We start from the raw sequence: 230,686 nt of genomic DNA, 5'->3' as shown, positions 1-230,686 counted from the left end.
AGAGGCGGTTCCGGCAGCTGATCTCCGGCTTGCCCACCGGCAAGCTCCGCGCCCGGCTGGCGTCGATGGCCGACGCCACGGGTATCGCGGTCATTGCCGTCGACCCGGCCTACACCTCGAAGTGGGGCGCCCAGCACTGGCAGAAGCCCCTCACCACGAAGAACCGCAAGACCACTCGCCACGATGCTGCTGCCGTGGCGATCGGAAGGCGCGCCCAGGGACACCCGATCCGGCGACGGACGGCACCGCCCCCTGCTCACCGGAGTGATGAGCAGGGGCATCGGACCGTCCAGGCCCGACCGGGTGTCCCCGGGCGTGAGGGAACCCGCCCCCGCATCACCGGACCACGGACACGATCCGTCGGCGCCGAATGCGGGGCGAACGCGGGCAACCAGAACGCCCAACACCGTTCGGAGCGTTCGGCTGAGCATGAGACCTGGCAACAGGGCTCACTTCCGCTCAGCCCCTAGGAACGGTGCTGGGTGTCGCCGTCCGTGAGGCGCCATGTCAGCAGGGTCCCGTCGGGGGTGCGGCGGCTCATCGGGCGGATCTCACCGGGGTCGTAGCCGCGGGCCCGGGCGGTCGCGACCGCCGCGTCCAGGTCCGGGGTCGCGAGGACGAGATGGTCCAGCCGTGCGGGAATCACGTTCACCGCGCCGAGGCTACGCAAAGCGACCGGTCCGATGGAACACCTGTACGGCGATACACCCCTCAGTCCTCTAGTGCGGGAGCAGAGCGAGGCCTGAGCCGGCCCCGTGGCGCGTCCCGTCCGTCCCAGCAGGTCCCCGTACGACCCGCGCTCCCGGACCACGCCGCCGTACGCGGGACGGACCGTCCCCCGGCGGTCCGGGGACTGCGGCAGGTCTCGCCGTGCGCACCTCAGGCCTGTGAGTCTGTGCCGTGCCAAGCGAAACGAGCCGCCCCAGGGGGAACCACGGGGGGAACCACGGCGGTTCGGAAAGGGAGACTTCCATGAGCATGCGCAAGCGGGCCGTCGCGATGGTGATGGCAGCGTTGCTGGGCGCCGGAACCCTCGGCCTCGCCGTGGCGCCGACGGCCAGTGCGGCCTCGTACCACGGCATCGACGGCAACGGTGTGGTCAGCGACGACTGGCAGGACGAGGAGAACCTGGGCGTCGACGACCACGCCGACAGCAACGCCACGGCCCTGTGGCAGTCCGTCCTGTACGCGGACGGCGCCAAGTGGCAGGACGAGGACGGGGACTGGCACAACTACTCCAAGAGCCAGATCGACGGCTCGTTCGGCCCGGAGACCGAGTCGGCCACGCAGTGGTGGCAGGAGCGCTACGGCCTCACCGACAACGACGGCGTGGTCACCGACCAGACCTGGGAGTTCGCCCAGCAGTGGCTCCACGGCCCGGTCTCGGGCGGCGGCGTCCGCTACGACGGCGACAAGCGGGACGTCGACTTCAAGCGGGTCAGCGGCAAGTACCGCGTGAAGCTCAAGGGCACCGGCCCCTGGCGGATCGCGTACTACGAGCAGGTGGGCTGACCGCCGCCGACGGGGGAGCGGGCGGCCGTACGGTCACCCGCCCCTCGACGGCCACGCCCACAGCACCCCCGCCACCAGCATCACGATGACGGCGAACGCGGCCAGCGCCGCCGTACGCCATCGCCGGTACTCGAGGCCGGGCCCCGTCGGCACCGCCCCCTCGGTCGCCACGACGGCCACCACCGTGCCGTACGGCCAGACCGGGGCGGCCAGGTCCCACAGCGCCAGCAGCCGCGCCTGATCCGCGCCCGCCACCCGGCACAGCGCCTCCACCGCCCCGCGCGGCGGCTGCTTGGCCCCGCTGAGATACCGCTGCCAGGACGACTTGCTGTACGCGGTGCGCCGCGCCAGCTCGGCGAGGCTCAGATCCGTACGGTCCTTGAGGTGGCGCAGCTGCTCGACGAGATGCCGCGCCTCCCTCGGAAGTGACTCCGGCAGCGGCCGCCAGCGCGTCATGGTCGTCCCCCCACTGCTCGCCGCCGCCCTCGTCGGGGCGGCGGCTCCCTCCCCGCCGCATCGTTCGACGCCCGCCCGCCCCGGCCAGTTCCCGCCGCCCACAGATGACCGAAGGTGAACGAAACCGGTGGTCAGTGGCACACGCAGCCGACACGAGGAGGCACGGGCCGACCGGGGGAGGCGTACGCCGGGGCACTGGGCGCAGCGACGCGATTCAGCCGGCCGGCGGGGCCGTGCTCGCCCGCTCCACCAACCGCGTCGACAACTCGGTCCGGGTGCTCTCCGGGCGGTCGCCCTCCATCATGCGGACCAGCAGGCGCAGAGCGGTTGCCGCCATCTCTGACAGCGGTTGGCGGACCGTGGTGAGGGCCGGGGTGGTCCAGCGGGCCTCCGGCAGGTCGTCGAAGCCCACGACGCTGATGTCGTCCGGCACGCGCAGGCCCCGTTCGGCCAGGGCCTCGTACACGCCGAGGGCCATGCGGTCGGAGCAGGCGAAGACCGCGGTGGGCGGTTCGGGCAGGTCCAGGAGTTCCAGCGTGCGGCGGTGGGCCGCGCTCTCGTCGAAGCCTGCGTGGCGGACGTACTCGGGCCGCTGCCGTATCCCCGCCGCAGCGAGCGCGGAACGGTAGCCCGCCACGCGCGCGCTGCTGCACACCTTGCGCTGGTGGCCGGCGACGACCCCGATGCGTTCGTGCCCCAGCGCCAGCAGGTGCTCGGTCGCAGTGACCCCGCCCTGCCAGTTGGCCGCGCCCACCGAGACGACGCCCGGCGGCGGCTCCAGGACCGGGTCGATCAGGACGTACGGGATGCGGTGCTGGTCCAGCCAGCCGTACTGCGACGACGTCAGCTCGGCCAGGTTGAACAGCACCCCGGAGGAACCGCGCGCGGTGAGTTTGTCCAGCCAGCCGCGCTCCGGGCGCCCGGCCCGGGTGCGGTTCGGCCCGGCCGAGACGACCACCTCGAGACCCGCGTCGTGGGCGGCCGCCTCCACCCCGTGCAGCACCGCACCCGACCAGGAGGTCTCCAGCGAGTGCACGACCAGGTCGACCAGTCCCGACGCCTTCGCCGCGTCGAACCTCGGTCTGCGGACGTAGCCGAGCCGGTCCAGCGCCTCGGTGACCCGGCGGCGGGTCTCGGGGGCCACGTCCTCCCGCCCGTTGACCACCTTGGAGGCGGTCGGTACCGACACGCCCGCCTCCCGGGCCACGACCGCCAGCGTGGGACCGGCCGCCACGCTCGCACTCCCCGTGCGGACCATCGGGAACCACCTCTCCGGCCCGCCCGAGGGCCATGAAAGTTTTCGACCAGCGCGGAAACAGTAAGCGCTTCCTACCCTAGGTTCGCCCGGTGAAGTCGGGAAGAGGTCGGGCTTCGCGGGTCTTCAAGTCCCCCTGGCTTTCGAAACTTCGAACGCTACCCGCAGCTCAGGCGGAACCCGGTGAAGTCGGCCGTGAAGGCCGCGCTGACCAGGTCCACAGCGTGGATTCCGGCCATCGCGCCCGTGAACCGGAGCTTGGATCCGTGGTCGTCGGAGAGGCGGGTGAAGTCCAGTTCCGGGCCGACGGGTGTCCGTACGCCGTCGGCGCCCAGGGACCAGAAACGAGCCACCCCATCCTCCACGGTCACGCCGAGCGTGAAGGCGCTTTCCGTGTGGACGTCGACCACGGCCACCTGCCGGGTGCCGCCCTCGTCCCGCTCCACCAGGCTGAGCACGGTCCGTCCGCCGCCGCCTTGCCACTGCTGGCCGCGCTGCTCCTCGCCCTCGGGCTCCGCCCAGGTCAGGTCGAGGGCCAGATAGGACTCGGTGTTGTACCAGAGCACCAGACCGGCGGCCTGGGTGAACGTGGTCGGCCGGGCCTCCACGGTGACCTCGGCCTCCGCCCGGTGCTCGGTGATCCGCTGGGCCAGCAGGCTGTGCGCCCACCACGACTCGGGCCCGTGCCGCCCACGCAGCCGGATCCAGCCAGGCCGGGCGGCGGCGTCCACCCAGGAGGGATCGGGCGCGGCCCGCAGAGTGCTCCAGGGCCAGCCCAACGGACCACCCGAGAGCGCGGGTTGCCTGGACGACCGCGGGTGGGTTGGTACGGCGGTCTGGACTGCCGGGTGCGGTTGCGGCGGGGTGCCGGGCTGAGTCTGGGGTCCGGGGTGTATTGGTGTGCCGGGGTGGGGCTGCGGTCGTGGGTGTGTTGGTGGGGCGGCGTCGATTGCCGGACGTGGTTGGGCTGGTGTGGCGATCTGGGCCGGGGGCCGCGGGTGCGTCGGTACGGCGGTCCGGATTGCCGGTGCGCCGGTCTGAGCCGGCGGCCCCAGGGACGTCCGTGTGCTGATCCGGACCTCTGGGCCCGGATGGGCCGGGGCGGCGGTCTCGTTCTCTGGCCCTGGGGGCGCCGGGGCAGCGGCCTCGCCCTCCACCCGTGGGTGGGTCGATACGTCGACCTCGATCGAAGGATGCGGACCCCCGTGCCGCAGCCTCGGCCAGCCCTCTGTGTCCCAGGTCAGCGCCTGGATGGCCGTCTCGCGGCCGAGTGGGCAGCGTGGGCCGTTCGGCGTGTTCAGGGGGCGGGCCGTGAGGTGACTCAGTACCCAGCTTCCGTCGGGAAGGTGGACCAGTTCGCCGTGTCCGGCCTTCTGCAAGGGCAGCGAAGGGTCGTCCCGGGACGTCAGCAGCGGCCGGTCGTCCAGCTCGTACGGGCCGGTGATCTCCCGGCTGCGGGCCACCAGTACCCCGTGCTCGAAACCCGTGCCGCCCTCGGCGAGGACGAGGTAATACCAGCCGTCCTTGCGGACCAACTTCGGCCCCTCGACGAGCCGTTCGTGCTGGAGCAGCAGGTGCGTGTCACCGACGGGCGCCAGCGTCTGCCGGTCCAGCTCGGTCAGCACGATCCCCGCGAAGCGCCGGCCGCCGGGGCGGTGGTCGTTCTGGAGATTGAGCAGCCACAGCCGGCCCTCGTCGTCGTGGAAGAGCGCGGGGTCGAATCCATGGCTCGCGATCCGCCGCGGTGCCGTCCACGCGCCGACCGCCTCCGTCGCCGTGGAGAAAGCCGCCGTAGAGACATACGTGTCCGTGTCGAAGTACGGCGTTCCGACCGAGCGGACGATCGAATAGACCACCCAGAACCGCTCGCCGTCCCAGCTCAGGGAGGGTGCCCAGATGCCGCCCGAATCCGGGACGCCCGCGAGGGAGTCGCCCGGGACGGCGCCCTCGACATGGCCCGCGTACTCCCAGTGCGCGAGGTCGCGCGAGCGGTGCAGCGGGATCGTCGGGAACCACTCGAAGGAACTCGTCGCCACGTAGTACCAGTCGCCGACGCGGACCATCGACGGGTCGGGGGCGAAGCCGCGGATCACCGGGTTGTGCAGCAGGGTCACTTGAGGGCTCCGAGGGTGACTCCGGAACGCCAGTAGCGGCGCATCGCGACCATCATGATCGCCATCGGGACGATGGACAGCAGGGCGCCGGTGAGGACCAGACTGGTGAGGTCGACGCCGGACTCCAGACGTTTGCCGGACCAGTTGTAGAGACCGATGTTGAGCGTCCAGTTGTTCTCGCCGCGCAGCACGGTCAGCGGCAGGAAGAAGGCGTTCCAGGTGTTCACGAAGGCCAGCAGGAACACCGTCGCGCCACCCGTGGTCATCATCCGCAGCACGATGCTGAAGAAGATCCTGAGCTCTCCGGCGCCGTCGATACGAGCCGCCTCCAGGAGCTCGAAGGGGATCGTGGCCTCCGTGTACACCTTGGCGAGGTACACGCTGAACGGGTTGATCAGACAGGGGATCAGCATCGCCCAGGGCGTGTCCACCAGGCCGATCTCCGAGAACAGCAGGTACAGCGGCAGTGTGAGCAGCGCGATCGGGATCAGGAAGGAACCGACCACGCACGCGAAGACGAGGTTGCGGCCCGGGAAGTCGAAGCGCGCGAGGCCGTAACCGGTTGCCAGCGCCAGCAACGTGCCACCCAGCGAGCCGACACCGGCGTAGAGGAAGGAATTCGCCGTCCAGCGCAGGAAGATGCCGTGCTCGTAGGTGAACAGCTGATGCAGGTTGTCCCACAGATGCCAGCCGGAGAACCACAGTCCGTTGGACTGGTAGAGCCCGGTGCGGTCCTTGGTGGAGGCGACGATCAGCCACCACACAGGGAAGAGGCTGTAGACGCTCGCGAGGGACAGCCCGACGAGCAGGAACCGCTGCCCGCCGCGCGAACGGGCCGCCGGATCGGGCTCGGTGAGACGGCGGACGGGCCGGGTCTTCGTGGGTTCCTCGATGAGGGTCATCAGTCGGTCTCCTTCGAGGTGAACCGGTAGAACAGGAAGGAGGCGACGCCGAGGATCAGGGCGAGCAGCACCGAAAGGGCCGCCGCGTAGTGGTAGTTGCCGGCGTTGAACGCCTGGTTGTAGATGATCATGATCGGGGTGAAGGAGTCGCTGACCGTCTGCGGGGTGACGTTCCGGAAGAGCGCGGGCTCGTTGAAGATCTGGAGCATCTGGATGATGGAGAGCATCCCCGTCAGCACCAACGCCCCCCGCACGAACGGGATCTTGATGCTGCGGGCGATCCGCAGCTCGGAGGCCCCGTCGAGCCGCGCCGCCTCGAACAGGTCGCGGGGCACGCCCTGGAGCGCCGAGTAGATGATGACCATGTTGTAGCCGATGCCGTGCCAGGTCAGCAGGTTGCCGATGGACGGCCACACCATCGAGGGCGCGAAGAAGTTCCAGGAGAACCCGAAGATCTCGCCGAGCGGGGTGAGCGGGCCGACGTCCGGGCTGTAGAGGTTCAGCCACACGATCGCGGCGACCACACCCGGGATCATGTACGGCACCAGCAGCAGAATCCGGAACCGGCCGGCCATCCGGGAGCTGAGCGCGTCCAGGAACAGGGCGAGGACGAGACTGACCAGCAGCATGATCGGGATCTGCACGCAGGCGAACAGCACCACCCGCAGCACGGAGCCCATGAACGCCGAGTCGGTCAGCCCCTGTTGGTAGTTGTCCAGACCGGAGAACTCGTCGGTCGTGCCACCGAGCCCCAGCCCGGAGGACTGCGACCGGTACAGCGACTGGTAGACGGCGTACCCGATCGGCAGCAGGTACAGGAAGACGAAGCCGAGCTGGAAGGGCACCGTGAAGGCGGCACCCTTCCAGCGCAGGGAGCGAATCATCAGTAGCAGCCCTCAGCCTCTAGCCCTTGACGCTGATGCCGCGGGACTTCAGGTCGTCGACCGTCCACTCCTGCATGTGGGCGAGGAGCTGGGTCACCGTCTGCTCCTTGCTGACCACCTTGGCCCAGCCGGCCTGCATCTCGGTGAACATCGCGGTCCAGTTCGGCCCGAAGGTCCAGTCGGTGGTGACGGTCTTCAGGCTGTCCTTCACGACCTGCTGCCCCGCCTGGTAGTTGGAGCCGAGCAGCTTCTCCGAGACTGCCTCGGGCACGTACGAGTCACTGTCGGCCAGCGCCGGCATCACGCCGTTGCCGGTCTCCGGGTTGGCCATCGTCTTGACCGCGCCGGTGTTGGTGGACATCCACAGCGCGGCCTCGGCGGCCTGCTCCTGGTTCTTGCACCCCTTGGTCACCAGCGTCACACTGCCGGTCAGGTTGGTGCCCGCCGGGGTCTTGGCGGCCTCCCCGGTGAACGTCGGCCAGGGCGACAGCCCCCAGTCCCCGAAGGACTTGGTGAAGTTCTGCACCATGCCGGCCATCTGCCACGTCGAGATCTGCCGGGTGGCGGTCCCGCCGTTGTCGTAGTTGCGCTGCACGGCGGCATAGTCGGCGAACGACAACTTGCTGTTGAGGTCGTTGTCGATGATCTCCTGGATCACCTTGGCGGCCTTCAGCGTGCCCGCGTCCTGGAAGTCCACCTTCCAGGAGTTGCCGTCGATGGAGTACCAGTGCGCCCCGGCCTGCATGGCCAGCACCTCGAGCGTGCTCGGGTCCTCACCGGCGTAGTTGGTGATCTTGATGCCGTGCTTCTTCAGCTCCTTGCCCGCGGCGATGAACTCGTCCCAGGTCGTCGGGGCCTTGATGCCGTACTTCTTGAAGATGTCGGTGCGGTAGATGGTGAAGTTCGGCGACGAACTGGTCGGCACGCCGTACGACTTCCCCTGCACCTGCGCACTCGCCCACGACCCGGTGTTGAACTTGCTCTTCTCGCCCTCGACGTACTGGGAGATGTCGGCGAGCGCGCCCTGCGCGACCCAACTGGTGACGTATTCGGCGGTGTTCTGGACCAGACAGGGCGCGTTGCCCGCCTTGACCGCGTTGGTCAGCTGCTTCTGCATGGTCAGCTGGTCGGTGACCTTCGTGTACTTCAGCTGGATGTTCTTGTGCGAGGCGTTGAACGCCTTGACGACGGCGTCCTGGCCGTTGGCCCAGCCCCAGAAGGGGAGGGTGACAGGCCCCGACGACTGCGAGTCGCCGGAACCGTCCGACCCGCCGCACGCGGTGAGCAGACCTGACAACGCGAGTCCCGCAACGGCGACGCGGGCGAACCTTCTCCGGGGGCTGCTGAAGTTCATCTGACCGTGTTCCTTCGGGAAGTAGGGCGTCTCGGAGAGGAGAGAGGGGGATCGGCGGCTCGGTGTCGGCCGGAAACGGCGGCCGGAAGTTTCCTCGGCTCGCGGTTGCGGGGGGTCGGCCCAGCAGAAGCTGTAGTAACCGGTTGCTGGGACGGTAGGCCGACGGTCCTGCGGTTAGCAAGAGGTAGACGGCAATTTGTTACGCCGGTTTGTCCGTGGGGTTAGGCCCGTGCGCGCGTCCCGCGACCGCAGAGGCCTGACGTACTACCAGTTCAGAGGCCTGTGGACGCAACGAACGCAAGCCCCGGCGGTCCGCCGGGACGGCCCGACCAGGCCCTGATGATCTATGGAAACCGTTTACGAAACGATCTCTTTCTTCCGTTGCTAGACGGGTTGTGCGGGCGGTCGTACGGAGTGCCGAACGACGACATGGGTGCCCAGCACCAGATGGTCCCCGTCGGCCCCCTTGCGTCGCGCCCCGCCCCCCTCACGCCGGTCGGCGACGGCCCGCAGGGCGACCCGTCCCATCTCCTCGTAGGGCACGTGGACGGTGGTGAGCTGCGGGGTGAGCTGCGAGGCGAGCGGGATGTCGTCGTACCCGACGATCGACACGTCCTCGGGCACCCGCAGCCCGGCCGCGCGCAAGGCCTGCATGGCACCGGCGGCGACGACATCGGTCCCGGCGAGGACGGCGGTGAAGTCGAGTCCGTCGCGCAGACATTCCTCGACGGCCGCGTACCCGTGCTCGTAGTCGTAGGGGCCGTGCCGCACCATGGTGGCCGCGAACGGCACGCCGTACGCCTCGAAGGCGCGCCGGGCCCCCTTCAACCGCCCCTGGGCGGTGGTGAGTTCGGCATGGCCCGGCAGTACGAGCACCTTGCGGTGCCCGGCCGACAGCAGATGGCTGGCCATGGCGTAGGCGCCGCCCTCGTTGTCGTAGTCGACGGTCGTGGCCGGCACGGCACCTTCCAGCGGGGGCCGTCCCACGAGCACGAGATGCGACCCGGCGGCGTCCAGGGAACGGGCGAATCGGGCCATGCGCAGCTGGTACTCGTCGTAGTCGTAGGCGCCGCCGAGCAGCACCACGGCCGCGACCCCCTGCTGGCGCATGAGGTTGACGAGGGCGAGCTCGCGCTCGGGATCGTCCCCGGTGGTCCCCACGAGGGAGAGCCAGCCGCGCAGTGTGGCGGCGCCTTCAACTCCCTTGGCCACATGGGCGAACGCGGCACCGGTGATGTTGTTGATGAGGATCGCGACGGTCGGTGTGCCGCCCCCGGCGAGCGACCGGGCGTGCGCGTTGGTGACGTAGTCCAGGTCGCGCACGACCTTCATCACCTTGCGGCGCAGGTCCTCGGAGACCGGATAGTTCCCGGACAGCACCCGCGACACACTGGCCACGGACACCCCGGCCCGCTCGGCCACGTCCCGGATGGTGGCCCGTCCGACGTCCCCGGACGCCTTGCGCTGACTCACCCTTGCGGCTCCCTTAACGGTAGTGGCCCGGACCCAGGGTCCGGAAACCGTATCCCATTGTTACTCCAGCACGATCCCGACGGCGCAAGCCACCGGCGGGCGGCAAGTGCCCACCAACGTGGCCTGCACCCCGGACACCGGCCGTGAGGGAGCCGGAGGGGGCGCGTCGGTGTCGAGAGGCCATGGGGGCACCTCCCGCTCGAGCGAAGTCGAGAGTGGGGGAGCGCGGAGGCGCGCAGCGCCGAGCACGATCGGCCTCTCGACACCGACTGAGGCGCCCCCGTAGGCGACCGAACCAAGGTGGTGCGGGCAAGTGCAGTGACCCGGGAGCAGGTGAGACAGCCGGGGTGACTGAAGTGACCCGGGAGCAGGTAATCCGGCCGGCGTGACTGCAGCGACCCGGGCCCACCTCAAGCCACCCGAGCCATATCCGCATACCGCACCTCATGCTCCAACCCCACCCCGGCCCCCACCCGTTCCAGCTCCTCCACCACGATCCGCCCCAGCCGCTCCAGCTCGTTCCCGAGCGACCCGGCGATGTGCGGTGTGAGAAACACGTTGGGCAGCCGGTACAGCGGCGACTCCGCGGGCAGCGGCTCGGGCTCCGTGACGTCGAGCACCGCGCGCAGCCGCCCGGAGACCAACTCGTCGGTGAGCGCGTCGGGATCGACCAGTGCTCCCCGGGAGGTGTTGATGAGCACACCTCCGTCCCGGATCAACCCGAGCCGGGCTCTGTCGAGCATCCGATAGGTGTCCGGAATGTCGGGCGCATGCAGGGAAACGATGTCGCTGTGCCGCAACAGGTCGTCCAGCGACAGGAGTTCGGCCCCCAGCGCGGCGGCCTCCGCGGGACTCACGTACGGGTCGTGCAACAGGACCGTGAAGTCGAACGGCCGTAGCAGCTCCAGCAACCGCCGCCCCACCCGGGACGCCCCGATGACCCCCACCCGCCGCCCCACGTTTCCCATGCCCGCGGTCTCGGCGGGCGGCGGATACGCATGGGTGGCCCGGAACCGCTCCCGGTGTTCGAACGCGTCCTTCCCGCACAGCATGATCATCGCGAGCGTGTACTCCGCGACCGGCAGCGCGTTGCCGGTGACCGCGCTGGAGACGGTGATTCCGCGTTCCCACACGGCGTCGCCGACGAGGGAGCGGACGGAGCCCGCAGCGTGCAGGACGGTCCGCAGCCGGGGCGCGGCGGTGAGGACGCCGGTGTCGAGACGGGGGCAGCCCCAGCCGGTGATCAGCACGTCGGCCCGGGCCAGGGCGTCCGCCGCGGCGGGGTCGGTGAAGTCCTGGACGACGAGCGCGGGGTCGAGGCCGGCGGCCTCGCTCAGCCGGGTCATCAGGGGTGGGGGGAAGAGCAGGGGGAGGTGCACGGGATCCATCGCGAACACGGCCCTGGGTGGCTGAGGGCTGGGCATGTCACTCCTGACGCACTGAGTGGAAACAGTTTCTGAAAACGTCTTCTACGGCAGATCTACCGTAGGTCCGGCCTCCAAGGGTGGTCAATCGCTGAAGAGAGCTGGATGACAACCGGTTTCTCCCGCGAGACCGTGTCGGCGAGGTTACACAGTCTTTTCGAAAGTTCGTCAAGCCTCTTGACGCCGTTTCCAGCCAGGGCCGAAGCTCTGCCCCAACGCGGCAACCGGTTGTCTACCAGCCGCCGCGTCCCATGAACGGACAGATCAGGAGGTGGTGCGCCGTGCGCCCACATGCCGGTGCCGCGGTGAGCCGCCGCCGTTTTCTCTCCCTTTCCGCGGGCGGTGCCGTGGTGGGGGCGGCAGCGCTGAGCGGCTGTGCGATGCGGGTGTCGAGCGCGGTCGGCGGCTCCGGCGAGACCGTCACGGTCATGGCCAAGGCCGACGACATCTCCCCGGAGCTGATCAAGCAGGCCCAGACGGACATCGGCGTCAAGATCAACACGGTGCTGTACAGCACCAGCAAGCTGATCGCGATGATGACCAACGGCAACCCGCCCGACCTGGTGCGCGGTGTCGGCGCCGTGGACGCCCCGTACTACGCGGCCCGGGGCGTGATGGAGGACCTGGACCCGTACTTCGCGAAGAGCAGCGTCCTCAGGCCGGCCGACCTGGACCCGGTCAACGACCTGTGGCGCTACGACGGCCGTACCCAGGGCAAAGGCCCGCGCTACGGCATGGCGAAGGACTTCTCCCAGGACTCGATGTTCTGGTACAACACCGCCCTGTTCGACCAGGCGGACGTCGACTACCCGCCCGAGCTGGACCCGGTCACCTACGAGGAGTGGCTGGACAAAGCGAAACGGCTCACCCGCCGCAAGAACGGCCAGACCACCGTGTTCGGCGGCAGCTACAACGGCGTGCTCACGCCCAACCTCCTGGCGACCCTCACCGTGGCCGCCGGCGGAAACCTCTTCACCGACGACTACTCCCGGGTCGACTTCACCACCCCCGAGGCCCGCAAGGCGCTCGGCTGGTACATCGACTACTGCCGGACCAAGGTCGGACCCAGCATCATCCAGCCCGACCCCAACGCCTGGGACGGACCCACCTTCCAGGCGAACCGGCTCGCCATGTCGAACTCGGGCTACTGGCTCGGCGGCCTGATCAACGCGGACAAGAAGCTCGCGCCGCTCTCCCGGCTCGCTCCCGCGCCGTACTTCGAGGGCGGCCGACGGGTCAGTCCCTGCCAGGCCGGCACCGGCTTCTGGATCCCGAGCACGTCGCACCACAAGGACGCCGCCTGGCGGGTCTTCGAGTGGTTCTTCGGTGAGGCACCGGCCAAGGCGCGCGCCTCCGGCGGCTGGGGCATCCCGACCCTGAAGTCGCTGCGCCCACTGATGCCCACTCAGGAGGACTACCAGAAACGGGTGTTGACGGTGCAGGAGGCCGAGCTGAAGCACTACTCGGTGATCGCCTTCACGCCGTACGCCACCGCGGACTCGCTCCTCGCCCTCTTCAACCAGATCGCCCCGGCCGCCATGAACGGCGCCATCTCCGTCGACACCCTCGCGGGGCGCCTGAACTCGGCCATGAACGCTCAGCTCAAGCGCGGTAAGGAGCAGGTGGGATGACGGTCGATCAGATCCCCTCGGTCACGGACCGGCGCGGTTCCGCCCCGGCGGCGGGGCCGGCCAACTCCCGGTCGCACACCTCCATCGCCACCCGCAGGCACCGGGCGTTCTACATGTTCGCCTCGCCGTGGATCATCGGCTTCGCGCTGCTGACCATCGCGCCGATGGCGTACGCGCTGTGGCTGAGCTTCACCACCTTCGACGGCATCTCGCCCCACTGGCACTACGTCGGATTCGGCAACTACCGCGAGCTGTTCTCCGACTCGCAGACCTGGCAGTCGCTGGGCCGCACGGGCCTGTTCGCGATCACCTCGGTGCCCCTGTCGATCGTCGCCGGACTCGGGCTCGCCGTACTGGTGAACCGGCCGCTCAAGGCACGTGGGCTGTTCCGCACCTTGCTCTATCTGCCGGCGGTGGTGCCTCCGGTGGGCGCGGGCATCGCGTTCAAGCAGCTCTTCGACCAGAACTCCGGTGCCGCCAACGGTGTGCTGAACCTCTTCGGCATCGACGCCCTCGGCTGGCTCGCCGACCCCTACGCCCGCTACGTACTGATCATGACGGTGCTCTGGACCGCCGGAAACATCATGATCATCTCGCTGGCCGGGCTCCAGGACATCCCCCGAGAGCTCCTCGAAGCGGCCCGTATCGACGGCGCGAGCGCCTGGCGGAGCTTTTGCAGCATCACGGTGCCGCTGCTGTCGCCGGTGCTGCTCTTCCAGACCGTGACCGGGGTCATCGCCTCGGTGCAGACCATCATGCCGCTGCTGCTGGCCCCCGACCCGACCCCGGCCGGCATCACCGCGCTCCCGCAGTCCAACTACCTCTACATGATGCACGTGTTCGCGGAGTACTTCGCGTTCGGCCGCTACGGTTACGCCTCCGCGCTGCTGTGGGTGCTCTTCGTCCTGATCCTCGTCGCGACCGGACTGATCTTCAAGGCCACGTCCGGCGTGGTGTTCTACAACGTCGACCCGGAGGCGAAGAAGTGACCGCCACCAGCCTCACCCCGAAGCGCGGCCCGCGCCTGCGCGTCAACCGCCTCGTCCTGTACACGGTCCTCGTCGCGATCACCGGTCTGTTCCTCGGCCCCTTCGGCTGGCTGGTCATCTCCGGCCTCAAGACCCCGGCCGAGCTGGCGGCCTCGCCGGTGCACTGGCTGCCCGACCATGTGCAGTGGCACAACATCGCCGACGCCTTCAACCTCATCGACTTCCTGGGATACGCCCGCAACTCCCTGATCATCGCGCTCATCTACGCCACCCTCGTGACGCTCAGCTCCGCCTGGGTCGGCTTCGGCTTCGCCCGCCTCGAAGCCCCCGGCAAAAAGACCCTGTTCGGCATCCTGCTCGGCTCGATGATGCTGCCCCAGATGATCACCCTGCTGCCGACCTACCTGATCTTCGCCAAGCTCGGCATGGTCGACACATACTGGCCGTGGGTGCTGTGGGGTCTGTCCTCCGCCCCCTATCTGGTCTTCCTCTTCCGGCAGTTCTTCGCGGGGCTGCCCCGGGAACTGGAGGAGGCCGCGATCGTCGACGGCTGCGGCTACTCGGCCATCTTCTGGCGGATCTTCCTCCCGCAGTCCTGGCCGGTCCTCTCCGCGAGCTTCGTGATCGCCTTCACCTGGACCTGGGGCGACTACATCGCCCCGCAGCTCCTGCTGTCCACGGACCGCACCACCCTCGCGGTCGCCGTCATGTCCACCTACGTCACCTCGGCCGGCACCCCTGTCACCAACCTCCAGGCCGCGGCCTCGGTGATGTACGTCGTGCCGATCCTGCTGATCTTCCTCGTCGCCCAGCGCGGTTTCGTCGCCGGCATGTCGACGACCGGCCTCAAGTAGTCGTCCCCGTACCCCTGTTCGCAAGGAGTTCCGAATGAACACGCCGTTGTCCCGCCGTACGGCTCTCCAGGCGGCCGGCGCCACCGTGCTCGCCGCCGGCCTCACCCACCTGACGGCCACTGCGGCCCGGGCCGACGACACCGCCGCCGTCACGCCGGAGTTGGTCACCTACCCCCGCCCGTCCGCCATGCCGACCAACACCAGCTTCAAGGTGCGGGTCCGTACCGCCCCCGACGGCGAGTGGCAGACCCTCGACATCTGGCGGCCCCAGCTGGGCGAGATCAACCCCACCACCGGGTCCAGCAAGACCTACAACTCCTCGCTGGCGTACTTCGACTTCCAGGGCTCCGTCGAGGTCGAGGTCACCTACCTCAAGGGCGGCACCGCCAAGGTCCGGGTGCGGCCGGACTCCTACGGCATCAAGCCCGAGGTGCTCGGTGACACCCTGCGCTTCACGCTCGACCAGCCGCGCAACCTCGTCGTCCAGATCAACGACGACATCTTCGACTGTCTCCACCTGTTCGCCCGCGCGATCGAGAAGAACAAGCCCGCGCAGGACGACCCGGACGTCCTCTACTACGGCCCCGGCGTCCACACCACCGCCGACGGCACCCTGCTCGTCCCCTCCGGCAAGACCGTGTACCTCGACGGCGGCGCCGTCCTCAAGGCGACCGTGATCTTCCGGAACGTGGAGCACGCCGGGATCGCCGGCCGGGGCGTGCTCGCCGGGACCGCGGGCGGCGGGGCCCTGGTGGAGAGTTCGCGGAACATCTCCATCGGCGCCGTCACCGTGCTCAACCCGAACGGCTACGCCGTCCAGCTGGGCGAGGCCACCGGCGTCACCATCAAGGGTCTCGGCTCCTTCAGCTCCAAGGGCTGGGGCGACGGCATCGACGTCTTCTGCTCCAGCAACGTCGTCATCGACGGCGTCTTCATGCGCAACTCCGACGACTGCATCGCCATCTACACCCACCGCTGGGACTACTACGGCGACACCACCGACGTCACCGTCCGCAACTCCACGCTCTGGGCGGACGTCGCCCACCCCATCAACGTCGGCACCCACGGCAACACCGACAACCCCGAGACGCTGAAGAACCTGCGCTTCAAGAACCTCGACATCCTCGACCACCGCGAACCGCAGATGAACTACCAGGGCTGCATCGCCCTCAACCCCGGCGACTCCAACCTGATCAAGAACGTCCGCATCGAGGACGTGCGGATCGAGGACTTCCGCTGGGGCCAGGTCATCTACATGAAGGTCATGTACAACACGAAGTACAACACCTCGGTCGGCCGCGGCATCGAGAACGTCTACGTCAAGAACCTCAGCTACACGGGCACGAACGCCAAGCCGTCGCTCTTCCTCGGCTACGACGCCCACCACGCCATCAAGGACGTCACCTTCGAGAACCTGGTGATCAACGGCCTTGTCGTCGCCGACTCGATGAAGAAGCCGAGCTGGTACTACACCACGGACACGATCCAGTGGTTCTCCAACGAGCACGTCACGAACCTCAGGTTCATCACCACCGCCGAGGCCGAGGCGGCCGCCGCGTCATGAGCACCGTGCCCCAGAGAACCATCGCTCCGAGCCGCCGGGGCTTCCTCGGCGGCACGGCCGCCCTGCTGCTGGTGGCGGGCGCGAGCGGACTGCTCGCGCCCGGCACCGCCCGGGCCGCGGACCAGAAAGCCGGCAGCCGCGCCTTCACACACCCGGGCCTGCTGCACAGCGCCGACGACCTCGCCCGTATGAAAGCCGCGGTCGCCGCCAAGCAGTCCCCGGTCTACGACGGCTACCTGGCGTTCGCCGCCCACGCGCGCTCCAAGTCGACGTACCCGATCCAGAACACCGGCCAGATCACCTCCTGGGGCCGCGGCCCCACCAACTTCCAGAACCAGGCCGTCGCCGACTCGGCCGCCGCCTACCAGAACGCCCTCATGTGGGCGGTCACGGGCAACCGCGCCAACGCCGACAAGGCCCGCGACCTCCTCAACGCCTGGTCGGCCTCCCTCACGATGATCACGGGCGCCGACGGCCCGCTCGGTGCCGGACTCCAGGCCTTCAAGTTCGTCAACGCGGCCGAACTCCTGCGCCACACCGGCTACGACGGCTGGGCGGAGACGGACATCGCCCGCTGCGAGCGGTCCTTCCTGGACGTCTGGTATCCGGCCGTCTCCGGCTACATGCTCTACGCCAACGGCAACTGGGACCTGACGGCCCTGCAGACCATCCTGGCCATCGGCGTGTTCTGCGAGGAGCCCACTCTCTTCGAGGACGCCCTGCGCTTCGCCGCGGCCGGCGCCGGCAACGGCTCCATCGCCCACCGCGTCGTCACCGACGCGGGCCAGGGCCAGGAGGCCGGCCGCGACCAGGGCCACGAACAGCTCGCGGTCGGCCTGACCGGGGACATCGCCCAGGTCGCCTGGAACCAGGGCGTCGACCTGTGGGGCTACGACGACCACCGGATCCTCGCCAACTTCGAGTACGCGGCCCGCTACAACCTGGGCGGCGACGTCCCCTTCACCCCCGACCTCGACCGCACCGGCAAGTACATCAAGACGACCGTCTCCGCGATCGGCCGCGGCACCCTGCCCCCGGTCTACGAGATGGCCTACGCCCACTACGCCGGTGTCCGCGGCCTCGACACCCCGAACACCAAGGCGGCCGTCTTCCGCGGCACCGGCGGCACCCGGGTCGTCGAGGGCAGCAACGACGACCTGCCGAGCTGGGGGACCTTCGCCTACGCGGGAACCACGGCACCCGCGCAGACCGTGCCGGCCGCGCCCGCGGGGGTCACGGCGGCGGGCGACCGCACCCACGTCACCGTGAACTGGCTGCCGTCCACCTGGGCGACCGGTTACACCGTCCTTCGCGCCACGCGCCCCGAAGGGCCGTACGAGAAGCTCGCCACCGGCATCGACAAGCCGACGTACACCGACGACCGGGTGCGCGCGGGACGGACGTACCACTACACGGTCGCCGCCGCCAACTCCCAGGGGCAGAGCGGTGATTCGGCCCCCGCCTCCGTCACCGCCGGTCTCCCCGAGCCCTGGTCGACCCAGGACATCGGTGAGGTCGCGATTCCCGGTTCGGCCGTCTTCGACGGTGAGCGGTTCGTGCTCGAGGCGAGCGGTACCGCCGACACCCACCGGCTCGTCCATCTGCCGCTGCGCGGCGACGGCTCGGTCACCGCGCGGATCGTGTGGCCGCTGAGCTCGCAGTACTCCAAGATCGGCGTCAGCCTCCGGGACTCCCTCGACGCGGACGCGGCCCACGCTGCCATGGTGATCCAGGGGCTGCCGCTGCACACCTGGAGCGGGGTGTGGACCGTACGGCCCGCCCGGGGAGCGGATGTCTCCGCGACCGGCAGCACACCGGTCCCGCCCTCGCAGCAGACGGCGATCACCACGAGCGCCTCTTTCCCGATCTCCGGTCTCGGTGCCCTGCCCGAGTCGGCGACCCCGCTGGAGGCCCCGTACGTCGAGGGCGCGGGCGACGGTTACCGGCTGCGCACGCCCTACTGGGTGCGGGTGACCCGCAAGGGCCGCCGCTGCACCGGGGCGATCTCCCCGGACGGCATCCGCTGGGCCGAAGTCGGCGCCACCGAGGTGGAGTTGGGCCGCACCGCGTACGCGGGCCTGCTCCTCACGTCCTGCCTCGGAGTCGACGCGGACTACGCCGAGACCGGCACCGGCGCCTTCGACAACGTCACCGTGGTCTCCGCCTCGGCCGGCGAGGTCTGGTCCGTTCCCGAGCCCGCCCGCAGGGCAGGGGACCTGAGGGCGACGACCGGAGCCGACGCCGTCGAGCTGGCCTGGACGGACCCGGACCTCTCCGCCCGCTACAAGGTCCTGCGCGCCACGGACTCCGACGGCCCGTACGTCACCCTCGCGACCGGCGTCGGCCCGGTCGGCTCCGGCACCCGCATCCGGTACGCGGACGCCACCGGCACGCCGGGAACGGCGTACCACTACGCCGTCGCGAAAACGAACACAGCCGGGCGCGGCCCGCTCTCGGAACCCTCCTCCGCGGTGATGCCGACCCCCTCCCTGCCTGAACTCACCTCCGCGACCAAGGCGTTCACGAACAAGGGGGTCCCTTTCCGGCACGTGCTGCGGGCCTCCCACGAGCCCGTACGGTTCACCGCCACCGGTCTCCCCGACGGCCTCCGCGTCGACAGGCGCACCGGCCTGATCCACGGAACCCCGCGCGAGACGGGCCAGTTCACCGTCACCACCACCGCCGGGAACGCGGCGGGCGACGGCACCGGAACCCTCACCCTCACCGTCGGCACACCCCCGCCCGCCCCCTGGACGTACGGCGACCTCGGGGACGTGGTCCTCGACGACCGCGCCTTCGGGACGCTGGGCGTGGCCGCGATCCTCACCCCCGGCAGCACCGCCCACGAGGACGGGACCTTCGTGGTGCGGGGCGCGGGCGTGGACCTGACCGTCAACAACCAGGGGATGACAGGTCAGTTCGTACGGCGGCCCGTCACCGGTGACTGCGAGGTCACCGCCCGGCTGCTCTCCCGCACCGGAGTCACCGCCGATCGCGTCGGGCTGTTGATGGCGAAGTCGCTGTCACCGTTCGACCAGGCGGCCGGAGTGATCGTCACCGGCGGTACCACCGCCCAGCTGATGCTCCGCAAAACCGTCGCCGGCGCCTCCGCCTTCTCCGGCGGCGGCGCCGTCCAACTCCCCTCACTGCTGCGGCTGAAGCGCACCGGGACCCTCTTCACCGCATCCGTCTCCGGCGACGACGGCGTCACCTGGACCGACCTCGCCTCCGGCGAGATCCCCGGCTTCGGAGACGCCCCCTTCCACGTCGGCCCGGTGGCCTGCTCCCGCAGTCCGCTGGCCCTCGTCACCTCCGAGTTCGACGAGGTGAGCATCACTCCCATCTGATTCCCCCCACGGAACGGAGATGCACCGCATGAGCCGCACTTCCCCCCACCGGCACCTCCCGCACACCGAGTTGAGCCGCCGCGGTCTCTTGAGGACCGCGGGCGGTCTCGGCGCCGCCCTCGCACTGGGCGGCGGCGCCCTCGCCACGAGCATGGCCACCACGGCCGACGCGGCACCCTCGACCTGGACCCACCCCGGCATGCTGCACAACGCCGGCGACATCAACCGGGCCAAGGTCAGGGTCGCCGCGGGCACCGACCCCTGGCTGTCCGGCTGGAACAAACTGGTCGCCAACTCCCACTCCCAGTCCACCTGGACCAACCGGGCCACCGCGACCATCATCCGCGGCGGCACCGGCGAGAACTACTCCCTGCTCTTCAACGACATCGCGGCCGCCTACCAGAACGCGCTGCGCTGGCAGGTCGGCGGCACCGAGGCCAACGCCGTCTGCGCCGCGAACATCCTCAACGCCTGGTCCAGGACGCTCACTTCGGTCACCGGCAACGCGGACCGGTTCCTCGCGGCCGGCATCTACGGCTGGCAGTTCGCCAACGCCTGCGAACTCATGCGCGGCTACAGCGGCTTCGACCTCGCCGCCGCCCAGGACATGCTCGCCAAGGTCTTCTACCCGCTCAACAACAGCTTCCTGACCAACCACAACGACGCCTGCATCACCAACTACTGGGCCAACTGGGACCTGTGCAACATGGCCTCCGTCCTGGCCATCGGCATCCTCAACGAGGACAGCGCCAAGTACGACCAGGCCGTCACCTACTTCAAGTCCGGCGCCGGCAACGGCTCGATCGCCCACGCGGTGCCGTACCTGTACACCGACTCCGCCGGCTACGCGCTGGGTCAGTGGCAGGAGTCCGGACGCGATCAGGGGCACACCGTCATGGGCATGGGCCAGATGGGTGCCCTCTGCGAGATGGCCTGGAACCAGGGCGACGACCTCTACTCGTACGACAGCCGCCGCTTCATGAAGGGCGCCCAGTACGTCGCGAAGTACAACCTCGGCCAGGACGTCCCGTTCACCACCTACAACTGGGGCACCGGGCAGAGCTGCGCCGCCTCGTCCCAGACCGTGATCTCCTCCGCCTCCCGGGGCCAGATCCGCCCCGTCTGGGCGATGCTCCACTTCCACTACAACCGGCGCCTGGGCCTGGACGACAAGTACATCTCGCAGATGTACTACGACCTCGTCGCCCCCGAGGGCGGAGGCGGCGACTACGGCACCACCAGCGGCGGCTTCGACCAGCTGGGCTTCGGCACCCTCATGTACGCCAAGTAGCCGCCGAACCGCGCTCTGCACCGGAATATCGAGCCGAAATGTGGTGCTCTGTTGTTCACGGTGCAGAAGCGCGGTGAGGAGGCTGGTGGACATATGACAGCAGTCCAGACAGACCCCGTGGTCAGCACGCCGTACGGAGCCGTACGGGGGCGGTACGACCACGGGGTCGCGGTCTTTCGGGGCATCCCCTACGCGGCCCCGCCCTTCGGCCCCCGCCGCTTCCGGCCGCCCGTGCCGCCCGAGCCCTGGGACGGTGTCCGCGAGGCGGCAGACTTCGGGCCGACGGCGCCGAAACCGCCGTACTCCGACGCCTTCGCGCAGTACCTGTCCGACCCTTTCGTGCCCGGTGACGACTGCCTCAACCTCAACGTGTGGACGCCGGAGCCGGGCCAGGGGGCCCGGCTCCCGGTGCTGGTGTGGCTGCACGGCGGAGCCCTGACCAGGGGATCCTCCGCGGTGCCCGTGTACGACGGGCACGCCTTCGCCCGGGACGGCGTCGTGTTCGTCTCGGTCAACTACCGGCTCGGCGTGGAGGGCTACGGCCTCTTCCCGGACGCCCCCGCCAACCCCGGCCTGCGCGACCAGCTCGCCGCCCTGCGCTGGGTGCACGAGTCGATCGGGGCCTTCGGCGGCGACCCCGGCCGTATCACCGTGGCGGGGCAGTCGGCCGGTGCGATCAGCATCGGCGCCCTGCTGGCCGCCCCGCAGGCCCAGGGTCTGTTCCGGCGCGCGGTGCTGCAGAGCGGACCGCCCGAGGCGAGCGATCGCGACAAGGTACGGCGGATGGTGCGCCGGATGGCCACCCGGCTGAAGATCCCCGCCACCGCCGCGGCCTTCGCCGAGGTCGACCGCGAGCTGCTGCTGCGCACCCAGGCCGAGGTGGGCCGCCTGAGCAGCCCGGTCCTGGGCGGCCCCGCCTTCGGGATCGTGGTCGACGACGACCTCGTGCCGCGTGATCCGCTGGAGGCGCTGGTCGAGGGCTCGGCGGCGCGCGGGGTCGAGCTGATGCTGGGCTGGACCAGCGACGAGTACCGCCTGTGGCTCGTCCCCGGCGGCCTCCTGGAGCGTGTCGACCGGCTCGGCCCTGTCGCCCTCGCGGGTGCCATGGCCCGCTGCCACTGCGGTTCCGAGGTGGTCCGCGGCTACCGCGCGCTGCATCCCGACGCCGGTACCGCCGACATCGTCGGCCAGATGGTCACCGACCACCTGCTGCGCATCCCCCTGCACCGCCTCGCCGAGGCCCGCCCGGGTTCGTCGTACGTCTACGAGTTCGCCTGGCCCTCCAACCGCCCGGACCTCGGTGCCTGCCACGCCCTCGAACTGGGCTTCGTCTTCGACACCGGCGCCGCTCCCGAGTCCGCCAAGCTCGCCGGCGAGGGCGCCCCGACCGAGCTCGCCGACGCCATGCACGGGGCGTGGGTGCGCTTCGCCACCGACGGCGACCCCGGCTGGCGGCCCTGGGACGCCGGCCACCCCGTCCAGATCTTCGGCAAGGGCGATCCGTACGTGGAGTCCGGCCCTCGGGACGACGATTTCGCGGTGTGGACGGCGGACACGACCACCCCGGAGACGGCCCCCGTGAAGGAACCGGCGGAGGGCTGGCCGGCGCGGACCGCGGAGCTCCGGTCGGTCGTACGGCGGCTGCGGCGCACCGGACTGGCGCGGCGGCACTGAGCGCGGCCGCCGACGGGGACGTGTCTCAGGTGCCGGTCGCCGTGACCGAGTCCCGGACCACCACGTGGGTGCCCAGCAGGAGGTGCTCGGCGGGGTCCTCCGCCGTACGGCCGAGCGCGGTGCGTACGGCGAGGCGGCCCAGTTCCTCGTAGGGGACGTGGACGGTGGTGAGCGCCGGGTGCAGGTCGCGGGCGAAGGGGATGTCGTCGTAGCCGGCCAGGGAGACGTCACCGGGGACGTCGAGGCCGGCCTCGTGGAGGGCCGTCAGGGCGCCCGCCGCGACCATGTCCGTCGCGGCGACCACGGCCGTGAACTCCAGTCCCTCCTTCAGCGCCCGGCGCATCAGACGGTGACCGGAGTCGCGGGTGAAGTCGCCGTTCAGGACCAGCGCGGGATCGGGCTCCAGGCCGCGCCCGCGGTGGGCGGCGAGATAGCCGCGCTCACGGCCCTGCGCGGTGGTGTGGTCCGCCTTGCCGCCGAGGAACAGGACCCGCCGGTGGCCCTGGGACAGGACATGTGCGACGAGTGCGTAGGCGCCGCCCTCGTTGTCGTACTCGATGACCGTGACCGGGGCCCCGGGGCCGAGCGGCGGCCGTCCGCACAACACCAGTCGGGAGCCGGCGGAGGAGAGCGAGTCGGCCATCCGGCGGGTGCGCTCGCGGTACTCGGCGGTGTCGGCGGCGCCGCCCACCAGGATCACGGCGGCGGCGCGCTGGGCCCGCATCATCTCCACGAACTCCAGTTCGTGCTCGACGTCGCCCTCCGTGCTGCACACCAGGCACAGATGGCCGAGCCGGTTCGCCTCGCGTTCCACGCCGTGGGCCATCAGGGCGAACGAGGGGCCGGTGATGTCCTCGAGCACGAACGCGAGCGTGGGGGTGCCGACGCCCGCGATCGCCTTCGCGCGCGCGTCGGCGACGTAGTCCATCTCGTGCACGGCCCGCATCACGCGCGTGCGTGTCGCCGCGCTCACCGGATACACCCCGCCGAGCACCCGCGACACGGTCGACGCGGACACCCCGGCCCGCGCGGCGACATCCCGGATCGTGCTCCGGCTCGCGTCCTCACTCTTCCTGGTCATCCCTGCCTCTCCCCCTGGGAACAGCGGCAACACCGACGGAAACCGGTTCCCGAGCGGAGGCTAGCAGGGGGAGGGGAGCGGGGTTAAGGGGCGGGCGCGCAGCGCCCTCAAGGGGCGCGGGGAACTGCGCGAGCAACCACAACGAACGCAGCAGCCGCAAGACGACAGAACCCCGAAGGCGAGAAGGCGCACCGCTCCCGCTAACGCAGCGCCCCCGAGATCCCCGAGATCGCCCCCGGCCCCACCCGGCAGCACCCTCCGATCATCCGCGCCCCCGACTCCCGCCACCCCGTGACTTCCTCCGGCGTGAACGAGGACCGTCCCTCCCAGCGGCGCGCCTCCGCGTTCCAGGACTCGCCGCTGTTGGGGTAGACCACGACCGGCTTGCCGGTGACCCGCGCGGCCGTCTCGATGGCGTGGTCCACGTCCTCCGGGACGCAGCAGTTGACGCCGACCGCGATGACCTCGTCCACGTCGGCGGCCAGGGCGAACGCCTCCTCCAGGGGCTGGCCGGCCCGGGTGCGGTCGCCGGCGACGGAGTAGGAGAGCCAGGCCGGGACACCGAGACCACGGACCGCGCGCAGCAGCGCCTGCGCCTCGTCGCTGTCGGGGACCGTCTCCAGGGCCAGGACGTCGGGCCCGGCCGCCGCGAGCACCTCGAGCCGGGGCCGGTGGAAGGCCTCCAGCTCGGCCACGCTCAGGCCGTAGCGGCCCCGGTACTCCGAACCGTCCGCGAGCATCGCGCCGTACGGCCCGACCGAGGCGGCCACGTACAGCGGCCGCCGGACCCCCTTCGCCCATGCCTGCCGCGTCGCCTCGCGCGCCAGCTCGACGCTGAGGGCAAGCAGTTCCGCCGCCCGCTCGCGCTCGATCCCGCGCTTGGCGAACCCCTCGAAGGTGGCCTGGTAGCTGGACGTGATCGCCACGTCCGCGCCCGCCTCGTAGTAGGCGAGATGCGCCTCGGTGATCGCCTCGGGCCGCTCCGCGAGCAGCCGTGCCGACCACAGCTCGTCGCTCAGATCGTGCCCGGCGGACTCCAGTTGGTTGGACATCCCGCCGTCGAGGACGACAGGGCCCGCCGCGAGGGTGTCGGCGAGGGGGCGGGAGAGGGCGTCGGGGACTTCCGGGGTGTCGCTGGTCATGCCTCGACGCTAGCCGAAGGGACGGGGGAGGGCCGCAGCCGTCCGGTACGCGAACAGCGGGACCGGCATGTGGGCCTGCTGAAGGGCGCCGCGGAGCCCCGGCGTCGCTCAGTGCGCCGCGTGCCGTCCGCCCTCACGTCGCTTGACTCGCCTGCGCACGGTCGGCGGGACCACCAGCCCGCCGAGCAGTCCCAGCGCCAGGATGTACGGCCACCAGCCCAGCCCCTCCGTCTCCGCTCCCGTCGTGCGAGGTGACGCTGCCGGAGCCTTCGACGCGGTATCGGCACGGACGCCCGGTGAGGCGCTCGCCGTGACCGCGGTCAGTGCGACGTCGTTGCCGTCGCCGCCCCGATAGGTGATCCGGTACGTCGTGTCGGCGAGCTTGAGCCGCGTGCCCTCCTTCAGGCCCTTGAAGGCGCCCGTGGTCTTCGACGTGCCCTTGTGGTCCAGCACGGCGATCCGGCGGGCGGGGCCGGTGCCGACTGCCGAGAAGTCGAGCTCACCGGCCAGCCGGACCGGGCCCGTCACCTTCAACGGACTGTCCCCCAGGACCAGTTCACCCTTCGCGGTCTGACTGTAGCCGCCGGAAACGGTGAGTGGGCCCGTGACCACACCCTCGTTGGTGACCGCGCCCTTCACCGCGCCCTTGCCGGAGAGCGAGGAGACCACGCGGAGGCCGGCCGTACCCGCGTCCAGCCGTGCGGCCGTCGAGGTGAGCCGGATGCCCTTGCTGCGGGCGAGAGTCGCTCCGCCCCGCAGGGCGAGCGTGCCCTTGCGGACCGTCGTCGTCCCCGTGTACGTCACCGCGGTTCCGGTCAGTGTCGTCGTCGCCCTGCCCGCCTGGGTGAGGGAGCCGCTGCCGCTGATCCGGGGCAGGGTCAGGGGCTTGGCCGTGTTGTCGAGGATCAGCGAGCCGTTGTTGACGACCTTGTAGAGACTGCCTCCGGTGTAGAGCCCGCCGTCGCCCCCCGGCCTGCCGCTGCCGAGGCGGAGCACGGCGCCCTTCTCGACGGTCGTGGAGCCGTCGTAGTACTGGACGGCCGCGAAGGTGACGTCGTTGCCCTTCGTCCCCCTGATGACGATGTCACCCGCGCCGGGCGCGGACAGGGTGTCGTGGAAGCGCCCACCGCCGATGGGGGCGCCCAGGGTCACCGGCCCGTTGTAGTCGAAGGTCAGCAGTGAACGGGAGCGCGCCGCCAGCAGGTTGATGTACACCGTCTTCGCCGTGCCCGGCATGAAGATCCTGCTGGTCGTCCCGTCTCCCCACTGGACGTTGGCGCCCTTGATGTTGGTGCCGCGCTTGTTGACGTTCTTGGTGGCCGGCGTCCAGTTCAGGGCGGGATCGCTGAGCGAGGGGTTGGTGTCGCCGCCCTGGTTCGACCAGCTGTACTGGCCGGTGAGGACCACCTTGCCGCCCGGCCGGGACTGGACGTTGATGTCGCTGCCGTACTCGCGCTGGTAGAAGTCCATCCGCTGGGTGACCGTCTGGCCCAGCGGGGTGTCCACGGTCCAGGTGCCCTGGTTGAGCACCTTGCGTACGCCCGGCAGCGAGGTCGCGTACTCGGGCCGCCCGGCGTTGGCCTGCGTGCCGTTGTCGATGACCCCGGAGAACGGGCCTGACGTCAGGTCCCAGGTGCCCCAGAGGAAGCGTGGCTGGGTGATCAGGCCGGAGCCGCTGACGGTGCCCAGGTTGTAGGCGCTCTTCAGGGACAGCCGCAGGGTGCCGTCGACCCGGATGTTGTCCTGGTTCAGCCGGAACGCCGGGGTGCCGTACGGGAAGTGGCCGATCAGGCCCGTCGTCCCTCCGTTGCCGTACTGGAGGGTCGCTCCGCGCGCGACCGTGATCGCGGGCGGGTCCGGGCGGGTCGTGGTGACGTACGGGTGGTTGCCGCCGAGTGTCCGCACGGCCTGCCGCTGCCGGGACCTGGGCAGCGTGAAGTCGCTGTCCCTGGTCAGGATCAGCGTCCCGCTGCCGCGCACGGTGAGCGTGCCCTCGCCGCGGAACACCCCGTCGTACGTCGTCGTCCCCGCGGGCACCGTGACGACGGTATCGCCGGTCAGGGTGACGTCCCGGTCCGCGAGGACGTCGGCCGTGACATCACGGGAACCGGCGGCCGACGCCGGGGGAGCGGTGACCAGGAGGGCGGCGGCCGCCAGGGCTCCGGCCGCGGCTGCTGTCTTGTGGAAATGGCTGCGCACATGACCGGAGACGGGCGAGGCGCGGGCCGATAACAGAAAAACGAAAACAGAAAGCGCCTTCTTTCGGTCTCGTCCAACCCGTTGACCTCCTGGTTCCCCAGCCTTACCTTTCGGCTGTTCGCAATAACAACAGATGTTCTCAATATCGAACATCTCTCTCAGGACACCCCCCTCCGAGAGGCAGTCCGTATGAGCCGCGCCCCCGACGTCCCCCACCGACGACTGCTGCTGCAAGGTGCCCTGGCCGCGGGCGCCCTGGCCGCGACCCCCGCAGTCGCCGAAGCCGCCCCGCGCCCGAAGAAGGCCGCCCCCTTCGTGAACCCGCTCGTCCGCAACCGCGCGGACCCGTACATCCACCGTCACTCCGACGGCTTCTACTACTTCACGGCCACCGCCCCCGAGTACGACCGCATCATCCTGCGCCGCTCCCGCACCCTGAACGGCCTCGCGACCGCCGACGAGTCCGTCATCTGGACCAAGCACCCGACCGGTGTCATGGGCGCCCACATCTGGGCGCCGGAGCTCCACCGCGTCGGCGGCAAGTGGTACATCTACTTCGCCTCCGCGCCCGCCGAGAGCGTGTGGGACATCCGTATCTGGGTCCTGGAGAACGCCAACCCCAACCCCTTCAAGGGGACTTGGGTGGAGCGGGGCCAGATCAGGACCGCCTGGGAGACCTTCTCCCTGGACGCCACCACCTTCACCCACCGCGGCAGCCGCTACCTCGCCTGGGCCCAGCACGAGCCCGGCCTGGACAACAACACGGGCATCTTCCTGTCGAAGATGGCGAACCCCTGGACCCTGACGGGTCCTCAGATCAGGCTCTCCACCCCGGAGTACGACTGGGAGTGCATCGGCTACAAGGTCAACGAGGGCCCCTCGGTCATCGCCCGCAACGGCCGGCTCTTCATGTCGTACTCGGCGAGCGCCACCGACTGGCACTACTGCATGGGACTGCTCACGGTCGACGCGGACGCCGACCTCATGAACCCGGCGAGCTGGTCCAAGTCACCGACCCCCGTCTTCACCAGCAGCGACACCACCAGGCAGTACGGCCCCGGCCACAACTGCTTCACCGTCGCCGAGGACGGTCGCAGTGACGTCCTCGTCTATCACGCCCGCCAGTACAAGGAGATCGTCGGCGACCCGCTGAACGACCCCAACCGCCACACCCGTGTCCAGAAGCTCGGCTGGAACGCGGACGGCACCCCGAACTTCGGCATACCGGTGGCGGACACCGCCACGGACACGGAGGTCGCGTCATGAGACGTGCTTACGCGGTACTGCTCGCCCTGTGTCTGGCCCTGGCCGGCGCCCTGGTGACCGCCGGACCGGCCCAGGCCGCCCCGCTGACGATCCCCAACGGCGTCCAGTTCACGGACACGTCGGGCAACGCCCTGCACGCCCACGGCGGCGGGGTCATCAAGGTCGGCTCCTACTACTACTGGTTCGGCGAGGACCGCAACTCCGACAACACCTTCCGGTACGTGGACGCCTATCGCTCCACCGACCTGAAGAACTGGGAGTTCAGGAACCACGTCCTGACCCAGTCCAGCGCCTCGGAGCTCGGCACCGCCTACATCGAGCGGCCCAAGGTCATCTACAACGCGTCCACCGGCAAGTTCGTGATGTGGATGCACAAGGAGAACGGCACCGACTACAGCCAGGCCCGCGCCGCCGTCGCCGTCTCGTCCACCGTCGACGGCACCTACACGTACCAGGGCAGCTTCCAGCCGCTCGGCCAGTACATGTCCCGGGACATCACGACGTTCGTCGACACCGACGGCACCGGGTACATGGTCTCGGCCGCCAACGAGAACTACGACCTGCACATCTACAAGCTCACCGCCGACTACACCGGCATCGCGAGCCTGGTCGCCAACCCGTGGCCGGGCGGCCACCGCGAGGCACCGGCCCTCTTCAAGCGGGGCGGCGTCTACTTCATGCTGACGTCGGGCGCCACCGGCTGGAGCGCCAACCAGCAGCAGTACGCCACCGCCACCTCCCTGGCCGGACCATGGACCTCGATGGCGAACGTCGGTGACTCCACGACCTACAACTCGCAGACCGCCTACGTCCTGCCGGTCCAGGGCACTTCGGGCACCTCGTACCTCTACATGGGGGACCGCTGGGGCAACTCCTTCGGCGGGACCGTCAACGACTCCCGGTACGTGTGGCTGCCGTTGACCTTCCCCAGCTCCACCACGATGTCCATGTCCTGGTACCCCCAGATCACGATCGACGCGGCGGCCGGGACGATCGGCGGCACCAGCGCCACGTACAACACGCTGGTCTCCCGCAACAGCGGCAAGTGCGCGGACGTCGCCAACCAGTCGCTGTGGCAGGGCATCGCGATCAGCCAGTACACCTGCAACGGCGGCGGCAACCAGAAGTGGTGGTTCAAGGACCTCGGCACCGGCTACTACCAGCTGGTCGGCCGCGGCAGCTCCCTGTGCCTCCAGGAGAACGCCACCAACGTCACCCAGGAGAACTGCGGCAGCGCGACCAGCCAGCAGTGGTCGGTGGTCACTTCGGGCTCGTACGTGAACATCAAGGCCCGGGCCTCCGGCGAGTGCCTGGACGTGAACGGCGCGTCCACCGCCAACTCCGCCGCGATCATCACGTACACGTGCAACGGAGCGACCAACCAGCAGTGGACGCGCGGGACCTGACGTCAGGCCAGCAGATCGATCGCGTCGATCGATGTGCCCGCACTGAGGAAGGACGTCGACCCCGAACCGCTCGCCACGTAGATCTTCAGCGTGTTGTAGGCGCTGGTGTCCGTCAGCCAGGCGGACGCCGGCACGCTGTAGGTGAACGTGTTGTTGTTGCCCCGGTACGAGCCCACGGTCAGCGACCGGGTGCTCGGCTGGGTGGGCGGCGAGGGGACGGCGGAGGTCCAGGTGTCGTTGACGACGACCTGCGGGCGGCCGTTGGCGTAGGCCGTCGTCACACCGATGCGCAGGGTGTGCGCGGCGGCGGCCTGGGCGGCCGTCAGCTTGAAGTAGACGATGATGCCGCTGTTGACGTCCTTCCACAGGTAGCAGGGGAAGGCCGAGGTCTCGGTGCCGCTGCCGATGACGACGTTGCCCGTCCAGGAGGCGGCGCGGACGTCGGACGGGTGGGCGTACGTCATCAGGTCGGCGTTCTTGAAGCCGCTGGGCGTGCCGTTCCAGTCGTTGATGCGCCAGATCGCGCCCGCGTTGCTCGGGTCGTTCGAGGACGGGATCGCGATGGAGTTGAGAGTGGTGGTCCCGCCGGCGCTGACGCTCACCGAGCCGGTGTAGACGGCCAGTTCGCCCTTGAAGACGGTCAGGGTGTACGTCCCCGGAAGGACACCCGCGATGGAGAAGTAGCCGTCGGACGACCGCGCCGAACCCCAGTACTGGGCGGCGGAGTTGGCGAGCCCGACCGTGTAGGCGTACGCCGTGTTCCGCCCGGTGATGCCGACGCCCGCGACCTTGCCCCGGCCGCTCGCGGGGACGTAGCCGGAGATGCCCAGCGCATCCGCCCACGAGGTGGTGAGGGTCCCCGGGTACAGCGCGGAGGAGGGGGCGCCGCCGTCGGTGAAGGCGATGACGTAGGGGCCCTGGAGGCCGAAGCGCTGCGCCTCCGTCTGGTTCTCGCCGTAGTACAGGATCTCGTACAGGCCGCCGCCGTCCGCACTCTGGTGGCGCAGGAGGGAGCGGTAGAACGGGCCGCCGGAGGCCTTCTCGTGGTTGGAGCGCACGATGTACAGGCCGACGCTGCCGGTGGTCCAGCCGACGTAGTTGTAGTCGATGACCCGGGACTTCGTGTAGTGCTTCGAGCGGGTCTGGCCGTCGGACTTCGCGAAGACGTCCTGGGCCTCGATGGTGGTGGGCGCGTAGGTGTAGGAGTCGGACTCGTCGTTGAGGAACTTGCCCGCGTTGACGCGCAGGATGTAGCGGGTCGCGCTGACCGAGGTGTCGGCCTTGTTGGTCCACAGATAGACGTTGTTCTCGCCGCTGCGGGCCGCGTAGTAGTGCTTCAGCGTGCCGTACGCGACCGAGATCAGGATCGTCGTACCGGACTGCTTGATGCTCACGGTGGACGTGCCGAGCCCGGACTCGATGTGCGAGTTCTTGCCGCCGTAGCCCTGGTACTGCGTGCCCTTGTAGACCAGCGAGGTCAGATCGCCGTTGGTCTTGCTGACCTTGAAGACGAGGCTGGCGCCGGTGTCGACGACGTAGTTGGAGCCGTCGTCGCTCCATCCGAAGGTCGCGGCGGACGCGGTCTCGGCGAGCGGTCCGGCGAGCGCTGCCGTCCCTGCGGCGGCCGCGGTGCCGAGGACGAAGGTACGGCGTCCGACCGGTCTGTTCACGGTGGATTCGGACATGTGGGGGTGCCTCCTCCGAGAGGTGTGGGGGTGGTGCGGGTGCTTTGGAGAGTGACAGTTGAATCGATTTCGCGAAAGGGCTTTCGCTCGCTGGAAGTTGGCAATCTTGTGAAAACCGTCCAAGGTCTAGAAAGCGCTTGCAGATGGCGGTACGGTCCGGCGCCAGGTGTTGTCCCTCTGACGGAGGAACCACGAATGAGACGTTTCAACCTCGCCGTGCCGGCAGCGGTGGCGCTGGCCCTGGGCCTGACGGCCGTACCCGCGCAGGCGCACACCGGACGTCCGCCGGGCCTCGAGAACTGCACTGCGGCGGGCTGCCACTTCGACGTCCCGCCGGGCACGTACGACGTGAAGGTGCTGCTCGGCGGTGACGCGGAGTCGCACACCGCGATCAGCGGCGAGACCCGGCGTTCACTGCTGCCGGAGACGGCGGTAGCGGCCGGTGAACGGGCCTCCCGCAGCTTCACCGTGAACGTCCGCACCCCGGAGGGCGAGCCCACCGGCCCCGACGGCACGCCCGGCCTGGACCTCGCGCTGGGCGGTTCGGCCCCCGCGCTCGCCGGTATCAGGGTCACCCCCGCCCGGCACGCGCGCCAGATCCTCCTGGTCGGCGACTCCACGGTCTGCGACCAGCCCGGCGACCCGTACTCCGGCTGGGGACAGCAACTGCCCCAGTACCTGCGCAAGGGCGTGTCCGTGGCCAACTACGCCGACTCCGGCGAGAGCACGGTGACGTATCTGTCCGAGCCGCGCCTGTGGGCCACGGTCCAGCCGCTGATCCGTCCCGGCGACCTCGTCCTCGTCCAGCTCGCCCACAACGACAAGACGACCGACGAGGCGACGTACCGGGCGAACTTGGAGAGACTGGTCGCGGGTGTGAGGGAGAAAGGCGGGAACCCTGTCCTCGTGACGCCCATCGTGCGACGCTGGTTCAACTCGGACGGCACGCTGAACAACGGGACGGCCCTGCTGGTCAACGGCCTCGGGGTGGACCATCCCGCGGTGATCCGCTCGGTGGCCGCAGCAGAGGACGTCCCGCTGATCGACCTGACGGCGAAGACGAAGACGCTGGTGGAGTCCTTGGGAGTGGAGGGCTCGAAGGCGATCTACCTCTACAACGAGAAAAGGGACAACACCCACACCTCCGTACACGGCGCCACCGTGTACGCGGGCCTGGTCCGCGACGAACTGGTCGCACAGGGGCTGGTGCCCGCAGGGCTGGTGCGGGTGGGATAGACGCCTGGGGCGTCCCGACCGGAACCGGGGCGCCCCAGGTCTGTGATGCGAGCCTGCGAGTCGAAGAAAGAGAACCGATGCAGTTGCCCCCCGAGGACCGCACCCTCAGTCCGTACACCGGCTACACGCGCGCCCACTGGGAGGCGGCGGCCGGTGCCCTGCTCGCCGCGGTGGAGCCGTACGCCACCGAGGACCGCGCCCTCTACCACCTCCCCGGCGACCGGCAGAGCTGGTCCGGCCGGCTCTCCGACGGGCTGGAGGGCTACGCCCGTACCCTCCTGCTGGCGGCCCTCCGTCAGGACGGGACCGCACTGGAGCGGTACGCGGACGGGCTCGCCGCCGGAGTCTCGGGAGTCTGGCCCCGTATCGAGGACCGCAGCCAGCCGTTGGTGGAGGCGGCGTCGATCGCGTTCGCCCTGCGGATCACGAAGCCGCTGCTCTGGGACCGGCTGGACGACGCCGTACGGCAACGCGCCGCGGCCTGGCTCGGCGACGCGCTGACCGCGGAGGCCTGGCCCTGCAACTGGGAGCTCTTCCCGGTCACGGTCGCCGGCTTCCTGGCGTCGGCCGGGTATGAGCCGGACGCCTCCCGCAAGGCGATAGACCGCGGGATGGAGCGCATCGAGCAGTGGTACGTCGGCGAGGGCTGGTACACCGACGGCGACGGCCGCAAGTTCGACTACTACAACGGCTGGGCCATGCACCTCTACCCGGTGCTGCACGCCTGGCTGGCCCAGGACGACGCTTTGATGGACCTGTACGCCGGCCGGCTCTCCCGCCATCTCGAGGACTACGCCCGCCTGTTCGGCGCCGACGGTGCGCCGATGCACCAGGGCCGCTCCCTGACGTACCGCTTCGCGACGACGGCCCCGCTGTGGCTGGGCGCGCTGACGGGTCACACCCCGCTGGCCCCGGGTGAGACCCGGCGGCTGGCCTCCGGAGCCCTCAAGTACTTCCTGGACCGCGGCGCGGTGGACTCCCACGGCCTCCTCACCCTCGGCTGGCACGGCCCCGACCACGCCGTCCTGCAGGGCTATTCGGGCCCGGCGTCCCCGTACTGGGCGAGCAAGGGCTTCCTCGGCCTGCTCCTCCCGCCCGACCACGAGGTGTGGACGGCGGTGGAGGAGCCGGGCCCCGCCGAACGCTCCGACGCGGTCACCTCGATCACCGCCCCCAACTGGCTCCTCCAGTCCACGAGTTCCGACGGCCTCGTCCGCCTCCACAACCACGGCAGCGAGGACGTCCGCTACGACCCGTACTACACCCGCCTCGCCTACTCCACGGTGACGGAGCCCTCGACGTCGTACGACAACAGCGTGATCGTGGACGGCGATCCGAGCCGTACGGAGATCGTGCCGTTGGGGGTGGGGGAGGGGTGGGCGGCCTCAAGGCACACGGCGGCCGGGGGTGCGCGCGTTTCCAGCGTCGTGCTCGCGCAGGGAGCCGTGGAGGTGCGCGCCTTCCTCGTGGCCGGGGCCGAGCCCGGGACGCCGGTGCGGGTGACCGGGTGGGCCCCGCGGGAGGGTGTGCGTGCCGAAATGCTCCCCGCCGTGGGCCTCGACGACGAGCTGAGCGGGGTGACGGGGGAGGGGGACACGTTGTTCGTCGCACTGGCCCGGCTCACCGGTGACGCGGATGCCGTGCCGTTGGGGGAGACGGTGACCGTACGGGCCGCAGGGGATGGGGAGTTGACGGTGGTGTGGAGGGAGGGCCCCGAGGCGCGGGTTCGGCTGAACGGCTCCGGAGTGGAAATCACCGCCGGGTACTGAGCCGCCTCGGGCAGTATGAGGATCATGGGTGGCGGAGACGAACTGGTCGAACTGCCGGGCCGGGCTGGAGGCCGTGGGGGAGCAGCGGGTCGAGGAGGTGCCGCCGCCCGCGGTCATGAGGCGGCATGTCATCGGGTGGCAGACCGAGCCGACCGTGGCGGTCGCGGACGACCGGCCGGATCCGATCGCCGAACTCAACGCTGGGTGGCACCGGTTGGCGTCCGACGCCGGAATGCTCGGAGGCGACGGGGCGTTCCTCATCGACTTCTCCGGTAGCCAGGACCGGAGTTGGGTGCGGGTCCGGCTCACCGAAGGCTGGGATCTCGCCGGAGTCGTGGAGTCCCGACCCGGGCAGCCGGAGTTCCTCACGCTGTCCCTGGACGGGGACAGTCGGCCTTGTCGCGTTCGGTCCGGGTCCCTGAGAATCGCCCCATGACCTCCGCCATCCGCCACGTGACGATCGACTGTGCCGACGCCTACGCGCTCGCCGACTTCTGGTCCCAGGTCCTCGACCAACCGCTGCACGAGGAGGACCGACCGGGCGACGAGGAGGCACAGATCGAGGGCGCGGGCCTGCTCTTCGTCACCGTCCCGGAGGGCAAGAGCGGCAAGAACCGTCTGCACTTCGACCTCCAGCCCCAGGACCGCACCCGCGACGAGGAGGTCACCCGCCTGCTGACCCTGGGCGCCACCCTCCTCGACGACCAGCGCACGGGCGACGGCATGGGCTGGGTGGTCCTGGCCGACCCGGAGGGCAACGAGTTCTGCGTGGAGCGGAGTGCGGCGGAACGCGAGAACTGAGGTTGGCCCGCCCGGCCCCTCGGGGCCACCGCGCTTCGGCAGCCACACTTCGGTCACCACACTTCGGCCGCCACCGAAACGACACCCACCTAGCGTGCCCGCATGACTGAACACCCGCAGCAGACGCCGGCCCACGCCGTGACCGGCATGGTCCACCACGTGCTGGTCCTGGCCGAGACCTGGACCGCCTGGGACGGCGAGCCCGTCCATGTCGACGATCGTGTCCACACGCCGCACAAGGCGGTCCGCCGGGTCGCCGACCATCTGATCGACCACCTCGCCGAGTTGGAGGCGCGGCTCGCGGGCGAGACCCCGCAGCCCGACCACTGGCACGCGTCCACGACGACCACCGCGGCCGACCTCGCGCCCTTCACCCAGGAGGACCTGGACGAGGCCCGCAGCCGTCTCACCCGGCTCGCGCGCATCTGGGCCAACCGCCTCGACGCCCTCACCGAGCACCAGCTCGACCACTCGCCCGGCGAGGGCTGGACCTTTCGCGAACTCGCCCTGCACCTCAGGGGATCCACGTACTACGCCGACGCCCTCGGCGACCTGTCATGACCGCACGCCGGCCCCGAGCAGCGTCCGCGTGAGCCGGTCGGCGAACTCCACCGGGTGCTGGAGGATCCCGAGATGACCACCGGGAAACTCGACGAAGTCGGCCTGTTGCGCCTTCGCGAGGAACTCGGCGGTCCGGTGGAGGAGTTGACCGCGGGAGTCGCTCCCCGCGGCGACGGTGAGGCGGGCCTGCGCGGGGCCCGCTTCGGGGACGTACGCCGTGAAGGGCCGAATGACATGCCGGAGGGAGAGGGCCATCGGAGTCCCCAACTCCTCCTCACGACTCAGGGGTTGGCCCTCCGGAAGCTCCCCCGCCGCCCGCTCCTCCAGTACGGCGGTCATCAGGGCGCCCGCCGCCGCGAGTCCCTTGGCCCGGTAGACCTCGGAGACCTCCCGGAACGCGGCCTGCTGCCGCGCCCCGTCCGGCAGCACGCCCACACACGGCGGCTCGTGCGCGACGACGTGCCGCACCCGCACCGCGTGCCGGGCGAGCAGATCGAGCGCGGCGATGGCCCCGGCGCTGGTGCCGAGGACGTACGCCGACTCACCCTCCGGGAGCGTCGCGTCGAGCACCCGCCGCGCACCGTCACTCCAGTCCTGGACCCGCTGGTCCTCGACGGGTTCGCCGAGGCGGCCGTGGGCGAGGCCGAGGGGGTCGTAGGTGACGACGGTGAAGTGCCCGGCGAGCGACTCCGTCATCGGGCCGAGGCCCATCGGGTGTCCGGCGCCGCCGGGGAGCAGCAGCAGTAAGGGGCCGTGGCCGGTGATGTCGTAGTGCAGGTCAGTCATCGGTGTTCTCCTCTTGGGGCCAGTTCTCGAGTGCCACGTGCAGGGCGTCGACCGCCCTGTCCCAGGACTTCTGTACGTCGCGGGGGGCGCCGAAGCCGCCCGCCGACTCCAGGGCGCAGTAACCGTGGAAGGTGGCGCGCAACAGGCGTACCGCGTCGGTGAGATCGGGTTCGGCGAGGCCGTAGGCCCGGAGCATGCCGTAGGTGATCCCGACGGTGCGGTGGAGCGCGGGCGTGCCGGCGATCAGCGACTGGTCGATCCGGATCTGCGTGGCCGCGTACCGCCCCGGCCGCTCCAGGGCGTACGCCCGGTAGGCGCCGGCGAAGGCGGCCAGCGCGTCCTTCCCGGCCCGCCCCGCCACCGCGACGGCGATCCGGTCGATCATCTCGCCGCCTGCGAGCAGGGCGATCCGGGTGCGCAGGTCCTGGAGGTTCCTGACATGCGAGTAGAGGCTCGCGTCCTTCACGCCGAAGCGCTTGGCGAGGGCGGCCAGGGTGATGTTCTCGAAGCCGATCTCGTCGGCGAGGTCGGCGGCGGCCTCGGTGAGGCGGTCGGCGGTGAGACCTGCGCGGGGGACCATGCGTGCTCCGTGAAACTGTGCGTGCTCCGTAAACCTAGGGCTCCTAGGCAAGATACTGGACATCATAGGAAAAGGCCCCGGACTTTTGGAGTCCGGGGCCTGGGCATGCGGCGGTCGGGCGATCAGGAAGCCGTGAAAGCCGCGCGGAGCGTGCTGACCGCCTGGGCGATGGCGGCCTCGGCGGCGTGGGTCTCGCGCAGCTTGTTCGCGTACGCCTCACCTTCGTCGCGCAGGGGCTCGCGGTGAACTCGGCGCGCTGCTTCTCGTCGGTCGTGTCCTGGTCCCAGAACCACTGCACGGCAGCGGCGCATTGATCACGAGCGGTGTGACGGCCGGGTTGAGGGATCCGTGACCGCCCGACGGCACGGCCCGGTGACGCCGCGGGCCGCGCTCGTCATCCCTCGCGATGTGAGCCGCCGTGCCCGGGTCGGGCTCTGATCACCTTCAGGTCGTTCCGAGTTCATGTTTCGCCTCGATCCTCCACAGGCGGCGCAGAGGTGCCGCAGCAGGCAGTGGCATCCAGGAGGCGTTCATGGGGCACGGGCATCACCACCACAGACACGACCACGAGCACGGCCACGACCACGGGCACGCGCCCACCGCACCCCTGCCCGCCGCCTTCGACCCCTCCGTTCCCGACGAGGCCCTCAACCCGGAACAGCAGTCGCGCCGCTCGCTGTTGCGCCGCGCCGGACTCCTCGGTGCGGGGCTGACCGCCGGGAGCGTCCTCGGCGCGACCGCGGCCATGCCCGCCTACGCAGCCACGCCCGCCTACGCGGCCACCAACGGCCGTCGCACGGGCGGCTTCCTCTGGCTGGCCGGTGACCATCACATCCACACGCAGTACAGCAGCGACGGAAAGTACCGCGTCGTCGACCAGGTCCGCCAGGGCGCCCGGCACGGCATGGACTGGCTGGTCATCACCGACCACGGGAGCGCGACGCACGCCAAGATCGGTGTGGACAAGGTGAACCCGGACATCAGGGCGGCCCGGGACGCGTACGAGGACACCCTCGTCTTCCAGGGCCTGGAGTGGAACATCCCGGGTGCCGAGCACGGCACCGTCTTCGTGCACCCCGGCAGGAACGAGGTGTCCGTCCTCAAGCAGTTCGAGACCGACTACGACGGCAGCGTGAAGGGCGCCTCCGACTCGACGCCCGCCAACGAGGCCCTCGCCGTCGCCGGGCTCGCCTTCCTCGGCGAGCAGGTCCGCCGACGCAAGGTCAGGGACGCGCTGATGCTCGCCAACCACCCGGCGCGGCGCGGTGTCGACTCCCCGCACGAGATCCGTGCCTGGCGCGACGCCACTGTCCCCGGGCCCCAGATCGCCGTCGGCTTCGAGGGTGCTCCCGGCCACCAGGCCGCCGGCCTGCCCGCCCCGCTCGGCATGGCCCGCGCCCGCGGCATCTACGACAACAACCCCGGCGCCAACTCCTTCGCGGGCTACCCACTGGAGAGCTACCGCACCTGGGGCGGTTTCGACTGGATGACCGCGACCGTCGGCGGCCTGTGGGACAGCCTCCTCGCCGAGGGCAAGCCCTGGTGGATCACCGCCAACTCCGACTCCCACCAGGTGTACGCGGACACCGCGGTGCGCGGCCCCGGCGGCGACTTCAACACCGACGGCCGTTACCAGGACCCGGTCTACGGCGGGCGGATCGACATCACCCAGGGCGACTACTGGCCCGGCCAGTACAGCCGCACACACGTCGGCGCGGACGGCTTCTCGTACGCCGCCGTCATGGACGGCATTCGCGCCGGCCGCGTCTGGGTCGACCACGGTCAGCTGATCAGCGGCCTCGACGTACGCGTCTCGGGTGGCAGCCGCTGGGCCACGCTCGGCGGCGCGCTGCACGTCAGGAAGGGAGCGGCCGTCACGCTCAGTGTCGACGTGGCCCTCGCAGGGGGCCCCAACTGGGCGGGGTTCACACCCAGGTTGGCCCGCGTGGATGTCATCCGGGGCGATGTGACCGGCCCGGTCTCCGACCAGGACACGTTCACCGCTCCGACGGCGAAGGTCGTGAAGTCGTACGAGATCGACAAGACGAGCGGCACGGTCCGCCTGACGTATGAACTCGGCCGTGTGGACCGCCCGTTGTACCTCCGCCTGCGCGGCACCGACGGGAACCGGTCCGGCGTCGGTCCGATGGGCGCGGCGGTCGACCCGGCGGGCCCGGCCATCGACGTCGTCGGCGATGCCGACCCGTGGCGCGACCTGTGGTTCTACTCCAACCCGGTGTGGGTCCTGCCCTCGTGACCCCGTACGTCCTCACCGTGGACGCGGGTATCCGCGACCTGCGCGCGGCCGATCACCTGCTCCACGCGCTGGCTGCCGAACTCGCCCTTCCCGAGGGCGCGTTCGGCTGCACGCACCTCGTGCGCGGGGACCGTCCGCGGGTGGCTGTCTCCCTCGCCCTGCCGTCGTCGCCTCTCCTGCGCACCGCCCTGGAGGGGCTGACGGCACGAGGGCACGAGGTGTCCGACGGCGCCCCGGACGCGATCGGCCGTGCGGTGATCTACCCCGGTGTCGAGTCCCTCACCGGCACACTGACGATCGAGGAACTGCTCGGCCGCTCGGCGATCGACCGTGTGACGGTCCTCGGTGGAGCCGCCCAACCCGGTCCCGGCACACCGATCGTGACGAGAAGTCATGTACGGCCCCAATGGCAGGACGGCGCCCTCGTACTGACCGCGATGCCCGCCGCGCACGGCTCCCTCGTCCCCTTCGAGGTACCGGACCCGACGCCGTGCTGCGCCGATCACTGATCCCGACGCCCCGGCAGGACGTGGGCCCCCCGGAGGAGAAAGTGTTCGCTCTGTCCGCGAGGGTGCTCACGCGGCGCCGGTCCGGAGGCCCCAGAGGTGCAGCGCGCCCTTGTGGCCAGCACTGAGAGCGCGCGGCGCGCCGTCGACGCCGATGCCGGACACCGCCCGGATCGACCCCCTTCGAGGGACGGCCACCAAGGCTCCAGCGACTCCGTCTCGAGGTCCTCGTCGACGTCGTACTCGTCCCACGGCGGCGCGTCCGCCGAGCGCGCGCCCTCCTTGAAGAACACGTCGCCGTAGAACGCGCACGCCACGTCGGGACCCGGCACGCGCCGAGATTGCGTCAGCTCCGCGAGGCGAAGGCCACGAACTCCGACCAGGTGGTGGGGGAGAGGGTGAGTTGGGGACCGGTGGTGTTCTTGGAGTCGCGGACGTGGACGGTGGTGGGGGCGGTGGCCACTTCGACGCAGTCGCCGGAGCTGTCGCCGCTGTAGCTGCTCTTGAACCAGGCCAGTTCAGTCGTGCTCATCATGCTCCTCGCATCCGCTCCAACAGGCTCCGGGAGTCCTCAGGAGTCAGAGCCTGTGAGCGAAGTTTCGCATAGCGCATGTGGAGCATGCTGATCGTTTGCGGCTTGACGATGAACTGGCTGCTCTCCTGGCCTTCGAGGTAGGCGAACCACTCGTTCTCCGGAGTCTCCAGCAGCTGCATGGGCCCGTTCAGGCCAGGGTGGTAGCCACGTGACAGCGGCATCACCTGAAACTCGACGTTGCGTGGTTCCGTGGCCTCCAGCAGGTGCTCGATCTGCTCGCGCATGGCCTCTTCCCCACCCGTCGGCCGCCGTAGGACATGCTCCTCGACGATGAAACTGAACGACGTGTTGGGCCGCTCCCCGAGCAGCGACTGGCGCGCCAGCCGAGCCGTGACCTGGGCCTCGATCTCCGAGTCGGTGAGCACCGGCACCCGCTCGCGGAACAACGTCCGTGCGTACCCCTCCGTCTGCAACAACCCCGGAACCAACCGGTTCTCGAACGTGTACAGACTGATCGCCACCTCCTCCAGCTCGGCCCACTGGCGGAACCACGAAGCCAGCCCCTTCTCCCGCGTCGCGTGCTTGTACACCCCCTTGAGCACCCCGAACGCGTCCAGGATCTCCTCCGCCCGGTCGACGAACCGGCGTTGGGGGAATCGGCGGCCCTGTTCGATCGACGCGACCGTGGACGGCTGATAGCCGACCAGTGGGGCGTACTCCTCCTGTGTGTGTCCGGCCCTCCTGCGGAAGGCCTTGTGCGCCTCACCGAACGCCTTCAGGCTGTCGGACGGTTCGGGTTCGTTCGCGGTGTTCTGGATGCCGATGGTCTCGATGGTGCTGTCGGTCATACGGGTAACTCCCGGGTGTTCTGGTGCCTACCCCGCCAGACCACCCATGGTCACGGACGGTCACCGTCACTGTCCACTCCGTGACTCGTACAACCCGCAGCGTACGAGTTTCGTGCCTGGCCGACTCCCGTCCCTCCCGGGACGGTTGGGGCATGCACGCAGAGACCGATCTCCAACCTCCCGTCGTCGTCGGCACGTTCACCCAGCTCTTCGCCTGCACCCCGCCCGGTGCCCGGCGGGCCCGGCGGCTCGTCGCCAACCGGATGGACATCTGGGGTTACGCGCACGGCGGCGAACCGAACGAGGACGTCACGCTCGTCGTCGCCGAGTTGGCCGCGAACGCCGTACGGCACGGTCGGGTGAGCGGGCGCGGGTTCCGCGTACGACTGCTGCTGCGCGAGGAGTCGCTGCGGGTGGAGGTGAGTGACGCGAGGGTGGACCGGCTGCCGGTGCCGGGGCGGGAAGCGGACGAGGGAGGGCGGGGGCTGCTGCTGGTCGAGGCGCTGGCGGAGAAGTGGGGCGTCGAACTCCGGCCGGGCGGGGCGTACAAGACCGTCTGGGCGGAGCTCCGAGTGAGGTCGTGCGCCGACTGACTCCTCCTAGGGCGAGGCCCGCCGACAGCCGGTTCCCGCGGACTGGTCGTGCAGGTAGCGGGACCGTTCCGGAGGGGTGAGGTCGGTGTCGACGGCCGCGCAGATGTCGTGGATCGCGCGGTCCGGGTCGGGCAGGTCGACGCTCCACAGGCCGACGGAGCCGTCCGTGCCGATGGCCAGGGTGCGTCCGTCGGGGCTGAACACCACCGCTTCGGGTGAGCGCGTCGGCAGGGTGAGTCTGGTCTGGCCGGTGGCGAGGTCCCACAACTGGACGCCTCTCGCGCCGCTCGCGGCCAGGGTGCGCGCATCCGGGCTGAAGGTCAGCGAGGCCACTGCAGCGCCGACACGGAAGCTGTCCTGGAGCCGGCCGGTGCGCGCGTCCCACATCGTCACCGATCCGCGACTGCCGCTCACGGTGGCCAGGGTGTGCCCGTCCGGGCTGAACGCGATGGACGACAGGATCTGGGGACTCGGCTTGATGGTGCGCCGGGTGCGTCCCGTCGCGGCGTCGAGCAGCCTGATCTGATCACCGCCGGCCTCGATGTCCACGACGGCGAGTGAGCGTCCGTCCGGGGTGAACGCCACCCCCCTGACGGGGCCGCCGTGGCCGGGCTGAGCCGCGGTGTGCAGTGTGCCGGTGGTGAGGTTCCAGAGGTGTACGGCCCCCTGCCAGTCGACGACGGCGAGCCGTGTCCCGTCGGGACTGAAGACCGCCGTGTCGACGGCGCCCAGGACACGGCTCAGGCGAAGTCGGCCCCCGGCGACGTCCCTGACCTCGATCACCCCCCTCTTGACGGACCTGGCAGCCAGGACACGGCCGGTCGGGTCGAACCCCACGGCCGCGAGGTGAAGAACCGGGACGGGCGGCTGCTTGCCTGTGGGAGCCGGGTCCGTGTCGAGCGCCAGGGAGGCTTCGCGATCGCCGGTCCCGGCATCCCAGAGCTGTACCTCCCCCCGGCCGAACGGCCCTTGGCGGACCGTGGCCACCGCCTGTCCGTCCGGGCTGAAGACCAGGTCGTCGATGGAGGTGTCGGCGGAGCCGGGCAGAGTGGTCTGCGGGAGATCGGCGGGCAGGCGGTGGACACGCACGTCAGGGTCCCCGTTGCTGCTGGTGACCAGGGTTCGGCCGTCCGCACCGAGGGCCACCTTCATGGTTCCTCGTCCGTGGTGCCCGGCGGTCACGATGGCCCGCGCCGCGCCGGAGGCGGTGTCCCACAGTCGTACCGTGTCGCCGGGGCTCGGGATGGCGATCGTCCGCCCGTTGGGGGCGAAGGCCAGCCCGTCCATCCCGACGGCAGCGTCCTTGAAGGTGTGGCGGACGATCCCGGTGGCCACCTCCCGCAGTTCCACCGAACCGCCGGTGCGGATCACCGCGTAGGTCCGTCCGTCAGGGCTGAAAGCCACCACCCTGCCGTCGATTCGGCCGCCGCCGACGGTCCGGGTACGGCCGGTGGCCACGTCCCACACCCGCACGAGTCCGCTGAGACCCACCGCGGCGACGGTCCGTCCGTCAGGGCCGAAGGCGACCGCCTCCGGGTCGGGGTGTCCGGTGAAGCCGCGCCGCTTGCGGCCGGTGGTCATGTCCCACACCCGTACGGTCGTCGCGGAGGCGGCGGCCACGGTACGACCGTCAGGGCTGAAGGCGATCCCGCGTACCGAACCGCCGGGGAGGGTGAGGGTCCCGAGTTGCTTGCCAGTGACCGGATCCCACCTGCGGATGATGCCACCGGTGGCTACGGCGAGGGTGCGTCCGTCGGGGCTGAACGCCGCGACATTGCCGGTGTCGTGGCCGGGGAACGTGTGCCGAAGCCGGCCTCCGGGCAGCTCCCAGATCCGCACCTTGCCGTCTCTGCTGACGGTGGCGACGGTGCGTCCGTCCGGGCTGACAGCCGTGGCGTCCACGGGCTCGGTGCCGTCGATCAGGCGCTCGCGCAGCGGTAGCGCCGCGGCGGCATACAGGGCGGCGGTGGCCTCGCGGGTCGGGCTGGTCCGGTAGGCGTGGACGGCGAGCAGTGCCGCGAGGTCGGGGTCGGAGTCCAGCAACGCACCGGACTGGGCGGCCAGTTGCCGGGACTTGGCCAGGTGCTGGGCGGCGACCGCGCTCTGCCACTGCCCCACGGCGAGGCCGGCGGCGACGAGGGCGAGGCACAGGGCGGCGGTGACCGCGGTGAGCACCAGCCGGGACCGGCGACGGCCCTTGTGCTCGAGATCGCGGCCGGCGTCGAGGTAGGCGTGTTCCAGGTGGTTCAGGTCCTCGCGCGGTGCGCCTCCGAAGTGTTCCTGGGCGGCGGCGAGCCGGCTTCCCCGGTACAACGCGCCCTCCTCCCGGCCGAGTTCCTCCCAGGCGTGGGCCGCTTCGGTCAGGTTCCGGTGCACACGCAGGCGTTCGCGGTCCTCCTCGATCCAGCCGCGCAGCCGGGGCCAGGCCGTGAGCAGTGCCTCGTGGGCGATCTCGACCGTGTCGCCGTCCAGGGTGAGCAGCCGTGCCCCGGTGAGCGCCTCCACCACCCGGCCGGTGTCGCCGAGTTCCGCGCGCTCGACGGGACGGCGGGTGTCGGGCGTGCCGTCCCCGGGGGCGACCATGCGCAGCAACACCCGTCGGGCGGCGGCCGCCTGGTCCTCGGTGAACCGGCCGTAGACGTCCTCGGCGGTCTTGGCGATCGCGCCGTCCAGGCATCCCGCCGCTTCGTACCCCGCCATGGTCAGTGTCTTGCCGCGGCGGCGACGCCAGGTCTCCAGCAGCGCGTGAGACAGCAGCGGCAGCCCGCCCGGCGCGTCGGCGACCTCTTCGACCAGCCGGGTGGTGAGGGCGCGTTCCACGGTCAGTCCGGCGGCCGTGGCCGGCTTGACCACGGCGTCGCGCAGTTCCGTCCGGCTCATCGCTCCGGTCAGGAGATTGGCGTCGCGCAGTGCGTCGGCCAGCTCACGGTGCTCGGCGCAGCGGCCGTAGAAGTCGCCGCGCACCGCCAGCAGCACCCGCAGACGGCTTTCGGGCCGGCGGGCCGTGAGCAACAGATCGATGAAGCGAGCACGCTCGGCCGCGTCGTGGCAGAGGGTGAAGACCTCCTCGAACTGGTCGACGATCACGACCGTGTCCGCCTCGGAGTTGCCGTCTCGGGGAATCGCGGGCGTGAGGAGCGGCGCGTGGCTGCGGGCGGGGCGTTCGCCCGGTGTCAGGATCCGGATCGCGGCCGGGCGCGGGCCCGACGCCTGAGCGCGCCGGAGGACGGGTATCAGGCCGGCCCGCAACAGGGAGGACTTGCCGCTGCCGGAGGGGCCGAAGACCGCGGCGAACCGTCGGCGGCCCAGCAGGTCGACCAGGTCCGCGGTGAGCTGTTCCCGGCCGAAGAACAGGTCGCTGTCCCCGGTCTCGAACCGTGCGAGACCTCGATACGGCGCGAGTGCCCCGTCGTCGTCCCGAGAGCCGTCATCGGCGGACTCCTCCACCGCCGCCTTCCAACGGGCCTCCCATTCCGCCAGGTCCGCACCGCACGCTCCCGCATAGGCCAGCACCACCGGGAGCGTCGGCAACTGCTCGCCCGCCGCGGCCTGCGACAGCGTGGTCACCGAATAGCCCGCCCGCTGCGCCAGCGACCGGTAGGTGATCCCGTCCGCCTCCAGCCTCAGCTTGCGTAACTCGAACGCGAACCGCTGCACCGGACCCGCCGCCGGATCCAGCGGCACCTCACGACGCCCCGCCACACCTTCACCCCGTTCAATGTTCGGCCGTCAGAACGGTACTGCCGAACAATGCGCCGACCGGTGAACTCGGTGATCAGCGCACCCCGACCGGGGCCTGCCTGATCGAAGAGGACTCCGCTCACGCATGAAATCCCCACCCCTCGTCCCCCCTCCGGCGAAGCTGGGCTGGCTGGACGCGTTGCGCGGTATCGCCGCACTCGTCGTGGTGTTCGACCACTCCTCGTACACCTTCATGGCGGACTTCCGGCGGGAGTTGATGCCGCAGTTCAACACCAGCCGTTACGGCATCATGGTGTTCTTCCTGGTGAGCGGCTACATCATCCCCGCGTCGCTGGAACGCCGGGGCTGCGTGCGGACGTTCTGGATCGGGCGGATCTTCCGTGTGTACCCGCTGTGGGCGGTGGTCGTCATGCTGCTCCTCGCCGCTCACCTCTTGGGTGTCGCGGAGCTTCACGACTTCGGCGGGCAGAGCGCTGTCACCGTGGTGGTCGCCCACGCCACGATGCTGCAGGAGTTACTGGGAACGCCCAATCTCCTGCTGGTCCTGTGGACGCTCTCCTACGAGATGTCCTTCTACCTGCTGGTCGTGGCCCTGTTCACGGTTCGCCTGCACCGGCGGTCCGCCTCGATCGCCGTCACCTTGGCAGTGCTCTCCGCCGTGAGCGTGGCGGCGGGCGCCGCACTGCCTGCCTCCGCCCTGTCCGGCCTGGTCGGCACCGGCCCGCTGATCGTGTGCGCTTCGATCGCCATGGGGCTCGCCATCTGCTGTGCGAGCGCCGGTTCACCCGGGCTCCGGGGATTCGGGGGTGTGTTGGGCGGCGTGCTGGCGCTCGTCCTGGTCCCCTTGAATGGCACGGTGCCGCTGTGGGAGGGCCTGGTGATCCTCGCCGTGATGTTCCTCGGCACCGCCGTTCACCGTGCCGAGAACGGTCAGAGCACGTGGCAACGTACGGCCGGTGCCGCTGTCCTGGTGGTCGTCTGTGCCGTGGGGAGTGCGTACTGGTCCGCCGCCGACGACCACTTCGCACGGCGCGGCTGGATCGTCGCGTTCCTGCTGGCTGTGCTCACCTTCGCCGTCGGACTGGCGTCGCGCGGTCGCCGCGTACCGCCGATGCTGACCGGACTGGGAACGATCAGCTACTCGGTCTATCTGGTGCACCCGGTCCTGCTGGCGGTGATCGACGGCACGGTCGGCCGGCGCCGGCAGGACAGCCTCGTGCTCGAAGTGGCCTTCTTCGCGGCGCTGTTGCCCGTCTGCCTTCTGACCCACCGTTGCGTCGAAGCGCCGAGCCAGGCCTTGGGCCGCAGGTTGGCGGGCCGTCTGCGGCTGCCGGGCGCCGAACAGCACTGTCTGGCTGAAGAGTTGGCCGCTCCCCGAACTCGCCGAACGCTGGGGTGACTTGGTCACCGCGTAAAACTCGGATGTATGTCCTCGCCTCGGACCGTAGGGTGACCGGCGGACATCCGGGGGAGGGGCATGACACACAAGGCTCGGCGGGACGGGGAAGCCCGCAAAGCCCTTTCCGCACACGCCCGTTCGCGTCCGCTCTGGCGACAACGCCACTTCGCCGTCTTCTGGGCCGCCCAGACCCTCTCCGTCCTCGGTGACTCCTTCGCCCTGATCGCCCTGCCCCTGCTGGTACTCGAGGCGACCGGCTCCCTGGCCCGGATGGGGCTGCTGACGGCGGTGGGCGGGGCGGCCGCGGTCGTGGCGGCGGTGTTCGCCGGGGTCGTGGTCGACCGGGTCGACCGGCGTCGGCTGCTCATCGGCTGCGACCTCGTGCGCCTGGTGCTGTACGGCGTGATCCCGCTGGTGTGGCTGTTCGGGCCGCAGGTCTGGCTGCTGTACGCGGTCCTGCCGCTGTGCGAGGCCGTCGGCACGCTGTTCGCCGTCGGCTACGTCACCGTCGTACGCAGTCTCGTCGGGACCGGGCAACTGACCGAGGCCAACGGGCGGTTGAACGCGACCGCGGCGGCGGCCGGCGTACTGGGCCCGCTGTGCGCGGGCATGGTGGCCGCCTGGACCGGACCGGCCGCCGCCGTCGGGGTGAACGCCGCGAGCTTCGGGGTGTCGGCGCTGTGCACGGCCTTCGTCCGGTTCCGGGCGCGGCCCGCCGGAGCCGACGGCGAACGCACCGGCCTGTGGCGGGACTTGCGCACCGGCGTGACCTTCCTGCGCGGCCATCCCGTCCTGCGTGCGCTCACCGCGCTGCTGTTCGTCTTCAGCTTCCTCACCTTCGGCCTGAACGACCTGATCATCTACCACCTCAAGCACGACCTGGGCCACGACGACGACAGGGTCGGCACCGTCATGGCCGTCGGCGCGCTCGGAACGATCACCGGCGCCCTGCTGGTGGCCCGGGCCCGCCGCCGGCTCGGCTTCGGCGTGACCTGGACGGCCGCGGTCGCGGTGTGCGGGCTCGCCTTCGCCGGCATGGGCTGGGCGCGGGACGTGCCCGTCGTCGCGGCCCTGAGTGCCGCCTTCCTGGCCTGTGTCGCCGTGGCCGGCACCTGCTCCATGTCACTGCGCCAGGAGGTCACCCCGGAACCGCTCCTGGGCCGGGTCACCGCCGCCTTCTGGACCCTGCACTACTCGGCGGCCCCGATCGGCGCGGCCGTCCTGACCTGGGCGGCGGAGCACCAGGGCACGGCCCCGGTCGGCGTGGCCGCCGGTGCGCTCTGCGTACTGATCGCGATCACGGCTCTGTTCACCCCGGTCCGGCGGGCCTGAGACCGCGTCCTCCGGGCAGGGCCCGACCTCACCCGTTCACCCCCGCATAATGCCGAAGACTCCACCGCCACAGCACCCGCGCCCCCAGGTACGCCACCACCCCCAGCAGTGGCGACACCGCCGCCAGCCAGTACGGGACGCCGGTGTCGTGGCCGTGGCCGGTCAGGACCGCGGCCGGGAAGTAGGCGACGAAGGCGAGGGGGAGGCCGTAGGTGAGGAGGCCGCCGACCGCCTTCGGGAGGACGTTGAGGGGGTAGCTGCCGAAGGTGCCGAGGAGTTCCTCCAGCCAGCGGCTCCAGTAGTCGGCGGCCGGGAAGCGCAGCGCCGCGCAGGTGATCGCCGTGAAGAGGGCCGCTTCCAGGAACATGCCGCCGATGATCGCGGCGATCAGGTAGGAGATGCGGCCCGGTGTCCAGTCCAGCTGGCTGCGGCTCAGCGCGCCGACCATGAGGCCCACCGCGACCGTCAGGTCGCCGATCGCGTTGGTGGGGAAGAAGGCCAGCTGGAGTTGGCGGTACACCGGCATCGGGCGAGTCAGGTAGATGTCGATCCTGCCCTCCTGGATCTGCCGGCCCGCGCCGTGCACCCGGCCCAGCAAGAGGACGAACAGTCCGTGCGCGAGCATCCTCGTCGCCGGGATCAGCAGGACCTCCGAGCTGTCCCAGCCGCCCATCCCGGTGAACCGGGTCAGCAGCACCGTGGCGAACACGATCACCGACACCTGCCAGATCGCGCCGATCGCGATCATCAGCAGGAACTCGGTGCGGTACTCCAGCTGGGCACGGAAGTTGAGGCGCGTGACACGCCACGCGATCCGCATGCCGTTCACTGGCCTCAGCCTCCTTGGGAGATGACGCGGCGGGCGGCCCGCCGCCACAGGAAACGGGTGAACAGGAAGAGCGCCACGACCCAGAACGCCTGGATCGCCAGCTGTTCGAAGGCGTCGGAGAGCGGGATGCGCCCGATGTAGAGGGACAGCGGCACGCTCAACGTGGCCTGGAACGGCAGGAATGTGCTCAGCGTGATGAACCAGTCCGGGAAGAACCACAGCGGCGCGTACACACCGGACAGCAGGTTCTGCGCGAAGATCAGGATCAGCATCGCCGCGTTGTTGCGGACCGTCCAGAAGCACAGCTGGTCCAGGGTGAGCAGCACGAAGTACAGGACGCACTGGCCGAGCAGCAGACTCAGCGCGAACACCCCCGCCACCGCGGCCGACCTGGGCGGATCCACCACGCCGGCCGCGAGACAGACCAGGTAGCCGCCGAGCGCCCATGCGAAGCCGTACACCTGCTCGCCGAGGGCGCGCAGGGCGTGGTAGCGCTGGGGCGGCAGCGGGCGCAGGTACCAGTAGACGATCGTGCCGAAGTGCATGTGCTGCAGCACGGTGTCCCGGCCCGCGTACTGGTCCAACTCCCGCAGGCGGGAGGCGAGTACGGCCAGCACGGCGTACGTGACGGCCTGGCCCTCGGTGAGGCCCGCGGTGGTGCCGGTGTGTGCGTACAGGCCGTGCCACAGGGAGGCCACCAGGACCACCTGGACGGCCAGGCGGACCAGGACGGCCGTCATCCGGGGCGGCGCGTGCAGCTCGCCTAGCGGGGTGACCCGGGCGGCGCGCCAGGCGTGCAGGACGGCCATGTCAGACCGCCTCGGCGTGGACGTAGGCCGCCCGCATCACGTCTTCGAGGTCGGCCTCGTCGATGGCGACGCCCGTCACCTCGTACCGCTCGATGACCGCCTTCAGGGCCTGGTGCACGGTGGGGGAGTCCGGTCCGTCGGGGCTCTCGGGGCCGAACACGACCTGGGGGCCCTCCTTGCGCAGCACCGCGATCCCCGGCAGTGGGACGACGTCGGTGTGCGCGTCGGCGAGGGTCGCGCGGACCTGCCAGGTGGAGCCGAACCTGCGGCGGATCTCGTCGAGGCTGCCGTCGAGGACGAGCCTGCCGTGGTTGATCAGGACGACCCGTTCGGCGAGCCGCTCGACCTCGGTCATGTCGTGGGTGGTCAGCAGGACCGTCCGGCCGCGCTCCTCCACCTGGTGGCGCAGGAACTCCCGCACCTGCTCCTTGACCACCACGTCCATGCCGATGGTCGGCTCGTCGAGGAAGACGACCGGCGGGTCGTGCAGCAGCGCGGCGGCCAGGTCACAGCGCACCCGTTGGCCGAGGGAGAGATGGCGCACCCGGGTGTCCCAGAACGTGGAGAGTTCCAGGATGTCGTCGAACTCCTTGAGGCGCGCGGCGTGTTCGGCCTTCGGCACCTCGTAGATGTCCCTGAGGATCGAGAACGACTCGCGCACCGGCAGGTCCCACCACAGCTGGGTGCGCTGCCCGAACACCGCGCCGATGTTGCGGGCGTTGCGTTCGCGATCCTGGTACGGCACCACGCCCGCCACCCGGGCCTCGCCGGAGGTGGGTGTGAGGATGCCGGTGAGCACTTTGATGGTGGTGGACTTGCCGGCGCCGTTCGGGCCGAGCAGGGCGAGGAGTTCGCCGGGTGCCACGTCGAAGGTGATGTCCGAGACGGCGTGCTTGGCGACCCGCTCCGGGTTGACCAGGGAGCGAAGGGTGCCGGCGAGGCCGGGGCGACGGACGGTGGTGTGGAAGGTGCGGGACAGGCCGCGAACCTCGATGCTTCCGGGCACGCTGTGAACTCCCTTGTTGCGAACAAGAGTTACGGCCGGTCGGCTTGGAGGGCCGACCGGCCGCGGGTACACCATGACCGTCGCAGAATCCCGATCACATTGGCAATGGACTAACCCACTGGTGAATTGGACTAATCGATCACCAGGAGGTCACCGGGGGAGCACCGAGAAGACGAACGAGAACTCCGCCGGCTCGGCCCGCAGGTGGTACTGCGGCAGCGGGCCCGGTCCGCAGGACTGTGAGCCGATGCCGTGGTGGCCGTGGTCGAGGTTGACCCAGACCGTGTCACCGGGGGTGAGGTCGGTGAGGTGAGTGGCCGCGTCCAGCTGCTCGGTCGTCCAGCGCCGGGCGGTGAAGGAGAACTCCGGGTCGCCCTCGATCCGCAGACCGCCGAGCTCCACCCAGCGGACGTCGGCGCGGGCGCCGTTCTCCTGCGGGCGCAGATACGGCGTCTGCAGCTCGTCCACGCTCGCCTGCCAGCGCCCGACCATGGACGCCTTCCGGGTGTCCGGGTAGGCCTCGCCGGGGCCGCCGCCGTACCACTTCACCTGGTCGGCCTCGGGGAGTCCGAGCCGGATGCCGAGCCGGGGCAGCGGCTGGGTCCACTCGCCCTCGGGGCCGACGGACACCGTCAGGCGAAGCCGCGAGCCGTCCGAGGTCCAGCGGTACACGACGGCGAGCCCCACCTCGCGAGCGGCGGGCGCGACCCGGGTCCGGACCGTCAGCGCGTCCTCGCCCAGGTCCACCGAGTCCAGCCGGTGCCGCATCCTGTGCAGGCCCAGGGTCCGCCACAGCGTGCTGTAGCGGATGCCGGAGGCCCACTCCGTGCCCTCGTCGTTGTCGGTCGTCGCCCGCCACACGTCCAGCCGCGGGCTCTCGACAGCGACCCCGCCGATCGTCTTGAGCGCACCGGTACGGCCGTCGAAGGACGCCGGACCCAGGGTGATCAGCTTCTCGCCGCGCACCGGCCGGTCGGTGGGCGCGACGGAGGGCCGTACCCCTGACGAAGCCGGGAACTGGCCCCACGCGACGACGTGGTCCTTCGGCGCCCAGGCCGTGTCGGACGCCAGCAGCGCCCGCACCGTCCACTGCGCCTCCGCGGCCTCGTGCGCGGGCGGCTCCGGCAGCTTCAGGTCCGCCGACTCCCCGGGCGCCAGCGCCGGCACGGAGAGGGTGCCGGCCTCGACCGTCTCGCCGTCCACCTGGTACGACCACTCGAAGGCGAGCCCGGACAGGTCGGCGAAGTCGTACGTGTTGGTGATCCGTACGGTGCCGTCGGCGCCGTCGATGCGGACCGGCTCGATGACCTTCTTGTACTCGATCAGGCCGGGGGAGGGCGTGCGGTCCGGGAAGATCAGGCCGTCGCAGACGAAGTTGCCGTCGTGCAGCTCCTCGCCGAAGTCGCCGCCGTAGGCGTAACCGAGCTCGGGATGCTTGACGCCGTGGTCGATCCACTCCCAGATGAAGCCGCCCTGGAGACGGTCGTACTTCTCGAAGAGCTCCTGGTAGTCGGCGATGCCACCGGGGCCGTTGCCCATGGCGTGGCCGTACTCGCACTGGATGAAGGGGAGTGCGCGGCGCCCCAGGGTGCCGCCGTCGAGCTCCTTGCCGATCTGCTCGACCTCGGCGTGGTTCGCGTACATCCGCGAGTACACGTCGGTGTCCCGGCAGTTCCAGTCGCCCTCGTAGTGCACCAGGCGCGAGGAGTCACGGCCGTGGATCCACTCCGCCATCGCGGTCAGTCCGCGGCCGGTGCCGGCCTCGTTGCCCAGCGACCAGAAGACGATCGAGGGGTGGTTCTTGTCCCGCTCGACCATGCGGGCCGCGCGGTCCAGGAGGGCCGGGGTCCAGCGGTCGTCGTCGACGGGGTTGTCCCGCCAGTCCTGCTCGGTGAAGCCGTGGGTCTCCAGGTCGCACTCGTCGATGACCCACAGGCCGTACTCGTCGCACAGGTCCAGGAAGGCCGGGTGCGGCGGGTAGTGCGAGGTGCGCACGGCGTTGATGTTGTGCCGCTTCATCAACAGCACGTCCTCGCGCATGGTCTCCAGATCGAGGGTGCGGCCCTTCTCGGGGTGCCACTCGTGCCGGTTGACGCCCTTGAACAGGACCGCCTTGCCGTTGACCTTGATCAGCCCGTCTTCGAGGACGACCGTACGGAAGCCGATCCTGAGCGGGACCCGCTCGCCCTCGGTGACCAGCTCGCCGTCGTAGAGCCGGGGGCTCTCGGCGCTCCACGGCGCCACCAGGGTGGTCGCCGTCTCACCGGTGGCGACATCGATGTCGAGGGCGGGCACCAGCACCCGGCCGTCGACGTCGGAGTCGACACGCAGGGTGCCCTCGCCCGTCAGGTGGTCGTAGGAGGCGTGCACGAAGAAGTCGAGGACAGCGCCCGCCGGGCGGTGCAGCAGGGTCACCTCGCGGAAGATGCCCGGCAGCCACCACTGGTCCTGGTCCTCCAGGTAGGACCCGGCCGACCACTGGTGCACGCGGACCGCGAGGACGTTGTCCTTCGGCTTCAGCAGATGGCCGACGGCGAACTCGTGCGCGAGGCGGGAGCCCTTGAACTCGCCGATGTCCGTGCCGTTGAGCCAGACCCGGGCGCAGGACTCGACACCGTCGAACCGGATGACCGCGCCGCCGTCGGCGGGCCAGTCCTCCGGCAGGTCGAAGACGCGCAGGTGGTCGCCGGTCGGGTTCTCCGTCGGAACGTGCGGCGGGTCCACCGGGAAGGGGTACAGGTGGTTGGTGTAGATGGGCAGCCCGAAGGCTCCGTCTCCCTGGAGGACCCAGTGCCCGGGGACCGTGACCTCGGCCCAGCCGTCGGCGTCGTATCCCTCCTCGGCGAAGGAGTCGTCCTCGGCGTCGGCGGTCGCCGAGAGCCTAAAGCGCCAGGCGCCGTCGAGGGGCAGGGCCTTCGCGTCGGAGGAGGCGTACCAGGCGCGGGGCGGAAGGGCCCCGCTGCCGGGTGAGACGTCCTCGACGTAGTCGAAAGCGCTGGTCGTGCGGAAAGACATCGGTCTCCAGGTCCTGAGAGAAAGGCGTCAGCCCTTGATGCCGGTCTGCGCGATCCCCTGGACCAGCCAGCGCTGGAGGAAGAGGAACACGAACACCAGGGGCAGGATGGAAATGGCGGTGGCCATGAAGATCAGGTGGAAGTTGACGGTCTGGTTGGTCATGAAGGAGGACAGTGCGACCTGGACGGTCCAGGAGCTCGGGTCCTGGCCGATGACCAACGGCCACAGGAAGGCGTTCCAGCCGCTGATGAACGTGATCGTGGCCATCGCCGCGAAGAAGTTCAGCGAGTTGGGTACGACGATTCGCCAGTATGCGCCCCAGTAACCGAGCCCGTCCACGCGTGCCGCCTCCTCCAGCTCCTTCGGGAACCCGAGGAAGTACTGCCGGAACAGGAAGCAGGTGAAACCACTGAACAGGCCCGGGATGATCAGACCGCGGTAGGTGTCGATCCAGCCGAGGGACGAGACCAGCACGAAGCTGGGCACGAAGGTGACGGCGGTGGGGACCATCAGGGTCGCGAGGACGACGTAGAAGACCTTGTTGGCGTGCTTGTAGGGGATACGTGCCAGGCCGTAGCCGGCCAGGGAGCAGATCAGCAGGGTGCCGATGGTCATGGAGACGGCGATCACCGTCGAGTTCCACATGGACCTGGCGAAGTCGACCGTCGGGTCGTCGAACAGCTCGCTGATGTTGCCCCACTGGAAGGAGGGCAGCAGCTTCCAGTTCTCGCCCGTGATCTCCGGGTCCGTGGAGAGGGAGTTGCGGAGGATCAGGTAGAAGGGGAGCAGGAAGAGCAGGGCGGCGATACCCACGGCGATGTACAGGCCCGTGTTGCCGAGGACGCCTCCGTGCTTCTTGCGGCGCTCCTTGCCCACCTGAGGTGCGGTGGTGGTCACTTGGAGTCCTCCCCCCTTCCGAAGCCCATGAACTTGCCCTGGAGGAGCGTGACGGCGCAGATCAGCAGCGTGAGGATGACGGCGCCCGCGCTGCCGGCGCCGTAGTCCTGGTTCTCGCCGAGGGCGGTCTTGTAGAGGACCATGAGCGGGGTCTGACCCCAGGTCGCCTTGGTCGTGATGATGTTGAAGAACTCGTCGAACGCCTGGTAGGCGGCGACGAGCAGCAGCAGGATCACCGCGGTGGAGGTGGCGCGCAGCTGGGGCAGCGTGATGTACCGGAAGGTCTGCCAGCCGGGCTTGGCGCCGTCGATCGCGGCGGCCTCGTACAGCTCCGCCGGGATGTTCTGCAGCGCGGCCAGGAACAGGATCATGTAGAAGCCGGCCTGCAGCCACAGCCGTACGGTCACGATGACCAGCCAGTACCAGGGCGGGTTCGGGTCGGACAGGTAGGCGATGTTCTCGACGCCGAACCAGCCGAGCACCGTGTTCATCAGGCCGAAGCGGACACCCGTGAAGATGGACATCTTCCAGATCAGCGCGGCGGCGACGTAGGACACGGCGGTCGGCAGGAAGAACACCGACCGGAAGAACGCCCGCATGAACCGCAGCCGGTGCACCAGCATCGCCAGGCCCAGGGACAGGGCCCAGGTGAGGGGCACGATGAGCGCGGCGAACACCGTGAACGTCACCAGGGAACCGGTGAAGTTGGAGTTCGTCAGCATGCTCTTGTAGTTGTCGAAGCCGATGAACTTGCTCGGCGTGACGGTGAAGCGCGCGTCGAAGAAGCTGAGCCAGATGCTCCAGACGATCGGCACGAAGACGAAGATCACCAGGCCGATGAGGAACGGCCCGGTGAAGAGCCAGAAGTTGAAGGTCGGGTTGCCCCGTAGACCCCGCCGCGGCCGGGCCGGTGAGGCCTTGGCCGGGGCGGGCTGGGCGACCCCGCGCGTGGTGGTGGTCGACATGTCGTGGTTTCTCCGTCGACCTATCCGAAGAGCTTCTTGAGCTCGGCGTTGACCTTCTTCTCCGCGTCGGCGAGCGCGGCGTTCGGGTCGCCGTTCTTACGGACGCTGTTGGCGAACGCGTCGGTGAGGGCGGTGATCATCGCCTGGGTCCAGCCGATGTTGTCGAAGTGCCCGAACTCGTTGAAGAGCTTGACGCCCTCGGCCGGCAGACCCGACTTGAGCTTGGTGGCGGACTGGGCGATGGAGGTGCGCGGCGGAATGTGGAAGCCGTACGAGGTGGCCCAGTCCTCCTGGTACTCCTTCTGGTCGATCCACAGCCACTTCACGTATTCCTTGGCCGCGTCCACGTTCTTGCCCTTGGCGTTGACGAACATCGACCAGCCGCCGTTGTAGACCGACTGCTTGCCGTTGTCCCCGACCTTGGGGAAGGGGAAGACGCCGAGGTCGTCGCCGAGCGCCTTCTGCATCGCGGGCATCGCCCACATGCCGCAGAACTGGATGGCACACAGGCCCTGGTTGATCGCCGACGGGTCCCAGTAGTCGGCCGGGGCGTCAAGGAGCAGGTTGCCGCTGGTGAACAGCTGGCGCAGCTGCTTCATGCCGGCGACGACCGCGTCCGTGTGGAAGGCGGGCTTGTTGTCGGCGGTGAGGGTGTCGGCACCCGCCGACCAGAGGAGCGGGTTGATGGCCGGCGTGAGGTCGTTGCCGAGGAAGACGCCCTTGACCTTGCTGGTGGTGAGCTTCTCCGCCGCCTCGAGCAGCTCGTCGAGGGTGGTCGGCACGTCGACCTTGGCCTTCTCCAGCATCGACTTGCGGTAGAAGAAGAACTGCGGGTCGTCGATCATGCGGACGCCGTATATCTTCCCGTCCACGGTGTGCGACTTGATGTCGGCCGGGTTGAAGTCGTCCTTGACCGGGTTGATGATGTCGCTCAGGTCCGCCACCTGACCGCTCTTGACCATCTGGATCTGCGGGTGGAACTCGAAGACGTCGGGCGCGTTCTTGGTGAGCAGGGACGCGAAGAGCTTCGCCTCGAAGTTGTTGCCCGTGATCCAGTTGGTGGTCACGTTGGCGTCCTTGTACGCCTTCGCGTACCGCTTGATCGCCTGCTCGGTGCCCGCCTCGCCGTAAGCGTGGAAGAACTGGACGAGCCCGTCGCCCGATCCTCCGCTGCTCCGCCCGGTGTTCCCGCCGCACGCGGCCAGCCCGCCGGCGGCGGCCAGGCCCATCGCGGCCCGCAGAACGTTTCGACGGTCCCAGTTGCTGTTGCTCAATGCCGACATGCTGACGTCCTTGTCTCGAATACGGCTACGGCTCTGTGCCATGGCTCTGCGGCTCAGTGCCAGGTGGCTCAAATGGACCTGCGGTGCGGGACGTTAACCTTCGGCTAAGGCTTCGGCAAGGGGTTGGACGAAGTCTGCACGAAGCGTTGTGCGGCGTTCGGGATACCGGACACCCCGGGGTCACGGGCCGCCGCACCAGCGGCCCGCAACCCCCTTGCGGATGTGACGTGTTACTGCTTGAACCAGGCCTGGTTGGTCCCGCCGTTGCAGGTCCACAGGCCGACCTTGCTGCCCTCGGCCGTCGCCTGTCCGCCGACGTCCAGGCAGGTGCCGGACGCCTCGCTGACGACTTGGCCGTTGGAGTTCAGCAGCCATTGCCGGCTGCCGTCACGGGTCGCCTCCGGGCTCGTCGTGAGCCCCGAACTCCCCGCAGTCAGATAGCCGTTCACGCCCTTCAGACGGCCCTTCGCGTCGTACGACCACACCTGCTCGGGCCCGCCCGTGCAGCTGCTGATCGCCGCACCCGAGGCGTTCGCGGTCAGGCACTTGCCGGACTGCTTGCCCTGGAGCGCGCCCGTGACCGCCGAAGTGCCGTGGCCCTTCTGGTCGAGGACGTACGTCGTGATGGACCGGGCCGGCAGGGTCGCCGAGGCCGTGCCGCCCTTGACCGCCGGCTTCGCGACGTTCGCCCAGCTCTCGGTCGCCGAGGTCCGCACGGCCTTGCTCGCGCGGACCGGCGCCTTGCTGTTGAAGCGCAGCTTCACCGCGGTGTCGGTGGTGTTGTGGTTGTTGACCACGACGACCCACTTGCCGTGGTCGTCGTACGTCGACACCTCGACGCCGTCCGGTACACCGGTCACGTTGTGGGCGACCGAGCCCGGCCGGACGAACTTGCTGTACTGGCCGAGCGCGTAATAGCGCTTGGTGAAGTACAGGGTCTGGTTGCCGTTGGTGGCGTAGTTGGGGTCGTAGTAGATCAGGCCGTCGTTCCAGCCCTCGCTGTTCTTCGCGAGGGGGTCGGAGCCGATCTGCTCCGAGAGGGCGACCCACCACTGGAACGCCGAGTCGTGCGCGGTCGCGAAGTCCTTGTAGATGATCCGGGAGAGGTTCAGACCACCGTCGATCGTGGGGTCGTACTCCTGCGCCCAGCCCGTGCCGCCGTTGCCGAAGCAGCAGATCTCCGTGGACCAGGACTGCTTGCCGACCGACTTGGACGTCTCGTAGATCTTCGCCCGCTGGTCGTCGCCCGGGTTGTTGTACGTGTGGTGGGCGAGCTTGTCGACGTACTGGGCGGTGTCCGGCTGCGAGATCCACTGCGGGACCTCGGTGTTGAAGCTGACCGTGCTGCTGGACTCGTCCGCGATGATGCCGGTCCTCTGACCGCGGGCCTGCTGCTCGGCGCCCAACGCCCGCACGATGTCGTCGCGTTGGTCGACCGGCACCAGCATGCCCTCCTGGCCGCAGCTGTCGAAGCTGTTGGTCGGCTCGTTGAAGGGGCTGATGTAGTCGAAGCGCACGCCCTGCTTGGCGAAGTGGTCCGTCACGTCCGCGACGTAGTCCGCGAAGTCCTGCGTGTTCTCCGTCTTCAGATAGCCGCCGCAGCTCTTGTCGTTGGTCTTCCACTGCGCGGGCGCGCTGTTGACGAAGGCGATCAGGTCCTTCACGCCGTACTTGGCGGCCGCGTACAGGAATGTACGGCCCGCCTTGTCCTTGCTCCAGTCGTAGGACCCGTCGTCCTTCAGGAAGTCCTCGGGAGCGCGCGGGGCGTAGGTGACCCCGGTGCCGCCACCGCCGATGTTGTAGCGGTAACTGCTCAGTGCCAGGCCGTCCTTGGAGAACAGCAGCTTGGACACCCGGGCCTGGACCTTCGGGTCGAAGTTCTTCAGGTCGTTGACCCACCAGGCGCCCGAGGCGCCGATGTTGTCGATGGTCTGGGCGGCGTGCGGGGACACCTCGGCCACCGTGGGGGTGGCGGCCGAGGCGGGCGGGGCGGATATCAGGGGTCCCGCGACAGCGAACGCGGCTGCGGCTGTCAGCAGGGCTGATCTCTTGCGGTGGGGGTGAGACACGTGCATCCCTTCCGTCGTCATGAAGGTGGTGCGGTACGGCTCCTAGCGGGGGTCGTGCGTCTTCGTCCTTGCCGGGGTGGTGCGTTTCGCGGACCTCTGCCCGACCGACTGGAGCGCCCCTTCGAGCGCGAACGTCGCCGCGCCCAGACACGCCGGGTCCGTCGGGATCGGGGAGAGGACGATCTCGGTGGCGGCCATCGGCCGGGGCAGCGCGTGCCGGGCGACGGCCTCGCGCACCTCCGCGACCAGGGGCTCGCCGAGGGCGGCCGCGACCCAGCTGCTGAGCACGACCACCTCGGGGTTGAACAGATTGACCAGGTGCGCGATGGAGGCGCCCAGATAGCGGGCGGTGTGCCGGACGACCTTGACCGCCACCGGGTCCTGGGTGAGCATCCCCCGGGCCAGCGCGGCGATCGTCGCCGTCTGGTCGCCCGGGTGCAGCAGCTCGCTGTCGGGGCTCAGCTCCCGCAGGTTCAGCATGATCCCGGGCGCGCCCACGTACGTCTCCACGCAGCCGTGGTTGCCGCAGCGGCACAGGCGTCCGTCCAGGACGATCGTGTTGTGGCCCCACTCGCCGGCGCTGTTGGAGACACCGCGATGCAGGGCGCCGCCCAGGACGAGCCCGGCGCCCACGCCGGTCCCGAGGGTGACCACCACGGCGTTCCCGCTCCCGCGCGCCGCCCCGAACCACAGCTCGGCCACGGCGACGGCACGCAGCGGGTTGTCCAGGTAGAGCGGGTAGGCGATGTACTCGGAGAGCAGGTCGACCAGCGGCACGTCGTGCCAGTCCCAGTTGGGGGCGTACTCCGAGATGCCGGTGGCGCGGTCCACCTGCCCCGGCACGCTCACGCCGACACCGAGCACCCGGGCGCCCTCGATCCCGGCCTGCGTGACCACCGAGCCGACGGCGGCGGCGACATGTCCGACCACCTGCTCCGGGAGGCTCTCGCCGGGGCTGACGTCCTCCTCGGCGCGGGCCAGCACGTTCAGCGCGAGGTCGAACAGCTCGACATGGACGTACGTCTCCGCGATGTCCACGCCGATCAACGCGCCCCCCGACGCGTTGACCGCCACGAGCCCCCGGGGGCGCCCGCCTGCCGACTCCTCGAAACCGACCTCCGTGATCATGCGGAGGTCGAGCAGCTCGCCGACGAGCGTGGCGACGGTGGCCAGGCTCAGCCCGGTGGCCGCCGCCAGCTCCTGCCGGGAGGTGGGCGACTCGGCGATGATCTGGCGCAACACCTCGTAGCGGTTCGCGGTGCGGATGTCACGTGATGTGCGCTTCATCGGGGCCGGCCCCCATCCCTTCGCTCATGCCGGGACGACAGTGGCACCGGCGCGGCGCAAGATTATGGGCTGCGGGGGACTTTGTACAAGGGGTTAGGAAAGGGGCTTTATAAAGTCAGTCGGCAAGTACGGCCCGGACGAAGGCGTTGGCGAATTTTCCCTCGGGATCCAGCTCACGCGCCAGCTTCCGGAAGTCGCCGAGCCTCGGGTAGCGCTCCCGCAGCAGGTCCGTGGGCGTGGTGAAGACCTTCCCCCAGTGCGGTCGCGCGTCGAAGGCGTCCAGCGCCTCCTCCAGCCGGCGCACCACCGGCAGGACGGCCGCGGTGTCCTCGATCCAGGTGAAGTGCAGGGCCACGGTGTCCCGGCCGTAGGAGGGGCTCAGCCACTGCTCGTCGGCGGCCACGGTCCGCACCTCGCAGGTCTGGAGCACCCCGGCGACCGTGTCCCGGATGCCGTCCACCGCGTGCAGCGCCTCGACGGCGTGCTCACGCGGCAGCAGGTACTCCGACTGGAGTTCCGCCCCGCTGCTCGGCGTGAACTCGGCCCGGAAGTGCGGCAGCCGGTCCTGCCAGGGCCCCGCCACCCCGAACTGCTCGGTGCAGTTGACCGCGGGCATCCCCGGCACCGGGTGCATCTTCGCGGTGGCGGGCGCGGCCCAGGGGAAGTCGGCGAGCGGCTGGTCCGTCCGCCGCTTGACCCATGCCTGCCGGAAGCCCGGCGCGCGCCAGTCCGTGAACAGGCTGACGCTGTACGCCGAGGCCATGACCGTCCCGAAGGTCGCCGAGTCCAGCCCGGTGAGGGGGAGTTCGGTGAAGACGTACTGCTCCACGTCGAAGGTGGGCACGAGGTCCAGGGTGAGCGCGGTGACGACACCGAGCGCGCCCAGCGAGGTGACGGCCCCGCCGAAGCGCGGGTCGTCCCGGCCGATGGTCAGCACGGAGCCGTCGGCCGTGATCAGCTCCACCTCGCGCACGGCCGAGGAGAGCGGACCGTTGCCGACGCCCGAGCCGTGGGTGCCGGTCGCGACCGAGCCGGCCACGGAAATGTGCGGCAGCGAAGCCATGTTGGGCAGCGCGAGGCCGCGGGTGTACACCGCGCGGGCGAGTTCGGCGTAGCGGACGCCGCCCGAGACCCGTACCGTACGGGCCGCCGTGTCCACGTCGATCACCGGCGGCAGGTCGGCGATCGACAGCAGTACGCCCTCGGGGCCCGGCTCGGCGATCTCGTTGAAGGAGTGCCCGCTGCCCAGCACCCGCACGCTCGCGCTGCCCGCGACCAGGGCGGCGATTTTGTCGAGCGAGTACGGCCGGTGCAGTTCCTTGGCGGAGTAGGTGATGTTCCCCGCCCAGTTGGTGATCGTCTCCGACATGTCCGTCGTTCCTCCTGGAAGTGTGTATGCGTTGACCCTCTCATTTGTCGGGGCCTACCGTAGAGAGCGTTTTCTACAACCTTTCCGTCGGTCTGGAGGATCACCACCTTGCCCGAGCGACCCCAGGCGCTGTTCGCCATGACCGCCGAGAACGTGCCGCTCGTCTTCCCGCCCGAGGCGCTGGCCCGGCTGCGGGAGTCCGTGGACATCGATCCCGGGCTGGTGGCCGAGGACCTCACCGACCCGGCACTCGCGGACGTCCTGGCCCGCACCGAGATCCTCGTGACCGGCTGGGGCTGCCCCCGCCTGGACGCGGCCGTCCTCGACGCGGCCCCGAAACTCCGTGCCGTCCTGCACTCGGCCGGCTCGGTCAAGGGCTTCGCCACTCCCGAGATCTGGCGGCGCGGGATCGCCGTGTCCTCGGCCGCCGAGGCCAACGCCCTGCCGGTCGCCGAGTACACGCTCGCCGTGATCCTGCTCGCCGGCAAGGACGTCTTCGTGCGCCGGGAGCGGCTGCGCGCCGAGCGGGCGTCTCCCGGCTGGGGGATCGTGCCCGGCATCGGCAACCACGGGCGGCGGGTCGGCGTGATCGGGGCGTCCCGGATCGGGCGGAAGGTGATCGAGCTGCTGCGGCCGTTCGACCTCTCGGTGAGCCTGACAGACCCGTACGTCGACGAGAGCGCGGCCTCGGAGCTGGGCGTCCCGCTGCTGCCGCTGGACGAACTCCTGCGCACCTCCGAGATCGTGACCGTCCACGCCCCGGAGACCCCCGAGACCCGGCATCTCATCGGTGGCCGCGAGCTGGCCCTGATGCCGGACGGAGCGGTGCTGGTCAACACCGCGCGCGGGTCGCTCGTCGACACGGACGCCCTCGTCGCGGAACTGCGGGCAGGTCGCCTCTCGGCGGTCCTCGACGTCACCGACCCGGAGCCGCTGCCCGCCGACTCGCCGCTGCACGAGCTCCCGGGTGCCTTCGTCACGCCGCACCTCGCGGGGTCGCAGGGCAACGAACTGGCGCGGCTGGGCCTGGCGGTCGCGGAAGAGGCGGAGCGGGTGGTGTCCGGGGCAGGGGTGGCGTTCCCGGTGGCGTTCGAGGCTCTGGAGCGCGGGGCCTGAGGCGTCGGGAGCCTGCCTGGTCAGGGGTCTGAGGCGTCAGTAGCCTGCCTGGTCATGAGCCCCGAAACGCACCCCGAGCCTCACCCGCGACGCCTCCCCGCGTCCCTCCCGCAGACCGAGCTCACCCGGCATCGCCGCCTGCGCGAGCAGGGCAGCCTGGACCGGGCCGATCTGGAGGCGATCCTCGACGCCGGTTTCGTCTGTCATCTGGGTGTGGTGGTCGAGGGGCGGCCCCTGGTCGTGCCCACGGTCTATGGATGGGACGCGCGACAGTTGTATGTGCACGGCTCGGTGGCGGGCCGCAGCCTCGCGGGCGGGACGCCGGTCTGTGTCACGGTCACGCACGTCGACGGGCTGGTCCTCGCACGGTCCGTCTTCGAGCACGGCGTCAACTACCGCAGCGCCATGATCCACGGCGAGGCCCGCAAGGTGACCGACCCGCAGGAGAAGCTGGCGGGCCTGCGCCTGCTGACCGACCACGCGGCGCCGGGGCAGTGGGCGTACGCCCGGCAGCCGAGCCGGAAGGAACTCGCGGCCACCGCCCTGCTCGCCGTCTCCCTCGAGGAGGCTTCCGTCAAGATCCGTACCGGTGCGCCCGACGACGGCGACGGACCCGACGCGGAGCTGGGGCTGTGGGCCGGTGTGCTTCCGCTCACCTCGACGTGGGACGCGCCTGTTCCCGACCCGCTGCTGCCGCAGGAAACGCCCGTACCAACCCATATAGCTCGCCGTGAGGGGACCCGGCACGGGTGATGCCGGTGCGAGGGCATACCGTGAGGAGTCGGTCGTACGTCTGAGCCGGGAGGAGACACGGGATGGGCAGCCGTACCGCGCTGGTCGAGGATCTGATGGAGCGGTTTCCGCAGGTGCCGCGGGAAGCCGTCTTCAAGGAGGACCTGCTGCGAGGTGGCGTGGCCTTCGACCCGTCCGCCCTCAGCGACAACGAGTCGGGGGAGATGAAGCCGAAGTCGTACTTCATCTTCTCCTTCGACCACGGCACCCTGCCGGAGCTCGGCGAGGCCGCGCTGCGGCGCCCGCCGGAGGAGATCATCCTCACCGGCGGGCCGTACGACCTCAGGCGGACCGTGGTGTCGGTGCGGGTGAACCCCGCCTCGCCCTACCGCGTGGCGGCCGACGACTCCGGCATGCTCGGGCTCTACCTCGACGGCAAGCGGATCGCCGACGTGGGTGTGCCGCCGATGCCGGAGTACTACCGGCACAAGCTCTCCAACGGCAAGTCCGTGATGGAGGTGGCCCCGACCATCCAGTGGGGCTACCTGATCTATCTGACCGTCTTCCGGGTGTGCCAGTACTTCGGCGCCAAGGAGGAGTGCCAGTACTGCGACATCAACCACAACTGGCGCCAGCACAAGGCGGCGGGGCGGCCGTACACGGGCGTCAAGGACGTGGACGAAGTCCTCGAGGCGCTCGAGATCATCGACCGGTACGACACCGCCAAGGTCTCCACGGCCTACACGCTCACCGGCGGCGCCATCACCTCGAAGCTCCAGGGCCGGGACGAGGCCGACTTCTACGGCATGTACGCCAAGGCCATCGAGGAGCACTTCCCGGGCCGCTGGATCGGCAAGGTCGTCGCGCAGGCGCTGCCGAAGGACGACGTGCAGCGCTTCAAGGACTACGGCGTGCAGATCTACCACCCCAACTACGAGGTGTGGGACGAGTATCTCTTCAAGATGTACTGCCCGGGCAAGGAGCGGTACGTCGGCCGGGACGAGTGGCACAAGCGGATCCTGGACTCGGCGGAGATCTTCGGCGCGCGCAATGTGATCCCCAATTTCGTGGCGGGCGTGGAGATGGCCGAGCCGTTCGGCTTCAAGTCGGTCGACGAGGCGATCGCGTCCACCACGGAGGGCCTGCGCTTCTTCATGTCGCACGGCATCACACCCCGCTTCACCACGTGGTGCCCGGAGCCCACGACCCCCCTCGGCAATGCGAACCCGCAGGGCGCGCCGCTGGAGTACCACATCCGGCTGCTCCAGGCCTATCGCCGGACGATGGACGACTTCGGACTGTCCTCGCCTCCCGGCTACGGCCCGCCCGGACCCGGCCGTGCCGTCTTCTCCGTGAGTTCCTTCATGGACAGCCTTCCGGCCCAGGAGCCGGTCGAGGTGTAACCCGGCACCGCCGAAACGGTTGGGGCGCGGGCCGCGGAGACCTTCGGGATCCGCGGCCCGCGCTTATGTGCCGAGGGATTTATCGACAAGGTGACCGGAGTGGCCGCGCTGCTCCGCACATTTCGCGATGAGATGCACCCGGTATCGAGATTTCCCGGCGTTCTTTCCGTATAACTCTCGTAACAGCGCTCCCGGTCGCGCGCTCCGGCCACTGGCGCGAACCCTCGGTAACCGATTTGAATAGCCTGCTTGTCAGTTGTGTGGGAGACGTGAAAGGGTCCTGTCCTGCCGCGAGGTTCCCCCCAACTCCTTTGCCAGTATGGCGAGTTGACCTCGCTTTGGATGCAGGAGACCCATGCCCGACCTGCCGACCCCCCAGGACGCCACCGAGGCCGCGCTGTTCTCCGAGTGCTGGGACGCCGTGCTGTCGTACGCCGATCTGTGCACGGCCGGCTCCACCGCCGCCACCGAGCTGGCCACGGAGGCGTTCTCGCTCGGCATGCGCGAGGCCCGTGAGGCGGAGGCCGCCGCCCGCGGTGCCGGCCGCCGTCCGGCCCGGCTGCCCCGAATACCCCTGCTGCTGACCGCCGTTCGCACGACGGCGGCGGACTGGGAGGCCCGGGGCCTGGGCCACCGGCTCGACCCCGATCTGCGGCTGTGGCTCAACTCCGACAAGGCCGCCCGCTACACCGGACCGCCGCTCCAGCGGCCGATCGCGCTGCGCGGACTGCGCGATCTGCAGGCGGCGGACGCCGAACTGCTGTGGCTGGCCGAGGTGGAGGCGCTGCCGCTGTCCGCGGTGGCCCGCCGGCTCGGCCTCGACCCGGCCACCGTGGGCGACGAACTCGCCCAGGTGCGCGGACTGTTCCGGGACCGCAGCCACCGCAACCATCTCGACATGCCGATGGACGCGCAGTGCCGCAGCTACGCCCGGCTGCTGGACGCGGTCACCCGGTCCACCTCCGGAGAGACGCCGGACGACCTCTCCCGCCACCTCGCGAGATGCCGGCAGTGCGCGGAGGCCGCCGCCTGTCTTCGACTGCAGGGCGGCGGGCTGCCCGCCGCCCTCGCGGGCGGGGTGATCGGCTGGGGCGGGCTCGCCTATCTGGAGCGCCGCCGCCGGGCCGCCGAGGTGCGCCTTGGCGCGGGGCGCCCGGAGGCGCTGGAGAGCGGGCCCCCGAACCCGGGCGCGCACAAGGCGAAGGTCGTGCGCAACGGCCTGCTCGTCGCGGCGGTCCTCGTCTCCCTGCTCGCCCTCGCCGTCTCGATGATGCCGGGCGACGACATGGAGAACGGCGCCGCCAAGCCCGGCACCGGTACCTCGGCCGACAGCGAGCCGGTGGCCAACCCCACCTCGTCCGTCCCCTCCGCCACGTCCCGGGCGCCCGGCTCGGCGGGCCCGTCGCGGACGGCCGGCGGGAACCCGTCCGAGTCCACGGGTGCGAAGAAATCCGACCCGGAACCCCAGGGGACCTCCTCCGCCGGTGCCGCGGAGCCGGAGCCCAGCGAGAGTGTCACGCCGTTCTGCCAGGTCGAGTACACCCTCGTCAACCAGTGGCCCGACGGCTTCCAGGGCGAAGTCACCGTCGCCACCACCGAGGCGCTCAGCGACTGGCGGGTCACCTGGTCCTTCAAGGACGGCCAGAAGGTGACGCAGATGTGGGACGGCAGTTTCACCCAGAGCGGCGCGAAGGTCACCGCGAGCGCCGCCGACTACAACAAGTCGGTCCCCGCGCACGGTTCGCTCTCCGTCGGCTTCCTCGCCTCCTGGCAGGGCAGGAACGCCCCGGCGTACGACTTCTCCCTCAACGGGAGGGAGTGCGTGAAGTCCTGACACCCGCGGTCGCGTCCTCGGCGGCGGTCCGTCACTTCGCCGCCCACAGCCCCCGGACGTGTCCGATGTGCCGGGTCATCACCTCGTGGACCGCGCTCTCGTCGCGGGCGATCAGCGCGTCGAGGAGTTCGAGGTGCTCCTCGGCGGAGGCCAGCAGTCGGCCGGACTTCACCAGCGGGGTGAGGCCGTAGAGCCGTGACCGCTTGCGGAGGTCGCCGACCACCTCGACCAGGTGGGCGTTGCCCGCGAGGGCGAGCAGGCCGAGGTGGAAGCGGGTGTCGGCCTCGACGTACGCGATGAGGTCACCGGACACCGCCGCCTGGACGATCTCCCGGGCGGCGGGACGCAGCGCCTCCAGGGAGACCGGGTCGGCGGTCGAGGCCAGCTCCACGATGGTGGGGACCTCGATGAGCGAGCGGATGTGGGTGTACTCGTCGAGCTGCTTCTCGGAGACCGCGGTGACCCGGAAGCCCTTGTTGGGGACGGTGTCGACCAGGCCCTCCTTGGCGAGGTCGAGCATGGCCTCGCGCACGGGGGTGGCCGACACCCCGAATCGGGCGGCGAGCGCGGGCGCCGAGTACACCTGGCCCGGGAGCAGTTCGCCCGCGATCAGCGCGGCCCGCAGGGCGTCGGCGACCCGCTCCCGGTAGCTGCTCTTCTTGCCGCCGAGAACGGGCAGAGCGGGGGTGCTGGATCGTTGGGCGGCCATGAGGGGCATCTCCTAGTGGTGCAATGTCACGCGGCACCCGGCATTATCCTCGACGCCCTCGGGGCTCACAGGACGAATCCCGCCGGGAACGGATCGGTCGGGTCGAGCAGGTACTGGGCCGTGCCGGTGATCCACGCCCGCCCGGTGAAACTGGGCAGGACGGCGGGGCGGCCCGCCACCTCGGTGGTGCCGAGGAGCCGGCCCGTGAACCGCGTCCCGATGAAGGACTCGTTCACGAACTCGGTGTGCAACGGGAGTTCGCCGCGGGCGTGCAGCTGGGCCATGCGCGCGCTGGTGCCGGTGCCGCAGGGGGAGCGGTCGAACCAGCCGGGGTGGATGGCCATCGCGTGCCGGGAGAGGTGGGCGGTCGCGCCGGGCGCGAGCAGGTGGACGTGGTGACAGCCGCGGATGGACGGATCCTCGGGGTGGACTGGCTCCTCCGCGGCGTTGATCGCCTCCATGAGGGACAGCCCGGCCTTCAGGATGTCGTCCTTGCGGGCGCGGTCGAAGGGCAGCCCGAACTGGTCCAGCGGCAGGATGGCGTAGAAGTTGCCGCCGTACGCCAGGTCATATGTCACCGTCCGCCCGTCGGCCAGTGCGATCTTGCGGTCGAGGGCGACGGCGAAGGACGGCACGTTCTGCAGGGTGACGTTCTTCGCCCTGCCGTCCTCCACCGCGACCTCGGCCACGACCAGGCCCGCCGGGGTGTCCAGCCGGATCGTGGTGACCGGCTCGACGACCTCGACCATGCCGGTCTCCACCAGCACGGTCGCCACCCCGATCGTGCCGTGTCCGCACATCGGCAGATAGCCCGAGACCTCGATGTACACCACACCCCAGTCGCAGTCCGGGCGGGTCGGCGGCTGGAGGATCGCGCCGCTCATCGCCGAGTGCCCGCGCGGCTCGTTCATCAGGAGCTGCTTGATGTCGTCACGGTGCTCACGGAAGTACAGCCGCCGCTCGTTCATGGTGGCGCCGGGGATCGTGCCGATTCCGCCGGTGATCACGCGGGTGGGCATGCCCTCGGTGTGCGAGTCGACGGCGTGCAGGACGAGTTTGCTGCGCATGGTCCGCTCTCCTTGACGAGTTACGCGAGTCCCGCGGCGGCGGCCTTCTCCGTGGCGGCCCGCACGACGGCCTCCCGCTCGGGCAGCAGGGGGACGCGCGGTGGACGCACGGGGCCGCCGTGCCGGCCGACGATGTCCATCGACAACTTGATCGCCTGTACGAACTCGACCTTGGAGTCCCAGCGCAGCAGCGGGTGCAGCTGCTCGTACAGCTTCTTCGCGGTGGCGAGGTCGCCGGCCACGGCTGCCCGGTACAACTCGACGGAGGCCCCGGGCAGCGCGTTCGGGTAGCCGGCCACCCAGCCCTTGGCCCCGGCGAGGGCGAGTTCCAGCAGGACGTCGTCGGCGCCGATCAACAGGTCCAGTTCCGGGGCGAGTTCGGACAGCTGGTAGGCGCGGCGGACATCGCCGGAGAACTCCTTGACCGCGCGGATGAACCCCTCGGCGTGCAGTGCGGCCAGCAGCTCCGGCACCAGGTCGACCTTGGTGTCGATGGGGTTGTTGTACGCCACGATCGGCAGACCCGCCTTCGCGACCTCGGCGTAGTGCGCGAGGACCGACCGCTCGTCGGCGCGGTAGGCGTTGGGCGGCAGCAGCATCACGGACGCACAGCCCGCGTCACGCGCCTGCTCGGCCCAGCGGCGGGACTCCGCCGAACCGTACGCGGCGACACCGGGCATCACCCGCTCACCGCCGATCGCGGCCACGGCCGTCTCGACGACCTTGGCCCGCTCCTCGGGGGTGAGCACCTGGTACTCGCCGAGCGAGCCGTTCGGTACGACGCCGTCGCAGCCGTTCTCGACCAGCCACGCGCAGTGTTCGGCGTACTTGTCGTAGTTCACCGACAGGTCGTCGTTGAGCGGGAGGGCGGTGGCGACGAGAACTCCGCGCCACGGATGAAGGCTGGTGGTCATGTGGGTCCTCTCAATAGGGTGACTAGGGTGACTAGCGTGTGACATATCACTGTTCCTCGGTCTCTCCGGCCCGGGCCAGCACGCCCAGCGGTACCGGCCGTGCGAACGGCCTGCGGCCCGCCGTCTCCGCGCACCCGGCGACGCCGGCCACTCCGGGCTCGCACATCCGGCCCTGGCACCAGCCCATCCCGGCCCGCGTCAGCAGCTTCACGGTCCTCAGATCACCGGCCCCCAGCTCGCGCACCGCCTCCCGCACCGCACCGGCCGACACCTCCTCGCAGCGGCACACCACCGTCCCGTCGGTGACCTGCTCGGCCCAGTGCGCGGGCGGCACGTAGACGGAGTCGACGGCGGCGAAGAAGGCCCGCAGCCCGGCCCGGGTGCGCGCGGCGGCCGCCCACTCACCCGGGTCCGGCGCCCGCTCGGTCAGCCGCGCCGCGATCGACCGACCGGCGATGTGCCCCTCGGCGAGTGAGAGGGCCGAGCCGCCGATGCCGGTGGTCTCGCCCGCCGCCCACACACCCGGCACGTCGGTGCGCTGCTCGTCGTCGACGTACACGTCCGTACCGTCGACCCGGCAGCCCAGCGCGTCGGCGAGGTCGGTGTGCGGCAGCATGCCGTGACTCACGGCGAGGGTGTCGCAGACGAGGCGGCGGCGGGTGTCTGGGCGCACCCGCCCCTCCCGGTCGAGGGCCGCGATCGTCACCGCCTCCAGCCGCTCGGCGCCGTGCGCCGCCACGACGGTGTGATGGAGGAGAGTGCGTACCCGGTGCCGGAGCAACTGCCCCGCGTACTGGGCGCCTTCGGCCATCTTGGCAGGCCGGCCCGCCAGCGCCCGGGACCGCCGTACGAACGACTTCGGGTCGGCCGAGTCCACCAGCGCGGCGACCGTCGTGCCGGCCGCGGCGAGGCCGGTGGCGACGGGCAGCAGCAGCGGCCCGGTCCCGGCGACCACGGCGGTACGGCCGGGCAGTACGAGCCCGCCCTTGAGCATGGCCTGCGCCCCGCCCGCCGTGACGACACCGGGCAGGGTCCAGCCGGGGAAGGGCAGCACCTTCTCGTAGCCGCCGGTGGCGAGGAGGACCGCAGTCGCGCGTACCTCGGCCGGCTGCTCCTGCTCGGGGCCGACGAGGGCGTGCACGGTGAACCCGGCGGTGTCCAGGCGCTCGACGAACCAGACGTGATGGTCCGTCACATTCCTTACGGTGCCGGCTTGCACATGGGCGCGCAGACCGTCCCGCAGCCTCTCCCAGGTCCGCCACTGGTGATGCAGGGCCTGCGGTCGACGGGCCCCGAGCCCGGGAGCGGGCTGCCGGTAGAACTGCCCGCCCGCCTCCGCCGCCGAGTCGATCAGGGTGACCCGGATGCCCCGGGCGGCCGCCGCGAGGGTGGCCGCGAGCCCGGCCGGACCCGCGCCGATCACCGCCAGGCTCGGCTCAGTCATCGTGGCCCGTTCCCTCCTGCGTGCGGATCGCGTCGCCCGGCTGCAAGGGCCTCAGGCAAGCCCGTTGGTTCGGGCGGTCGTTGACGGTCACCAGGCAGTCGAAGCAGACGCCGATGCCGCAGAAGATCCCGCGCGGGCGGCCCTCGCCGCGGGTGGTGCGCCAGGAGGTGACGCCCGCCGTCCACAGTGCGGCGGCGACGGTCTGGCCGGGCAGGGCCTCGATCTCCCGCCCGTCGAGGGCGACGGTGAAGGCGGGGCCGGGCTCGGCGCGCACCAGCTCCAGCGGGTTCACGAGGCCTCCTCGGAGTCGGAGTCGGAGGCGGGGAATCGGTCGGGACGGAAAGGTGCGAGATCGAGGTCGGGAGCGTGCCCGGCCAGCACCTGGGCGATCAACTGCCCTGTCCCGGTGGACAGTCCGATGCCCGCGCCCTCGTGCCCGCAGGCGTGGAACAGCCCGGGCACCCGCGGATCGGGGCCGATCGCGGGCAGGTGATCGGGCATGTACGGCCGGAAGCCGAGGTACGTCCGCATCGCACGCACCCGCTCCAGGAACGGGAACAGCCGCGTCGCGCCCTCCGCCAGCGCGCGCAGTGCCGGCAGCGACAACGACCGGTCGAAGCCCACCCGTTCACGGGTCGCGCCGATCAGGACGGGTCCGGCTGCTGTCCCCTCGACGACCGGTGAGGTCTGCAGGGCCGCCGAGTCGCTGGCCACGTCGGCCACGTAGTCGGCGGCGTACACCTTGTGGTGGACCAGGCGGGGGAGCGGCTCGGTCACGAGGACGAAGCCGCGCCGGGGGAGCACGGGGAGCCTCACTCCCGCCAGCGCGGCCAGCTCACCGCCCCAGGTCCCGGCGGCGTTGACGACATGCGGGGCATGGATCCCGCCCCGGCCGGTCCGCACCCCGCGCACGGCACCGTCGGCGCCGCGCAGCACCTCGGTCACCGCCGCGCCGGTGAACAGCCGGGCACCCGAGGCCCGTAGGAGATGAGCGGCGGCCAGCGTCGGCATGACCTGGGCGTCCTGGGGGTACAGCACACCGCCCGTGAGTCCGGGTGCCAAGTGGGGCTCCAGCTCGCGGAGCCGGCCTGCGTCCACCCGCACCGCCTCGACGCCCGCGGCCCGTTGTCCGGTCGCGAACTTCTCCAGGGCTTCGAGGCCGTCGGAGGTGGAGGCCACGACCACGCCGCCCTTGAGTTCGTACTCGACTGCGTCGCCGAGCTCCTCCGCCAACTCGGTCCACAACCGGCCGGACAGCAGGGCGAGTTCGAGCTCGGGCCCCGGCTCCTTGTCGGAGACCAGGAGATTGCCCTCACCGGCGCCGGTCGTACCACCGGCCACCGGACCGCGGTCGACGACGATCACGTCGAGGCCCGCCCGGGCGGCGTACAGGGCGCAGGCCGCGCCCACCATTCCGGCTCCGACGACCACGACATCGCAGGTCAGTCGCTTGCTCACATCAGTACTATGTCACATGCCGCTCTTGGCGGGAACACCCCGAGGTCGGACCGGAGGGGGGGCGGGCCGTGGGACGGACGGGACTCACCGGGCCGTCAGTCGATCTCGCTCGGGTCGGCGGACGGGGTGCGGCCCGCCTGGACGTCCTCGAGACGTGCCGCGCCGAGCTTCGCCGCCTGCTCGGTGGTGTCGTCGCCGGCTCCGTCGAGGCCGCCGTTGGTGAAGGTGATCGCGTCCGTGCCGAACCGCAGGGCCGCGACGTCGAGGGTGAGGGTGGTGGGCTCGCCGCCCGAAGTGCCCCGGACCGTGACCTGCAGCCCCTGCCGGGCGTCGCCCTCCTTGGGAAGGGAGGTCCCGACCACCTGGACCGTGCGCTGCCCGCCCGAACCGTCCTTCACCGTGAACTGGTCGCACTTGACCGGCAGGCTCTTCAACCAGGTGAAGGACGTGTCCAGCGCGGCCTTGTCATAGGCGGCCACCTGGTACAGCAGCCTGGACTCGCCCTCCTTGAAGCCGGTGAGCGCGGACGCTCCGGACGGCTTGCCCAGCAGCTCGTCGTCGTAGAGCCGGTCGAGCAGCTTCTGGCAGTCGGCCGCGTCGGCCTTGCCGGTGAGGAAGTCGGCGACGTCCACCTGGCCGACCAGCAGGCTGTCGCGCCAGGTGGCCGCGTTCTTGACCTGCGTCCAGTCGTCCTCCAGATCCGCCTCCGTCACCAGCGCGGCACGCGCCCCGGCCGGGGTGAGCGCGGCCGGGGACGCCTGCGCGAGCGGCGAGGAGGAGATATCGGTGGTGATCTCCGTGGTGTCCGCGCGGTCCGGACCACTGTCGTCACCGTCCGCACACGCGGCGGTCGTCAACAGGGCTCCGGCCGCCAGGGCCGAGGCGAGGACGCGGAAGGGGCGGGGCGGACGGTGGGTCATCACGAGGTCTCCTGGAGATGAGGGGTGCTTCCATGCCACAACCGCTCCTCCCGTACGACCAGCGCACCGGGCTGTTCGAGTGAGGGGGCGACGGCACCGGGTTCCGGAAAACCGGTGGCGCCCCCGACGCGGAGGTCTCTAAGGTGAAACCGCTTCGCACGGCGGCTCATGGCTGCCGTGCCCCACGAGCGAGGAACGAGGGAGGTGTCGACCGATGGCTGTCTTTGCGATGAGCGCTGCTCGCATCCAGATCATCAAGTCCACCTCCGTGGCCGTCGGCTGACACCAACTCCTGGTGCCGGGGCCACCCTTGTGAAGGGTCTCCCTTGACTTCCAGCTCCACTTCTCGTGTTTTCTCCGCTCTCGCCCCCTACGGCTGGGACGAGGCATGGGCGGACGCGTTCGCCCCCTACGAGCCCGAGGGTCTCCTGCCCGGACGTGTGGTCCGGGTCGACCGAGGGCAGTGCGACATCGTCACCGCCGAAGGGATGATGCGGGCCGACACGGCCTTCGTCACCCCGCCCGATCCGATGCGGGTCCTGTGCACCGGTGACTGGGCCGTCGTCGAGCCCGTGGGCAACCCCCGCTATGTACGGACGTATCTGCCACGCCGTACCGCATTCGTACGCTCCACCTCCTCCAAGCGGTCCGAGGGGCAGATCCTCGCGGCCAACGTCGACCACGCGATCGTCGCCGTGTCGCTGGCCGTCGAACTCGACCTCGGCCGCATCGAACGGTTCCTTGCCCTGGCCTGGGAGTCCGGCGCACAGCCGGTGGTCGTGCTCACCAAGGCCGACCTCGTGCCGGACGCGGTGACGCTCTCGCATCTCGTCCAGGACGTGGAGACGACGGCGCCGGGCGTCCCGGTGCTGACCGTCAGCGCGCTGGACGGGGAGGGGCTCGACGTACTCGTCGCGGTCGTCTCCGGCGGTACGACCGTGCTGCTCGGGCAGTCCGGCGCGGGGAAGTCGACACTGGCGAACGTGCTCATCGGCGAGGACGTGATGGCTGTGCAGGCCGCACGGGACGCGGACGGGAAGGGGCGCCACACGACCACGACCCGCAACCTCCTCGCCCTGCCGGGCGGGGGAGTACTGATCGACACGCCCGGGCTCAGGGGCGTGGGGCTGTGGGACGCCGAGACCGGTGTCGGCCAGGTGTTCTCCGAGATCGAGGCACTGGCCGCACAGTGCCGCTTCCACGACTGCGCGCACGAGAGTGAGCCGGGGTGCGCGGTGCTGGCCGCGATCGACTCCGGTGAGCTGCCCGAGCGGCGGCTGGAGAGCTACCGGAAGCTGATCCGGGAGAACCAGCGGATCGTGGCGAAGACGGACGCGAGGCTCCGTGCCGAGATCCGGAAGGACTGGAAGAAGAGGGGAGCGGAGGGGAAGGCGGCGATGGAGGCGAAGCGGGGGTCCCGGAGGTAGCGGGTAGTCGTTCGGCCGCGGCGCGGTGGGGGCCGGTCGCGCAGTTCCCCGCGCCCCTGAGTGGGTGCAGTCATGGTCTGCCTGGCTGTACCCAGCCTTTTGGGGGCGCGGGGCTGTGTCGAACATGCGGCTGCCGCCGCGTGGGCGCGACCAGCCACGACGGACCCGCACCCGTCCAAGGACCTGACGCGGCACCCCCATCACCGTGTCCGATTTCCGCCAGCGGCATCCTCGCCCACGGCGGAGACTGGAACACGTGATGGACGAAGACACCAGGTACGAAGCCGTCCGCAGCCGGGACGCCCGGTTCGACGGGGAGTTCTTCTTCGCTGTCGAGACGACCGGGATCTACTGCCGGCCCAGCTGTCCCGCGGTCACCCCGAAGCGCCGCAACGTCCGCTTCTACGCGACGGCCGCCGCCGCGCAGGGCTCCGGGTTCCGGGCCTGCCGACGGTGCCGCCCGGACGCGGTCCCCGGTTCCGCGGACTGGAACGTACGCGCGGACGTGGTGGGCCGGGCGATGCGCCTGATCGGCGACGGTGTCGTCGACCGGGAGGGCGTCGCCGGGCTCGCCGGCCGCCTCGGCTACAGCGCCCGCCAGGTCCAGCGCCAGCTCACCGCCGAGCTCGGCGCCGGCCCCGTCGCCCTGGCCCGCGCCCAGCGGGCCCACACCGCGCGCGTCCTGCTCCAGACCACCGGCCTGCCGGTCACGGAGATCGCGTTCGCCTCGGGCTTCGCCAGCGTGCGGCAGTTCAACGACACGGTCCGGGAGATCTACGCCTCCACCCCCAGCGACCTGCGGGCCGCCGCCCGGACCACGCGCCGCGCTGCCACCCCCACGGCGGGCATTCCGCTACGGCTGGCCCACCGCGGCCCCTACCGGTCCGAAGCCGTCTTCAACCTGCTGGAGAGCGAGGCCGTACCCGGCGTCGAGGAGGTGAGCGGGGCACCTGGGCGGCGCACCTACCGCCGTACCCTCCGCCTCCCGCACGGCACCGGTATCGTCGCCGTCCGCGAACGCACCGGCACGACCGGAACCACCTCCGGCGCGAACCCCGGCGGCTGGCTCGACGCCCACCTGCACCTCACCGACCCCCGCGACCTCACCACCGCCGTCGGACGGCTGCGGCGGCTCTTCGACCTCGACGCCGATCCCTACGCCGTCGACGAGCGGCTCGGCGAGGACACCCGGCTCGCTCCCCTGGTCGCCGCCCGCCCAGGACTCCGGTCGCCCGGTGCCGCCGACCCCGAGGAGTTCGCCGTACGGGCACTGGTGGGCCGCAGCGAATCCGAACGGCTCGTCCAGCGATACGGCAAGACCCTGGACGCACCCTGCGGCAGCCTCACCCACCTCTTCCCCGAGCCCGCGGCCCTCTCGGAGGCGGCCGGCCCTCTGGGCACGCTGGCCACCGCCCTGGCCGACGGGGCCGTACGACTCGATCCGGGCGCCGACCGCGACGAGGTGCAGCACGCGCTCCTCGCCCTGCCCGGCCTGGACGCCCCTACGGTCGTCGTCATCCGCACCCGCGCCCTCGGTGACCCCGATGTCGCCCCACCGGGCCTCGACACCCCCGACACCTGGCGCCCCTGGCGCTCCTACGCCTGGCAACACCTGCGTACAGCAGGAGAGTTGGAGTAATCATGGCCACCCGCTGGACCCGTCTCGACAGCCCCGTCGGCACCCTGCTCCTCACCGCCGACGAGACCGGCGCGCTGACCTCGTTGTCCGTTCCGGAGCAGAAGAAGGGCCGTACCGTTCAGGACGGTTGGGTCCACGACCCCACCCCCTTCCGGGACGCCCAGGAGCAGCTCGCCGCCTACTTCGCCGGTGAACTCAAGGAGTTCCAGCTGGAGTTGCGTCCTGAAGGTACCGAGTTCCGGACCCGCGTCTGGGACGCCCTCGACGACGTTCCGTACGGGGCGACCACGACGTACGGCGAGATCGCCGCCCGCGTCGGAGCCTCCCGCGTCGCCGTCCGGGCCGTGGGCGGCGCGATCGGTGCGAACCCGCTGCTGATCCTCCGCCCGTGCCATCGGGTGATCGGCGCGAACGGCCTGCTCACCGGGTATGCGGGCGGCCTGGAGCGCAAGACGGCCCTGCTCACCCTCGAAGGAGCCCTCTAGGACTCCTCGAGCCCCCAGCTGTGGATCCGTCGTGGATGGATGCGGATCAGTTCCTCGCTGAAGTGCGGGCCCAACTCGTGCGGGCCCGTGAGGAGCTCCGCCTCCCCGCGGATGTCGATGCCGCGCACCGTCCACGGTTTCAGACTGGCGATGTCGTCGACGACCAGCGCGACCTTCGGGTTCTTCTGGAGGTTGCGCCATTTCTTCGTGCGGCCCATCGCGTAACCGCCGATCAGGATGGTGCCGTCGTCCTGCGGGAAGAAGCCGACCGGGTTCGCCTGCGGCTGTCCCTGCGGGTCGACGGTGGCGAGCCGGCCCAGCCGCTGGGACTTCAGGTACGCGCGCTCGGCCTCGCTGAATTCGGTCATGCCAGCCACCCAAACACGCCCGCGCCGCCCGCACATCGGAATCTCGTCCTAGGCCTGTCCGGGACCGCGGTCCCAGGTCAGCCGCCCCACAGCACCGCCCCCAGCCACGCGCCCATGATCAGCAGACATGTGAACAGTTCCGCCAGCACGCTGGAGCCGCCCGAGCGCATCGCCGTACGCAGGGCGGCCTTCGCCGCTCCGTGGCGGCCGAGGCGGAGGCGTTCCGAGAGGTAGATGCCGCCCATGAACCCGGGGATCGCGCCGAGCACGGGAATCAGGAAGAAGCCGAGGAACGCGCCCGCTCCGGCGTAGACCCCCATGCGCGGGGTGGCCCCGCTCGCCCGCAGCCGGCGTGGTGGCAGCGCCCAGCGCACCACCTGGGAGAGGAACAGGGCGACCGTGGCCCCCACGAGCACGCTCCACGCGACCGGTTGCGGATCCTTCAGCGCCCACCACAGGACCGCGGACCACACGAGCCAGGACCCCGGCACCCCGGGCAACAGAACCCCGACCAGGCCGAACAGCATGACCAGGCCGACCAGCAGGAGGTCCCACACTCCCATGAGTCCAGGGTGCAGGAGGCAGGCAGAAAGCGCAGGTCAGCGATATCGCCCCGGACCGTTGAGGAAGAGCTGCGCATCGGTCTCACGGCGGTGGGCACTCGGGCCGTCGTCCGTCACAGGTCCGCGACAGGGAAGCGGGTCACACTCAGGGCCGACCCGACCGGTACCCACGACGTGCGTCCGCCGCAGGGGATCGGGTCCGGGTCACTCCGCGTCGCCGGGCGGTTCTCCCGTGGGGGGTGGAACCGTCCGGCGACCCTTTCGCAACACAGTTCGATGCGCGGGGTGGGGCTTGATTTTCGGGATGCCCCGTTTTCATACGGCCCATGCGGTGGACAATTGGGGGCATGAGCCAGCAGGGGGGAACACCCACCGGTCATGGTCCCGAGGACGACTGGTGGGGGCAGCTGTACGACTCCACCGACGACACGGGCCCCACACCGGCCCCGGACACCCTGGACGACCGCTTCGCCTCGGCGGCGGGCGCGGTGCGGGACGGGTCGGGGGGCGGAGGGCTGAGCTTCGAGGCGGGGCGCGGTGAGGTTCGGCCGGGCTTGGAGGCGGGGCTTGGTGGGGGTCAGCCGGGCTCGGACGCGGGGTCTGGTGGTGGTTGGCCTGGCTTGGGGGCAGGGTCTGGTGAGGGTCAGCCGGGCTCCGGGGCGAGGCCCGGTGGTGGATGGCCGGAGTCGGGGGCAGGGCCCGGTGGCGGACGGCCCGGCTTCGAGGGACGGCCTGTTGAGGGTCAGCCGCGCTCGGAGGCGGGGCTTGGTGGTGGATGGCCGGAGTCGGGGGCAGGGTCCGGTGGTGGACGGCCCGGCTTCGAGGGACGGCCTGTTGAGGGTCAGCCGGGCTCGGAGGCGGGGCTTGGTGGTGGATGGCCGGAGTCGGGGGCAGGGTCCGGTGGCGGACGGCCCGGCTTGGAGGGAGGGCCTGTTGAGGGTCAGCCGGGCTCGGAGGCGGGGCCCGGTGGGGGGCAGCCGGGCTCGGAGACGGAGCTCGGTGGTGGACGGCCCAGCGCTGAGACGGAGCTCGGTGAAGGACAGCCCGGTGCTGAGACAGGGTCCGGTGAAGGACAGCCCGGTTCCGAGTGGGGTGCTGCGGACGAGCAGAGCCGTCGGTCCGGCACGGGGGTCCCCGCGCCGCGGATAGGTTTCTCCGAGGCGACGGCTCCCTCACCCGGCCGGCACCGCGTCCCCTGGCAGACGCCACCCGACGTATCCGACGGCCCCGCGTCCTTCCCGCCCGGCCCCAAGCCGCCCGGCTTCGTCGAGCGGCCCGCCGAGGACCGCCCGCCCCCGCCACCCGGCGGACGTACGTCCACCGAGACGCCTCCGGCCACGACCGTTCCGACCTCGCGCATGCCGACCGAGCCCCCGCGGCCGCCGACCGCCGCACCCCCACACCCCTCAGCCCCACCTCGCCCCGCGGCACCACCCCCGCCACCGCAGGACGCCGACCGGGCCGTTTCTCCTGACGGCGGCGGGGCGATCTCGCCCGGTGGTGTCGCTGATGATGCGCCGCAGGACGGTGACCGGGGCGTTTCTCCTGACGGCGGCGGCCCGGGTAGCGGTGTCTACGGCGGAGCGGCTGCGCGGGGTGGTGCCGCAGAGGGCCCGCCGCCCGGCGGTGACCGGGTCGCTGCCTCCGACCGCGGCGATTCCGGGGAGCGGGTCGTCGGTGGAGATGATGCGCCACACGACGGTGACCAGGCCCTTCGGCCCGACGGCCGCGGCTCCCGCGGAGCTGCCTCGCGGAGTGGTGTCGCCGATGACGAACCGCAGGACGCCGACCGGGCCGGTTCGCCAGGCCGTGGCGATTCCGGAGGGCGTGGCGTCGGCGGAGTCGACCCCCGTGACCCCGCAGGCGGCGCCGAGGACGTGACCACAGCCGGCGGCCCCGAGAGCCCTCCAGGGCCCTCGCGCCGAGGCGGAGCCGGCACGCGTCGTGTCGAAGGCGACTGGTGGGCCGCCGCACCTGACGTCGAAGCCGACCTCGCCCAGGAACCCCCCGCAGCCGGCCCGGGTTCCACGCAGCCCAACCCGACCCCTGAGCCCCCCGAGCCACCCGGACACGACCAGAACGGTGCCGACCCGGAACCCGCCCCCGCGCCGCAGGCACCCCGCACCGCCACCCGCTTGGACATCCCCACCCTCCCGCCCACCCCTGTCGGATTCGTCGGCTCAGGCCCTCCCACCTACGACGCCGAACCCACCGCCCTCCCACCCGCAGACCCCGACGAACTCGACGACCTGGTGGCCGACACCGTGCTGGACGGCGCCAGATACGGGACGTGCACGCTGCGAGCGGCGTCCGTGCGAGGGGACTCGGCCAGGTTCCGCGGCGAGCCCCGAAGGGACTCCCTGCTCACCGCCCGCTTCGGTACCGGCGAGCAGGCGCTGATCCTCGTCGCCATGGCCACCGGCGCCCGAGCCACCCCCGGTGCCCACCGCGCCGCCGCCGAGGCCTGCCACTGGATCGGGCGGGCCGTCGGCCGCAGTCACGCCCGGCTCGCACAGGACATCAGCGCCGCCCGCCGCGGTGACCTCAAGTCCGGGCTGCACCGGCTCACCGACCGCAGCCTCGGAAAGCTGCGCGCCAGCGCCGTCGAACAGGGCATCGACCCGGAGGAGTACGCCGCCACCCTGCGCTGTCTGCTCCTGCCCGCCGACCCCGACTGCCGCATCCGCGTCTTCTTCGGCGTCGGCGCGGGCGGTCTCTTCCGTCTCCGCGACGGCGAATGGCACGACATCGAACCCCGCCTCACCGACATCACCGGCGAACCGGTCGTCGGCTTCGGCTCGCTGCCGACCGAGACCCCCGAGGGCGACCGCCTCACCATGGACCTCGGCATCCCCACACCCCCGAGCCCCTACGAACCCGCCCCGGAGCCGCCCCGCGAACCCTTCCGCTTCCGCGCCTCCGTCGCCCGCCCGGGTGACACCCTCCTGATGTGCACCGGAGGCCTCGCCGATCCCCTGCGCGGTGAGCCCGACCTGTGCGAGTACCTCACAGGAAGGTGGTCAGGACCCCCGCCCGGCCTCGCCGCGTTCCTCGCCGACTCCCAAGTCCGGGTCAAGGGATACGCCGACGACCGTACAGCCGCCGCCGTTTGGGAGGCGTGATCGCGGCCATTGTGGATTGATGGACCCAAGGAGACCGAAGGGGTGCATGGTTCCATGGCCAAGCAGAACGTCGCCGAACAGTTCGTGGACATCCTCGTCAAGGCCGGTGTGAAACGCCTCTACGGCGTCGTCGGCGACAGCCTCAACCCCGTCGTGGACGCCGTCCGCCGCAACTCCGCCATCGACTGGGTGCACGTACGGCACGAGGAGACCGCCGCCTTCGCCGCGGGCGCGGAGGCCCAGATCACCGGCACACTCGCCGCCTGCGCCGGTTCCTGCGGACCCGGCAACCTGCACCTCATCAACGGGCTCTACGACGCCCACCGCTCGATGGCCCCCGTGCTCGCCCTCGCCTCGCACATCCCCTCCAGCGAGATCGGCCTCGGTTACTTCCAGGAGACCCACCCCGACCAGCTGTTCCGCGAGTGCAGCCACTACAGCGAGATGATCTCCAACCCGAAGCAGATGCCAAGGCTGCTGCAGACCGCCATCCAGAACGCCGTCGGCCGCTCCGGTGTCAGCGTCGTCACCCTCCCCGGCGACATCGCCGACCAGCCCGCCCCCGACAAGGCCGCCGAGACCGCCCTCGTCACCTCCCGGCCCAGCGTCCGCCCCGGCGACGCCGAGATCGACAAGCTCGTCGAGCTGATCGACAAGGCCGACAGGGTCACCCTGTTCTGCGGCAGCGGCACGGCGGGCGCGCACGCCGAGGTCATGGAGTTCGCGGAGAAGGTCAAGTCACCGGTGGGGCACGCCCTCAGGGGCAAGGAGTGGATCCAGTACGACAACCCCTTCGACGTCGGCATGAGCGGACTGCTCGGCTACGGCGCCGCCTACGAGGCCACCCACGAGTGCGACCTGCTGATCCTGCTCGGCACCGACTTCCCGTACAACGCCTTCCTCCCCGACGACGTCAAGATCGCCCAAGTCGACGTACGCCCCGAGCACTTGGGCCGCCGCTCCAAGCTCGACCTCGCCGTCTGGGGCGACGTGAAGGAGACCCTGCGCTGTCTGACGCCCCGGGTGAAGGCCAAGACGAACCGGCGTTTCCTCGACAAGATGCTCAAGAAGCACGCCGACGCGCTCGAAGGGGTCGTGAAGGCGTACACCCGCAAGGTCGACAAGCACGTCCCGATCCATCCCGAGTACGTGGCCTCCGTACTCGACGAACTCGCCGACGACGACGCGGTGTTCACCGTCGACACCGGCATGTGCAATGTGTGGGCCGCCCGTTACATCTCGCCCAACGGCCGCCGCCGTGTGATCGGTTCCTTCTCGCACGGCTCGATGGCGAACGCGCTGCCGATGGCGATCGGGGCGCAGTTCACCGACCGCGGACGGCAGGTGGTGTCGATGTCCGGCGACGGCGGATTCTCCATGCTGATGGGCGACTTCCTGACCCTCGTCCAGTACGACCTCCCCGTGAAGGTCGTCCTCTTCAACAACTCCTCGCTCGGCATGGTCGAGTTGGAGATGCTGGTCGCCGGGCTCCCCTCCTACGGCACCACGAACAAGAACCCGGACTTCGCGGCCGTGGCCCGCGCCTGCGGTGCCCATGGCGTGCGCGTGGAGAAGCCCAAGGACCTCGCCGGGGCCCTGAAGTCGGCGTTCAAGCACAAGGGTCCCGCCCTCGTCGACATCGTCACCGACCCCAACGCCCTCTCCATCCCGCCGAAGATCAGCACCGAGATGGTCACCGGCTTCGCCCTGTCCGCCTCGAAGATCGTCCTCGACGGAGGAGTCGGCCGCATGCTCCAGATGGCCCGCTCCAACCTCCGGAACGTGCCCCGGCCCTGAGCCCCGTGGGTGCAAGACTGGCCGTATGCCAGAAATCGCCTTCACCGAAGTCGCGCCCGTCGTCCCGGTCCGGAACCTCGCCGCGGCCCTGGAGCGATACCGTCGGCTGGGCTTCGCCGCGCGTGCCTACGACGGTCCGCAGCGGTACGGCTACGTCGAGCGGGGCTCGGTCTCGATGCACCTCAGCGAGTGGTCCGAGCACGACCCTCTGCGCACCGGAGCCGTCGTCTATCTGTACGTGAGTGACGCCGACGCCGTCCATGCCGAGTGGGTCGCTTCCGGCGTCGAGGGACGCTTCGCCGAGCCGGCCGACACGCCTTACGGACTGCGGGAGTTCGCCTACGTGGACCCCGACGGCACGGCTCACCGTGTGGGGTCCGCGGCCGGCTCCTAGCTGTCGTAGTCCACCCAGGCCCGCTCACCCGCGGTGTTCGTGCCGTACCAGTAGCGGGGCAGGCCCTTGATGGCGGTCGTACGGAACGGGCGGCCGCTGTCGTCGACGCGGACCGTGCCGGTGCGGCCCTGGGAGGACCAGTCCAGTTCGAGGTACCAACCGCAGTCACAGCCCTCGGTCTCCGCCGTGACCAGCAGCACCTCCGGGTCCTCGGAGGAGACGCGGTAGGGCATCCTGACGGCCGGGATGACGTTCTCGCCGTCGTTGCCGGACTGCGAGTGGGCGATCGGCCGGTCCTTGTCCAGGTCGACGGAGAAGTAGCGCGGGGTGAGCGCGCCTCCGCAACCCTGGTCCATGGCATACGCGTTGCCCTTGGCCGGGGGTCCCGCGCGAGACGACCCGGACCCGGAGGTCCTCGAGGACGACGGCCGTCGAGTTCCGGCCCTGCACCGAGATCTGCACCATGGTCTGCCGACCGTGGATCGCACCCAGCGTGCCCGCCCAGTTCGCGGCGTCCTGGGCCGTCGGGGGCGGCGGGACCTGGGCGGGCGGCTTGTCGATGACGTAGTCGTGGCCGCAGCCCGCGTTCCAGACATGGGAGTTGACGGTCCAGGTGAGCGGGGTGCCGGTGGCGGTTCCCTGCTGCCCGGACTTGCCGGTGCCCTTCGTGGCGGCGCCGCCATCCGTCGCCGACGCGGAGGGGCTGTTCCGGGATCCCTTGGGCGCCGGGGAGCCGGAGGTGGCGGAGGGGCTCGGCGACTTGGACGGGGAGTGGCCGGGCGAGCCCGGCGCCGTCCTGGTCGTAGGGGACGACGGGTCCGGGGCCTGGGCGACCTCGTCCGATGCGGGACGCCCCGAGGGCAGCGCCGACAGGCTCCCCAGCGTGGCGAGAAGCGCCACCGCGGCGGCCGCGGCCACGGCGACGCGCCGACGGCGGTACCAGGGGCGGCGCGCAGGAGCACCGCGCCCCGCGAGCAAGGCGTCCCCCTCACCCGCGATGTTCGCGCCCACTTCACCGGCCGCGCCGCCGCCCGCTGCCGCGCCGGCCGCGCTGCCGCTCGCCGCGCCGTCGCCCACCGGGTGGCTGTTTGTCGCCGCGTTCACCTCGCCAGCCGCGCCGCCGACCGCCGCGCCGCCGCTCACCGCACTACCGATCACCGCGCTGCTGGCCCCCGCGGCGTCCCGCGCCGCGCCGCCGCCCACCGCTGCGGTCGCCGCGTTCACCCCGTCGGCTGTCGCTGACGTACCGCCATCTGCCGCGGGTGCCCGGTCGGCCGTCGCCGTCGCGCCGTCAGGTGCCCCCGCCCCGCTGCCCTCGCCGACCACTGCTTCCGTTGCCGTAGTGGCGACCGTCCCCGCCGCCGCGTCAGCAGACGCACTCGCGGTCGCCGCCTCGTCCTGCCCCGGTGCCCCCGCCGCCTCCCCGGCCCGTGGCCGCTGTCGGGCCGCCACCGCCGAGAGCCACAGTCGGTGCAGATCCATCCGCTCCTCGGCCGATGCCCCGCACAGCGCCGCGAACCGTTCCGCCGGTGCGAAGTCGACCGGTACCGCGTCGCCCGCGCAGTACCGGTGCAGGGTCGAGGTGTTCATGTTCAGCCGCCTGGCCAGCGAACCGTAGCTGCGGTCCGTGCGCTCCTTCAGCCGCCGCAGCAGGGCCGCGAACTCCTGGACATCGTCCTGTGGTTCCGGTGCCGACAACGATTCCCCCCTGATCCCGTATCCCAGGCACTCCCTATACCTGCACGTCAGACGGCCTGGGATGGTTCCATGCAGACGGATCCCGTGTCCCGTGTTGCATCCGCCCCGTGTGACCGCTGATGCTCTTGGTGTCGCACCGACCGGGCCGGACCGACCATCCGCCGTCGTCGTCGCGGCATCCCACACCCATGCACGTATCTCACGGGGGACACCCATGCCCAAGCGCACCCGAGCAGGCGCGCTCACCGTACTCTCTCTCACCGGCCTCGTGCTCGGCGTCACACTCGCCGTGCAGGCCGGGGCCGCGCCGGCCGCGCCCAAGTTCCTCTCGGCCGCCGACCTCCCACCGCACCCCTCGTCCGCCTGGACGGCGGGCAAGGTGACCGACGGCGTCCCGGACGAACTGCTGCTCTGCCTCGAGGACGCGCTGCCGGGCTACGACTCCCGGTACCGCGACTTCCGCACCGAACTGGAGACCAGCGCCCGCCAGCTGACGATCGAGGTCGGCACCAAGGCCAAGGCCTCGGCCCTCGCCACCCGCATGAACAAGGAGATCCGCACCTGCGCGGACCGCCTCGAACAGGGCGACCCGGAGCTCGAGGCGACGTACAAGGACTACGGCAAGGTCGCGGTCGAGGAGGGCGCCCGGGTGCACGGCCTGCACACGGAGCACTCGGACGGCGCCACCGACATCCGCCTGCTGTCCGTCGGCCGGGACGACCGGACCGTCACCGTCGTGGAGTGGTCCCAGATGGGCGACTTCTCCAGTGCCCCGGTGAAGGCCTTCAAGAAGACGACCTCCACCGCGGTGAACAAGCTCCACTGAGAGCCGGGGCCGCCCTCCCGCACGGGGGTCGGGCGGGCGGCCCCGCCTGGATCGCACCACCATCGGCAAGACCCGGAAAGACCCAGAAAGACTCAGAAAGAAAACGGGGAACACGGATGAACACGACCAAGGCGACCCGCCGCACCACCCTGGCCGTCGGCCTCGCCCTGGCCCTCGGCCTCGGCATCACCGCCCAGGCCTCCGCCGGAGCACCGCGCAGCGTCAGCGGGAAGCCGTCCGACGACATCACCCGCATCGCCGACTTCTACGGCGCCTACATCGACGCGGTCAACGACGAGGGCGGCGGTCACCTCCAGGACGCGCTCCGATCGCACTACCTCACACCGGCCTTCCAGAAGGAACTGAACGCCTGGGAGGACAAGGAGCACGCCGACGGCGTCCTGCGCGCCCAGAACGTGCCCCTCGCCTGGAAGGTCACCGACAACGGCACCGCCGACCACACGGAGGCCGTCGTCACCCTCACCTGGAGTGCCGGCCAGACCAGCACCCTCGTCGTCGACATGACCCGCGGCAGCCACAAGATCTTCCACATCGGCACCAAGGGCCTCGCAGGCAAGTAGCGGCGGATTCCGGCCAGTTTCCCGACCGCCACACCCGTTCGTCGGGTACGGCGAGGTCGGCAGCGCGGGGTCGGCAGATCGGCCCATGCCCGGTGGCCCCGGTGTCCCGGAGCCATGTGGCTCAGCAGACCTGCGGCACCGCGGGCCCGGCTGCCGCCTCCGGGAACGGATGCACCGGCTCACCTCCGCTCACCGGGCCCGATCGGCGGGTGCCGGTGGTGGGGGTGCACGCCGTTTCAGGGGGCGCGCGGGTCGTCGTACGGCAGGCTCCGCACCTCGCGGCCCGGACCGGAAGGGGTGAATCCAGGGCCGGTCCCCGCCCGGATGCCCAGGTCGGCCCACTTCTCGCGTCCCTCGGAACCACCCCGCCGACCAGGTGATTTGCCGCGCCTTCCCGGCGTGAAGGGCTGCGCGGCGCCCGTGGCGTCCGGTACCCCGACACCGGTTCGCAGGGCACATGCCGCGCGGAGGGGGCCGGCGGCACACGCGCCGCGTGTCGTGCGGGCCGTACGGACCGCCGCGGGGCGCCGCCCCATTGGAGCCGCGCGGCCGTGCGCGGCGGTCCGCGGGGCGTGGCCCGGGATTCGTCCGCCCTGTCGGCATGGCCGTGGTCGCCACCGCAAACGTGGCCGAACACCTGGTCGTTGACGATTCGACATGACTGCCGCATGAACTACGGGGCATGGATCCCCGTGAACGTGTTCGAGCAGGAGGGGAACCGACATCGGCACGCGGGCGGGGGTCATGAAGAGGCAGGCACGAGGAGGCGGTCCCACGACAGTAGGGGCCTTCTCGGCAAAGACCGTGGAGGAGAAGGCGGACAGCGCCCTGGAGCAGGCGCAGTCGCCTCAGCTCCGGCGCAGACTGGAGCAGGCGGACCTGGGGGCCGTACCTGAGACACGCAGGGCCTTGCGCGAGCTGTTACGACATTGGGGGAGGCCCGGACGATCCGAGATAGCCGAACTGCTCACCAGTGAACTCGTCACCAACGCACTCGTGCACACAGACCACGACGCGGTCGTCACGGCCACGGTGGGGCCCCGGGCGCTGAGGGTCGAGGTGCGGGACTTCGTCGCCCGCAGACCCCGGATGCGTGTACCGAACGCCGATGACGGTACACACGGCAGGGGCCTGGTCCTGGTGCAGTCCCTCGCGGACGCCTGGGGTGTACGGGCACACGGCGTGGGCAAGGCCGTCTGGTTCGAACTCGACGCCGGAACGGCGTGAACCACGGGAGGGGGGCGTGACCGCGTCGGTCACGCCCCCCTCCCGTGGTGCTCCGGCCTCTCGGCCGCGCCCTTCAGGCCTTGGCCTTGGCTTTCGCCTCAGCCGAACTGCTGCTCAAGATCCTTGAGTTTGCGCTCCAGCGAGTCGAGACGCGGCAGGGCCATTGTGTCGTCCTCCGCGGTGAGGTCGACGGAGTGCGACTCAGACGCGCCGCGGACGGGCTGAAGTGAGGGACGCTGGCGTACGGGCAGCGGGTCCGGGTTGGGTATGGCAGGCTCCGCGGAGGCTCGCTCCAGAGCCGGGGCCGCCGGGGACTCCAACTGGCGCCCGCCGCCCCGGCCGACGAAGCCGCGGTGCCCTCGGCTGATCGCCTTGAGCTGGGCGCGCTCCACGCGCTGCTCGCCGCGCCGACGCAGTCGGGCCGCTTCCTTCTCACGCTGGTCCTCGCGGACCTCGTCGACCGCCTCGTCGAGGCTGCGCACGTTCTCCAGCAGCATCAGCGACCAGGCCTTGTACGTCTCACGCGGCGCCCTCACCCAGCGGACGATGCGGATCTGGGGCAGCGGACGCGGCACCAGACCCTGCTCGCGCAGAGCGGCCTTACGGGTCTGCTTCAGCGCGCGGTCGAAGAGGACGGCGGCCGAGAGGGACATGCCGGAGAAGAACTGCGGCGCGCCGTCGTGGCCGAACCCCCTGGGCGCGTGCACCCAGTTGAACCAGGCCGCCGCACCGGCGAACGTCCACACGAGTATCCGGGAGCCGAGGGCCGCGTCACCGTGGCTGGCCTCGCGCACCGCGAGCACGGAACAGAACATCGCCGCGCCGTCCAGGCCGAACGGGACGAGGTATTCCCAGCCGCCGGACAGGTTCAGGTTCTGCTGGCCGAAGCCCACCAGACCGTGGAAGGAGAGGGCGGCGGCAACCGCCGCACAGCAGAACAGAAGGACATAGGAGGCGGTGCCATATATGGCCTCCTTGCGCCTGCGGCGCTCCTCGCTCCGCTCCCACGAGTCGTCTTTCGCGTGCTCCCCGCCGGACCGCTTGCTCCGCGCGAGCACCGCTACCGCCGCCAGCATGCCCAGGAGCAGTACGGCGCCCGGAAGCAACCAGTTCAGCGATATGTCGGTCAGTCTCATCTGGGGTCCCTTGCATTGGGATAGGGCGTAACGCCCGCCATAGTGGCCCAATCCCAACGGCCCTCAGGCGTTTTCGGGGCAAGAGGCCGCCAAGGAAGTGCAAGGGGTTGCCCAGGGCGGCGTTCTGCTCGAACTGCCGCTTGAGGGGCGGGAGTTGAGTTCGAATAAGACTACCCGTACGGGTGGTTCCACGGAAAGTTCCTGCGGCAAGTGAGGAAGTTGTGAATTGCCTGTAACCGAACGGGCGTCCCAGTCGGCGTTGATCTTACGGGACACGGGAACGGGGTCTGCGGCGGGGTCCCTCTGACGGGACCTCAACTGACAGCGGCCGCCGTGAGCTTGGCGATCCGGTCCGTGTCGCAGGTGCGCGGGCAGGTCGCGCAGGTGTCGTCCGGATCCAGTGTGTAGTACATGCAGCAGCTGATCCGGTCCCGTGTGGCCAGGGGCCTGCCGTCGGGGTCCGTGAGCACGCGGAAGGCCGGGGAGCCGACGAACGGCTTCGTCGTGCCGGGCAGGAGGAGCTCCAGGGCGTGTTCGGCCCGGCGCTTCTCCTGCTCGCCCAGCAGTTCGGCGACGTACCAGATCCCCTCGACGATCTCGTCGGTCACCATGCCCCACAGGGCCCTGCCGCGGCGGCGCATGCGCGGGCCGAAGGCGGCGAGGAGCGGCTCCATGTGCTCGGCGACGGCGTCCCTCAGTTCCGCGCGCAGGGACTCCTCGTCGGGGACCGTGTACGCGCCGGGGAGCGCGGCGGCCGGGTCGTCCGGGAGGCAGGCGAACGGGCCCGGGTGGACCGCGAGGGCCATCGGGCCCCGGGTGCGGTCGTAGGAGACCTGTGTCACCGGGTAGCGGGGGACCCTGCGGTGCAGGAACCACGGTGCCGTGAAGAGGAGGCAGGCCGGCCAGGCGTAGCGGTGCAGGCCGAAGCCGGCGATCACGTCCGGGCGGCCCTTCCTGGCGTTGTCCCTGAGGACCTGCTCGTCGTCCCAGGCGAGGAAGGTGTCCAGGGCGGTGCCGTTCCCCGCGAGCGCCGCGGCGGTGACCCAGCCGTCACCGGCCGGGAGGGGGGTGGCCTCGGGCAGCTCCGTGACCGTCAGCGCCGGGAGGGCCTCGGTCACGCGCGCGTAGGCGGCTGTGACGGCGGAGCGGGGAGCCGGACGGGGGGCGGGCGGCGGTAGGGGCATGCGGGGGGCACCGATTCGCAGTCGTCTAAAGGTAAGGCTTACCTTACCCGGATCTTTGGGATTTGAACTGGAGCGTTCTGCGCCTAAGGTGCTTGACGGGTGAGTAACAAGCCCTCGTTAATGACCCCAAGTACTGACACGTCCGGAGGAGGACCCGTGAAGCAGGGTGCGCAGGGCTCCGCCGGGACGGGTGGTGCGGAGCGGCACGCGGACCTGGCCGTTGGCGCGGTTCGGGTGCCGCCGCAGATGCGGGCCTCCGATGCGGCGCGGGCGCGGGCCGAGGCGGGTTCCGGGGTCCGGGGTGAGCACACGCACAGTGAGGTGCCGATTCCGCGACCTGTCGTCCAGCGGGCCTCCGTGCGGGGGCAGATCCTCGACGCTTTGCGTACGGCGTTGGTCACGGGGGAGCTGCGGCCGGGTGAGGTGTACTCGGCGCCCGCGCTGGGGGAGCGCTTCGGGGTGTCCGCCACGCCGGTGCGGGAGGCCATGCAGCAGCTCGCGCTGGAGGGGGCCGTCGAGGTTGTTCCCAACCGCGGGTTCCGGGTGGTCGAGCGGGGGGCCCGCGAGCTGGCCGAGTTGGCCGAGGTGCGGGCGCTGATCGAGGTGCCGGTGGTGTTGCGGCTGGCCCGGAGTGTGCCGGTGGAGCGGTGGGCGGAGTTGCGTCCGGTGGCGGAGGCGAGCGTGCGGGCGGCGTCGTCGGGGTGCCGGGCGACGTACGCGGAGGCCGATCGGGCGTTCCACCGCGCGGTGCTGTTGCTGTCGGAGAACGAGCAACTGGTCCAGATCGCGGAGGACTTGCACCGGCGGTCTCAGTGGCCGCTGGTGGGTGGTTCCGCGGTGCGGGGGCGGGCGGACCTGATCGCGGACGCGGCGGAGCACACGGCGCTGTTGGACGCGTTGATCGCGCGGGATCTGGATGTGGTGCGGGGGCTGGTGGGCGGGCATTTCGCCGGAGCGTCCTGAGTCGAAGGCGGATGCCTCCGGCGGTTGGGCGGGTTGCTGCGGGTTCGGTGGGGGCGGGCGTTGTGCGCAGTTCCCCGCGCCCCTGGATGCCTGCGGCGGCCCGTTTCGGCCCCGGTGGGGGCGGGTGTAGCGCGTGCGGGTGTGTTGTGGGTCGGGGCCGGGGTGGGGGGTATCCGTCCTCGGTCCGGCGGCTCGGCTGCTCCAGCAGTGCTCGGTGACGGACGCCGGCCGCTGCGGGCGGACACCCCCCACCCCGTCCCCTTCGCGCCGTACGCGGCCAACGGTCCGTCGTGGCGCGCGGTGCGGCCAACGGTCCGTCGTGGCGCGCGGTGCGGCCAACGGTCCGTCGTGGCGCGCGGTGCGGCCAACGGTCCGTCGTGGCGCGCGGTGCGGCCAACGGTCCGTCGTGGCGCGCGGTGCGGCCAACGGTCCGTCGTGGCGCGCGGTGCGGCCAACGGTCGGTCGTGGCGCGTGAGGTGGGGATCGGTCCGTCGTGGCGCGGGTGACTGCAACTCCCCAGGGGCGCGGGGAACTGCGCGACCAGCCACAACGGACCCGCAGCCGCCCGACAACCCGACCCGGCACCCCGTAGGCGCCCCGCCCAAGCCCCGCGCACGCGGCCCGCGGGGAACTGCGCGACCAGCCACAACGGACCCGCAGCCGCCCGACAGCCCGACCCGGCACCCCGTAGGCGCCCCGCCCAAGCCCCGCGCACGCGGCCCGCGGGGAACTGCGCGACCAGCCACAACGGACCCGCAGCCGCCCGACAACCTGACCCGGCACCCCCATAGGCGCCCCGGTCACATCACGCCGTGGCCGCCGGCGGAGTCAACTGTCGGGCCAGCCACGTAGGTACGCCCCCCAGCAACCGGTACAACCGCCCCGCCTCCGCGCGGAGTCGGGACGCCTCCGGTTCCACCTCCGCGTCCGCGAGGGAGGCGAGGGCCGGTGCCGTTCCCACCAGGTAGCCCAACTCCTCCCGGATCCGGAGTGATTCGGCGAAGCCGTGCCGCGCCTCGGCCAACTCGCCGTCCCGCAGGGCGAGTCCGGCGAGGTGGCGCCAAGTGAAGGACAGGAGCAGGGGGTCGGAGTGCGCCGTGGCGCCCGCGTGGGCGCGGCGGTAGGCCGCCCGGGCCGCCTGGGGAGCGTGGGCCAGGTTCTCCGCCAGCAGACCTCGGCGGAAGTCCAGCAGCGCCCTCGCCTCCACCCCCGGAGGGATCAGCGCCGCCGCACGGCCCAGCGCCGCCCTCGCCTCGTCCGCGCGGTCACGGACCCCGTGAAGCGTCGAGGCGTACGCAAGTTGCCCTCTTTCACAAGCGGCCGCTCCGCGTTCGCCGTCGCTGTGGGCCATGGCCTCGGCGGTGCGCAGCGCGTCCTCCGCCTCCGCCCAGCCCTGCTCCGTGTACAGGCAGCGTTCCACCAGAAGCGCCGCTCTCTGCAGAGCCGCCTGCGCGGTGACCGGTTGGAGCAGGGCGGCCGCGTCGGCCCAGCAGGCCCGGGAGCGCAGCCGCCATACCGCGGTCTGGAGTGGATCGTCACCGGCGGTCGTTCCGTTACCAGACATGGCGGTATGCGCCACGTTGCCCTCCCCGAGCGCGCCGTCGAGCTATGAGTGGTGGCGGCATCTCAGCACGAAACAACAGGCCCGGCCAAGGGGGTGGGTGAAGGAATTCACAAAGTCGTGGGAGTCCGGGGCCTCACAGGTTTCAGCTCATCCGCAGTGCCAGGAAGAAATCCAGCTTGTCCTCGAGGCGCGAGAGGTCCCGGCTCGTCAACTGCTCGATCCGCCCGACGCGGTAGCGCAGCGTGTTGACGTGCAGGTGGAGACGGGTGGCGCAGCGGGTCCAGGAGCCGTCGCAGTCCAGGAAGGCCTCCAGGGTGGGGATCAGCTCGGCCCGGTGACGGCGGTCGTAGTCGCGGAGCGGGTCGAGGAGGCGGGCCGTGAAGGCACGGCGGACGTCGTCCGGCACGAAGGGCAGCAGCAGCACGTGCGAGGCCAGCTCCTGGTGCCCTGCCGCGCAGACCCTGCCGGCGCGGGCCGCGGCCACCCTGCGGGCGTGGCGGGCCTCCTCCAGGGCGCCTCTGAGGCCCTCCGCCGAGTGGACCGACGCACTGACGCCAAGGGTGACCCTGCCGTCGTCGTCCAGGCCGGCCGCCAGGGGGTCCCGTACGGATTCCAGGAGGGCGTCCGCCAGGATGCCGGCCTCGGAGCCGTCGTGCTCGGTGGAGACCGCCGGGAGGGGGACCAGGGCGATCGCCTCGTCGCCCGTGTGCGCCACCGCTATGCGGTCGGAGGGTTCGGGGCCCGTGGCCGACGGGTCCACCAGGATCTCCTCCAGGAGCGACTGGGCCACGGGACCGCCCTCCAGGTCGCCGTCCTGCCATTCGACCCTGGCCACCACCACCTGCCAGTGCGGGGCCGTTCCCAGGCCGGGGAGGAGGACCGGGGCGGCCACCCTGAGGCGGGCGGCGATCTCGGCCGGTGCCGCTCCCGTCTGGACCAGCTCCAGGACCTCCTGGGCCAGCCGGCGGCGGACCGTGCGGGCCGCGTCCCTGCGGTCCCGCTCGACCGCGATCAGCTGGGTGACGCCCCGCAGGAGATCCAGGCGTTCCTCCGGCCAGTCGCCTGCGTCCGCCTCCACCGCCAGCAGCCAGTCCGACAGGACCGTCTCGCGTACGTCCCTGGAGGCCTGGGGCGAGCGGCCGGAGCTGCGGACCGGGAAGAGGGAGTACGTCGACGAGCCGAGCGTGACACGGTGGGGCCCGCGGCGCCCGGTGCGGGCCGCCGCCAGGTGTTCCGCCGCGAGCTTCGCGCAGGTGTCCGCCGGCAGCCCGGGGCCCGCCACCTTCGGGCCCGCGATCAGACGGCCGGTGGGGGACAGGACCCAGGCGCGCAGGTCCAGGTCGGAGCCCAGGAGGTCGAGGACCACGTCCGGGCCGCCGCCCGCCGGGCCGGAGGTCATCATGCGGCGGTGGCGGTCCACCACGGCCGCCAGGTCACCGGCCCGCTCCCCGGAGACCTGCCGTACGACATGCTCGGTGATCGTCGCGAAGGCCACCGACTCGTGCACCGCGAACAGAGGGAGACGGTGGCGGACGCAGGCGACCACCAGGTCCTCCGGGACATTGCCCAGTTCCGCCTCACCGGCCGCCAGCCCGGCCACTCCGGCCTGCACGAGGAGTCGTACGAAAGGCTCCGAGTCGGCGGCGTCCCGGCGCCAGGCGAGGCCGGTCAGGACCAGTTCCCCGCCCGAGAGGTAGCGGCTCGGGTCGCGCAGGTCCGTGGTCATCACCCCGCGCACGGTGCGATCCAGTTCGTCCTCGCCGCCGAGCAGCCGCAGGCCCAGCGCGTCGGTGTCCAGCAGTGCGCGCAGCCGCATTCTCGTCGCCGCCGTTCTGTGTCTCGAAATCTACGATGGGGGAAGGGTCCGGTGAGGTGCGGAGCGGCCCGTGCCGTCTCCGGGGCTGTGTCCCAGGTCACATGGGCTGTGTCGCACGTTTCCGCAGGAAAACATGGGGGTTACTGAGGACCTCCGTTCATATGAATCTACAAGATGGCGGCCCCGACCAGCCAACTCCTTCATGGTTTCCGTGACTGACCCCGTCGGAGTAAGCCGCTGTGTACTGGCTCCACTCCACGTGAACTGCATATGAACGAGCCGGGCCCCGCCGCACACGATCTGGCTCGATCCGTACGACCCTCAAGACGAAGAAGAGAGCCGGTCATGGACTTCCTTCGCCCCGCCAGCTGGGAGGAGGCGCTCGCCGCCAAGGCCGAGCACCCCACCGCTGTGCCCATCGCGGGCGGCACCGACGTGATGGTCGAGATCAACTTCGACCATCGGCGGCCCGAGTACCTGCTCGACCTGAACCGCGTCGGCGACCTCACCGAGTGGGAGGTCGGCGAGGACAGCGTGCGGCTCGGTGCCTCCGTGCCGTACACCCGGATCATGGAGGACCTGCGCGGCGAGCTCCCTGGCCTGGCCCTCGCCTCGCACACCGTGGCCTCTCCGCAGATCCGCAACCGCGGCGGCGTCGGCGGCAACCTCGGAACCGCCTCCCCGGCCGGTGACGCCCACCCCGCCCTCCTCGCGGCCGGCGCCGAGGTCGAGGTCGAGTCGGTGCGCGGATCGCGGCTCATCCCGATCGACGAGTTCTACACCGGCGTGAAGCGCAACGCGCTGGCGGCCGACGAGCTCATCCGCGCCGTGCACATCAAGAAGGCCGACGGGCCCCAGCAGTACTCCAAGGTCGGCACACGCAACGCCATGGTCATCGCCGTGTGCGCCTTCGGGCTCGCCCTGCACCCCGGGACGCGGACCGTGCGGACGGGGATCGGTTCGGCCGCCCCCACACCCGTTCGGGCCAAGACCGCCGAGGAGTTTCTGAACGCCGCTCTGGAAGAAGGCGGGTTCTGGGACAACGGCAAGATCATCACCCCTTCGGTCGCCAAGCAGTTCGCGGACCTCTGCGCTGCCTCCTGCAACCCGATCGACGACGTCCGGGGCACGGCGAGCTACCGCCGCCACGCGGTCGCCATCATGGCCCGCCGCACGCTGACCTGGACCTGGGAGTCGTACCGCGGCACCGCCGCCACCACGGAGGGAGCTGCGTAATGCGCGTCAACTTCACTGTCAACGGACGTCCGCAGGAAGCCGACGACGTGTGGGAGGGCGAGTCCCTGCTGTACGTGCTGCGGGAGCGGCTCGGGCTGCCCGGTTCGAAGAACGCCTGCGAGCAGGGCGAGTGCGGGTCCTGCACGGTCCGTCTGGACGGCGTCCCGGTGTGCTCGTGCCTGGTCGCCGCCGGGCAGGTCGAGGGGCGCGAGGTCGTCACCGTCGAGGGGCTCGCGGACTACGCGAAGCAGCGTTCGTGCGGTCACAAGGCGCCGGAGGGGCACGACTCCCACACCGGCGAGGGCACCGAACTCTCGCCCGTCCAGCAGGCGTTCATCGACGCCGGCGCCGTCCAGTGCGGCTTCTGCACGCCGGGGCTGCTGGTCGCCGCCGACGAGATGCTGGAGCGCAACCCCAACCCGAGCGACGCGGACATCCGCGAGGCGCTGTCGGGCAACCTGTGCCGCTGCACCGGCTACGAGAAGATCATGGACGCGGTCCGCCTCGCGGCCGCCCGGCAGGGAGAGGCGGTCTGACGTGTCCACTCCCAACGGCACTCCCACCAAGATCACCCAGGGTTCGAAGACCAAGGGCGGCATCGGCGAGTCCACGCTCCGCCCCGACGGCACCCTCAAGGTCACCGGCGAGTTCGCGTACTCGTCCGACATGTGGCACGAGGACATGCTCTGGGGGCAGATCCTCCGCTCGACGGTCGCCCACGCCGAGATCGTGTCCATCGACACGAGCGAGGCCCTCGCCATGCCGGGCGTCTACGCCGTCATGACGTACGACGACCTGCCGACCGAGGTGAAGAACTACGGTCTGGAGATCCAGGACACCCCGGTCCTCGCCCACGGCAAGGTCCGGCACCACGGAGAGCCGGTCGCGATCGTCGCCGCCGACCACCCGGAGACGGCCCGCCGCGCCGCCGCCAAGATCAAGGTCGAGTACCGCGAGCTGCCCGTCATCACCGACGAGGCCTCCGCCACCGCGCCGGACGCGATCCTCGTCCACGAGGGCCGCGACGACCACCACGTCGGACATGTCCCGCACCCGAACATCGTGCACCGGCAGCCGATCATCCGCGGTGACGTCCAGGAGGCCTCGAAGAAGGCCGACTTCGTCGTCACGGGCGAGTACACCTTCGGCATGCAGGACCAGGCCTTCCTCGGCCCCGAGTCGGGTCTGGCCGTGCCGGACGAGGACGGTGGCGTCCACCTCTACATCGCCACCCAGTGGCTGCACTCCGACCTGCGGCAGATCGCGCCCGTCCTCGGCCTGCCCGAGCGCAAGGTGCGCATGACGCTGTCCGGCGTCGGCGGGGCCTTCGGCGGCCGCGAGGACCTGTCGATGCAGATCCACGCCTGCCTGCTCGCGCTGCGCACCGGCAAGCCGGTCAAGATCGTCTACAACCGGTTCGAGTCCTTCTTCGGACACGTCCACCGGCACCCCGCCAAGCTCTACTACGAGCACGGCGCCACGCGTGAGGGCAGGCTGACCCACGTCAAATGCCGGATCGTCCTCGACGGCGGCGCGTACGCCTCCGCCTCGCCGGCGGTCGTCGGCAACGCCGCATCGCTCGGCATCGGGCCGTACGTCGTCGACGACGTCGAGATCGAGGCCCTCGCGCTCTACACCAACAACCCGCCCTGCGGCGCGATGCGCGGCTTCGGCGCGGTCCAGGCGTGCTTCGCCTACGAGGCGCAGATGGACAAGCTCGCCGACGCGGTGGGCATGGACCGGGTGGAGTTCCGGCAGCTGAACGCCATGGAACAGGGCACGATCATGCCGACCGGCCAGCCCGTCGACTCCCCGGCTCCCGTCGCCGAACTCCTGCGCCGCGTCAAGGCGATGCCGCTCCCTCCGGAGCAGCAGTGGCTCGCGGCCGGGGAGGCGGCCGACGTACGGCAGCTGCCGGGCGGTCTGTCCAACACCACCCACGGCGAAGGCGTCGTGCGGGGTGTCGGCTACGCGGTCGGCATCAAGAACGTCGGCTTCTCCGAGGGCTTCGACGACTACTCCACGGCGAAGGTCCGCATGGAGGTCGTCGGCGGTGAGCCAGTCGCCACCGTGCACACCGCCATGGCGGAGGTCGGGCAGGGCGGGGTCACCGTCCACGCCCAGATCGCCCGCACCGAGCTGGGGGTCGCGCAGGTGACCATCCGTCCCGCGGACACGCAGGTGGGCTCGGCGGGTTCGACCTCGGCCTCCCGTCAGACGTACGTCACCGGCGGCGCCGTCAAGAACTCCTGCGAGCTCGTCCGGGAGAAGGTGCTGGAGCTCGGGCGCCGCAAGTTCGGCTCATACCACCCGGCCTGGGCCACCGCCGAGCTGCTCCTGGAGGGCGGCAAGGTCGTCACCGACGGCGGTGAGGTCCTCGCGGACCTGGTCGACGTGCTCGAGGGCGAGAGCGTCGAGGTCGAGGCGGAGTGGCGGCACCGGCCGACCGAGCCCTTCGACCTGCGTACCGGGCAGGGCTTCGGACACGTCCAGTACTCCTTCGCCGCCCACCGCGCGGTCGTCGAGGTCGACACCGAGCTCGGGCTGGTCAAGGTGATCGAGCTGGCCTGTGCGCAGGACGTCGGCAAGGCGCTGAACCCGCTGTCCGTCATCGGCCAGATCCAGGGCGGTACGACCCAGGGCCTGGGCGTCGCGGTGATGGAGGAGATCATCGTCGACCCGAAGACGGCGAAGGTCAGGAACCCCTCCTTCACGGACTACCTGATCCCCACGATCCTCGACACGCCGACCATCCCCGTCGACATGCTCGAACTCGCCGACGACCACGCCCCGTACGGGCTGCGCGGCGTCGGGGAGGCACCCACCCTGTCCTCGACCCCGGCCGTGCTCGCGGCGATCCGCAACGCGACCGGGCTGGAGCTCAACAGGACGCCGGTACGGCCGGAGCACCTGACCGGCACGTGATGAACCGGTGAGTTTCCCGGGGGACTTGCTCCCCCGGGCCCCCAACTGTCCGTCCTGGGCCGTCCCCCGGGTCGTGCACATCCCAAATCCCGTGCCCGAAAAGGCGGTTGCGCGGGTGTCCCTGTGAACCTTGGGAGACGGCACCATGACCCAGCAGTCCCTGGAGCCCAGGACCACGGCCGACGACGCGGGAGAAGGCACCCGCGTCCCGGCCGGCAGGTCCTGGCTCGACCGGTACTTCCACATATCCCGGCGAGGATCCACGGTCGCGCGTGAACTGCGCGGCGGCGTCACCACCTTCATGGCGATGGCGTACATCCTCCTGCTCAACCCCCTGATCCTGTCCGGCAAGGACGCGGCGGGGGACACGCTCGGCCAGAAGGCACTCATCACCGCGACCGCGTTCGCGGCGGCCTTCACCACCCTGCTGATGGGCTTCTTCGGCAAGGTGCCGCTGGCGCTCGCCGCCGGCCTGTCCGTCTCCGGCGTCCTGTCCTCGCAGGTCGCGCCCGCGATGACCTGGCCGCAGGCCATGGGCATGTGCGTGATGTACGGCGTGGTCATCATGCTGCTGGTCGTCACCGGCCTGCGCGAGATGATCATGAACGCGATTCCGCTGGCCCTCAAGCACGCGATCACCATGGGCATCGGCCTGTTCGTCGCACTGATCGGCTTCTACAAGGCCGGTTTCGTCCACCAGGGCGAGGCCACCCCGGTGACCCTCGGTCCCACGGGTGAACTCGCGGGCTGGCCCGTCCTGTTGTTCGCCGTCACCCTCCTCGCGATCTTCATGCTCCAGGCGCGAGGCGTCCCCGGCGCGATCCTGATCGGCATCGTCGGCGGGACCGTACTCGCCGTGTTCCTCAACGCGGTCGGGGCCGTGGACCCCAGGCAGTGGGCGAGCGGAGCCCCCGAACTGCACGGCAGCGCGGTCTCCATGCCCGACTTCTCGATCTTCGGGAAGGTCGAGTTCGGCGGCTGGGGCGAGGTCGGCGCGATGACGGTCGGCATGATCGTGTTCACGCTGGTGCTCGCCGGGTTCTTCGACGCGATGGCCACCATCATCGGCGTCGGCACCGAGGCCGGACTCGCCGACGCGCAGGGCCGGATGCCGGGCCTGTCCAAGGCACTGTTCATCGACGGCGCGGGCGGTGCGATCGGCGGAGTGGCGGGTGCCTCCGGCCAGACCGTCTTCGTGGAGTCGGCGACGGGAGTGGGCGAGGGCGCCCGAACCGGCCTCTCCTCCGTCGTCACCGGGCTGTTCTTCGCGGCCTGTCTGTTCTTCACCCCGCTCACGGCGATCGTGCCGGGCGAGGTCGCGGCCGCCGCCCTGGTGGTGATCGGCGCGATGATGATGATGAACGCCCGCCATGTCGACTGGGCCGACCGCGCCACCGCGATCCCGGTCTTCCTGACCGTCGTGATCATGCCGTTCACCTACTCGATCACGGCGGGCGTCGCCGCCGGCGTCATCTCGTACGTCGCGATCAAGGCAGCGCAGGGCAAGGCGCGGGAGATCGGCGCCTTCATGTGGGGACTGACGGCGATCTTCCTGGTGTACTACGCCCTCCACCCGATCGAGAGCTGGATGGGCGTGCACTAGCCGCTCGAACGCACCCGTACGCAACCGCTGTGAAGGAGACCGAGACATGCTGGACATCGCCGACGAGCTGCACCGGTGGGTCGAGCAGGGACGTGACTTCGCCGTGGCCACCGTCGTGGCCGTCGGCGGCAGCGCGCCCCGCCGGCCCGGCGCCGCCCTCGCGGTGGACGCCGACGGCACGGCGATCGGCTCGGTCTCCGGCGGTTGTGTGGAGGGCGCGGTCTACGCACTGTGCCAACAGGCGCTGGAGGACGGGGAGTCGGTCCTCGAGCGCTTCGGCTACAGCGACGAGGACGCCTTCGCCGTCGGCCTGACCTGCGGTGGCGTCATCGACATCCTCGTCACCCCGGTCCGGGCGGGTGACCCCGTCCGTACCGTGGTCGCGGCCGCGCTGGAAGCCGCCGCGCGGGGCCGGGCGGCGGCGCTGGCGCGGATCGTCTCCGGGCCGCGGGAACTCGTCGGCCGCGCGCTCGTCGTAGGACCCGAGGACGTCTCCGGTTACGGCGGTTTCGGCGCCCATCCCGAGCTGGACCGCACGATCGCCGCCGAGGCCGGCGCCTTCCTGGAGGCGGGCCGCACCGGCACCCTGGAGATCGGTGAACAGGGCTCGCGCTGCGGCGCCCCGCTCACCGTGCTCGTCGAGTCGTCCGTGCCGCCGCCCCGGATGATCGTCTTCGGCGCGATCGACTTCGCGTCGGCGCTGGTGCGGATCGGCACGTTCCTCGGCTACCGGGTCACCGTGTGCGACGCGCGCCCCGTCTTCGCGACCGAGGCGCGCTTCCCGGAGGCCGACGAGATCGTCGTCGAGTGGCCGCACAGGTACCTGGAGCGCACGGAGGTCGACGCCCGGACTGTCCTGTGCGTGCTGACCCACGACGCGAAGTTCGATGTCCCGCTGCTCCAGCTGGCGTTGCGCCTCCCGGTCGCCTACGTGGGCGCCATGGGCTCCCGCCGCACCCACCTCGACCGCAACGAGCGCCTGCGCGAAGTCGGCGTGACCGAGCTGGAGTTGGCGCGGCTGCGGTCACCCATCGGCCTGGACCTCGGCGCGCGGACGCCCGAGGAGACGGCCCTGTCGATCGCCGCGGAGATCGTGGCGAGCCGGCGGGGCGGCAGCGGGGTCTCCCTCACCGGCGCGCACACGCCGATCCATCACGACGTGACCTCGGAACCGGTCCGCCGGATCGGGTCGGTGGCCTGAGCGGACACCTGGGGCTGGTCCAGCCACGTGAACGCGTACCCCGGATCGCCGCCCCGGCTCAGCCGGACGAAGCGCAGCAGTTCACGCACGATGCCCGCACCGCCCTGCGCCCAGCCGGTGCCGGGCTCGAGGTCGCTCGGGGCGGCCCGGTGCTCGACGTTGGACCAGCGGGCGCCGTCACTGTCCCGGACCGCGCGAGCGGCGAGGTCGGCGACGAGGACCCGCGCGAAGTCGTACGCCTCCCGCCCTCCGGCTCCTTCGGCGATCCGGTCGCCGGCCAGGGCGAGGACGCCCGCCGTGCCGCAGCAACGGCCGTTGTTGTCCCAGAACCCCGGCCGCAGGCGCTGGGGGAGACCGGAGTGGACGACCGTGTGCCAGCAGCGGTCGGCGAGCGCGGCCCAGGCCGGGTCGCCCTGGGTGTCGCGCAGCAGCCGGAACATGTGGGCGTCCCCTGCCGGACCGTGGCACCAGCCGTAGCTGACCGGCTCGATCAGGTCCGGAAGGAACTGCGGGGTGGAGTGCCGGACCAGGAAGCCGTCCGGGCCGCCCTCGTCGCGGGCCACGACGTCCGCGACCCCCGCCAGCCCCAGGTCGACCAGGTCGGACCGGCCTGTCGCGTGGCCGATCCGGACGAGGGAGTAGGCGATGCCCAGCGTGCCGTGGGACATGTGGTGCATGCGGGCTTCCGTGCCCGGGCGGTGCGGCCAGGTGACGCCCCACGGGGTCTTCTCCGCGGCCCGCAGATAGGGCTCCACCGCGAGGACGGCGAACTCGGGATCGCCGACCGCCAGGGAGGCCAAGCCGTTGCCGCCGTTGCCGCCCATCAGCTCGAACAGCTCGCCCCAGCGCTCCCCGTCGAAGTGCGAGCGCACAAGAGCCATCGCGCGGTTGCCCGCCGTACCGCAGGCGGTGTCGCCGAACTCGTGGTGCAGGGTGTGCAGGACGAGAGCCATTCCGGACCGGCCGAAGTACAGGGAGTCGTCCTCGTGACCGTCGACGGCGGCGGCCAGGCCGTGTCCCGCGCGGAGTGCGAGGTCGGCGTAGGAGTCGTCACCAAGGTGCCGCCACGCCTCCAGGAGCACGGAGACGATCCCCGCCGTGCCGCTGTAGAGGGTCGGGTCGGTCCTCTTCTGCGAGGGCGCGGCCGGCCAGGCGAGGTCGCCGTCCGCCGTCTCCCGCGCGGCGGCCACCAGCCACCGCAGCCCGTCCACCGCGAGCGCCTCGACCTCGTCCACCCGCACCGTCGTACCGTCAACTGCCGTCATGGCGCCCACTGTTGCACGACCTTCAGGTCCCCCGCAGCAGCCGGTTCAGTGCCCGCCCGAAGACCGACCGGGCCGACACCCGCAGCACAGGGGCGAACAGACCGGGCAGGAAACGAACGCTGAGCGACTCGCGCCAGATCACCCGGGCGCGGCCGCCCGGACCCGGGTGCACCTCCAGTTCGGCCCAGCCCTTCACGACCCGCCCGCGCTTCTCCAGGCGGCACAGTCCGGAGACGCCCTCCGCGGGTGGGCGCCAGACCGTGACCTCCATGGGGTCGGCGAAGGCGAGCGGGCCGATCCCCGAACGGGCGACGACGAGCGTGCCCTCGCTCGTCGGGCCCGGCGGCACGACGGTGACGCGCGTAAGGGGGACGACCTCGCCGTGGCGGGGCCACTCCGTGAGGCGGCGCCAGGCCTCGTCCGGGGAGAGCGGGGCCGTGCGTTCGAGGAGGAAGGTGACCACGGGCTGATCTTAGGGAATCAGTCCTGCTCAGCGGGGATTTCATAGGCGTCTCACATACTTGGCGCAGCGGGATGCGGGCGCGATGACGTACCGCGGGCGAACACGCCCCCGGACGGGGCCCCCAGCCCTACCCGTGCTGACGTGCTCATGTACACCGCCGAATCCGTACGGCACCATGAGCGCGACCGCACCACCGGCCGCAGGGGGACGTCTCGTGGACAGCCAACGGCACGGCAGGCTCGACGCGTTGCAGAGCGATCCGTACCCGCACTACGCGCGGGCCCGGGACACCGAAGGGCTTGCGCGTGTCGACGAGTTGGACGCCTGGCTGGTCGCCCGGGAAGCGGACGTACGCGAAGTGCTGCGCCGTCCCGAGGACTTCTCGTCGGCGAACGCCCTCGTGCCCGACGTACTGCCGTCGCCGGCCGCGCTCGCCGTCCTCGGCGGCGGCTTCGGCGGGCGACCGGTCGTCGTCACCGCGGACGGCGACCTGCACCAGCGGCTGCGCGCGCCGATCGTGCGCGGGCTCTCGCCGTCGCGGGTCGCCGCCGTCCTTCCTTACGCCGCCGAGCGCGCAGCCGCCCTCGTCGACGGGTTCGTGAAGGACGGCCGGGTCGAGCTGATGTCGGCGTACGCGCGGAAGCTGCCCGGCGACGTCATCGGGCGGATCGTCGGCCTCGACCCCGTGGACGTCCCGGCCGTGGTCCACGGTGGCCACCGCGCCGAGGAACTGCTGTTCCGGCCGCTGGCGGAGAGCGAGCAGGTCGCCGCCGCCCAGGACGTGGTGGCGATGCAGCACATCCTCGACCGGTACGTGCGCGAGCGGCACGCCGAGCCGCGCGAGGACCTGTGCGGCGAACTCGTCGTGTCCCTCACCGAGCCCGGCGAGCTGACCCTCGATCACCGGCACGAACTCGTCGCCCACCTCCAGAACCTGTTGATCGCCGGGCACCTGACCACCACCGCGCTCATCGCCACGACCGTCCTGCACCTGCTGCGCCACCGGGACCAGTGGGAGCTGCTGTGCGCCGAACCCGAGCGCATACCGGCGGCCGTCGAGGAGGCCGCCCGCTACGACAGCGCGCTGCAGGGCTTCCGCCGGGTCACCACCCGTCCCGTCACCCTGGCGGGCACCGAACTCCCCGCCGGAGCAACGGTGTTCGTGGCGTTCGGCGGCGCCAACCGGGACGGCGCCCGGCACCCGCGCCCCGACACGTTCGACATCACCCGACCGACCGCCCGCCACCTCGCCTTCGGACACGGCGTGCACAGCTGCCCCGGCTCGCAACTGGCCCGCGAACAGCTCAACCTCACGCTCCAGGAGCTCACCGGCCGGCTTCCGGGGCTCCGGCTCGCGGACGGGGAGCCGGTCGCCATGCGGCCGACGATGATCCACCGCTCGCCCCAGCGCCTCCCCCTGACCTGGTAGATCGCGCCCCGCCGCATGGACCGGCCCCGCGCGGTTACTCGCGGAGGGGAAGAAGTGCACACGAGAGCCGGGAGGTGGCCGCATGACGCGCGTGCGTACGGTGCTGTTCGACCGCGACAGCATCCTCGCCGAAGACCCGCCCGGCCCCGACGCGGTGCGCCCGTTGCCCGGTGCCCGTGAGGCGCTCGGCATGCTGCGCCTGCACGGCGTCCGCACCGGGTTCGTCGCCCTGCAACCGGGTGTCGGGCACGGGGGGCGACTCAGCGACGCCGACGTACGGGCCGTCAACCACCGCGTCGACGACCTTCTCGGCCCCTTCGACATCTGGGGCGTGTGCCCGCACGGGCCCGACGACGGCTGCCACTGCCGTCCGCCCGAACCGGGCCTGATCCTCTGGGCGGCGGGCCGGGTGTGCACCGCACCGGCCGACTGCGCGGTCGTCGGCACGGCCGCGGAGGCCGAGGCCGCCGCCCGGGTGGGCGCCCACGGGATCCTCGTACCGGACGAGCGGACCCGGCCGGAGGAGACGGCGCGGGCCGATCATGTGGCGCCGGACGTCCTGACCGCCGTGCGCGCGCTGCTCACCGGGCCGCCGCAGGGGCGGGTCCTGGTCGACGAGCGGCCGATCGAGTCGGCTTTCGAGAACGGCGAGGCGTGAGGCTCACGGTTCCGTCCACCGGCACACCAGCCGGAACACCGCGAACAGGGTCAGCGGCCAGACGGCCGCGAAGGCCCAGATCACCGCGGGCCGCGAGGTGACGATCCCGGTCACCAGCAGCGCGACCGACACGGCGAGCAGCAGGCACACCGTCAGGACGTGCGGCCGGTAGTGCGTCACCCGGGACAGGTCGGGCCGTCGGCGCAGCCGCCCGGTGCGCAGTCGGCGGTCCAGACGGCGGTCGCGACGCAGGGCGCGTTCCACCTCGTCCAGGATGCGCTGTTCGTGATCGGGGAGTCGCCCTGTCGTCACTGTCGCTCCTCGCGGATCCGGAGAGTCCTTCTTCGGGTGCCCGCAGAAGGGCCCGTGAACCGTGCGGTCACCGGGGGTGGAAGGCCGACAGGCCACGGTGCCCGCGCCGAGCGGCGCGGGCACCGTGGCGACACGCGGACGGGTCAGCTCTCGCCGAGGAGCTTCTTCATCTCACTGATCTCGGCGTTCTGCGCGGTGACGATGTCACCGGCCATGGCCGTGGCGGCCTTGTACTCGCCCTTGGCCTTCTCGGTCGTTGCCATCTCCACGGCGCCCTCGTGATGTTCGACCATCATGGTCAGGAACATGGAGTCGAAGTCCTTGCCGGAGGCCTTCTTCAGCTTGTCCATGTCGGCGCTGTCCATCATCCCGTCCATGCCGTCCATGCCGTCCATGCCGGAGTGATCCATGCCGGGCATCGACTCGGGGACCTTCTCGTCCCAGGCCTTCAGCCAGGCCGTCATGGTCGTGATCTCCGGCCCCTGCGCCTTCTCGACGCGGGCGGCGAGGTCCTTGACCTGGCTGGAGGCGGCCCGGCCGTCGGCGAGCTCCGCCATCTCCACGGCCTGCTGGTGGTGCGGGATCATGCCCTGGGCGAAGGAGACGTCCTGGGCGTTGTGGGCGCCGGCCGAGGCCTCGGCGGACACCGAGGGCGACGAGGCGGCCGAGCCGCTGTCGTCGCCGCCCCCACAGGCGGCGAGGGCGAACACGGCAGTCACGGTCAGCGCCGCGAAACGGGTGGTACGCATGCTGGAACTCCTGTTGTGCGAAAGGGATCTGGACGTGACGGAGCACGCCGTGTCTAGATCCGCAGGAGCTGGAGTTCCGCGAGGGAGGGCGGTGCGCGGGCGCCGTCCTGAGACATGACCGCCTCGGGGCACAGGCTGTCATCGGATACGGCCGTGGAGGCGGGGTCGGGAGCGAGCGCGGGCAACACCGGCCCACCGCTCACGGCCCCCGAGGCGCAGGTCGCGTCGGCATGGTGGAAATGCCCGGACCCGCAACCGTCGTGACAGGTCTCGTCGACGCTGACCGCGACGGCCGTCATGTGCGCGGAGTTCGAGCCTTCGTGGCCTTGAAGCCCGCCCCCCGGAGCCAGCCCGTGCATGGCCAGCACCCCGACCAGCATCCCGAGCACGAGCAACGCCCGCCACAGGGGCGGTCGCGTCGGAAGCTGCTCGGACCTGGTCATCGGGCTCATCCTAAAGAGGGCTGTGCCACGGCTGTGCACCGAGGCCGTCGGCGTACGGTACGTCTCCGCACCGCTCTGTGTTCAGTGCTCGCCTCCGGCCCAGCCCGCCCTCGAAAAGGAGTCCGCCCCGCGCCGCCCGCGGGCGTACGTTCTCCGGGAGCCCGTCGAGGGGCGGCGGGCCGGGAAGGACCGTGTGGACACCGACAGTCGGGCCAAGACGCAGCGCTTCGCCGATCTGCACCGGGAGGGCTGCTTTCTGCTCCCCAACGCGTGGGACGTGGGCAGCGCCCGGATCCTGGAGGCGGCCGGGTTCCCGGCCGTGGCGACCACGAGCGCGGGCGTCGCGTTCTCCCTCGGACGCACCGACCACGACTTCTTCGCCGAACAGCCGGCCGAGGACCGCGTCGACCGCGAGACCATGCTGCGCAGGGTCCACGAGATCGCGGGCGGGATCTCCGTACCGCTGAGCGCGGACCTGGAGGACGGATACGGCGAATCGCCCGAGACCGTCGCCACGACCATCGCGAGGACGCTCGCCGCCGGAGCCGCCGGCGGCAACATCGAGGACTTCACCGGCGACCGCACCCGTCCGCTCTACGACGAGAAACTCTCCGCCGACCGCATCCGCGCCGCCCGCGAGACCCTGGCGGCCGACGGCGAACCCTTCGTCCTGGTCGGCCGCACCGACGTGCTGCTGGTCGGCGGCCCGCTCGACGAGGCCGTACGGCGCGCGAACGCCTACCTGGAGGCCGGCGCCGACTGCGCGTTCGTCCCCGGCGCCGCCGACGCCGGGACCATCCGCACGCTGGTCCGCGAACTCGACGGCCCGCTCAACGTGGTGATGGGCCTGACCGGCAACGCGCTCTCCCTCGACGACCTGCGCGAACTCGGCGTCCGCCGGGTCACGGTCGGCGGCAGCATCGCCCGCGCGATGTACCGCCATCTGCTCGACGCCGCACGCGAGCTGGCCGACAGCGGCACGTTCTCGTACGCCGCCGACCAGCTCTCCCAGACGGAGCTCAACGACCTGTTCCGGCAGGGCTAGAGGCAGGACTGGAGGCAGAGTTGGGGACAGGGCTGGAGGGCGGCACCACGCAGCTCGGTGCCTCGGGGGCGTCCTCGGCGTGCCGGGTCAGCGCGCAGACCGTACGCAGGGCGACCTTCCAGCCGCCGTCCTGGAATACGGCCGCCCCCGGGCCGCCGGGATCCAGCCGGCGGCCCTCGCGCGTGAGGTCGTAGGCCACATCGGCGTGCACGTCCGAGGTGTACGACACGGAGGTCACCTCGGCGCGCAGCTTGCTGCCGCTCGGGTCGCGGAAGAGGTTGTCGATCATCAGGGCGTTCTCGTCACCGTCCTCGACGACGTCACTGCGCTGGTCCAGGGAGGACGTCGGGTCGAAGAGGACCGTCCACGCCTCCCGGATGTCCTGCTCGGCCTGTCGTGGATCCGCAGGCGCGGTGACGGTCGGAGCCGTGGAGGCGGAGGGCGACGGGGAGCCGCCGGCCGTGGTCGCGCCCGGCGACCCGGCGGCGGAGGACCGGGCCGTCCGGCCGGCCCCGCGGTCACCACCACCGCCGTCGTTGGCGTCACAGGCTCCGGTGAGGACGAGGGCGGTGACAGCCAGGGTCACCGCCCAGGTCCCGTGCCGTGCAGGGCGGTTCGCACAGGTCATGGCACTCCATCTCCCGGGTACGCCGTGTGGCTGGCCTACCCGGAGGCGGAGGATTCATCCAGGACGTGCGGGAAAACCACGCACACGGTGCGCCTACTCCCCGGCGCCGCCCCGCCGCCGTACGCGCGCCGCACCACCCCCGCTTTTGCGGACGCCGGATGTCTCAGCGTGTGCCGGGGCTCTGCTCGGTTTCCGCGGCGGTCCCGGGGCGGAGCACCTCTCCCTGGATGACCTGGGGTTCCGGGCCGCCCGCCTTCGCCGCACGGGCCTCCGCCTTGAGGATGCGTGCGGACTTGCCCGCGGAACGGGTCAGTTCGGGACCCTTCTTGATGGCGATGACCGCTATGACGACGAGCAGGATGATCGCGAGCTCACTCAGTCCGAACATGGGGGAGGCCTCCGTCAGAGGTTGGCACCTGGGTCGGACGAGATGCCCGCCGGACCGGCAGCGTACCCGCAGACCGGGGGCGAAGGGGAAGGCCGTGGCGATGCTGCCGACGTCATCGTCGTCAGGTTGCTTTGCCCGTCCTTTACTATTGGAGGCGACCTGCCCGCCACGAAGGAGCCACAGTTCCGCAATGGGTGAGCCTCCCAGTACCGGCCGCGCCGCGTTTCCCCCTCACGGACGGGCGGGGGTGCACCGGTGACCGAGATCCTGCTGCTTGTGCTGGCCCTGCTCCTCACCCTGGCCTGTGCCGTGTTCGTCGCGGCCGAGTTCTCCCTGACCACCGTCGAGCGCGGTGACCTGGAGCGGGCCGCCGAGGCCGGTGAGCGCGGCGCCGAGGGTGCGCTCAGGGCCGTCCGCCGGCTGACCTTCCAGCTCTCCGGCGCCCAGCTCGGCATCACGGTCACCTCGCTGGTGATCGGCATGCTCGCCGAACCCTCCCTCGCGGTGCTCCTCAGAGGTCCGCTGGAAGCCGCCGGCCTCGGCGGAGCCGCCGCGCCGGTGGCGACCGCCCTGGGCGTGGCCCTGTCCACCGTCGTGCTGATGGTGGTGGGCGAGCTGGTGCCGAAGAACTGGGCGATCTCCCACCCGTTGGCCGTCGCCAAGGTGGTGGCCGGACCGCAGAGCGCCTTCACCGCCCTTTTCGGCCCGTTCATCCTCCATCTCAACAACACCGCGAACCGTTTCGTACGACGCTTCGGCCTGGAGCCCGCCGAGGAGCTGGCCTCCGCCCGCAGCCCCGAGGAACTGGTCGCGCTCGCCGAGCACTCCGCCGCCGAGGGCGCCCTTGAGGCCGACTCCGCCGAACTGTTCGTCCGTACCCTGCACTTGGGCGAGCTGACCGCCGAGAACGTCATGACGCCGCGCGTCGTCGTCAAGGCCCTCGAAGCCCACGCCACGGCCGCCGACGCCGCGAACCTCACCCACGCCACCGGCCTGTCCCGATTCCCGGTCTACCGGGACAGCCTGGACGAGGTCATCGGCACCGTGCACATCCGTGACGTGCTCGCTCTGGAGCCGCACCAGCGCGCCACCACCCCGGTCACCGAGCTGGCCACCGCACCCCTGCTGGTCCCGGACAGCCTGACCGCCGACCGGCTCCTGGTGCGGCTGCGGGTCTCCCGCACCATGGCCGTCGTCATCGACGAGTACGGCGGCACGGCGGGCGTGGCGACGGTCGAGGACATCGTGGAGGAGGTCGTCGGAGAGGTCCGCGACGAGCACGACCCCGTGGAGATACCCGACCTGCGGCCCGCCGGTGCGCGGGCCTGGGAGGCGGAGGGCTCGGTCCGCGTCGACCGGCTCGGCGAGATAGGGCTCACGGCGCCCGAGGGGCCGTACGAGACGGTGGCCGGACTGATCGCCACCCGCCTCGCACGCATCCCCGCCAAGGGCGACGACCTCGACCTGGACGGCTGGCGCCTGGAGGTCCTGGACGTCGGCCACCACCGCGCCGACCGCGTCCGCATCACCGCGCCGGAGCCTCTCCGGGGCCTGGTCCAGGCCGGGGAGGAGGCCCCATGACCACCGTCCAACTGCTCGTCGGCGCCCTGACGCTGCTGACCAACGCCTTCTTCGTGGGCGGCGAGTTCGCCCTGATCTCCGTGCGCCGCAGCCAGATCGAGCCACGCGCGCGTGCCGGCCACAAGCGGGCCCGGATGACGCTGTGGGGCCTCGAACACCTCTCCGCGATGATGGCCACCGCCCAGCTCGGCATCACCGTCTCGTCGCTGGTGCTCGGCGCGGTCGCGGAACCGGCCATCGCGCACCTGCTGGAGCCCGGCTTCCATGCGGCCCACATCCCGCAGGGCCTGATCCACCCGATCGCGTTCGTCATCGCACTGTCGCTGGCCACGTATCTGCACATGCTGATCGGCGAGATGGTCCCGAAGAACATCGCGCTCGCGGCCCCCGTGCCGACCGCCCTGCTGCTCGGACCGCCTCTCGTGGCCCTCACACGCGCGTTGAAGCCCTTCGTGTTCGGCATCAACGCCTTCGCCAACACCCTGCTGAAGCTGCTGCGCGTGGAGCCCAGGGACGAGGTCGAGTCGGTGTTCACCGACGACCAGCTCGCCCGCATGGTCGTCGACGCCAGTGAGGCGGGACTGCTCTCGCCCGCCGACGGCGAGCGGCTGCGGGACGCACTGGAGCTGGGTACCCGGCCGGTCGGCGAGATCCTCGTCCCCACCCGGAAGATGCGGACCGTGGAGGTCTCGGTCACCCCGGCGCGGCTCGAGCGGGTCGCCGCCGAGGCGGGCTACTCCCGTTTCCCGGTCACCGGCCCGGACGGCACCCTGCTGGGCTATCTGCACATCAAGGACACCCTCGGCGTCACCGACCGCGACCGGCCCTTCCCCCGCTCCACCCTGCATCCGGTCACCCGGGTCCGCATCGACACCCCGCTGGACGACACCCTCACCGCGCTGCGCGCCGACGGGAGCCATCTGGCGGCGGTCACCGGGGAGTCGGGGGCCGTCCTCGGGTTCGTGACCATGGAGGACGTCCTGTCCGAGCTGGTCGGGCCGACGCCGGCCGCCGCCTAGGTGTGGACACATGAGCAAAGGCAAGGAGGTCACCACCTCCTTGCCCTCTTCAACGTATAGCTCACGGGGGGCCTTGCGGCAAGGCCCCGGTGGTGCCGCACAATCCCCGTCCGAGGCCATAACCTGCGACAACAGGGGATTCAGTGTTCGACGTGATCATCGCCGGTGGCGGGCCGACCGGTCTGATGCTGGCCGCCGAATTGCGGTTGCACGGTGTGCGGGTGGTCGTGCTGGAGAAGGCGGCGGAGCCGACGGAGATCGTCCGCTCGCTCGGCCTGCATGTGCGCAGCATCGAGGTGATGGACCAGCGCGGGCTGCTGGAGCGGTTCCTCGCGCACGGAAAGCAGTTCAAGTCGGGCGGTTTCTTCGCCGCCATCGACAAGCCCTGGCCTGACCGGCTGAACAGCGCGCACGCCTATGTCCTCGGCATCCCGCAGACGGTCACCGACCGCCTGCTGGCCGAGCACGCCGTCGAACTCGGCACCGAGATCCGGCGGGGCTGCGAGCTGGTCGGGCTGAGCCAGGACGCCGACGGGGTGAGCGCCGAACTCGCCGACGGCACACGGCTGCGCTCGCGCTATCTCGTCGGCTGCGACGGCGGCCGCAGCACGGTGCGCAAGCTGCTCGGTGTCGGTTTCCCCGGCGCGCCCGCCGAGGTGGAGACGCTGCTGGGCGCGATGGAGGTGGGCGTGCCGCCGGAGACGGTGGCCGCCGTGGTGGGCGAAGTCCGGCAGACCCAGAAGCTGTTCGGTCTCGGACCCGTCGGGGACGGGCTGTACCGCGTCGTCGTGCCCGCCGAGGCGGTGACCGGGGACCGCTCGGTCGCGCCGACCCTGGAGGAGTTCAAACGACGGCTCAGGGCGGTCGCCGGCACCGACTTCGGTGTGCACTCACCACGCTGGCTCTCCCGCTTCGGCGACGCCACCCGGCAGGCCGAGCGCTACCGGGTCGGCCGGGTGCTGCTGGCCGGTGACGCGGCGCACGTCCACCCGCCGGTGGGCGGGCAGGGCCTCAACCTCGGTATCCAGGACGCGTTCAACCTGGGCTGGAAACTGGCCGCCGAGGTGGCCGGCTGGGCACCGCAGGACCTGCTGGACAGCTACCACGCCGAACGGCACCCGGTGGCCGCCGACGTGCTGAACAACACCCGTGCGCAGATGGAGCTGCTGTCCACCGAGCCGGGGCCGCAGGCGGTGCGTCGGCTGCTGGCGCAGCTGATGGACTTCGACGAGGTGAACCGGTACCTGATCGAGAAGATCACCGCGATCGGTGTCCGCTACGACTTCGGTGCGGGCCATGAACTGCTCGGCCGGCGCCTGCGGGACCTCACGCTCAAGCGCGGCCACCTCTACGGGCTGATGCACGCCGGCCGCGGACTGCTGCTCGACCGGACCGGCCGGCTCTCGGTGGCGGGCTGGTCGGACCGCGTCGACCACGTCGTAGACGCCGGCGAGGAACTGGACGCGCCCGCCGTACTGCTGCGGCCGGACGGCCATGTGGCGTGGGTCGGCGAGGACCAGCGGGAACTGCTCGACCGGCTGCCCAGGTGGTTCGGCGCGCCCACCCGGGAGTGAGGCACGGTGCCGCCGTGGCCCGCGTAGCGCCTGGCGGCAACCGGCTCCACTCACGTGGTGTCAGACGGTGGCGGGCAGGACGTGGTCGCCCGTCTTGTCCGTGCTCAGGCACAGGGAGCAGACCACCGCGTCGTGGGTGGCGCAGGCGGCCAGGTCCGGGCGCTCGTAGGGCTGGTGGCAGACGTGGCAGTCGTAGGTGACCGCGCTGGGGTTGCCCTCCGCGTCGAGCATGGGCTCGTCGATGCCGTCGTCGGCGCGGCGCAGGTAGTACCTGCCCTTGGTGACGATCGCCATCAGCGGGGTGAGGACGAAGGCGATGACGGCGGCGGCGACGGGGGAGTACGGCTGGAGGGTGTCGCCGAGGCCGTGGAAGTACATGGCGATGGACAGGGCGGACGCGGCGACGAAGGCCACCACACCCACGGGGTTGACCGCGTAGAGCATGCCGCGGCGGAACTCGGGGGCGAGCGGGGAGAGTTTGAGCAGGTACTTGTTGATGCCGATGTCGGTGGCGACGGTGACGACCCAGGCGATCGCGCAGTTGGAGTAGAAGCCCAGGATGTCGTTGAGGAAGCTGAACATGTCGGCCTCCATCAGGACCAGCGCGAAGCCCAGGTTGACCAGGACGAAGACCATGCGGCCGGGGTAGTGCCTGGTGAGCCGGGTGAAGGAGTTGGTCCAGGCGAGCGAGCCGGAGTAGGCGTTCGTCACGTTGATCTTGATCTGGCTGATCACGACGAGGGCCACGGCCAGCGGGAGCACCAGCCAGGACGGCATCATCGCGTCGAAGGCGCCCTTGAACTGCTGGATCGGCTCGGGCGCGACGTCCGGTCCGACCTTGGCGAGGATGTAGACGGCGAGGAAGACACCGATGGCCTGCTTGAGCGCGCCGAGCACCACCCAGCCGGGTCCGGCCATGATCACCGCGGTCCACCAAGTGCGCTTGTTCGCCTCGGCCTTGGGCGGCATGAAGCGCAGGTAGTCGATCTGCTCACCGATCTGCGCGATGAGTGAGAGGCACACACCCGCGCCCAGCAGCACGGACGCGGTGTTGACCCCGCCGTCGCCGTCGGTGCCCGCGTAGGCGAGGAAGCGGTCGACGGTGCCCGGGTCGGTGGAGACGAGGTAGACCAGCGGGCCGACCATCAGCAGCAGCCAGACCGGGGTCGTCCAGACCTGGAGCTTGCTGAGTGCCTTCATGCCGTAGATGACCAGCGGGATGACCATCAGCGTGGAGACCAGGTAGCCCAGCCACAGGGGGAGTCCGAGGCCGAGCTTGAGGCCCTGGGCCATGATCGAGCCTTCGAGGGCGAAGAAGATGAAGGTGAAGCTGGCGAAGATGACGCTGGTGAGGACCGAGCCGTAGTAGCCGAAGCCGGAGCCGCGCGTGATCAGGTCGAGGTCGATGTTGTAGCGGGCGCCGTAGTAGGCGAGGGGGAAACCGGTGACGAAGATGACGACGGCGGCGACGGCGATCGCCACGAGCGCGTTGCCGGTGCCGTGGGCCAGGCCGATGCCGGCGCCGATGGAGAAGTCGGCCATGTAGGCGATGCCGCCGAGTGCCGTGGTGGCCACGACCATGGGGGTCCAGCGGCGGTAACTGCGGGGCGCGAACCGGAGGGTGTAGTCCTCCAGGGTCTCCTTGACCGCCTGATCGGCGGATTTCGACGGGTCTGCCGTTGCCGGCCGCGACTCTGTGGTGCTCATGTCACGCCTCCCGGTGCTGCTCGTGCGGGCGGTGGGGGATGCGTGGGAGCCCCGCCTTGGCGTCGTCGGCAGGCCGGGAGGTCGACGGGCCGTCATGAGCGGTTCATGACCCTGTATACGACTCGGATCCCACGGCCCGTCACGCTAGAAAGCGGTTGTTACCGACGACCCTGGCTGTCATGAACACGTCGTTTCCGGAATCTCACCCCTGCTGATCGCGGTCGCGTCGGAGTGCGTTCCAGATGTGCGGGATGCCTGCTGAGGCGAGTGGGTCGCGTGTTGCCGCGTCAGGCCGGAGTGTGCCGACGGCTGTCGGGGAGGGGTTTGCGGTCCGCCTCGTCCTGGACGAGCAGGGAGAGCAGTGACGCCACGGTCAGGCCGGCCTCGGCGGGGTGGCGCAGGACCTTGCCCGGCTCGATGCGGTAGGTGTTGGTCCGTCCCTCCCGTACGTGCGAGAGGTATCCGTCATGCTCCAGATCGGAAATGATCTTCTGGACGGCGCGTTCGGTGAGGCGGCAGTGCGCCGCGATGTCGCGGATCCGGGCGCTGGGATTGTCGGCGATCACGGCCAGCACCCGTGCGTGATTGGTGACGAACGTCCATCCGGTGTGAGACTCGGGCACTCCATCCATGGCGTCAGTCTAGCGACTCGATGTTCACGCATTCAAAAACCGGAACTTAATTTCATGTATTGGTTGACGTGTGTGGGTGGGGCGAGGGAATCTGAGAGTCAGAGGCAGCCGAGCACATGAGGGAGAGGGCCATGCCGGAACCTGCGCACTCGGCGCAGCGCCTCACCACGCTGGACGCGCGACCGCCGTGTCTGGCCACGATCGAGGCCGTGGTGGCCGGGGAACGGACGGACGTCACCTGCCGCGGTGAGTTCGACTTCGGAGCCCAGGTGCTCCAGTCCGAGCTGTACGCCGTCCTCGACCGCTCTGCCACCGGGGTGGACCTGGATCTGGACGGAGTCGGGTTCTGCGACTGCGGTGGCCTCAATCTCCTGCTGGACCTGCGCCGGGAGGCGCTCGCCCAGGGCAAGACGGTCACCGTCCAGGCGTACAGCCCGGCCGTCGGACGCCTGCTCGACCTGACCGGTGCGCGGGAGCTGTTCGTGACCGAGGACTCCGCACACTCCGACGCCCCGGCCGCAGAGCACGCGCCGGTCCCCGAGGAGTGGTCCCGGCCCGTGGAGGTCGACCACGAGCTGCGCCTGGAGGTCGACCAGCTGCGCCGGGCGATGCGGACCCGGCCGACCATCGACGTGGCCCGCGGGATCGTCATGGCCACCTTCGGGCTGAGCGCGGAGGACGCCTGGACGGTGCTCGTCACCGCCTCCCAGAACACCAACACCAAGCTGCACCACCTCGCACAGCACCTGATGGGAGCCGTCCACGGCGCCCAGGTGCCGGAGGAGCTGCGACAGCAGATGGCGGTGGCCGTCGCCAAGGTGCGGGAGACCTCGACGACCCCGTCCGACGACGTGGTGGAGCGGGAGACGGCGCCGGAGCCTCAGGGTTCCCCGCCCCGACCGGCTGTGTGACGTGCGGCAGCCCCCCGCCCGACCGCCTCGGAGCCGCCGACGCCGACCTGGAACACCTGAGGTGACCCCTCGCTCCCGATCCGTCAACTCCGGCGCGGAATTGACCACTTGGAGGTGCTGGACGCGTCGTCGCACCGGCCGGCACAGCTGAACAAGACCGTGTTCTCGCCGCGCCGCTCCGCACCATGGCGAGCTCTCGGTGGCACGGCACCTGGGTGGCGCCGGCCTCGTCAACCGGCTCCAGGCTCATAACGTTCCCCGTGTTGCTGGGTCGTCGGGCCGCGAGCCGTTCTTGGTGGGCATCGCCTCGGCCGACCTGGCCCTGACCGGCCACCGGGTCCTTGACGGGCGGGTTCTGCTGCTGGAGTACCGGCCGACCGGCAGGGACATCGCACGGGCTTGACCGCCAGGGGCCACGGTGGCGCCTCCACCCTACGTCGACCTGGTCGAGAGCCCCCGCAACCCGACGGCGATCGCCCGCCTTGGCACCTACCTGCGCTCGGTGTCCTGACCGAACGCCTCGAGGATCCGCTCGGCGGCCAGCGTGGCCGTCAACCGGCCCTCCCGGACCTGCTGTTCGAGGTCCGGGGCGAGGGACCGCACGGCCGGGTCGGCGTGCAGGCGGCCGAGCAGTTCGTCCCGCACCATCGCCCAGGCCCAGCCGACCTGCTGGTCCCGCCGCTTGGCGGTGAGCCGCCCGGCGGAGTCGAGGAGCGTCCGGTGCTGCTCGAGCCGCTCCCACACCACGTCCAGACCGGTCGACTCACGGGCACTGCAACTGAGAACCGGGGGAGTCCAGAAGGCGTCCTTGCCGTGCATGAGCCGTAGCGCGCCCGCCAGTTCACGTGCGGCCGAGCGGGCGTCGCGCTCGTGCGGGCCGTCGGCCTTGTTGACCGCGATCACGTCGGCGAGTTCCAGGACGCCCTTCTTGATGCCCTGGAGCTGGTCGCCGGTGCGGGCCAGGCTCAGCAGCAGGAAGGAGTCGACCATGTCGGCGACCGCGGTCTCCGACTGCCCGACGCCGACGGTCTCGACCAGGATCACGTCGTAGCCGGCGGCCTCCATCACGACCATCGACTCGCGGGTCGCCTTCGCCACTCCGCCGAGCGTGCCCGCGCTGGGGGAGGGCCGTACGAAGGCCGCCGGGTCGACGGCCAGGCGCTCCATCCGGGTCTTGTCGCCGAGGATCGAGCCGCCGGTGCGGCTGGAGGAAGGGTCCACGGCGAGGACGGCCACCCGGTGCCCGAGCGAGGTCAGCATCGTGCCGAACGCGTCGATGAACGTCGACTTGCCCACGCCCGGCACACCGCTCACCCCGATCCGCCGCGCCCGGCCGCTGTGCGGGAGCAGCTCGGTGAGCAACTCCTGTGCCTGCGACCGGTGCCGGGGGTGCGTGGACTCGACGAGCGTGATGGCACGGGCCACGATCGCCCGCTTCCCGTCGAGCACGCCCTTCACATACGCGTCGAGATCGATCACTGCCCGTGCCCGAGGCCGGCCGACAGACGCTCCACCAGGTCGTACGCCGCGTCCGGGATCACCGTCCCCGGCGGGAACACGGCCGCCGCGCCCATCTCCAGGAGGGTCGGCACGTCCTGCGGCGGGATGACCCCGCCCCACCACGATCATGATGTCCTCCCGGCCCTCCTCGGCGAGCGCCTCGCGCAGCGCCGGTACGAGGGTGAGGTGCCCCGCGGCCAGGGACGAGACGCCGACGATGTGCACGTCCGCCTCCACGGCCTGCCGGGCCACCTCGCCCGGGGTCTGGAACAGCGGGCCGACGTCGACGTCGAAACCGAGGTCGGCGAAGGCGGTGGCGATCACCTTCTGGCCGCGGTCGTGGCCGTCCTGGCCCATCTTGGCGACGAGGATGCGCGGGCGGCGGCCCTCGGCCTCGCCGAAGGCGTCCACGAGCGCGCGGGTGCGGTCCACGTTCGGGGACTCCCCTGCTTCGTTGCGGTACACGCCGGAGATCGTACGGATCTGGCTCGCGTGCCGGCCGTACACCTTCTCCAGGGCGTCGGAGATCTCGCCGACCGTGGCCTTCGCGCGGGCCGCGTGCACGGCCAGCTCCAGCAGGTTGCCCTCGCCGTCGGCGGCCCGGGTCAGCGCGTCCAGCGCGTCCCGGCACGCGGTCTCGTCCCGCTCGGCGCGCAGCCGCCGCAGCTTCTCGATCTGCTGGGTCCGCACGGAGGAGTTGTCGACCTTGAGGACGTCGATCGCCTCGTCGGTCTCGACCCGGTACTTGTTGACGCCGATCACCGGCTGGCGTCCGGAGTCGATACGGGCCTGGGTGCGGGCCGCGGCCTCCTCGATACGCAGCTTCGGGATGCCGGCGTCGATCGCTTTTGCCATGCCGCCGGCCGCCTCCACCTCCTGGATGTGCTGCCAGGCCTTGCGGGCGAGGTCGTACGTCAGCTTCTCCACGTACGCGCTGCCGCCCCACGGGTCGATGACCCGGGTGGTGCCGGACTCCTGCTGGATCATCAGCTGGGTGTTGCGGGCGATGCGCGCGGAGAAGTCGGTGGGCAGTGCCAGTGCCTCGTCCAGGGCGTTGGTGTGCAGCGACTGGGTGTGGCCCTGCGTCGCCGCCATCGCCTCGACGCAGGTGCGCGTCACGTTGTTGAACACGTCCTGCGCGGTCAGCGACCAGCCCGAGGTCTGCGAATGGGTGCGCAAGGAAAGGGACTTGGGGTTCTGCGGGTCGAACTGCCTGACCAGCTTGGCCCACAGCAGGCGCGCCGCGCGCAGCTTGGCGATCTCCATGAAGAAGTTCATGCCGATCGCCCAGAAGAAGGACAGCCGGGGCGCGAACGCGTCCACGTCCAGGCCGACCTCACGGCCCGCCCGGAGGTACTCCACGCCGTCCGCGAGGGTGTACGCCAGCTCCAGGTCGGCCGTCGCACCCGCCTCCTGGATGTGATACCCGGAGATGGAGATGGAGTTGTAGCGGGGCATCCGCTGCGAGGTGTAGGCGAAGATGTCGGAGATGATCCGCATCGACGGCTTCGGCGGATAGATGTAGGTGTTGCGGACCATGAACTCCTTGAGGATGTCGTTCTGGATGGTCCCGGCCAACTTCTCGGGCGGTACGCCCTGTTCCTCCGCGGCGACGATGTACAGCGCCAGCACCGGCAGCACGGCGCCGTTCATCGTCATCGACACGGACATCTTGTCCAGCGGAATGCCGTCGAAGAGCTGCCGCATGTCGAGGATCGAGTCGATGGCGACACCCGCCATGCCGACGTCACCGGTCACGCGCGGGTGGTCGCTGTCGTAACCGCGGTGCGTGGGCAGGTCGAAGGCGACCGACAGGCCCTTCTGGCCGGCCGCGAGGTTGCGCCGGTAGAAGGCGTTGGACTCCTCGGCGGTGGAGAAGCCCGCGTACTGGCGGATCGTCCAGGGCTGGTTGACGTACATCGTCGGATACGGCCCGCGCAGATACGGGGCCACGCCCGGGTACGTCTCCAGGAAGTCCAGGCCCTCCAGGTCACGGCCGGTGTAGAGCGGCTGGACCGCGATGCCCTCCGGGGTCTCCCAGACGGGCTCGGCCCCCTCGGTGGCGTTCTTGACGGCCGTACGCCATTCGTCGGCGCCGCCGGCGGTGGTCGGGGTCCCCAGCTCGATGCCGGTGAAGTCGGGGATTCCCATCAGGACACTCCCATGCGGTCGAGGGTGGCGGTGAGCACGGCGACGGCGTCGCAGCCCGCGAAGACGTAGGAGTCCACGCCGGAGTACTGCCCGGGCCGCCCGGCGAGGAACACGTGCCGCGCGCCTTCAGCCTTCAGGGTCCGTACGACGTCCTCGGCCCGTTCCTCGTACAGCGCGTCACTGGAGCACAGGCAGACCTCGGTGGCGCCGCTCTCCTCGAAGGTGCCCTCGGTGACGGGCTCGATACCGCCGGCCTGGAAGAGGTTGGCGGCGAACGTCGTGCGCGCGGTGTGGGCGGCGGCGGGGCCGATCGCGGCCAGGAAGACCCGCGGCCGGGACCCGGTCGCCGCGAGGTGGGCGTCGGAGCGGGCGCGCAGCTCCTCGTACGCCTCGTCGCGCCGGACGCGGGGCAGACCGCCCGCCGGCTGTTCGGGGGCGGGGTCCCGCACGACCGGCTTCTCGGACAGGAACGGGAACTCGCTGACGCCGGTGACGGGTTCGCGGCGCGTCGCGAGCTTCTTGGAGCGCTGCGCCCACGTCGTCGCCAGGTCCGTGCGGAGGCGGCCGGAGCGCAGGACGGCCGCCTGGCCGCCGTCGCGTTCGATCGTCCGGAAGAACTGCCAGGCGGCCTCGGCGAGTTCGTCGGTGAGCCGCTCCACGTACCAGGAGCCGCCCGCCGGGTCGATCACCCGGGACAGATGCGACTCCTCGACCAGGATCGTCGAGGTGTTGCGGGCGATCCGCCGGGCGAACGCGTCCGGCAGACCGAGCGCGTGGTCGAAGGGCAGCACGGTGACGGCGTCGGCCCCGCCGACCCCGGCGGCCAGGGTGGCGATCGTCGCGCGCAGCATGTTCACCCACGGGTCGCGGCGGGTCATCATCACCGGCGAGACCACGGCGTGCTGCGCCTGCGCTCCGGCACCGGGCGCCCCGCACACCTCGGCGACCCGCGCCCACAGCCGGCGCGCGGCCCGCAGCTTGGCGATCGTCAGGAACTGGTCGGCGGTCGCCGCGTACCGGAACTCCAGCTGTGCGCAGGCCTGTTCCACACTCAGTCCGGCCTCGGTCAGCTCACGGAGATAGGCGACTCCGGTGGCGATCGAGGCGCCCAGTTCCTGCGCGGCCGAGCCGCCGGCCTCGTGGTACGGCAGCGCGTCCACCGTCAGCGCCCGCAGCCCGGGGTACTCCTCGGCGCACCGGCGGGCGAGCGGGACGACCGGCGCGAAGTCCAGGGCTTGGCCCGTACGTGCCTCGTGGCCCAGCGGGTCGGCGCCGAGGCTGCCGCGCGCGGCCTTCCTGTCGATGCCGCGCTCGTCGTAGAGCCGCAGCAACTCCTGTGCGGCGGAGGCGACTTGGCTGCCCGCGTCCAGGGCGACGGGCGCGAGGTCGAGGAAGACGCCGTCGAGGACCTTGCCGAGCGAGGCGACCGGGATGCCGCCCTCGCCCGCGACCAGCCACAGCGAGGTGACGCCGTTCTCCAGGTCGGTGAGCACCGCGGTGTTGTCGGCGACCGCGTGCCGCTGCCGTACGTCCCAGCCGCCGGTGGTGTTCCCCTCGGCGCGGGCGCCGCGCACGAAGGGTGCGAAGCCGGGGAAACCGGGGTCGGGTGCGGCATCGTGCGCGGTGTACAGGGGGCGGGTGCGCAGCCCGTCCTCGAGCGCGGTGGACAGGGCGTCCTCAGCTGCCGTGCCGGAGACTTCCTTGCCCGACTTGCGCAGGACACCCGCCACCAGGCCGTGCCACTGTTCAAGGTTCGCGTCAGGGAACTCGGCGGCCAGCGAGAGCCCGTCGTCAGGCAGGACCGTCATGCTCGGATGCTAGGCCAGACCACCAAAGGAGCAGCAGGGGGCACGGCTGTGACCTTGCCCTCTACGAGATTGTGACCCCGGTCTCCACGGGGTGCGGCATCTTCTAGAGCCAGTCCCGTCGCTTGAAAATAACGTACAAACTAACGCAAACCACCCCCATCAGGCCGATCGCGAAGGGGTATCCGAAGCGCCAGCTCAGCTCAGGCATGGAGTCGAAGTTCATCCCGTAGATCGTCCCGACCAGCGTCGGAGCGAACAGAATCGCCGCCCAAGCCGAGATCTTCTTGAAGTTGTCTACCGGGACGCCATGACCTGCGTCGATGCGTTCATCCTTGCCTCTGACGTGCACAGGTGGATCTTTCGGCGTCTTTCAGAATCGTGCCGTGTTGCGCCGTCGATTCTCCCCACGACCAACGTCCGCGAGCGCCACCCCACCATCACCAAAGCCTGGGCCGACAACGGCTACAAGACCAAAGCCGTCGAAGAAGCCGCCCACCTCGGCATCGACCTCGAAATCGTCCAACGCGACCCCACCACCCGCGGCTTCCACGTCCAGCCCCGCCGCTGGGTCATCGAACGCACCCTCGGCTGGCTCATGCACCACCGCCGCCTGGCCCGCGACTACGAAACCCACCCCCACCGATCAGCAGCCATGATCCAAATCGCAGCCATCAACCTCATGACCCACCGCCTCGCCCACGAAACCACCACCAACTGGCGCGACAGCTAAGCCAAACGAAACAGACAACGGAGAACCAAACGCTCACTTAGGGGGACCGTAGGTTGACCTGAGGTGAATGGCGGGTCGCAAGCTGTGTGTTTCCCCTTGTTCCGGTGTGCATTCTCCCCGCACTCATTAAAGGATCTTGATCCCGCCTTCACATGGCTCTTACAACTTGCAGCTGCAAGAAGGCGTGATCGAAGAACGGGGGGTCCGATGCGTCCGGTGGCGCGCTGGCGTGCGTGGATCGTCGTGATGTCGTTGCTGCTGGGCTTCTGGGCGCAGGAGGGCGGCGCCGCCTACGCGGCCACGAAGCCGTCCGTGTCGGTGGGCTCGGGGCTCGGCCACCTGTGGGAGTGGCTGGCGGGCAAGGACGGTTCGGGCCCGCGCTCGAAGACCGGCTCGGCCTCCGACGTCCGCGCGGCGAAGCCCGCCGAGGGGCACCCCGTCGGGCGGGCGCCGGGCAAGGGCAAGGGGCAGCTCGCCGCCGACCGGGCGCCCAGCGGCACCGCGGCGAAGCTGACGCTGTCCGGCAAGGTGCCCGTCGGCTTCGACACGAGGACCAGCAAGCGGGTCGCCGCCAAGTCGGGGGCGAAGTTCGACTATTTCCAGAACGCCGACGGGTCCTTCACCCGCAAGATGTCCGAGAACCGGATGAACTACCAGGACAAGTCCGGCACTTGGCGGTCCATCGACACCGACGTGGCCAAGCGCTCCGACGGCCGCTGGCACGAGAGGTCCAACTCCCTCGGAGTGTCCTTCGCGCCCGCCACCGGCACGGTGGAGACCGGCGGATCCGTCGAACCGGCTGCCTTCACCTGGCAGACGGCAGCGGACGACACCCCGAGTCCCAGCCCGATCGTCACCTCCGGCACCTCCGCCCAGGGCGACCTGGCCACCCTGACCCTCTCCGGCAGCGAGTCGGTGTCCTGGTCGCTGGCCGGCGCCGACGCGGTCACCGGCACCGCCTCGGGCTCCTCCGTCACGTACGACGGCGTACTCCCCGACACCGACCTCGTGCTCACCCCCACCGACGACGGCGTCAAGGAGTCCCTCGTCCTGAACTCGGCGAACGCGCCGACCAGTTGGGTCTTCCCGATGACCCTCAAGGGGCTGAAGCTGACCACCGCCTCCGACGGCACGGTGGACCTCGTCGATGGCGACGGCGCGGTAATGGCCACCCTCCCGCAGCCCTTCGCCCGCGACTCCCACGTCGACCCCACGACCGGTGAGTCCCACGACAACTGGGCCATGACCTACAGCGTCACCGAGGTCGACGGCACCCCCGCCGTGAAGATGACGCTGGACCCCTCGTGGCTCGCCGGTTCCGACATCGCCTTCCCGGTCACCGTGGACCCGACGATGTCGGTGACCACCGCCGGGCAGACCCTGACGACGTACGTCTACTACCCGAACACCGCCGACTACTCCTCGGACACGATCCTGCGCGTCGGCACCCCGGACGGCGGCTCGTACATCGGCCAGGCGTTCATGAAGTTCCTCGGACTGCCGGACACCGACGGCTACCAGATCACCGACGCCGACCTGCATCTGTTCAACGTGTGGGCGTACACGTGCAGTTCGTCCACCTCGTACAACGTCTTGCCGATCACCGAGCAGTGGTGGGTGACCGGCCAGAAGTCCTGGTCGGACCGGCCCGCCACGTCCTCCTCGATAGGCACCTGGTCGGGCACGGTCTCCGGCACGGTGTGCGGCAACACGTCCGTGTCCACGGGCACCGGCCAGTGGCAGACCACCGACCTGGACACCGACTGGTTCCAGAAGATCGCCCTCGGTCAGACCAGCAACTACGGCCTGTCGGTGTTCTCCTCGGGGACCAGCTCGAACCAGTGGAAGAAGTTCGACTCCTCCCAGGTGGACAGCCATGCGCCCTACATCACGGTGACGTACAGCAAGAACTCCGCCCCAGACATCGAACACACCTATCCCAAGGCGAACTTCACCTCCCCCTCACTGCGTCCGCAGCTCCAGGTGAAGGCGGTCGATCCGGACTCCTGGCCCACCACCCCGCTCAAGTACGACTTCGCGATCTACTCCTCCTCCGGTACGCAGACCGACACCTCCGGCTGGCAGACCTCCACCAAGTGGACAGTGCCGTCGGGTGACTTGAACTGGTCGAAGTCGTACTACTGGACGGTCTCCGCGAACGACGGCTGGTCCACCACGACCAGCGCCACCCAGTCCCTGTCCACCCTGGTGGCACAGCCCCTGATCGCCTCCCGGCTCGCGCAGAACGGCGGGCACGGCTATGACGAGGAAGCCGGGAACTTCACCACGGCTGCCACCGACGCCTCCGTCTCCACCGTCGGCCCGTCCCTGGATGCGACCCGCTCCTACAACTCCCTGGACACCAGCACCTCCGGGGCCTTCGGCGCGGGGTGGTCGGCGCTCGCGGACATGCGCGCGGTCATGGACGACGACGGTTCCAAGAGCGTGGTGGTCACCGACGACGGCGGCAAGCAGCAGCGCTGGGGCTGGTCCTCCTCCGGATACACCCCGCCGATCGGCACGTACGGCACCTTCAAGGCACTGTCCGCCGGGTACTCGCTGACCGAGACGACCGGAACGACGTACACCTTCGGCACCTCGGGCGGCACGAACATCTGGCTGCTGTCGCAGATCAAGACACACGCGGGCCTCACTGAGACGCTCACCTACGACTCCTCGCACCGGCTGAGCACCGTCAAGAACGACGTCTCCGGGCGCACCCTGTTCCTCACCTGGGCCAAGCCGTCAGGTGCCGCCCACTACCACGTGCAGACCGTCACCACGGACGCGGCCACCAGCGGCGACACCTCCACCGCGGCCCTGTGGACCTACGGCTACACCGGCGACCGCCTCACCTCGGTCTGCCCGCCGGCCGCCACGAGCCCGGCCACCGCGTCGACCTCCTGCTACGCCTACACCTACGTCGACGGCTCCAACTACCCGTCCGCCGCGCTGGACGCCGACCCCAGCGGCTACTGGCGTCTCGGCGAGGCCGCCGGCAGCACCACGGCCGCCTCCTCCGTGCTGGCCAACGAGCAGACGGACGCGGGCAGTTACAAGAACGCCACGCTCGGCTCGGCCGCCGGTCCGCTCACCGGGTCCTCGGCCACTGCCACGACCCTCGCCGGCACCGGGTACGTCAAGGTCCCGGCCGGGCTGCTGCACGCCAGCACGACCAGGGCGGTCTCCCTGTGGTTCAAGACGTCCAAGAAGGGCGTCCTGATCGGCGACCAGTCCAAGGCGGTCGGCGGCACGACGGCCTCGGGCACCTGGACGCCGGTGCTGTACGTGGGTTCGGACAACAAGCTGCACGGCCACTGGTGGAGCGTGAGCGGTTCCGGCAGCTCCGACTTCGGCTCCACCGGCACCGTCACCGACAACACCTGGCACCACGCGGTGCTCAGCTCGGACGGCGCCACGCAGACCCTCTACCTGGACGGCACCAAGCAGGACACCTTGTCCGGCACCCCCGACGACCAGGACAACGTCTACACGTACATCGGCGCCGGATTCGCCACCTCCTGGATCGACTCCCCGGGCGACGTCAGCTACTTCACCGGCTCCCTCGCCGACGTCTCCTTCTACAGCCACCCGATCACCGCCTCGCAGGCCGGCGACCTGTACGCGAGCGGCACCGCGAGCGCGGCCCTGCTCACCAAGGCGGCGAGCCCGGCCGGCCGTACCGTCGCGGCGGTCTCGTACGACACAGCGGCCGACCGGCTGACCGACGTCACCGACGAGCACGGCGGCATCTGGCATCTCGGCACCCCGACGGTGGCCGGCTCCAGTGCCGTCTTCCGGGGTACGGTGCTCGGCGCCGACCCCGCCGGGTACTGGCAGCTCGGCGACGCCGACGACGACGGGTCCGCGACCTACGCGGCCGACGAGGTCAACGGCGGTGACGGCACGTACAACAACGTCACCCTCGGCGTCAGTGGGCCGTTCAGCGCGAAGGACAGCACCGCGAGCACCGCCGCCGCCTTCGATGGCACCGACTCCTATGTCTCCGTCCCGCCCGAGCTGCTGCACTCCGGCACCAAGCGGTCGGTGGGCCTCTGGTTCAAGACCTCCACCTCCGGCGTCCTGATCGGCGACCAGTCGGTGCCGATCGACGGGGCCACGGCGGCCTCCGGCACCTGGACGCCGGTCCTGTACGTGGGTTCGGACGGCAAGCTGCACGGTCACTGGTGGAGCGTGAGCGGTTCTGGCAGCGCCGACTTCGGCTCCACGGGGACGGTCACCGACAACGCCTGGCACTACGTGGTGCTCAGCTGCGACGACGACAGCCAGGCACTGTTCCTCGACGGCACCAAGCAGGACACCTTCTCCGGCACCCCCGACGACCAGTCCAACGCGTACACCTACATCGGCGCGGGCTTCGCCAAGAGCTGGCTCGGCTCCCCGGGCGAGGTCAGCCACTTCAAGGGCTCCCTCGCGGAAGTCGCCTTCTACGACCACAATCTGACGTCGGCTCAGGTCGCGGGTCAGTGGAACGCCTACAAACAGTCCACCGGCACCATCGCCACCGAGTCGGTGGTTGTGACCGACCCCGGTCATCACACGCTGACCAGCACCTACGACCTCTCCAACGGCGGCCGGATGCTGACCGACACGGACGGCACGGGTGCCACCACCTCCTACGGCTACGACACCTCGGGCTTCCTCTACACGACGACCGACGGCAACGGCGACGTGACCACCACCGGCCACAACTCCCGCGGTGACGTGGTCTCCCGCACCACCTGCCAGGACCAGTCGTCCTCCAAGTGTTCGACGTCTTACTTCACTTACTACCTGAACGCCGACTCCGACACGGACCCGCGCAACGACCAGCTGCTCACCTCGTCCGACGGACGGTCGTCGAGCTCGACGGACACCACCTACCGGACCGTCAACACCTATGACGGCAACGGCAATCTGCTGGCCTCGACCACTCCGGCCGTCACCGGCCACAGCGCCGGGCTGACGACGAAGAAGACCTACACGACCTCCAGCACGGCCGGTTACGTCTCCGGAACCGTCGCCCCGGCGGGTCTGCTCGCGTCCACGACCACGCCGGGCGGCGCGGTGACGTCGTACCTCTACTACGCGAACGGCGATCTGGCGCAGGAGACTTCACCGCTCGGCCTGATCACCCGCTTCACCTACGACTCCCTCGGTCGGGTGCTCACGAAGACCGAGGTCTCCGACACCTACCCCGCGGGCCTGGTCACCCGCTACTCCTACGACGCCCTCGGCAGGACGCTCACCGAGCTGGACCCCGGCACCACGAACGCCGTGAACCAGTCCGTCGTCCACACCGCCCTGACGACCAACTCCTATGACGCGGACGGCAATACGCTCAGCAGCGTCGTCTCCGACACCACCGGCGGGGATGCCACCCGTACGACATCGCGTACGTACGACGCCTTCGGACAGCTGAAGACCGTCACCGATCCCGAGCAGTACACGACCTCGTACACCTACGACAGTTACGGCAACAAGACGGGTGAGACCGATCCCGACGGCCAGGTGTACGCGTACACGTACGACGCCGACGGCAGCCCCCTGACCACCACGTTGACCAACTACACCGGCTCGGACGAGATCGCCGACGCCCCGGCCGCCAAGCTGCTGGAGACGCGGACCTACGACGCGGGCGGGCGGCTGTACACGGTCACCGACGCGATCGGCGTGACCACCACCTACGGCTACTACGACAACGGCCTGGTCGAGCAGTCGACCCGCACCGGCTCCTCCGGTACCGCCTACGTCGACGAGAAGGACACCTACGACGACGCGGGCAACCTCACCGACAGGACGACGGCCAACGGCGCCCTCACCACGACGTACGCGGTGGACGCCGCCGACCGCACCACCGCCACCACGGCCGACCCGGGCAGCCTGGCCCAGAGCACCGCGTACACCTTCGACGCGGACTCCCGCATCCTGACGTCCGCGCAGACCGACGCGGCCGGGAACCCCGCCCAGAAGTGGACGTACACCTATGACGCGGTGGGCGACCCGCTGTCCGCCGCCCAGTACGTCGACAGCTCCCTCACCCTCACCACGAAGGCGACCTACGACGACCGCGGCCTGAGGGTCACTTCGACCGACCCGCAGAACCAGGTCACCTCCTACGTCAACGACGAGGCCGGCCGCCCCACCACGACCACGAGCCCGGCGATCACCGCGACCACGCCCGGCACGGGCGCGACCGCCGACGTCTACCCGGTGACCCTTGACGGCTACGACACCTTCGGCGACCGCACCGAGGCCGAGGACCCCGAAGGCCACATCACCGCCACCGCCTACGACCGCGACGGCCGCAGGACCGGCATCACGCTGCCCTCGTACAACGGCACGTCGGCCACCACCGCCTGGACCTACGACGCCGAGGGCGACGTCCTCAGCGAGACCGACGCCAAGGGCGAGACCGACTATGCCTATGACCAGCTGGGCGACCTGGTCAAGCAGACCGACCCGGCGATCACGGTCTCCGGCACCGCCACCCGCGGCACCGTCACCTCCTCCTACGACCTCGCGGGCAACCGCCTCACCGAGACCTCGCCGTACGGCGCCGTCACCCACTTCGCCTACGACGACCTCGGCCGCGCGAACAGCACCTGGGCGTACGTGTACACCGCGGCCGGCGCCCAGTCGAAGCAGGAGACCGACAGCACGTACAACAGCGCCGGGCTGGTCGCGCAGACCGCCTCCGTCAGCGGGGTCACCGCGAAGTACACCTACGACGCCCTGGGCCGCACCCACACGGTCGCCGACACCACCGGCGACACCACCACGTACACCTACGACCTGCACGGCGACGTCACCAAGACGCTCCTGCCGGACCAGACCGCGCAGACGGCCGGATACGACGCGGCCGGCCGCCGGACCGCAACCGCGAACCTGGACTCCGCCGGCACCGTGCTGACGTCGACGTCGGCGACGTACACGGACAACGGTCTACTGAAGACCGTCACCGACGCCCGCCACCACACGACGAGTTACGCGTACGACGCCCTCGGCGACCTCACCCAGCAGACCGAGCCGGTCAGCGACAACGCCTCCATCACCACCCGGTACGGCTACGACGCAGCCGGACACCGGACCGCCTACACCGACGGTAACGGCGACACCACCTACCACACCTACAACGCGCTCGGTCTGCCCGCGAGCAAGGAGGTCCCGGCCGTCTCCGGCTACACCTCCACCGCCGACCGGACCACCGGCTACACCTACGACGAGCGCGGACGCCTCGTGACGCAGACCGACCCCGGCGGCGTCACGACGACCAACACCTACGACGCCCTCGACGACCTCACCGGACAGAGCGCCACGGGAGCCGACGCCCCCAGCGCCACCCGCACCTTCCAGTACTCCCTCACCGGGGACCTGGTGGCGTCGGCGGTCGGCGACACCTGGGAGTACTACGACACCAACTCCCTCGGCGACATCCTGAGCACCTCGGGCCAGGCCGGCAGCTCGTCCTTCACCTACAACGCCGACGAGTCCCCGCTCACCCGCACCGACGCCTCCGGCACCAGCACCTACGCCTACGACAGCGACGGCCGGCTCAGCACAGACACGGACGCGGCGACCGGCACGACACTGACGTACGGCTACAACAGCCTGTCCCAGCCCAGGACGGTCACCTACGGCGGCTCGGGCGACGTACGCACCTTCGGCTACGACGCCCTGCACCGCGAGAAGACCGACACGCTCGCCACCGCCTCCGGCGCCACCGTCGCCTCGGTCGCCTACGACTGGGACGACAACAGCAACCTCACCGGCAAGACCACGACCGGAGTACAGGGCGCCTCCACCAACACGTACGCCTACGACTACGCGAACCGCCTCACCTCCTGGACCACCGGCTCCACGACCACCGGCTACACCTACGACGCCGACGGCAACCGGCTGACGGCGGGTTCGACGACGTACGCCTACAACGCGCGCGACCAGCTGACTTCGGACGGGACGCACACCTACGCCTACACGGCCCGGGGCACGCTCGCGTCGAGGGACTCGACGGCGTACACCTTCGACGCCTACGGCCAGCAGGTCACCGCCGGATCCATGTCCTACACCTACGACGCGCTGGGCCGCGCCGTCACGGTCGGCTCGGCGCACCTCTCCTACTCGGGCACCGCCAACCTCCTCGCTTCCGACGGCACCACGGCCTACAGCCGGGACCCCTCCGGCGCCCTCACCGGCGAGTCCTCGGCGAGCGGGGCCACCCTGGCCCTGACCGACCTGCACGACGACCTCATCGGCCAGTTCACCGCCACCGGCACCGCGCTGACCGGTTCCGCGAGCTACGACCCCTGGGGCACGACTCTCTCCACCACGCTCACCGGGAGCGTCGGCTACCAGAGCGAGTTCACGGACGCGAGCACCGGCGACGTGAACATGCACGCTCGCTGGTACGCGCCGGGGACCGGGAGCTTCGACTCCGCGGACACGGTCGACAACTCGGCGGTGGGGCAGAGTGTCAACGCGAATGACTACGCGTACGCGAACGACGAGCCCCTGACCGGGACGGATCCGAGCGGGCACTGCCTGGAGGACCTCTGCATCGGCGAGGGCTACGGGGCCTATCTGCTGGGCTCGGCTCTGATCGGCACCTGCATCAAGTACTGCTCGGCGCTGTCCCAGAGCATCTCCGACGGCTTGAGTTCGCTGTCCTCCTGGGGTTCGTCCAGTTCCTCGTCCCACAGCCACGCCTCCTCGTCCGCCGCGAGCCACTCCAGCGCCGCGACGAGCAGCTACGGCATGTGCGCCGAGGTCTGGTCGATGTCCTGTCAGCAGCACTACAACCGCACCCGCACCAGCAGTGGCAGCCGGTCCTCCGGGGGCGGGGGCGGTGGCGGTGGCGGAGGTGGGGGCGGCGGCAGCGGCTACTGCGGTTACTGCGGCGGAGGCGGCGGCACCGGTGTCAGCGCGGCCGAGGCCGCGGCCGCCGCCCGGGCAGCCGCAGCTGCGGCCGCCGCCGCGGAGGCCGCTCGCCGCGCGGCGATCCGCGCCCACGCCATCAAGATCACGGCGTCGATCGGCAAGGCGCATCTGAAGGTGCACTCGATCTCGTCCGCGGCACAACCACCCACGGTCCGTATCAACATCGGCAATTCGGTCCGCAACGCGGTCTCGGCAGTCGCGGCAGGGCTTACCACCGCCGCTGTGTGCGTGGTCACCGGCGGCTGCACCGGAGGCGACGATGACGACGGGCGCAAGAACTCCTGCGATGCCACGCCCCTGATCGACGGCGGGCGCATCTACGGCGGTCTGGAGGAATACACGGACCACCAGGGCAACAAGGGATGCAGGGCGACCGGCGCCATCGCATTCCTCACCAAGAGCGATCGCAGGTCGCGTACCGGAGCGGGCGGTCTGCCGAAGTGCCCCGAATGCGAACCGTCCGTCGAGCCGGACGGAATGGGGGAGATCAAGGCAGGCGGCGGAAGGCCGCAAGCCGGTCACCTGATAGGTTATTGGGGCAAGGGTACCGGTCAGGATGTCCGTAACCTGGTCGCGTTGAACGCCCGGGCGAACGCCCGGATGGCGAGCAAGGTGGAAGCCTTCGGCTGGAAGGCCCTGAACGGTAACAACAGCCTGTTCATGTCGGTCGTTCCCGTATACGGAGACACGCACTCTGCCGTTCCGACGACCGTCCAGGTGGGAATGGCCGTGTACGGGCCCCAAGGCAGGATCACGGACACTTATGCGTGCACTGTGATCAACTCCAGAACCGGAGTCGGCTCGACATGCTAGAAGAGGTCATGTAATGACGGTGATTGCGGAGATCCGAGCTTTGTTGGGCCGGCCCGGATTCAATTGGACGGACCCGGCGCCGTGGATCGAAGTGGAGCGGGAATTCGGCATCGAGTTCCCGGCGGACTTTCGTGAGGTCGTGGATGCCTACGGGTCGGTCGAAATCAACGGTCAGCTCTATCTGGAGCATCCCGCCGGTCACCTTCTGCACAACCTCGGAGAATCGATCAGGGGAGATCTCGAACTCTTCCGTGAGGAAGACATGGTGGAGTACCTGCCGAGTCCGGCAGGGGCTAACCCCGGTGAGCTGATGCCGGTGGCCTCGGCCAAGACGGGGGAGTGGGTTTTCCTGCGCGTTCCGGACACCCCCTCGTCGCCTTGGCGGGTCGTGGTGGTGGAGCTCGACAGCCCGGCCTGGACTCTGCACGAGATGACGTTCGGCGAGTGGTTGCTCGCCTACCTCAGGGGCGAGGACGTGACGGTGTGGTCCCGCAACCACGCGCCCGACCGCCCGTTCTTCGAATCCCTGAACTGAACTCGGCACTCGTGGAGCAGAGGAAACACGTGACCGCGACGACCGCACCTCATCTCTCCCGGACTCGGCTGTGGACCTTGCTCGGTGCTGCTGCCGCCGCTGTGGCGGGTGTGATCGGGGTTCTGGTGTGGCTGTTCGGCTCCGACCCCGCGGCTGCCCGCCCACCTCGGCCGGTCTCCCATGTCGACACCGCCACCCGGGCTTGTCTGTTGACGTCCACCGACTCGGATCCGGGCGTCGCGAGGACGTGGGCGGCGATGCGACAGTTGGCCGCGGGCGGTACGTCGAGCGTGGTCGTGCAGCGCTACCGTCTCCCGGACGAAGCGGACGGCGCGACCTACGTCAACACCCTGGTGCAACTGCGCTGTTCGACGATCGTCTTCACCGGGGCCGGGGCGCGCGCGGCCGTGGCGACCACGCTCGCCGCCGGACATCCGCGGGGCGTCCGCTTCGCGGTCGTTGCCGATCGTCCGGTGGCGGGGGCGACGCGGGTGGATCCGGGTTCGGTGAGTGCGCAGGCCCTGGCCGAGCTGATCGGCGGGCGGGAGTGACCATGACGTGCGGCTTCCCAGAGGGGAACCGGCCCGGTCCCATCCCACGGTGACCTGGCTGCGGCTGGTGCTCCCGCCTCCAGGCAGTGCGAGCAGGCGTGGGTCCAATTGCGGACTTCACTGATGCCCAAAGGGGGGCGGCCTTGTCCCTCGCCGAGGGCATGCAGCACACGGGATTCCAGCCGTGCCTGGTCGTTGTCCCTGGCGACAGGCAGCGGTGGTTCCGACCAGTCCCGAAGTTCGCTCAGTCGGCGCCGCGGTACGCCGTCTGTTATGAGGATGCGCAGGGAGGCGGTCTGTCAGACGAGCGCCGGCAAGTCCGCGAGGGGATCAGGTTCAGGGCGGCCGAGCAGTTCGCACAAGAGAAGCCGAGTGCGGCGATCGCGACACCACTGGCGCCGGCCGGCTCGCCGCCGGCCACGACCGTACGCTCCTGCGCCGCTGGTGCCATCGCGCCGTCCACTAGAAGTCCCTGATCCACCTCGCACTGATGTCACTGTCTGCGATACCTCCCGACGCTGTCCCGCTATGGGGAAGTCGCAAGGCGGGCGCCTACCGCGGCCCGATGCCATGCCGGTAGGCGCGGTGCAAGTCAGCCGATTCTCCCCAGATACTCCCCAGCGCCCGACGGGTATCAAAACCCCAGGTCAGAGAACTAGTAGGAGCAGGGAGACGAGATCAACCGCATCACTTCTCCCCAGAGACTCCCCACGGCCGGTTCTGGGGCGAACCGTGAATGATGCGAGGGTAAAGAGTGAAGAGTGACTGATCGTGGTGCGACGAGTTCAGAGCCAGTCCCGTCGCTTGAAAATAACGTACAAACTGACGCAAACCACCCCCATTAGGCCGATCGCGAAGGGGTATCCGAAGCGCCAGCTCAGCTCAGGCATGGAGTCGAAGTTCATCCCGTAGATCGTCCCGACCAGCGTCGGAGCGAACAGAATCGCCGCCCAAGCCGAGATCTTCTTGATCTCCTCGTTCTGTTCGAAGCCCGCCTCCGCCAGCGCCCGCATCTCCGCGTTCTGCTGCTGGGTGACGAGGGTCGCGTTGACCGTGAGGATGTCGGTGAGGGCCTGGCGGAAGCCGTCGACGCGTTCGCTGGTGTGGGTGACGTGGTCGGCGACGTCCCGCAGATAGCGTTGCAGTTCCTCGTCCGTGCCGTACTTCGCGAAGCCGGCCATCAAGGCGTGCAGCATGCCGACCAGGGGGCGGGTGGCGCGCTGGAACTCGACCATTTCGCGGGAGAGTTCGTAGATACGGCGGGAGACCTCCGGGTCGCCGCGGAAGACCTCCGTCTCGATCTCGTCGATGTCGTTCTGGACGCCCGAGACGACCGGCGCGTAGCCGTCGACCACCGCGTCCAGGATGGCGTAGAGGACGGCCTCGGGGCCCAGACTCAGCAGCTCCGGTGTCTTCTCCATGCGGTGGCGGACCGCCGAGAGGTCGGGGGCCGCACCGTGCCGGACCGTGATCACGAAGTCCGGGCCCACGAACACGTGCAGCTCGCCGAAGTCGACCTCCTCGGGGGCGTCCAGATAGCGGGCCGCGCGGAGCACCACGAAGAGCGTGTCGCCGTAGCGCTCCAGCTTCGGGCGCTGATGGGCCTCCATCGCGTCCTCGACGGACAGTGGATGCAGGTCGAACTCCGCGGCCAGGGACAGGAGTTCGCTCTCCGTGGGGCGGGCCAGGCCGATCCAGGCCATTCCGGACGGCTGTTCGCGCAGTTCGCGGAAGGTGTCCGCGAGCGTCGCGGGGGAGGAGACGCGCACGCCGTCGCGGTAGAGAGCCGCCTGGACGATGCTCGGCGGCTCGGCCGTCTCGGGGGCGGGCGGTTCAGCGCCTGGCGCCGGATCCTGAGGCGGGGCGGAAGGCGGGGTCAGGGCACGGCGCCAGGCGGACTTCCTGGAACCCTTGCCGGCGGAGCTCTTCGCGGCGGGGCGGGCGCGTCGCTCGGACATCGTGGCTGCCTCTCGCTCTCGGGTCGAGCCGATGTCGGCGTGATCACGGAGCAGGGTATACGGGGCAAATGACATCGTAGGGGCGAGGCGTCACTGATTCTCGGTGAGAGTTGCGGACAGAAACTGTCCGCAAGCACCTCTAGCGTGTCCCGTATGACCAAGACGACCGCGTCGGCCCCCGTGCTCAGCCCCCGCGCCCTCAATCGCGCGACCCTCGACCGGCAGCTGCTCCTGCGCCGGTCCGGCCTGTCCGCGAAGGCCGCCGTCGGACATCTGCTCGGCCTCCAGGCCCAGAACGTCAAGCCGCCGTACTGCGCGCTCGCCGCCCGCCTCGACGGTTTCGCCCCCGAGGAGCTGTCGGAGCTGATGGCCGACCGCGAGGTCGTCCGGATCGTCACCATGCGCTCGACCATCCACACCCACACCGCCGAGGACTGCCTCACCCTGCGGCCCCTGGTGCAGCCCGCCCGCGACCGCGAACTCATCAACTTCCGCAAGGGGCTTCAGGGCGTCGACCTCGACCGCCTCGCCGTCCTCGCCCGGGAACTCGTCGAGGCAGAGCCGCGCACCATGAAGCAGTTGCGCGAGGCACTCCTCGCCGAGTGGCCGGACGCCGACCCGCAGGCCCTCGCCATCGCCGCCCGCTGCAAGCTCCCCCTCGTCCAGGTCACCCCGCGCGGGCTGTGGGGCAGGAGCGGCCAGGTCGCGCTCACCACGGCCGAGCACTGGCTCGGCCGCCCCGCCGAGCCGACCCCCACCCCCGACGCCACCGTCCTGCGCTACCTCGCCGCGTTCGGCCCCGCCTCCGTCAAGGACATGCAGACCTGGGCCGGACTCACCCGCCTGCGCGACGCCTTCGAGCGGCTCCGCCCCGAGCTGCGAAGCTTCCGCGACGAGAACGGCGTCGAGCTCTTCGACCTCCCCGACGCGTCCCGCCCCGCCGAGGACACCCCGGCGCCGCCCCGCTTCCTGCCGGAGTTCGACAACCTGCTGCTCTCCCACGCCGACCGCACCCGCGTGGTGCCCAAGGAGTACTGGGGCCGCAGCTGGCAGGGCAACCAGGCCTACTGCACGCTCCTCGTCGACGGTTTCCTCGCGGGCATCTGGAAGCTCACCGCGGACGCCCTCGTCGTCGAGCCCTTCGACCGGCTCACCAAGGCCCAGCAGGAGGACGTCACCGCCGAGGGGCAGCGGCTGCTCGGCACACTGCACCCGGGGACGCCGTACGACATCCGGTTCGGGACCGTCGTAGGTAGGTGACCCGGTCCACGAACTGAGGCAGCACGCACACATGGACAGGGGGCGCTGCGGGCCGCTCGTGGTGGCCCGCAACGCCCCCGGCTTCTCACCTGAGGGATGCTCAGGAGAACCTCTGGGGACCTATGAGTTGACCTGCGCGGTCACGAGGCTGGAGAAGGTCGTCAGCCGGGTGTAGACACCCGGGTAGCCGGCCTCCGCGCACCCCTCTCCCCAGGAAGTGATACCTGCCAGGACGCCCCCGATGAGCAGGGGACCGCCGCTGTCGCCCTGGCAGGTGTCTACGCCGCCGGATGTGTATCCGGCGCAAACCATGTCGCTCGCGACGAAGTCGGAGCCGTAGGAACTGGCACAGCTGGAGTTGGACACGATCGGCACGGTCGCGGTCCGCAGCTGGTTGGAGGAGCTGCCGCTCTCCGAGGTGGTGCCCCAGCCGACGATGCGGGCCGTGGTGCCGGCCGCGTACACGCTGGTCTGGGACGAGGAGACGTAGGACGCCGTGGTGTACGGCATCGACGTCGACAGCGTCAGCACGGCCACGTCGTCACCGTTGGTGGCGTCCGTGTAGTCCGGGTTGATCCAGATCTTGCTGACCCGGCTGACCGTGCCGTTGGTGCCGTTGAGGTAGGTGCGGCCGCCGACGACTCTCACACTGCTGGTGGTCTCGCCGACCATGCAGTGGGCCGCGGTGACCACCTTGGTCGCGGAGACCAGCGTGCCGCCGCAGAACTGGTTCTGCGAGGCGTCCGTGATCTGCATCATGAACGGGTACGAGGTCGTGGTCGTCGTCGTACCGCCGACGATGGGCTGGGGAGCGGCGACGGCGGTGGGGGCGCCGAGCAACGCGGTGGCGGCGGCAGCGGCGGTCGCCAGGGCGACGCCGGTGGCCTTCTTCGCACGAGTGAGCCCGAACATCAGTGAGTCTCCTCAGGGTTGCCGGTGGGGGGTCGCGCGGGTGTGGGGGTGTACACGGGGGTCGCGGGACCGACCCCCGTATGCCCGGGCGAGCGGCATGTTCATAAGCTAGAACCCGGAAGTTCCCCTTCCCAATGAGGGAACCCCCTAAGGGAGTTGGGCAGGGAAAACCCTCGGTCCGCCCTGGGCGGAGCCTTTCTGACGACCCCTCGGCTACGGCCGGCGTCCCGCCGCGAGCCGGACGATGTCCACGCGGGAGCGGATCCCGAGCTTGCGGTAGACCCGGGTGAGGGTCGCCTCGACCGTCTTCACGCTGATGAACAGCCGTGCGGCTATCTCCCGGTTGGTGGCGCCCTCCATCACGAGCGCGGCCACCTGACGCTCCATCGCGGCCAGCCCTTCGAGCCCCTCGAGCCCTTCCAGGCCGTCCGGCGCGGCGGTGGGGGCGGGCTCCGGATCCGTCGGCCGGGCCAGCGCGGCCGCCTCCACCTGGCGCAGCCAGGGCAGCGCCCGGCAACGCCTGAAGAGCCGGGCCGCCTCGTCGTACGACGTCGGCCCCGGCCGCCGGGTGCGCAGCTGGGCCAGGGCGAAGGCGGCGCGCGCCTCCTCCAGGCCGTAGCCCAGCTTGGCGAGACGATCCTGCACCGATGTCAACTGGACCACCGCCGCCTCGTGTTCACCGCGCGCCGCCCGCACCAGTGCCTCGGCCCGGTCCAGCACGGCGAGCACGCTCTCCCGGCCCAGCCGGAGCGCGTTCACCCGCGTCACGTCGATGACGTCCTGCGCCTCGCCGGTCTCCCCGATGCGTACGAGGGCCTCGGCGAGGTCGCCCTGCCAGCGGCCGCGCGCCGGGTCCGTGATGCCGAGCCCGAGCTCCAGCTCGCGCACCCGGCGCAGCGAACGGACCGCGCCCTGCGCGTCCCCGGCGACGAGCTGCGCGTACCCGAGGACGGCCAGGCCCCGGGACTCGTACATCTGGTCGCCGTTCTCCTCGGCGTGGTCGACCGCCTCCCGGGCCAGCTCGAGCGCCCGCTCGACACTGCCGCCCGAGGCCTCCGCGATGGAGGCGAGCACGGCCGAGGCCACCTCGCCGATCCCGGTGTCCCGGGCCATCATCAGGCTCTCCCGGGCCAGGTCGAGCGCCCGCCCGCAGTGTCCTGAGCGCAGTTCGGTCTCGGCCACCCCGCGCAGGAAGTGCACCTCGCTCTCGACCGAACCGCGCCGCCGCACCTCGCGCAGCAGGGCGGTGACCGTGGCGCGGGCCTCGGGCAGCTGGTCGCTCATGATCAGCCAGCGGAAGCGGGAGTACCCGGCGCCGTTGTGGTGGCAGGACACCCGCGGGTCCTGGGGCTCCTTCAGCGCGCGCTTGATGGTCGCGGGGGCGTCCGGATGGCCCATGAGGGTCTCCAGCTGGGCCTGGAAGGACAGCGCCATCAGTTCGTTGTAGCGGTCGCCGGCCCTCGCGGCCAGGGCCGCCGAGTGCGCGGCCTCGCCGCGGGCCTCGTCGAAGTCGCCCTCGACGAGCAGGGCCCGCCAGGCCAGCTGGTAGCGGATCAGGGCGAGCAGTTCGGGGTCGTCGCCCGCGTCGGCCAGCGCCTGCGGGAAGACCGCGTCGACCTCGGTCATGGCGTGACCCGCGGTGTCGATCACGATGATCCAGGCCCGCACCCGGTCCGCGGGCACGGTGGCCCGGGTGAGCACGTCACGGGCGATGTCCCGGGCCAGGTCCAGCTCACCGGCGGTGATCGCGTCCTCGGCCGCCGCGAGCCGCCGTACGTCAGGAGCGGGCACACTGTCGGCCGGGGTGTGCCGGGCCGACAGCAGTCCGAGGGAGGCCGCCATCGAGGGTGCGCCCCGGTCCCGGGCCAGGGCCGCGGCCTCGGCCAGCCGGGCGGCCACCTCCGGGTCGGTGCCGATGGTCGCGAGGGCCAGGTGGCGGGCCCGCTCGATCGGGTCGGAGGCCGCCGTGGACAGCGCCCGGTGCGCGTCCCGCCGGTCCTGCGCGGGCGCCTCCGCGTACAGCGCGGCCGAGATCAGCGGATGCGCGAAGCGTACGGCGGGACCCTCGGCCTCCGTCGCGAGCAGGCCCAGCGCGGCCGCCTGGGCCATCTCGGCCTCGGCGTCCCTGCGGCCGGCCGCGTGCAGCAGGGCCGGTGTGGGGCGGGCGCCCGCGCTCGCCACCAGGAGGGTGCGGCGGGCCTCCTCGGACAGCATCTCCAGGCGGCTGAGCACCAGGGCCCGGAGCGACGTGGGCACCGGCAGCGGTTCACCGGGGCGGGGTGGGGTCGGGTTCTCGGTGAGCGCGCGGCCGAGTTCCAGGGCGTAGAACGGGTTGCCGCCGCTGGTGCGGTGGATGTCCCGGACGGTGGAGCGCTGCAGGCCGGTGTAGCCGCGGTGGTCGAGCAGCGCGGCCACCTGAGCGCGGGTGAGCGGGTTGAAGCGGACGGCGAGACTGTCCGGTGGCAACGCGCGTAGATGGCGGTCGTACTCCGGACCGTCGGTCCGGACCGCGCACAGCATCCGGACGGGGATGTCGCCGAGCCTGCGGGCGGCGAAGCCGAGCAGTTCCAGGCTGGCGGGATCCAGCCACTGGACGTCGTCGGCGACGACCAGGACGGGGCGCTCGGCGGCGAGGGCGCGCAGCGCCGACAGCACGGCCAGGCGCAGGGCGAGGCCGTCGCGCTGGAGGGTGGACTCACCGCGTCCGGTCAGCGCCGACTCGAGCGCGGTGCGCTGGGCGGCGGGCAGTTTGTCGGAGACGTCGTCGAGGACCAGGCCGAAGAGGTCGGCCAGGGCCAGGAAGGGGAGGTGGGATTCCGACTCGGTGGCCGAACAGCGCAACACCGTGTGGGCCGCTCCGCCGTATTCCGCGGCCAGGGCCCGCAGGACGGTCGACTTTCCTATTCCGGCCGGGCCGTGCAGGAGCACGCTGCCGCCGCGGGCCAGCTGCTCACGGGCCTGGCCGAACAGCTCGTCCCGTCCGATCACCAGGTCAGGGCGGCATCTCGCGGGCTCCTGGAAGTCGCGTGGCACGGTCACCGCTCCCCTCCCTGTGTCGTGTCCTGGCCAATATTAGGCAGGGTGCTTTGAAATTCGGCGGGAAGAGGTGGTGAGGGAAATAACAACCGGTTCCGCATGGAAAAATTCAAAGCACCCGTGAATGAATGAGATGTCTACCAATGTTACGGGAGGAGCCGGGTTGTCACGGGAGCAGTCCCGCCCGGCGTGCGGCGACCACCGCCTCTCCACGGGTCCTGGCCCCGAGTTTCCGCATGGCCGACCGCAGGTACGCCTTGACCGTCTCGGCTCTCACGCCCAGTCTGTCCGCCGCCGCGGCGTTCGTCGCCCCGGCCGCGACGCAGGCCAGGACGTCCAGCTCGCGCGGTGCCAGAGCGATGCCTTTCGGGGTCCCGGCATCGGGCGTCAGGAGCGCGCAGGCGTCGAGCAGGTCGGCCCGCAGCGCCGGGTCGCCGATCCGCGGGGCCAGCGCCCGCAGCGCCGCGTGCGCCTCCCGGACCTGCTCCCACGTGGAGGTGTCGTCGCGCCGCGGCTCGGCCCGCGCCGTCACCAGCATGTCCCGCGCCTCGTCGTCGACGACCAGCGCCTGTTCCACGTCCCGCGCCGCGTCCACCGCCGCCGTCAGCATGCGGTCGCCGAGCGGCCGGGCGTCCCGCAGAGCGCCGTACAGCACGCCCCGCACCCGGCGCCGTACGACCACCGGCACGGCCAGCACCGAGCGCAGCCCCTCGGCGGCCACGGCGGCGTCGTACTCATGGCTGATCTGCCGGGACATGGAGTAGTCCGCCACGGCGCACGGACGGGCCAGCGCGACCGCCTTGCCGCCGAGGCCGTTGCCCGAGGTCACCGCGAGCGCGAGGAGCGAGGTGGTGGCCGTACCGCTCAGTTCGCTGATCCGGACCCGCGACCGGTCGGGTTCGACCAGACCGCCGAAGGCGACCGGAAGCCCCGTCGTACGCCGCAGCCGCACGAGTGCACGCCGGATCTCCACTGCTCCGCCCGCGTTCACCGACACCTGCTCGTCCCTTCGCTGCGGCACACACCCCCGTTCGGGGGTAGTGAGACCTGCATCACGGATTACACGATGGCAGAGAGCCGCCCGGCAATGGTCCGGCACCAAGGAGGACGCAAGATGACGGCTACGGAGGACTTCCGCGGGGCGCGGGACTTCCTGCTCCAGCACCGCGAGGACTACGCGACGGCGTACGAGGGCTTCGCCTGGCCCCGCCCGCAGCACTTCAACTGGGCGCTCGACTGGTTCGACGTCATCGCCGAGGGCAACGACCGCACGGCCCTGCACATCGTCGAGGAGGACGGCGGCGAGATCCGCCTCTCCTTCGCCGAGATGGCCGAACGGTCCAACCGGGTCGCCAACCTGCTGCGCGAGCGCGGGGTGGAGGCCGAGGACCGCATCCTCGTCATGCTGGGCAACCAGGCGGAGCTGTGGGAGACGGCCCTCGCGGCCATGAAGCTGCGTGCCGTCGTCATCCCGGCGACCCCGCTGCTCGGTCCCGCCGACCTGCGCGACCGCGTCGAGCGCGGCCGGGTGCGGCACGTCCTCGTGCGGGCCGAGGACACCGGCAAGTTCGACGAGGTGCCCGGCGACTACACACGCACCGCCGTCGGCGGCGTACCGGAGGGCTGGCAGCCGTACGAGGACGCGTACACCGCCTCCGAGGAGTTCCTGCCCGACGGCCCGACCCTCGCCGACGACCCGCTGATGCTGTACTTCACCTCCGGTACGACGGCCCGCCCCAAGCTCGTCGAGCACACGCACACCTCGTACCCGATCGGGCACCTGGCGACCATGTACTGGATCGGCCTGAGGCCCGGCGACGTGCATCTGAACATCTCCTCGCCGGGCTGGGCCAAGCACGCCTGGTCCAACCTGTTCGCGCCGTGGAACGCGGAGGCCACCGTCTTCATCCACAACTACACGCGCTTCGACGCGGGCCGTCTGATGTCCGAGATGGACCGGGCGGGGGTCACGACCTTCTGCGCACCGCCGACCGTGTGGCGCATGCTCATCCAGGCCGACCTGACCCAGCTGCGCCGAAAGCCGCGCGAGGTGGTGGCCGCGGGCGAGCCGCTGAACCCCGAGGTCATCGAGCAGGTCCGACGAGCCTGGGGCATCACCATCCGGGACGGCTTCGGTCAGACCGAGACGGCCGTCCAGGTCTCCAACAGCCCCGGGCAGGTGCTGAAGACCGGTTCCATGGGACGCCCGAGCCCCGGCTTCAAGGTGGAGCTCCTCGACCCGGTGTCCGGCGCGCCCGGCGCGGCCGAGGGCGAGATCGCGCTCGACCTGTCGGCCCGGCCGGTAGGCCTGATGACCGGCTACCACGGCGACCCGGACCGCACGGCGGAGGCGATGGCGGGCGGTTACTACCGGACCGGCGACGTGGCGTCGAGGGACGAGGAGGGATACCTGACCTACATCGGGCGCGGCGACGACGTCTTCAAGGCCTCCGACTACAAGATCAGCCCCTTCGAGCTGGAGAGCGCGCTCCTCGAACACGAAGCGGTGGCCGAGGCGGCCGTCGTGCCCGCGCCGGACGAGCTGCGGCTCGCGGTCCCGAAGGCGTACGTCGTCCTTGCGGAGGGCTGGGAGCCCGGTCCCGATACCGCCAAGGTGCTGTTCGAGCACTCCCGGGAGTCGCTGGCGCCGTACAAGCGGATCCGGCGGCTGGAGTTCGCGGAGCTGCCCAAGACGGTGTCCGGCAAGATCAGGCGGATCGAACTGCGTGAGGCGACGGCGGCGGGGTCGGACGCCGAGTACCGCGAGGAGGACTTCCGGTGAACTCGTACACGCACGGCGTGAGCACGACGCAGCTGCTCGGCGACACCATCGGCGACAACCTGGACCGGGCCGTGGCCACCTGGCCGGAGCGCGAGGCGCTCGTCGACGTGCCGTCCGGGCGGCGTTGGACGTACGCCCGGTTCGGCGCCGAGGTCGACGAGCTGGCGTCCGCGCTGCTCGCCTCCGGGGTCGCCAAGGGCGACCGGGTGGGGATCTGGGCGGTCAACTGTCCCGAGTGGGTGCTCGTGCAGTACGCCACCGCGCGGATCGGCGCGGTCATGGTGAACATCAACCCGGCGTACCGCACGCACGAGGTCGAGTACGTCCTCAACCAGGCGGGGGTCTCCCTGCTGTTCGCCTCGCTCAGCCACAAGAGCAGCGACTACCGGGCGATGGTCGACGAAGTGCGCGGCAGGTGCCGGGAGTTGCGGGAGGTCGTGTACTTCGGCCACCCGAGCTGGGGGGAGTTGCTGGGGCGCGGCGGCCGTGACGCGGCGTACCCGGAGCTGTCCTGCGACGACCCGATCAACATCCAGTACACCTCGGGCACGACGGGCTTCCCCAAGGGGGCCACCCTCTCCCACCACAACATCCTCAACAACGGGTACTTCGTGGGCGAGTCGATCGCCTACAGCGAGCAGGACCGGGTCTGCGTCCCGGTGCCCTTCTACCACTGCTTCGGCATGGTGATGGGCAACCTGGCGGCGACCTCGCACGGCGCCTGCGTGGTCATCCCGGCCCCGTCCTTCGACCCGGCGGCGACGCTGCGCGCGGTCCAGCAGGAGCGCTGTACCTCGCTCTACGGCGTTCCGACCATGTTCATCGCGGAGCTGAACCTCCCCGACTTCGCGACGTACGACCTCTCCTCCCTGCGCACCGGCATCATGGCGGGCTCGCCCTGCCCGGTGGAGGTGATGAAGCGGGTGGTCGCCGAGATGCACATGGCGGAGGTGTCCATCTGCTACGGCATGACCGAGACGTCCCCGGTGTCCTTGCAGACCCGCAGGGACGACGACCTCGAGCACCGCACCGGCACGGTCGGCCGCGTCCTGCCGCACATCGAGGTCAAGGTCGTCGACCCGGCGACGGGGGTCACCCAACCTCGGGGCACCGCTGGGGAGTTGTGCACCCGCGGCTACAGCGTGATGCTCGGCTACTGGAACGAGCCCGAGAAGACGGCGGAGGCCGTGGACGCCGGACGCTGGATGCACACCGGTGACCTGGCGACGATGCGCGAGGACGGCTACGTCGAGATCGTCGGCCGCATCAAGGACATGATCATCCGGGGCGGCGAGAACATCTACCCGCGCGAGATCGAGGAGTTCCTCTACGGCCACCCGAAGATCGCGGACGTCCAGGTCGTCGGGGTACCCCATGAGCGCTACGGCGAGGAGGTGCTGGCCTGCGTCATCCCACGGGACCCGGCGCACCCGCCGACCCTGGAGGACCTCCGCGGCTTCTGCGAGGGACGGCTGGCCCACTACAAGATCCCGAGCCGGCTGAGGATCCTCGACGCCTTCCCGATGACGGTGTCCGGGAAGGTGCGCAAGGTCGAACTGCGGGAGACGTACGCGGGGGAGTGAGCACGCCGCCGACCGGTACCTCGCCCGCCGACGGGGCTGCCGCGCACCGGCGACGCGCAGACCGGCCCTCCTGTGCCTTGCGCGCCGTGTGCCTGGGGTTGGTTCTGGCGGGCCGGTGGGGTGGGGCCGTCACCGGCCTGTAGCTCGTCTCGGTGGCTGCGCTGGGCAGGCGGGACCGGTGGCTTCGCGTGCTGGGAGCCTGGGGTGGTTCTGGTGGGCCGGGTGCGGGTGCCGTCGGCCGCGCGTCGGTGTCGGTGGCCGCGCGCGGCAGGCGGGACCGGTGGCTTCATGTCGAACGTCTGGCGGGCTGGTGGGGTGCGGCCGTCACCGGCCCGTAGCTCGCCTCGGTGACTGCGCGGGGCAGGCGGGACCGGTGGCTTCGTGTGCCAGGAGCCTGGGGTGGTTCTGGACGGCTGGGCCGGGGCGGGGTCATCAGGTGGCCAGTGTCCGCGAGCCGCTCCCTGTCGGGGAGGAGTCCCGGGCGGCCGGGTTCAGCCTGCCGTTCGTCGGGCGTGGCAGTCGTCGGAGTCGGCTCGAACCGTCGGAGGCCTAACCTCCCAGTTCGTCGGCCAGGCTGTTCACCGGTTGTGGTGTGCCCGTCAGGTCCAGGACGAACAGGGGGACGCCGAGGGAGTCGGCGCGGGCGCGGGCCTCGGTCGTGTAGCCGGCCAGTGAGAAGTACACGCAGTGCGCGGACTCCGTCATGGCCGTCAGCCACAGGCACTCCACGTCCCGCAGCGAGGCCGGCCGCACGGTCGGGTCGACCTGGGCCAGCAGCCCGCGGGCCGCGAGACCGATGCCGGACGGCGGACGCTGGTCCGCGCGCCGGATGTCCTGGTAGCCGAGCCAGCGCAGATACAGCGCGGCGACGGTCACCGCGTCGCGCGCGGTGCGGATGGTGATCGGCTGGAAGGCGCGGCGCGGGGGAGCGGAGGCGTCCTCGTCCGGCTCCGCCCCGGGGCCGGTGTCCCCGGCCACCGGAATCCGCAGGACCGTCCCGCAGGCACAGCCCAGCTCCGGCTGCGGCCACTCGGCCTTGCGGCCGCAGGCCGCGCACTCCACGGCGACCCACGCCTCCTCCCACACCTGGTGGGTGACGGCCGTGGGCGCGCCGTGCCGGTCCAGTGGCGGACAGATGGGGGCGCCGCACTCGCAGGGGTACGACGGCGCCGCGTAGAGGTGCTCGCGCCGGCAGACCGGACAGCGCACCGACACGCTCTCGGACATGGCCTCATCGTCCTCCAGGAGGCCTCCCTCTGTCCGTCTCTTGGCCACCTTCGTCTCTTGACGGTCCTGGCCCGCCCACTTACATTGCTTCCAGATAGTAGAAAAGTTATTCCGCGATACGGAAGTGCTCGCCGCGGGGCGCGACGGGAGTACGCATCCGACAGCCGAAGCAGTTGAAGCAGTCGAAGCAGGAGTACTCGATGGCTCGAATGACCGCTGCCCGCGCGGCAGTTGAGATCCTCAAGCGCGAAGGTGTCACGGACGCGTTCGGTGTCCCCGGCGCGGCGATCAACCCCTTCTACGCGGCGCTCAGGGCCTCCGGGGGCATCCACCACACCCTCGCCCGCCATGTCGAGGGCGCCTCGCACATGGCCGAGGGCTACACCCGCACTCACGCGGGCAACATCGGTGTCTGCATCGGCACGTCGGGACCCGCAGGCACCGACATGATCACCGGCCTGTACTCCGCGACCGGCGACTCCGTCCCGATCCTGTGCATCACGGGCCAGGCCCCGACCGCCGTGATCCACAAGGAGGACTTCCAGGCCGTCGACATCGCCTCCATCGCGAGGCCGGTGACGAAGATGGCGGTCACCGTCCTGGAGGCGGCCCAGGTCCCCGGCGTCTTCCAGCAGGCCTTCCACCTCATGCGCTCCGCCCGCCCCGGCCCCGTCCTCATCGACCTGCCGATCGACGTCCAGTTGACGGAGATCGAGTTCGATCCGGAGACGTACCAGCCGCTCCCGGTCTACAAGCCGGCCGCGAGCCGCGCGCAGATCGAGAAGGCGCTCGGTCTCCTCAACGAGTCCGAGCGTCCGCTGATCGTCGCCGGCGGCGGTGTCATCAACGCCGACGCCGCCGAACTCCTCGTCGAGTTCGCTGAGTTGACCGGCACACCGGTCGTCCCGACCCTCATGGGCTGGGGCGTCCTGCCCGACGACCACGAGCTCAACGCCGGCATGGTGGGCCTGCAGACCTCGCACCGCTACGGCAACGCCACCTTCCTGGAGTCCGACTTCGTCCTCGGCATCGGCAACCGCTGGGCCAACCGCCACACCGGCAAACTGGACGTGTACACGGCGGGCCGGAAGTTCGTCCACGTCGACGTCGAGCCGACCCAGATCGGCAGGATCTTCGCGCCGGACTACGGCATCGCCTCCGACGCCAAGGCGGCCCTGGAGCTCTTCGTCGAGGTGGCAAGGGAGTCGAGGGCCGCGGGCAGGCTCCCCGACCGCTCGGCCTGGGCGGCCTCCGCGCAGGAGAAGAAGGCGACCCTCCAGCGCCGTACGCACTTCGACGACATCCCGATCAAGCCGCAGCGTGTCTACGAGGAGATGAACAAGGCCTTCGGCCCCGAGACCCGGTACGTCTCCACGATCGGCCTCTCCCAGATCGCCGGCGCCCAGATGCTGCACGTCTTCAGGCCGCGCCACTGGATCAACTGCGGCCAGGCGGGCCCGCTGGGCTGGACGATCCCGGCCGCGCTGGGAGTCGCCAAGGCCGACCCGGAGGCACAGGTCGTCGCCCTCTCCGGCGACTACGACTTCCAGTTCATGATCGAGGAGCTGGCCGTCGGGGCCCAGCACAGGATTCCGTACATCCACGTCCTGGTGAACAACTCCTACCTGGGCCTGATCCGCCAGGCCCAGCGCGCCTTCGACATCGACTTCCAGGTCAACCTGGAGTTCGAGAACGTCAACTCCCCGGAACTGGGCGTCTACGGCGTCGACCACGTCAAGGTCGCCGAGGGCCTCGGCTGCAAGGCGATCCGGGTGACCGACCCGGCGGAACTGGGCGCTGCCCTGGAACAGGCGAAGAAGCTCGCCGCCGAGTTCCAGGTCCCGGTCGTCGTCGAGGCCATCCTGGAGCGGGTCACCAACATCTCCATGTCGACGACGAACGACATAGGCAACGTGGTCGAGTTCGAGGAGATCGCGACGGAGCCGGGCCACGCGCCGACGTCGATCAAGCCGCTCAAGGTCTGACACCGCGCACAGCTGAAGGGCGGTCCCACCGTAATGGTCGGACCGCCCTTTCCCGTGCCCGGCTCCCCCGAGGCCGTCCCCCGTCGCGGGGCCCGCCGCCCCCGTGCCGGCGGGCCTCACCCGTAGAGAATGTGCCCGAGGCAGGGCCCGCTTGAAGCCCCTTGAATCATGTTCAGAGGTTGATTTGAGGGTTCCGTATCCGGCCTACGACCGCTGCCGTACGCCCGTTCACTGCCCGTGGAGTTCGGACAGCCCCGGCCAGTCGTCGGGACCGCCGCCCTGCCACTCCACGATGTCGTCGTCCTCGACCTCGATCCGGTCCAGGTCGGCGAGCCGGAGCAACTCCACGACGTCGTCCAGGTGCGAGGCGACGCCGAGGTTCTCGTCGTCCACGGTGACCCGCCGCGATCCGTCCAGGGCCGGAGCGTGCACCACCACATGCGGATGCTGTGTCGGATGTGCTGCCATGCCTACAGCGTGCTGCGGTCGGCCGGAATCCGCACCCCGGTGACCGCACCCGCCGCACGGCGGAGCGCCGGACACGGGACCGTCCGTGTCCGGCGCTCCGCATTCCTGCGGGTCCTGCCGGGACCGCGGCGGCCGCGACGGAACCGGGGCGCGCTCCTTCCCTCAGGTCGAAGAAGGAGGGCCCGGGACCTTCACCACCGCACTGGCTCGCACGCCGCCGCGGTCCTCCCCTGTCCGCACCCGGTACCGGGCGACCACCCCTCATCCGGGTCGCCGGGCGCGTCGGGTGCGGTCAGGGTGTCTCAGTCCTCGCGCAGCGCGAGGTCATGGGTTTCCGGTCCGCGGCGGCGCCTGGGCGCGACAGGACAGATGTCAGCGCCGCCGCGGACCGGAAGTCGGGATCAGACCCGGGCGCCGGACAGGCGCTCCACGGCCCTCAGCAGCGCCGAGTGGTCCAGGCCCCCGTCGCCCTGCGCACGCAGACTGGCGACCAGCTGGGCGACCACGGCGCCGACGGGCAGGGCCGCGCCGACATTGCGGGCGGCGTCGGTGACGATGCCCATGTCCTTGTGGTGCAGGTCGATACGGAAGCCCGGCTTGAAGTCGCGCTGAAGGAAGTTGTCCTTCTTGCGGGTCAGCACGGTCGAGCCGGCGAGACCGCCGCCCAGCACGTCCAAGGCGGCCTTGAGGTCCACGCCCGACTTCTCCAGGAAGACCACGGCCTCGGCGCACGCCTGGATGTTCACGGCGACGATCAGCTGGTTCGCGGCCTTCACGGTCTGGCCCGAGCCGTGCGGACCGCACAGCACGATGGTCTTGCCGAGCGCCTCGAAGACCGGCTCGGCCTCGTCGAAGTCGGCCTGCTCACCGCCGACCATGATGGACAGCACGGCCTCGATCGCACCGGCCTCGCCGCCGGACACCGGCGCGTCCAGGACGCGGATGCCCTTCTCCTGGGCCGCCTTCGCCAGGTCGACCGAGGTCTGCGGGGTGATCGAGGACATGTCGATCAGCAGGGCGCCGGAGCGGGCGTTGTCCAGGATGCCCTCGGGGCCGTATGCGATGGCCTCGACCTGCGGGGAGGCGGGCACCATCGTGATGATCACGTCGGCGTCCCGCACGGCCTCGGCGATCGAACCGGCCGCGGTGCCGCCGGCGGCGGTCAGCCGGTCCAGCTTGTCCTGTTCGAGGGTGAAGCCGGTGACGTCGTAACCCGCCTTGACCAGGTTCTCGGACATGGGGGAGCCCATGATGCCGAGACCTATCCAGGCGATCTTGGGGAGGTTGCTCATGATCGGGGGTGCCTTTCCGGGAAGGGGGTCAGCGGGGCAGCCAGTCGAAGGCCTCGGCGCTCGGGCGGTCGCCCGGCTTGTACTCGAGGCCGACCCAGCCGTCGTAGCCCGCCTTCTTCAGCCGGCCGAGGAGGTCTTCGAGGGGGAGTGAGCCGGTACCGGGCGCGCCGCGGCCCGGGTTGTCGGCGATCTGCACGTGGCCGGTCTTCGGGGTGAACTCCTCGATCACCGCCGGCAGGTCCTCGCCGTTCATGGACAGGTGGTACAGGTCCATGAGGAACTTCGCGTTGCCGAGGCCGGTCGCGTCGTTGACCTTGTCGACGATCCCCACCGCCGCGGGCGCGCTCACCAGCGGGTACAGCGGCGACTCCGGCTTGTTGAGGGCCTCGATCAGGAGGATCGCGCCGATCCGGTCGGCCGCGCGGGCCGCGAGGACCAGGTTCTCCAGCGCGAGCGCGTCCTGCTCGGCCGGGTCCACGCCCTCGACGCGGTTGCCGTACAGGGCGTTGAGCGCCGTGGCGCCGAGTGATGCGGCGAAGTCGGCGACCACGTCGATGTTGGCGCGGAACCGCTCCGACTCCACGCCGGGGACGGACAGGGCACCGCGGTCGGGGCCCGGCAGCCGGCCGGCGTAGAAGTTGAGGCCCGTGAGCTGGACGCCCGCGTCCTCGATCGCCTTCTTCAGGGCGTCGAGCTCGGACCGCTCGGGGGTGGGGGTGTCGATCCAGGGCCACCACAGTTCGACCGCGGTGAAGCCGGCCGCGGCGGCTGCCGCGGGGCGCTCCAGGAGCGGGAGTTCCGTGAAGAGGATCGACAGGTTGACGTTGAAGCGCTGCTCTGCGGCTGTCTCCCATGGAAACCCTGGCATGTCGCGGGCGCTCCTTCCGTGGCGAGTATTTCCGTAATGTGGAAATTAGTTTCTGCTTATTGGAAGATTGCCGTCGGGTTGAAGGCGTTGTCAAGAGGGCTCGGCGGAAAACGGCACCGCGCGTTAGGTTGTGCGCGTGCGATTGCGAGTGGAGTTCACGACCGAGCCGTTCGACCTCGACGAGGCCCCGGCGCACGCGCTCGTGGCCCGCGAGGTCATCGAGGCGGCCGAACTGGACGCGGTGGACGTCGGCCCGTTCGGCAACACGGCGGAAGGCGGCGCCGACGAGGTGCTCACCGCCGTGGACGCCCTGCTGCGCAGGACCCTGGCCTCCGGCGCGACCCGGATCTCCCTTCAGGTGAACGTGCTCGGGGAGGCGGACGCGTGAGCGCCGACGAGCCGTTCATCACGGCGGTCAAGCCGCTGGTCGACGCCATGGGCGGCGAGATGCTCCCGCCGGACGAGGCCGGCCCCGACGACGTCGTGCTCTCCTGGCAGGGCGCCGACGTGGTCGCCGTGCGACTGCCGCAGCTCGCGGACTCCCTCGACCACATCCTGGCCGCCATGGAGCGCAAGCGGGGCAAGCCGCTCGCGGACCTGGACCGCAAGGCCAAGCAGGAGGTCGTACGGATATTGGAGGCGCGTGGCGCCTTCTCCGTACGGCACGGTGTGGAGACCGTGGCGAGCGCGCTCGGGGTGAGCCGCTTCACGGTCTACAACTATCTGAACCGGGACAAAGCGTAGGGAAAGAGCCCCGGCGGGTTTCGTAACCCCGAATTTTCAACAAAGTGTTGACGTGGTGTCGCGGGGAGGCGTTAGCTGACTCCGTGACTTCGACTTCCACGTCCCCCGGCCTGGCCCGGTTCAACGTCCTGGAGGAGCACGCGGCCCACGCGGTGCTCATCGAGGCGTGCGCCTCCACGGCGTGGGCTCGGCGTCTGCTCGCCGCCCGCCCCTACGCGACCGCGGAGGACCTCTACGCCACCAGCGACGCCGCCATGGCCGAGCTGACCCCCGACGACCTCGCCGAGGCCATGGCCGGTCACCCGCCGATCGGCCGTCCCAAGCCAGGGGACCCGACCTCGGCCCGCGAGCAGCGCGGCATGGCGGGCGCCTCCGAGGAACTCAAGGCGGAGATGCTCGAACTGAACCTGGCGTACCAGGAGAGGTTCGGCCATGTCTTCCTGATCTGCGCGACCGGCCGCACCGGCGAGCAGATGCGCGACGCGGTCAGGGAGCGGATCGGCAACGCGCCGGCGCGGGAACGCGAGATCGTCCGCACCGAGCTGGGCAAGATCAACCGTATCCGGCTCGCCCGCATCGTCGAAGAGGACGCCTGACCATGAGTACGAGCACCACCGCCTCCGTGTCCACGCACATCCTGGACACCAGTGTCGGCCGCCCCGCCGGGGGAGTCGCCGTCCGGCTCTCCGCCCGCCCCGGGCGCGAGGCGGACTGGCAGGCGCTCGGCGGCTCCGCGACCGACGCGGACGGGCGGTGCAAGGACCTGCCGGCGCTGCCGGAGGGGACCACCCACGTACGGCTCGATTTCGAGGTCGAACCGTATTTCTTGAAGAAGCAAGCCGATGCGCAGCAGGACGCCCCCGCGAATCGGGACAGCGGTGCGACCGGAGCGTTCTTCCCCGAGGTGGCGATCACCTTCGCCGTGAACCCGGGCGAGCACTACCACGTACCGCTGCTGCTCAACCCGTTCGGCTACTCCGTTTACCGAGGGAGCTAGCTACATGCCCATCCTGGGACAGAACCAGTACGGCAAGGCCGAGAACCGAGTCGTGAAGATCACGCGGGACGGCGCCACCCACCACATCAAGGACCTCAACGTCTCGGTGTCGCTGAGCGGCGACATGGACGACGTCCACTACTCCGGCTCCAACGCCAACGTGCTGCCGACCGACACCACCAAGAACACGGTGTACGCGTTCGCCAAGGAGCACGGCATCGAATCCGCCGAGCAGTTCGGCATCCATCTCGCCCGGCACTTCGTCACCTCGCAGGAACCGATCAGGACTGCCCGGATCCGCATCGAGGAGTACGCCTGGGAGCGGATCGGGACGGCCGGCGAGGACGAGCACTCGTTCGTCCGCCAGGGCCAGGAGACCCGCCTGACCCAGATCACCTACGACGGCTCCTCCTGGGAGGTCGTCTCCGGGCTCAAGGACCTGACCGTCATGAACTCGACGAACTCCGAGTTCTGGGGCTACGTCAAGGACAAGTACACGACCCTGCCCGAGGCGTACGACCGCATCCTGGCGACCGAGGTGTCCAGCCGCTGGCGCTTCAACTGGTCGGACGACGAGCAGGAGATGCCCGACTGGGAGACGTCCTACGAGCAGGTCAAGAAGCACATGCTCGAGGCCTTCGCCGAGACGTACTCGCTCTCGCTCCAGCAGACCTTGTACCAGATGGGTTCGCGGATCATCGACCACCGGGCCGAGATCGACGAGGTCCGCTTCTCGCTGCCGAACAAGCACCATTTCCTCGTGGACCTGGAGTCGTTCGGGCTGAAGAACGCCACCGAGGACGGTGCCGTCTACTTCGCCGCCGACCGGCCCTACGGCCTGATCGAGGCGACCGTCCTCCGGGACGGCTGCGAGCCGAGGATTCCGGTGGATCTCACCAACCTCTGAGCAACTCCCTCCGCGGCACCCGCGGCCCGCCAGGGCGGGCCGCGGCACTCAAACTCCCGGGGTCCTGCCGTGCCCTCTCCACCTCTGCGCAAAGGACGAACCATGGCAGCAGACCGGCGCATCGTCATCGAGAACTGTTCGATCGCGACCGTGGACGCGCACGACACCGAGTACCCGAGCGGATACGTCGTCATCGCCGGCAACCGCATCGAGTCGCTCGGCGCGGGCAAGGCGCCCGAGGGCCTGGAGAACGTCGACCGCCGTATCGACGCCACCGGCCACCTGGTGACCCCCGGCCTGGTCAACACCCATCACCACTACTACCAGTGGATCACCCGGGGCCTCGCCACCGACCACAACCTCTTCAACTGGCTCGTCGCGCTGTACCCGACCTGGGCGCGCATCGACGAGCAGATGGTCTACGCGGCGGCGCAGGGCTCGCTCGCGATGATGGCCCGCGGTGGCGTCACCACCGCCATGGACCACCACTACGTCTTCCCCGCCGGTTCCGGCGACCTGTCCGGCGCGATCATCCGCGCCGCCCGCGAGACGGGCGTCCGCTTCACTCTCGCCCGCGGCTCCATGGACCGCAGCGAGAAGGACGGCGGCCTGCCCCCGGACTTCGCCGTCGAGACCCTGGACGGCGCCCTCGCTGCCACCGAGGAGACCGTCAAGGAGCACCACGACTCCTCCTTCGGCGCGATGACCCAGGTCGCCGTCGCCCCCTGCTCGCCTTTCTCCGTGTCCACCGAACTCCTGCGTCAAGGCGCCGAGTTGGCCCGCAGCCTCGGCGTACGGCTGCACACCCACGGCTCGGAGACCGTCGAGGAGGAGCAGTTCTGCAAGGAACTGTTCGGCATGGGCCCGACCGATTACTTCGAGTCCACCGGCTGGCTCGGCGAGGACGTGTGGATGGCGCACTGCGTCCACATGAACGACTCCGACATCGCCGCGTTCGCCCGTACGAAGACGGGTGTGGCCCACTGCCCCTCGTCCAACGCCCGTCTGGCGGCGGGTATCGCGCGGGTCCCGGACATGCTCGCGGCCGGTGTCCCGGTCGGCCTCGGCGTCGACGGCACGGCCTCCAACGAGTCCGGCGAACTCCACACCGAACTGCGCAACGCCCTGCTCATCAACCGCCTCGGCGCGCACCGGGAAGCGGCTCTGAACGCCCGGCAGGCACTGCGCCTGGGCACCTACGGCGGCGCCCAGGTCCTGGGCCGCGCGGCCGAGACCGGCTCCCTGGAGGCGGGCAAGCTCGCCGACCTGGTGCTGTGGAAGCTCGACACCCTCGCACACGCCTCGATCGCCGACCCGGTGACCGCGCTGGTCCTCGGCGCGGCAGCGCCCGTCACGGCCTCCTTCGTGAACGGCCGTCAGATCGTCGAGAACAGCCGCCTGTTGCACGTCGACGAGGACGCCGTCGCACGCTCCACGCGGGAACAGGCCCGGCGTCTGGCGCGGATCGCCGCGCAGGGCTGATCCCTTCACCAGTACTCCGGTCGGGAGGGACGGCTCCCGGCCGGCAGCCGTGGAACCCGCGTTCCGGGATCCGTGGCGGCCGTGCCCGGGGCGCGTGTTGGACGCACGCGCCCCGGAACGGTCTCCGCCCGGGTCCCGCACGACCACTCGCACCACCTCCATGACGCCCACGTCAGTGCCGACGTGTAACCGCCCGGAGGCGAGCCGCCGTCCCCGCTCAGCCGATCTCGTAACTGTCCCCGTACACCTTCCACTTGAGCGGTGTGTCCAGGCCGAGATTGCCCTGCTCCAGGAAGACCCGCTGGGCCGTCTCGACCCGGCTCACGTCACTGTGCGCCGCCTCCTGCTTCATCGCCCACACCCGGGCGTCCAGGAAGGCGTGCAGATAAGCGGTCTCACCGCCGCCGTCCGCGGGGGTGTCCGCGTTCTCGCGGGCCCGGCCCCGGATACCGCCGAAGCTCAGGGCATCGGTGCCGGGGCCGTGCATGACCATCGCGTCGTAGTAGACGAACTGGCCGAGCGTGCCGAGGCCGTCCTTCCTGGCACACGCGACCGCCGGGTCGAAGTAGCCGCGGTCCCGCTCGTCCCGCTGCGCCCGGCGGAAGGCGGAGGTCCGCGCCGCCTCCCGCCAGGCCGAGGGAAAGCCCGGGTCCAGCCCGTCGTGCGAGTCGGTGCCGTCCACCGCGCGCAGGGCGGGCAGATAGGGGGCCAGGGGGTTGTCGGAGACCCGCTGCGTGTAGAGCTCGACCAGCGCCAGCATGTCGCTCGTACCGGAGCAGAAACCGATGATGCCGGCGGTGTAGCCGCGCCCGTCCCCGATGTCCTCGATGTACGGGTACTGCGCCTGCCAGTCCAGCGAGGAGTTCTCCGCGCTGGACACCAACCGCATCGCGAGGTCCTTCTTGTCCGGATCGTCGAGCCCGGTCGCGTCGGCGGCCTCGTCGGACGGCAACTGGGTGCTCAACGCCCCGGCTCCGAGGACGGCGAGCAGGGTGCGGCGGGCGGCGGTTCGGGGCAGGTCACTGGGAAATCGCATCACTGTCTGTCGATCACCTGGCAGGAGCGGGGGGCGGGAAGCCGTCCCGTGAAGTAGGAGCGCGGCGGGACGCCCATCAGGGTGCGGAAGTCGGACGTCATGTGGGACTGGTCGTAGTAGCCGGTGACCGCGGCCAGTTCGGCCGAGGCCAGCTCGGTGGCATGGGCGAGCACGGCGCGGACGCGGTCGATGCGGGCGTAGTGCTTCGGCGAGAGGCCGACACCCTCGCTGAACAGGTTGCGCAACTGACGCTCACTGACGGCGAGTTCACGAGCCACTTCCCTGACGTGACCGGGTATGTGACCCGAGCGGACGGACAGCGCGGCGACGGCGGCCCGCAGCAGCTCGGTCCGTGTCCCGTCGGCCGCGGTGGGCAGCAGGCCCGGGAGGACGTCAGCGAGCTGGGCGACGACCTCTTCGGGCTCCAGCCACCTGAGTTCGTACGCCAGTTGCCGCGCGGCCCGGCCCGGCAGCGCGCCCAGCGGGACGATCCGCCCGACGAGGTCGACGGCCGGGACGCCGAGCAGCGGCCGGACGGCTCCCGGCGCCAGCCGCACCTCCGTGCAGGACACCTGCCGCTTGCCCGCGTGGTACGCGGCCCGGACCCGGGGCCCGGAGACCAGCAGGGTGGGCCGTCCCCGCGCCTCACTGCGGACGATCACCTTGGTCGTGGGGTCGGGCAGCTGGACGAACGGCTTCCGCGGATCCGCCTCCTCGACGGCCAGGGCCTTGATCCCGGTGATCCACGGACGCAGCTCGTCGGGGGTGGGCAGGGCCCGCCCGGAAACGGAGTTGGTCACGTGTCCACCGTAAGCGCGGGACCGGGGGGTTCGGGCGCGCGAAACGTGCCGGAATTTCCTATCGTCCGGTGCCCCGCGGGCCTCACGGTGGTGGTCATGATCCTTGTTACAGGTGCCACCGGCACGATCGGCAGTGAGGTCGTACGACAGCTCGTGGCGCGCGGAGAGAAGGTGCGCGCGCTCACGCGGGACCCGGGGCGGGCCGAGTTGCCGCCCGGGGTGGAGGCGGCGCGCGGCCATCACCGTGATGTCGGTTCGGTGGCGGCGGCCATGGCGGGCGTCGGCCGCGCCTTCCTCGTGGGCGTCTTCGGCCCGGAGGACGGGGACAGCGACCGCGGGATGATCGAGGCGGCGCGGGCGGCGGGGGTCCGGCGGATCGTGAAGCTCTCGGCGATCATGGCGGGCGATCCCAGGACGGGCCTGGGTGGCATCGCGCACGGCCGCGGTGAGGAGGCGGTCCGGGAGAGCGGGCTGGAATGGGTGATCCTCCGCCCGTCCGTCTTCGCGTCGAACACGTTGAGCTGGGCGGAGGCGGTCCGCTCGGGTGAGCCGGTGCCGAACATGCTGGGCTCGGGCCGGCAGGGGGTCGTGGACCCGCGGGATGTCGCCGGGATCGCGGTCGCGGCGCTGGTCGGTCCGGGGCACGTGGGCCGGACGTACACCTTGACCGGCCCGGAGACGCTCAGCCCCCAGGACCAGGCGGCCGCGCTGGCAGAGGTTCTCGGCGGCCCTGTGGAGCTCCGTGACCTGACCCCGTCCCAGACGCGTGAACTACTGGTCGCCTCGGGCTGGAGCGAGGAGTCCGCGGAGGGGATGCTGCGGAGCGTCCGCTTCGTGGCCGAGGGCGGAAACGCGGTGGTCACCGGGGATGTGGAGGAGGTGCTGGGGCGTCCGGCGCGGACGTATCGGGAGTGGGCGGAAGACCACAAAGAGGCGTTCGGCGGGGGCTGAACGCGCAGTTCCCCGCGCCCCCAGGGGCGCGGGGCCGTATCGATATGCGGCTCTGCCGCGTGTGCGCGACCCGCCACGACGTATCCGCAGTCGCGAGACGGCACAGCGCGGCACATCCGAAGGCGGGCTCATACCCTCCGTCGCGGCCGGAGCACCACCGCAGCCAGTGCCAACGCCCCCACCGCGATCCCCGTCCCCACCCGGAACGCCAACTGGTACCCCTCCGCCGTTGCCGCGACCGCTTCCGTCCCGCTCTCCAGCAGCCCCTCCGTCCGCCCCGCCGCCAGCACCGACAGCACCGCCAGCCCCAGCGAACCTCCCACCACCTGCGTGGTGTTGAACAACCCGGACGCCAGCCCCGCGTCCTCCTCGCGAGCACCCGACATGGCGATCCCGGTCAGCGCGGGCATCGCGGCGGCGAACCCGGTGGCGAGCAGAAGCAGCACCGGGAGGACGTCGACCACGTACGAGCCGTCGGCAGGCGCACGGCTCAGCAGGGCCATCCCGGCGACGATGAGCACGAGCCCCGCCAGCAGTACCCGGTACGCCCCGAAGCGCCCGATGGTCCGTGCGGACAGCCCGAGCATCAGCACCCCGATGACGATCGGCGCCGGCAGGAACGCCGTGCCGGTGAGCAACTCGCCGAATCCCAGGACGCGTTGGACATACAGCGCCCCGAGGAACTGGAAGCCGTACATCGTGGCGATCATCAGGATCTGGACGGCGTTCGCGCCGGACACCAGCCGGGAGCCGAACAGTCGCAGCCGCAGCAGGGGACGGGCGGCCCGGGCCTGCCGGAGGGTGTGAACGCCGTGAACAGGGCGAGGGCGAGCAGGGCCGGCAGGAGCGTCGTGGTCACCGCGCGGTCGCCGGACCCGACGATCACGTACACCGTCAGCATCAGCGCCCCGGTGACCAGCGCGGCCCCCGGATAGTCCGCGCCCCGGCCAAGACCTTCGCCGTCCTCCGCGCCGAGCACCCGGACCGCCGCCAGCAGGGCGACGATCCCGATCGGCAGGTTGATCAGGAAGATCCAGTGCCAGTTCAGGGCCTGTGTCAGCGCCCCGCCGAGGAACGTGCCCAGCGCCCCGCCCGCCGCGCCCACCGCGCTGAACACCGCGATCGCACGGGCCTGTTCACGTGGCTCGGGAAACAGGGTGACCAGCATGCCGAGCACCACGGCCGAGGTCATCGCCCCACCCACACCCTGCAGGGCACGCGCCGCGATCAGCATGCCCTGGCTCGTGGCCACCCCGCACAGCACGGACGCCGCCGTGAACACGGCCAGCCCCGCCGCGAACATCCGCTTGCGGCCGACCAGGTCGCCGAGCCGGCCCACCAGCAACAGCAGCCCGCCGAACGGGATCAGATAGGCGTTGACCACCCAGGCGAGGCCCGGCCCCGAGAAGCCGAGGTCGCTCTGGATGGCCGGCATGGCGACCGTGACGATGTTGCCGTCCAGGATCGTCATGAGCGTTCCCGCGCACAGGACGACGAGGGCCGTCCAGCGGGAGTACGTTCGGTGTGGTGTTCGCGCCGGGGTCTGGACAACGGCCGTCATGGCGGCGGGCCTCCGCATTCTCCGTGGGTTCCGACAAGTGGCGTAGGTGCACGACTTGTAACGGGGAACATCGTCAGTGACCATGGAGGACGGCGTAAGGAGGCAGTTCGATGTCCCAGAGGAACACCGGTGTTACCGTCCAGGTCGTGAACGCGCACGCGTGTCCGGTGCGGGAGGTTCTTGACAGGGTCTCCGGCAAATGGAGCGTCCAGATCCTCGTCGCGGCCGCCCATGGGCCCATCCGCTTCACCGAGTTGGAGCGCAGTATCGAGGGCATCAGCCGCCGCATGCTGACCCTGACCCTGCGCAACCTCGAGCGCGACGGCCTCGTCACCCGCACCGTGCACCCGACGGTGCCGCCCAGGGTCGAATACGAACTCACCCCGGTCGCCCGCGAGTTGCACGAGACACTGCAGCGCCTGACCGACTGGGCGGAGCGCAACAGGGTCTACATCGCCGAGGCGCGGGCGGAGTACGACGCCGAGCGCGAACCGGAGCCGGCCTGAGCTACAACAGGCCCGGCTCCGTGGCCAGCCCCTTGAGGACCTCGCTCGCGTTCGCGACCAGGCGCCGCTCCTTGAGGTTCATCAGCCCGCCGACCGCGGTGATCTCGGCAGCCACTGTGCCGTCCTGCTTGCGGATGGTCTGCCGTATGCGGAAGGTCTTGCCCTCGCCCCACTCGAAGGCGCAGGTCACCTCCACCTCGTCACCGGCCAGCAGCTCGCGCAGGTAGCGGATGGTGGTCTCCAGTGCCACCGGACCCACCCCGCTGCCGATGAGCTCGGCCTGGGTGATCCCGGCGGCCTTGAGCAGTGACCAGCGGGCGTGCTCCGCGTAGTTGAGGTACACGCTCTGGTTGAGGTGGCCCTGTACGTCCGTCTCGTACCCGCGGACGGTCACCGGCACGGAAAACGGCTCGCTCACGTCAATCCCCTCTCATGTCACGGCAGTTACTGGGTCCGATCCTGGCATGTGCCCCCTACACCCGGCGTGGCGAGGCGAGCAGATAGCGGGCCCTGGTCCGTGGTTCCGTGTACTCGCCGACCTGCCAGCCCGCCCCCTCCAGGGTGCTCGCGCAGGCATGCAGCGCCTCGCCGTCCGGGGCGTGTACGGCCACGGCCTCGGGCTGCGGTGTCGCGCGCACCCGGTAGCCCGAGGAGCCCCCCGCTTCCGGCGGGTGCCCGGCCGCCTCCAGCGCCAGCGCGGCCGCCTGCACCAGATGTGCCCGCTCCCAGCCGCAGGGCCGGTCCGTGGCCCCGTCGGGGTTGGTCATCCGGCGCAGCTCCAGCAACCCCTGCCAGGCGCTGTGCACCTCACGCGCCCGGGCCGGACCGGTGTCCGCGGCCTCCTCCGTGCCACCGACATGCGCGGCGAACACACCGGTGGCGGGGGCGGCGGCCTGCTCGGCGGACCGCTCGGGCTCCTCCGGAACCGTCTCCCGTATGCGGTGCCCGGCCGGGGTCAGGAAATGATCGTGCGGCGGCCGCGGATGGCGGAAGGCCAGGCCGCGCTTCACCAGCGCGTCCAACTGAGTCTCGGTACCTTTCAGCCGCCCGGTGACGGGATCGGCGGCGTCGATGACACGCCGTTGCGCGGCGGTGGGCGGTCGGGCCATGACGGGCACCTCCCCGGAAAGCGGCCTGGTCGAAGGGCCGGGACGCTCCCGCGACCAGCCCATTCGAAGACTACGACCCGGGTCTGACATTCCACCCCGCGATCACCGGCCGCCCGTGCTCCGTCCCCAGCCGGCACACCGTCCCCGTCGCCAGCTGGAACAGCGCCCCGGCCGACGGCGGCAGCCCGAGCCTGCGGGCGGTGAGGACCCGTAGGAAATGGCCGTGCGCCACCAGCACCACGCACCCCTCGGTGTTCGCGTGCGCCGCGTCCACCTTCGCCAGCACGCGGTCGGCCCGTTCGCCGACCTGCTCCGGGCTCTCCCCGGGATGATCGGGCGGGCCGGGAGCCACCCCGTCCGTGAACAGGAACCAGCTCGGGTGCTCCCGCTGGATCTCGACGGTGGTGACGCCCTCGTAGCCGCCGTAGTCCCACTCGCGCAGATCGACGTCGACCCGCAGGTCGTGCAGCCCGATGAGCTCCGCGGTCTCCCGGGCCCGCTGCAGGGGGCTGACGAAGGCGGCGCCGATGCGGTGCGAGCGGATCAGGGGCACCAGACGGCGCGCCTCCTCCCGGCCCCGCTCGGTCAGCGGTACGTCCGTCCAGCCGGTGTGCCGCCCGGACCGCGACCACTCGGTCTCACCGTGCCGGACCAGAAAGAGATCACTCATGCGCGCGCCCTTCCCGCTCGACTCCCAGCACCGTGCCACACGGCTGCGAGGGCTCGCAGGGCGGACTGGGCCGGACGGCCGCCCCCTGGAGCCCTCAGCCCCCCGAAACCTCTCAGAGCCCCGGCAGACCCTGCACCGACTGCGCGAGCTGCCCCACCGCGACGACGAGCGGCGTCACCGGCTGCACGAACTCATTGAGGCGGTCCAGGGCCCGCCGCAGGACCGTCGGCTGCGGTTCGGCCTCGTCCAGTTCCTCGCGCAGGCGGCGCAGCTCCCTGCTGGTCGCGTCGGGATCGGCGAGCGCCGCCCGGTGCTCCTCCAGCAGCCGCTCGACGTACGCGAGCAGTTCGGCCGTACGCTCGGCGTCCTGCGGCTGGAAGGAGACCGAGCCGGAGAACGCCTGGGCGCCGTGCCCCACGGCCTGGTTGCCGACGTAGTGGGTGCCGCCGCTGATCATGAGGCCGTTGTTGACCGGGGGGTCCTGTCGCCGGTCGTCGGTGCCCGTCATGAGGATCTCCTACTTTCCGGAACCGGCGACGGGGGCGGCCGCGCCGGACTGCTGCGGGACGTTCTGGGTGGCGGTCGCGCCCCTGCCGATCGCCTGGTTGCCGATGATGCTCATGCCGCCCTGCTGGATGAGGCCCTGGTTGAGGATGGTCTGCTGCTGGGCGCGGAAGTCGGTGATGTCGTACCCGCGCGTGTCGAGGAACTCGCGGATCGCGGCGAGGGTGTGGCGCTCCACCAGCGACGTGATCCGTGCGGCGTCCACGACCTGGAAGTAGTTCTGGTAGTTCGGGCTCACGGCCAGCTCCCGGACGCTCAGCCGGGCGCCGAAGTCGTAGACCGGGTCCTGCTCCAGGGCCTTCAGCTCGTCCACCATGCGTCTGGTGTGCCGTTCCTCGAAGCGGGCCTGCCGCAGCGCCCGGAACGGGGCGGCGAAGAAGGCACCGCCGGTGCGGGGCACGGCGTCCAGCAGCAACCCCCGCCGCGCGGCGGGGGAGAGGGGTCCGCGCAGCCGGTCCACGACGTGGTAGTCGGCTCTCACCGGGCCGAGCACGTGGTTGCTGCAGTGCAGGTGGAGTGTTCTGCCCTCGGTCGAGAAGTGCAGGAACACGGTCGGCACCACGTCCCCGCCCCACAGCGGCACATGAACCGCCAGACAGTGCCGGACCGCACCGGTCGGACGCTCCATGATCCGCTCGACCTGGTCGGCCGACAGCCGGGAGACCGGGGCGAGACGCGTGGCTTTGATGAACCGCTCGTCGTCACCGACGGCGGTGCCGCTCGCGAAGACCCGGTCCTGCACCACGAGGGACCCGAGGGCCGCCTCACCGTCCGCCGCCGCGTCCGGCACGCCGCGCGTGGCGGTCGCCGACAGCCGCGCGCGTACGTGGTCGACGAGTTCGGTGACGGTGAACGGCTGAGGCCCGCCGGGACGCGAAGCCCCTCCGACGCGATCGTCGGCGGGCAGCAGGGGCACGGCGAGCGACCACTGCGAGGCGGTCGGCGCATATCCGAGGAAGGGCGTGTACCCGCTGTAGACCGTGACGTTCCCGTCCTGGGCCTCCCGGATGGCCGCCAGCCGCTCGGCCATCCATTTCCGCGGCGGCACGGTCGGGCGGGGCTGCCGGGCGAACGCCTCGCGGGTCATGGTCGTGCGCAGCAGCCGGTCGACGGCGAGGTCATGGCGTACGACCGTCACGTACGCGAGCGCCACCGCCGTGACGGACACCAGGGCGGCCGGCACCCCGGCCAGATAGGAGCCCAGCAGCCAGCTCACGAACGCGGGGGTGGGCAGCGACGAGACGGCGACGCCGAGACCGAAGGCGAAGAGCACCGCGATGCCCGCCGCGACAGCCGTGCCCACCAGCACCCTGCCCTCGGGCTGGTGCCGGCCGCGGGTGGCCAGGCTCGGCCGGCCGCCCGCCTGCCGGGTGGTCGACAGGAACAACGTGACGAACAGCAGCCACAGGGGCGCGAAGACGGCCACGAGGGCGAACGCGCCCGTCAGGCGCTGATCCCTGCGGTGCCGCATCTCCTGTGCCGTCAGACAGTGCCGTACGACTGTCACCAGGTCGACCTCGGGAGAGGCGGCCACCGCGCCCGCCTCGTCGGCCAGGACGTCCTCCACCACGCGGTCGGCGAATCCTTCGTCCACGTAGGCCGCGGCGCACAGATACCGGGTGACGTCACCCGGAGCGCTTCCGACCGGCATGTGGACCGGCGCGGTCGTCATGCCGAGTCCTCCCTCTCTCCAGCGGCGGAGCGGCGCCGTCACGGCGCCGACGGAGCCCGTAGTGACCGTTCCCGGCGGACCGGCGGTCAGCAGGGCGAGCAGCGCGCCGACCGCGAGGCCGAAGAGGAGAGCGCTGCGCAGCAGGTCCTTCACCAGGGTGTCGGCGGGTGCGAGCACCACGTTGTCGACGAAGGCCTCGTGCATGGCCCACCACGCCAGGTCGGCCAGCGCCGACGCCAGCACGCCCGCGGCGAGGCAGCGCAGCAGCCTCGACGTCCCGCGGGCCGACAAACGCCTGGCGAAGAAGGCGAGTCCCGCGAGCAGGACGAGGACGGCGAGGTCGTTCACGACCAGCGAGGACGTGCCGCCGTACCGTTCGGCGGAGATCTCCCAGCGGGGCAGGAACGCGGCCTCCACGAGCCAGCGCAGGATCTTGTCGTCGGACAGCTCGATGTAGAACTTCTCGACGTAGTAGTCCGAGAGCGGCCGCTGCACCCATGGGCTGCCCGCGAGCACGACGAGCAGGACCAGCAGCGCGAGACGGCCGCGTAAGGACGTGCGTCTGCCTGGCGCACGCCGACGAGGCAAGTACATCTGGGGTTCCCCCATCCCCCGATCCCCCCGGCCCCCGGATCAGGGGCCGCACTCCATGGCATCCCCGCTCTCCCCGACCGTGAACCCCGTCCGCACCACCAGCTACTGCCGGTACCCGCTCAGGAACCGCCCGATCCGCCCGATCGCGGCCTCCAGATCCTGTGCGTGGGGCAGCGTCAGGATGCGGAAGTGGTCCGGGGTCGGCCAGTTGAAGCCGGTCCCCTGGACGACCTGGATCTTCTCCTGGAGCAGCAGGTCCAGGACGAACTTCTCGTCGTCGTGGATCTTGTGGACCTTGGGGTCGAGCCGCGGGAAGGCGTAGAGCGAGCCCTTCGGCTTCACACACGAGACGCCGGGGATCTCGTTGAGCTTCTCCCAGGCCACGGTGCGCTGTTCGTACAGGCGTCCGCCGGGCGCGGTCAGGTCGTAAATGGACTGCCGCCCGCCGAGCGCGGCCTGGATGGCGTACTGCGCGGGCGCGTTGGCGCACAGCCGCATGGAGGCCAGCATGGTCAGGCCCTCGAGGTAGTTCCTGGCGTGCTGCTTGGGGCCCGTGATCACCAGCCAGCCCGAGCGGAAGCCGGCCACCCGGTACGTCTTCGACAGGCCGCAGAAGGTCAGCACGACCAGGTCGGGGGCGAGGGCGGCGACGGAGTGGTGCACGGCGTCGTCGTACAGGATCTGGTCGTAGATCTCGTCGGCGAAGACCATCAGGCCGTGCCGGCGGGCGAGGTCGAGGATGCCCTCGATGATCTCCTTCGGGTAGACCGCGCCGGTGGGATTGTTCGGGTTGATGATGACCACGGCCTTGGTGCGGTCCGTGATCTTCGACGCCATGTCGTCCAGGTCCGGGTACCAGTCGGCCTGTTCGTCGCAGAGGTAGTGGACCGCCTTGCCGCCCGCGAGGGTCGTGACCGCGGTCCAGAGGGGGAAGTCGGGGGCGGGGATGAGGATTTCGTCGCCGTCCTCGACGAGCGCCTGTACGGCCATCGAGATCAGTTCGGAGATGCCGTTGCCGAGGAAGACGTCGTCGACGTCGACCTCCAGGCCCAGGGTCTGGTAGCGCTGGGCGACCGCGCGGCGGGCGGAGAGGACGCCCCGGGAGTCGGTGTAGCCGTGCGCCTGCGGGAGCATCCGGATCATGTCCTGGAGGATCTCCTCCGGCGCCTCGAAGCCGAACAGCGCGGGGTTGCCGGTGTTGAGGCGCAGCACGCTGTGGCCCGCCTCCTCCAGTGCGTCGGCGTGCTCTATCACCGGGCCGCGGATCTCGTAACAGACCTCGCTGAGCTTGCTCGACTGCCGGAACTCCATGCGCTGCCGCCTCTCCGGTTTCGGGTGTTACTTGGTTTTACCAAGTAGGAGCTTGGAAAGTCCAACAACTTGTCTAGACTGCGTCGCATGTCACCTCGCCGAAGCTACGACCAGTACTGTTCCGCGGCCCGCGCCCTCGACGTGGTGGGCGACCGATGGACGCTGCTGATCGTCCGGGAACTGCTGTCGGGGCCGCGCCGCTACACGGACCTGCACGCCGACCTGCCGGGCGTGAGCACGGACGTACTCGCCTCGCGGCTGAAGGACATGGAGCGCGACGGACTGACCACCCGGCGTCGGCTCCCCCCGCCCGGCGCGGCCTTCGTCTACGAATGCACCCCCCGCGGACGTGAGTTGCTGCCGGTGCTCCAAGCCCTCGGCACCTGGGGCGGGCCCGAACTCGGCGCCCGACGGCCCACCGACGCCGTACGCGCGCACTGGTTCGCGCTGCCGCTGCTGCGCGCGCTGGAGGGTGAGGGGCTCGTCGAAGTGTGCCTGGAGGAGGGGGACTTCCATGTGTACGTCGGCGCGCAGGACGGTCCCGCGTACGGCGAAGGGCCGGCCCCCCGGGAGCCCGACGCCCGGCTGGTCCTGGACTCGGAGGTCTGGGGGGCCGTCGGCAGGGGGGAGTTGAGCCTGGCGGACGCGGTGCGGGACGGCCAGGTCGAGGTGACCGGGGACGGCACGATCGCCAAGGTGCTGAGGGAGGCGTGAACGAAGAAGGCCCGCCGGAGCGGGCCTTCGCGGCGGGCTGTCAGGCGCCGGGCGGGTGCTTGGGGAGGTCGCCGCGAGCTGGTCGAGGTGAGCGGGACGGGGCGATGGCCAGGGTGTTGCGGGAGGGGTGAAGGAGGAAGGCCTGCTGGAGCGGGCCTTCGCGGCGGGCTGTCAGGCGCCGGGCGGGTGCTTGGGGAGGTCGCCGTGAGCTGGTCGAGGTGAGCGGGACGGGGCGATGGCCGGGGTGTTGCGGGAGGGGTGTACGAGGCAGGCCTGCTGGTGCGGGCCTTCGCGGCGGGCTGTCAGGCGCCCGGCGGGTGCTTGGGGAGGTCGCCGCGAGTTGGTCGAGGTGAGCGGGACGGGGCGATGGCCGGGGTGTTGCGGGAGGGGTGAACGAGGAAGGCCCGCCGGAGCGGGCCTTCTCGACGCACCGTCAGGCGCCCGGCGGCACCCGGGAAGGCCGCCCCGCCCCGCGGGTCAGCGCATACCCGCCGACCCCGGCCAGCGCGGCGAGCGCACCGCCGATCGCGGTCCACACCCACCGGTCGGACCACCAGCCGGAGGACCAGCCGTCCTCGGGCTCGATGGCGGACAGCACGGCTGAGGAGTCCTCCGAACCGTCGTCCTCCGCCTGGGACTTCACCGCGATGCCCGGCACCAGCGGCTCCGCCAGCGAACCGTCCACCGCGGCCGAGCCGCCGATGTCCTTGGAGTCGACCCGGACTTCGGTGCTCACCGGCAGACCCAGGTCGGCCGTGGTGAGACCGACGGCCGTCAGCCGGACGTAGTACGTGCCCGGCAACGGGTCGCCCGCCCACATCTCCGACCAGGCGCGGACCGTGCGCAGTGTGCAGGCCAGCTCCACCGAGGAGGCCTCCGCGGCGGCGGTGCGTGTCTGCGCGCCGTACTGGCAGGACTGGCGGCGCCGCAGGCCGTCGTACACGTCGATCTGCCACGTCTGCGCGGCGTGCGTCCCGGGCAGCTTCACCGTCGCCTCGACGGTGGGCCGCTGGCCGGCGTCCGCGGGGAACGACCAGTACAGGTAGTCACCCGCGGAGCCACTCGCCGTGGCCGTTTGGCCCTGCTCGATCTCCGTCGCCGTACGGAAGGACGTGCCCGCCTGCGTGGGCGCGTCGCTGTCGGCCGAGGCGGAATCCGTCGGTGTCGGCGAGGAGTCGGCCGCGGCCGGCGCGACGGCCAGCCCGAGCATCAGCAGGGAAGCGCTCAACACGCGTGTGATCCGCATCAGTTGGTCCTCCAGACCGCGACCCGCCAGCGCGACAGCCAGCCCCACAGCAGACCGGCGACGAAGCCGGCCAGGATCAGTGCGCCGAGCAGCCACCAGCCGCGCCCGAGGCCGAAGGAGGCCACGTCACTGGCCTTCGACGGTCCGTCCACGACATCGACGGTCAGCTCCAGCGGCAGACCCGGAGTGGTCTTCACCCCGGAGGCCGCCGAGAAGGAGTTGGTGACCTGGAGACAGACGGTTTCCGCGGCCGCGTCCTCGTCATCGGTGTCCGCCTTGGGGTAGCGAAGGCCCGTGGCGATCACATCCGTACGGCCGTTGCCGCCCGCCTCGCCGCGCACGATCTCGCGTCCGTGCACCGTGACCGCCCGCAGCAGCACCCCGTACGAGGGGTTCACGGCCCGGTCGGCCCCCACGCTCACCGAGGCCCGCAGCTCCTGGCCCGGGTCGACGTCCACCCGGTACCAGCGCTGCTGGGTGAACTCCTCACGGTCGGTGTACAGACCCGACTTCAGCGTGGGTGCCGTGGCGCAGGAGCCGGCCCCCTCGGTGGCCACCGGCGTCACCACGGGGTCGGCCGCTCGGTCCACCAACTGGTTGACCTTGTCGGTCAGTTCGTCGGCGTGCTCGACCGAGGTGTAGGTACCGCCGGTCGCCTCCGCGATGCAGCTCAGCTGCTGCCGCATCTTCGTGTTCGGGACCAGGCCCAGGGTGTCGATGGTCAGTCCGATGCCCTTCGCGGCGATCTCGCGGGCCACCTCGCACGGGTCGAGCGGGGCGCAGGTGTCCTCGCCGTCGCTGATCAGCACGATCCGCTTGGAGGAGGCGCCGTCGGTGAAGTCGCCGGCGGCCTTCAGCAGCGCGGGGCCGATCGGCGTCCAGCCGGTGGGGGAGAGGGTCGCCACCTGCGTCTTGGCCTCGGTACGGTCCAGCGTGCTGACCGGGTAGAGCTGGGCGGTGTCCTTGCAGCCCGTCTTCTGGTTGTCGCCCGGGTAGTTGGCGCCCAGGGTCCGGATGCCGAGCTGCACCTCCTCGGGCGTCGCGTCCAGCACCTCGTTGAAGGCCTGCTTCGCCGCCGCCATCCGGGTGCCGCCGTCGATGTCCGCCGTCCGCATCGAGCCGCTCACGTCGAGGACGAGATCGACCTGCGGCGCGGTGCCGCCCGTTGGTTCACCGGCGACCGCCGCGACCGGGAAGGCGATCCCGGCCGTCAGAGCGGCGAGCAGGGCGCACACTCCTGCCGCCCGCCGTTTTCTTGTGATCATCGCCGGATCCTATTGATCAGGTGCGCCGGGCTCCAAAACGGCCGCTCACAGAAGGGGGTTGGGCAGCTCGGTCCACTGGTCGCCCGGCGTCCCCGGCGACAGTCGCATCAAGGTCAACGCCTTCGCGGGCAGCGGCTCTTCGAGCAGCACGGCCAGGTCGGGGGTGCGCGGCAGCTGCCGTACGGCCGTCTCCAGCGCTGCTCGCAACGCCGTGGCCGAACCCGCCGTAGCCGCGAGGGCTCCGGCCACCAGGGAGCCGAACAGCTTGCGCCGCAGGGTCGTCACGTCGTCCGTGACCAGCCGCCCGGACAGTGCGGGGACCGGGATGCCGTGCCGCGCGAGCCTGGCCGGGCTGATCCGGATGTCGGCCAGGTCCCGGTAGACCAGCCGCACCGGTGCGCCCGACTCGGACAGGACGACGAGGAGGTTCTGGCCGTGCGCCTCCAGGGCGATGCCGAACTCGAGCAGGCGCAGTCCGACCGTGAGGGACAGCCGGGCGAACTCGGCAAGCCAGGTGGGGGATTGGGGCAGCTCGGTGGTGGCGAGAGCGGCCACCGGGAGGACCCGGTCCCCGTACACCTGAGGGGACTCGCGCAACACGGCGGCCAGGTCGGGGGAGTTGGCCGTCACCGCCCCCAGCGTGCGGGTGAAGTGCAGGAGGCCGTCCATGCGCTCCGCCACCGTCTCCGCGAACCGTGAGAGGGTCGCCGACATGCTGATCGAGTAGACGGAGATGTCCCGCACCGAGGACGTGAGCCGGGTGCTCAACGCGGTCTTGACGTGCGGTCCGTCGGTCAGGGCGAGGGTGCGCAGCGACATCAACGGGTGTGCCTCGACGCCTTCGGTGACCGGCCGCTTCAGCACATGCTCCGACTGCCACGGATGCACGGGCAGCAACAGCCGCCCCCCGTCCCGCAGATGGGCCGGCCACGCGCCCGTCATCAGGCACTCGTCCGCCGGAACCGGCACGAACCCCAGCCGTACCAGCGGCCGGTGCTCGGGCCCGTAGGCCAGTTGCTCGGCCACCGAGAAGCCCGGCCGGGAACGGCAGTTGGGGTGATAGGGATGCCCGTCGACCACCCGCTGCTCCCACTCCCAGTCGTGCACCGGCCACGCTTGCGGGCCGGCTGGTTGTCCCGCCCTCGACAGCGCCAACGACGCGACGCTGTCGGCGAGTTCACCGGCGAAATCCGTAGCGTGCGGTACGCCGAGCGCGGTCATCAGGCGCGCCGGATCGTCGTGGGCGACCTCGTCGAGCCGTACGACGCCGGTGTGGGCGGTGGTGGCGAACGGGTCCGGGTGCGGGCCGTGCAGCCTGCGGCCGTCCGAGAGGCGCAGGGCGAGCCCCTCCCGGCCGGCCTCCCGGCCGGTGACCCAGGGCAGCGGCTCGTGCGCGAGCCCACGCCACAGCCGGGACAGCACGGCCGCGCGGGCGCCGGGCAGCTCGGCCGTGTACCGCGCCACGAGGTCGGGGCGCAGGACGGCCAGCTCGTCGGCGAAGTCGGCCTCGGCGGCGGAGGGACGGTGCACGGGCGGGCTCCTCGGGTACGACCGGTGTCACGGTGGGGCGGTGAGGACAGACATACTGATCGTCATCGCCCCAGATGAACCGTAGAGAACGAGTGGATCGCGTGGACCTCCCGCCCCCGCCGGCCGGCACCGACGTCGCGCACCGCGCCGACGCCTACGCGGCCGCACCCCTGCTCAACTGCCTGCTGCGCGAGGTGGCCGAGCCGCTCCCGGAACCCGGCGAGCGCCCGGTGTACCGGCTTCCCGGCGGGAGACTGCTCAGGGTGCGGGGCGGCCGGCGGCCCGCCGAACCCGAGGTGTCTTCCGCGGACGGCTGGCGGCGCGTCGGCCACACCGAACTCGTGAAGCTCGTCGCCGAGGAACTGACCCGGCACACCGGAGTGTCCAACCACGAACTGCCCGCCGAGATGATCGACAGCCGGGACGCGGTGGCCGCCCTGCTCACGGCCCGGGACCGGGTCGCGGCGCCCGGCGACCCGTATCTGCGCTCCGAGCAGTGTCTCGTCACCGGCCACCCGTACCACCCCGCGCCCAAGGCCCGCGGCGGCGGCCCGGTCGCCGCCTGGCTGCCGTACGCCCCCGAGGCCCATGCCCGTTTCCCGCTGGTCCTGCTCGGGCTGCGCGAGGACACCGTCGTCGAGGAGGGCGACACCTCAACCCTCGACACGCTGGGCGAGGCACCGCCCGGCTACCGGCTGCTGCCCGCCCACCCCTGGCAGCTCGACCTGGTGTCCTGCACGGAGGCCTTCGAGGACGGCAGGCTCATCAGGCTCGGCACGACCGACTTCGAGACCTGGCCGACGGCGGCGGTCCGCACGGTCTACGCGCCCTCGCAGGATCTCTTCCTCAAGTTCAGTCTCGACGTCCGCATCACGAACGACATCCGCCGGCTCTGGCGCCACGACCTGCTCAAACTCCGCCGTACGGATGAAGCGGCCGCGCGCGCCTTCGCCGCGAGCCCCGGCTCGGGCGCCTGGTTGAGCGACCGCGGCTACCGCACCGCCGACTTCGCCTTCGAGGAACTCGCCGTCATGGTCCGCGACGGCCTGCACGAGCATGTGCGGCCGGGGGCGACCCCGCTGCTCGCCGCGGCCCTGGTGGAGGGCTTCGAGGGCAGTCCGCTCGACGGCACCGCGGAACCGGCGGCCTGGTGGGAGGCCTATCTGGGCGTGGTCGTCCCGCCCGCCCTCGCGGCCTTCGCCGACCACGGCGTCGTACTCGAGGCGCATCTGCAGAACACCCTGGTCGCCGTGGACGCCGACGGCACGCCCGTGCAGGCGCTGTTCCGGGACGCCGAGGGCGTGAAGCTGCTGGCGGACGTCCCGCGCGCGGCCGGCTGGGAGCGGCTGGTGTACTGCCTGGTCGTGAACCACCTGTGCGAGGTCGCCGCGGCCCTCGCCGAACGCCACCCCGGCTTCGCCCCCTGGCCCGCCGCCCGCCGGGAACTGGCCCGCCACGACCTCCCCGAAGCCGCTGCCCTGCTCACCGCGCCCACCCTCCCCGGCAAGACGAACCTGCTGCTGCGCTGGACCGGCGCGGACGGCGCGGACGCCCGCTACCTGCCGCTGCCGAATCCGCTGGCCGGGTGAGCGCTGACATACCCTGGCCGGTGTGCTGCGCCATGTGACTGCTGTTCGATACGTGACCCCGCTGAGGTCCGGGGGCTCCGTCCCCGGCGTCGTCGAGGCCGATGACCTGGGCACCTACGTCGTGAAGTTCACCGGTTCCGCGCAGGGCCGCAAGGCGCTGGTCGCCGAGGTGATCGTCGGTGAGCTCGCGCGGGCGCTGGGGTTGCGCTTTCCCGAGCTGGTCCTCGTGCACTTCGACCCGGAGATCGCCGACAGCGAGCCGCACCAGGAGGTGCGCGAGCTCCACGGCGCCAGCGCGGGCCTCAACCTCGGCATGGACTACCTGCCGGGCGCCGCGGACTTCACCCCGGAAGTCGCCAGGACCTTCCGGGTCGATCCCCTGGAGGCGGGCCGGATCGTCTGGCTCGACGCCCTGACCGTGAACGTGGACCGTACGGTCCACAGCTCCAACCTCATGGTCTGGCCCACGCTCGGCATCGCGCCCCCGCGCCTGTGGCTGATCGACCACGGCGCGGCCCTCGTCTTCCACCACCGCTGGGACGGCTCGGGCCCCGCCAAGCGCTACGACTTCCGCCACCACGCCCTCGGCCACTACGCCCCCGACGTACGGGCCGCCGACGCGGAGCTGGCGCCGAAGGTCACCGAGGAACTGCTGCGCGCCGTCGTCGCCGAGGTCCCCGACGCCTGGCTCACGGACTTCGACGCGCCGTCCCTGGCGCGGGAGGCCTACGTGGAGTACCTCCACGCGCGCGTACAGGCCTCCCAGGCCTGGCTGCCCACCGACTTCCCCACCCGGGAGGAACTCGCCGCGGAGGAGGCCCTCCGCGCGGCGAAGACACAGCAGGGCCGTCCGAACTGGCTGAAGCGGGTCCCCGACCTGCACGGCAAACCGGCGGCGGAACAGGATTGGTCGGTACACCTCGGATGAGTCCCGTCGTACAGATCGAGTACTGCACCCAGTGCCGCTGGCTGCCCCGCGCGGCCTGGCTGGCGCAGGAGCTGCTGACGACCTTCGAGACGGAGCTGGGCGAGCTGTCGCTCAAGCCCGGCACCGGTGGCGTCTTCGTCGTCCGGGTCGACGACGAGGTCGTCTGGGACCGCCGCGAGCAGGGTTTCCCGGAGCCGACGGCGGTCAAGCAGGCCGTACGCGACCGAGTGGCCCCGGGGAAGTCCCTGGGCCACTCGGACAAGGTCTCGCAGGAGGACGTCAGCCCTTGAGCTGCTCGTACGCCGGCAGGGTGAGGAAGTCCGCGTAGTCCTCGTCCAGCGAGACCTCCAGCAGCAGGTCATGGGCCTGCTGCCAGTGACCGGCGGCGAACGCCTCCTCGCCCAGCTCGGCGCGGATGTTCGCGAGTTCCTCGGCGGCGACCTCGCGGGCCAGCTCCGGCGTGGCCTTCACGGTGTTTCCCGCGTGCTCGAACTCGACGCCCGCGTTGATCCACTGCCAGATCTGCGAGCGGGAGATCTCGGCGGTGGCCGCGTCCTCCATGAGGTTGAAGATGGCGACCGCGCCGAGCCCGCGCAGCCAGGCCTCGATGTAACGGATACCGACCTGGACGGCGTTCACGAGGCCGTTGTACGTCGGCCTGGCCTCCAGCGAGTCGATCGCGATGAGGTCGGCCGCCTCGACGTGGACGTCCTCGCGCAGCCGGTCCTTCTGGTTCGGCTTGTCGCCGAGGACCTTGTCGAAGGACTCCATGGCGATCGGGACCAGGTCGGGGTGGGCGACCCAGGAGCCGTCGAAGCCGTCGCCGGCCTCGCGGTCCTTGTCGGCGCGGACCTTCTCGAAGGCCACCTTGTTGACCTCGGCGTCCCGGCGGGACGGGATGAAGGCCGCCATGCCGCCGATCGCGTGCGCGCCGCGCTTGTGGCAGGTGCGGACGAGGAGTTCGGTGTACGCGCGCATGAACGGGGCCGTCATCGTGACCGCGTTGCGGTCCGGCAGGACGAACTTGGCACCGCCGTCACGGAAGTTCTTGACGATGGAGAACAGGTAGTCCCAGCGGCCGGCGTTCAACCCCGAGGCGTGGTCGCGGAGTTCGTAGAGGATCTCCTCCATCTCGTACGCCGCCGTGATCGTCTCGATCAGCACGGTCGCGCGGATGGTGCCCTGGGGGATACCGGTGTACTCCTGCGCGAAGACGAACACGTCGTTCCAGAGGCGGGCCTCCAGGTGCGACTCCGTCTTCGGGAGGTAGAAGTACGGGCCCTTGCCGAGGTCCAGCAGACGCTGGGCGTTGTGGAAGAAGTACAGGCCGAAGTCGACGAGCGCGCCCGGGACCTGGGCGCCGTTCGCGTCGACCAGGTGGCGTTCGTTCAGGTGCCAGCCGCGCGGGCGCATGACGACCGTGGCGAGCTCCTCGTCGGCCTTGAGCGCGTACGACTTGCCGGACCTCTCATCCGTGAAGTCGATGTTCCGGCTGTACGCGTCGGCCAGGTTGACCTGTCCGAGGACGACGTTCTCCCAGGTCGGCGCCGAGGCGTCCTCGAAGTCCGCGAGCCACACCCGGGCGCCGGAGTTCAGGGCGTTGATGGTCATCTTGCGGTCGGTGGGACCGGTGATCTCGACCCGGCGGTCGTCCAGGGCCGCGGGGGAGGGGGCCACCTTCCAGGAGTCGTCCGCGCGGATCGCGGCGGTCTCCGGGAGGAAGTCGAGCGTGGAGGTGCGGGCGATCTCGGCGCGGCGATCGGCGCGGCGGGCGAGGAGCTCGTCACGCCGTGGCGTGAACCGGCGGTGCAGCTCGGCCACGAAGGCGAGGGCCGCCTCGGTGAGGACCTCCTCCTGCCGCGGCAGGGGCTCGGCGTCGACGATGGCCAGCGGGGACGGCGCTGGTGCGGACATGAGCTGTCACTTCCTTCAGCGGTGGCACCGGGTGCCAGTCGAACCGGGTACGCGAGCGGCGCCCTTCACGGGGGCAGGACGCTTCTGAACAGTGGATACTAGTTTCCTCATCGTGGAAGTTCAATGGTTTGTTGATGTCGAGATTCTCCGAGTCGAGCCACTGTGGCGCTCAGTGCCAGTGTGCTCACTCAAGGTGCTTCAGGTCGGCCGTCGTGTCGATGTCGTAGGGCTCGGCCACGTCCGCGCACTCGACGAGCGTGATGGCGTCCTCGTGCTCCTTCAGATAGGCGCGTGCCCCCCGGTCCCCGGTCGCAGTCGCGGTGATCCCGGCCCAGTGCGCGGCGCCGAGCAGGACGGGGTGCCCGCGTACCCCGTCGTAGGCGGCCGAGACGAGCGAGGTCTCGTCCTCGTACGCGGCGAGCACCCGGCGCACCGCCGCAGCCCGGATGCCGGGCTGGTCGACGAGCGAGACCAGCGCGGCCCGCGCCGTCGTCCCGGTGAGCGAGTCCAGCCCCGCCCGCAGCGACGAACCCATGCCGTCGGCCCACTCCGGGTTCTCCACGAGCACGCAGTCACCGAGCTCCGCCCGCTCCCGTACGACCGCCGCGGCGGCCCCCAGGACCACGTGCACGCGGGTGCAGCCGGCCGCGCGCAGGACGCCGACCGCGTGTTCGACGAGCGGGCGGCCCCGGTGTTCGAGCAGCGCCTTGGGCCGCCCGCCGAGCCGCCGTCCGCCGCCCGCGGCCAGGAGCAGTCCGGCCACCTGCTGTTCGTTCTCCGTCATGCCTCCTGCATACCTGACGTGCCGGCGTGCGCCGGGTTTCCACCGGCTGAATTTCGGTCCGTACGGTGGCGCGCGGCGCCCTGCGTGGCGTTTACTGACCCGCGTCCCCCGGGGCCCGGCCAACGCCGACGGGGCGTCACGGTGCTGGGGCGCACGAAGGTGTGCGAGGGGGAGAGCTGTGTTGCGGAGCTTGGGGCAGAGGCCAGTGACCGGCAGCGACAACGATCCGAGAGTGGCGGAACTGCGGACCGCGGTGTCCCGGCTGCGCCGCGAACTCGCCGCGCACCCGGCCGAGTTCCCCGACCGCGGCATCGCCGAGGACGAACTCGCCGCGCTGGCCGCCATGACGATCGACGGGACCCCCGAAATCCCGCGCCTGCGACGGTCGTTGCTGCTGATCGCGGGGGCGATCGGGTCGGTGAGCGCGTTGTCGCGGGGACTGACCGACGTACGCGACGCGGTGGAGTCGTTCAGGGAGCCGCGGAGTTAGGTCAGAGCCGGCCGCGGAACGGGAACGGGCCCCGGTAGCCCCGGTCCGAGGTCCGGTGTTCGAACTGGTCGCACAGCCAGGTCTCCTGGACGAACTCGGTGCGCCGGGGCCAGATGGTGAGGATCCCCCGCGGCCCGTACTTGCCGTCGCACTCCCGGTAGACGTCCTTCGCGCCACGGAAACAGGCCAGCCCGGTCATCAGGCTGTGGCCCACCGGGTGATAGTCGGACCAGGCGCACGCGATGCACGCCTTGAGCCGGACGGAGCGGGGCAGATCGCGGCCGATCTCGTGCAGCGCGTCCTCGAAGTCCGGGTGCCTGGCGCGGAACTCGTAGCCGTCCAGACGCAGGGTGACGGTCAGCTCCTCGCCGTCCGTGGGATGACCGAGCCGCAGCTCGCAGTGCAGCGTCGCGATCCGCTCACCCTGGCCCGCGACCTCCACCGGCATGGTCAGTCCCCACTCCAGGAGACAGGCGAACAGATCCCCGTCGACGAAGGTGAACCCGGGCTCGGGCAGTTCGCCGGTCAGCGCGCCCAGCGTGTCCATCGTCTCGCCCTCGAAGCGAACGCCCCTGATGGTCGTACGGATCAGCTCCCGGCCGTCCGACTCGAAGGCGATCTCCTCCGTGCCCTGCCGGTCGGTGTACCGCCCCGGCCAGCGGTGCGGGAGGGCCGTCACGCCGGGTTCTGGCTGGCCAGCGCCTCCGACAGTTCCGAGGCGACCTGCTGGAGCACCGGGACGATCTTCTCCGTGGCCGCCTCCGTGACCCGGCCGGCCGGTCCCGAGATCGAAATGGCGGCGGCGGTGGGGGAGTTGGGCACCGAGACCGCGAGGCAGCGGACGCCGATCTCCTGCTCGTTGTCGTCGACCGCGTAGCCCTGGACGCGCACGTCCTTGAGGGCCGCGAGGAAACCGTCCGGCGTGGTGATCGTCTTCTCCGTCGCGGCCGGCATGCCGGTCCTGGAGAGAAGGGCGCGGACCTCGTCGTCGGGGGTGTTGGCGAGCAGGGCCTTGCCGACGCCCGTGGAGTGCGGCAGGACGCGCCGGCCGACCTCGGTGAACATCCGCATCGAGTGCTTCGACGGCACCTGGGCGACGTAGACGATCTCGTCCCCGTCGAGCAGCGCCATGTTGGCCGTCTCGCCGGTCTCCTCGACGAGACGGGCGAGGTAGGGGCGGGCCCAGGTGCCGAGCAGCCGGGAGGCCGACTCGCCGAGGCGGATCAGCCGCGGACCGAGGGCGTAGCGCCGGTTGGCCTGCTGGCGGACGTATCCGCAGGACACGAGTGTCCGCATCAGGCGGTGGATGGTGGGCAACGGCAGCCCGCTGCTCGCGGACAGTTCGCTCAGTCCGACTTCTCCGCCCGCGTCCGCCATCCGCTCCAGCAGATCGAAGGCGCGCTCGAGGGACTGGACCCCGCCGCCGGCGGACTTGGCGGAGTCGGTGGTGCTGGCGCTGGACGTCGGCACGGCGCGTTCCTTTCGGAGCTGCCTTTCGGGTCTGGGCAGGAGGGCAGAAGCCTACCCGGCAGTCGGTTGACTCCCCGCTGGTGCATAGCTACGTTCTGCTTGCTGGAAGTTTAATTCCGCTTTGTGGAAACGTACAGAGTGTCGGCGCAGGGTGCACTGTGGGGAAGTGTGCCCTTGACGGCGCTCGACCGGGAGTGAAGACTCCTTCAACAGAAAGTTGAATTCCGTTACGCGGAAGTTAACGGCGGCAGAGAGGGGTCCGGGTGTCCGACACTGAACTGGTGCTGCGCTCCACGCGCGTCATCACGCCCGAGGGGACGCGGGCCGCGTCGGTCGCGGTGGCCGGCGGGAGGATCACGGCCGTGCTGCCGTACGAGACTTCCGTCTCCGGGAGCGCCCGCATCGAGGACCTCGGCGACGACGTCCTGCTGCCCGGTCTCGTCGACACTCATGTGCACGTCAACGATCCCGGCCGCACCGAGTGGGAGGGCTTCTGGACCGCCACGCGCGCGGCGGCGGCCGGCGGCATCACCACCCTCGTCGACATGCCGCTCAACTCCCTCCCGCCCACGACGACGGTCGACCACCTCCGTACCAAGCAGGACGTCGCCGCCGACAAGGCCCACATCGACGTCGGCTTCTGGGGCGGCGCCCTGCCCGACAACGTCAAGGACCTGCGCCCGCTGCACGAGTCGGGTGTCTTCGGCTTCAAGGCGTTCCTGTCCCCGTCGGGCGTGGACGAGTTCCCGCATCTCGACCAGGACGGGCTCGCCCGCTCCCTGGCCGAGATCGCCTCCTTCGGCGGCCTGCTGATCGTGCACGCCGAGGACCCGCACCATCTGGAGACCGCCCCGCAGCAGTCCGGTCCGAGATACGCGGACTTCCTGGCGTCCCGTCCGCGCGACGCCGAGGACACGGCGATCGCCCAGCTCATCGCCCAGGCGAAGCGGCTGGACGCGCGCGTGCACGTGCTTCACCTGTCGTCGTCCGACGCCCTGCCGCTGATCGCCCGGGCCAAGGCGGAGGGCGTCCGCATCACGATCGAGACCTGCCCGCACTACCTCACCCTCACCGCCGAGGAAGTCCCGGACGGCGCCAGCGAGTTCAAGTGCTGCCCGCCCATCCGTGAGTCCGCCAACCAGGACCTGCTGTGGCAGGCGCTGGCCGACGGCACGATCGACTGCGTGGTCACCGACCACTCGCCGTCCACGGCCGACCTGAAGACGGACGACTTCGCCACCGCGTGGGGCGGCATCTCGGGCCTTCAGCTGAGTCTGGCGGCGGTCTGGACGGAGGCCCGCAGGCGCGGTCACTCGCTGGAGGACGTGGTCCGCTGGATGTCCGCGCGGACGTCCCAACTGGTCGGCCTGGACCGCAAGGGCGCCATCGAGGCCGGCCGCGACGCCGACTTCGCGGTCCTCGCGCCCGACGAGACCTTCACCGTGGACCCGGCGGCCCTCCAGCACCGCAACCGTGTCACGGCGTACGCGGGCAAGACCCTGTACGGCGTCGTGAAGTCGACCTGGCTGCGCGGCGAACGCATCGTGGCGGACGGCGAGTTCACGGCTCCGAAGGGCCGACTGCTCACCCGTACGCCCTGATCCACCCGCACCGGCCCACTCCAGAAAGGCACATGTACGTGACGGCGATTCCCAGCTTCACCGGCGACGCGAACCCGTACGGCGGCGGTGACCCGTACGCGGACTACCGCACCGCCGACTTTCCCTTCACCCAGTACGCCAACCTCGCCGCACGGACGCTCGGCGCCGGAGTCATCGCCGCCAACGACGAGTTCTTCGCCCAGCGCGAGAACCTTCTGATGCCCGAACGGGCCGAGTTCGACCCCGAGCACTTCGGGCACAAGGGCAAGATCATGGACGGCTGGGAGACGCGGCGCCGCCGGGGCGCCTCGGCCGAACACCCCTGGCCGACGGCGGAGGACCACGACTGGGCGCTGGTGCGCCTGGGCGCGCCCGGGGTGATCAGGGGGATCGTGGTCGACACGGCGCACTTCCGCGGCAACTACCCGCAGGCGGTGTCGGTCGAAGGCACGTCCGTGAAGGGCTCCCCGTCCCCGGAGGAACTGCTGGGCGACGACGTGAAGTGGACGACGCTCGTTCCGCGGACGCCGGTCGGCGGCCATGCGGCGAACGGCTTCTCCGTGTCGCTGGAACAGCGCTTCACGCACCTGCGGGTCAACCAGCACCCCGACGGCGGCATCGCCCGCCTGCGCGTGTACGGCGAGGTCGTGCCGGACCCCGCGTGGCTGGAGATCCTCGGCACCTTCGACGTGGTCGCCCTCGAGAACGGCGGCCAGGCGGAGGACGCGTCCAACCTCTTCTACTCGCCGGCGTCGAACACCATCCAGCCGGGGCGCTCCCGCAAGATGGACGACGGCTGGGAGACCCGCCGCCGTCGTGACCGGGGGAACGACTGGATCCGCTACCGGCTGGTGGCCCAGTCCCGGATCCGCGCGATCGAGATCGACACGGCGTATCTGAAGGGGAACAGCGCGGGCTGGGCATCGGTGTCGGTCCGGGACGGCGACTGGCAGGAGGTCCTCCCGCGCACGCGCCTCCAGCCCGACACGAACCACCGCTTCGTGCTGCCGACGCCTGCGGTGGGCACGCACGCGCGCGTGGACATCTTCCCCGACGGCGGGATCTCGCGGCTGCGGCTGTTCGGTTCGCTGACGGAGAGCGGCGCGGCGACGCTGTCGGCGAGGCATCAGGAGCTGGGCGGCTGAGGCGGGTGCTCGGGGGTAACGCCCCCCGGGCACCCGGCGGCGGGCGGCCGCAGCGACGCCCGCCGCGCCGCCTCCGCCCGCTGCACACGCGAGCGTGGCGTAACACCGCCGTGCGCCCCCGGGGGGCGCACGGGTAGGGGCGGCGAGGCGAGAAGAAGATGCGGCTACCTCACGCCGCGTGCCCCCCGTCCACCGAGAACTCCGCACCGGTGACGTACGCCGCGTCCGCCAGATACGCCACCATCGACGCCACTTCCTCCGCCGTGCCGAACCGCCCCACCGCGGTCATCGCGGCCTGCCCCGCCGCGAACGGCCCGTCCGCCGGGTTCATGTCGGTGTCCGTCGGCCCGGGATGCACGATGTTCGCCGTGATCCCCCGCGGCCCCAGCTCACGCGCGAGGGCCTTCGTCAGCCCGGTCAGCGCCGACTTGCTCGTCGCGTACAGGGTCCCGCCGGGGCCCGGCACCCGCTGGGTCATACAGCTGCCGATCGTGATGATGCGCCCCCCGTCCCGCATCCGCGCGGACGCCGCCTGAGAGGCCAGAAACACCCCGCGCACGTTGACGGCCAGCACCCGGTCGACCTCCGCGAGGGACAGCTCGCCCAGCGGACCGAGCACCCCGACGCCCGCGTTGTTCACCAGCACATCCAGCCCGCCGAGCGCCTCCGCCGTACGGAGAACCGCCCCCGCCGCCTCTTCCGCGTCCGCGGAGTCCGCCCGCAGGGCGACGGCCCGCCGCCCCAGCGCCTCGACCCGCCGTACGACGTCCGAGGCCGCCTCCTTGCCGTCCACGTACGTCAGGGCCACGTCCGCGCCCTCCCGCGCCAGCCGCACCGCCGTAGCCGCACCGATCCCCCGGCTGCCGCCGGTGACGAGCGCGACCTTGCCGTTCAGAGTTCCGTAAGTCGTTGTCATGACACCCATTCCACCGGCGCGGCCCCGGAATCGCTGGCGGCGTTCGGACACCGACCTCGGTCATGACGACCTACGTAGAGGGGTCAGTAATTCCCCCGACGCATCCAGGGCTGTAACTCGAGAGCATGGGCCGTTCTCACGTGAGGAAAAGGGTGCATCCATGAACCTGTCGGTCCGCTCGCGTCCCGCCGTACGAGGTGCTCTCGTCTCGGCCGGCGCGGCCCTGCTGCTCACCACCCTGGCAAGCTGCTCCGACGACGAGGAGACCTTGGCGAGCTGGTCCGAGAAGGGCGGTCAGAAGCACATGACCGCCATAGCCAAGGACGTGACCACGCTGATTCAGGTGAGCGATCCGATCGGCTCGGACCCCACCGTCGCGTCGCAATGCAGTCAGGTGCTCGACGACGTGAAGGCGGCCAGGGCCTACGGCGAACTGCCGGACGACATTGCCCAGGCCCATTGGAAAGAGTCGCTCGACCGGCTCGACACGGCCGCTTCGCACTGCGTGCGCAACGCCAAGGCCGGCAAGGCGGGAACCAGCCTCACCGAAGCCATGGACGTCCAGAGCTCGTTCCACAGCTTCGCCCAACGGATCGAGAACCTCCGCAGCCGGTCCTGACCCATGCCGTGCCCCGGCTCGCGTGAAGGCTCCGGGCGGCAGGTTAACTTCCCGAAAACTCATCGGACTTGACGGGAAAATCTCCTGGGTTGTCATTGACATGCCACTGTCTACGCGCGTCATCATGGAGGGCATGAGATTCCCCCCACGGATCACTCGCATCGGCACCGCTGCCGCCGTCCTGTCCGCTCTCCTGGTCGGCGGCGCCGTCACCGCCACCCCGGCGGCGGCCGCGGTCGGCAGCATCTGCTACAGCGATCTGCCCTCCCAGGCGTACGACACCCTGGACCTCATCGAGCAGGGCGGCCCCTACCCCTACTCACAGGACGGCGTCGTCTTCCAGAACCGCGAAGGCGTCCTGCCGAGCCAATCGACCGGCTACTACCACGAGTACACGGTCATCACGCCCGGATCCTCCACGCGCGGAGCTCGCCGGATCGTCACCGGTGAGAAGACGCAGGAGGACTACTACACGGCCGACCACTACGACACGTTCGACCTGGTCGACTACGGCTGCTGAGCCCCCCACCCGGCAGCCCGGAGAACAGTGCGACCGGCCGACGGTCCGGCGGAGTTCAGCCGGACCGACGGCTCTCGGCGGCGGCGAACAGCGCGAACGCCAGCACGATCAGGGCGACGCTCGCGTAGACCTCGTAACCGTCGAGGAAACCGATGCGCTGGACGAGGCCGACATGCCAGTCGGTGAACTCGTGCAGCAGACCCATTCCGCCCTGCACCAGGGCGAGAAAACCGAGCAGTTCCAGCAGTTGCTTCATGGATGGACCCTCGCCCCGCGGACCCCCCACGGACATCGGCCGCGGGGCGAGCCTCCCAGCGCGAAAGCATCGGAACCACGGGACCGCCCACGCCGAAAGTCTGCGGTGTCGCGACTTTGGTCGCGGATGCCGTCCACGGACGGGTGCGGCGGGCCCGCGCTGCGTAGATTTGTCGACCGTGAGCGGTGACGAGACGGTTCCCGAACCTCCGGCCTTCCCCGGCCGACGCTGGTTGCTGCCCTCCGCGGTGATCCACGAGTTCGACCCGTCCGCCGTTCGGCCCGGACGGCGGCCCCGGCGCACCGCGCGCGACTGGATCGTCGACTTCTCCTGCTTCCTCCTGGCCGTCCTGATCGGCATGATCGCCGCGGACGCGGTGGGCAACAACCCCCATGTGTCCCACGCCGCGGCCACCCTCGACCAGCTGCTCGGCGCGCTCGCCTGCGCCGCCGTGTGGCTGCGCCGCCGCCGGCCGCTCGGCCTCGCCCTGGCCACGATCCCGCTCGGGCTGCTCTCGGACACCGCCTCCGGCGCCTGCATGATCGCCGTCTTCACCCTCGCCGTGCACCGCCCCTTGCGGTACGTCGCCTGGGTGGGCGGCATCAACATCGCCGTGGCCCCACTCACCTACTGGCTGCGGCCCGACGCGGACCTGCCCTACCTCGTCTCGGTCGTCCTCTCCGTGGTGCTGGTCGCCGCGATCGTCGGCTGGGGCCTGCTGGTGCGGGCCAAACGGCAGCTCATGTTCAGCCTGCGTGACCGCGCCCGGCGCGCCGAGACCGAGGCGCGACTGCGGGCCGAGCAGGCGCAGCGGCTCGCCCGCGAAGCCATCGCGCGCGAGATGCACGACGTCCTCGCGCACCGGCTGACGCTGCTGAGCGTCCACGCGGGTGCCCTGGAGTTCCGGCCGGACGCGCCCCAGGAGGAGGTCGCGCGGGCGGCCGGCGTCATCCGGGAGAGCGCGCACGAGGCGCTCCAGGACCTCAGGGAGATCATCGGGGTGCTGCGGGCGGCGGACCACGACGACACGGGCCGGCCCCAGCCGACCCTCGCCGCGCTGGACACACTGGTCGCCGAGTCCCGCGAGGCCGGCATGAAGGTCATCCTCGACAGTCGCGTGGCCGACCCCGCCGCCGTGCCCGCGTCCGTGGGCCGCACCGCCTACCGCATCGCCCAGGAGAGCCTCACCAACGCCCGCAAGCACGCACCCGGCACGGAGGTCACGGTCACCGTCACCGGCGGCCCGGGCGAGGGCCTCGTCGTGACCGTGCAGAACCCCGCGCCCGAGGGCGAGGTGCCGCACGTCCCCGGCTCGGGCCAGGGCCTGATCGGCCTCACCGAGCGCGCCACGCTCGCCGGCGGCCGGCTGGAGTACGGGGCGGAGCCGGACGGCGCGTTCGAGGTGCGGGCGTGGCTGCCGTGGGGGTGACGTTCCCTGGTGCCGTCGGCAGCGCAACTCGCCCGGCCACAAGGGTGATTGCGCCCTGCCTCCGCGTGATTACGTAGGCCCATGACTGTGATCAGAGTGCTCCTCGTCGACGACGACCCCCTCGTGCGGGCCGGTCTGTCCCTGATGATGGGCGGCGCCGAGGACATCGAGATCGTCGGAGAGGCGGCGGACGGCACCGAGGTCGAGGCGGCCGTGGACCGGACCCGCCCGGACGTCGTCCTCATGGACATCAGAATGCCGTCGGTGGACGGCCTCACGGCCACGGAACGGCTGCGCGGCCGCCCCGACGCCCCCCAGGTCGTCGTCCTGACCACCTTCCACGCCGACGAGCAGGTCCTGCGCGCCCTGCGCGCGGGTGCCGCCGGTTTCGTCCTCAAGGACACTCCGCCCGCCGAGATCCTCGCCGCCGTACGCCGGGTCGCGGCCGGCGACCCCGTCCTGTCGCCCACCGTCACCCGCCAGCTGATGGAGCACGCGGTCGGCTCCGCCGCCGACACCCGACGGGCACGCGCGCGTGAGCGCGTCGCCGCCCTCAACGACCGCGAACGCGAGGTCGCCGTCGCCGTCGGCCAGGGACTGTCCAACGCCGAGATCGCCGCCGCCCTCTACATGAGCGTCGCCACGGTCAAGACCCACGTCTCCCGCGTGCTGGCCAAGCTCGACCTCAACAACCGGGTGCAGATCGCGCTGTTGGCGTACGACGCGGGACTGCTGGAACAGTCCGCGGAATCCGAGCCGAACGGGCACTAGGCGCGGTCACGGGGCGTTGAGAGGGTGAAGGGGGAGTCCATGACCGAAGCAGTGATCGATCTCGGGGAGTACGGCGACGCGTTCCGTGCCGACCCGCACCCGGTGTACGCCGAATTGCGCGGCCTCGGCCCCGTGCACCGGGTGCGACCGCCCGGCTCCGACGCCGGCTACTCGACCTGGCTCGTCGTCGGACACGAGGAGGCGCGCGCGGCACTCGCCGATCCGAGGCTGTCCAAGGACGGCCGCAGAATCGGCATGGTGTTCCACGACGAGGAACTGATCGGCCGCCATCTGCTGGGCAGCGACCCGCCCGAGCACACCCGGCTGCGTGGGCTCGTCTCCCGCGCCTTCACCATGCGCCGGGTCGAGCAACTGCGGCCCAGGATCCAGGAGATCACCGACGGCCTGATCGAGGAGATGCTGCCGCACGGCCGCGCCGACCTGGTGCAGTCCCTCGCCTACCCGCTGCCGATCACCGTCATCTGCGAGCTCCTCGGCGTACCCGAGATGGACCGCACGGAGTTCCGGAAGCTGTCCACGGAGGTCGTGGCACCCACCAGCCCGGAGAGTTCGTACGACGCCGTCCTGCGCCTCGGTGAGTATCTGACGGAGCTCATCGAGGACAAGCGGTGCGCCGGACCGAGTGACGACCTGCTCGGCGACCTCATCCGCACCACCGCCGAGGACGGCGACCGGCTCTCCCCGTCGGAACTGCGCGGCATGGCCTTCCTGCTGCTGATCGCGGGCCACGAGACCACGGTCAACCTCATCACCAACGGCGTGCACGCGCTGCTCACCCATCCGGACCAACTCGCCGCCCTGCGCGCCGACATGAGCCTCATCGACGGCGCGGTCGAGGAGACGCTGCGCTACGAGGGCCCGGTGGAGAACGCGACGTTCCGGTACGCCGCCGAGCCCCTGGAGATAGCGGGACGGGCCATAGCCAAGGGCGACCCGGTGATGATCTGCCTGAGCGCGGCCGACCGCGACGACTCCCGTTACCCGGCACCGAACCGCTTCGACATCCGCCGCGACCCGCGCGGCCACCTCGCTTTCGGCCACGGAATCCACTACTGCCTGGGCGCCCCGCTGGCCCGCCTGGAGGCCGGCACGGCGATCCGGACCCTGCTGGACCGCACCCCGGCCCTCGCGCTCGCCGGGCCCGCGGGGGAGTGGCTGCCGGGAATGCTGATCAGAGGAGTGCGGAGCCTGCCGGTGCGGTGGTAGGGCTCGGCGGGGCCGCTGGTGGGTGTGCTGGAGTGAGGTCGGTCGGGCGTGCCGGGTTCAGAACGCGGACGCGCTCGCGCCGCCCGGGATCTCCGCCAGCCGCACGGCCCTGCGCTCGTGCCGGGACACCTCGCACGCCTCGGCGACCCGTAGCGCCTGCAACGCCTCGCGTCCGTCGCAGGGGTTCGCTCTCTCGCCCCGGACCACCTCGATGAACGCGGCCAGCTCGGCCTCGTAGGCCGGGCCGAAACGCTCCAGGAACCCCGTCCACGGCTTGTCCGCCGCGGGCGGCCCCGTGGGCTCGGTGGACGCGATGGGCGTACGGTCGTCCAGACCCACCACCACCTGGTCCAGCTCCCCGGCGAGCTCCATGCGCACGTCGTACCCGGCCCCGTTGAGCCGGGTCGCCGTGGCCGTCGCGAGGGTCCCGTCGTCGAGGGTCAGCAGGACCGCCGCGGTGTCGACGTCCCCCGCGGCCCGGAACATCGGCGGACCGGCGTCGGACCCGGCGGCGTACACGTCGACGATCTCGTGCCCGGTCACCCAGCGCAGGATGTCGAAGTCGTGGATCAGGGTGTCCCGGTACAGCCCGCCGGACAGCGGCAGCCATTCGACCGGCGGCGGCGCCTGGTCGGAGGTCAGTGCCCGCACGGTGTGCAGCCGTCCGAGCCGTCCCGAGCGCACCGCCTCACGCGCGCCCGTGTAGCCCGCGTCGAAGCGGCGCTGGAAGCCCATCTGGAGAATCGTCCCGGCGGTCTCCACCTCGGCGATGGCGTGCAGCGTGCCGGGCAGGTCGAGTGCGATGGGCTTCTCGCAGAACACCGGCAGTCCCGAGCGCGCCGCCCGGCCGATCAGCTCGGCATGGGCCGAGGTCGCCGTAGTGATGACCACGGCGTCCACGCCCCCATTTGAAGATCTCGTCGACGCCCGGGGCAGCGGTCTCCCCGAGGCGGTGCGCGAGCTCCTGGGCCCGTGCGCCGTCCGCGTCCGTGAGGATTAAGGAACCGACCTCCCGATGGCGGCTGAGCGTGTTCGCATGAATGGTGCCGATGCGGCCCGTCCCAATGACCCCGATGCGCATGTGAACAAAGTGTGGTCGGGAACCCCCTGCTGTCAATCTGTATGTCCGGACAATCTGACTACACGACTTCCCGTCAACAACGCACGGAGCTACGCTCGGGCCCGTGCCGAAACCAGGAGTGGACCCGACCGTGACGCTCGAGCTCAGTGTGGACCGCAGCAGCCCGGTGCCGTTGTACTTCCAGCTGTCCCAGCAGTTGGAGGCCGCGATCGAGCACGGAACGCTCACCCCCGGCAGCCTGCTGGGCAACGAGATCGAGCTCGCCGCCCGGCTCGGCCTGTCCCGGCCCACCGTGCGCCAGGCCATCCAGTCGCTCGTCGACAAGAGGCCTGCTGGTGCGGCGCCGCGGAGTCGGCACCCAGGTCGTACACAGCCAGGTCAAGCGCCCGCTGGAGCTCAGCAGCCTCTACGACGACCTTGAGGCGGCCGGTCAGCGCCCCGCGACCAAGGTCCTCGTCAACACCGTCGTCCCCGCCACCGCCGAGATCGCCGCGGCGCTCGGCGTCGCCGAGGGCAGCGACGTACACCGGGTGGAACGCCTGCGCCTCGCGCACGGCGAGCCGATGGCGTACCTGTGCAACTACCTGCCCCCAGCCCTCCTCGACCTGGACACCGCCCAGCTGGAGGCCACCGGCCTGTACCGCATGATGCGCGCGGCGGGCATCACCCTGCACAGCGCCCGCCAGTCCATCGGCGCGAGAGCAGCCTCGCAGGCGGAGGCGGAACGCCTGGCCGAGGAGGCGGGCGCCCCGCTCCTCACCATGCAACGAGTGACCTTCGACGACACGGGCAGAGCGGTCGAATACGGCACGCATACATATCGCCCAACTCGCTACTCTTTCGAATTCCAGCTCCTGGTGCGCCCCTGAAGGGACGCGGGGAACGGCGCGACCAGCCACGAACCACCCGCACCCGGCATGAAGCGCGCCCTACCCTTCGCTCCCCCGCACAGCACCCGTACACACGGTGAGGCAGAATCGGGGCCGATGAGCACCTACGGCAACTTCAGCGCCCCCATAGGCTCCCGCCGCGCCCCCGCCCTGCGGACCGTCGGCACGAGGGAACGCCGCTCACACCTGACCGCACCCCGCGTGCCGACGGTGGGCATCGACATCGGCGGCACCAAAGTCATGGCGGGTGTCGTCGACGCCGACGGCAACATCCTGGAGAAGGTCCGCACCGAGACCCCGGACAAGTCCAAGAGCCCCAAGGTCGTCGAGGACACCATCGTCGAACTGGTCCTGGACCTGTCCGACCGCCACGACGTGCACGCGGTCGGCATCGGCGCGGCCGGCTGGGTCGACGCCGACCGCAACCGCGTGCTGTTCGCCCCCCACCTGTCCTGGCGCAACGAGCCGCTGCGCGACCGCATCGCCGGCCGCCTCGCGGTCCCCGTCCTGGTGGACAACGACGCGAACACCGCCGCCTGGGCCGAGTGGCGCTTCGGCGCGGGGCGTGGCGAGGATCACCTCGTCATGATCACGCTCGGCACCGGCATCGGCGGCGCGATCCTGGAGGACGGCCAGGTCAAGCGCGGCAAGTACGGTGTCGCCGGCGAGTTCGGTCACATGCAGGTCGTCCCCGGCGGCCACCGCTGCCCGTGCGGCAACCGCGGCTGCTGGGAGCAGTACAGCTCCGGCAACGCGCTCGTCAGGGAGGCCAGGGAGCTGGCCGCCGCGGACTCCCCGGTGGCGTACGGGATCATCGAGCACGTCAAGGGCAACATCGCCGACATCACCGGTCCGATGATCACCGAGCTGGCCCGCGACGGCGACGCGATGTGCATCGAGCTGCTCCAGGACATCGGCCAGTGGCTCGGCGTCGGCATCGCCAACCTCGCTGCCGCCCTGGACCCGTCCTGCTTCGTCATCGGCGGCGGCGTCAGCGCGGCCGACGACCTGCTGATCGGCCCCGCGCGGGACGCCTTCAAGCGCCAGCTCACCGGCCGCGGCTACCGCCCCGAGGCCCGCATCGCCCGCGCCCAGCTCGGCCCCGAGGCCGGCATGGTGGGCGCCGCCGACCTCGCCCGCCTGGTCGCGCGCCGCTTCCGGCGTGCCAACCGGCGCCGGGTGGAGCGGCACGAGCGCTACGAACGGTACGTGGAGGCCCGCCGTACGTCCCGGGACACCGCATGACGGCATCTCTTCCGCGCCAGACCTCGGCTCCCCACGGAGAACCGGACGGGCCCACCGAGGACCGCCGTCACATGATCCGCCGCCGGGCGATCACGCTGCTCATCATCGGCCTGCTCATCGGCGTCCCGGCCGGCTATCTGGTGATCTCCGCCAACCAGAGCCGGGACAGCGGCAAGGACAAGGAGGCGAAGTACTCGGCGACGGGCCTCACTCCCGACTGGCCGTCCAAGGTCCAGCGCCGCCTCTACCAGGTGCCGGTCCCGCACCCCGCCGACCTGGTCGCCTCCTACGAGACCAACAACTGGAAGACCAGCCGCCTCTACGTCCAGTTCCGGACGACCGACGCCGGTCTGGCCGCCTTCCTCACCGGCATGGGTGTCAGCCGCGCCGACCTGAAGAAGGGCGACATCTCCATCAGCGAACGCGACCAGAAGGTCAGCGGCTGGCGGTTCGACGGACCGCGCTCCTGGTGGGGGCTGACCCACTCCCAGAAGGACCCGGCGCCCACGCAGGATGTCATGGTCAATTTGACCGTGCCGAACGCCCCGAAGGTGTACGTCGTCTCGCGCACGGTCCCCTGACCCGGTCGCCGGAGCCGATTGTCAGACCCCGCCCGTAGAGTCGAAGACGAGTGATCCGACATGCGGGCGGGAGGTGACAGGGCGTATGAGCGACAGTGCCGTGGTGGCCGAGCGCACGGGCGAGCCGCAGGGGGCGGCCGTTACCGTCCGGCTCGCAGCCGTCTTCCTGCCCGCACCACTTCCCCGTGAGGGGCGGATCGCCTTCTGGGATCCCGAGGGCGCGCCGCTGCCGGCCGCGAGCCCCGAGGCCGACGCCGCGCCGCTCGAGCACACCGAGCTCACTGTCGTACGACCGCACGGAGCCGGAGTCCGACGTCACACCGCCCCCGCCCTCTCGCTCCCGGTCGGCGCGGCCCTGCCGCTCCTTGTCCGGGCCCGGCGCGATCCCGCCGCCCATCCCGCCACGGCCTGCTGGGGCGCGGCCGCCCTGCACGCGCTGCGGCTGACCGCCCGCGGCCGCCTGCTGCCCGGACTCACCGCCACCGGCCACGACGCCTGGCGGGCCGGGCCGCTGGACCCGGACGACATCGCCCACCTCCGCGCCGTCGCGGCCGCCCTGCCCCACGAGGGCCACGCGGTCCCGCTGCCCGGCCCCGGCCCGCTCCGGCTGCCGGAACCGGAAGCACTGATGCGCTCCTTCCTGGACGCGGTCGCCGACACCCTGCCCCGCACCCCCGCCGCACCGCACGCCTCCGGCAAGCCCTTCGCGGCCCGGGCCCCGCAGCGGCTGCCGCATGCCCACGACTGGGCCGCGGAGGTCGCCGCCGGGATGGACGCGGGAGTGCGGATCTCGCTCCGCCTGGACCTGTCGGCGTACAACCTGTTCAACGCCGACGCCGACGGTGCGCGCAGCGCGGGCGCCGCGATCGTCCAGGTGCACAGCCTCGCCGACCCGACCCTCGTGGCCGACGCGGCAGCCCTGTGGGCGGGGGACGCCGACGCCGTCTTCGGACCACGCGCACGCGTCGACGCGGCCCTCGCGGTGCGGCGCGCCGCCCGGGTGTGGCCGCCCCTGGACCGGCTCTCGGAGCAGGACGTACCCGATGTACTGGCCCTGTCCGACGAGGAGTTGGGTGACCTTCTCGGCGTTGCGGCGTCCCGGCTCGCGGCTGCCGGGGTCGCGGTGCACTGGCCGCGGGACCTCGCGCAGGACCTCACCGCGGCGGCGGTGGTACGACCCGCGCCGGGCTCGGCGACCGACGGCACCGGATTCTTCGAGAGCGAGGAACTCCTTCAGTTCCGCTGGCAGTTGGCGCTCGGCGGCGACCCGCTCAGCGAGGCCGAGATGGACGCGCTGGCCGAGGCCCACCGCCCCGTCGTACGCCTCAGGGACCAGTGGGTGCTGGTGGACCCCGCCCTCGTGCGCAAGGCGCGCAAGCGTGAACTGGGCCTGCTCGACCCGGTCGACGCGCTCTCCGTCGCCCTCAGCGGCAGCGCCGAGGTCGACGGCGAGACGGTGGAGGCGGTCCCGGTCGGCACGCTCGCCGCCCTGCGCGACCGCCTGACGACCGGCGTCCACCCCGCCGAACCACCTCCGGGCCTGCACGCCACCCTCCGCGACTACCAACTCCGCGGCCTGGCCTGGCTGGACCTCATGACCTCGCTGGGCCTCGGCGGCTGTCTCGCCGACGACATGGGACTCGGCAAGACGATCACCGTCATCGCCCTGCACCTGCGCCGGGCGCGCCGCGAGCCGACCCTCGTCGTCTGCCCGGCCTCGCTCCTGGGCAACTGGCAGCGGGAGATCACCCGGTTCGCACCCGGCGTCCCGGTCCGCCGGTTCCACGGCACGGACCGCAGCCTGGACGACCTCGACGGCGGCTTCGTCCTCACCACGTACGGCACCATGCGGGCGGCGGCGGCGAGGCTGGCCGAGCAGCGCTGGGGCATGGTCGTGGCGGACGAGGCCCAGCACGTGAAGAACCCGTACTCGGCGACCGCGAAGGCCCTGCGCACGATCCCGTCGCCCGCGCGCGTGGCCCTGACCGGCACGCCGGTCGAGAACAACCTCTCCGAACTGTGGGCGCTGCTCGACTGGACGACCCCCGGACTCCTCGGCCCTCTGAAGTCCTTCCGCGCCCGGCACGCGCGCGCGGTGGAGAACGGCGAGGACGAGGAGGCGGTGACCAGGCTGGCGAGGCTGGTGCGGCCCTTCCTCCTGCGCCGCAAGAAGTCCGACCCCGGCATCGTCCCCGAGCTGCCGCCCAAGACGGAGACGGACCATCCGGTCCCCCTCACACGCGAACAGGCCTCGCTGTACGAGGCGGTGGTGCGCGAGTCGATGCTGGCGATCGAGACGGCTGAGGGCATCGCGCGCAGGGGCCTGGTGCTGAAGTTGCTGGGGGCGCTGAAGCAGATCTGCGACCACCCCGCGCTGTATCTGAAGGAGGAGGTCCCGGCGACGGCCGGCGAGCGGCTGGTCGCCCGCTCGGGCAAACTGGCCCTGCTGGACGAGCTGTTGGACACCCTGCTGGCCGAGGACGGCTCCGCGCTCGTCTTCACGCAGTACGTGGGGATGGCCCGTCTGATCACCGCCCACCTCGCCGCCCGTGCGGTCCCGGTGGACCTGCTGCACGGCGGTACGCCGGTGCCGGAGCGTGAGCGCATGGTGGACCGCTTCCAGAGCGGTGCGATTCCGGTCCTCGTCCTGTCGTTGCGGGCGGCGGGCACCGGCCTCAATCTCACCCGCGCGGGCCATGTCGTGCACTTCGACCGCTGGTGGAACCCGGCCGTCGAGGAACAGGCCACCGACCGCGCGTACCGCATCGGCCAGACCCAGCCCGTCCAGGTCCACCGCCTCATCACCGAGGGCACCGTGGAGGACCGCATCGCCGAGATGCTCGAGTCCAAGCGCGCCCTCGCCGACGCGATCCTCGGCTCCGGCGAGTCCGCCCTCACGGAACTCACCGACCGCGACCTGTCCGACCTGGTCTCCCTCCGGAGGCCGTCATGACCCCCGGCCCCGCCGACGAGGCCCGCCGTGCCCTGCGGGCGGCACGGGAGCGGGCGACCCGGGAGGGGACGGAGGACGCGGGCGGGCAGACGGCCACCGGGGCGGACGGCGTTGACGCGCAGGAGACGGGCAGCTCATCGGCGCAGGGGACGGGGGGCCTGGCTGTCGAGGCTGTCGGTAGTTCGGCGGCGCGGGGTGCGGGGGGCCTTGCGGGCGAGGGGGCCGGCGGGCCTACGGCGAAGGACGCCGACGGCCCCGTGGCCGAGGGGGCGAACCGCTCGGCGGCCGAGAGCGCGACTCACCGGGCGAACGCAGATGCCGATGAGCCCGGGACGCATGGCGGCCAGGACCCGGCGCTCGCGGCGCCCGGAAACGCCGTGCCCGACCCGGTCCCGCCCGAGTCTCGGCCAGGTGACGCGGCCCGCGCGGCCCTACGGGGAGCCGTCGCGGCCCGGCGTGCCCCGAGTGCGGATGCGGACGTCGACACAGGTCAACGTGACGCGGGCGCCCCCTCCGAGGCTTCCGCCGGCCCCCCGGCTGGGGAAATGCATCGAGTCGCCGAGCCGGCTCCGCCCGCCCCGGCCGGCCACGACGCCGCGCCCGGGGGTCCCGAGGCGCGCCCTGCGGATGCCGCCCGGGAAGCGCTGCGTGCGGCACGCAAGCGGCGGGCGGCCGCAGCGGCCGCCGAGGCCGCACTCGCGGGTCGGTCACGTCGCACCGCCCCGTCAGCATCCCGGGACCGAAGCCCCGCACCGCGGCCGGCCGCCGCTGCCCGGGCGCGTGATGTACGGGAGCTACTGGCCGACGCGTTCCGGATGCCCGACGACGCGGCCCTGCCGGGGGAGGAGCCCGAGGACAACGACGGTATGCGGGAGGGGAGTTCCGTTCCACGGCCACCCGCTGCCGACGACAGCTCTCCGAGCACCGGCGACCGAGTCGGCCCGGCTCCGTCGTATCCGCCCGGCGACGCCTTCACGGACACCGGCGCCGACGAGAACCGGCTCCACCCGGCAGCCGCACCCGCACCCACCCCTGCCTCCGCACACCGCCCCCACTCCATGGCCGCCCCCAACCGGGACAACGACCTGCGTCGCACCTTCCCCGCCTTTGCGCCCCGGACCGACGAGGACGCCCGGTTCGCCGCCACCTGGTGGGGCAACGCCTGGGTCTCCGCGCTGGAGGAGGGCGCGCTGGACGCCAAGCGGCTTGCGCGGGGCCGGAGTTATGCCGAGCAGGGGCATGTGGACGCGATCACCGTGACGCCGGGGCTGGTGCTCGCCTATGTGCAGGGGAGCCGCCCCCGGCCGTACCGCGTGCAGGTGCGGTTGCGGACGCTCGGCGAAGCCGACTGGGACCGGTTCCTGGACCTCGCCGCCGACCGGACCGGACACATCGCCGCACTCCTCGACAAGGAGATGCCTCAGGCGCTGGCCGAGTGCGGAGTGCCGTTGCTCCCGGGCCCGGGCGATCTCGAACCGCAATGCAGCTGCCCCGACCGCGGTCACCCCTGCAAGCACGCCGCCGCCCTCTGCTACCAGACGGCACGCCTGCTCGACGCCGATCCCTTCGTCCTGCTCCTGCTGCGCGGCCGGGGCGAACGGGAGCTGCTGGACGCCCTGTCCCGCCTCAGCGCCGCCCGCGCGGCCCGTGCCGCACAGGAACAGGAACCGGCGCCCCTGCCCGGCGTACGGGCCAGTGAAGCCCTCGCGCCTCGCCGACTCCCGCCGCTTCCGGCGCCGTTGCCCGCCCCCGCGCACCCCGAGCAGCCCCCGGCCTACCCCGCGTCCCCGGGCGGCCCCGACCCCTTCGCCCTGGACCAGCTGGCCACCGACGCCGCCGCCCGCGCCCACGCTCTGCTCGGCACCGGTCGCGACCCGGTGGGTGAACTCACCCTGTGGCAGGACGCGGTACGCCTCGCCGCCGCCCGCCCCGGTTCCGGCCTCACCGCCGGCACCCGAGCTCTCTACGCCTCCCTCGCCGCCGCCACCGACCGCACCCCGGCCGATCTGGCCCGCGCGGTCGCCGCCTGGAGACAGGGCGGGATCGAAGGACTCGCCGTCCTCGAAGAACCCTGGGACCCACCGGCCGGCCGCTTCGACCGCGCGCGGCCCCTCCTCCTCGCCGCCGACCTCCCCGCCTTCCGCCCCTGGCACAATCACCTCACCCATCCCCGCGGCCACATCCAACTCCGCCTCGGCCGCGACGGCCTGTGGTACGCCTACGAGTCCGAACCGGGCCGCGACGACTGGTGGCCCCGCGGCACCCCCGACCTGGACCCGGTAGGCGCCCTCACGGGCCTGGGCACACCGACCGACCTCTGAACCGCCCGAAGCTGACCGCTGTCGCACGTGGCAGGAGCCTCCTCGGGCGAGTTCGACGCGGCGGGTGAGGGCATTGCCTCGACCCCCACGGGCCCCGAGCCGTCTCTCGGACGCCGCATCCCGGCACCGGGTGAAGGCCGTGTGAGAGTGCGGCGGTGATGTTCGGGAGCCACGTGTGAGGAGCGGGGGCCCAGGGTCCGAAACGTAAGAAAAGGCGGTTAGCGTGGGGGCCGTGAGTGAGACGAAGACCCCCGCCCTCCAGTACCGCTTCGACGGCCCGGAAGACGCCCCCGTCCTCATCCTGGGCCCGTCGCTCGGGACCACGTGGCACATGTGGGACCGCCAGGTCCCGGAGCTGGTCAAGCAGTGGCGCATCTTCCGGTTCGACCTGCCGGGGCACGGCGGCGCGCCCGCCTACCCGGCGGGCTCGGTCCGCGATCTCACCGACCGGCTGCTCGCCACGCTCGACCAGTTCGGCATCCAGCGCTTCGGCTACGCGGGCTGCGCGCTGGGCGGCGCGGTCGGCATGGAGCTGGCGCTGCGCCACCCGGAGCGGCTCGCCTCACTCGCGCTGATCGCCGCCTCGCCCCGCTTCGGCACGGCCGACGAGTTCCGCCAGCGCGGGGTGATCGTACGGACGAACGGGCTCGATCCCATCGCCCGCACATCGCCCGAGCGCTGGTTCACCTCCGGCTTCGCCGCCGCCCAGCCCGCGATCACCGAGTGGGCCGTGCAGATGGTGCGCACCACCGACCCGGGCTGCTACATCGCGGCCTGCGAGGCGCTCGCCGCGTTCGACGTGCGGGCCGACCTCGCGAGGGTCGGTGTGCCGACCCTCGTCCTCGTCGGCTCCGACGACCAGGTCACCGGCCCCGCCGAGGCCCGCACCCTGGTCGCGGGCATTCCGGACGCCCGGCTCGCCGTCGTGCCCGGCGCCTCCCACCTGGTGCCGGTCGAGCAGCCCGCGGCCGTCACCGACCTGCTGGTCAGACACTTCTCCACCGCCTGGCAGCCCGCCTTCGACTCGGCCACCGGCCAGACCGCGATCCCCGCGACCCCGCTCCAGGCGGTCCTGACGGCCGCGCCGCCGCAACCGGTGGCGATCGCCGAGATCGCCCCGGCCGCCCCCGCCCCCCAGTCGGGGACCCGTCCCGACCCGTACGACGCCGGCATCAAGGTGCGCCGTGAGGTACTCGGCGACGCGCACGTGGACCGGGCGCTCGCTCAGGCCGACGAGTTCTCCGGTGACTTCCAGGAGTTCATCACCCGCTACGCCTGGGGCGAGATCTGGGACCGGCCCGGCCTCGACCGCCGCTCGCGCAGCTGCGTCACCCTCACCGCGCTGGTCGCGGGCGGACATCTGGACGAGCTCGCCTTCCACACCCGGGCCGCCCTGCGCAACGGCCTCACCCCGTCCGAGATCAAGGAGGTGCTCCTCCAGGCGGCCGTGTACTGCGGTGTCCCGGCGGCCAACAGCGCGTTCAAGGTGGCCCAGCAGGTGATCCGCGAGGAGACCACCCCCACCGAGTGAGCCGGGCGCTTCGCCCAGGGGCAGGATGGACCCATGAAGCTCACGAAGATGTCGCACTCCTGTGTCCGTCTCGAGAAGGACGGACAGACGCTCGTCCTCGACCCCGGGGCCTTCAGCGAGGAGGACGCCGCCCTCGGCGCGGACGCGATCCTCGTCACGCACGAACACCTTGACCACTTCAGCGAGGAGCGGTTGCGGACGGCCCTGGACGCCAACCCGGCCGCGGAGATCTGGACGCTGAAGTCGGTCGCCGAGAAGATCTCGACCGCCTTCCCGGGCCGCGTGCACACCGTCGGCCACGGCGACACCTTCACCGCCGCCGGCTTCGACGTCCAGGTGCACGGCGAACTGCACGCCGTGATCCACCCGGACATCCCGCGCATCACCAACGTCGGCTACCTCGTCGACGGCGGCCGGATCTTCCACCCCGGTGACGCCCTCACCGTCCCCGACCACGCCGTCGAGACGCTGATGCTGCCCGTCATGGCCCCCTGGAGCAAGATCTCCGAGGTCATCGACTACGTCCGTGAGGTCAAGCCGCAGCGCGCCTACGACATCCACGACGCCCTTCTCACGGACCTCGCCCGCCCGGTCTACGACAACCAGATCGGCGCGCTCGGCGGGGCGGAGCACCTGCGGCTGCAGCCGAGGGAGAGCACGGCACTCTGAGTGTCAGTGCCGCCCGGTAGGTTGTTCGGCATGCGCATCGCGACCTGGAACGTCAACTCGATCACCGCCCGCCTCCCGAGGCTGCTGGCCTGGCTGGAGAGCACCGGCACCGATGTGCTGTGCCTCCAGGAGGCCAAGATCGCCGAGGAGCAGTTCCCGTTCGACCAGCTGCGCGAGGCGGGCTACGAGGCGGCGGTGCACGCGACCGGCCGGTGGAACGGCGTGGCGGTGATCTCCCGAGTGGGCCTGGAGGACGTCGTCAAGGGCCTGGCGGGCGACCCGGGCTACGACGGCGCCCCGGAGCCCCGCGCCCTCTCCGCGACCTGCGGCCCGGTCCGCGTCTGGTCGGTCTACGTGCCGAACGGCCGCGAGGTCGACCACCCGCACTACGCCTACAAGCTCCAGTGGTTCGAGGCCCTCAGGGCCGCCGTGGCGGGTGACGCCGCGGGCAGCCGCCCCTTCGCGGTCCTGGGCGACTACAACGTGGCGCCGACGGACGACGACGTCTACGACGTGGCCGCCTTCGAGGGCCTCACCCACGTCACCCCGGCCGAGCGCGCGGCCCTCGCCTCCCTGCGCGAGGCGGGCCTGTCGGACGTGGTCCCGCGGCCACTCAAGTACGACCACCCGTTCACCTACTGGGACTACCGCCAGCTCTGCTTCCCCAAGAACCGCGGCATGCGCATCGACCTGGTGTACGGCAACGAGCCCTTCGCGAAGGCCGTCACCGACGCGTACGTCGACCGTGAGGAGCGCAAGGGCAAGGGCGCGTCCGATCATGCGCCGGTGGTCGTGGACCTGGACGTCTAGCCCTCGCGACAGGGTTCAGAGGACGAAAGACGCATAGAGGCGCCAAGGAGACATCGGCGGCACGTCGACGCGCCATGAGCGGACTCGGTGCGAAGCCGACCGGAAACGACAGCCCGCGCGCCTGTGGTGCATGCGGCCGGGTGAGTGACACGCTGGACGTATGAAGATCCCTTTTCTGGGCGGCCGGAGTGAGAAGCCCGGCACCCGCGACCCCGAGGGCATCGCCGAACTCCTCTCCGAGTGCGAGCTCCTGCGCTCCCACGCGTCCCGTTCGGGTGTCCGACTGGACGACACGGCGGCCTCGTTGGAGGCGCTCGATCAGCTGGTGCCGGGCTGGCGCGACGACGAGGAGATCCTGCTCTGGCTCGGCAACGACGCCGGGCTCTATCTGGGCACGGTCATCGTGCGGACCGTCCCCGGAGCGGCCTGGGATCTGCGCTCGGACGGTCAGCCCGTGATCCGGCTGGAGTCCGGCCGTGAGTTCGACGTCGTGGCCTCCGGACACGAGTGGGCCGCGAGCGGGGTGCCCGAGCTGTCCCAGCTCTACGCGGAGGTCGCCGAGGAGTGAAACCATGGCCGTAAGCGCGGCGTAAATACGGCTTATGACCGAAAAGTGCGTGTCGTTCCTCAAGCGCGATCTTGCCTCGATAAGTTGCGGCAACCACGACACAGCTGAGAAGTGAGTAGGGCTGGGTATGGCCGTCGTCGATCCGTTGATCGAACTGCGTGACGTCAACAAGTATTTCGGGGAGCTGCATGTCCTGCAGGACATCAACCTCACCGTCGGCAAGGGGGAGGTGGTCGTGGTCATCGGCCCTTCGGGGTCGGGCAAGTCCACGCTCTGCAGGACGATCAACCGCCTGGAGACCATCAAGTCCGGTTCCATCACGCTCGACGGGCAGCCGCTGCCCGAGGAGGGCAAGGCCCTCGCGAAGCTCCGCGCCGAGGTCGGCATGGTCTTCCAGTCCTTCAATCTGTTCGCCCACAAGACGGTCCTGCAGAACGTCTCGCTGGCCCAGGTCAAGGTCCGGGGGCGCAAGAAGGAGCAGGCCGACCGCCGCTCCCGCGAACTCCTCGACCGGGTGGGCCTCGCCGACCAGGCCGACAAGTACCCGGCCCAGCTCTCCGGCGGCCAGCAACAGCGCGTGGCCATCGCCCGTGCCCTCGCCATGGAGCCCAAGGCCCTGCTCTTCGACGAGCCCACCTCGGCCCTCGACCCGGAGATGATCAACGAGGTGCTGGAGGTCATGCGCCAACTGGCCCAGGAGGGCATGACCATGGTCGTCGTCACCCACGAGATGGGCTTCGCACGCTCGGCCGCCAACCGTGTGGTGTTCATGGCCGACGGCCGCATCGTCGAGGACCGAGCCCCCGACGACTTCTTCACCAACCCCGACAGCGAGCGCGCCAGGGACTTCCTCTCCAAGATCCTCAAGCACTGAGAGGGGCGCGGCCATGTCCTTGAACCTCGACTACGATGGTCCGCTCATCCCCACGGTGATGGCGACCGAGCCTCCCGGGTCGCTGCTGTCGGGTTGGGGGTCCCCCCACGGCCCTTGAACCGTAGGGGGCAGCAGTCACAGAGCCATACCCGCCCGGCGCCGGCCGGAGATCACTGCTCGCGCAGCGGAATCGACACGTACGACGGGTCGTTCGACGGCGAGGAGAAGGTCAGCTGGGCGCCGGACGGGTTGTGCTCGATGTAGAGCGGGTCGACCGTGTCGACCACCAGGGCCAGCCGGTGCCCTGCCGGGACGTCGTAGGCCGTGGAGAACAGCTCCAGGTCGACGCCGATCGGCTTCCCGGGCGTCTGCCCGTGGAAGGTGTAGGGCGCGTTGGAGACCAGCTTGCCGAGGCCGAGCGGCCCCACGTCGTAGAGGTAGGCGACGAGGGTGCCGCTCTCCTTGGTAGGTGTCACCGTGGTGTGCAACTTCGCGGTGCCGCGCACCTGTTGGGCGGTCCGGTACTTCTCCGACTGCCATACGGCGGCCCAGCGGCGGGGGAGCAGGGGGATCGAGGCGACCGGGGGAACCCGGGCGATCTGGTCGAGGATGCTGGACAGGAAGACGATCCCGCCGTCGGCGCCCGAGTCGACGTTGGTGTGGATCGTGGTCGTGCCCGTGAGGGCGACCTTCTTGCGGGTCGCACCGACCGACTTCCAGTCCGGGTAGCCCTCGTAGCCGCCTGTGGAACGGGACTTGAGCCGGACCGGCTCCTCGCGGTTGATCCCGTTGTCCACGCCCTTGAGGTAGTGGTCGAACCAGCGCTCGGTGTCGGTCCACACGTCGTTGGGCAGACCGAACAGCCCGGTCAGCTCGGCGGTGGCGTGGTCCCCGGGACGGAACTCCAGTCTCTTCGGGCCGGTCAGCTTCTCGTAGAAGTCCGCGTACTGGTTGGGCGGGAAGACCGTGTCGCCCCACGCGTTGGCCATCATGACCGCCGCGCCGTTCTGGTTCAGCTGGTCCACATATGTGGCGGCCGAACGTTTCTTCCCCCAATCGATCATCTCCTGCTCCTTCGACAGGTTCGACGCGTAGAAGTTGTCGAAGATCTGCCGGATTTCGGCGCTCTGGCGGCCGGTGACGAGGCTCGCGCCGTCCAGCAGGGCCCCGGCCTGGACGTGCTGGGTGCGGCCGGAGTAGATCGAGTCGATCAGGTCGGCCCAGCCGCTGAGAGACGCGACCGCCTTGACGCGCTTGTCCTTGGCGGCGGTGAGCAGGCTGATGCCGGCGCCGTAGGAGACGCCCGCCATCCCGATGTGCCGTTCGTCCGCCGGGGTGTTGGCGAGCGCCCAGTCGATGACCTTGGACGCGTCGGCGGTGTCGGGAGGGCCCGCCACCTCTATCTCCCCGCCCGACTGCCAGAAGCCGCGGACGTTGTAACTGACCACGATGTAGCCGGAGTTCGCGAGCTTCTGGGCCTGGGCGAGGTACTCGATCTGCGGCAGGCCCCAGCTCGTGGGCAGGACGAGCAGCGGGTAGCGCCGGGTGCCGTCGGCTCCGGCGGGCGAGATGACGTTCGCCTTGAGGACCGTGCCGCCGTCGCCGGCGATGTCGACGAAGCGGATGGCGTCCGCCGCCTGGGCGGTGGGGGCGAGTCCGAGGGCGCTACCGGCGATCAGAGTCGCGGAGACGGCGCCCACGGTGGTCGTACGCAGGGCCTTGCGAGGGTGTCCCACGGGTCACTCCCTACTCGTGTCACTGCAAAGTGACCAGACGGTAACCTCGACGCTTTACCGGAGGTAACCCGTCGGTAAGTTACGTGGGAGTAACGATTGTTGTGGTGTGAATCAATTCAGGAGGCGCGGTGGGAGTTACGTGGAGCAGCGGGCGCCGGAAGGGGGGTCTTGGCCTCCCGTGTCACGTCCGCGATCAGCTCCACGACGTCCGGCCCGTAGGCCCCGGAGTTGACCACCTTCAGCAGCAGCACGAAGGTGCTGTCGCCGTACTTGCGGGTCAACCGCTCCTGGTTGCGGGCCAGATAGCGGGTCGCCGCCTGGTTGGTGATCGCGGTCTGGCCGCAGAAGAGGAAGACTGGCCGGGCGCCGTTGCTCTGGTCGACGGTGAGCCGGGCGAGGAGCGCGTACTCGGACGTGCCGACCTCCACCCGGTAGCGCTCGGTGCCGACCTGGAAGGCGCCGCGGTCCGGGCTCGGCTCGGCGTCCACGTTCACGCGGACACCGGGCAGCAGGGACGAAAGGTGTGCGGCCATACGGCGGTTCGAGGCCGGTCCGCCCACACAGAACTCGGTGCGCTCGCCGAAGCCCTGTCGTGCCGCGTCGTGCGGAAGGACCTGGGCGTGTGCGTTGCAGTCCTTGATGAGCGCGGCGAGCTCCAGGAGGGCGAACACGTCGTAGCGCATCACCGCGAGGTCCGGGCCGCCCGCGCCGCGGTTCACGACCAGGAGCGACTCGGAGTTGTCCGGCAGCCCGAAGAAGGCCTGCTTGCGGCGGAGCTTCCGCTTCCACAGATATGTCCGGGCGAGCCAGCCGAGCGCGGCGCTGAGGCCGGCCGCCACCACACCCAGGACGATATTGCGCACGTCGTCAGTCATGGGCGCGCATGCTAGCGGGCCGACACCGTTGGTACGTACCGGTGTTCGAAGTGTGGCATTCGCATGACACCTGACCCGAAGAGGGCTGTCGGGGCCCCGGTGATGTGGTTACGCTGCGCGGACGGTCCTGGCCTGGAGGTACGGATGCGTCGCCCTGTCGCACGGAAACTGTCGGTCCTGGCGGTCTCGGCCGCCGTGGTGTCGGTGGGGGCGGCAGCGCCGCCGCAAGCCACCTCGACACCCGAGAAAGTACCCGTCGCCGTCGGCTACGGCGGTGCCGTCTCCAGCGTCGACGCGGACGCGTCCGCCGCGGGCATCGAGGTCCTGAGGAACGGCGGCAACGCGGTCGACGCGGCCGTCGCCACGGCCGCCGCGCTCGGCGTCACCGAGCCGTACTCCTCCGGCATCGGCGGGGGCGGCTACTTCGTCTACTACGACGCCAAGTCCCGTAAGGTCCACACGATCGACGGCCGCGAGACGGCACCACTGACCGCCGACTCCGACCTCTTCCTCGAGAACGGCAAGCCGCTCGCCTTCGCCGACGCCGTCAGCAGCGGACTGAGCGTCGGCACCCCGGGCACGCCGGCCACCTGGGCCACGGCGTTGGACCAGTGGGGCAGCAGATCGCTCGGCAACGTCCTGAAACCCGCCGAGCGGATCGCCCGTCAGGGCTTCGTCGTCGACGACACCTTCCGCTCACAGACCGCGTCCAACGAGACGCGGTTCCGCTACTTCCCGGACACGGCGAAGCTGTTCCTCCCGGGCGGGCAGCTGCCGGTCGTCGGCTCCACCTTCAAGAACCCCGATCTCGCCCGCACCTACGCGGAGTTGGGCCGCAAGGGCGTCGGCGCGATCTACCGCGGCGACCTCGGTGACGACATCGTCGACACGGTGAACAACCCGCCGGTGGATCCGGCGTCAGGGTGGAACGCGCGTCCGGGAGACCTGACCGAGAAGGACCTCGTGGCCTACCGGGCCAAGCTCCAGAAGCCGACCAGCACCTCGTACCGGGGGCTCGGCGTCTACTCCATCGCGCCCTCCTCCTCCGGCGGCACGACGGTCGGTGAGGCCCTCAACATCCTTGAGAACACCGACCTCTCGAAGGCGAGCGAGGTCCAGTACCTGCACCACTACATCGAGGCCAGCCGGATCGCCTTCGCGGACCGGGGGCGCTGGGTCGGCGACCCCGCCTTCGAGGACGTACCGACGAAGGAGCTGCTGTCGCAGCGGTTCGCCGACTCGCGGGCCTGTCTGATCAGGGACGACGCGGTGCTCACGAGCCCGCTGGCGCCGGGGGACCCGCGCGATCCCGCGGCCTGCGCGGACGGGGACACGGCGGCTCCGACGACGTACGAGGGGGAGAACACCACGCATCTGACGGTGGCCGACAAGTGGGGGAACGTCGTCGCCTACACACTGACCATCGAGCAGACCGGTGGCAGCGCGATCACCGTGCCCGGGCGGGGGTTCATTCTCAACAACGAGCTGACGGACTTCTCCTTCGCTCCCGCCAACCCGGCTGTTCACGACCCGAATCTGCCCGGCCCCGGCAAGCGGCCGCGCTCCTCCATCTCGCCGACCATCGTGCTCGACCGGCACAACAAGCCCGTGGTGGCGCTGGGTTCGCCCGGTGGGGCGACCATCATCACGACCGTGCTGCAGGTGCTGACCGAGTTCGTGGATCGTGGACTGCCGCTCGTGGACGCGATCGCCGCGCCGCGGGCGAGTCAGCGCAATGCCGCGCAGACCGAGCTGGAGCCGGCGCTGTACAGCAGTGGGGTGCGCTCTCAGCTGGAGGCGATCGGGCACTCGTTCAAGCTGAACCCGGAGATCGGGGCGGCGACAGGGGTGCAGCGGCTGCCGGGCGGGAAGTGGCTGGCGGCCGCCGAGACCGTTCGCCGGGGCGGCGGATCCGCGCAAGTGGTGTACCCCGCGCCGTAGTTGTCCGTAGGTGCGCGGGCCAGTGGCGCACCTACGGAGTCTCCTCCTTGAACGTCAAGCCGCCTGCCTCCGTGTCCACCGTCACCCGGCCGCCGTCCGCGATCCTGCCGTCCAGGAGCAGGCGGGACAGCCGGTTGTCGACCTCCCGCTGGATCGTGCGGCGCAGCGGGCGGGCGCCGTACTCCGGCTGGTAGCCGCGTTCGGCGAGCCAGTCCACCGCGCTGTCGGTGAAGTCGACCGCGACGCCCTGGGCGTGGAGCAGGCGGCGGGTCCGCTCCAGCAACAGCTTGGTGATCTCGCGCAGTTGATCACCCGTCAGCTGGCGGAAGACGACGATCTCGTCGATGCGGTTCAGGAACTCGGGGCGGAAGTGCTCGCGCAGGGGGCGCAGGATCCGCTCTCGGCGGGCCTCCTCGTCCGAGTCCGCTCCGCCCGGCCCGAAGCCGATGCCCGCGCCCCTGCGGGTGATCGCCTCCGAGCCCAGGTTGCTCGTCATCACGATGACGGTGTTGGTGAAGTCGACCGTGCGGCCCTGGGAGTCGGTCAGCCGTCCGTCGTCGAGGACCTGGAGAAGGATGTTGAACACGTCAGGGTGGGCCTTCTCCACCTCGTCCAGGAGCAGCAGCGAATAGGGGTGCCTGCGGACCACCTCGGTGAGCTGGCCCGCCTCCTCGTGGCCGACGTATCCGGGCGGGGCGCCCACCAGACGGCTGACCGTGTGCCGCTCCTGGTACTCGCTCATGTCCAGCCGGACCATGCGTTCCTCGCTGCCGAACAGGGACTCGGCGAGGGCGCGGGCCAGTTCGGTCTTGCCGACGCCCGTCGGGCCGAGGAAGAGGAAGCTGCCGATCGGGCGGTCCGGGCTCGCGAGGCCCGCGCGGGAGCGCAGCACGGCGTCCGAGACGACCCGTACGGCCTCGTCCTGGCCGATCACCCGCTCGTGCAGGTGCTGCTCCAGGCCGAGCAGCCGGTCCTTCTCCTCCTCGGTGAGGCTGCTGACCGGGATGCCCGTCAGCCGGGACACCACCTGGGCGATGGCCTCCGTGGTGACCTCCAGGTGCTGGCCCTCGTCGGCCTCGTCGTGCCCGGTGGCCTCGCCGATCCGCTGCTTCAACTCCGTGATGCGGTCGCGCAGTTGTGTGGCCTGCTCGTACTGCTCGTCGGCGACCGCCTGGTCCTTGTCCCGGGTCAGCTGCTCGACCTCGCGCTCCAGGGCCCGTACGTCGGTGCCTTTGGTCCGCGCGCGAAGGCGTACCCGTGCCCCCGCCTGGTCGATGAGGTCGATCGCCTTGTCCGGCAGACGGCGGTCGGGGAGATAGCGGTCGGACAGCTCCACGGCGGCCACCAGTGCCTCGTCGGTGTAGCGGACCTGGTGGTGGGCCTCGTAGCGGTCGCGCAGCCCGCGCAGGATCTCGATCGCGTCCGCCGCGGTGGGCTCCGGCACCAGGATCGGCTGGAAGCGGCGGGCCAGGGCCGCGTCCTTCTCGATCCTGCGGAACTCCTCCAGCGTGGTCGCGCCCACGATGTGCAGCTCGCCGCGGGCCAGGGCGGGCTTGAGGATGTTCCCGGCGTCCAGCGAGCCGCCCTCGCCGCCCCCGCCCGCGCCGACGACCGTGTGCAGCTCGTCGATGAAGACGATCAGCCGGTCGGAGTTGTCGCCGATCTCGCCCACGATGTTCGTCAGGCGCTCCTCGAAGTCGCCCCGGTAGCGGGTGCCGGCCACCACCCCGGTCAGGTCGAGGGCGAAGACCCGACGCCCGGTCAGCACGTCGGGCACGTCCCCGTCGACGATCCGCTGGGCCAGGCCCTCCACGATGGCGGTCTTGCCGACGCCCGCGTCGCCGATGAGCACCGGGTTGTTCTTGCCACGCCGGGACAGCACCTCGATGGTCTGCTCGATCTCCTCGTCCCGTCCGATCACCGGGTCGATACGGCCCTGGCGGGCCAGGTCGGTGAGATCGCGGCCGTACTTGTCGAGCGTGGGCGTGCCCGTGCTGCGCGGTGCCTCGCCGCGGGGCTGTCCGGAGTCCGGGGCCGTCTCGGGAGGCAGACCGGTGGAGGCGAACCGGGCCGAGTTCAGGATGTGCCCGGCGGCCGAGTCGGGATTCGCGGCCAGGGCGCTCAGGACGTGCTCCGGGCCGATGTAACCGGCGCCCCGGGCCCGGGCCAGGTCGTGTGCGTCCAGCAGGGCCCGCTTGGCGGCCGGGGTGAGGGACAGCGAGGTGGGTGGAGGGGCCTCTTCCGGCTGGTGCTGGACGGGGCCGGAGCGTTCGTCGATCTCCGAGGCGAGGGAGTCGGGATCGGCACCCGCCCGGCTCAGCAAGGTCCGGGTCGGCTCGGCGGCGAGCGCGGCCCGCAGCAGGTGCTGGGTGTCCAGATCCCGGCTGCCGTGCTCGGCGGCGTACTGGGCGGCGCCCCGCACCAGCTCCCGGGCCGGCTGGCTCAGCAGCTGGCCGATGTTGATCTGCCGGGGGCCGGGACGCGGTCCGCCGAAGAAACGGGCGAGAAACTCTCCGAAGGCGTCATAGCCTTCCGGTCCGCTGAATCCGCTGGTCATGGCGTTCCCATCCGGCATCCCCGCGCGGGCCGGGGATCCCCTCGCTGATCGACGTGACGGGGTCGGGTAACCCGGGTGTCAGCCGGTTACACCTTCGCACGGATGGGGGAGTGGGGCACTTTCAGCGGTCGTCGAGCAACGCGAGCTCGCCGAGGGTCTTGCGGATCTGCGGGCGCCAGTCGACGTGGCCGGCCTCGTGGTGGGCGGCGGTGAAGCGGCGGGCCGGGGGTTTGCTGTCCCAGTCGCGCACATCGGGTGCGGCGCGCCGCACATGGATCAGGGCCCCTACGACGTTCGTCTGGAAGACGACCTCCAGCTGCGCAGGCCGCCCCGGACCGGGCGCGCGGTCGGCAAGGACGAAGGCCTGGTGGAAACCCCGGTGCTGTTCAGTGTTCGGGACGTAGGAATCGACGACGTACGCGGAGTCGCAGTAGTACCCCTCTTCCGCGAAGGCGTCCATGACGGTCTCGTGCAGGGGCAGGGCCGAGATGCGCAGCAGGTCGTTGTCGACGTCGGTGGGGTCATGGTTCCAGTCGCGGTAGAGCTGGCTCTTCACCGAGAGCACGACCCCCAGAGCCTGGCCGCCGAGCTCACTCACCGGTGTCTCCCAGGAGAGCCGTTCCGCGAAGGTCAGTCGCTTCTCCTCGCCCTTGCCCAGGGTGAAGTTCGACGGCCTGGCGGAGCAGGTGTCGAACTCGTAGTCGCGCTCCTCGCCGTCGTAGCCCGTGCAGCGGGCGGAGATGCGCAGGTAGACGGAGTGGAGGGGCATGTCGCGCGACCCGCCCCTGAGGATGACCTCGCCCCGCACGTCCCCGCCCGGATACACCGGCCCCAGGATCTGTGTGTCGACCTCGATCGCCTCGTCCGGATCCCCGATCCCGAACAGCCGCTTGAACCCCACGTACGCCCCTCCCCGAGCCCGCCATGATCAGGGAGGCAGGTTAACTCAGCGGGCCGTCAGGACGCGTGGGCCCGCCTCCGTGATCGCCACGGTGTGCTCGGTGTGTGCCGCCCGCGAACCGTCGTTGGTCTTCAGCGTCCAGCCGTCCGGCGCGGCGTGGTACTCGTCGGTGCCGCCGGCGATGAGCATCGGCTCGATCGCGAGCACCATGCCGTGCCGCAGTGCCAGGCCCCGTCCCGGGCGCCCTTCGTTCGGCACCGGCGGGTCCTCGTGCATACGGCGGCCGATGCCGTGTCCGCCGAAGTCGTCCATGATGCCGTAGCCGCCGTCCCGGCACACCGTGCCGATCGCGTGCGCGATGTCCCCGATGCGGTTGCCCACGACCGCCGCCGCGATCCCGGCGGCCAGCGCCTGCTCCGCGGTCTCGATCAGCCGGACGTCGGCGGGGCGCGGCCTGCCGACCGTGAAACTGATCGCCGAATCACCGGCCCAGCCGCCGAGTTGGGCCCCGCAGTCGATCGAGACGAGGTCGCCGTCGCGCAGCCGGTAGCCGGTGGGGATGCCGTGCACGATCGCGTCGTTCACGGAGGCGCAGATGACTGCGGGGAAGGGGGTGGTGGCGAAGGTGGGGCGATAGCCGAGGAAGGGCGAGGACGCCCCGGCCTCCCGCAGCACCCCATGTGCCACCTCGTCCAGCTCCAACAGGGAAACACCCACGTCAGCGGCTTTTTGTACGGCGGTCAGGGCGCGCCCGACCACCTGTCCCGCCTCGTACATGGCCTCGATCGATGTGTCTGTCTTCAGCTCCACCATGCCAATTACTATACCGGTATTAGAATGGGTGCCATGGTGCGCACTCCTCTCACACCCGAAGAACACGAACGCGGCGAGCGGCTCGGCCGGCTGCTGCGCGAAGCCCGTGGGCCCCGCAGTATGGCGGAGGTCGCGGCGAGTGCCGGGATCTCCCCGGAGACCCTCCGGAAGATCGAGACCGGGCGGGCTCCCACCCCGGCGTTCTTCACGGTGGCCGCGCTTGCCCGGGCCCTCGGGCTGTCCATGGACGAGCTGGCCGGACTGTGCGAGTTGGCGGGCGTGTGACGGAAGTTCGCTCACCGGTCCGGGGCCGCGTCGGGAGGCTCCTGCTGCTCCTTTGCAAACTGGCTGTAGCCCGTTCGTAACACTGCTGGTGTTGCCTTACGGACCGGAGTGCTCCGGTCTAACGGGAGTTGAGCGATGGCAGTGGATCAACTCCCGGGGCGGCTGCGGGAGTTCGTGGCCTACCTGGACGGTTTGCTCGCGCGCCTGGACCAGGGCGGCGGCTGGTGCGCGGTGTTCTGGCAGCGCGACCCGGACGGTATGCAAGCCTGCCTCGACGGTCGAGAAGTGCCGCCCTGGGACGTGGTCGAGTCGCTCCTGCAGGACCTCTCCGCGGAGTACGGCCCCGAGGTGGCCCATGTCGAGGCGGAGCGGGCCCGGCTCCTGCACGCCGCCGCCCAGACCGCCCACGACGCCCGCCCCGGCGGCCGGGACGCCCTCGGCGACCGCTTCGACGTCATGCTCCGCGAACAGCGCTATGCCGCGGAACGGCAGGCCGAACTGGGTCGCATGCTCGCCACCGCCACCACCCAGGAGGAGGCCGACGCCATCCGCCTGGACCTCGCCTGGGCCCGCGACGACCACGAGCGCGCGGTCCGACGCTGCGCCGAACTCCAGTCCCGCATGGCCGAGTTGGACGGCAGGTCGATGGGCGGCCGGGGCCGGGCGATCCGGCGGGGGCAGGTCGCGGACGGTGGAGTGTTCCGGGGGACCCACGGGGACGGTGGCGACGCGTCCGGGGGGAACGGGCATGTGCCCGGCGGCGCCGGGGGCGGCTACGGGGGTGACGTGGCTGGGGTTGCTCGGCGTGGGACGGGCGGCACCGGGGCCGGTGGGCGTGAGTTGGGTGGTTACGGGGGTGACGCCGGTGAGGTCGACGGGCATGGAGCGGGCGGTACCGGGGCCGGTGGGCGTGAGTTGGGTGGTTACGGGGGTGACGCCGGTGAGGTCGACGGGCATGGAGCGGGCGGTACCGGGGGCGTTGGACGTGGGTTGGGTGGTTACGGGGGTGACGCCGGTGAGGTCGGCGGGCATGGGGCGGGTGGTACTGGGGCCGGTGGGCGTGGGCTGGACGGTTACGGGGGCGAAGTCGCTGGGGTTGGCGGGCACATAGCCGGTGACACCGGGGTCAGGGGGCGTGAAGCCGGCCACTACGGGGATGCCGCGACTGGCTTCGGCGGCCACGAGCCCGGCGTCCGCGGAGCCGACGGCCGAGGCGCCGAGTTCCCGAACATGCCCCAGCAGCGCGACACCACGTCGACCGCAGGCACCGAAGCGACCCATGGCGGACACACCGAGCAGTGGCCGGGCTCCACCGAAGCGGCCCGCTCTGGGCACGCTCCGCAGCGGTCGGCTCCTGCCGGTGTGGAGGGTCCGGGGCGCACACCGCGCTGGTCGGGTGGAGCCGAAGCCCTTCGCTCGGGGCACGCTTCGGAGAGGTCGGCTCCTGCCGGGGAGGACGGCGGGGGGCACGCCCCGCGATGGTCTACCCCCGCGGATGTGGACGGTTCGGGACGCACCTCGCAGTGGTCGGATTCTGCTGACGCGGCTCGTCCGGGGCGCACCTCGCAGTGGTCCGATTCCGCCGACGCGGCCCGTGCGGGGCGCACCTCGCAGTGGTCCGACTCTGCCGACGCGGCCCGTCCGGGGCGCACCTCGCAGTGGTCCGACTCCGGCGACGCGGTCCGTCCGGGATACAGCTCGCATTCCGCCGCTCCCGCCGATGGAACTCGCCCCGGCCCGCACCAGCACAGCCAGGCCGACGAGCCCCGCACGACGTACGCCCCGTATCAGCAGGCCCCGCCCGCAGCCGCCCACTCCGACCGCACACCCCAGCCAGACGCCGAGGCTCCGTATCAGCAAGCCCCGCCCGCAACCGCCCGCACACCCCAGCAGGACACCCAGGCCCCGCAACAGCCGACCCCCGCCGCCCAACCGCCGGCGGCCGCCGCTGCCACGAACAAGCGCAAGCGCCGTCGTGGCAGTGCCCGTTTCGCCGGTATGGCCGAGGAGGGCGGCGCCCCCGTCGTCGTACCCCCGGCAGCCGTGCCCGATCTGCCCACCGGGCCCCTGTCGAAGGGGCGCACCCCGCGCGGGGCCCGTTTCGCCGGGGCCGCGGAGGCGGCGGAGGAACGGTCGGAACTGTGGGCCGAGTCGCCGGACGTGGTCGCCCGGAGGGAAACCGCAGACACCATCGCGACGCTGATGCGGCTGCGCGCGGAGGGACGGACCGGTGAGGCGCACGCGCTGCTCGCCGAGGTCGCCCACTGGCCCGCCGACCGTTTTCCGCTGCTCGCCGCCGAGCTGCAGCGCGCCGGGCTCCGCGCCGACTGGGCGACCCTGCTGTGGGAGGCCGCCTCGCTGCCCGCCGACCGGCTGGTGGCGGCGGCCGACGCGCTGGTCGCGGCCGGGCGGAGCGCGGACGGGGAACAGGTGCTCCGGCAGGGCGTCGCGCGCCCCGCCGGTGAGATCGGCGCCGCCGTGCTCGCGCTGGTCGCCGAGGGCCGTCGTCGTGAGGTCTCCGCGCTCCTCGACGCCTACGTCCGGGTCCGCACCCCCGAGGAGGCCGCCCGCAGCGCCGAGCCCGGCCCGCAGACCCTCGTACCGCTCCTGCTGGCCGCCGCGCGTGGTGTCTCGGACGAGCGGCACTGGGACCTGGTCCACGCCCTGCGGGTCGCCGGATTCTCCGCCTGACAGGTTCCCCACAACCCTTTGACCGGCCACGCCGCTCCTCCACTGGAGTGTGAAACGTGATCGACTTCGCGGGTTAACGACGATGGTCTTGGCAAGCCTCTCCAGGAGGCTTACGTTCGTCCCTCTACGGCTACATCTACGGGCGTAGAGGCTCTGACGTCCCGCCGAAGGAGCAGCTCATGGCCAACGTCGTACGTGCCGCTCTGGTCCAGGCCACCTGGACCGGCGACACCGAGTCCATGGTGGCGAAACACGAGGAGCACGCCCGTGAGGCGGCCCGACAGGGCGCGAAGATCATCGGGTTCCAGGAAGTGTTCAACGCCCCCTACTTCTGCCAGGTCCAGGAACCGGAGCACTACCGCTGGGCCGAGCCGGTGCCCGACGGTCCCACCACGAGTCGTATGCAGGCACTCGCCCGCGAGACCGGCATGGTGATCGTCGTGCCGGTGTTCGAGGTCGAGCAGTCCGGCTTCTACTACAACACCGCGGTCGTGATCGACGCCGACGGCAGCGTCCTCGGCAAGTACCGCAAGCACCACATCCCGCAGGTCAAGGGCTTCTGGGAGAAGTACTACTTCAAGCCCGGCAACCTCGGCTGGCCGGTCTTCGACACCGCCGTGGGCAAGGTCGGCGTCTACATCTGCTACGACCGCCACTTCCCGGAGGGCTGGCGGCAGCTGGGCCTGAACGGCGCCCAGCTCGTCTACAACCCGTCCGCCACGCACCGGGGACTCTCCTCCCACCTGTGGCGCCTGGAGCAGCCCGCGGCCGCCGTCGCCAACGAGTACTTCGTCGCCGCGATCAACCGGGTCGGCGTCGAGGAGTACGGCGACAACGACTTCTACGGGACGTCGTACTTCGTCGACCCGCGCGGTCAGTTCGTCGGGGACACCGCGAGCGACAAGGAGGAGGAACTGGTCGTCCGCGACCTGGACTTCGACCTCGTCGACGAAGTGCGCCAGCAGTGGGCGTTCTACCGCGACCGCCGCCCCGACGCCTACGAAGGGCTGGTGCAGCCGTGACCGAGGACCTGCTGGGGCGTCACCGTGCCGTCCTGCCCGACTGGCTCGCCCTCTACTACGAGGACCCGCTGGAGATCACACACGGCGAGGGCCGCTACGTGTGGGACGCCGAGGGCAACAAGTACCTCGACTTCTTCGGCGGCATCCTGACCACGATGACCGCCCACGCCCTGCCCGAGATCACCAAGGCGGTGAGCGAACAGGCCGGGCGGATCATCCACTCGTCGACCCTGTACCTGAACCGGCCGATGGTCGAACTCGCCGAGCGCATCGCCCAGTTGTCCGGCATCCCGGACGCCCGGGTCTTCTTCACCACCTCCGGCACCGAGGCCAACGACACCGCCCTGCTGCTCGCCACCACCTATCGCCGCAGCAACACGATCCTGGCGATGCGCAACAGCTACCACGGCCGCTCCTTCAGCGCGGTCGGCATCACCGGCAACCGCGGCTGGTCACCCACCTCGCTGTCCCCGCTCCAGACGCTGTACGTCCATGGAGGCGTGCGCACCCGCGGCCCTTACGCCTCCCTCGGCGACGACGACTTCATCGCGGCCTGCGTCGACGACCTCAAGGACCTGCTCGGCCACACCCGCCCGCCCGCCGCCCTGATCGCCGAGCCGATCCAGGGTGTCGGCGGCTTCACCTCCCCGCCCGACGGCCTCTACGCGGCCTTCCGCGAGGTGCTCGACGAGCACGGCATCCTGTGGATCGCCGACGAGGTGCAGACCGGCTGGGGCCGCACCGGCGACCACTTCTGGGGCTGGCAGGCGCACGACCGGTCGGGTCCGCCGGACATCCTCACCTTCGCCAAGGGCATCGGCAACGGCATGTCCATCGGCGGGGTGGTGGCCCGCGCCGAGATCATGAACTGCCTGGACTCCAACAGCATTTCGACGTTCGGCGGCACCCAGATCACCATGGCGGCCGGCCTCGCGAACCTGACGTACCTCCTGGAACACGACCTCCAGGGCAACGCCCGGCGCGTCGGCGGAATGCTCATCGAGCGGCTGCGGGCCGTCGCGGCGCAGGTGCCGGGGGTACGGGAGGTGCGCGGGCGTGGGCTCATGCTCGGCGTCGAGCTGGTGAAACCCGGCACGGACGAGGCCGATCCACAGGCCGCGTCCGCCGTGCTGGAGGCGGCCCGCGCCGAGGGACTGCTCCTCGGCAAGGGTGGCGGGCACAACACCAGCGCCCTGCGGATCGCCCCGCCCCTGTCCCTGACCGTCGCGGAGGCCGAAGAGGGCGCCGCGATCCTCGAACACGCTCTGAGGAGCACCATCCAGTAGGCCCACAGCAAGGGAACACCGTCATGAGCACCACCTTGGAGCCCCTGGAGTCCCTGGAGCCCACGCTGTCGGTCCGTCAGGTCCTCATGCTGGAACGGGTCCTCGCCGGGGAGCCCGAGGTGGTGGCCGGCGCCGGCCAGCTCGACCGGGCCGTGCGCTGGGTGCACGTGGCGGAGGCCGCCGACGTCGGAGTGATGCTCAGCGGCGGCGAGATGGTGCTCACCACCGGAGTGCTGCTCGCCGGTGACGACGACAAGCAGGCCGAGTACATCCGGTCCCTGCACCGCGCGGAGGCCGCGGCCGTGGTCCTCGGACTCGGCCGCGCCTTTCCAGCACCGCCGGACGTGATGCGCCGGGCCGCCGAGCGGTGCGGGCTGCCCATGGTCGTCCTCCACCGGCCCTTCCCCTTCGCGGAGTTGACGGAAGAGGTCCAAGCCCGGCTCGTACGGCGGAAGTTCGCCGCCGTCAGCATGTCCGAGGCCGTGCGCACCGCCCTCACCGGACTCATCACCGCGGGCGCCCCGCTCCAGCGGATGCTGGACGAGATCGCCCACCACAGCGGCTGTCCCGTCGTCGTCACCAACCTCGCCCACCGCGTCCTCGCCACCGCGGGGGAGCGCTCCGCGGTGGACGACGTGCTGCGCGACTGGGAACGCATCGCCCGCCAGGCCGGCGGCAGCGAGGGCGACGGCTGGATCCGCGCCGAACTGGGCGGGCGCGGGGAGCGCTGGGGCCAGATCATGCTGTGCGGCTACCGGGGTGACACCGCCACCGGGCGACTTCTCGCCGACCGCGCCGCCGAGGCCCTCGTCCTGCACCGCATGCTGGGCGGCACCTCCGCCCACACCTGGGAGGAGCAGTCCGCGCAGAGCCTGCTGACCGACCTGGTCAGCGGGGTCGTACCGGCGAGGCAGCTGCTGCCCCGCGCGCGGGCGGCCGGACTGCCCGTCAACCGGCGCACCTTCGTGCCGCTCGTCGTGCGGGACGGCGATCCCGCCGAACTCGACCGGGTGCTACGGCTGCTGGGCCTGCCCGGCATCGTCGCCGAGCTCGCCGACGGGGCCACCGCCGTACTGCTGAGCCTGGCCCGGGACCAGGACGCCACGGTGCTCACGGCGAACTTCGCGGCCCGGTTGTCGGGGACGGTCGTGGCGGCAGCGGATCCGAGGACCGCCTGGGACGACGTTCCCGGCGGTATGCGTGAGGCCCGGCATGTCGCGGACGCCGTCGCCTCGGGGGCACTCGACCTCCCGGCCGTCGTCCGCCTCAAGGACGTCCATCTGCGGGGCCTGGTCAGGCTGTTGCGCGACGACCCGCACGTCCAGTCCTTCGCCGAGCGGGAGCTGGACGGGCTGCTGTGCGGGGCGGGAGACGATCTGCTCGCGGTGCTGCGCACCTATCTCGCCACCGGCCGCAACAAGTCCCGCACCGCCCAGCTCCACCACGTCTCCCGCCCCGCGCTCTACCGGCGGCTGGAAGCGATACAGGGCCGCCTCGGGGTCGACCTCGACGACTTCGAACAGGCGGCCTCGGTGCACATCGCGCTTCTCGCACACGACGCGCAACAGAGCTGAAACATGCCACGACCTGGGAAAACGGCGGTGAAACATGGGCTCACGACAGGGTGACAACGTGGCACGCCCAAGGCCCGCAGACGTGACACCGTGCAACTCAAAGCACGTTTTCGGACTTCCTAGTCTTCTGGGGCGGGCACCGGAAGTTTCGTCTGCCCCACGACGCCCGGCACGCACTCTCGCCGCACCGCGCACAAGCCCACGTACAACCAGTACGACGGCTTGTGCGCGGCACGCCGAGAGCACGCACCGGACGCCGCAGGGCCCGCCCTTCGGGCGGACGACGCAACTTCCGGCGCCCGCCCCAGCACACCGAGTGACCGGAGGTCCCGATGAGCAGAGTGATTCGTGCCGCCCTCTTCCAGACCGCGTGGACGGGCGACAAGGAGTCGATGATCCAGGTACACGAGCAGGCGGCCCGGGACGCGGCCGCGCAGGGTGCTCAGGTGCTGTGCTTCCAGGAGCTGTTCTACGGGCCGTACTTCTGCCAGGTCCAGGACAAGGCGTTCTACGAGTACGCCGAGCAGATTCCGGACGGCCCGATCGTCAAGCGGTTCCAGGCGCTGGCCAAGGAACTGGGCATCGTCCTCATCCTGCCGATGTACGAGGAGGAGCAGCCCGGCGTCCTCTACAACACCGCCGCCGTGATCGATGCGGACGGCTCGTACCTCGGCAAGTACCGCAAGCACCACATCCCCCAAGTGCCGGGATTCTGGGAGAAGTTCTACTTCCGACCCGGCAACCTCGGCTGGCCGGTCTTCGACACCAAGGTCGGGAGGATCGGTGTGTACATCTGCTACGACCGCCACTTCCCGGAGGGCTGGCGGGCGTTGGGCCTGGCCGGTGCCGAGATCGTCTTCAACCCGTCGGCCACCTCGCGCGGTCTGTCCGCCTATCTGTGGCAGCTGGAGCAGCCGGCCGCGGCCGTCGCCAACGAGTACTTCATCGGCGCCATCAACCGGGTGGGCGTCGAGGAGCTGGGCGACAACGACTTCTACGGGACGACGTACTTCGTCGACCCGGAGGCCCAGTTCGTCGGCGAGGTGGCGAGCGACAAGGAGACCGAACTGGTCGTCCGGGACCTGGACATGGCCAAGCTGCGGGAAGTCCGCGACCGCTGGCAGTTCTACCGCGACCGCCGTCCGGACGCGTACCCCCCGCTGACCGCACCCTGACCGAACCGTCCACTCTGGCAGGAGAGGGAACATGAGCAGCCGTACCGTCATCCGCGGTGGCCTCGTCATCACCGCGTCCGACGAGATCCACGCCGACGTGCTGATCGAGGACGGCCGCATCGCCGCCCTCGCCGCCTCGGGCACCTCGGCAGCCGAGTCATTCACGGCCGACCGGACCATCGACGCCACCGGGAAGTACGTCATCCCCGGTGGCGTCGACGCCCACACCCACATGGAGCTGCCGTTCGGCGGCACCTTCGCCTCCGACACCTTCGAGACCGGCACCCGGGCCGCCGCCTGGGGCGGCACGACCACGATCGTCGACTTCGCGGTGCAGAGCGTCGGCCACTCACTGCGCGAGGGCCTGGACGCCTGGCACGCCAAGGCCGAGGGCAACTGCGCCATCGACTACGGCTTCCACATGATCGTCTCCGATGTGAACCAGGAGACACTCAAGGAGATGGACCTGCTGGTGGGGGAGGGGGTCACCTCCTTCAAGCAGTTCATGGCCTACCCCGGCGTCTTCTACTCCGACGACGGCCAGATCCTGCGCGCCATGCAGCGCTCCGCCGAGAACGGCGGCCTGATCATGATGCACGCCGAGAACGGCATCGCGATCGACGTGCTGGTCGAGCAGGCGCTGGCGCGCGGCGAGACCGACCCCCGCTATCACGGCGAGGTACGCAAGGCCCTCCTCGAGGCCGAGGCCACCCACCGCGCCATCAAGCTCGCGCAGGTCGCCGGCGCGCCCCTCTACGTCGTGCACGTCTCGGCCATGGAGGCAGTGGCCGAGCTGGCACGCGCGCGTGACGAGGGGCTCAACGTCTTCGGCGAGACCTGCCCGCAGTACCTGTTCCTGTCGACGGACAACCTCGCGGAGCCGGACTTCGAGGGCTCGAAGTACGTGTGCTCAACTCCCTTGCGGCCGAAGGAACACCAGGCCAAGCTCTGGCAGGGGTTGCGCACCAACGACCTCCAGGTCGTCTCCACCGACCACTGCCCCTTCTGCTTCGTGGGCCAGAAGGAGCTCGGCCGCGGCGACTTCTCGAAGATCCCCAACGGCCTCCCCGGCGTCGAGAACCGCATGGACCTGCTCCACCAGGGTGTCGTCGACGGACACATCTCGCGCCGCCGCTGGATCGAGATCGCCTGCGCCACCCCGGCCCGGATGTTCGGCATGTACCCGAAGAAGGGGACCATCGCCCCGGGCGCCGACGCCGACGTCGTCATCTACGACCCGCACGCCGAGCAGATCGTCTCCGCCGAGACCCACCACATGAACGTCGACTACTCGGCGTACGAAGGAAAGCGCCTCACGGGCCGCGTCGAGACGGTCCTCTCGCGCGGCGAACTCGTCATCACCGAGCGGGAGTACACCGGGCGCGCCGGACACGGCACGTACACCCCCCGCTCCACCTGTCAGTACCTCAACTAGGAGTGGTGCATGGACTTCGGACTCGTCCTGCAGACGGATCCGCCCGCCTCGAAGGTCATCAGCCTGATGAAGCGGGCCGAACGCAACGGCTTCACCTACGGGTGGACCTTCGACTCCGCCGTGCTCTGGCAGGAGCCGTTCGTGATCTACAGTCAGATCCTTTCGAACACGTCGAAGTTGAAGGTCGGCCCGATGGTCACCAACCCGGGCACCCGCACCTGGGAGGTGACCGCCTCCACCTTCGCCACCCTCAACGACATGTTCGGCAACCGCACGGTCTGCGGCATCGGCCGCGGCGACTCCGCGATGCGCGTCGCGGGCCGCAAGCCCAACACGCTGGCCCGCATCAGCGAGGCCATGAAGGTCATCCGGGCGCTCGGCCGGGGCGACGAGGCCGACCTCGGCGGCACGGTCATCAGGTTCCCGTGGATCAAGCCGGGAGCCGAACTTCCCGTATGGATGGCCGCGTACGGTCCCAAGGCGCTGAAGATGACCGGCGAGGAGGCCGACGGGTTCATCCTCCAGCTGTCCGACCTGTACCTGACCGAGTACATGGTGAAGGCGGTCAAGGACGCGGCCGTCGCCGCCGGACGCTCGGCTGACGAGGTCAAGATCTGCGTGGCCGCCCCCGCCTACGTCACCGAGAACGACTCGCCCGAGGCGCTCGCCCACGCGCGCGAGCAGTGCCGCTGGTTCGGCGGGATGGTCGGCAACCACGTCGCCGACCTGGTCTCCAAGTACGGCGAGCACTCGGCCGCCGTACCCGAGGAGCTGACGGATTACATCAAAGCGCGTGAGGGGTACGACTACTCGCACCACGGGCGGGCCGACAACCCGGACACCGCGTTCGTGCCCGACGAGATCGTCGACCGGTTCTGCATCATCGGACCGGTCGAGAAGCACATCCAGAAGCTGAACGCGCTGCGCGAGCTGGGCGTCGACCAGTTCGCCGTCTACGACATGCACGACGCCCAGGAAGCCACCATCGACGCGTACGGCTCGAAGGTCATCCCCGCCCTCAACGCCTGACGTCCGACCCGCTCCCCGACCCCCCACACCTTGTTCCCCCCTCTCCTCCCGCCGTCCCGGGGCGGAGAGGGGCCCAAGGCCCCCGCACGGCCTATCCCGTCCCGTCCTGATCGATTGGCCTGCCCATGACCGAAACAGTCCCCACGGGGTCGCCGATATCGCAGTCCGCCGGTGGCCGCGTCGAGCTCGCCCCCGAGGCCTTCCCCGCCGACAGCCCCTTCGCCAACGAGGACCTGCGTCCCGTACCGGTCTCCGAGCGCAAGTGGACGACGTACAACTTCGCGGCCCTGTGGATCTCCATGGCGCACTGCATCCCCAGCTGGACCCTGGCCTCCGGCCTGGTCGCCCTCGGCATGGACTGGAAGCAGGCCGTGTTCACCATCGCCCTGGCCAACATCATCGTGCTGCTGCCGATGCTGGCCACCGGGCACGCCGGACCCAAGTACGGCATCCCCTTCCCGGTCCTCGCCCGCGCCTCCTTCGGGCTGCGCGGCGCCAACATCCCGGCCCTGATCCGGGCGGCCGTGGCCTGCGGCTGGTTCGGCATCCAGACCTGGATCGGCGGCAGCGGCATCTTCGCGCTGGGCTCCAAGCTCACCGGCGGCCACTGGGAGAACGCGGGCAAGATCGCGGGCAACCCCTGGCCCCTGTGGCTCTGCTTCCTGCTGTTCTGGGCACTCCAGATAGCGATCATCTACCGCGGCATGGACTTCCTGCGCCACTTCGAGAACTGGGCCGCGCCCTTCGTGATCGCCGGCGCGATCGTGCTGCTCATCTGGATCGCCGTCAAGGCGGACGGCTTCGGAGCGCTGCTCGACCAGCCGTCGAAGCTGGGCTGGGGCCCCGACTTCTGGCCGGTCTTCTTCCCGTCCCTCATGGGAATGATCGGCTTTTGGGCGACTCTGTCCCTGAACATTCCCGACTTCACTCGCTTCGGTGCCAGTCAGAAGGCGCAGACCTGGGGCCAGTCCCTGGGACTGCCGACCACGATGACCCTCTTCGCGGTCCTCGCCGTGCTGGTCACCTCCGGCTCCGAGGTCGTCTACGGCGAGGCCATCTGGGACCCGGTCGCGCTGGCGGCCAAGGCGGACAACGCCTTCGGGCTGCTCTTCGCGCTGATCGTCGTGCTGGTCGCCACCATCTCCGTGAACATCGCGGCGAACGTGGTCTCACCGGCGTACGACCTGTCCAACCTGGCCCCGAAGTTCATCAACTTCCGCACCGGCGCGCTGATCACGGGTGTCGTGGGCATCCTGATCTTCCCGTGGAAGCTGATCTCCACGCCGGAGTTCTACATCTTCACCTGGCTCGGCGTGGTCGGCGGTCTGCTCGGCACGGTCGCGGGCATCCTCATCGCCGACTACTGGATCGTCCGGCGCACGGTCCTGCACCTCGCGGACCTCTACACGCCCGGCGGCCGCTACTGGTACACCAACGGCTGGAACTGGCGGGCGATCGTCGCCTTCGTGGTGGGCGGTCTGCTCGCGGTCGGCGGCTCGTACTCGGGGGTGGGCGCGGACGGCAAGAAGACGGGTCCGTTCCCGACCGACGGTCTGATCCCGTTCCTCAAGCCACTGGCCGACTACGGCTGGGCAGTGGGTCTGAGCGCGTCCCTGCTGCTGTACATCGCGCTGATGCTGCCGAAGGGCAGGGAGCAGGAGGGGATCGCGGCCTGACGGTTCGCGTTGGAGGGCGGTCGGTTCAGACCTTCTGGCCGCTCTCCAGTGCCGCCACCGCCTCCTTGGCGGCCTTGATGGCGCCCTTGTTGATCTCGTCCGTGCTGGGCGCCTTCTTCGACTCGAAGTCGCTGCCGTTGTACGTCACGGTCACCAGCGCGTTGGACGCCTGGATGATGACCACGCCCTCACGGGTCTGCTGCTTGTCCTCGGTGGTGAGGTTCACCACCGAGTAGCCGGCGTCGCCGACACCGGGCACGCTGCCGCCGCCGCTCTTCTCGGCGGTGTTCTCCTTGTACGACTTGGCGGCCGCCTCGTCGGACTCCGTGATCTCGAAGGAGACGTCGAGCCAGCGGTAGTCGTACCCCTTGAGTGCGTTCCAGGAGCAGGTGCGACGCAGGGACGTGTCCGTGGAGGGGATCTCCTTGCCGGCCGTCTTGGCGCCCGGCACGAGCGACTTGATGGTGGCCGTTCCGATGCTGCCGCAGGGTGCGGGGGCGGAGGCGTACTGCTTCGTGGCCGCTGCCGTGGACGCGCCCGAGGGGGACTCGCCGGCGGACTTCGGCGCCGACTCCTTCTCGGCGGCCGGCGTCGTGGCCGGGCCTGACGTCAGCGCCCAGCCCGCCGCGGCGAGCACGACGACGGGCGAGATCCGCGCGGTGAGGGCAAGCGGCAGGGAAAGAGTTCGCACGGCGCACATTTCGTGGGGGACGGACGGTGCGGACGGGTCCGCACTGCGGACGGGACGCCAGTTTCACACGTCTCCCTGTGGGGTGGAAGCGTGAACTCGCTCCGTACCGATGCCGTCACAGTGCCCTGCCGTCGATGCGTCATGTGTCCGCTTATGTCCGTGCGATGGGCCGGTAGAGGGCCGATTCGACGCGGTCCACGGCCAGGAACGCCCCGTAGGCCACGAGGTGCACCAGAAGCTCGTCGGTGTGCTCCGGCCGCCGCCAGGCCGCCACGTCCTCGTCGGTGATCCGGTACGGCGCGAGCGCGGCCAGCAGCACCAGACGCGCGCCGGGACACTCCCGCCGGTCCGGGAAGCCGCTCAGGTCGAGCGGCGGATGCGACCCGTCCCAGTCCAGCAGGGTCTCCTCCACGAGGTCCTGCTCCTCGACACCGAGGAGGCGGGCGCCCGCCATGGCCGCCCGGAGCAGCGCCGCGTACGCGAGCCCGACGGGCGTACCGTCCGCCCACGCGGGGGCCTCACCGGGGTCGGGCAGGTCGAGCAGCGCGAGGGACGCGCCGGGCCGGGCGGGTCGGCGCACGGTCCGGGCGAGCGTGCGGCCCGCGAGGCTGCGGACGGCCCGGAAGCGCTGGGCGTTGCCCGGCAGCAGGTTCTCGGTGAGCAGGGCGGACACGATCCGGTTGATGAAGTGGAAGGCGAACGCCGTGCCGAGGTAGCCCGGAGCGTGCTCGCGCGGGAACGGGTACGGGCCGGCGCCGAGGCCGCCCGGCACGCGCGTGTGCCTGCCCCACTCCAGCACGCGCGCGTGCTCCTCGTTCTCCGGCCGCTCTCCCCGGACGATGCGTTCGGCGAGCGCGTGGTCGCCGGTGGCGTGCAGCAGCATGGTGTGCGCGTCCACGCAGAACGGGCACCGGTTGGCCAGCGAGACGCCGAGCGCCGCCAGCTCCTTGCCGGTGCGGCTGCCGGGGCCCGCGATCAGCGACTCGCGCATCAGCGCCCATGTCGGGGCGAGAAGCTCCGGCGCGGAGGAGAGGACCACGAAGGTGACGGGTTCGTCGATGCCGAAGTCGCGGGACAGCTGCTCGTAGACCTCGGCGACACGGCCGGTGGCGGCCTTGGGCGGCAGGGGCCGGGTGTAACGGAAGGGTGTGGACATGGACAGCAGCGTGCGCCCCGACCGCGGCCCTGGTCGTCGTACGGCCGAAGGGAGTTGGCGCTGCATCCGTGAGCGCGGGCCAGGCAGGCGACTACTACGGGGGGAGTAGCGGGGGAGTTGTCCACAGGGCTGACGCCGGTGACGGTGCGGCGGTCTAGCGTGTGGGCATGAGCGGGCATTCGGTCGACTCGGCCGCCTCCAACCGACTCGCCGATCTGGCCCTCGTGGTCGTGGTCGGCGGACTTGTCGTGGTCGCGGCGGCTCTGGACGCGGACACGACCGCCCCCGACTACGCGCTCCTCGTGGTGAGTTCGGCCGCTCTCGCGTTCTACCGGGCGGTGCCGCTGGTGGTGCTGGCCGTGGCCACGGTGAGCGGGGCGGCCTACGTCCTGCACGCCCACCCGGGATCACTCGGCGCACTGTCCGTCTTCGCCGCCGTGCACCTGGCGTCCCAGCTGGGGCACCGGGGCTGGGCGGCCGCGGCGAGCGGGGTCTTCCTCGCGGCGTACGCGATCACGGGCCCGACGATCCAGGAGGCGGTCGAGAAGACCGGGCTGCTCGCGGGCTGGTTCGTGTGTGCGGTGGTGACGGGCCTCGCCGGTCGCAACTGGCAGGCGTATCTGCGCCAGACCGAGCAGCGCGCGCTGGAGGCCGAGCGGACCCGCGAGGAGGCCGCCCTGCGCCGCGCCGGGGAGGAACGGCTGCGGATAGCCCGGGAGCTGCACGACTCCCTCACCCACAGCATCTCCATCGTCAAGCTCCAGGCGGGCGTGGCCGTCCATCTGGCCCGTAAGCGGGGCGAGGAGGTGCCGCCCGCCCTGCTCGCCATCCAGGAGGCGGGCGGCGAGGCGATGCGCGAGCTGCGCGCCACCCTGGAAGTCCTGCGCACCGACGAGCCGACCGGCACCCCGGCGCTGCTCGTGGAGCGGGCACGGGCGGCGGGTCTCGCCGTCGAGCTGAGCGTGACGGGCGAGGAATGCGCCCTGCCCGCTCCGCTCGACCGGGCCGTGTACCGGATCGTCCAGGAGTCCCTGACGAACGCGGCCCGGCACGCGGGACCGGCCAAAGTACGGGTCGAACTGGCCTACCGCAAGGACGACGTGACGATCCGAGTGGACGACGACGGGGCCGCGGACCCGGACCGGCCGCCGCAGCCCGGCCACGGCCTCACGGGCATGCGCGAACGTGTCAAGGCCCTGGGCGGCACGCTGCACACCGGCCCGCGCGCGGAGGGCGGATTCTCGGTGCGGGCGGAGCTGCCTTTGGGGGCGGGGGAGACGGTGTGATCGGGGCGGGGGGACCTGAGGACGGGGGCAGCTCTAGGGCGTGCGGCGGGTTGGTTGCGAGGGTGGGGGGGGGTGGTTTGGCGGGGGCGTGTGTGGGCCGCCGCTGTGTGTGGGGGGCAGCTTCGCGGTGTGGGGGGTCGGCTGCGAGGGCGCGGAGCGGGTTCGCGGTGGGGCGTGCATGGAGTGCGGCGGTCAGGGACGGCTTCCCGGCGTGCGGGGTATCGCTCTCGAGGGTGCGGGGCGGGTTTCTGGTGGGGCGTGCATGGGGTGCGATGGTGGTGGTGGGGGGCTTCGCGGTGTGGGGGGTCGGCTGCGAGGGCGCGGGGCGGGTTCACGGGGCGCCGGATCGGCTGCCGCGGTGGGGGACGGCCTCGCGGTGGGCGCTGTGCCGGTCTCGGGGGACGGCGTGAGTGAGGCGGGGGACGGCTGCTCTGGGTGCGTGGAGGTGTGCGGGTGATCAGGGTGGCGCTCGTCGACGACCAGGCTTTGATGCGGGCCGGGTTCCGGGCCCTGCTCGACGCCGAGGACGGGATCGAGGTGGTCGGGGAGGCGGCGGACGGGGAGCGGGGCGTGGAGCTGGTGCGCGCGCAGGTGCCCGACATCGCGCTGATCGACGTACAGATGCCGGTGATGACGGGAATCGAGGCGACCCGGCGGATCGCCGCCGATCCGGAGCTGGCGGGGGTCCGCGTGGTGATCCTCACCAACTACGGTCTCGACGAGTACGTCTTCGAGGCACTGCGGGCGGGCGCGAGCGGCTTTCTGCTCAAGGATACCGAACCGGCCGACCTGCTCCAGGCCATCGAGGTGGTGGCCCGGGGCGAGGCCCTGCTGTCCCCCGCGGTCACCCGCACCCTGATCGGCGAGTTCGTCTCCCGCCCACCCGACCGGTCCACCGCCCCCGGCCTGGAGTGCCTCACCCGCCGCGAACGCGAGGTGACCGCCCTGGCCGCCCGAGGCCTGACCAACGAGGAGATCGCCGAGCACATGGTGATCAGCCCCCTCACGGCCAAGACGCACATCAGCCGGGCGATGACGAAACTGGGTGCCCGCGACCGCGCCCAACTGGTCGTGTTCGCCTATGAGTCGGGGCTGGTGACGGCACGCGGCTCCTGATATTCCGTTGCCCGCCACGGCCTGCGATCAGCACTCTGAGGCGATCACCGAGACGCCACCGGGAATGCGCGAAGAGATCCTCGCCTACTACGCCCGGGGCGAGGAGGACGCCCGCCTCAGACCGGGCGGCGCCCCGGCCGGACGGCTGGAGTTCTGGCGTACGCAGGACGCGCTGCGACGGCTGCTGCCGCCCGCGCCCGCGCGCGTGCTGGACGTTCGGCGGCGGCAGCGGGGTGCACGCGGAATGGCTCGCACGGGACGGGAACGCGGTCGAACTCGTCGACCCCGTGCCGCTCCACGTCGAACAGGCCTCGCGGCTGCCGGGGGTGGCCGCTCGACTCGGCGACGCGCGTGACCTGCCGGCGTCCGACTCCTCGTACGACGTGGTGCTCCTGCTCGGCCCCTTGTACCACCTGCCCGAACGGGCCGACCGAGTAAGGGCGTTGGCCGAGGCGGGCCGGGTGGTCCGGCCGAGCGGTCCGGTGGTCGCGGCCACCATCAACCGGTACGCGCAACTGCACGACCTGCTGCGCGAGGAGCGCTACTTCACCCCCGAGCATCGCGAACGCACCGATCGCGTCCTCGTGGACGGCCGCCATCCCTACCGTGACGAGGGCTTCTTCACGGTCGCCCACTTCGCCCAACCGGACGAGGTGACCGCGCAGTTCACGGACGCGCGGCTGGCCGTCGAGGGGCAGTACGGCGTCGAGGGCGTGGCCTGGCTGATGGGCGGCGTCGAGGACTGGCTGGACGATCCCGCCCGGCGCGAGACCGTGCCGGCAGCGTGCCGGCACATCGAGTCGGAGCCGACGCCGCTGGGGGCGAGCGGGCATCTGCTCACGGTGGGCAGACGGCCGTCCGAGTGACAGCGCGGCCGTCTGCCCGGCGGTGACTACGCGGCCGTACCGCCCGAGTAGTCACTGTTGAACGTCGCCTCGACCGTGGTGGCCACGGACTGTGCCACCCCGGTGCCGGTGAGGACGATGCCCAACTCGCGGTTGTTGGAGAGAGAGTTGCTGCTGATGTTCATGGAGCCGGCCTCCACCTCCTGGGTGCCGAGGCCGTAGTCGGCGACCATGGCCTTGGCGTGGATGTAGAAGCCGTCGGGGTCGGAGTACCCGACGACGGTCCCGCCTGCCGCCTTGATCTCGGAGACCTCGCTCGCGTAGTCGCCCGGGGTCTCCAGCACCACCCGTACCTTCACCCCCGCCTTCGCGCGCGCCGCGATGGCGTCGACCACCGTGCTGTCGCTGAACTCCAGTTCCTCGACGTCGAGCGTCTTGGTGGCGGCGTTGACGACGGACAGCAGACGGCTGCGGGAATCGGTGGGGGACCAGAGCAGGTGGTCGCCGTCGGTGGGGGTGACCGAGGTGCCCGCGTAGTCCGCGGCGAAGACCTTCTCGATCGCGGCGACATCGCGGGTGTCGTCGGTGAACACGCCGTAGTCACGGCCGGTGGCGTAGTACTGGGAGGTGAGATTGCCCGTGAGGACCAGCGACTTGGTGGCGTCCACGGTGATCGTCTTCTGGTGCGTGTAGACGAAGCTCGACGGCGACCACACCACGCCCACGCCCGCGTTCGTCAGCGCCGTGTAGGCCGAGCTGTTGGCGCTCTGGTGCGCACGGTCCAGGACGACCCGCACGGTGACGCCCTTGTTCTTGAGGGCTATCAGGTCGTTGACGGCCGTGGTGTCCTCGAGCTCGTACATGGTCATGTCGAGGGAGGTGGTCGCCGAGTTGACGAAGTCGTAGATCGTGGGCTGACCGCCGCTCTGCGAGAAGGCGAAGGCGGTGTAGCTCGCGGCACTGGCGGGGACGGAGGCGGCGAACACGGCGGCACCGGCGGCGACAGCGACACCGGTACGGGTGAGGACCTTCCACAACATGCGTGACTCCTGGTCGAGTTGGTGCCCGCGTGGGGGTCGCGGGCATCCGCATGGCACCACGCGCGTAGAACGGGCGGGAAGAGGCGTCCGGTGAACTCGGCGTTACCGGCGGTCCATGCGGCCGGGCAAAAGGGACTCCGGGCAGGTGAGGGGTGGTTCATGGGCTCCTCGTGCGATCGCAAAGTCTTCGTAGTCCGGCCGTGCGGAGTGACATGCGGCTGCGAGACCCAAGACGCTCACCTCCCGTGGTGCCGACCTGCGAAGGGTGATCGATAGCCTGTCGGGGAGAGGTCCGGCCGATGCGCGGAAAGTGCGAGGTGAAAGGCGTGTTCACCACCCGTCCCACTCTTCAAGGCACCTTCGGCATGGTGTCCTCCACCCACTGGCTGGCTTCGCAGTCGGCGATGGCGGTGCTGGAGGACGGCGGCAACGCGTACGACGCGGCGGTGGCCGGGGCCTTCGTGCTGCACGTCGTCGAGCCGCACCTCAACGGCCCCGCCGGTGAGGTGCCGATCCTGCTCGCGCCCGCCGGTGGGGAGGTGCGGGTGCTGTGCGGGCAGGGCGTCGCGCCCGCCGGGGCGACCGTGGCCCACTACAAGGGGCTCGGCCTGGATCTCGTTCCCGGCACCGGCCCCCTCGCCGCCGCCGTACCGGGCGCCTTCGACGCCTGGATGCTGCTCCTGCGCGACCACGGCACCAAGTCCCTCGCCGACGTCCTCAAGTACGCCATCGGGTACGCCGAGGACGGGCACGCGCCCGTGGAGAACGTCGGCGCGACCGTCGAGAGCGTGCGGGAGCTGTTCGAGACGGAGTGGACCTCGTCCGCGGAGGTGTACCTGCCGGGCGGCAAGGCCCCGCGGCCCGGCGAGTTGTTCCGCAACCCCGCCCTGGCCGCCACCTGGAAGCGGCTCATCGGCGAGGTGGCAGGGGCGGGCGACCGGGCCGCGCAGATCGACGCGGCGCGCGAGGTGTGGCGTACCGGATTCATCGCCGAGGCGCTCGTACGGCAGGCGCGGCGACCCACCATGGACACCAGCGGCTCGCGGCACACCGGCACGCTCACGGCCGCCGATCTCGCCGGTTGGTCCGCGACCTACGAGGCGCCGGCGACGTACGACTGGAACGGCTGGACCCTGTGCAAGGCCGGCCCCTGGAGCCAGGGTCCCGTCCTGCTCCAGCAGCTCGCGCTGTTGCCACCCGAGCTGCCGCGGTACGGGTCCGTCGAGTACGTCCATCTGCTGGTCGAGGGCTGCAAGCTGGCGATGGCCGACCGGGAGGCCTGGTACGGGGACGCGGCCGAGGTGCCGCTCGGTGAGCTGCTGTCGGCGCAGTACAACGCGGGACGGCGTGAGCTCATCGGCGACAAGGCCTCCCACGAGCTCCGGCCGGGCAGTCCCGGTGGGCGTGTTCCCCGGCTGAGCGCGCACGCGCGCGTGGTCGTCACCGACGAGCCCGGCTTCAGCCCGATGGGCGTGGGAGAGCCGACGGTCGCGAAGAACCCCACGTCGCCCGTGCCGGGGGAGCCCGAGGTCGGCCCCGACGGCACGACCCGGGGCGACACCTGCCACCTCGACGTCGTCGACCGCTGGGGCAACATGGTGGCCGCCACGCCCAGCGGGGGATGGCTCCAGTCCAACCCCGTCGTCCCCGAGCTGGGCTTCCCCCTGGGGACCCGGCTTCAGATGACCTGGCTGGAGGAGGGCCTGCCCAACTCCCTCACTCCCGGCCGCCGCCCCCGCACCACGCTCACCCCCTCGATCGCCCTGCGCGACGGGGTGCCGGTGCTGGCCTTCGGCACGCCCGGCGGAGACCAGCAGGACCAGTGGCAGCTCCACTTCTTCCTGGCCCTCGCCCTGCGCTCCCCGGTCCGCGGCGGCCTCGACCTCCAAGGCGCGATCGACGCCCCGAACTGGCACAACGACAGCTTCCCGGGGTCGTTCTATCCGCGGGGGATGCGGCCGGGAAGCGTCACGGTGGAGGAGCGGACGGATCCCGGGGTGGTCGAAGGGCTACGGCGGCGGGGGCACGACGTGACGGTGGGGGAGCCGTGGTCGGAGGGACGGTTGTGCGCGGTGGCGCGGGACCCGGAGACGGGGGTGCTGTCGGCGGGGGCCAATCCGCGGGGGATGCAGGGGTATGCGGTGGGGCGGTGACGCAGTTGTGCGGGGGTGTCGGCCGGGCCGAGTGGGTGACCAGGATCCCGATGGCGTAATTTGCCCCGATATGGCCGCCGTTGCCTTCGGATCCCGGTGTTCACGGCGATTCCACTCACCCTCCATCGGGCGGGTAGGGATTGTCAGCCCCGCGTGCTCTCATGGAGTCATGATCGAAGACACGGAAACCATCGACGAGTTTCTCGACCGGCACGCGGACGACGTGGAAGAGGCGGTGCGCAAGGCCGCCGCAGCGGAGGTCATGCCGCGCTTCCGGCGGCTCGCCGCGCACGAGGTCGACCAGAAGGCCGGCCCGCACGACCTGGTGACGGACGCCGACCGGCTGGCCGAGCGGTATCTCACCGAGACGCTCGGCGCCCTCCTGCCCGGCTCGGCCGTGGTCGGCGAGGAGGCCGTCCACGCCAACCCGGCGTCGTACGAGGCGCTGCAGGGCGACACTCCGGTCTGGATAGTCGACCCGGTCGACGGCACCCGGCAGTTCGTGCACGGCGACCCCGGCTTCTGCATGCTGGTCGCGCTGGCCAGGAGTGGTGTATTGCTCGCTTCCTGGACGTACGCCCCGGCCCGGGACCAACTGGCCACGGCGATACGCGGCCGGGGCGCGTTCCTCGACGGCGAGCGGCTGTACGCGGGCGTCCCCGCCCCGGGCCGCGACCTCCAAGTGGCCACCTCCCACCCGGACTACACGACGGACGAGCAGAAGCGCGGCCTGCTGGGACTGTGGACGGACGGCGTCGCACCGCGGGCGTGCGGCTCGGCCGGCCTGGAGTATCTCGCCGTCGCCCGCGGCGAGTCGGACGCCGTCGCCTTCTCCTGGGAGGCGGCCTGGGACCACGCCGCGGGCCTGCTGCTGGTCGAGGAGGCGGGCGGCGTCCATCTGACCCTCACCGGCGAACCGTTCCGCATCAAGGGCGGCAACACCCTCCCCTTCACCGCGGCCCGCGACGCGGCGACGGCCCGCAGGGTGCGGGGGCTGCTGGCGGGCGAGGCCTGACGCGCCCGCGGGGACGAGCCGGGTCGGGGGCTCACACCAGGACGAGTCGGGCTCATGCCGGGACGGGCTGGGCTCACGTCGGGACGGGCCGACGCTGGGGCGAGTCTGGGCTGGAGCTGGAGCTGGAGCTGGAGCTGGAGCTGGACCCGGAACCAGACCCGGAGCCGGAGCCGTACCCGGAACCGAAGCCGGACCTGGAGCCGGACCTGGAGCGGGCGCCCGAGCCGGCCTGATCCTGAGCCGCCCCGGAACCCGGACCGGACCCGAACCGGACCCGAACCGGACCCGAACCGGACCCGAACCGGACCCGGACCGGACCCAGACTTACCCCCGAACCCCGAGACTGTCGGTCCCCCGGCATATCCTGATCCTCTGGCCATCGGCTGACGAAGGGGTCCGAAGGTGCCGTCGATGCTCGATGCGGTCGTAGTGGGTGCGGGACCGAACGGACTGACGGCTGCCGTGGAGCTGGCCCGCCGCGGCTTCTCCGTGGCCGTCTTCGAGGCGCGCGGCACCGTGGGCGGGGGAGCCCGCACCGAGGAGCTGACTCTCCCGGGCTTCCTGCACGACCCGTGCTCCGCGGCCCACCCCCTCGGCATCAACTCCCCGGCGTTCCGCGCCCTGCCCCTGGAGCGCTACGGCCTGGAGTGGCTCCATGCCGAGCTGCCCATGGCGCACCCCTTCACCGACGGCACCGCTGCCGTGCTGTCGAGGTCGGTCGCCGAGACGGCCGCCTCGTTCGGACCGCGGGACGCGGGGACGTACCGAAGGCTCGTCGAGCCGTTCCTGCCCACGTGGGACACCCTGGCCCGCGACTTCATGTCCCTGCCCGCGACCGCGCTGCCCCGTGACCCGGTCACCCTCGCCCGTTTCGGTCTCGTCGGCCTGCCCCCGTCGACCTGGCTGATGCGCCGGTTCCGCGACGAGCGCGCGAAGACCCTGTTCGCCGGACTCGTCGCGCACGTCATGGCCCCGCTCGGCGGCTTCGCCACCGGTGCCATCGGCCTGGTCTTCGCCCTCGCCGCACATGCCCGCGGCTGGCCCGTGGCCCGCGGCGG

At 70.9% G+C, this 230,686-nt stretch carries 182 protein-coding genes and 12 pseudogenes (2 of these 194 cut by a window edge); 102 read left to right on the top strand and 92 right to left on the bottom strand.

What is annotated here, in order from left to right:
* A pseudogene (locus M2157_RS11910) lies at positions 1–498 on the top strand (IS200/IS605 family accessory protein TnpB-related protein); it begins 1,198 nt to the left of the window's first position.
* Here the strand turns inward: M2157_RS11910 and M2157_RS11905 are convergent.
* Positions 476–646: pseudogene (locus M2157_RS11905) on the bottom strand (VOC family protein); the annotation flags it as partial. The pseudogenes M2157_RS11910 and M2157_RS11905 sit on opposite strands and share 23 nt — an antisense overlap.
* A gap of 326 nt (positions 647–972) precedes the next feature.
* Between M2157_RS11905 and M2157_RS11900 the strand changes: the two are divergent.
* Positions 973–1,512: a peptidoglycan-binding domain-containing protein gene (locus M2157_RS11900; protein ID WP_280861798.1), complete on the top strand. Its 540-nt coding sequence runs from the start codon at positions 973–975 to the stop codon at positions 1,510–1,512.
* Positions 1,513–1,545: 33 nt separating this feature from the next.
* Here the strand turns inward: M2157_RS11900 and M2157_RS11895 are convergent, their stop codons facing one another.
* The 8 genes from M2157_RS11895 to M2157_RS11860 all read right to left on the bottom strand — a co-directional run bounded on the left by M2157_RS11895 (position 1,546) and on the right by M2157_RS11860 (position 11,374).
* Positions 1,546–1,968, bottom strand: a complete 423-nt coding sequence (locus tag M2157_RS11895) for a helix-turn-helix transcriptional regulator (protein WP_280861797.1) — start codon at positions 1,966–1,968, stop codon at positions 1,546–1,548.
* 214 nt (positions 1,969–2,182) lie between these two features.
* Positions 2,183–3,226, bottom strand: a complete 1,044-nt coding sequence (locus tag M2157_RS11890) for a LacI family DNA-binding transcriptional regulator (RefSeq protein ID WP_280861796.1) — start codon at positions 3,224–3,226, stop codon at positions 2,183–2,185.
* Between the two features lie 155 nt (positions 3,227–3,381).
* Positions 3,382–5,337 carry a family 43 glycosylhydrolase gene (locus M2157_RS11885; RefSeq protein ID WP_280865227.1) on the bottom strand — a complete coding sequence of 652 codons (1,956 nt, stop codon included), beginning with the start codon at positions 5,335–5,337 and terminating at the stop codon, positions 3,382–3,384.
* Positions 5,334–6,239 carry a carbohydrate ABC transporter permease gene (locus M2157_RS11880; RefSeq protein WP_057611022.1) on the bottom strand — a complete coding sequence of 302 codons (906 nt, stop codon included), beginning with the start codon at positions 6,237–6,239 and terminating at the stop codon, positions 5,334–5,336. Before M2157_RS11880 ends, M2157_RS11885 begins: the two co-directional genes overlap by 4 nt.
* Positions 6,239–7,123, bottom strand: a complete 885-nt coding sequence (locus tag M2157_RS11875; RefSeq protein WP_057611021.1) for a sugar ABC transporter permease — start codon at positions 7,121–7,123, stop codon at positions 6,239–6,241. The genes M2157_RS11880 and M2157_RS11875 overlap by 1 nt, the downstream gene beginning before the upstream one ends.
* 19 nt (positions 7,124–7,142) lie before the next feature.
* Positions 7,143–8,477: an extracellular solute-binding protein gene (locus M2157_RS11870; protein ID WP_280865226.1), complete on the bottom strand. Its 1,335-nt coding sequence runs from the start codon at positions 8,475–8,477 to the stop codon at positions 7,143–7,145.
* A gap of 384 nt (positions 8,478–8,861) precedes the next feature.
* Positions 8,862–9,950: a LacI family DNA-binding transcriptional regulator gene (locus tag M2157_RS11865; protein WP_280861793.1), complete on the bottom strand. Its 1,089-nt coding sequence runs from the start codon at positions 9,948–9,950 to the stop codon at positions 8,862–8,864.
* 410 nt (positions 9,951–10,360) lie between these two features.
* On the bottom strand, positions 10,361–11,374 hold the full coding sequence (locus tag M2157_RS11860; protein ID WP_280861792.1) for a hydroxyacid dehydrogenase: 1,014 nt from the start codon (positions 11,372–11,374) through the stop codon (positions 10,361–10,363).
* A 281-nt stretch (positions 11,375–11,655) separates the two neighbouring features.
* On the opposite strand from M2157_RS11860, the gene M2157_RS11855 reads away from it, so the two are divergent.
* The 7 genes from M2157_RS11855 (at position 11,656) to M2157_RS11825 (ending at position 22,724) form a co-directional block, all read left to right on the top strand.
* Complete coding sequence (locus M2157_RS11855; RefSeq protein WP_280861791.1) at positions 11,656–13,005, top strand: extracellular solute-binding protein; 1,350 nt, start codon at positions 11,656–11,658, stop codon at positions 13,003–13,005.
* On the top strand, positions 13,002–13,994 hold the full coding sequence (locus M2157_RS11850; protein ID WP_280861790.1) for a sugar ABC transporter permease: 993 nt from the start codon (positions 13,002–13,004) through the stop codon (positions 13,992–13,994). Before M2157_RS11855 ends, M2157_RS11850 begins: the two co-directional genes overlap by 4 nt.
* Positions 13,991–14,848: a carbohydrate ABC transporter permease gene (locus M2157_RS11845; protein WP_266509609.1), complete on the top strand. Its 858-nt coding sequence runs from the start codon at positions 13,991–13,993 to the stop codon at positions 14,846–14,848. Before M2157_RS11850 ends, M2157_RS11845 begins: the two co-directional genes overlap by 4 nt.
* 34 nt (positions 14,849–14,882) lie before the next feature.
* Positions 14,883–16,412 carry a glycosyl hydrolase family 28 protein gene (locus M2157_RS11840; protein WP_280861789.1) on the top strand — a complete coding sequence of 510 codons (1,530 nt, stop codon included), beginning with the start codon at positions 14,883–14,885 and terminating at the stop codon, positions 16,410–16,412.
* 5 nt (positions 16,413–16,417) lie between these two features.
* Positions 16,418–19,759: an alginate lyase family protein gene (locus M2157_RS11835; protein WP_280865225.1), complete on the top strand. Its 3,342-nt coding sequence runs from the start codon at positions 16,418–16,420 to the stop codon at positions 19,757–19,759.
* Between the two features lie 28 nt (positions 19,760–19,787).
* A complete protein-coding gene (locus M2157_RS11830) occupies positions 19,788–21,050 on the top strand; it encodes an alginate lyase family protein (protein ID WP_280865224.1) in 1,263 nt (420 codons plus the stop codon).
* A gap of 93 nt (positions 21,051–21,143) precedes the next feature.
* Complete coding sequence (locus M2157_RS11825; RefSeq protein WP_280861786.1) at positions 21,144–22,724, top strand: carboxylesterase family protein; 1,581 nt, start codon at positions 21,144–21,146, stop codon at positions 22,722–22,724.
* 25 nt (positions 22,725–22,749) lie between these two features.
* On the opposite strand, the gene M2157_RS11820 is transcribed toward M2157_RS11825, so the two are convergent.
* From M2157_RS11820 to M2157_RS11810, 3 genes are all read right to left on the bottom strand, one after another.
* Positions 22,750–23,805, bottom strand: coding sequence for a LacI family DNA-binding transcriptional regulator (locus M2157_RS11820; protein ID WP_280865223.1), 1,056 nt, complete (start codon positions 23,803–23,805; stop codon positions 22,750–22,752).
* A gap of 200 nt (positions 23,806–24,005) precedes the next feature.
* Positions 24,006–24,947, bottom strand: a complete 942-nt coding sequence (gene mmuM, locus M2157_RS11815) for a homocysteine S-methyltransferase (protein WP_280861784.1) — start codon at positions 24,945–24,947, stop codon at positions 24,006–24,008.
* A 108-nt stretch (positions 24,948–25,055) separates the two neighbouring features.
* Positions 25,056–27,146, bottom strand: a complete 2,091-nt coding sequence (locus M2157_RS11810; protein ID WP_280861783.1) for an autotransporter — start codon at positions 27,144–27,146, stop codon at positions 25,056–25,058.
* Positions 27,147–27,335: 189 nt separating this feature from the next.
* On the opposite strand from M2157_RS11810, the gene M2157_RS11805 reads away from it, so the two are divergent.
* Both M2157_RS11805 and M2157_RS11800 read left to right on the top strand, forming a co-directional pair.
* Positions 27,336–28,412: a glycoside hydrolase family 43 protein gene (locus M2157_RS11805; RefSeq protein WP_280861782.1), complete on the top strand. Its 1,077-nt coding sequence runs from the start codon at positions 27,336–27,338 to the stop codon at positions 28,410–28,412.
* On the top strand, positions 28,409–29,818 hold the full coding sequence (locus M2157_RS11800; protein WP_280861781.1) for an RICIN domain-containing protein: 1,410 nt from the start codon (positions 28,409–28,411) through the stop codon (positions 29,816–29,818). Before M2157_RS11805 ends, M2157_RS11800 begins: the two co-directional genes overlap by 4 nt.
* Positions 29,819–29,820: 2 nt before the next feature.
* Here the strand turns inward: M2157_RS11800 and M2157_RS11795 are convergent, their stop codons facing one another.
* Positions 29,821–31,503, bottom strand: coding sequence for a rhamnogalacturonan lyase B N-terminal domain-containing protein (locus tag M2157_RS11795; RefSeq protein WP_280865222.1), 1,683 nt, complete (start codon positions 31,501–31,503; stop codon positions 29,821–29,823).
* 195 nt (positions 31,504–31,698) lie between these two features.
* On the opposite strand from M2157_RS11795, the gene M2157_RS11790 reads away from it, so the two are divergent.
* From M2157_RS11790 to M2157_RS11770, 5 genes are all read left to right on the top strand, one after another.
* Positions 31,699–32,739, top strand: coding sequence for a rhamnogalacturonan acetylesterase (locus M2157_RS11790; RefSeq protein WP_280861779.1), 1,041 nt, complete (start codon positions 31,699–31,701; stop codon positions 32,737–32,739).
* A 77-nt stretch (positions 32,740–32,816) separates the two neighbouring features.
* Entirely contained in the window at positions 32,817–34,508 is a 1,692-nt protein-coding gene (locus M2157_RS11785; protein WP_280865221.1) for a DUF2264 domain-containing protein, read from the top strand.
* Positions 34,509–34,536: 28 nt separating this feature from the next.
* Entirely contained in the window at positions 34,537–34,944 is a 408-nt protein-coding gene (locus tag M2157_RS11780; protein ID WP_280865220.1) for a hypothetical protein, read from the top strand.
* Positions 34,941–35,309, top strand: coding sequence for a VOC family protein (locus M2157_RS11775; protein ID WP_280865219.1), 369 nt, complete (start codon positions 34,941–34,943; stop codon positions 35,307–35,309). Before M2157_RS11780 ends, M2157_RS11775 begins: the two co-directional genes overlap by 4 nt.
* A gap of 102 nt (positions 35,310–35,411) precedes the next feature.
* Entirely contained in the window at positions 35,412–35,870 is a 459-nt protein-coding gene (locus M2157_RS11770) for a hypothetical protein (protein ID WP_280865218.1), read from the top strand.
* Here the strand turns inward: M2157_RS11770 and M2157_RS11765 are convergent.
* The 3 genes and pseudogenes from M2157_RS11765 to M2157_RS11755 all read right to left on the bottom strand — a co-directional run.
* Complete coding sequence (locus M2157_RS11765) at positions 35,865–36,656, bottom strand: alpha/beta hydrolase (protein ID WP_280865217.1); 792 nt, start codon at positions 36,654–36,656, stop codon at positions 35,865–35,867. The two genes, M2157_RS11770 and M2157_RS11765, sit on opposite strands and share 6 nt — an antisense overlap.
* The gene (locus M2157_RS11760; protein ID WP_280861775.1) at positions 36,649–37,236 is read right to left on the bottom strand and encodes a TetR/AcrR family transcriptional regulator; all 588 of its coding nucleotides are present in this window, start codon (positions 37,234–37,236) and stop codon (positions 36,649–36,651) included. Before M2157_RS11760 ends, M2157_RS11765 begins: the two co-directional genes overlap by 8 nt.
* Positions 37,237–37,358: 122 nt before the next feature.
* Positions 37,359–37,534: pseudogene (locus M2157_RS11755) on the bottom strand (esterase); the annotation flags it as partial.
* Positions 37,535–37,768: 234 nt separating this feature from the next.
* Between M2157_RS11755 and M2157_RS11750 the strand changes: the two are divergent.
* Positions 37,769–39,493 (top strand): PHP domain-containing protein, encoded by a 1,725-nt coding sequence (locus M2157_RS11750; protein WP_280865216.1) that lies wholly within the window; start codon positions 37,769–37,771, stop codon positions 39,491–39,493.
* Positions 39,490–40,002, top strand: coding sequence for a hypothetical protein (locus M2157_RS11745; protein ID WP_280865215.1), 513 nt, complete (start codon positions 39,490–39,492; stop codon positions 40,000–40,002). The genes M2157_RS11750 and M2157_RS11745 overlap by 4 nt, the downstream gene beginning before the upstream one ends.
* A gap of 343 nt (positions 40,003–40,345) precedes the next feature.
* On the opposite strand, the gene M2157_RS11740 is transcribed toward M2157_RS11745, so the two are convergent.
* Both M2157_RS11740 and M2157_RS11735 read right to left on the bottom strand, forming a co-directional pair.
* Complete coding sequence (locus tag M2157_RS11740) at positions 40,346–40,531, bottom strand: DUF397 domain-containing protein (protein ID WP_280868193.1); 186 nt, start codon at positions 40,529–40,531, stop codon at positions 40,346–40,348.
* The gene (locus tag M2157_RS11735) at positions 40,531–41,382 is read right to left on the bottom strand and encodes a helix-turn-helix transcriptional regulator (RefSeq protein ID WP_280861771.1); all 852 of its coding nucleotides are present in this window, start codon (positions 41,380–41,382) and stop codon (positions 40,531–40,533) included. Before M2157_RS11735 ends, M2157_RS11740 begins: the two co-directional genes overlap by 1 nt.
* Before the next feature lie 152 nt (positions 41,383–41,534).
* Between M2157_RS11735 and M2157_RS11730 the strand changes: the two genes are divergently transcribed.
* A complete protein-coding gene (locus M2157_RS11730) occupies positions 41,535–41,975 on the top strand; it encodes an ATP-binding protein (RefSeq protein WP_280861770.1) in 441 nt (146 codons plus the stop codon).
* Positions 41,976–41,981: 6 nt separating this feature from the next.
* Here M2157_RS11730 and M2157_RS11725 read toward each other — a convergent pair whose 3' ends face one another.
* Positions 41,982–45,677: a helix-turn-helix domain-containing protein gene (locus M2157_RS11725; protein ID WP_280865214.1), complete on the bottom strand. Its 3,696-nt coding sequence runs from the start codon at positions 45,675–45,677 to the stop codon at positions 41,982–41,984.
* A 124-nt stretch (positions 45,678–45,801) separates the two neighbouring features.
* Between M2157_RS11725 and M2157_RS11720 the strand changes: the two genes are divergently transcribed.
* Both M2157_RS11720 and M2157_RS11715 read left to right on the top strand, forming a co-directional pair.
* A complete protein-coding gene (locus tag M2157_RS11720; RefSeq protein WP_280861768.1) occupies positions 45,802–47,076 on the top strand; it encodes an acyltransferase in 1,275 nt (424 codons plus the stop codon).
* 78 nt (positions 47,077–47,154) lie between these two features.
* The gene (locus M2157_RS11715; RefSeq protein ID WP_280865213.1) at positions 47,155–48,408 is read left to right on the top strand and encodes an MFS transporter; all 1,254 of its coding nucleotides are present in this window, start codon (positions 47,155–47,157) and stop codon (positions 48,406–48,408) included.
* Positions 48,409–48,436: 28 nt separating this feature from the next.
* Here M2157_RS11715 and M2157_RS11710 read toward each other — a convergent pair whose 3' ends face one another.
* From M2157_RS11710 to M2157_RS11665, 10 genes are all read right to left on the bottom strand, one after another.
* The gene (locus M2157_RS11710) at positions 48,437–49,237 is read right to left on the bottom strand and encodes an ABC-2 family transporter protein (RefSeq protein ID WP_280865212.1); all 801 of its coding nucleotides are present in this window, start codon (positions 49,235–49,237) and stop codon (positions 48,437–48,439) included.
* Positions 49,238–49,242: 5 nt separating this feature from the next.
* Positions 49,243–50,046 (bottom strand): ABC-2 family transporter protein, encoded by an 804-nt coding sequence (locus M2157_RS11705; RefSeq protein ID WP_280861765.1) that lies wholly within the window; start codon positions 50,044–50,046, stop codon positions 49,243–49,245.
* A 1-nt stretch (position 50,047) separates the two neighbouring features.
* A complete protein-coding gene (locus tag M2157_RS11700; protein ID WP_057610992.1) occupies positions 50,048–51,052 on the bottom strand; it encodes an ATP-binding cassette domain-containing protein in 1,005 nt (334 codons plus the stop codon).
* Positions 51,053–51,202: 150 nt separating this feature from the next.
* Positions 51,203–54,067, bottom strand: a complete 2,865-nt coding sequence (locus M2157_RS11695) for a glycoside hydrolase family 2 TIM barrel-domain containing protein (protein ID WP_280865211.1) — start codon at positions 54,065–54,067, stop codon at positions 51,203–51,205.
* Between the two features lie 27 nt (positions 54,068–54,094).
* On the bottom strand, positions 54,095–54,964 hold the full coding sequence (locus M2157_RS11690; protein WP_280861763.1) for a carbohydrate ABC transporter permease: 870 nt from the start codon (positions 54,962–54,964) through the stop codon (positions 54,095–54,097).
* Positions 54,961–55,929 carry a sugar ABC transporter permease gene (locus tag M2157_RS11685; RefSeq protein WP_280861762.1) on the bottom strand — a complete coding sequence of 323 codons (969 nt, stop codon included), beginning with the start codon at positions 55,927–55,929 and terminating at the stop codon, positions 54,961–54,963. The genes M2157_RS11690 and M2157_RS11685 overlap by 4 nt, the downstream gene beginning before the upstream one ends.
* A gap of 20 nt (positions 55,930–55,949) precedes the next feature.
* Positions 55,950–57,212, bottom strand: a complete 1,263-nt coding sequence (locus M2157_RS11680; RefSeq protein ID WP_280861761.1) for a sugar ABC transporter substrate-binding protein — start codon at positions 57,210–57,212, stop codon at positions 55,950–55,952.
* A gap of 230 nt (positions 57,213–57,442) precedes the next feature.
* Positions 57,443–59,287: a glycoside hydrolase gene (locus M2157_RS11675; RefSeq protein ID WP_280861760.1), complete on the bottom strand. Its 1,845-nt coding sequence runs from the start codon at positions 59,285–59,287 to the stop codon at positions 57,443–57,445.
* Positions 59,288–59,323: 36 nt separating this feature from the next.
* Positions 59,324–60,568 carry an ROK family transcriptional regulator gene (locus tag M2157_RS11670; RefSeq protein WP_280861759.1) on the bottom strand — a complete coding sequence of 415 codons (1,245 nt, stop codon included), beginning with the start codon at positions 60,566–60,568 and terminating at the stop codon, positions 59,324–59,326.
* 115 nt (positions 60,569–60,683) lie between these two features.
* On the bottom strand, positions 60,684–61,937 hold the full coding sequence (locus M2157_RS11665) for a D-arabinono-1,4-lactone oxidase (RefSeq protein WP_280865210.1): 1,254 nt from the start codon (positions 61,935–61,937) through the stop codon (positions 60,684–60,686).
* 108 nt (positions 61,938–62,045) lie between these two features.
* On the opposite strand from M2157_RS11665, the gene M2157_RS11660 reads away from it, so the two are divergent.
* From M2157_RS11660 to M2157_RS11645, 4 genes are all read left to right on the top strand, one after another.
* Entirely contained in the window at positions 62,046–63,053 is a 1,008-nt protein-coding gene (locus M2157_RS11660) for a hydroxyacid dehydrogenase (protein ID WP_280861757.1), read from the top strand.
* 54 nt (positions 63,054–63,107) lie between these two features.
* Positions 63,108–63,806 (top strand): pyridoxamine 5'-phosphate oxidase family protein, encoded by a 699-nt coding sequence (locus M2157_RS11655; RefSeq protein WP_280865209.1) that lies wholly within the window; start codon positions 63,108–63,110, stop codon positions 63,804–63,806.
* Positions 63,807–63,868: 62 nt separating this feature from the next.
* Positions 63,869–65,188 (top strand): radical SAM protein, encoded by a 1,320-nt coding sequence (locus M2157_RS11650; protein ID WP_280865208.1) that lies wholly within the window; start codon positions 63,869–63,871, stop codon positions 65,186–65,188.
* Between the two features lie 355 nt (positions 65,189–65,543).
* The gene (locus M2157_RS11645) at positions 65,544–67,022 is read left to right on the top strand and encodes a cellulose-binding domain-containing protein (RefSeq protein ID WP_280865207.1); all 1,479 of its coding nucleotides are present in this window, start codon (positions 65,544–65,546) and stop codon (positions 67,020–67,022) included.
* A gap of 31 nt (positions 67,023–67,053) precedes the next feature.
* Here M2157_RS11645 and M2157_RS11640 read toward each other — a convergent pair whose 3' ends face one another.
* The 7 genes from M2157_RS11640 to M2157_RS11610 form a co-directional block, all read right to left on the bottom strand.
* Positions 67,054–67,731, bottom strand: coding sequence for a GntR family transcriptional regulator (locus M2157_RS11640; RefSeq protein ID WP_280865206.1), 678 nt, complete (start codon positions 67,729–67,731; stop codon positions 67,054–67,056).
* 65 nt (positions 67,732–67,796) lie between these two features.
* Complete coding sequence (locus M2157_RS11635) at positions 67,797–68,798, bottom strand: proline racemase family protein (RefSeq protein WP_280865205.1); 1,002 nt, start codon at positions 68,796–68,798, stop codon at positions 67,797–67,799.
* A gap of 20 nt (positions 68,799–68,818) precedes the next feature.
* Positions 68,819–69,712 carry a dihydrodipicolinate synthase family protein gene (locus tag M2157_RS11630; RefSeq protein WP_280865204.1) on the bottom strand — a complete coding sequence of 298 codons (894 nt, stop codon included), beginning with the start codon at positions 69,710–69,712 and terminating at the stop codon, positions 68,819–68,821.
* A gap of 46 nt (positions 69,713–69,758) precedes the next feature.
* Positions 69,759–71,156, bottom strand: a complete 1,398-nt coding sequence (locus M2157_RS11625; RefSeq protein WP_280865203.1) for an NAD(P)/FAD-dependent oxidoreductase — start codon at positions 71,154–71,156, stop codon at positions 69,759–69,761.
* Positions 71,149–71,448 carry a (2Fe-2S)-binding protein gene (locus M2157_RS11620; RefSeq protein ID WP_280865202.1) on the bottom strand — a complete coding sequence of 100 codons (300 nt, stop codon included), beginning with the start codon at positions 71,446–71,448 and terminating at the stop codon, positions 71,149–71,151. The genes M2157_RS11625 and M2157_RS11620 overlap by 8 nt, the downstream gene beginning before the upstream one ends.
* Positions 71,445–72,614: an FAD-binding oxidoreductase gene (locus M2157_RS11615; protein ID WP_280861748.1), complete on the bottom strand. Its 1,170-nt coding sequence runs from the start codon at positions 72,612–72,614 to the stop codon at positions 71,445–71,447. Before M2157_RS11615 ends, M2157_RS11620 begins: the two co-directional genes overlap by 4 nt.
* Positions 72,615–72,709: 95 nt before the next feature.
* Positions 72,710–73,534: a hypothetical protein gene (locus tag M2157_RS11610; RefSeq protein WP_280865201.1), complete on the bottom strand. Its 825-nt coding sequence runs from the start codon at positions 73,532–73,534 to the stop codon at positions 72,710–72,712.
* A gap of 326 nt (positions 73,535–73,860) precedes the next feature.
* Here M2157_RS11610 and rsgA point away from each other — a divergent pair, with 326 nt between their 5' ends.
* From rsgA to M2157_RS11595, 3 genes are all read left to right on the top strand, one after another.
* On the top strand, positions 73,861–74,961 hold the full coding sequence (rsgA, locus tag M2157_RS11605) for a ribosome small subunit-dependent GTPase A (RefSeq protein ID WP_280861746.1): 1,101 nt from the start codon (positions 73,861–73,863) through the stop codon (positions 74,959–74,961).
* Between the two features lie 259 nt (positions 74,962–75,220).
* A complete protein-coding gene (locus tag M2157_RS11600; protein WP_280865200.1) occupies positions 75,221–76,600 on the top strand; it encodes a DNA-3-methyladenine glycosylase 2 family protein in 1,380 nt (459 codons plus the stop codon).
* A gap of 2 nt (positions 76,601–76,602) precedes the next feature.
* On the top strand, positions 76,603–77,085 hold the full coding sequence (locus M2157_RS11595; protein WP_280865199.1) for a methylated-DNA--[protein]-cysteine S-methyltransferase: 483 nt from the start codon (positions 76,603–76,605) through the stop codon (positions 77,083–77,085).
* Here the strand turns inward: M2157_RS11595 and M2157_RS11590 are convergent.
* From M2157_RS11590 to M2157_RS11580, 3 genes are all read right to left on the bottom strand, one after another.
* Positions 77,082–77,453 carry a PPOX class F420-dependent oxidoreductase gene (locus M2157_RS11590; protein ID WP_057610970.1) on the bottom strand — a complete coding sequence of 124 codons (372 nt, stop codon included), beginning with the start codon at positions 77,451–77,453 and terminating at the stop codon, positions 77,082–77,084. The two genes, M2157_RS11595 and M2157_RS11590, sit on opposite strands and share 4 nt — an antisense overlap.
* A gap of 77 nt (positions 77,454–77,530) precedes the next feature.
* Positions 77,531–78,016 carry a DUF456 domain-containing protein gene (locus M2157_RS11585; RefSeq protein WP_280861743.1) on the bottom strand — a complete coding sequence of 162 codons (486 nt, stop codon included), beginning with the start codon at positions 78,014–78,016 and terminating at the stop codon, positions 77,531–77,533.
* A gap of 1,406 nt (positions 78,017–79,422) precedes the next feature.
* The gene (locus tag M2157_RS11580) at positions 79,423–80,088 is read right to left on the bottom strand and encodes a hypothetical protein (protein ID WP_280865198.1); all 666 of its coding nucleotides are present in this window, start codon (positions 80,086–80,088) and stop codon (positions 79,423–79,425) included.
* Between the two features lie 63 nt (positions 80,089–80,151).
* On the opposite strand from M2157_RS11580, the gene M2157_RS11575 reads away from it, so the two are divergent.
* Genes M2157_RS11575 through M2157_RS11565 form a run of 3 tightly spaced genes read left to right on the top strand, consistent with a single transcriptional unit; the run spans position 80,152 to position 83,329 of the window.
* The gene (locus M2157_RS11575) at positions 80,152–81,138 is read left to right on the top strand and encodes a protein phosphatase 2C domain-containing protein (RefSeq protein ID WP_280861741.1); all 987 of its coding nucleotides are present in this window, start codon (positions 80,152–80,154) and stop codon (positions 81,136–81,138) included.
* 54 nt (positions 81,139–81,192) lie between these two features.
* On the top strand, positions 81,193–82,935 hold the full coding sequence (locus tag M2157_RS11570; RefSeq protein ID WP_280865197.1) for a pyruvate dehydrogenase: 1,743 nt from the start codon (positions 81,193–81,195) through the stop codon (positions 82,933–82,935).
* 25 nt (positions 82,936–82,960) lie between these two features.
* Positions 82,961–83,329: a VOC family protein gene (locus M2157_RS11565; RefSeq protein WP_280861739.1), complete on the top strand. Its 369-nt coding sequence runs from the start codon at positions 82,961–82,963 to the stop codon at positions 83,327–83,329.
* Here the strand turns inward: M2157_RS11565 and M2157_RS11560 are convergent.
* A pseudogene (locus M2157_RS11560) lies at positions 83,326–85,027 on the bottom strand (helix-turn-helix transcriptional regulator). The gene M2157_RS11565 and the pseudogene M2157_RS11560 overlap by 4 nt on opposite strands.
* 214 nt (positions 85,028–85,241) lie before the next feature.
* Between M2157_RS11560 and M2157_RS11555 the strand changes: the two are divergent.
* From M2157_RS11555 to M2157_RS11545, 3 genes are all read left to right on the top strand, one after another.
* On the top strand, positions 85,242–85,853 hold the full coding sequence (locus M2157_RS11555) for a hypothetical protein (RefSeq protein WP_280861737.1): 612 nt from the start codon (positions 85,242–85,244) through the stop codon (positions 85,851–85,853).
* A gap of 116 nt (positions 85,854–85,969) precedes the next feature.
* A complete protein-coding gene (locus M2157_RS11550; RefSeq protein ID WP_280861736.1) occupies positions 85,970–86,434 on the top strand; it encodes a hypothetical protein in 465 nt (154 codons plus the stop codon).
* 804 nt (positions 86,435–87,238) lie between these two features.
* Positions 87,239–87,661: an ATP-binding protein gene (locus tag M2157_RS11545; RefSeq protein ID WP_280861735.1), complete on the top strand. Its 423-nt coding sequence runs from the start codon at positions 87,239–87,241 to the stop codon at positions 87,659–87,661.
* 98 nt (positions 87,662–87,759) lie between these two features.
* Here the strand turns inward: M2157_RS11545 and M2157_RS11540 are convergent, their stop codons facing one another.
* Both M2157_RS11540 and M2157_RS11535 read right to left on the bottom strand, forming a co-directional pair.
* Entirely contained in the window at positions 87,760–88,797 is a 1,038-nt protein-coding gene (locus M2157_RS11540; RefSeq protein WP_280861734.1) for a DUF2637 domain-containing protein, read from the bottom strand.
* Positions 88,798–89,111: 314 nt separating this feature from the next.
* Positions 89,112–89,981 carry a (2Fe-2S)-binding protein gene (locus M2157_RS11535; RefSeq protein ID WP_280865196.1) on the bottom strand — a complete coding sequence of 290 codons (870 nt, stop codon included), beginning with the start codon at positions 89,979–89,981 and terminating at the stop codon, positions 89,112–89,114.
* Between the two features lie 156 nt (positions 89,982–90,137).
* Between M2157_RS11535 and M2157_RS11530 the strand changes: the two genes are divergently transcribed.
* Positions 90,138–90,944, top strand: a complete 807-nt coding sequence (locus tag M2157_RS11530) for a GntR family transcriptional regulator (protein WP_280865195.1) — start codon at positions 90,138–90,140, stop codon at positions 90,942–90,944.
* A gap of 805 nt (positions 90,945–91,749) precedes the next feature.
* Here the strand turns inward: M2157_RS11530 and M2157_RS11525 are convergent.
* Together M2157_RS11525 and M2157_RS11520 are read right to left on the bottom strand one after the other, a co-directional pair.
* Positions 91,750–92,523: a hypothetical protein gene (locus tag M2157_RS11525; RefSeq protein WP_280861731.1), complete on the bottom strand. Its 774-nt coding sequence runs from the start codon at positions 92,521–92,523 to the stop codon at positions 91,750–91,752.
* Positions 92,524–92,650: 127 nt separating this feature from the next.
* On the bottom strand, positions 92,651–94,324 hold the full coding sequence (locus tag M2157_RS11520) for a PucR family transcriptional regulator (RefSeq protein ID WP_280861730.1): 1,674 nt from the start codon (positions 94,322–94,324) through the stop codon (positions 92,651–92,653).
* 345 nt (positions 94,325–94,669) lie between these two features.
* Between M2157_RS11520 and M2157_RS11515 the strand changes: the two genes are divergently transcribed.
* The 5 genes from M2157_RS11515 to M2157_RS11495 all read left to right on the top strand — a co-directional run bounded on the left by M2157_RS11515 (position 94,670) and on the right by M2157_RS11495 (position 101,289).
* On the top strand, positions 94,670–95,560 hold the full coding sequence (locus M2157_RS11515; protein WP_266509723.1) for an FAD binding domain-containing protein: 891 nt from the start codon (positions 94,670–94,672) through the stop codon (positions 95,558–95,560).
* Complete coding sequence (locus M2157_RS11510; protein WP_280861729.1) at positions 95,560–96,096, top strand: (2Fe-2S)-binding protein; 537 nt, start codon at positions 95,560–95,562, stop codon at positions 96,094–96,096. The genes M2157_RS11515 and M2157_RS11510 overlap by 1 nt, the downstream gene beginning before the upstream one ends.
* 1 nt (position 96,097) lies before the next feature.
* On the top strand, positions 96,098–98,485 hold the full coding sequence (locus M2157_RS11505) for a molybdopterin cofactor-binding domain-containing protein (protein ID WP_280865194.1): 2,388 nt from the start codon (positions 96,098–96,100) through the stop codon (positions 98,483–98,485).
* A 145-nt stretch (positions 98,486–98,630) separates the two neighbouring features.
* A complete protein-coding gene (locus tag M2157_RS11500; RefSeq protein WP_280865193.1) occupies positions 98,631–100,088 on the top strand; it encodes an NCS2 family permease in 1,458 nt (485 codons plus the stop codon).
* Positions 100,089–100,134: 46 nt separating this feature from the next.
* Positions 100,135–101,289 (top strand): XdhC family protein, encoded by a 1,155-nt coding sequence (locus M2157_RS11495; protein ID WP_280865192.1) that lies wholly within the window; start codon positions 100,135–100,137, stop codon positions 101,287–101,289.
* On the opposite strand, the gene M2157_RS11490 is transcribed toward M2157_RS11495, so the two are convergent.
* Together M2157_RS11490 and M2157_RS11485 are read right to left on the bottom strand one after the other, a co-directional pair.
* Positions 101,241–102,554: a lanthionine synthetase LanC family protein gene (locus M2157_RS11490; protein WP_280865191.1), complete on the bottom strand. Its 1,314-nt coding sequence runs from the start codon at positions 102,552–102,554 to the stop codon at positions 101,241–101,243. The two genes, M2157_RS11495 and M2157_RS11490, sit on opposite strands and share 49 nt — an antisense overlap.
* 22 nt (positions 102,555–102,576) lie before the next feature.
* Entirely contained in the window at positions 102,577–103,017 is a 441-nt protein-coding gene (locus tag M2157_RS11485) for an SRPBCC family protein (RefSeq protein ID WP_280861724.1), read from the bottom strand.
* A gap of 214 nt (positions 103,018–103,231) precedes the next feature.
* On the opposite strand from M2157_RS11485, the gene M2157_RS11480 reads away from it, so the two are divergent.
* Positions 103,232–104,446: a cytochrome P450 gene (locus tag M2157_RS11480; RefSeq protein ID WP_280861723.1), complete on the top strand. Its 1,215-nt coding sequence runs from the start codon at positions 103,232–103,234 to the stop codon at positions 104,444–104,446.
* 82 nt (positions 104,447–104,528) lie between these two features.
* Positions 104,529–105,104, top strand: a complete 576-nt coding sequence (locus tag M2157_RS11475) for an HAD-IIIA family hydrolase (protein ID WP_280861722.1) — start codon at positions 104,529–104,531, stop codon at positions 105,102–105,104.
* 3 nt (positions 105,105–105,107) lie between these two features.
* On the opposite strand, the gene M2157_RS11470 is transcribed toward M2157_RS11475, so the two are convergent.
* The 3 genes from M2157_RS11470 to M2157_RS11460 all read right to left on the bottom strand — a co-directional run bounded on the left by M2157_RS11470 (position 105,108) and on the right by M2157_RS11460 (position 106,608).
* Entirely contained in the window at positions 105,108–105,416 is a 309-nt protein-coding gene (locus M2157_RS11470) for a DUF3040 domain-containing protein (RefSeq protein ID WP_280861721.1), read from the bottom strand.
* A 143-nt stretch (positions 105,417–105,559) separates the two neighbouring features.
* The gene (locus M2157_RS11465; RefSeq protein WP_280865190.1) at positions 105,560–106,165 is read right to left on the bottom strand and encodes a DUF305 domain-containing protein; all 606 of its coding nucleotides are present in this window, start codon (positions 106,163–106,165) and stop codon (positions 105,560–105,562) included.
* Between the two features lie 53 nt (positions 106,166–106,218).
* Positions 106,219–106,608, bottom strand: a complete 390-nt coding sequence (locus tag M2157_RS11460) for a DUF6153 family protein (RefSeq protein WP_280861719.1) — start codon at positions 106,606–106,608, stop codon at positions 106,219–106,221.
* Positions 106,609–106,801: 193 nt separating this feature from the next.
* On the opposite strand from M2157_RS11460, the gene M2157_RS11455 reads away from it, so the two are divergent.
* Positions 106,802–107,653 (top strand): isocitrate lyase/phosphoenolpyruvate mutase family protein, encoded by an 852-nt coding sequence (locus M2157_RS11455; RefSeq protein WP_280861718.1) that lies wholly within the window; start codon positions 106,802–106,804, stop codon positions 107,651–107,653.
* On the opposite strand, the gene M2157_RS11450 is transcribed toward M2157_RS11455, so the two are convergent.
* Both M2157_RS11450 and M2157_RS11445 read right to left on the bottom strand, forming a co-directional pair.
* Positions 107,628–108,281 (bottom strand): hypothetical protein, encoded by a 654-nt coding sequence (locus M2157_RS11450; RefSeq protein WP_280865189.1) that lies wholly within the window; start codon positions 108,279–108,281, stop codon positions 107,628–107,630. The two genes, M2157_RS11455 and M2157_RS11450, sit on opposite strands and share 26 nt — an antisense overlap.
* A 163-nt stretch (positions 108,282–108,444) precedes the next feature.
* Positions 108,445–108,669, bottom strand: coding sequence for a twin-arginine translocase TatA/TatE family subunit (locus tag M2157_RS11445; RefSeq protein WP_280865188.1), 225 nt, complete (start codon positions 108,667–108,669; stop codon positions 108,445–108,447).
* Between the two features lie 255 nt (positions 108,670–108,924).
* On the opposite strand from M2157_RS11445, the gene M2157_RS11440 reads away from it, so the two are divergent.
* From M2157_RS11440 to rox, 3 genes are all read left to right on the top strand, one after another.
* Positions 108,925–110,250 carry a hemolysin family protein gene (locus M2157_RS11440; RefSeq protein ID WP_280865187.1) on the top strand — a complete coding sequence of 442 codons (1,326 nt, stop codon included), beginning with the start codon at positions 108,925–108,927 and terminating at the stop codon, positions 110,248–110,250.
* A complete protein-coding gene (locus tag M2157_RS11435) occupies positions 110,247–111,269 on the top strand; it encodes a hemolysin family protein (RefSeq protein WP_280865186.1) in 1,023 nt (340 codons plus the stop codon). Before M2157_RS11440 ends, M2157_RS11435 begins: the two co-directional genes overlap by 4 nt.
* Positions 111,270–111,412: 143 nt before the next feature.
* Complete coding sequence (gene rox / locus M2157_RS11430; RefSeq protein WP_280865185.1) at positions 111,413–112,843, top strand: rifampin monooxygenase; 1,431 nt, start codon at positions 111,413–111,415, stop codon at positions 112,841–112,843.
* 60 nt (positions 112,844–112,903) lie between these two features.
* Here rox and M2157_RS11425 read toward each other — a convergent pair whose 3' ends face one another.
* Together M2157_RS11425 and M2157_RS11420 are read right to left on the bottom strand one after the other, a co-directional pair.
* Entirely contained in the window at positions 112,904–114,550 is a 1,647-nt protein-coding gene (locus tag M2157_RS11425) for an allantoin permease (protein ID WP_280865184.1), read from the bottom strand.
* Between the two features lie 287 nt (positions 114,551–114,837).
* On the bottom strand, positions 114,838–115,182 hold the full coding sequence (locus tag M2157_RS11420; RefSeq protein WP_280861692.1) for a helix-turn-helix domain-containing protein: 345 nt from the start codon (positions 115,180–115,182) through the stop codon (positions 114,838–114,840).
* Between the two features lie 131 nt (positions 115,183–115,313).
* On the opposite strand from M2157_RS11420, the gene M2157_RS11415 reads away from it, so the two are divergent.
* Positions 115,314–116,093, top strand: coding sequence for an ANTAR domain-containing protein (locus M2157_RS11415; RefSeq protein ID WP_280865183.1), 780 nt, complete (start codon positions 115,314–115,316; stop codon positions 116,091–116,093).
* A 489-nt stretch (positions 116,094–116,582) separates the two neighbouring features.
* On the opposite strand, the gene meaB is transcribed toward M2157_RS11415, so the two are convergent.
* From meaB to M2157_RS11395, 4 genes and pseudogenes are all read right to left on the bottom strand, one after another.
* Positions 116,583–117,542, bottom strand: coding sequence for a methylmalonyl Co-A mutase-associated GTPase MeaB (meaB, locus tag M2157_RS11410; protein ID WP_280868192.1), 960 nt, complete (start codon positions 117,540–117,542; stop codon positions 116,583–116,585).
* Between the two features lie 26 nt (positions 117,543–117,568).
* Positions 117,569–119,744: pseudogene (gene scpA / locus M2157_RS11405) on the bottom strand (methylmalonyl-CoA mutase).
* A complete protein-coding gene (locus M2157_RS11400; protein WP_280865182.1) occupies positions 119,744–121,552 on the bottom strand; it encodes a methylmalonyl-CoA mutase subunit beta in 1,809 nt (602 codons plus the stop codon). Before M2157_RS11400 ends, scpA begins: the two are co-directional and overlap by 1 nt.
* A 103-nt stretch (positions 121,553–121,655) precedes the next feature.
* A pseudogene (locus M2157_RS11395) lies at positions 121,656–121,838 on the bottom strand (CorA family divalent cation transporter); the annotation flags it as partial.
* 141 nt (positions 121,839–121,979) lie between these two features.
* Between M2157_RS11395 and M2157_RS11390 the strand changes: the two are divergent.
* The 4 genes and pseudogenes from M2157_RS11390 to M2157_RS11375 all read left to right on the top strand — a co-directional run.
* Positions 121,980–122,282 (top strand): annotated as a pseudogene (locus tag M2157_RS11390) (transposase); the annotation flags it as partial.
* 216 nt (positions 122,283–122,498) lie between these two features.
* Complete coding sequence (locus M2157_RS11385) at positions 122,499–132,032, top strand: LamG-like jellyroll fold domain-containing protein (RefSeq protein ID WP_280865181.1); 9,534 nt, start codon at positions 122,499–122,501, stop codon at positions 132,030–132,032.
* Positions 132,033–132,045: 13 nt separating this feature from the next.
* Positions 132,046–132,567: an SMI1/KNR4 family protein gene (locus tag M2157_RS11380; RefSeq protein WP_280865180.1), complete on the top strand. Its 522-nt coding sequence runs from the start codon at positions 132,046–132,048 to the stop codon at positions 132,565–132,567.
* A 29-nt stretch (positions 132,568–132,596) separates the two neighbouring features.
* Positions 132,597–133,118: a hypothetical protein gene (locus tag M2157_RS11375; protein WP_280865179.1), complete on the top strand. Its 522-nt coding sequence runs from the start codon at positions 132,597–132,599 to the stop codon at positions 133,116–133,118.
* A 785-nt stretch (positions 133,119–133,903) separates the two neighbouring features.
* Here the strand turns inward: M2157_RS11375 and M2157_RS11370 are convergent.
* Positions 133,904–135,076, bottom strand: coding sequence for a magnesium and cobalt transport protein CorA (locus M2157_RS11370; protein ID WP_280861687.1), 1,173 nt, complete (start codon positions 135,074–135,076; stop codon positions 133,904–133,906).
* A gap of 153 nt (positions 135,077–135,229) precedes the next feature.
* On the opposite strand from M2157_RS11370, the gene M2157_RS11365 reads away from it, so the two are divergent.
* On the top strand, positions 135,230–136,336 hold the full coding sequence (locus M2157_RS11365; RefSeq protein ID WP_280865178.1) for a winged helix DNA-binding domain-containing protein: 1,107 nt from the start codon (positions 135,230–135,232) through the stop codon (positions 136,334–136,336).
* A 120-nt stretch (positions 136,337–136,456) separates the two neighbouring features.
* Here the strand turns inward: M2157_RS11365 and M2157_RS11360 are convergent, their stop codons facing one another.
* From M2157_RS11360 to M2157_RS11350, 3 genes are all read right to left on the bottom strand, one after another.
* Positions 136,457–137,248 carry a serine protease gene (locus M2157_RS11360; RefSeq protein ID WP_266509784.1) on the bottom strand — a complete coding sequence of 264 codons (792 nt, stop codon included), beginning with the start codon at positions 137,246–137,248 and terminating at the stop codon, positions 136,457–136,459.
* 213 nt (positions 137,249–137,461) lie between these two features.
* A complete protein-coding gene (locus tag M2157_RS11355; protein WP_280865177.1) occupies positions 137,462–140,287 on the bottom strand; it encodes a LuxR family transcriptional regulator in 2,826 nt (941 codons plus the stop codon).
* A 163-nt stretch (positions 140,288–140,450) separates the two neighbouring features.
* Complete coding sequence (locus M2157_RS11350) at positions 140,451–141,281, bottom strand: helix-turn-helix transcriptional regulator (protein ID WP_280863746.1); 831 nt, start codon at positions 141,279–141,281, stop codon at positions 140,451–140,453.
* A gap of 117 nt (positions 141,282–141,398) precedes the next feature.
* Here M2157_RS11350 and M2157_RS11345 point away from each other — a divergent pair, with 117 nt between their 5' ends.
* Together M2157_RS11345 and M2157_RS11340 are read left to right on the top strand one after the other, a co-directional pair.
* Positions 141,399–143,066 (top strand): AMP-binding protein, encoded by a 1,668-nt coding sequence (locus tag M2157_RS11345; RefSeq protein WP_280865176.1) that lies wholly within the window; start codon positions 141,399–141,401, stop codon positions 143,064–143,066.
* Entirely contained in the window at positions 143,063–144,649 is a 1,587-nt protein-coding gene (locus tag M2157_RS11340) for an AMP-binding protein (RefSeq protein ID WP_280865175.1), read from the top strand. The genes M2157_RS11345 and M2157_RS11340 overlap by 4 nt, the downstream gene beginning before the upstream one ends.
* Positions 144,650–145,198: 549 nt before the next feature.
* Here the strand turns inward: M2157_RS11340 and M2157_RS11335 are convergent.
* Positions 145,199–145,876, bottom strand: coding sequence for a hypothetical protein (locus M2157_RS11335; protein ID WP_280861682.1), 678 nt, complete (start codon positions 145,874–145,876; stop codon positions 145,199–145,201).
* A 200-nt stretch (positions 145,877–146,076) separates the two neighbouring features.
* Here M2157_RS11335 and gcl point away from each other — a divergent pair, with 200 nt between their 5' ends.
* Positions 146,077–147,861, top strand: a complete 1,785-nt coding sequence (gcl, locus tag M2157_RS11330) for a glyoxylate carboligase (RefSeq protein WP_280865174.1) — start codon at positions 146,077–146,079, stop codon at positions 147,859–147,861.
* 228 nt (positions 147,862–148,089) lie between these two features.
* Here the strand turns inward: gcl and M2157_RS11325 are convergent, their stop codons facing one another.
* The 3 genes from M2157_RS11325 to M2157_RS11315 all read right to left on the bottom strand — a co-directional run bounded on the left by M2157_RS11325 (position 148,090) and on the right by M2157_RS11315 (position 150,489).
* Entirely contained in the window at positions 148,090–148,329 is a 240-nt protein-coding gene (locus M2157_RS11325) for a hypothetical protein (protein ID WP_266509798.1), read from the bottom strand.
* 401 nt (positions 148,330–148,730) lie between these two features.
* Entirely contained in the window at positions 148,731–149,621 is an 891-nt protein-coding gene (locus M2157_RS11320) for a 2-hydroxy-3-oxopropionate reductase (protein WP_280861680.1), read from the bottom strand.
* A gap of 28 nt (positions 149,622–149,649) precedes the next feature.
* Complete coding sequence (locus M2157_RS11315) at positions 149,650–150,489, bottom strand: TIM barrel protein (RefSeq protein ID WP_280865173.1); 840 nt, start codon at positions 150,487–150,489, stop codon at positions 149,650–149,652.
* Positions 150,490–150,625: 136 nt separating this feature from the next.
* Here M2157_RS11315 and M2157_RS11310 point away from each other — a divergent pair, with 136 nt between their 5' ends.
* From M2157_RS11310 to M2157_RS11285, 6 genes are all read left to right on the top strand, one after another.
* Entirely contained in the window at positions 150,626–150,877 is a 252-nt protein-coding gene (locus M2157_RS11310; RefSeq protein WP_079162710.1) for a hypothetical protein, read from the top strand.
* 47 nt (positions 150,878–150,924) lie between these two features.
* Positions 150,925–151,233 carry a helix-turn-helix domain-containing protein gene (locus M2157_RS11305; RefSeq protein WP_280868191.1) on the top strand — a complete coding sequence of 103 codons (309 nt, stop codon included), beginning with the start codon at positions 150,925–150,927 and terminating at the stop codon, positions 151,231–151,233.
* A gap of 83 nt (positions 151,234–151,316) precedes the next feature.
* Positions 151,317–151,829, top strand: coding sequence for a 2-oxo-4-hydroxy-4-carboxy-5-ureidoimidazoline decarboxylase (gene uraD / locus M2157_RS11300; protein WP_280865172.1), 513 nt, complete (start codon positions 151,317–151,319; stop codon positions 151,827–151,829).
* Positions 151,830–151,831: 2 nt separating this feature from the next.
* Positions 151,832–152,230 carry a hydroxyisourate hydrolase gene (gene uraH, locus M2157_RS11295; protein WP_280865171.1) on the top strand — a complete coding sequence of 133 codons (399 nt, stop codon included), beginning with the start codon at positions 151,832–151,834 and terminating at the stop codon, positions 152,228–152,230.
* Positions 152,231–152,234: 4 nt separating this feature from the next.
* The gene (gene pucL, locus M2157_RS11290) at positions 152,235–153,137 is read left to right on the top strand and encodes a factor-independent urate hydroxylase (RefSeq protein WP_280865170.1); all 903 of its coding nucleotides are present in this window, start codon (positions 152,235–152,237) and stop codon (positions 153,135–153,137) included.
* A gap of 102 nt (positions 153,138–153,239) precedes the next feature.
* A complete protein-coding gene (locus tag M2157_RS11285; protein WP_280861676.1) occupies positions 153,240–154,619 on the top strand; it encodes an 8-oxoguanine deaminase in 1,380 nt (459 codons plus the stop codon).
* A 217-nt stretch (positions 154,620–154,836) separates the two neighbouring features.
* Here M2157_RS11285 and M2157_RS11280 read toward each other — a convergent pair whose 3' ends face one another.
* Positions 154,837–155,655 carry a chitosanase gene (locus M2157_RS11280; RefSeq protein ID WP_280865169.1) on the bottom strand — a complete coding sequence of 273 codons (819 nt, stop codon included), beginning with the start codon at positions 155,653–155,655 and terminating at the stop codon, positions 154,837–154,839.
* Positions 155,655–156,455, bottom strand: a complete 801-nt coding sequence (locus M2157_RS11275; protein ID WP_280865168.1) for a helix-turn-helix domain-containing protein — start codon at positions 156,453–156,455, stop codon at positions 155,655–155,657. Before M2157_RS11275 ends, M2157_RS11280 begins: the two co-directional genes overlap by 1 nt.
* 87 nt (positions 156,456–156,542) lie before the next feature.
* On the opposite strand from M2157_RS11275, the gene M2157_RS11270 reads away from it, so the two are divergent.
* A complete protein-coding gene (locus tag M2157_RS11270; RefSeq protein ID WP_280865167.1) occupies positions 156,543–157,406 on the top strand; it encodes an SDR family oxidoreductase in 864 nt (287 codons plus the stop codon).
* Positions 157,407–157,534: 128 nt separating this feature from the next.
* Here the strand turns inward: M2157_RS11270 and M2157_RS11265 are convergent.
* A pseudogene (locus M2157_RS11265) lies at positions 157,535–158,967 on the bottom strand (MFS transporter).
* A 110-nt stretch (positions 158,968–159,077) separates the two neighbouring features.
* Between M2157_RS11265 and M2157_RS11260 the strand changes: the two are divergent.
* The gene (locus tag M2157_RS11260) at positions 159,078–159,473 is read left to right on the top strand and encodes a helix-turn-helix domain-containing protein (RefSeq protein WP_266509818.1); all 396 of its coding nucleotides are present in this window, start codon (positions 159,078–159,080) and stop codon (positions 159,471–159,473) included.
* Between the two features lies 1 nt (position 159,474).
* Here the strand turns inward: M2157_RS11260 and M2157_RS11255 are convergent, their stop codons facing one another.
* From M2157_RS11255 to M2157_RS11230, 6 genes are all read right to left on the bottom strand, one after another.
* Positions 159,475–159,891 carry an acyl-CoA thioesterase gene (locus tag M2157_RS11255; RefSeq protein ID WP_280865166.1) on the bottom strand — a complete coding sequence of 139 codons (417 nt, stop codon included), beginning with the start codon at positions 159,889–159,891 and terminating at the stop codon, positions 159,475–159,477.
* A 55-nt stretch (positions 159,892–159,946) separates the two neighbouring features.
* Positions 159,947–160,582, bottom strand: a complete 636-nt coding sequence (locus M2157_RS11250) for a hypothetical protein (protein ID WP_280865165.1) — start codon at positions 160,580–160,582, stop codon at positions 159,947–159,949.
* A 70-nt stretch (positions 160,583–160,652) separates the two neighbouring features.
* Positions 160,653–161,252 carry a histidine phosphatase family protein gene (locus M2157_RS11245; RefSeq protein ID WP_280861669.1) on the bottom strand — a complete coding sequence of 200 codons (600 nt, stop codon included), beginning with the start codon at positions 161,250–161,252 and terminating at the stop codon, positions 160,653–160,655.
* Positions 161,253–161,364: 112 nt separating this feature from the next.
* Entirely contained in the window at positions 161,365–161,760 is a 396-nt protein-coding gene (locus tag M2157_RS11240) for a hypothetical protein (RefSeq protein ID WP_280861668.1), read from the bottom strand.
* Positions 161,761–161,769: 9 nt separating this feature from the next.
* Positions 161,770–164,082 (bottom strand): hypothetical protein, encoded by a 2,313-nt coding sequence (locus M2157_RS11235; RefSeq protein WP_280865164.1) that lies wholly within the window; start codon positions 164,080–164,082, stop codon positions 161,770–161,772.
* A gap of 102 nt (positions 164,083–164,184) precedes the next feature.
* Entirely contained in the window at positions 164,185–165,393 is a 1,209-nt protein-coding gene (locus tag M2157_RS11230) for a pyridoxal phosphate-dependent aminotransferase (protein WP_280861666.1), read from the bottom strand.
* An 87-nt stretch (positions 165,394–165,480) separates the two neighbouring features.
* Between M2157_RS11230 and M2157_RS11225 the strand changes: the two genes are divergently transcribed.
* Positions 165,481–166,107 carry a winged helix-turn-helix transcriptional regulator gene (locus M2157_RS11225; protein WP_280865163.1) on the top strand — a complete coding sequence of 209 codons (627 nt, stop codon included), beginning with the start codon at positions 165,481–165,483 and terminating at the stop codon, positions 166,105–166,107.
* A 433-nt stretch (positions 166,108–166,540) separates the two neighbouring features.
* Here M2157_RS11225 and M2157_RS11220 read toward each other — a convergent pair whose 3' ends face one another.
* From M2157_RS11220 to M2157_RS11210, 3 genes are read right to left on the bottom strand one after another with little or no spacing between them, the layout of a single operon-like run.
* Positions 166,541–167,353 carry a hypothetical protein gene (locus tag M2157_RS11220; protein ID WP_280865162.1) on the bottom strand — a complete coding sequence of 271 codons (813 nt, stop codon included), beginning with the start codon at positions 167,351–167,353 and terminating at the stop codon, positions 166,541–166,543.
* Entirely contained in the window at positions 167,353–168,618 is a 1,266-nt protein-coding gene (locus M2157_RS11215) for a VWA domain-containing protein (protein WP_280861663.1), read from the bottom strand. Before M2157_RS11215 ends, M2157_RS11220 begins: the two co-directional genes overlap by 1 nt.
* A gap of 45 nt (positions 168,619–168,663) precedes the next feature.
* Positions 168,664–170,148 carry an IucA/IucC family protein gene (locus tag M2157_RS11210; protein WP_280865161.1) on the bottom strand — a complete coding sequence of 495 codons (1,485 nt, stop codon included), beginning with the start codon at positions 170,146–170,148 and terminating at the stop codon, positions 168,664–168,666.
* 74 nt (positions 170,149–170,222) lie between these two features.
* Here M2157_RS11210 and M2157_RS11205 point away from each other — a divergent pair, with 74 nt between their 5' ends.
* The 3 genes from M2157_RS11205 to M2157_RS11195 are packed head-to-tail and all read left to right on the top strand — an operon-like array spanning position 170,223 to position 172,955.
* Positions 170,223–171,737 carry an IucA/IucC family protein gene (locus tag M2157_RS11205; RefSeq protein WP_280865160.1) on the top strand — a complete coding sequence of 505 codons (1,515 nt, stop codon included), beginning with the start codon at positions 170,223–170,225 and terminating at the stop codon, positions 171,735–171,737.
* 22 nt (positions 171,738–171,759) lie between these two features.
* Positions 171,760–172,665, top strand: coding sequence for a HipA family kinase (locus M2157_RS11200; protein WP_280861660.1), 906 nt, complete (start codon positions 171,760–171,762; stop codon positions 172,663–172,665).
* Complete coding sequence (locus tag M2157_RS11195) at positions 172,662–172,955, top strand: SelT/SelW/SelH family protein (protein ID WP_280861659.1); 294 nt, start codon at positions 172,662–172,664, stop codon at positions 172,953–172,955. The genes M2157_RS11200 and M2157_RS11195 overlap by 4 nt, the downstream gene beginning before the upstream one ends.
* On the opposite strand, the gene aceB is transcribed toward M2157_RS11195, so the two are convergent.
* Together aceB and M2157_RS11185 are read right to left on the bottom strand one after the other, a co-directional pair.
* Positions 172,945–174,579 (bottom strand): malate synthase A, encoded by a 1,635-nt coding sequence (gene aceB / locus M2157_RS11190; protein ID WP_280865159.1) that lies wholly within the window; start codon positions 174,577–174,579, stop codon positions 172,945–172,947. The genes M2157_RS11195 and aceB overlap by 11 nt on opposite strands.
* 184 nt (positions 174,580–174,763) lie before the next feature.
* A complete protein-coding gene (locus M2157_RS11185) occupies positions 174,764–175,363 on the bottom strand; it encodes a nucleotidyltransferase family protein (RefSeq protein ID WP_280861657.1) in 600 nt (199 codons plus the stop codon).
* A gap of 205 nt (positions 175,364–175,568) precedes the next feature.
* Here M2157_RS11185 and M2157_RS11180 point away from each other — a divergent pair, with 205 nt between their 5' ends.
* A complete protein-coding gene (locus M2157_RS11180; protein ID WP_280861656.1) occupies positions 175,569–175,853 on the top strand; it encodes a DUF5955 family protein in 285 nt (94 codons plus the stop codon).
* 1 nt (position 175,854) lies between these two features.
* Here the strand turns inward: M2157_RS11180 and M2157_RS11175 are convergent, their stop codons facing one another.
* Together M2157_RS11175 and M2157_RS11170 are read right to left on the bottom strand one after the other, a co-directional pair.
* Positions 175,855–176,532 (bottom strand): DUF6304 family protein, encoded by a 678-nt coding sequence (locus M2157_RS11175; protein WP_280861655.1) that lies wholly within the window; start codon positions 176,530–176,532, stop codon positions 175,855–175,857.
* Entirely contained in the window at positions 176,529–177,323 is a 795-nt protein-coding gene (locus tag M2157_RS11170; RefSeq protein WP_280861654.1) for an IclR family transcriptional regulator, read from the bottom strand. Before M2157_RS11170 ends, M2157_RS11175 begins: the two co-directional genes overlap by 4 nt.
* Before the next feature lie 263 nt (positions 177,324–177,586).
* Here M2157_RS11170 and allB point away from each other — a divergent pair, with 263 nt between their 5' ends.
* Positions 177,587–178,924, top strand: coding sequence for an allantoinase AllB (gene allB, locus M2157_RS11165; RefSeq protein ID WP_280865158.1), 1,338 nt, complete (start codon positions 177,587–177,589; stop codon positions 178,922–178,924).
* A 38-nt stretch (positions 178,925–178,962) separates the two neighbouring features.
* A complete protein-coding gene (gene alc / locus M2157_RS11160; protein WP_280865157.1) occupies positions 178,963–180,069 on the top strand; it encodes an allantoicase in 1,107 nt (368 codons plus the stop codon).
* Between the two features lie 169 nt (positions 180,070–180,238).
* On the opposite strand, the gene M2157_RS11155 is transcribed toward alc, so the two are convergent.
* A complete protein-coding gene (locus M2157_RS11155; protein WP_280865156.1) occupies positions 180,239–180,994 on the bottom strand; it encodes an SDR family oxidoreductase in 756 nt (251 codons plus the stop codon).
* A gap of 151 nt (positions 180,995–181,145) precedes the next feature.
* Here M2157_RS11155 and M2157_RS11150 point away from each other — a divergent pair, with 151 nt between their 5' ends.
* Together M2157_RS11150 and M2157_RS11145 are read left to right on the top strand one after the other, a co-directional pair.
* Positions 181,146–181,604 carry a hypothetical protein gene (locus tag M2157_RS11150; RefSeq protein ID WP_280865155.1) on the top strand — a complete coding sequence of 153 codons (459 nt, stop codon included), beginning with the start codon at positions 181,146–181,148 and terminating at the stop codon, positions 181,602–181,604.
* Between the two features lie 133 nt (positions 181,605–181,737).
* Positions 181,738–182,124 (top strand): ribonuclease domain-containing protein, encoded by a 387-nt coding sequence (locus tag M2157_RS11145; RefSeq protein WP_280865154.1) that lies wholly within the window; start codon positions 181,738–181,740, stop codon positions 182,122–182,124.
* A 55-nt stretch (positions 182,125–182,179) separates the two neighbouring features.
* Here the strand turns inward: M2157_RS11145 and M2157_RS11140 are convergent, their stop codons facing one another.
* Complete coding sequence (locus tag M2157_RS11140) at positions 182,180–182,380, bottom strand: hypothetical protein (protein ID WP_280865153.1); 201 nt, start codon at positions 182,378–182,380, stop codon at positions 182,180–182,182.
* Positions 182,381–182,549: 169 nt separating this feature from the next.
* Between M2157_RS11140 and M2157_RS11135 the strand changes: the two genes are divergently transcribed.
* The 3 genes from M2157_RS11135 to M2157_RS11125 all read left to right on the top strand — a co-directional run bounded on the left by M2157_RS11135 (position 182,550) and on the right by M2157_RS11125 (position 185,807).
* Complete coding sequence (locus M2157_RS11135; RefSeq protein ID WP_280865152.1) at positions 182,550–183,809, top strand: histidine kinase; 1,260 nt, start codon at positions 182,550–182,552, stop codon at positions 183,807–183,809.
* An 81-nt stretch (positions 183,810–183,890) separates the two neighbouring features.
* On the top strand, positions 183,891–184,580 hold the full coding sequence (locus M2157_RS11130; protein ID WP_280865151.1) for a response regulator transcription factor: 690 nt from the start codon (positions 183,891–183,893) through the stop codon (positions 184,578–184,580).
* Positions 184,581–184,619: 39 nt separating this feature from the next.
* Positions 184,620–185,807: a cytochrome P450 gene (locus M2157_RS11125; protein ID WP_280865150.1), complete on the top strand. Its 1,188-nt coding sequence runs from the start codon at positions 184,620–184,622 to the stop codon at positions 185,805–185,807.
* A 57-nt stretch (positions 185,808–185,864) separates the two neighbouring features.
* Here the strand turns inward: M2157_RS11125 and M2157_RS11120 are convergent.
* Positions 185,865–186,888 (bottom strand): annotated as a pseudogene (locus M2157_RS11120) (Gfo/Idh/MocA family oxidoreductase).
* Positions 186,889–187,018: 130 nt separating this feature from the next.
* Here M2157_RS11120 and M2157_RS11115 point away from each other — a divergent pair.
* The 10 genes and pseudogenes from M2157_RS11115 to M2157_RS11070 all read left to right on the top strand — a co-directional run bounded on the left by M2157_RS11115 (position 187,019) and on the right by M2157_RS11070 (position 199,330).
* A pseudogene (locus M2157_RS11115) lies at positions 187,019–187,757 on the top strand (GntR family transcriptional regulator).
* A 117-nt stretch (positions 187,758–187,874) separates the two neighbouring features.
* A complete protein-coding gene (locus M2157_RS11110) occupies positions 187,875–189,023 on the top strand; it encodes an ROK family glucokinase (protein WP_031051879.1) in 1,149 nt (382 codons plus the stop codon).
* Positions 189,020–189,604 (top strand): sugar kinase, encoded by a 585-nt coding sequence (locus M2157_RS11105; RefSeq protein ID WP_280865149.1) that lies wholly within the window; start codon positions 189,020–189,022, stop codon positions 189,602–189,604. Before M2157_RS11110 ends, M2157_RS11105 begins: the two co-directional genes overlap by 4 nt.
* An 85-nt stretch (positions 189,605–189,689) precedes the next feature.
* Positions 189,690–192,557 carry a DEAD/DEAH box helicase gene (locus M2157_RS11100; protein WP_280865148.1) on the top strand — a complete coding sequence of 956 codons (2,868 nt, stop codon included), beginning with the start codon at positions 189,690–189,692 and terminating at the stop codon, positions 192,555–192,557.
* A complete protein-coding gene (locus tag M2157_RS11095) occupies positions 192,554–194,878 on the top strand; it encodes an SWIM zinc finger family protein (protein WP_280865147.1) in 2,325 nt (774 codons plus the stop codon). Before M2157_RS11100 ends, M2157_RS11095 begins: the two co-directional genes overlap by 4 nt.
* A gap of 232 nt (positions 194,879–195,110) precedes the next feature.
* Complete coding sequence (gene pcaC / locus M2157_RS11090; protein WP_280861640.1) at positions 195,111–196,409, top strand: 4-carboxymuconolactone decarboxylase; 1,299 nt, start codon at positions 195,111–195,113, stop codon at positions 196,407–196,409.
* A 33-nt stretch (positions 196,410–196,442) separates the two neighbouring features.
* A complete protein-coding gene (locus M2157_RS11085) occupies positions 196,443–197,078 on the top strand; it encodes an MBL fold metallo-hydrolase (RefSeq protein WP_057608313.1) in 636 nt (211 codons plus the stop codon).
* Positions 197,079–197,108: 30 nt separating this feature from the next.
* Positions 197,109–197,888 (top strand): exodeoxyribonuclease III, encoded by a 780-nt coding sequence (locus M2157_RS11080; protein WP_280861639.1) that lies wholly within the window; start codon positions 197,109–197,111, stop codon positions 197,886–197,888.
* Between the two features lie 160 nt (positions 197,889–198,048).
* Entirely contained in the window at positions 198,049–198,456 is a 408-nt protein-coding gene (locus tag M2157_RS11075; RefSeq protein WP_266509876.1) for a DUF6278 family protein, read from the top strand.
* Between the two features lie 127 nt (positions 198,457–198,583).
* Positions 198,584–199,330, top strand: coding sequence for an amino acid ABC transporter ATP-binding protein (locus M2157_RS11070; protein ID WP_280865146.1), 747 nt, complete (start codon positions 198,584–198,586; stop codon positions 199,328–199,330).
* A 170-nt stretch (positions 199,331–199,500) separates the two neighbouring features.
* On the opposite strand, the gene M2157_RS11065 is transcribed toward M2157_RS11070, so the two are convergent.
* A complete protein-coding gene (locus M2157_RS11065; RefSeq protein ID WP_280865145.1) occupies positions 199,501–201,066 on the bottom strand; it encodes a CocE/NonD family hydrolase in 1,566 nt (521 codons plus the stop codon).
* Between the two features lie 116 nt (positions 201,067–201,182).
* The gene (locus M2157_RS11060) at positions 201,183–201,941 is read right to left on the bottom strand and encodes a hypothetical protein (RefSeq protein ID WP_280861636.1); all 759 of its coding nucleotides are present in this window, start codon (positions 201,939–201,941) and stop codon (positions 201,183–201,185) included.
* A gap of 144 nt (positions 201,942–202,085) precedes the next feature.
* Between M2157_RS11060 and ggt the strand changes: the two genes are divergently transcribed.
* The gene (gene ggt, locus M2157_RS11055) at positions 202,086–203,882 is read left to right on the top strand and encodes a gamma-glutamyltransferase (RefSeq protein WP_280865144.1); all 1,797 of its coding nucleotides are present in this window, start codon (positions 202,086–202,088) and stop codon (positions 203,880–203,882) included.
* 31 nt (positions 203,883–203,913) lie between these two features.
* Here ggt and M2157_RS11050 read toward each other — a convergent pair whose 3' ends face one another.
* The 3 genes from M2157_RS11050 to map all read right to left on the bottom strand — a co-directional run bounded on the left by M2157_RS11050 (position 203,914) and on the right by map (position 208,153).
* Positions 203,914–206,439 carry an ATP-dependent Clp protease ATP-binding subunit gene (locus tag M2157_RS11050; RefSeq protein WP_280861634.1) on the bottom strand — a complete coding sequence of 842 codons (2,526 nt, stop codon included), beginning with the start codon at positions 206,437–206,439 and terminating at the stop codon, positions 203,914–203,916.
* 121 nt (positions 206,440–206,560) lie between these two features.
* Positions 206,561–207,340 (bottom strand): sporulation protein, encoded by a 780-nt coding sequence (locus M2157_RS11045; protein WP_280865143.1) that lies wholly within the window; start codon positions 207,338–207,340, stop codon positions 206,561–206,563.
* 45 nt (positions 207,341–207,385) lie between these two features.
* On the bottom strand, positions 207,386–208,153 hold the full coding sequence (gene map, locus M2157_RS11040; protein ID WP_280861632.1) for a type I methionyl aminopeptidase: 768 nt from the start codon (positions 208,151–208,153) through the stop codon (positions 207,386–207,388).
* Positions 208,154–208,177: 24 nt separating this feature from the next.
* On the opposite strand from map, the gene M2157_RS11035 reads away from it, so the two are divergent.
* The 10 genes and pseudogenes from M2157_RS11035 to M2157_RS10990 all read left to right on the top strand — a co-directional run bounded on the left by M2157_RS11035 (position 208,178) and on the right by M2157_RS10990 (position 220,326).
* On the top strand, positions 208,178–208,438 hold the full coding sequence (locus M2157_RS11035) for a helix-turn-helix transcriptional regulator (protein ID WP_266509887.1): 261 nt from the start codon (positions 208,178–208,180) through the stop codon (positions 208,436–208,438).
* Positions 208,439–208,573: 135 nt separating this feature from the next.
* Positions 208,574–209,080, top strand: a pseudogene (locus M2157_RS11030) (hypothetical protein); the annotation flags it as partial.
* Positions 209,081–209,935: 855 nt separating this feature from the next.
* Positions 209,936–211,129, top strand: coding sequence for a hypothetical protein (locus M2157_RS49115; RefSeq protein WP_348541829.1), 1,194 nt, complete (start codon positions 209,936–209,938; stop codon positions 211,127–211,129).
* 179 nt (positions 211,130–211,308) lie between these two features.
* Positions 211,309–212,151, top strand: a complete 843-nt coding sequence (locus M2157_RS11020) for a nitrilase-related carbon-nitrogen hydrolase (protein ID WP_280861630.1) — start codon at positions 211,309–211,311, stop codon at positions 212,149–212,151.
* Positions 212,148–213,437 carry an aspartate aminotransferase family protein gene (locus M2157_RS11015; RefSeq protein ID WP_280865142.1) on the top strand — a complete coding sequence of 430 codons (1,290 nt, stop codon included), beginning with the start codon at positions 212,148–212,150 and terminating at the stop codon, positions 213,435–213,437. The genes M2157_RS11020 and M2157_RS11015 overlap by 4 nt, the downstream gene beginning before the upstream one ends.
* Positions 213,438–213,460: 23 nt before the next feature.
* Positions 213,461–215,011 carry a PucR family transcriptional regulator gene (locus tag M2157_RS11010; protein WP_280865141.1) on the top strand — a complete coding sequence of 517 codons (1,551 nt, stop codon included), beginning with the start codon at positions 213,461–213,463 and terminating at the stop codon, positions 215,009–215,011.
* Between the two features lie 332 nt (positions 215,012–215,343).
* Positions 215,344–216,186, top strand: coding sequence for a nitrilase-related carbon-nitrogen hydrolase (locus M2157_RS11005; protein WP_280861628.1), 843 nt, complete (start codon positions 215,344–215,346; stop codon positions 216,184–216,186).
* Positions 216,187–216,217: 31 nt separating this feature from the next.
* Positions 216,218–217,621, top strand: a complete 1,404-nt coding sequence (gene hydA / locus M2157_RS11000; RefSeq protein ID WP_280865140.1) for a dihydropyrimidinase — start codon at positions 216,218–216,220, stop codon at positions 217,619–217,621.
* 9 nt (positions 217,622–217,630) lie between these two features.
* Positions 217,631–218,650 carry a TIGR03842 family LLM class F420-dependent oxidoreductase gene (locus M2157_RS10995; protein WP_280865139.1) on the top strand — a complete coding sequence of 340 codons (1,020 nt, stop codon included), beginning with the start codon at positions 217,631–217,633 and terminating at the stop codon, positions 218,648–218,650.
* Positions 218,651–218,775: 125 nt separating this feature from the next.
* Positions 218,776–220,326: an NCS1 family nucleobase:cation symporter-1 gene (locus M2157_RS10990; RefSeq protein ID WP_280861625.1), complete on the top strand. Its 1,551-nt coding sequence runs from the start codon at positions 218,776–218,778 to the stop codon at positions 220,324–220,326.
* A gap of 25 nt (positions 220,327–220,351) precedes the next feature.
* Here the strand turns inward: M2157_RS10990 and M2157_RS10985 are convergent, their stop codons facing one another.
* Both M2157_RS10985 and M2157_RS10980 read right to left on the bottom strand, forming a co-directional pair.
* Complete coding sequence (locus tag M2157_RS10985) at positions 220,352–221,017, bottom strand: hypothetical protein (protein WP_280861624.1); 666 nt, start codon at positions 221,015–221,017, stop codon at positions 220,352–220,354.
* A 151-nt stretch (positions 221,018–221,168) separates the two neighbouring features.
* On the bottom strand, positions 221,169–222,173 hold the full coding sequence (locus M2157_RS10980) for a carboxymuconolactone decarboxylase family protein (RefSeq protein ID WP_280865138.1): 1,005 nt from the start codon (positions 222,171–222,173) through the stop codon (positions 221,169–221,171).
* A 167-nt stretch (positions 222,174–222,340) separates the two neighbouring features.
* Between M2157_RS10980 and M2157_RS10975 the strand changes: the two genes are divergently transcribed.
* The 3 genes and pseudogenes from M2157_RS10975 (at position 222,341) to M2157_RS10965 (ending at position 225,441) form a co-directional block, all read left to right on the top strand.
* Positions 222,341–223,459 (top strand): sensor histidine kinase, encoded by a 1,119-nt coding sequence (locus M2157_RS10975; RefSeq protein WP_280865137.1) that lies wholly within the window; start codon positions 222,341–222,343, stop codon positions 223,457–223,459.
* A gap of 453 nt (positions 223,460–223,912) precedes the next feature.
* Entirely contained in the window at positions 223,913–224,575 is a 663-nt protein-coding gene (locus M2157_RS10970) for a response regulator transcription factor (RefSeq protein WP_057608292.1), read from the top strand.
* Between the two features lie 64 nt (positions 224,576–224,639).
* Positions 224,640–225,441 (top strand): annotated as a pseudogene (locus tag M2157_RS10965) (methyltransferase domain-containing protein).
* A 26-nt stretch (positions 225,442–225,467) separates the two neighbouring features.
* Here the strand turns inward: M2157_RS10965 and M2157_RS10960 are convergent.
* Positions 225,468–226,460 (bottom strand): phospholipase D-like domain-containing protein, encoded by a 993-nt coding sequence (locus M2157_RS10960; protein ID WP_280865136.1) that lies wholly within the window; start codon positions 226,458–226,460, stop codon positions 225,468–225,470.
* Between the two features lie 326 nt (positions 226,461–226,786).
* Between M2157_RS10960 and M2157_RS10955 the strand changes: the two genes are divergently transcribed.
* The 3 genes from M2157_RS10955 to M2157_RS10945 form a co-directional block, all read left to right on the top strand.
* Positions 226,787–228,613 carry a gamma-glutamyltransferase gene (locus M2157_RS10955; protein ID WP_280865135.1) on the top strand — a complete coding sequence of 609 codons (1,827 nt, stop codon included), beginning with the start codon at positions 226,787–226,789 and terminating at the stop codon, positions 228,611–228,613.
* A 169-nt stretch (positions 228,614–228,782) separates the two neighbouring features.
* Positions 228,783–229,628 (top strand): inositol monophosphatase family protein, encoded by an 846-nt coding sequence (locus M2157_RS10950; protein ID WP_280865134.1) that lies wholly within the window; start codon positions 228,783–228,785, stop codon positions 229,626–229,628.
* A 411-nt stretch (positions 229,629–230,039) separates the two neighbouring features.
* Positions 230,040–230,686, top strand: partial view of an NAD(P)/FAD-dependent oxidoreductase gene (locus M2157_RS10945; protein ID WP_280865133.1) — the beginning only. It continues 766 nt past the right edge of the window; 647 of the gene's 1,413 nt are visible here — the first part of the coding sequence; the start codon lies at positions 230,040–230,042; the stop codon falls past the right edge of the window.

Origin of the sequence: Streptomyces sp. SAI-127 (assembly GCF_029894425.1) — a bacterium.
In the GTDB taxonomy this organism is placed as follows: Bacteria; Actinomycetota; Actinomycetes; order Streptomycetales; family Streptomycetaceae; genus Streptomyces.
The sequence above is the reverse complement of the archived record's forward strand: the minus strand, read 5'-3'. Positions and strand labels throughout refer to the sequence as shown.

What these genes read in the sequence shown, in the direction of transcription:
- M2157_RS10975 (WP_280865137.1), top strand. Translation starts at nt 222,341, where the DNA reads ATGAGCGGGCATTCGGTCGACTCGGCCGCCTCCAACCGACTCGCCGAT.
- M2157_RS11670 (WP_280861759.1), bottom strand. Translation starts at nt 60,568, where the DNA reads ATGAAGCGCACATCACGTGACATCCGCACCGCGAACCGCTACGAGGTG.
- M2157_RS11760 (WP_280861775.1), bottom strand. Translation starts at nt 37,236, where the DNA reads ATGGTCCCCCGCGCAGGTCTCACCGCCGACCGCCTCACCGAGGCCGCC.
- M2157_RS11655 (WP_280865209.1), top strand. Translation starts at nt 63,108, where the DNA reads ATGAGCCCCGAAACGCACCCCGAGCCTCACCCGCGACGCCTCCCCGCG.
- M2157_RS11075 (WP_266509876.1), top strand. Translation starts at nt 198,049, where the DNA reads ATGAAGATCCCTTTTCTGGGCGGCCGGAGTGAGAAGCCCGGCACCCGC.
- M2157_RS11800 (WP_280861781.1), top strand. Translation starts at nt 28,409, where the DNA reads ATGAGACGTGCTTACGCGGTACTGCTCGCCCTGTGTCTGGCCCTGGCC.
- M2157_RS10960 (WP_280865136.1), bottom strand. Translation starts at nt 226,460, where the DNA reads ATGTTGTGGAAGGTCCTCACCCGTACCGGTGTCGCTGTCGCCGCCGGT.
- M2157_RS11500 (WP_280865193.1), top strand. Translation starts at nt 98,631, where the DNA reads ATGACCCAGCAGTCCCTGGAGCCCAGGACCACGGCCGACGACGCGGGA.
- M2157_RS10995 (WP_280865139.1), top strand. Translation starts at nt 217,631, where the DNA reads ATGGACTTCGGACTCGTCCTGCAGACGGATCCGCCCGCCTCGAAGGTC.
- M2157_RS11335 (WP_280861682.1), bottom strand. Translation starts at nt 145,876, where the DNA reads ATGTCCGAGAGCGTGTCGGTGCGCTGTCCGGTCTGCCGGCGCGAGCAC.
- M2157_RS11100 (WP_280865148.1), top strand. Translation starts at nt 189,690, where the DNA reads ATGAGCGACAGTGCCGTGGTGGCCGAGCGCACGGGCGAGCCGCAGGGG.
- pucL (WP_280865170.1), top strand. Translation starts at nt 152,235, where the DNA reads ATGCCCATCCTGGGACAGAACCAGTACGGCAAGGCCGAGAACCGAGTC.
- M2157_RS11520 (WP_280861730.1), bottom strand. Translation starts at nt 94,324, where the DNA reads ATGCGGCTGCGCGCACTGCTGGACACCGACGCGCTGGGCCTGCGGCTG.
- M2157_RS11540 (WP_280861734.1), bottom strand. Translation starts at nt 88,797, where the DNA reads ATGAGACTGACCGACATATCGCTGAACTGGTTGCTTCCGGGCGCCGTA.
- M2157_RS11220 (WP_280865162.1), bottom strand. Translation starts at nt 167,353, where the DNA reads ATGCGGATCACACGCGTGTTGAGCGCTTCCCTGCTGATGCTCGGGCTG.
- M2157_RS11765 (WP_280865217.1), bottom strand. Translation starts at nt 36,656, where the DNA reads ATGACTGACCTGCACTACGACATCACCGGCCACGGCCCCTTACTGCTG.
- M2157_RS11740 (WP_280868193.1), bottom strand. Translation starts at nt 40,531, where the DNA reads ATGAGCACGACTGAACTGGCCTGGTTCAAGAGCAGCTACAGCGGCGAC.
- M2157_RS10990 (WP_280861625.1), top strand. Translation starts at nt 218,776, where the DNA reads ATGACCGAAACAGTCCCCACGGGGTCGCCGATATCGCAGTCCGCCGGT.
- M2157_RS11675 (WP_280861760.1), bottom strand. Translation starts at nt 59,287, where the DNA reads ATGCACGTGTCTCACCCCCACCGCAAGAGATCAGCCCTGCTGACAGCC.
- M2157_RS11195 (WP_280861659.1), top strand. Translation starts at nt 172,662, where the DNA reads ATGAGTCCCGTCGTACAGATCGAGTACTGCACCCAGTGCCGCTGGCTG.
- M2157_RS11185 (WP_280861657.1), bottom strand. Translation starts at nt 175,363, where the DNA reads ATGACGGAGAACGAACAGCAGGTGGCCGGACTGCTCCTGGCCGCGGGC.
- M2157_RS11415 (WP_280865183.1), top strand. Translation starts at nt 115,314, where the DNA reads ATGCCGGAACCTGCGCACTCGGCGCAGCGCCTCACCACGCTGGACGCG.
- M2157_RS11400 (WP_280865182.1), bottom strand. Translation starts at nt 121,552, where the DNA reads ATGACGGTCCTGCCTGACGACGGGCTCTCGCTGGCCGCCGAGTTCCCT.
- M2157_RS11010 (WP_280865141.1), top strand. Translation starts at nt 213,461, where the DNA reads ATGAGCACCACCTTGGAGCCCCTGGAGTCCCTGGAGCCCACGCTGTCG.
- M2157_RS11005 (WP_280861628.1), top strand. Translation starts at nt 215,344, where the DNA reads ATGAGCAGAGTGATTCGTGCCGCCCTCTTCCAGACCGCGTGGACGGGC.
- M2157_RS11790 (WP_280861779.1), top strand. Translation starts at nt 31,699, where the DNA reads ATGAGACGTTTCAACCTCGCCGTGCCGGCAGCGGTGGCGCTGGCCCTG.
- M2157_RS11770 (WP_280865218.1), top strand. Translation starts at nt 35,412, where the DNA reads ATGACTGAACACCCGCAGCAGACGCCGGCCCACGCCGTGACCGGCATG.
- M2157_RS11625 (WP_280865203.1), bottom strand. Translation starts at nt 71,156, where the DNA reads ATGACTGAGCCGAGCCTGGCGGTGATCGGCGCGGGTCCGGCCGGGCTC.
- M2157_RS11155 (WP_280865156.1), bottom strand. Translation starts at nt 180,994, where the DNA reads ATGGGTGTCATGACAACGACTTACGGAACTCTGAACGGCAAGGTCGCG.
- M2157_RS11600 (WP_280865200.1), top strand. Translation starts at nt 75,221, where the DNA reads ATGGACGAAGACACCAGGTACGAAGCCGTCCGCAGCCGGGACGCCCGG.
- M2157_RS11130 (WP_280865151.1), top strand. Translation starts at nt 183,891, where the DNA reads ATGACTGTGATCAGAGTGCTCCTCGTCGACGACGACCCCCTCGTGCGG.
- M2157_RS11850 (WP_280861790.1), top strand. Translation starts at nt 13,002, where the DNA reads ATGACGGTCGATCAGATCCCCTCGGTCACGGACCGGCGCGGTTCCGCC.
- M2157_RS11585 (WP_280861743.1), bottom strand. Translation starts at nt 78,016, where the DNA reads ATGGGAGTGTGGGACCTCCTGCTGGTCGGCCTGGTCATGCTGTTCGGC.
- M2157_RS11730 (WP_280861770.1), top strand. Translation starts at nt 41,535, where the DNA reads ATGCACGCAGAGACCGATCTCCAACCTCCCGTCGTCGTCGGCACGTTC.
- M2157_RS11080 (WP_280861639.1), top strand. Translation starts at nt 197,109, where the DNA reads ATGCGCATCGCGACCTGGAACGTCAACTCGATCACCGCCCGCCTCCCG.
- M2157_RS11475 (WP_280861722.1), top strand. Translation starts at nt 104,529, where the DNA reads ATGACGCGCGTGCGTACGGTGCTGTTCGACCGCGACAGCATCCTCGCC.
- M2157_RS11595 (WP_280865199.1), top strand. Translation starts at nt 76,603, where the DNA reads ATGGCCACCCGCTGGACCCGTCTCGACAGCCCCGTCGGCACCCTGCTC.
- M2157_RS11460 (WP_280861719.1), bottom strand. Translation starts at nt 106,608, where the DNA reads ATGACCAGGTCCGAGCAGCTTCCGACGCGACCGCCCCTGTGGCGGGCG.
- M2157_RS11345 (WP_280865176.1), top strand. Translation starts at nt 141,399, where the DNA reads ATGACGGCTACGGAGGACTTCCGCGGGGCGCGGGACTTCCTGCTCCAG.
- aceB (WP_280865159.1), bottom strand. Translation starts at nt 174,579, where the DNA reads ATGTCCGCACCAGCGCCGTCCCCGCTGGCCATCGTCGACGCCGAGCCC.
- M2157_RS11145 (WP_280865154.1), top strand. Translation starts at nt 181,738, where the DNA reads ATGAGATTCCCCCCACGGATCACTCGCATCGGCACCGCTGCCGCCGTC.
- M2157_RS11695 (WP_280865211.1), bottom strand. Translation starts at nt 54,067, where the DNA reads ATGTCTTTCCGCACGACCAGCGCTTTCGACTACGTCGAGGACGTCTCA.
- M2157_RS11105 (WP_280865149.1), top strand. Translation starts at nt 189,020, where the DNA reads ATGACGGCATCTCTTCCGCGCCAGACCTCGGCTCCCCACGGAGAACCG.
- M2157_RS11095 (WP_280865147.1), top strand. Translation starts at nt 192,554, where the DNA reads ATGACCCCCGGCCCCGCCGACGAGGCCCGCCGTGCCCTGCGGGCGGCA.
- M2157_RS11650 (WP_280865208.1), top strand. Translation starts at nt 63,869, where the DNA reads ATGGGCAGCCGTACCGCGCTGGTCGAGGATCTGATGGAGCGGTTTCCG.
- M2157_RS11805 (WP_280861782.1), top strand. Translation starts at nt 27,336, where the DNA reads ATGAGCCGCGCCCCCGACGTCCCCCACCGACGACTGCTGCTGCAAGGT.
- M2157_RS11890 (WP_280861796.1), bottom strand. Translation starts at nt 3,226, where the DNA reads ATGGTCCGCACGGGGAGTGCGAGCGTGGCGGCCGGTCCCACGCTGGCG.
- M2157_RS11125 (WP_280865150.1), top strand. Translation starts at nt 184,620, where the DNA reads ATGACCGAAGCAGTGATCGATCTCGGGGAGTACGGCGACGCGTTCCGT.
- M2157_RS11325 (WP_266509798.1), bottom strand. Translation starts at nt 148,329, where the DNA reads ATGGCAGCACATCCGACACAGCATCCGCATGTGGTGGTGCACGCTCCG.
- M2157_RS11490 (WP_280865191.1), bottom strand. Translation starts at nt 102,554, where the DNA reads ATGACGGCAGTTGACGGTACGACGGTGCGGGTGGACGAGGTCGAGGCG.
- M2157_RS11140 (WP_280865153.1), bottom strand. Translation starts at nt 182,380, where the DNA reads ATGAAGCAACTGCTGGAACTGCTCGGTTTTCTCGCCCTGGTGCAGGGC.
- M2157_RS11875 (WP_057611021.1), bottom strand. Translation starts at nt 7,123, where the DNA reads ATGATTCGCTCCCTGCGCTGGAAGGGTGCCGCCTTCACGGTGCCCTTC.
- M2157_RS11020 (WP_280861630.1), top strand. Translation starts at nt 211,309, where the DNA reads ATGGCCAACGTCGTACGTGCCGCTCTGGTCCAGGCCACCTGGACCGGC.
- M2157_RS11715 (WP_280865213.1), top strand. Translation starts at nt 47,155, where the DNA reads ATGACACACAAGGCTCGGCGGGACGGGGAAGCCCGCAAAGCCCTTTCC.
- hydA (WP_280865140.1), top strand. Translation starts at nt 216,218, where the DNA reads ATGAGCAGCCGTACCGTCATCCGCGGTGGCCTCGTCATCACCGCGTCC.
- M2157_RS11820 (WP_280865223.1), bottom strand. Translation starts at nt 23,805, where the DNA reads ATGACCAGGAAGAGTGAGGACGCGAGCCGGAGCACGATCCGGGATGTC.
- M2157_RS11640 (WP_280865206.1), bottom strand. Translation starts at nt 67,731, where the DNA reads ATGGCCGCCCAACGATCCAGCACCCCCGCTCTGCCCGTTCTCGGCGGC.
- M2157_RS11465 (WP_280865190.1), bottom strand. Translation starts at nt 106,165, where the DNA reads ATGCGTACCACCCGTTTCGCGGCGCTGACCGTGACTGCCGTGTTCGCC.
- M2157_RS11285 (WP_280861676.1), top strand. Translation starts at nt 153,240, where the DNA reads ATGGCAGCAGACCGGCGCATCGTCATCGAGAACTGTTCGATCGCGACC.
- M2157_RS11705 (WP_280861765.1), bottom strand. Translation starts at nt 50,046, where the DNA reads ATGGCCGTCCTGCACGCCTGGCGCGCCGCCCGGGTCACCCCGCTAGGC.
- M2157_RS11085 (WP_057608313.1), top strand. Translation starts at nt 196,443, where the DNA reads ATGAAGCTCACGAAGATGTCGCACTCCTGTGTCCGTCTCGAGAAGGAC.
- gcl (WP_280865174.1), top strand. Translation starts at nt 146,077, where the DNA reads ATGGCTCGAATGACCGCTGCCCGCGCGGCAGTTGAGATCCTCAAGCGC.
- M2157_RS11825 (WP_280861786.1), top strand. Translation starts at nt 21,144, where the DNA reads ATGACAGCAGTCCAGACAGACCCCGTGGTCAGCACGCCGTACGGAGCC.
- M2157_RS11555 (WP_280861737.1), top strand. Translation starts at nt 85,242, where the DNA reads ATGCCCAAGCGCACCCGAGCAGGCGCGCTCACCGTACTCTCTCTCACC.
- M2157_RS11610 (WP_280865201.1), bottom strand. Translation starts at nt 73,534, where the DNA reads ATGACCCACCGTCCGCCCCGCCCCTTCCGCGTCCTCGCCTCGGCCCTG.
- M2157_RS11860 (WP_280861792.1), bottom strand. Translation starts at nt 11,374, where the DNA reads ATGCCCAGCCCTCAGCCACCCAGGGCCGTGTTCGCGATGGATCCCGTG.
- M2157_RS11050 (WP_280861634.1), bottom strand. Translation starts at nt 206,439, where the DNA reads ATGACCAGCGGATTCAGCGGACCGGAAGGCTATGACGCCTTCGGAGAG.
- M2157_RS11250 (WP_280865165.1), bottom strand. Translation starts at nt 160,582, where the DNA reads ATGGCCCGACCGCCCACCGCCGCGCAACGGCGTGTCATCGACGCCGCC.
- M2157_RS11370 (WP_280861687.1), bottom strand. Translation starts at nt 135,076, where the DNA reads ATGTCCGAGCGACGCGCCCGCCCCGCCGCGAAGAGCTCCGCCGGCAAG.
- M2157_RS11280 (WP_280865169.1), bottom strand. Translation starts at nt 155,655, where the DNA reads ATGCGATTTCCCAGTGACCTGCCCCGAACCGCCGCCCGCCGCACCCTG.
- M2157_RS11205 (WP_280865160.1), top strand. Translation starts at nt 170,223, where the DNA reads ATGAACCGTAGAGAACGAGTGGATCGCGTGGACCTCCCGCCCCCGCCG.
- M2157_RS11240 (WP_280861668.1), bottom strand. Translation starts at nt 161,760, where the DNA reads ATGACGGGCACCGACGACCGGCGACAGGACCCCCCGGTCAACAACGGC.
- M2157_RS11590 (WP_057610970.1), bottom strand. Translation starts at nt 77,453, where the DNA reads ATGACCGAATTCAGCGAGGCCGAGCGCGCGTACCTGAAGTCCCAGCGG.
- M2157_RS11305 (WP_280868191.1), top strand. Translation starts at nt 150,925, where the DNA reads ATGGGCGGCGAGATGCTCCCGCCGGACGAGGCCGGCCCCGACGACGTC.
- M2157_RS11035 (WP_266509887.1), top strand. Translation starts at nt 208,178, where the DNA reads ATGGGTGCCATGGTGCGCACTCCTCTCACACCCGAAGAACACGAACGC.
- M2157_RS11735 (WP_280861771.1), bottom strand. Translation starts at nt 41,382, where the DNA reads ATGACCGACAGCACCATCGAGACCATCGGCATCCAGAACACCGCGAAC.
- M2157_RS11685 (WP_280861762.1), bottom strand. Translation starts at nt 55,929, where the DNA reads ATGTCGACCACCACCACGCGCGGGGTCGCCCAGCCCGCCCCGGCCAAG.
- M2157_RS11840 (WP_280861789.1), top strand. Translation starts at nt 14,883, where the DNA reads ATGAACACGCCGTTGTCCCGCCGTACGGCTCTCCAGGCGGCCGGCGCC.
- M2157_RS11315 (WP_280865173.1), bottom strand. Translation starts at nt 150,489, where the DNA reads ATGCCAGGGTTTCCATGGGAGACAGCCGCAGAGCAGCGCTTCAACGTC.
- M2157_RS11360 (WP_266509784.1), bottom strand. Translation starts at nt 137,248, where the DNA reads ATGTTCGGGCTCACTCGTGCGAAGAAGGCCACCGGCGTCGCCCTGGCG.
- M2157_RS11245 (WP_280861669.1), bottom strand. Translation starts at nt 161,252, where the DNA reads ATGAGTGATCTCTTTCTGGTCCGGCACGGTGAGACCGAGTGGTCGCGG.
- M2157_RS11365 (WP_280865178.1), top strand. Translation starts at nt 135,230, where the DNA reads ATGACCAAGACGACCGCGTCGGCCCCCGTGCTCAGCCCCCGCGCCCTC.
- M2157_RS11795 (WP_280865222.1), bottom strand. Translation starts at nt 31,503, where the DNA reads ATGTCCGAATCCACCGTGAACAGACCGGTCGGACGCCGTACCTTCGTC.
- M2157_RS11435 (WP_280865186.1), top strand. Translation starts at nt 110,247, where the DNA reads ATGACCACCGTCCAACTGCTCGTCGGCGCCCTGACGCTGCTGACCAAC.
- M2157_RS11110 (WP_031051879.1), top strand. Translation starts at nt 187,875, where the DNA reads ATGAGCACCTACGGCAACTTCAGCGCCCCCATAGGCTCCCGCCGCGCC.
- M2157_RS11900 (WP_280861798.1), top strand. Translation starts at nt 973, where the DNA reads ATGAGCATGCGCAAGCGGGCCGTCGCGATGGTGATGGCAGCGTTGCTG.
- M2157_RS11070 (WP_280865146.1), top strand. Translation starts at nt 198,584, where the DNA reads ATGGCCGTCGTCGATCCGTTGATCGAACTGCGTGACGTCAACAAGTAT.
- M2157_RS11550 (WP_280861736.1), top strand. Translation starts at nt 85,970, where the DNA reads ATGAACACGACCAAGGCGACCCGCCGCACCACCCTGGCCGTCGGCCTC.
- M2157_RS11720 (WP_280861768.1), top strand. Translation starts at nt 45,802, where the DNA reads ATGAAATCCCCACCCCTCGTCCCCCCTCCGGCGAAGCTGGGCTGGCTG.
- M2157_RS11235 (WP_280865164.1), bottom strand. Translation starts at nt 164,082, where the DNA reads ATGTACTTGCCTCGTCGGCGTGCGCCAGGCAGACGCACGTCCTTACGC.
- M2157_RS11495 (WP_280865192.1), top strand. Translation starts at nt 100,135, where the DNA reads ATGCTGGACATCGCCGACGAGCTGCACCGGTGGGTCGAGCAGGGACGT.
- M2157_RS11750 (WP_280865216.1), top strand. Translation starts at nt 37,769, where the DNA reads ATGGGGCACGGGCATCACCACCACAGACACGACCACGAGCACGGCCAC.
- M2157_RS11880 (WP_057611022.1), bottom strand. Translation starts at nt 6,239, where the DNA reads ATGACCCTCATCGAGGAACCCACGAAGACCCGGCCCGTCCGCCGTCTC.
- M2157_RS11320 (WP_280861680.1), bottom strand. Translation starts at nt 149,621, where the DNA reads ATGAGCAACCTCCCCAAGATCGCCTGGATAGGTCTCGGCATCATGGGC.
- M2157_RS11785 (WP_280865221.1), top strand. Translation starts at nt 32,817, where the DNA reads ATGCAGTTGCCCCCCGAGGACCGCACCCTCAGTCCGTACACCGGCTAC.
- M2157_RS11060 (WP_280861636.1), bottom strand. Translation starts at nt 201,941, where the DNA reads ATGACTGACGACGTGCGCAATATCGTCCTGGGTGTGGTGGCGGCCGGC.
- M2157_RS11830 (WP_280865224.1), top strand. Translation starts at nt 19,788, where the DNA reads ATGAGCCGCACTTCCCCCCACCGGCACCTCCCGCACACCGAGTTGAGC.
- M2157_RS11630 (WP_280865204.1), bottom strand. Translation starts at nt 69,712, where the DNA reads ATGACCACCAGCCTTCATCCGTGGCGCGGAGTTCTCGTCGCCACCGCC.
- M2157_RS11380 (WP_280865180.1), top strand. Translation starts at nt 132,046, where the DNA reads ATGACGGTGATTGCGGAGATCCGAGCTTTGTTGGGCCGGCCCGGATTC.
- M2157_RS11870 (WP_280865226.1), bottom strand. Translation starts at nt 8,477, where the DNA reads ATGAACTTCAGCAGCCCCCGGAGAAGGTTCGCCCGCGTCGCCGTTGCG.
- M2157_RS10950 (WP_280865134.1), top strand. Translation starts at nt 228,783, where the DNA reads ATGATCGAAGACACGGAAACCATCGACGAGTTTCTCGACCGGCACGCG.
- M2157_RS11445 (WP_280865188.1), bottom strand. Translation starts at nt 108,669, where the DNA reads ATGTTCGGACTGAGTGAGCTCGCGATCATCCTGCTCGTCGTCATAGCG.
- M2157_RS11895 (WP_280861797.1), bottom strand. Translation starts at nt 1,968, where the DNA reads ATGACGCGCTGGCGGCCGCTGCCGGAGTCACTTCCGAGGGAGGCGCGG.
- M2157_RS11570 (WP_280865197.1), top strand. Translation starts at nt 81,193, where the DNA reads ATGGCCAAGCAGAACGTCGCCGAACAGTTCGTGGACATCCTCGTCAAG.
- M2157_RS11425 (WP_280865184.1), bottom strand. Translation starts at nt 114,550, where the DNA reads ATGAGCACCACAGAGTCGCGGCCGGCAACGGCAGACCCGTCGAAATCC.
- M2157_RS11215 (WP_280861663.1), bottom strand. Translation starts at nt 168,618, where the DNA reads ATGATCACAAGAAAACGGCGGGCGGCAGGAGTGTGCGCCCTGCTCGCC.
- M2157_RS11230 (WP_280861666.1), bottom strand. Translation starts at nt 165,393, where the DNA reads ATGGAGTTCCGGCAGTCGAGCAAGCTCAGCGAGGTCTGTTACGAGATC.
- M2157_RS11680 (WP_280861761.1), bottom strand. Translation starts at nt 57,212, where the DNA reads ATGTCGGCATTGAGCAACAGCAACTGGGACCGTCGAAACGTTCTGCGG.
- mmuM (WP_280861784.1), bottom strand. Translation starts at nt 24,947, where the DNA reads ATGACCAGCGACACCCCGGAAGTCCCCGACGCCCTCTCCCGCCCCCTC.
- M2157_RS11260 (WP_266509818.1), top strand. Translation starts at nt 159,078, where the DNA reads ATGTCCCAGAGGAACACCGGTGTTACCGTCCAGGTCGTGAACGCGCAC.
- M2157_RS11535 (WP_280865196.1), bottom strand. Translation starts at nt 89,981, where the DNA reads ATGCCCCTACCGCCGCCCGCCCCCCGTCCGGCTCCCCGCTCCGCCGTC.
- uraH (WP_280865171.1), top strand. Translation starts at nt 151,832, where the DNA reads ATGAGTACGAGCACCACCGCCTCCGTGTCCACGCACATCCTGGACACC.
- M2157_RS11450 (WP_280865189.1), bottom strand. Translation starts at nt 108,281, where the DNA reads ATGACCTGTGCGAACCGCCCTGCACGGCACGGGACCTGGGCGGTGACC.
- M2157_RS11565 (WP_280861739.1), top strand. Translation starts at nt 82,961, where the DNA reads ATGCCAGAAATCGCCTTCACCGAAGTCGCGCCCGTCGTCCCGGTCCGG.
- M2157_RS11775 (WP_280865219.1), top strand. Translation starts at nt 34,941, where the DNA reads ATGACCTCCGCCATCCGCCACGTGACGATCGACTGTGCCGACGCCTAC.
- ggt (WP_280865144.1), top strand. Translation starts at nt 202,086, where the DNA reads ATGCGTCGCCCTGTCGCACGGAAACTGTCGGTCCTGGCGGTCTCGGCC.
- M2157_RS11420 (WP_280861692.1), bottom strand. Translation starts at nt 115,182, where the DNA reads ATGGATGGAGTGCCCGAGTCTCACACCGGATGGACGTTCGTCACCAAT.
- M2157_RS11645 (WP_280865207.1), top strand. Translation starts at nt 65,544, where the DNA reads ATGCCCGACCTGCCGACCCCCCAGGACGCCACCGAGGCCGCGCTGTTC.
- M2157_RS10980 (WP_280865138.1), bottom strand. Translation starts at nt 222,173, where the DNA reads ATGTCCACACCCTTCCGTTACACCCGGCCCCTGCCGCCCAAGGCCGCC.
- map (WP_280861632.1), bottom strand. Translation starts at nt 208,153, where the DNA reads ATGGTGGAGCTGAAGACAGACACATCGATCGAGGCCATGTACGAGGCG.
- M2157_RS11515 (WP_266509723.1), top strand. Translation starts at nt 94,670, where the DNA reads ATGGACTTCCTTCGCCCCGCCAGCTGGGAGGAGGCGCTCGCCGCCAAG.
- M2157_RS11665 (WP_280865210.1), bottom strand. Translation starts at nt 61,937, where the DNA reads ATGTCGGAGACGATCACCAACTGGGCGGGGAACATCACCTACTCCGCC.
- M2157_RS11635 (WP_280865205.1), bottom strand. Translation starts at nt 68,798, where the DNA reads ATGCGCAGCAAACTCGTCCTGCACGCCGTCGACTCGCACACCGAGGGC.
- M2157_RS11225 (WP_280865163.1), top strand. Translation starts at nt 165,481, where the DNA reads ATGTCACCTCGCCGAAGCTACGACCAGTACTGTTCCGCGGCCCGCGCC.
- M2157_RS11510 (WP_280861729.1), top strand. Translation starts at nt 95,560, where the DNA reads ATGCGCGTCAACTTCACTGTCAACGGACGTCCGCAGGAAGCCGACGAC.
- M2157_RS11150 (WP_280865155.1), top strand. Translation starts at nt 181,146, where the DNA reads ATGAACCTGTCGGTCCGCTCGCGTCCCGCCGTACGAGGTGCTCTCGTC.